Origin of the sequence: Sorangium sp. So ce185 (assembly GCF_051526825.1) — a bacterium.
GTDB classification, from domain to species: domain Bacteria; phylum Myxococcota_A; class Polyangia; order Polyangiales; family Polyangiaceae; genus Sorangium; species Sorangium cellulosum_D.
The window spans coordinates 10,110,619-10,341,304 of the sequence record NZ_CP150316.1 but is presented as its reverse complement, the minus strand read 5'-3'; the positions used below and the strand labels follow the sequence as shown (position 1 = coordinate 10,341,304).

Here is a 230,686-nt window from a genome sequence, read left to right as displayed (position 1 = left end):
ACCACGTCGCGGCGCGGTTGTGGAGCCGGGGCGCTTCGCGGCTCACGAGCGCACATCGCGACAGCACGAACACACAAGGAGGCAGCCATGGCGGGCGTCGACGTGGGTGGTGGCGAGAGGCGGGCGCGGAACAGCGATATCAACATGATTCCGTTCATCGATCTCCTGATGGTGACCATCGCCTTTCTCCTGATCACCGCGGTGTGGGTCTCGAGCTCGCGCCTCAAGACCAGCGCAGAGGCCCCGGCCGCCGCAGGGTGCGGTGAGGAGTGTCAGAAGGAGCCTCTCAAGACGATGCACGTCCACGTCGGCGAGGACAGGTTCAACCTCGTGTGGAAGCAGGGCGCGACCGTCCTGAGCGAGGTGAGCGTCCCCAAGCACGCTGTCGAGATCGGCGCGGCGGGGGCCAGCGCGATCCGTTATCGAGAGCTGAGCGACGCCATCCAGCGCGAGTGGGAGCGGAGCGGCGAGCACCGCGCCCCGAGCGACCGCCGCGCCGATCAGGCCGTGCTCCACAGCGACGACAAGACGCCGTTCCGCGAGCTCGTCGCCGTGCTCGACGCCATCAACGCCCCGCGCCGCACGGTCCTCCTCGACGATGGCCGCAGCATCGAGATGCCCGCGTTCCTCGCCACCTTCTCCGCGCGCTAACCCCCACCGTAGGCCCCCGGCGAGGGTGTCCTCGGCGCGGGGCGGGGTGGGGGATGGGCCGATGTCTGAGCCTGAGCGTTGAGCCATCCGGCTTGCCGGATGGCTCAACGCTCAGGCGAGTTCGGCGGGGCCCCCACCCCGCCCCGCGCCGAGGATACCCTCGCCGGGGGCCGGGCCCCTGGGATGTTACGCCGTGAACTCCGTCGTGAGCGCCACCCAGTTCGAGGGCGGCCGCACCGCGTAGCTCAGCGCCAGCACCTCGATCAGCACCACCCGGTAGATCGCGTGGACGTCGTCGACGTCGACCTCGTGCGCGTTCGCCTCGAGGGCCGCGTCGAGGTGCTCCTGCACGAACGCGAGGACGTCCGGCTGCTCCATCGCGATCACGTCGTCCGAGTCGACCGCCTCCGCGGGGTCGTGGAGGCGGATCTGCTCGTCCAGGTTCAGCGACTCCTCGACGCCGGTGAGCGCCGTCTCGGTGACCTCCTCGAGGTCCTGCCCGAACAGCTCGTCGAAGGCCAGCCAGATCGCCAGCGTCAGGAAGTAGCCGAGGGCGAGCGCCGTCTCGTCGAGCGGGCCGGAGAGCACCGAGGAGATCCGGTCGGCCAGCGCGGGCTGCGTCTGCTCGAAGCGCGTGAACGCGTCGTCGAGCTGCTTGCGCGAGTCGTCGTCATCCTCGGCGAGCTGATCCTCGATCTCGGACAGGACGCGCGCAGGCACCTGAGCGTACGAGGGGACGGGGCGAATGGCTGCGCGGCGTACCCACACGCGGACAACCTAGCACACGATGGCGCGGCTCATGGAGCGAGGAGCCGGATGCTCGACGCAGGAACCCACCCCTCCGCCGCGCCCCAGCGGACCTCCGCCAGCCCGCCCGATCTCCTGCCGACCTCGACCGACGCGCCCTCCGGGATCGGGCTCTGCGCCGCGGCGGCCAGCGCGCGCCCGCCCTCGTCGAGGAGCCGCACCTCGGGCGCGACCACGACGCCCGCCCGGGTCGTGAGGCGGAGGTGCCGCGCCGCATAGGTGAGCGGCACCAGCGCGAGCAGCGCGACGAGCGCGGTCGGCGCGAGGACGCTGCCCGCGACGTGCGCGGGGCCGGCCGGGCGGCGCCGCAGGACCACGCCCAGCGACAGCAAGAGCGACGCGAGGAGCGCCGCCGCCGCCCAGGTGCGCTCCGAGGCGAGGCCGACGACGACCCGGTCGAGGGTGGGGCGCGCGTCGACCGCGTCCGCGGCGCGGCGCGAGCGCCGGCGCGTGATCTCGGCGCGCACCAGGTCGAGCGCGCGATCCGCGTCCGCGTCGCCCGGGCGGAGCCGCAGCGCCTCCTCGAAGGCGGCCGCCGCCCGGCCCAGATCGCCGGGGCGGTCGGCGCCCTCGCGCACGCGGGTGACGTACGCGAGGCCGCGGTTGTAGCTCGCGTCCGGGTGCACGAAGCCGCGGTCGGCGAGCAGCTCGAACGTGTCGATCGCCGCGCCGTACTCCCCGCGGCCGAGCGCCGCCGTGCCCTGCTGGAACAGCGCCTCGGGCGGCTCCGCCGGCTGCGCGCGCGCCGCGCGCAGCGGCAGCGCCGGCGCGAGGCACGCGGCGAGGACGAGCGCGGCCGCGAGGGGGCGCCTCTTCCGGAGGTTCACGTCGGCTTCCATCGGGCGAGCTCGGTGAAGACGGCGCGGCCCTGCTCGACGAGCGCCGCGGCGGCCGCCGCGCCGGCGCTGCCGCCGCGCGCCGCCGGCTCGAACCGGACCGCCTCGCACGCGGCCAGCGTCTCGCAGGCGCGCGCCGAGAGCGCGTCGGGGACGCCGCGCTGGCCGAGCTCGTCCGGCAGCGCGGCGAGCAGGACGCCGCGGGAGCGGAGGCCCGTCGCGGACTCGATCGCGCGGTGCACGGCGCGCTCGATCGCCGCGGCCGTCGCCCCGAGGTCGCCCTGCGTGGCGGCCTCCTCCGCCTCGCCCAGCGCGACCGCCGCGAGCCGGGCGGGCGAGGTGGCGCCGGCCGCGCGGCGCTCGCGCGCCCGGCGCGCGAGGCGAGATCCCGCGCCGAACAGCGTGACGGCGAGCGGCGGCGCGGCGAGGAGCAGCCAGAACGGCGCTCCGTCGAGGGGCAGCGTCGCGGGCGGGGCGTACGGGCCGAGCGACGTGCGGAGCCCGGGCATCCCGGCGAACGGCTCGGCGCGGCCTGCGGCGCCGTCCGCGGCGCCGGGCGCCCCGGACGACGGCGCGGACGCCGCCGGCGGCGCGACCGGGGTCACCTGGACGACGCCGAGCTCGGCGCCCTCGACCACGTAGCGCTTCTGCGCCGGATCCCAGTAGGGGAGCTCGATCTTCCCGAGATCCACCGCGCCGCTCTCCTGGATGCGGACGACGTAGCCGAACGACCGGGAGCCGCCGATCGCGCCGCCGCGCGGCTCGAGCGACTCGCGCTTCTCCGGATCGAGCCACTCGAGGCCGGTCCGCTCCGGCACCCGGAGCGACTGCGGGAAGTTGCCGGTGCCCGCGACCTGCACGGTGACGGCCACCGAGCCGCCCTGCTCGATCTGGCGCGGCTGCACCGTCGCCTTGAGCGTGAACTGGCCGACGTCGCCGAGGACGTAGCCGGACGGGCGGCCGGCGAGCGGCGGCTCCGTGACGCGGACGACCACGTCGTTCGACTCGCGCAGCACGCGCGCGCCGATCCGCCGCCCCGTGATGCGCGCCTGCATGCTGCCGGTGTGCAGCTCGCCCGCCTTCAGCGGGAACAGCGCGAGCTTGTCGATGAGGCGGGCCGCGTAGCGGTGCCCGCCGACCCGCGTGTACACGGGCCGCTCGTGGCGCGGGTCCTCGAGGAGCGGGTGGCGGAGGAAGTCCGCGGCGGGCGCGGCGCGGGGCTCGCTCATCTCCGCGTTCTCGCGGAAGTAGAGGTAGAACGAGACGGTGACCTGCTCGCCGACCACGGCGGTCGTCTTGTCGGGGATGGCGCGGAGGAACACGATCGGGTCGGGCTCGCTCGGCATCGCGAGCTCCGGCGCCTGGTCCTCGGGCTCGTCCTCGACCTCGTCGTCGTCCAGGAGGCTCCCCGGACCGCCGAACGGCCAGGGAAAGCCCTGCATCGGGCCGCCGGGCAACAGGAACGGGTTGTTCGGCCGGCGCGGCCGCCCGCTCGCGGGCACGACCTTGATCAGGATCGGCGCCGCCGTCAGCCGCTTGCCGTTCCAGCCGATCGTCGGCCCCGGGATCGTGTAGCGGCCGGGCTTGTCCGCGACGATCTGCCACGTCGCGCTGATCCCGAGCTGCGTGGTCATGACGCCGCCGCTGAGCTGCGTCTTCATCTGCGTCCCGATGCTCGGGCCGGAGACGATGGAGAGGTCGGGCGGGACGCGCAGCTCCGGATCGGACGGCATGCCGCCGCCGCGCTCCACGAGCGCCTTCACCTCGACCGTGAACGGCTCGCCGACCTCGACCTCGGTGGAGCTCGCGCGCGACGAGAGCTCGGGCTGCTGGGCGCGCGCGCGCAGCGGGGCGAGCAGCGCGAGCAGCGCGAAGAGCAGCGCCGTCGCGAGCGGCGCGAGGCGCGGGGCGGCGAGCGCGAGCGGGGCGGGGAAGCGCGCGGCGAGCGCGAGCGGGGCAGGGGAGCGCGGCGGGCGCGTCACTTGTCCTCCATCGCGCGGCCGCGCCGCATCCCGGCCTTGCTCTTCGCTTCCTGCTCCTGGTACGTCGGCGCCTCCTCGAGCTGGTCGAGGATGCGATCGTCCTGCCGCCCGGTGGGCGGCTGCTCCTGGGGCTGCTCGCGCGGCGGCTCGGGCTGATCCTGCGGGCCCGCGTCGGGCGGCTGATCCTGCGGGCCGGCGTCCGGGCTCTGGTCCTGGTCGCCGCCGTCGTCGCCCGCGTCCTCGCCGCCGCCGTCGTCGCCTGCGTCCTGGTCGCCGCCGTCGTCGCCCGCGTCCTCGCCGCCGCCGTCGTCGCCTGCATCCTGGTCGCCGCCGTCGTCGCCCGCGTCGGGCTCGGCGTCCGGCGGCGCGTCGGGCTCGGCGTCCGGCGGCGCGGCGTCCTGCTGCTCCTGGATCCGCCGCAGGGCGATGGCCCGGTTCCAGGCCGCGTCCCGGCCGATGCCGTCGCCCCCCGCCTCCTCGAAGATGCCGGGGATGATGGCCAGCGCCTGGTCGTAATACGTCACGGCGTCCTCGTACTTGCGCCGCAAGAACTCGAGGTTGCCCGCGAGGTAGCGGGCGCGCGCCCGCAGGTCGGCCGGCACGCTCGGGTCGGCGCCGATCGCCTTCACCAGGATCAGCGCGCAGTCGATCTCGATCCCGCGCAGCGCGTCGTTCTGCTCCTGCTCCGGCCCGCCGTCCGCGAGCTCCTCGTCGCCGAACCGGTGGCCGAAGCGCTCGGCAAGGTGGAACAGCGTCAGCCCGAGATCGAACGAGCCGTTCGGCTTCTGGCGGACGGCGTCGGGCAGCCCGATGCCGGCGTCGGTGCACGGGCCCGTCCCCAGGTAGCTCGCGAGCGCCTGCTCGGCGGACTCGAAGTTGCCCGCGTCGAGATCGCGGATCGCCTGATCGACCGCGGGCGCGTTCCGCTCGAACGGGGACGTCGGATCCCACCCGCTGCAGCCCGTCGCCGCCGAGAACGCGGCGCCGGTGACGCACGCGGCGGCGAGCCCGATCGCGATGGCGCGCCCGTGGCGCGCGAAGAACCCGGAGAGCTCCGCCCGCCGGCGATCCCGGCGCGGCGCGTCGGCCCGCTTGCGATCACGACGCGGCATGCTGCCCTCCCGCGCTGCCCTCCGCCGCCGCCCCCGCCGCGAGGTCCGCGCCGCCCGGGCGCGCCTTCAGCAGCGCGGCGCGCTTCGGCGCGACCTCGGGCCGCGTCGCGACGAAGCGCCGGCGCGGAGCGTCCTTGAGGAACACCTCGGCGATGAGGAGCAAGATCGCGAGGCCGAGGGGGTAGAAGTAGACGTCCGCATAGACCGTCTCGACCCGCTCCGAGAACTCGCTCTTCATCTGCCGCCTGAGCTCCGCGGCGATCGTCTCGATGCCCGTGGTCCCCTTCTCCGCGCGGATGATCTGCCCGCCCGGCGTCGCCTGCGCGATCGACGCGAGCTGCTGCTCGCCCGACAGCGACAGCTCGGTCGTGAGCGGCTTGCCCTGGCGATCGGTCCGCCACCCGACGATGCGGCCGTCCGGGCCGATCTCCGGGATCGGCTCCGGCGTGCGCCCGCCGATCTGCACGACGTGGATCGTCGTGCCCTGGGCGCCGATCGCCTGGGCGACGCTCAGCGGGTAGCCCTCGAGGTCCTCGCCGTCGGTGACGAGCAGGATGATCCGCTTGTGCTCGGCGGATTTCGGATCCCGCTTCAGGAGGTCGTTCGCCTGGTCGAGCGCGCGCGCGATCGCGGTGCCGCCGATCGGCATGTCGTTCGGGTCGAGCTGGCGGAAAAACTGGGCGATCGCGGCGCCGTCGGCCGTGAGCGGGAAGCCCATCGGCTCGCCGGCGAACGCCACCGCGCCGAAGCGCGCGCCCTCGAGATCCTTGATGAGGCGGGCGACCTCGACCTTCGCCCGGAAGATGCGCGAGGGCTCGACGTCGCGCGCGTACATGCTCTTCGAGTAGTCGAGCACGACCACCACGTCGACGTTCGTCGCCGGCACGAGCCGCGTGCCCTTGCCGTACTGAGGCCGCGCCGCGGCCACGAACGCGAGCGCCGTCGCGAGCACGAGGAGGACGCCCTTCCACGCGCGGCGCTTCGACGGGTCGGCGGTGGTGAGCGCCTTCACGCGATCCTCGTCGCCGAAGCGCTTGATCGCGCGCGCCACGCCGAAGCCGCCGAGGATGAGCAGGAGGCCGATCAGCGCGGCGAACGCCGTCCCGAGCAGGAACCACGGGGCCGCAAAGTTCACGGGAACCTCCGGAGCAGCCAGGCGCGCAGGAGCGCGTCGAGCCCGATCAGGAACACGCCGGGCAGGAGCAGGAACGGGAAGAGATCCTCGTACGCGGCGCTCGACGCCTCGAAGCGGGTCTTCTCCAGCCGGTCGAGCACGTCGTGCATGCTGTCCGCCAGCGCCTTCGCGTCGGTCGCCACGTACGACTCGCCGCCGGTCTTCTGCGCGATCTCCTGGAGCAGCGCGGGGTTCACCGGGAAGCGGTGGCGCACGTAGCGCGGCTGCCCGAAGAGATCGACGCCGTCCTCGACCTCGACCTCGTCGTCGGTGCCGATCTGGATCGTGTAGACCTTCACGCCGAGCGACGTCGCGAGGTGGGTCGCGTACTCGGGCGCGATCGCCCCGGCGTTCGAGTCGCCGTCGGTCAGGAGGATGACGACCTTCGACTGCGCGTCGCTCCGGCGCAGGCGGGCGACCGCGGTGCCCAGCGCGTCGCCGATCGCCGTCGCGCTGCCGTCGATCACGTTGAGCGTCATCTGCGACACCATCTGCGTGAGCAGGTGGTAGTCGAGCGTCGGCGGCGACAGCACGTACGCGGCCTTGCCGAAGACGACGACGCCGAGGCGATCGGTCTTCCTGCGGCCGATGAAGTCCTGGAGGACGAGCTTGGCCGTGTCGAGCCGGGTCAGCCGCTTGCCGCGCGGCAGCCTCGGCTGGCCGGGCAGATCGCTCGCCCGCGCGTCGAGGATCGCGCGCATCGAGCCCGACAGGTCGAGCGCGACGACGATGTCGATGCCCTTGTCGTCCGTGCGCTGCTCGCGGAGCACGCTGACCGGCCGACCCATCGACAGGACGAGCAGCGCGAGCGCCACGGCGCGGAGCACGCCCGGCAGGTCGCGCAGGTGGCTGCGCAGGCCGCGCGGCCCGCGCGCGAGCGGCGCGACCGTGCCGAGCCGGAGCCGGGGCCTGCGCGCGTCCTCCGCGAAGATGCCCCAGTACCAGACGACCGGCACCGCGAGGAGCGCGAGCAAGAACCACGGCGCCTGCCAGCTCGCGCCCGCCCACGCGTCGCGGCGGGCGAGGTAGGGATAGACGCAGGCGAGCGCGGCGACGACCAGCGTCGCCCCGATCGCGAGCGCGGCGCGCTTCGCGCGGCTCACGGCGCCTCCCCTTCCACCCCGGGCGGGCGAGCGGGCGGCGGCTGCTTGCCGGCGGGCGATCCTCCGGCCCCGGCGGCCCCGGCGCCCCCTTCGGGCCGCACCGCCGGCGGGGTCGTGCGGTGCACGATGACCTCGCCGCGCTCGATCGCCTCGAGGCAGTCGGCCTCGCTCGGCTGGAGGCGCGCGAACTTCACGAGGTCGCAGTCGGCGAGGAAGCGCGCGATCTGCGGCAGCACCGGCACCGGCGGGCGCACCCGCGCGAGCAGCGCGCGCATCTCGTCGCTGGTCGTCTCGAGGCCGTCGAAGCCGTAGCGCGCGCCGAGGTACTTGCGCACGCAGTCGCTCACGCGGTCGAAGTACTCGTCGGTCCGGCCCTCGCTGAGCAGGCTCGAGCGCCGGAGCGCCTCGAGCTCCTCGAGCGCGGCGACCCACGGCAGCTTGGGCGGCGGGGCGGCCACCACGCGGGGCCGGCGCATCCAGCGCCGGACCAGCCAGGCCACGATGAGCCCGAGCGCCGCGCCGATGAGGATGCCCGCCGCGAGCTGCTTCGCGAGCACCCACTCCTCCCGCTGCGGCCGCGGCGGCGGGTTCGGCTTGACCTTGGGATCCCGCTCGTTGGCGATCGGGTCCTCGACCACGATCTCGTGCGGCCGGGTGCAGACGGTGACGAGCTCGCCGCTCGCGCGGGACACGGCGATCGGCACCGGCGGCAGCTGCAGCGCGCTCCTCCCGGGCTCCTTGGGCAGCGGGACGAACGGGATGACCAGCTTGGTCGTCGCGCCGGCCTCGGTCGCCGTGGTCTCGCTGGTCGGCCCCGCCCCCGCGTCGGCCTCGGGCAGGATGAACCCCGCCTTCTCCAGCGCGCGCGCGGCGTCGCTGTCGCCCTGGACCTTGAAGCCCTCCGGCAGCACCGTCTCGCCCTTGCCGTGCGCGATCGTGATCTCGAGGTGCGCCGCGTACCCGCTGAACCCGTTCCTGGGGAACGTCTCCTGGAGCGTCGGCCGCGTCGCGCCGGGCGGCACGTGCTCCGCGCACGAGGCCCACACGCTCCCGCCGCGCTCCGTCGCCGCGGGCGCCGGCGCTGGCAGCGGCGGCGGCGCGGGCGGCGCGTCGTCGTCCCGCGCGGCGGGCCCGCCGGCGGCGCCCGCGTCCGGCTGCGCGAGCGCCGGCGCCGCGCACGCGAGGGCCGCCGCCAGCGCGGACCACGCGGGCAGGCGGGCGGCGCCCGCGCCGAGGGCCGAGGGGGGCCGCGGCCTCATCGCCTGATCCTCCGCGCCCGCTTGGCGAACAGGTCGCGCAGCGGCGTCACGAAGCTCTCCCCCGTCTTCACGACCACGGCGTCGAGCGCGAGCTTCTTGAAGAGCTTGTCCCGGTCGCTCCGGAGCTTGCGCATGGCGGTGCGGTAGTGGTCGCGCACCGCCCGGTCGCCGGTGTCCACCACGACCTCCTCGCCGGTCTCCAGGTCCTCGAACGTCGCCAGCCCCACGTCGGGCAGCTCCTCGTCGCGCGGATCGACCAGCATCACCGGGATCACGTCGTGCTTCGCGCTCGCGAGCGAGAGCGAGCGCTCGAAGCCGGTGGCGAAGAAATCGCTGATCACGAAGGCGACGCTCCGCCGCTTCGCCACCTTCACCAGCGTCTCGAGCGCGAGCTTCAGGTTCGTGCCCGTGTACTTCGGCTCGTGCCCGAGGATCTCCCGGATGACGCGCATCACGTGCTTGTCCCCCTTCTTGGGCGGCACGAGCTTCTCGACGGCCTCGGTCGCGAGCACGAGGCCCACGCGATCGTTGTTCTTGATGGCGCTGAACGAGCAGAGCGCCGCGATCTCGGCGGCGACGCGCGCCTTCGACGCGCGCCGCGTGCCGAACTGCTCGCTCTGCGAGGCGTCGACGACCAGCATGACGGTCATCTCGCGCTCCTCGACGAACACCTTCACGAACGGCTCGCTCATGCGGGCCGAGACGTTCCAGTCGATCCAGCGCACGTCGTCGCCGGGCATGTAGGCGCGGACCTCGCGGAACGAGAGGCCCTGCCCCTTGAAGACGGACGAGTACGTGCCGGAGAGCTGCTCGTTGGCGAGCCGTTGCGTCCGGATCTCGATGCGCCGGAGCTGCTTGAGGAGCTCCGGCGGCAGCGGGTTCTTCGAGCCGGAGGCCTTGATCACGGCACCTCGACCACCTCGAACACGCGCCGGACGATCTGCTCGGACGTCACCTCCTCGGCCTCCGCCTCGTAGGTCAGGACGACCCGGTGCCGGAGCACGTCCGGGCCGATCGCCTTCACGTCCTCCGGCGTCACGTAGCCGCGGTGGCGCAGGAACGCGTGCGCGCGCGCCGCGAGCGCCAGCGCGATCGAGGCGCGCGGGCTCGCCCCGTACTCGATGAGGCTGCTCAGCTCCCGCATCCCCTTCTGCCCGGGCTCGCGGGTCGCGAAGACCACGTCGACGATGTAGTCCTTCACGCGATCGTCCATGTACACGTCGCGCACCACCTTGCGCGCGGAGACCAGCTCGTCGGGCGTCGTCACCTTCGCGGCCTTGCCCTCGATCACCGCGGTCGTGCGGTCGATGATCTGCCGCTCCTCGGCGCGCGCGGGGTACCCGACCTTGACCATGAGCATGAACCGGTCGACCTGCGCCTCCGGGAGCCGGTAGGTCCCCTCCTGCTCGATCGGGTTCTGCGTCGCCATGACCACGAACGGGCTCGGCAGCGGGTAGGTCGTGTCCCCGATGGTGACCTGCCGCTCCTGCATCGCCTCGAGCAGCGCGCTCTGCACCTTGGCCGGGGCGCGGTTGATCTCGTCGGCGAGCACGAGGTTCGCGAAGATCGGGCCGAGCTTCGAGGTGAAGTCGCCCTTCTGGTGGTTGTAGATGACGGTGCCGATGAGGTCGGCGGGCAGGAGATCCGGCGTGAACTGGATCCGGGAGAACTTCGCGTCGATCGCGTCGCAGAGCGTCCGCACGGTGAGCGTCTTGGCGAGGCCCGGGACGCCCTCGAGGAGCACGTGCCCTCCGGTGAGCAGCCCGATGAGGATGCGCTCGATCATGTACGTCTGGCCGACGATGACCTTGCCAACCTCGCTCAGCAGGGTGTCGATGAAGGCGCTCTCTTTGGCGACCAGCTCGTTCAGGGCGCGTACGTCGTGCATAACGGGTGGGAGCTCATAGCAAGCCCGGCCGCCCGAGGACAACCGGCGCCGCCCGAATATTCCTCGGCGGGCGCCGGGCATCGCGGCGCGGCGCGCGGCGCGCGGCGCTAGAAGCCGGGCTCGCGGAACCTGGCGCGCCCGGTCTCGGCGGGCGCGCGCGGCAGGCGCGGAGGGCCCGGGCTCGCGGTCGCCGCGGGGGCGGAGGACGGCGGCGTCGCGGGCGCGGTCGAGGGCGCCGGCGCGGGCGGCGGCTCCGGCGCGCGCGGCTCGGCGGTCGCGGCCCGCGGGCCCGGCTCCTCCGCGAGGGGCGGCGCCGCGGGCACCTCCACGATCTGCTGCGCGGCGGGGCCCTCCCCGAGGCCGATCCACAGGAGCGTCGCCGCCCCGAGCAGCGCGCCCGACGCGACGAGCGCCGCCGCGGTGGCGATCGTGCGGGCGCGGCGGCGCGGATCGAGCCGGGAGGACGGCCGCCCCCGCGACCTGCCGTCCGCGGCGCGCAGCGCGTCCTTGATCACCGCCGCGCGCCGGGACGTGCGCGCGGCGAGCGCGTCGCGGATGTACCCCGTCACCTCCTCGGGGCGGCCGCCGAGCGTCGCGTTCACCGCCTCCAGCGCGTCCGCGAGCTCGGCCATCGTGGCGAACCGCTCGGCGGGATCCTTGGCGAGCGCGCGCATCACCGCGGCCTCGAGCGCGGGCGGGTAGCCGGGGTCGAGCGAGCTCGGCGGATCGACCGGCTCGGGCCGCGCGATGCGCGCCATCGTCGCGAGGTCGTGGCTCGCGGCGAAGGGGTGCGTGCCCGTCGTCAGCTGATAGAGCACGATCCCGAGCGCGAAGATGTCGGACCGCCGGTCCAGCTGCTCGCTGTAGACCTGCTCGGGGGCCATGAAGAGGATCTTGCCCTTCATGTGCCCGGTGTTGGTCGTCGGGTTGTCCGCCTGCGCCACGGCCTTGGCCACGCCGAAATCGGCGATTTTGACCGAGCCGTCCCGCGTGATCAGGATGTTGTGCGGAGAGACGTCCCGGTGCACGAGCCCGACCAGCGCGCCGTCCTCGTCCCGGAGCTCGTGGGCCGCGTGCAGTCCGCGCGCCGCCTCGATCGCGATCCGCACCGCGACGGGCAGGGGGAGCGGCCGGCCCTGCTTGCGGGTGCTGCCGCCCTGCAGCGCCACGAGGGCGTCGCCGTCGATCCACTCCATCACGAAGTAGAGCACCCCGCTCTGCTCACCTTGATCCAGGATCGCGCACACATTCGGGTGCTTGATCCGGGCCGCGATGCGCGATTCCGTGAGGAACATGCGCTTGCAGCGCGGATCGCTGGAGAGCGCCGGCAGCATCGTCTTGACTGCCACGATCTTGTCGCCCGCCGCCCCGTCGCGCTCCCGGGCCGCCCACACCGTGCCCATTCCGCCCTGCGCGATGGCGATCAGCAGCTCATAGCGGCCGAGGAGTTGGCCTGGCACAAGATCGACGGGCGCTATCACAGCTCGTACCTGCGACTCCTGTGTCGTCGTGAATCCGACCACGCTGAAGCTCTCACGGGCGATGCCTCGGGCGATGCCTCCGGGCGATGCAGAGCGTTCCAGGATCGGGAACCAATCTCAAACAATTTTCCAGTTGTCGAGAATCGGCCAGCATGAGTACGGTTAGATTGCCTCTATCGCTTCGTTGAGGAAGGAGGCGTGGGTGGAGCATCGGATCACCATCGGCGGAGTGGTATTCTTCGCCGTGGTCGGCGTCGGTCCGGCTGCGTTCGCCGATCCTTCCCCCGAGGGGGCCGAGCGCGTTGCGCCCGGCGCGGTCGCGGTCGACACGGCGGCTTCCGCCGCGCCGCGGCAGCCGGGCGCGGTCGCGGTCGACACGGCGGCTTCCGCCGCGCCGCGGCAGCCGGGCGCGGTCGCGGGCGACACCTCGGCTTCCGCCGCGCCGCGGCAGCCGAGCGCCGCGGAGCTCGCGTCCGCGCGGCACCTCTTCTCGCTCGGCCTCGCCGCGGAGGACCAGGGACGATGGGCGGAAGCGCTCGAGATCTACGAGCGCATCAGCAAGATCGTCGTGTCACCGCCGCTCTGGTACCACCTCGGCGTCTGTCACGAGGCCCTCGGCCACGTCGTCGAGGCGCTCAACGCGTTTGAGCTCGCCACGTCCGGCGCGACCGCGCGGAAGGAGCTCGCGCTCGCCAGGGAGTCGCGGTCACGCATCGAGAAGCTCCGCGCGAAGACGTCGCAGATCGTCCTCCGGCTGCCCGAGGACGCGACCGGCGTGCGCGTCGAGATCGACGGCGAGCCGATCCATCCGGCGCTCGTCGGCGCGGCCATCCTCGTGAGCCCCGGGGCGCGGCGGATCGCGGTGAGCGCCGAAAATTACGCAGCGCGCTTCGAGGCCACGGTGCAGGCCGAGACGGGCGCCGTCGTCGAGCTGCAGGCCGAGCTCGGCCGCAAGCGAGCGCTCGCGGCCTTGCGGCCGATCGCGCCGGCTCGCCCTGCGCCGCTCCGCGCGCCCGCGCCGGACGCGGGCGTCCCGGCGGTGGCCGTCCTGGGGGCGGCGGCCGCGCTCGGCGCCGCCGCCGTGGTCACGGGCGTGATGGCCTACGACGTGCGGCACACCTTCCTGAAGAAGAACGCGAACCCCGCCCCGGGCTCGATGGCCGAGCGGCAGGCGCTGCGCGACCGCGGGCAGGCGCTCGCCGTCACGAGCACGGCGCTCACCGGGGCGGCCCTCGTCGCGGGCGGCTTCGCCGCGTACCTCTTCTGGCCCTCCCCGTCGCCGCGCGCGGCGCCCGAGCGCGCCGCAGGTCCGCGGCCTTCGCCCGCGCCGCGCGCCCCCGGCCTGACGGCCCTCTCGCCGTGGGTCGGCGCGGACGGCGCCGGCGTCGCCGTGCAGGGAGCGCTGTGAGCCGCGCGCGCCGCCTCGGAAGGGGCGCCGTCGCGGCGCTCGCCCTGGCCTGCACCGGGGTGGGCGCGTGCGCCTTCATCGCGCCGTTCCCCGAAGTCGCGGTGGACCCGGTCAGCGAGGGGGGAGGCGGCGCCGGCGGGTTCGGCGTCGGCGGGTCCGGCCCCGGCGGGGCCGGCGGGGGCGGCTCGAGCGCGGAGGTCTGCACCCCCGGCGTCGCGACGGCCTGCTACGCGGGGCCGCGGGGCACCGAGGGCGTCGGCCCCTGCGCGGCCGGCGTCGCCACGTGCAACGACGACGGGACGGACGTCGGCGCCTGCGTCGGCCAGGTGCTGCCCGCGTTCGAGAGCTGCACGGGCGCGGACGAGAACTGCGACGGGCGGGCGTGCACCGGCGATCCCGTGCAGAGCGTCGCGCTGGGCGGCACCGGCGCGCAGCAAGGCCTCGGCGTCGCCGTCGGCGAGGACGCCGTCGTGGTGGTCGGGTCGGCCTCCGGCAGCACCGATCTCGGCGCGGGCCCGTCGGACGAGCTCGGCTCGCTCGCCGAGCCGGACGCCTTCCTCGTCACGTTCTCCCGCGACGTCTCCACGCGCGAAGGGCGCTTCCGGTTCGGCCGCCGCTTCGCGGACACCGTCGCGCAAGGGGTCGCGCTCGCCCCGGGCGGCGACGTGGTGCTCGCGGGCAGCGCGTCGGGCGACGTCAATTTCGGCGGCGGCCTGCGCGAGGGCCACGGCCGCCGCCCCGACGTCGTCGTGGCGCGGTTCGACGCCTCCGGGGCGCACCAGTTCAGCCGGCGCTTCGGCGACAACGACACCCAGCGCGCCACGGCCGTCGCCGTGGACGCGGCGGGGAACGCGTACGTCACCGGCGAGTTCCGGAGCACGCTCGACTTCGGCGAGAACAGCCACGGCGAGCGCTTCCTCCTGAAGAGCCAGGGCAAGAGCGACGTGTTCCTCGCCAAGCTCGACGCCGCCGGCAACGTCTGCTGGGCCAGGCAGTTCGGCGACGCCGCGGATCAGGCCGGCACCGGCGTCGCCGTCGACGGCCATGGCGACATCGTCCTCGTCGGCCGCTTTGCCGGGAGCGTCGACTTCGGGGGCTACGGGAACGGGCTCTCCACCGACGCCAAGAACGACCTGTTCATCGCGAAGCTCGACCCGTCGGGCGACCACGTCTGGAGCAAGTCGGCCAACGCGACCAACGACGCCGAGGCGCTCGGCGTCGCGGTCGACGGCGCGGGCAACGTCGTCGTGACCGGCTCGTTCCGCTCGTCGGTCACCGTCGGCGAGTCGGTGCGCACGAGCGCGGGCGACAAGGACATCCTCGTCATCCGGCTCGACGAGAACGGCGTCCTCCAGTGGTGCGAGGACTTCGGCGACGACGCCGACCAGGAGGGCGCCTCGGTCGCGACCGATCTGGCCGGCAACATCGTCGTGACCGGCTGGTTCAGGGGGACCATCGAGCTCGGCGACAGGGTGCGCTCGGCCACGGGCGCCTCCGACGCGTTCGTGATGAAGCTCGCCCCGGCCAGCGACCCGATGTGGCTGCGCTCGTTCGGCGACTCGAGCGAGCAGCAGGGCGCCTCCGTCGCCGTCGATCGCCTCGGCCACAGCTGGGTGACCGGGCGCTTCGACGGCGTCCTCGATCTCGGGATCGGCGCGATCGCGAGCGGCGGCGCCGCCGACGCGTTCCTCGTCCAGCTCGGGCCGTGAGCGCCGCGCGCCGGCGGCTCACTCGCCGGCGAGCGGGTAGATCGGCCGGATGTCGATCGGGATCCCCTCGAGGCCGCCGAGCGCCTGCCGCATCGGCTCCGAGACCTCGCCGTACCGCGCGAGGAGCTCGCCGGCGGCCTGCTTGTCGCCGCGGTGCTGCACGAGGCAGAGATCGCGGACGAGGCGGGCGATGGCGGCCTCGAGCTCCGCGGCGTCGACGGTGAAGCGCCGGGTCGCCGGGTCGAAGCGGGCGGCGCCCTCCTCGAGGAAGCGGTTGATCTGGAGCGCGGCGCCCTTGCCGTGCGCCTCGGCCACGCCGAAGCGGGTGCTCCGGAAGAGCCCCGCGAAGTAGGAGACGAGGAGCTTCTCCCGGAAGTCTCCGGCGAAGTGGCCTCGCTGGATCATGAAGAGGACGTTGTAGGCGCCCATCACGTCGGCCTTGGCCTCCTCGATGGCCGAGTAGGCCGCGCCGAGCGCGAGCCGCACCTCGACCCGCTCTCCGGAGGCCCGCGTGAACGCCGGGCCCAGGCTGTGCGAGAGCTCGTGGAAGAGCGTCTCGTTGAAGAACGCGTCGGCGGACAGGTGCGCGAGCTGCGCCGGGTCGAGGATGCGCTCGGCGATGGGCCGCATGATCAGCTCGAACTTCGTCTCGATGACGTTGCGGAGCAGGACCTTCTTGGCGCCCTTCTCGGCGCGGACGCGCTCGTCGTTCGGCAGGTTGAACGCGATCGTCTGGACCGATTTGCGGGCGTCGCCGGCGCTGAAGACCAGGTCCACCACCTGGATGGGGCTCTCTCCGCCGCGCTGGGTCTTCACCTCGTCGGGGATGGGCAGGTTGCGCTCCATCTCCGGGAGGAGCTCCTTGTACTTGGAGAGCCTCCGGGAGGCCTCCGGGTCGCTCACCGTGACGAACGCCTCGAACGAGGCCTTGAGGCCGAGGAGCTCGTCCTCGTAGGTCTCGTAGGGGCCGATGGTCACCTCGACCGGGCTGTCGAGGTCCATCCAGTCCTTGTCGGAGGCGTAGTAGTCGTCCGACCGGAACGCCGCGGCCCGGGATCTCAGGAACCTGCGCAGGCTCTCGTTCGCCGTGAGCGTCGCGGCCTCCTCGAGGAGCGCGCCGGCGGGGCCGAGCCACGCCGCGTAGGCCTGGCTGTACGGCACCGCGACGAGCCCGCCCTGATCGCGGCGGATGAGCGTGAACAGGCCCTCGAAGGCCTCCTTGTCGCCCGGGTGCCGGTCGATCCACGCGCGGAGCTCGTCGGCCGAGAGATCTTCCGGGTAGAAGCCGGCGCCGGGCGGACGAGGCCTGTCGATGGCGAAGGGGCGGTGGTGATCCTGCCGGTCCCACGGGCCCCGCATGATGTCGAAATAGGCGAGCCGGTCCCGGCCCTCCGGGGTGGCGTCCGCGAGGAGCCGCTCGCGGAGCTCGGGGTTCCCGGCGTAGGCCTGGCGATCGAACACGGGATCGAGCCGTCGCGAGGCCTCGATGAGCTTGTCGAGCGCCCTCCGCTCGGGCTCGGGGAGCGCGCTGACGTCCGCGGTGAGCGTGGCCGGCGCGAACTGCTTGACCTTGTCGGACGACATCGGGACCTCCTAGGGGCGAACTCCGGCGATCTCCGGACGGTTCAGGGTCAGCCCGCCGGGACCGGGTGCGCGTCGCGGTACTCGCGGACGGCCTGGGCCTCGTCGACGGCGTGCTTGAACCCGGTGGCGGCGCGGAAGGCGGCGCTGTCCACGACGACGGGGTACTTGATGTGGGTCAGCGCCGCGCGCGGGAGCTTCGGCAGGCCGAAGCGGCCGAGCGCGTTGCGCAGCACGAACTCGGGGAGGGGGACCGCCACCCGTCCCGCCGCCCGGATGATGAGCGACAGGGGCACGGGCTGCGGACCCGAGACGTTGTAGACGCCGCGGATGCGCTTCTCGAGGGACAGGCAGATGGCGGTCACGACGTCCTGCTCGTGCATGAACTGGAACAGCGGGTCGAACCCGAGGACGTACGGGACGTGGGGCCCGCGGAGGAAGCTCGCCAGCGTGCCGTGGCCGGTCGGGCCGAGCGTGTAGCACATGCGGAGCACGGTCGTGCAGAGCTCGGGAGCGCGCCAGAGCGCCGTGCAGGCGTACAGATCGGCGGCCACGAGGTCGGCGAGCTCGGGAAAGGTGGACACCGCCATCGGCGGATCCTCTTCCTTGTGGTAGAGCGGCGACTCGGGGCCAGCGCCGTAATACGTGTGTCGTCCGACGAAGATCACGTGCTCGACGCCGCAGGCGCGGCTGTTGTCGAAGACGACGCGCGTGCCGCCGAGGTTGATCCGATACCGCTCCTCGGTCTGCTCCACGAGGTGCGTCACGGTCGCCATGTGGATCACGGCCTGGGGACGGCTCTTGCGGAACACGTCCTCGGCGGCGCGCTTCTGCAGATCCACGTTGTGCATCTCGACGCCGGCCGGGGCGTCCGGCCAGGGCCGGCGGTCGATGCCGATCACCTCGTGCCCCTCCTCGAGGAGGCGCGCCGCGACCATGCGGCCGAGCTGGCCGGTGATTCCAGGGATGAGGACCCTCATGCGCCCTCCTTCGACGACGCGGGCAGCGCGGCGCCGCGCTGATCCAGCGCGAGCTTGCTGCGGCGGCGCCGCCGACCCGCCTCGATGAGCTCGGCGATCCGCGCCTTCACCTGCTCCACGTGGCCGGCGATCACCTCGTCTTCCTCCGCGCCGGTGCCGGCGAACGTCATCGGCTCGCCATAGGTGATCTCCAGCTGGACCGGCAGCGGGGCCGGCACGAGGTACGGCGTGATCGGGATATACGGCACCCCGAACAGCCGGCCGATCGTGTACGAGTTGGCGACGGTGGGCACCGCCTCGCCGCCGCCGACGAAGCCGAACGGGATGATGGGCGTGCCCGTCTTCATCGCGAGCCGGACGAAGCCCGACCCGAAGTGCACGAGCGAGTTGCGCTCGCTGTAGAGCTTGGCGGTGCCGCGCGCCCCCTCCGGGAACACCATGAGCAGCCGCTCGTCCTCGAGCAGGCGGCTCGCGTGCTCGGGGAGGCCGGTGAAGTGCCCTGTGCGGCTCGACCAGAGCGAGGTGAACGGGAGGCGATTGATGAATTTCTCCGCCATCCCCTCGGCCAGCCGCGGCGGATCCATCGCGAAGAACATCGACGCGACCACCATCGCCCCGTCGATGGCGACGCCGCCCGAGTGGTTGCCGACGAGCATCGCGCGCCCGCGCGCGGGGACGTTCTCGATGCCTGTCACGCCCACCGAGAAATAATGATGATAGAAGAAGTCGAGGAGAGAGAAGAAGAGGCCCAGGTGCTTCCGGGAGATGCCGTAAGGATCGACCCCGAAGCTGTTGAAAGGGATCTCCAGCCGCTGGACGCGCTGGGCAATCGAGTCGCTGACGAGCAGTGTCAAGGGGCACCCTCCGGAGGCTGCGGCGCCCGGAGGGTACGCGCGATCGGGCGGGAAGCACAACCTCCGCCGGCCGGCGCAGGAGGCGGCCGGGCTGCGCCGCGCCGGCGCGAGGCGCCCATGGATCACGCGCTGTGCGCCCGAGCGCTCGCCGTTCACGTGGAGGATCCCATTTCGAAACATAACGCGCCGCGGCGGCGCCGTGGCCGCGGCGTTTCTGAGCGCTCGCCGCGGGATCGGGGCGCGGCGGTTGAGCGGCCGCGCGGTCCGCGGTATGGGGTCGGCCATGTCGAGCCGACGCCGCGCACCCGAGCTCCCGGGCAGGCCGCCCTCCGCCCCCGCGCCGGGAGGGCGCCGCCGCGAACCCCGGGGGGTCGCCCTGTGACAGCGCTCGTGATCCGCCGGGCGGCGCCCGCCGACGTGGAGATCATCGCGGCGAACAACCGGGCCATGGCGCTCGAGACGGAGGGCAAGGTGCTGGACACCGCCACCACCCTCCGCGGCGCCGCCGCGCTGATCGCGGATGAGACCAAAGGGTTCTATCTGGTCGCCGAGCGCGCCTCCGAGGTGGCTGGGCAGCTGATGGTGACCTACGAATGGAGTGACTGGAGAAACGGCACTTTCTGGTGGATCCAGTCCGTCTACGTGTCGCCCGCGGCGCGGCGCAGCGGGGTCTTCCGGGCGCTGTACCGGCGAGTCCACGAGATGGCGGCGGACGCGGGGGACGTATGCGGCATCCGCCTCTACGTGGAGACCGCGAACGCGCGTGCGCAGTCGACCTATGTCGCGCTCGGAATGAAGCGGTCGCACTACGAGCTCTACGAGCTCGATTTGGACTTCGGCTCGTCCTGAGGTGTCCGGCCGTCCTGGTTCTGGGCGGGGGGGACGACCGCGGGCATCGACGGCCAGGAGCCCTTGACGAGGGCGCGCATCGCGGCCGTCTTCAGCGCGACCTCCGAGGGATCGAGGAAGACGCCGAGGGCCTGGCGGATCTGGGGGAGGGACCGGATGAGATCGGCAGGCGTCATCGCGTCGGGCGGCGACACGCCGCTCCGCTCGCAGGCCTCCTGGATGATCTTCCTGGCGAACGCGGGCGCGAGGCCGCAGCACTCGACCACCTGCTCGAAAAGCGAGCGCATGAGCTGGTTCCCCCGGGGTAACGTCTGACGCGCGGCGCGTCTTTCACTTGGGCGAGCACATACCGCCCCACGACAAGAATAGCCTACCTCCTATGTCGCGCTCGTGAGACGGCGACTGACGTTCTGCTGGTTTTCGCGGCGATGTAGGTGCGGCAGCGACGCGTTCCATGGCTGACAGCGCGACCTCGGCTCGCGCGGCCTGCGCGAGCCGGAGGGCGATGGCGGCCGCCGGAGCATTGGACGGGCCTCCATGGCCGGAGTGTTGGACGGGTCGGCAAAAAGGATCATCGCCGGGCGGGCCGCGCGCGTGAGGATCGCTGCGCCGGCGCGCAGGCGCAGCGCGCCGCGTCTGTCCAGCGTTGACGTCCGGGGACGCAGGTGCGCCGATGGCGTCTCGCGACGCCTCGTGACATCGCGCGTTACCTCCTCGCGGGCCGGCGCGTGATCACTCGCTGGCCGGCGCGTGATCACCTCGCTGCTTGACGCATCGCCGCCCCGCTGGCGGGCGCGTCACCGCCCCGCTGGTCGGCGCGTCACCGCCCGCTCATGGGCGTGTCACAGCCCCGAGGGTTTGAAGGGGGTCCGGGAGGTCGCCCGCGGAGCGCTCCGCTTCGGCTCCGTCGCCTTCGGCGCCGCGGTGCGGACGGCCGGCGAGCGGGGGGCAGGCTTCGCCGTCGAGGCGGTGGATCCGCCCGCTGTGCGCGTGTCCGGCCGACCCGTCCTGGGCTTGACGGCCACGGGCGGGGTCGCTCTGGGCGCCGGCCGCGGGACGGCGTTCGTCGCGCGGTTGGCGGTGGGAGCAGGGCCATGCGCGGATCTGCCCAGCGCGGAGCCCTGGACGGCGCGGCCGGCAGCGGGGGCATGGGCGGAACCGACGGGGGAAGGGCTGTGCGCGGCTCGGCCGGGGGCGGGGACCTGGCCGGCGCCGCCGGGGGCGAGAGCCTCGACGGCCCCGGCGGGCTGCCCTGGCGCGGCGGCGTGGACCGTCGCGCCGTCGGCCACGGTCGCGGGCAGGTGCGGCGAGCTCGGGAGGACCGGGGCGCTCTCCGCCGCTTCTCGCGCGGCGGGCTCGCGCGCGCCGAAGGCGAAGAAGGCGCCCACGCCGGCCGCGAGCGCGACCGCGCAGACGCTGGCGATCACGCTGCGGCGCACGAGGTGCTGCCGGCGGAACACGGGCTCCGAGACGACGGCGCCGAGCCCCGGCGCGCTGCCCTCGGCGCTCGAGAGGTCCGGCGCCGGCCCGAGGATCTGCAGGCCGAGCGGAGAGCGGTCGCTCAAGGGAGCGCTCTGGCTCAGCGGCTCGCCCAGGGGGGCGCGCTGGGTCAGCGGCTCGCCCAGGGGAGAGCGCTGGCTCAGCGGCTCGCTCCGCGGAGAGCGCTGGCTCAGGGGCAAGGGCTCGCTCCGAGGGGAGCGCTGGCTGAGCGGCGAGCGCCCCGACAGCGGCCCGGACCTCGGGCCCGACGCGGGGCCGCTCCGCACGCTGATGGGCGCGGTGAGGTCGCGCAGGCCGACCTCCTTGATGAGCGCCTCCACCGCCCGGGGCGACGACACGGCGAGGCCCGGCGTCTGCGCGGCCGCCTCTTCCAGCGTCTCGGCGAACGCCGCCGCGGTCGGGAACCGGTCGTCCGGGTCGGCGCGCAGCGCGCGCATGCAGATCGTGTCGAGCGCGGCGGGGACCGACGGCACCACCGCGCGCGGACCAGCGGGCGGGCCCTTCAAGATCTGCGCGATCAGCGCGCCGTCGTTGTCGGCCTTGAACAGGCGCTCCTCCGTGAGCATCTCCCAGAGCACCACGCCGGCCGAGTACACGTCGCTGCGGCGGTCGACCTGCTCGCCCTGGATCTGCTCGGGCGCCATGTACGAGAGCTTGCCCTTGAGCGCGTTCCCCTGCGTCGACATGAGCCGCGTCTCGGCGCGCGCCACGCCGAAGTCGGTGATGCGCGAGACGCCGTCGATGCCGACGATCACGTTCTGCGGCGAGACGTCGCGGTGCACGAGGTTGAGCGGCTCGCCCTCGGAGCCGGTGAGCTCGTGCGCCGCGTGCAGGCCCGCGAGCATGTCGAGGAAGATGCGGAGCACGATCCCGATGGGGACCCGCCGCTTCGCCCGCGCGCACGTGCGGAGCAAGAGGTGCAGCGACGGGCCCTCGATGTACTCCATGACGAGGAACAGCGGGTCCTCGACGAGATCGAACGTGGCGACGACGTTGGGGTGGCGGACCCGCGCCGCGAGGCGCGCCTCGTCGAGGAACATCGCGACGAACTCGGGCTCCGCCGCGATGTGCGGGTGCATCATCTTCAGGGCGACGAGGCGCTCGAACCCGCCGGCGCCGATCGCCCGCCCGAGGTACACGGTGGCCATGCCGCCCGACGCAATGGCGCGCAAGCTCTCATAGCGGCCAGCGTGCAAGGTCACACGACCAGGCTACACCATGCGTGGTGCGTTCTCCACGAGTCATGCGCCGCATCTCCACGTGTGTGTGCCTGCGCGTGCGCGCGCGCGGGCACGCACACGGCCACGACGAAAACCCGATTTCCTCCCGATGTGAGGCGCGCTACGACCGATCGCCGACAGCCTAGGCTCACGTGATCCTTCGGTCGGCGATCGGCGGCGATGGCGCATGCGCGCGGGGGCGCGTGGCAGGCTCGCGCGCGGGCGCGGAGGAGGCGGAGGAGGCCGCGCGATCAGCTCACGATCGGCAGCCGCCTGGCCGCCGGTCGCGCGCGCGGGCCGCCCTGCTCGCGCTCGCGCAATGCGAGATCGTGCTCGATGATCGTTAGGGGATTCTCGTAGGTCGGTAGAGGGAGATCCTTATTCTTTGCGTACACGGGGTGCCGGCCGTGCTTCTTGTACCATTCGGCTACCGTGGCATTGGCCTTCATCTTCTCGAGGATGTTCCGCCACCCGGCGCCGGTGTTGTACGCGCAGAAGCTGATCTCGCCGAGCTGCGTTCCGTACGGAATGATGCACATCTCGGTGCGGCGGAAATCGTAGTTGAACAGGTCCTGGAACCACATGCCCGCCACGAACAGGACCCGCCACTCGTAGTCGCGCGCGTCGCCCTCGCCGGCGTGCGCGGCGCCCGTCTGGCTCATGAACTGCTTCACCAGGGTCGCGAGGTGGAAGTTCGGCGGCGCCTTCTCGGGCCGGTAGCGGCGCAAGAGCGCGGCGACGACCTGCGCCTTCGTGAGCGCGCGGCCGCGCCCGGCGTCGAAGATCGCGCGCAGGTCGGCGAGCAGCCCCTCGACGTCGATGAAATCGAGCAGCGGGACCACCTGCTTCGTCTTCTTGTGGACGAACAGCGCGGTCCCGATCCCGCAGTTCGGGTGGCACCCGCAGTTGAGCTGGCCCCAGTCCTTGTCGGGGCCGTCGAGCAGATCGGTCACGTTGCCGAAGGGGCTGAGCGCCGACAGGGGGAACCAGTCGCGGAGCGGGTCGGTCACGCCGGTCTGCCGGGCGACGTCGTGCGCGAGGTGGCTCAGCGTGTAGCGCTGCTTCTCGCGCAGCTCGTCGGAGATGTCCTCGTCGCGGCCGGTGAAGCTGACCGGCTGGAAGCTGACGACCGTGATCTTGTCGGCGTTCTGGACCGCGAAGTCGATGATCGGGCCCACCTGGTCGTTGTTCACGCCGTTGACGATCGTCACGACCAGGATGACGTCGATCCCGGCGGCCGAGAGCTCCTCGATCGCCCGCAGCTTCACGTCATAGAGGTTCGCGATCTTCCGGTGGCCGTTCGCGGCGTTCGTCACCCCGTCGAACTGCAGGTACGCCATCCGGAGGCCCGCCTCCTTGGCCTTCCTGGCGAAGCCCGGCTCCTCCGCGAAGCGGAGCCCGTTCGTCGCGCACTGCACCGCGAAGTACCCCTTCTGGCGCGCGTACCGGATCGCGTCGAGGAAATGCGGGCTCAGCGTCGGCTCGCCGCCGGAGAACTGGATCGACATCTGGCGGCGCGGGCGCACCTCCGCCGCGTCGTCCAGGATGCGCGTGATCTCCTCCCACGAGAGCTCGTGCACGTAGCCGACCTGATTGGCATCCATGAAGCACGGGTCGCACATCATGTTGCAGCGGTTCGTCAGATCGACCGTGAGCACCGAGCCGCGGCCGTACCGGATGGTGCTCGAGCCGTGGTTGTGGATCCTGTCCGGCGTCATCTCGACGTCGCGGCCGCCGAACAGGCGCTCGATCCGGGCGAGGAAATCCGGGTCGATCGAGATCGTGTCCGAGAAGGAGCCGTGCTTCGGGCACGTCTTCTCCATGACGACGCGGCCGTCGCGCGCGACGATGCGGGCGCGGATCTCCCCGGGCTTGTCATGGATGAGCTTGGTCCAGTCCGCCCTGCCACTCAGGATCTCGGCGCGCGCCTCCTTGACGCAGCGCGGGCACAGGCTGTCCGTCTCGCGAGGCCAGCCGAGCGGGGGCTTCGAGCGCTCGCCGCCCCGCGGGATCGGCTTGTCGCTCCACTTCGGGTGGAACGGCTTGGGCTCGCCGCCGAGCCGGCTCAGATGCTGCAAGAGTGGCCACGCCTTGTTGGCCGATACCGTGATGGCCTTTTCCAGTGTCCGTACCAGGTCGATCAAGCGTCACCTCGCTCACAGGCGCATTTCGCGGCCGCACCGTAGGTCGACCTAGCGCGTGCTTCCATCAAATTCCAGGCTCGTCACGCCGCGTTGGCGCGCCCTCCGCGGCTCAGCCCGGGGAGTGACAGCGGGCCGTCGATCGCGGGATAGTACGGGGCGCGTATGCGATTCCTCCCTGGAACCCACCGCGCCCTGGGCCTCGCCGCGGCGCTCGCGGTCGCGGCGGTGGCGGGCGCGGCCGTGGCGCAGCCGGTCGCGCGGTCGCCCCGGCCCGCGGAGGACAGCGGCAGGGCCGAGGCCGGCGCGGCGCCGCTGCGCGGCAGCCTCGGCGTGCCCGTCGCCGAGCGGCTGCTCGCGTCGAGCGACCCCGAGGCGCGGCTGCGCGGCATCGAGCGGCTCGGCGCGATCGGCACCGAGGAGGCGGTGACCGCGCTGCTCGCCGCGGTCGATCAGGGGGGCCCGGCGGCGCGGGATCCCAGGGCGCGCCTCGCGGCGGCGCGGGCGCTCGCCCCGCACGCGCAGCGCGACAGCGTGCGCCAGCTCCTCTCGCGCGAGCTCTCGGAGGGCGGCGGCCCGGCGCGCGGCGCCGCCTCCCCGCTCGGCGAGGTGCTGCGCGGCACCGCCGCCCTCGCGCTCGCGCGCACCGGGGAGCGGCGCGCGCTCGGCGCGCTCGTGAACGCGATCGTGCAGGGCGGGGCCGCGGGGGAGGCCGCCGCGCTCGCCCTCAAGGCGTACCCGCCCGAGTCGCTCCAGCTCCTGCTCGGGAGCCGCAAGCGGCTCGAGCCCGCGCTCGTGAGCTTCCTCGGCGAGCTCGGCGATCTCCGGGCGATCGCGGCGCTGCGGCCGATGCTCGAGGGCGGCGACCGGGCGGCGCAGGTGGCCGCGGCGCGCGCCCTCGCGCGGCTCGGCGACGAGGCGGCGCTGGCCAAGGCGCGCGCGTGGCTGAGCAAGCCGGAGCCGGGGCTCTTCGAGGCGACCGTCGAGATCCTCGTCCACCTCGGCGCGCCGGAGGCGCCGGACGCGGTGGCCTCGCTGCTCGGGTCCGAGCTGGGCCGGCTCGAGGGGCTCAGGCTGGCCGAGCTCGCCCCGGCGGAGCGGCTCGTGCCGGCGCTCGCGCGCGCGCTCCCGCTGCTCCCGGAGGACGCGCGGCCGCGCGCCGTCGCGGCGATCGGCCGCGCGGGCGGCGCGGAGGCGGCGCGGCAGCTGCGCCGGCTGACGCTCGAGCGCCCGGAGCTCGCGACGGCCGCGGCGTTCGCGCTCGCGACGATGCCCGGGGCCGAGGCGCGGGCCGCCGTCGCGGAGCTCGTCGACGGGCCGCGCGCCGCGAAGGACGCGGAGCTCCGCAGGCTCGGCCTGCGCGCGGGCGTGGTGCGCGGGCTCGCGCTGCGCGACGCGCCCGGGTCGCTCGAGGGGCGGCTCCTCGCCGCGCTCGCGGCGCCGAAGGGGTCGAGCGATCGCGCCGTCGGGGTGTTCGGGGCCGTGGCGCTCGGCCTCCGCGACCCGCTCGAGGCCGTCGGCGGGTGCGCTCCGGCCTCGTGCGATCGCGCGGCGGTCCACGCGGCGGCGCGCGGCGCGCTCGCGCGGGGCGAGCGCGCCCTCGCCGCGCTCGCCCCGCTGTTCGCGGAGCTCGCCGCGCCCGGCGGCGGCGCCGCGCCGGGCGGCGACGACGCCGCGCCCGACGCGGCGGCGGTCTCCGCCGGCGTCGCGCTGCTCGCGGAGCCTCGGGGCGGCGCGGTCGCGACCTCGCGGCTCGCCGCGCTCGCGGAGGCGGGCGGCCCGCTGTCGCCGCTCGCGGCGCGCGCGCTCGCGGCCCGCGACGACGAGGTGGTCCGCGGTAGGCTCAAGCGGCTGCTCGAGGGGAGCGATCCGGTCGTGCGCGCGCACGTCGCGCTCGGCCTCGGGAGCGACCCGTTGCCCGACAGCGTGTCGCTCCTCGCGCGCGCCTACCGCTTCGAGGACGACCCCGCGGTGCGCCGCGCGATCGTCCGCGGGCTGTCTCGGCGCACCGAGGTGCAGCGCCGGCGCGTCCTGCTCGCGGCGCGGGATCTCGATCCCGACGAGGGGGTGCGCGCGCTCGCGCGGGCCGCGCTGTCCGGCGCCGGCGGGCCGGCGCTCGATCCGCCGCGCGCCGCGCTGGCCACGGGGGTGGTGTGGATCGCGATCGTCCCGAACGACCAGGGCGCGGCCGCGAGCGCGTCGTCGCGTCCGGCGCGGCTCGTCCGCCCGGATGGGCTGGCGGTCCCGGTCGTGGCCGATCCCGACGGCGTGCTCCTCGTGCCGGCGGTGCCGCCCGGGGTGAGCTCCGTCCTGCTTGCGCCGGCCGCACCCCCGGGGGACGCTGGCTCATGACGACGATGAGCAACGCGACGGACGAGAGCCGCACGGGCGAGGGGCCGGGCGAGGGACCCGGCGTGGAAGCCGGCGTGGACTCCGGCGTGGGATCGCGCGCGGAGCCCCGCGCCGCGGCGTCTCTGGCCGAGGGCGACCGCGCTCCCGCGAGCGGCGACAAGGCCGCGGGCGCGATGTCGTTCGAGGAGTCGACGCGCCGCCTCGCGAAGATCGTGGCGGAGCTCGAGGGCGGCGATCTGCCGCTGGAGCGCGCGCTGTCGCTCTTCGAGGAGGGCATCCGGCTGTCGCGGTCGGCGCAGGAGCGGCTCGACCGCGCGGAGAAGCGCGTCGAGGAGCTGCTCGGGATGGACGCCGACGGGCGCCCGGTGACGCGCGAGTTCGAGGGCTGAGCGGAGCAAGGTGAGATGAGGACGGCCGCGGCGCTGATCATCGGCAACGAGCTGCTCAGCGGGAAGATCGCTGACGAGAACCTGTTCGTGCTCGCCGGCACCCTGCGCGCGCTCGGCGTCAAGCTGGAGCGCGCGGTGATGGTGCTCGACGACCTCGAGGTGATCGCCGCCGAGGTGCGGGCGCTCTCGGCGTCGCACGACTGGCTCTTCACGAGCGGCGGCGTGGGCCCGACGCATGACGATCTGACGATCGCGGGCGTCGCGCGCGCCTTCGGCGTGCCGGTGGTCAGCGCGCCCAACATGGAGAGCATGCTGCGCGAGTACTACGGCGACCGGCTCACCGAGGGGCACCTGCTGATGGCGCGCATCCCGGAGGGCGCGCGGCTCGTGACCGGCGGCAGCGCCGCGTGGCCGGCCGTGGTGATGCGCAACGTGTGGATGCTGCCCGGCGTGCCGCAGATCTTCCGGGCCAAGCAGGCGCTCATCCAGGCCGAGCTCTCGGGCGGCACGCCGTTCGTCTCGCTCGCGGTGTTCACGACGCTCGACGAGGGGCAGCTCAAGCCGATGCTCGACCGCGTGGTCGAGGCGCACCGCGACGTCGACATCGGCTCCTACCCCCGGTGGTCCGGCGTCGAGTACCGCACGAAGCTCACGTTCGACGGCCTCGTCGAGGCGAAGGTGCGCGCGGCGCGCGACGCCTTCGCCGCGAGCCTGCCCGCGGAGACGGTCGTCCGCGTCGAGTGACGCGCGCCGCCCTCGCCTCTCCCGGTGAGCCCGGCCGGCGCCGCGCCGTCGGGCTCCTTCGGGGCGCGGCGGCCGACGGGCGGGAGCGGTAGCCGCGTCTCTCCGGCGAGCGGATGCCGACGGGTCTCCGCCGGATGACGACGGGTTCCACCTCGGATGACGATGAACCCCCCGTCGGATGACGGCGGGTACTCGCCCCGATGACGACGTCTCCGGGCCGGATGACGATGGCTCGCCGCCCGATGCCGATGGGTCCCGGCCGGATGCCGATGGGCTCCGGCCGCATGCCGGCGGGCCCCAGCCCCGATGCCGATGGCTCCGGGTCGGATGCAGATGGCTCCCGGGCGGATGACGACGCCATCCACCTCGGATGACGACGGCCCCCTCCCGGAATGACGACGCCCGCCGCCGCGATGCCGACGGTTGCGCGCCGCGCGCTCGCGCGTCGCGCGTCGCGCGTCGCGCTGTCGCCATCCACGGGCACGCTCCCCGGCGCCATGGCCAAAACTTGCCACGCCCTCGACGTGCCGCTCCGCACATCTTTAGCCTGCGCAGATGGCCAAACCTATCTCTCCTCCCGAAGAGACCGATGACAACGATCCCACGCTCGAATCCCTTGCCGAGCGGCTCGGCAAGCCGGAGCCCGGCATCATCGAGGCGTTGCTCGACGGCACGACCGAAGCCCAGCTCGTCGATCGAGGGCGGCAGATCGCCTCCTCGCGCGTCTTGACCGATCTGCGCCGCCTCTACGCGACGGCGCACGCGTGCTGGTCGGGCGCGTCGAAGGAGAAGCGGGAGAAGCTGCGCGGCTTCTCGCCGGAGCTGCTCGCGCTCGCGGTCGACCAAGCGCTCGCGCTGGAGCGGCTGCTCGAGGCGCACGAGAGCGCCGGGCAGAAGAAGGACGCGGCGCGCGCCACGACGGACGCGGCGCTGCGCGAGCGGCTCTCGCGCGCGCTCCTCCTGCGCGACCAGGCCTACGAGGTCCTTCGCGGCGTCGCCGGCTCGGGCAAGGAGGCGCGCGAAGAGCTCGCGCAGGCGGTCGGCACCGCGGAGGATCCGGGCGCGCTCGCGCGCGGGCTCACGCAGCTCGCCGCGCTCGGCAAGCGCTACCTCGCGCAGAAGAAGGGCCCCCTCGCCGTGCGCGCCAAGCTGATGCGGCTCGACCAGGACTACGTCGAGCGCCTCGAAGAGACCGCGAAGGAGCTGATCCAGGCGGCGAAGACCGCGGCCGCGCGCCCCGCGGGCCAGAAGGTCACGGGCGGCGATCTCGACCGGGCCGACGGCATCAACCTGATCCTGCTCGAGCAGATCGTGCGGGTGTTCGAGCGCGCCAACGAGCAGGATCCGACCATCCCGCGGCTCGTACCCATCGCGACGCGGCGGCTGTTCAGCCGGAGCACCAGGAAGAGGGCGACCGAGGCGCCCGGCGGAGGAGGCGGCGCGGCCGGCAGCGGCAGCGCTGGAAGCGGCAGCGCCGGGGGCGCGCCGCAGGACGAGGGGGATCCGCTCGAAGACGACGACGCGCCGGTCTGAGCCAAGAGCGCCCTGATCGGGCCCGAGCGTCGACGGAGGGCTCAGGCTGCAACCTGGGCCCTCTTCCTTTTTGTCACGCCTCCCCGGCGACGTGACGGGTGGGCCATCGCTGGGGCCAGCTCGCATCCATTTCTCGTGGATTCTTATGGATCTGAGTGGCCAGCCAACGTGTTCCTCGGCCGAGCAATGTCCTACCGCTTTCGTGAGGACGCTTGCACCTGAAGAACGGGCGGGCGAGCGTGCGCGGGTGAGAAAAATCGCGGGGTGGATGCAATGAGTATGAAGGAGCGATCCAGACCGAGACGGCGGAGGACGATTCTCGCTGCGGCTGTCGCCGCCGTGACGCTTGGCGCTGTGGCGGCGGGGTGCTTGTGGGAGCGCGAGGATCACACGTTCGGGAGCTTTTGCGCGGCGGCGGTGGGCGGCGAGGAGCATTGCGTGGGCGAGAACCTCGGCCCGGGCGCCGCGTGGAGCCAGGCCGAGAAGGACGGCGCGCTGCCCATCGAGATGTGGGCCACGCGGCCGAACAACAAGACGCTCGACGATATCGTCGCGAGCAGCTATTCGCTCGACGTCTGGTTCGGCCACGTGGACGAGATGATCGAGCACGTGCGGGACGACGCGAGGAACGCCGAGTCGCTGCGGGCGACGCTCGCGGGCAAGATGAAGTCGCTGCTCGGCGAGGCCGCGGACCGCCAGAGAGCGCTGCTCGCGCAGGCGCCGGTCGACGCGGCCGGCAACTTCAAGGCGGCGATGATCGACAGGGCCAGCGCCGAGAGGGAGCCGCTCGCCGCCGCGCTCGCGGCCGACAGGCAGGCAATGGCGGTCGTGCAGGCGATCTTCGACCAGGCCCGGAGCGACGTCGCGCCGTTGCAATCGAAGTACGCGGGCGTCGCGGCGCGCTTCGCCGCCTACCGCGCGAGCGAGGCGGCGGAGACGGCGGCGTACGCGGCGCTCTCGGAGCAGGCGTCGCGGTCGGACATCGACGGCCTCGACGGCGTGGAGCAGGCGGTGCTCGCGGCGGCGCGCGAGGCGAGCCGCGCGCCCGGCGAGCTCACCGCGGAGATCCTGCGGTCGTCGGCGGCGCTCCAGGTCTTCGCGGCCTCCTTCGACGAGGCGATGGCGCCGCACGGCGAGCTCCTCGCCACGCACGGGGCGGTGCCGCCGGACATGACGTCGGGCGCGCTGCGCTCGCTGAACGCCATGCTGGGTTACGTGCAGGGGCGTGTCGCCCGGAGCGACGCGACCGCGGCGGCGCTGCTCGGCGGCATCGCGCTGCGCCGGCAGGCGCTCCGCGTGCTGCAGATGGACGAGGGGGCGCGCGAGGCGATCGCGCGGTCGCGGGCCCGCAAGGCGTCGGACGCCTTCGGGGAGCGTGCGCGCGCGCAGGTCGCGGCGCTGTCGGCGGCGCCGCCGGAGAGCGAGGAGCTCGGGCTGCCGCTCTTGGCCGAGCGGTGCGGGGCGCTCGTGGCGCTGGTGCAGCTGCGGCCTCTCTGCGAGGCGGCGGGGTCGTCGTGGCGCGATGCCGGCTGCGCCGTGCTTCGGGGGCGGTTCGACGCCGCGGAGGCCGAGCTCAGGACGGGGCTGCCGCAGCAGATCGCGGCGGGCCTCGCGGCGCTGCGGGAGAAGGGGATGGCCGCGGCGGCGCTCGATGTGGCGCAGGCGCGGCTCGACGCGGGCGACGTGAAGGGCGCCGCGATGGCGTATGACGCTGCCGTGCGCGGCGCGGAGGGGACATGAGAGGCTCCAAGGACGTAGCGCGGCCTGGCTGGAGCGCCGCGGCGCTGCAGAAGCTCGTCGCGCTGATCGCTGCGGCGGCGTTGGTGGCGCCCTCGTTCGCGTGGGCCGGTACGCCGTACACCCTCGACTGGGTCTCCACCCAGTTCAACCCGGGGTGCCTCACCCCCGAGCTCGCCGTCCCGGGAGCGGCGTACTTCCGCGTGAACCAGACGCCGCTTCCCACCTACGAAGTCCCGGGCGAGTTCGCGTTCCATGACGACGGCTCGGAGAGCAACCGGATGGAGGCGGCGTTCGATTCGGTGCTGCTCGGGATGGGCATGAACGACTTCCACTTCCACGTCAGCAGGGAGGGGGGCGACAACACCTGCGTCGACGCGCGCGAGGTGGTGAACCTCGTGTCGGTGCCGCTCGGGTTGAACAAGCCGCTCTTCGACATCCGGCGCCGCGGGGTGGCGTTCTCCGGCGACACGACCCTCGACCTGAGCCTCGCGGAGATCAACCCGGCGCTGGCGCGCGACATCGAGATCCTGCTGGCCGAGATCGCCAAGGAGCGAAAGGCGCTCGTGGCGAACGCGCCGCGGGTGGAGCGCCTGGCGGAGAAGATGGATTTGCTCCAGCAGCTCGACACCGAGCTGAAGGACCTGGTCGGCCGGCCGCTGGACGAGATCTCGCGGACCGACCTCGACGCGGTCCTGGACCGGTACGAGGACGTGGTCGGCGCAGAGACGCGGGCGGCGATGGAGCAGCTCGTCGACGATCTGAAGAAGAGCGTCAGCGATCTCGAGGACGAGCTCGCGCGGCTGATCGACGAGTTCGGGGCGCAGGCGGACGAGGTGGCGGACCTGGCGACGCAGGACGCGCGCGCCGAGGGGTGGGATCCGGACGACCCGTGGAACTACGCGCTCGGGGAGAGCGAGGTGCCGTGGGTCGAGGTGCCGGACGTCGCGGAGGTGGAGGGGGCGTTCGAGGAGGGGAGGGATCCCTACGCGGCGTACGCGGACGCGGTGCTCGCCGCGCTGGAAGCGGACGTCAGCGGCCGGGTGGTGATCTTTCGCGCGGACTTCGTGGCGAACGTGCGGGCGTGGCGGTCGAACAGCGCGGCGCTGGAGATCGCGCTGCGCGACCGGATGGGGGTGTCGCTGGCGGAGACCAACGCGTTCCTGAACGCGCAGAACCGGATCACCGGGTTCGTGCGGCAGTTCATGGATGCGTCGGACTGGTTCGAGGAGTCGCCGGTGCCGGCGGACCTGCGCGCGGTGGTGGACATGGTGCTGAAGCCGCGGTTCGACACGCTCGCGGACCAGATGAAGGACAACCTCAACCTGTGGACGGGGGGCGGGCTCGACCTGGAGCAGACGCAGCTCTACCAGACGATCAGCGCGTTCGCGGGGGCGATGTCGACGGTCGGCGAAGGCGTCGAGGCGTACGCGGAGGTGATGCAGACGCTGGTGCACGCGACGACGCGCATCGGGGTGGGGTTCGTGCCGGTGGTGGGGCCGGCGCTCGACCTGTGCGAGGCGGTGACGGGCAAGGCGTTCTGCCTGCCGGCCGGGCGAGCGCTGAGCGACGAGGAGCGGATCTTCTCGGGGGTGGGGTTCGGGCTCGGGGCTGCCGTCGGGCCGATGTGGCGCGCGGTCAAGACCAGCAGCGGGCTGCGACCGGCCGCGATCCGGGTGGCAGGGGAGATCGCCGAGATCGAGGAGGCGTTCGCTCAGATTGTCAAGACGAACCGGGTCCGGGGGTACAAGACGCTCACCGGGGCGATCACCAAGTTTGAGGTGGACATCTTCGAGAAAAAGGCCGCCAAGTTCCTGGTAGACGACGGCCGATCGCTCGTCGGCGTCGGCGACGACGGCGTGCGCGAGGTGGTCGGCATTCCGAAACACTCAAGCCCTGGCGGTAGCGAGGGGGCGGCGCCCGACTTCGTATCGATATCCAGCGGATACAGGCTTATCATCAGCGAGGCGAAGGGCGGAACGATCCCGGTCAGGAAGGTACGCGAGCAGCTCACGAACGCGATGAAGGCGCTGAAGGACAAAGGGCTCGATGGAGACGTGGCCCGGGTCGAGCTCATCATGGAGCAGGGTGCGGGTTTCAATGATCCGAACATCACGGTTCGGGACGGCTACCTGTTCAACTGGAAGACGGGCAAGAACGTGACCCTGATAGACTTTGACAAATTCATCATGGTAATCCGGCTATGAGTCGATCAGAACCTTGGTTCTATGCGTGGTGTGACGAGACAGAACGGCTCGACGCGTTCGCTGCGGCACTGTTGGCCCTCGTCAACCCGGGGGCGCTTCTCAGCCTAATGATGAGCCACCAGCAAGGGTGCGAGACGCGCTCCGTGGACGAAGTGCTCGCGATGATTCACGCCCACTTCGGAGGGACGAACAACGCTCACCTAGGGTCTGGCGTGAGGCTGAGCGATTCCGAGCGCGTCATGATGTTCGAGCTCATTTGCTACACCGACGAAAGCGAACGTCTCCATCCTTGGGGCCCGCTCCGCTTGACTGCGGGCGAACGCAGGCGGGATTTTTTCCCGTACGAGATCCTCGTGAGCACCTACGGCCCGCGCTTCGTGGAAGCCGAGGCCGCGGTCGCCTACCACCTGGTTCAGGGTGACATCGAAGACCTCCTGCTCCGCCTGTGCGCGCCGGACGGGAGCGGGCGCGTGCCGACCGGCGCCTGCACGGACGAGGAGGACTGGTTCGCCCCGGTCGAGATGTGCGCGACCTACAACGCGAACGCGGCGGAGCTCGCGCGCGATCTCGCCTTATCGTGGGTGCACCTGCACGACAAGGAGAGCGTCCCGCGCATCGCGGGCATGTCGCTGGAGACGCTGCACGCGCGCGTCGACGCCGCGCCGCGCGGCGCGCGCGTGCCTATGAAAGGCGGCAGCGAGCTCGCGGGCTCGCTCTCGCGCGAGACCGTCCTGAAGGCGCTCGCGACGCCGCCGGCCGCGCTGCTGGATGCGCTCGAGGCCGCTGCGGTGCCCGACGACGCGTGGCGCGCCGCCGAGCCAAAGGCGCACGAGATCATGGAGCTGCTCCGTCAGCTCGACGAAGCCGCCGAGGGCGAGGGGCCGCCGGCCTTTCGGGCAAAGGTCATGTCACCCGGGCATGTCCGCTTCCTCGAAGAGCACGCCCCCTTCCGCGTGCGCCGCCTCCCGAGCGGCGGCGTCGTTCTGGCGACCCACCCCTACCGGACGCTCTGGCCGCTCTGGTCCGACGCGCTCTTCGTGCTCGGCCTGATGTCCTGACTCAGGTCGTGCACGTCCTCCGTTCGACAAACTTCACATTCCGGCTGCGGGTACTAGACGGCGCACCCCTCCCTGAGCGCGCGGAGCGCGCGATTAGGGAGGGGCGGACCGCGCGCAGGCGCGAAGCGCCGAGCACGGGCCGGGGGTGGGCATCCGCTCTCTCTCGGCCGTCCTTCGCTCTTTCAGAACGTTTCTCATCGACGATCAACATCGAGGGGTGGGAGCCGGACGACCCGTGGAACTACGCGCTCGGGGAGAGCGAGGTGCCGTGGGTGGAGGTGCCGGACATCGCGGAGCTGGAGGGGGCGTTCGACGAGGGGAGGGATCCCTATGCGGGGTACGCGGACGCGGTGATCGCGGCGCTGGAGGCCGGTGTGAGCGGCGGGGTGGTGGTCGCGCGGGCGGACTTCGTGGCGAACGTGCGGGCGTGGCGTGAGAACAGCGCGGCGCTGGAGATCGCGCTGCGCGACCGGATGGGGGTTTCGCTGGCGGAGACGAACGCGTTCCTGAAGGCGCAGAACCGGATCACGGCGTACGTGCGGCGGTTCATGGATGCGTCGGACTGGTTCGTGGACACGCCGGTGCCGGCGGACCTGCGCGCGGTGGTGGACACGGTGCTGAAGCCGCGGTTCGATGCGCTGGCGGACCAGATGAAGGACAGTCTGAACCAGTGGACAGGGGACGGGCTCGACCTGGAGCAGACGCAGCTGTACCAGACGATCAGCGCGTTCGCGGGGGCGATGTCGACGGTCGGCGAAGGCGTCGAGGCGTACGCGGGGGTGATGCAGACGCTGGTGCACGCGACGACGCGCATCGGGGTGGGGTTCGTGCCGGTGGTGGGGCCGGCGCTCGACCTGTGCGAGGCGGTGAGCGGGAAGGAGTGGTGCCTGCCGGCCGGGCGCGAGCTCAGCGACGAGGAGCGGATCTTCTCGGGGCTGGGCTTCGGGCTCGGGGCGGTCGGGCACGTCTGGCACGGCGTCGCCGCCGCCGGCGCGCTACCGCCGCGTGGGATCCGGATCGCCGGGGAGATCGCGGAGGTCGATAAGGTCGTTGTCAAAGGGTTCGAGGTATGGAGGCTCCGCGGGTACAAGAACCTGAAGGGGGCGGTGACGAAGAAGGCGCTCAACGCGTTCGAGAAGACGGTGACGAGTTTCCTGACCGGCGACGGGCGCGCGCTCCTCGGCGTCGGCGACGACGGCGTGCGCGACGTGCTCAAGATTCCGTAACAATCAAAGCCGGGGAGCACCGACGGGATGGCGCCCGATTTTCTGACGGTGTCCGCGCGGGAGAAGCTCATCCTGAGCGAGGCGAAAGCGGGCACCAACGTCGATGGCGACAGGGTGATCGACCAGTTGTCCAACGCGATGGAAGCGCTAAAGCGGAATGGCCGCGCCGGCGATGTCGTAGAGGTCGAGCTCATCATGGAGCGGGGCGGGAAGCTCGGTGGCAAGAAGTACACTGTCAAGGACGGTTACCTCTTCGATGAGGACAAGGGCAAGAGGGCGAGCCTGAAAGGCTTCAACAAGCCCATCAAGGTGATCCGGTTATGAGCGAATCAGGTCCGCGCTTCTACGCCTGGTGTGACGAGGCATCGAGGGTCGACGCCTTCACGGCGGCGCTATCGGCCCTCGTGCAGCCGGGGTGGCTAATTGGCGTGAGTATGTATTGCGACGCGGCGTGCGACACGACCTCCATGGAGGAGGCCGCTGCCATGATCCGCGCCCACTTCAAATGCGACGGGGGTGCTCTGGTCAGGTCCAGCGTGCTGCTCCGCGCATCCCAACGTTTCGTTCTTCCGGACCGTCGCGGACCCGATTTTTCTCTTGGCATACCCGTCATCGATTTCGGTAGTTGTTGCTGCGCTGAAGCTTACGAACGTCTCAATGCGAGGGGCCCCCGCGAGCCGCAGGGGCCCCTCGAGATGTCCCCCGACGAGAACAGGGACTTCTTCCGCTTCAAGCTCGAACTCGCCTGGGGCAGGGGCCCGCGCTCCATCGAGGCCGAGGCCCAGGTGGCGTGGCACATCATGCAGGTCGACCTCGAGGACCTGCTGCTACGTCTCTGCGCGCCGGACGGGAGCGGGAGCGTTCGCACCGGCGCGTGTACGAACGCGTGGCACTGGAACGCGCCGGTCGCCACGTGCGCGACGTACAACGCGGACGCCCGCGAGATCGTGCGCGATCTCGCGGTGTCGTGGGTGCACCTCCACGACAGGGACAGCGTGTCGCGCATCGCGGGCATGTCGCTTGCCGCGCTCCACGCGCGCGTCGACGCCGCGCCGGCCGGGGCGCGCGTTCCGCTCAAAGGCGGCGGCGAGCGCGCGCACTCGCTCTCCCGCGAGACCGTCCTCAAGGCGCTGGCGGCACCGCCCTCCGCCCTGCTGGAGGCGCTCGAGGCCGCGGCGGTGCCGGACGAGGCATGGCGCGCGGCCGCGCCGCGCACGGCCGAGATCCTGGGTCTGACAAGCCAGCTCGCAGAGACCGGGGAGGGACCTCCCACCTGGCCGGTTTACACGGACACGTATCGTCACATCCGCTTCCTGAAAAAGCACCCCCCGTTTGTCGTACGCCGCCTGCCGAGCGACGGCGTGGTGCTTTTAACCCACCCTTACTGTTCGCTCTGGCCGCTCTGGGCCAACGCGCTCTGCTCGCTCGGCCTCATGTCCTGACGAGGAACTTCATCATGGTGAGCCAGATATGAGATCAGGACCGTACTTCTTCGCCTGGTGCGACGAGGCAACAAGGGTCGACGGGTTCGGCGCGGCGTTGTCAGCTCTCGTCCACGACCCACCGTACAACGTGTCCGTCTACATGCGCCCCAGCCCGAGTTTCAGCACGACCTCCGTCGACGAGGCGGTCGCGAAGATCCGAGCTCACTTCGGACGCGCCGATGCTGATGCCTACTTCGCGATGTTGGGGAGCTCCGGACAGTTCGTCTCTTGCATCCTCCGCTGCTACACCGACAGGAGCGAACGCATCCAGCCGTGGGGCCCCATCCACATGCACCCCCGCCACATCGAGGACTTTGCCCCCATGCACATGGACCTCGCCCTGGGCAGCGGACCGCGCTCCGTCGAGGCGGAAGCCGAGCTCACGTGGCACATCGTTCTGGACGACCTCGAGGACCTGTTGCTCCGCCTCTGCGCGCCCGACGCGAGCAGGCGCGTCTCGACCGGCGGCTGCACGAGCGCGTGGACCTGGCTCGCGCCGGTCTCGATGTGCGCGACGTACCACGCGGACGCCCGCGACATCGCGCGCGATCTGGCCCTGTCGTGGGTCAGCCTCCACGACAAGGAAAAGGTCTCGCTGATCGCGGGCATGTCGCTGGAGGCGCTGCACGCGCGCGTCGACGCGGCGCCCGCTGGAGCGCGGGTGGTCCCGACGGACAAGAGCGGGCGCTCGATCCCGCTCTCCCGCGAGACCGTCCTCAAGGCGCTGGCCATGCCGGGCTCCGCCCTGATCGAGGCGCTCATCGCCGCGGCGGACGTGCCCGACGAGGCGTGGCGCGCCGCGGCGCCGCGCGCCGAGGAGATCCACAACCTGACGGTGCAGGCCAGGGCGCGCGGCGAGCAGTTCACCCGCGGCAGCGGGCCCCTCACCTGGGTGGAACTGACGGGCGAGCACGTCTACTTCCTCGTCGACCACGCCCCGTTCCACGTGCGCCGCCTGCCGAGCGGCGGCGTGGTGCTGGCGACCCACCCGTACCGCACACTCTGGCCGCTCTGGTCGGACGCCCTTTTCTCGCTCGGTATCACGTCATGATAGAGACGCGAGGCGCCGCCTTGCGGCGCGTGCAGAACGGTCGCCCTGGCTCTGGCAGTGAGCCAGGCGTCCTTGAGGTCGTTGACCCATGAATCAAGCGCGGAGTGAACGCGGACCCGATTTCTACGCGTGGTGTGACGAGGCCGACCGGTTCGACGCCTTCGCGGCGGCCCTCTCCGCGCTCGTCTACCCGGGGGGACTTTGCGATGTCAGCCTCTCCACGCCCGGATCCTCCGAACACCTGTGGCGCAGCGAGGCCTCCCTCGACGAGCTCATCTCGATGACACGTTCCGCCTTCAAGGCAGGCTCGGAAATGCATGTGAATTTCGGGACGAAGTGGAGGTGGCTGGCCAGGTTTGGCCTGAGCCTGGACTGCTATGGTGAAGAACACGAACGCCGGTGGGCCAGCGGCCCTCTGCGCGTGAGCACGTACGAGTGGAAGGGGCTCTACCCGTATCGCCTCGAGATCGCCATCTGCAGCGGTGTGCGGTCCGTGGAGGCCGAGGCGGCGATGATCTCGATGCAGTTCGAGCAGGACATGGAGGAAATCCTGCTGGGCCTGTGCGCGCCGGACGCGCGTCGCCGCGTGACGACCGGCGCGTGCTCGGCCGCCTCCAGCTGGTCCGCGTCCGTCGAGGCGTGTGCGACCTACCACGCCGACGCCGCGAGCGTCGCGCGTGATCTCGCCCTGTCGTGGTTGCACATCCACGACGGCGACCTCGTGGAGCGCGCCGCGGGCTTGTCCATGGACGCGCTGCGTGCGCGCGTCGAAGCCGCTCCCAGAGGGGCGCGTGTCGGGGTCGCCAGCACCGTCGAGCGCGTCGACGAGCACTGGGGCCTCGACCGTGATGCGTCCCGATCGCGGGCCGAGCGTCCGACCCGCCCGGACGCCATCCGGCGCGTCCCACGTGCCCGCATCGTCGGCGACGAGGATCTCACGCGCGAACAGGTGCTCGCGGCGCTCTCCATGCCGCCGGCCACGCTGATTGGGGCGCTGGAAGCCTCGGCGGTGCCGGACGAAGCGTGGCGCTCCGTCGAGCCTCGCGCGCGCGAGCTCGCCCAGGAGATCATCGAGGAGCCCAGGGAGGGCGAGCCCTCCTACGAGGTGAACGTCGCCACGGGGAGACACGTCCGGTTCATCGAGCGCCACTCGCCCTACTACGTACGGCGCCTTCCGAACGGCGGCCTGCTGCTGGCCACCCACCCCTTCCGCACGCTCTGGCCCCTCTGGTCCGACGCTCTCTTCGCGCTCGGCCTGATGTCCTGACGCGCATCGGGACTGGCCAGACGCGCAACTGCCTGGCGGCCGCCACCCTCCGCCGCCGCTCCGCCGCCCCGGAGGCGCGCCGATCGCCGCGGCGCCGCGCGCCGGCCGCCGGGCCCGCCGCGTGCTTGTGGCCGGCGCATGAGCTCCTGGAAGCGCGCCGCGCTGCTGCCCCATCACCTGCCCGTCCACGATTCGTACACCGACGATCCCGCGGCGCTCGCCGCCTTCATCGGCCCGCGCGAGCGCGCGCTCGAGGAGGGGATCTGGTCGCTCGGCGACGCCGACCTGCTCGCGATCGTGCTCGGCACCGGGCTGGTCGGCACGCCCGTCACGATCGTCTCCGCCGCGCTCCTCTCGCGCTTCTCCGGGCTGGAGGGGCTCTCGCGGCTCGGCCCGCACGCGCTCGCCGAGCACCCAGGCCTCGGCCTCGCGAAGGCGCTCCGCATCGCCGCGTCGCTCGAGCTCGGGCGGCGCGCGTTCGAGCGCGCGGTGCGCCCGCGGCCGCCGGTGCGCACGTCGGCCTCGATCGCGGCGTGGTGCGCGGCGCAGCTCGGCCCGCTCGATCACGAGCAGATGTGGGTGATCTCGCTCGACGGCCGCAACGGGATGCGGGGAGCGCGCCGGGTCGCGCAGGGCGGGCTCCACGGGTGCTCGGTCACGGCGAAGGACATCCTGCGCGCCGCGCTCTCGGACGCGGCCTCGGCGCTCGTGCTCGTGCACAACCACCCGAGCGGCGACTCCGCGCCGTCCCCCGAAGACGTGGCCATGACCGACGCGGTCGCCGCGGCCGGCGAGGTGATCGGGGTGCCGCTCGTCGACCACGTCATCCTCGCGCCGGACGGCCACTACTCGTCGCTGCACGATCTCGGGATGATCAAGCCCGGCGACGCGCCGGCGGAGGGCGGAGCCGGCGCGCGCCCCGCGCCGGCGGAGGGCGGAGCCGGCGCGCGCCCCGCGCCGGCGGAGGGCGGAGCCGGCGCACGCCCCGCGCCGGCGGAGGGCGGAGCCGGCGCGCGCCCCGCGCAGGCAGGGGCGGCCGGCGCTGGTCCCCGCCGCGCGGGCCACGGCCAGCGCTAGCTCCGCGCGCCGACGGCGGTGAGCCGTTTCGCGACCCTGCCGTGACTCCAGGGGGCCGGCCGGTCGGCTCACGAGGCGGCGCTCGGCGTTCGGTCATGTCCAGCGGAGCCCTACGATCATGGTGATGCGCGCCCGAGCTCTCGCCCCCCCTCGACGGCTCGGCGTGGTCGCCTATGCGAGCGACGAGGCGCTCGTGGAGGGGCTCCGCGCGAGGCATCCCGCCGCCCTCTCCGCCTTTCACGAGCGCTTCTCCGGGCACGTGCTCCGCGTCCTCGGCCGGCTCCTCGGCAGCGGCCACGACCTGTCCGACGCTCACCACGACGCCTTCGTCCGCGCGCTGTCCTCCCTCGATACACTGCGCGATCCGGCCGCGCTGAAGGCGTGGATGACGTCGGTCGCGGTGTTCACGGCGCGGACCTGCATCCAGCGGCGCGCGCGCCGGAAATGGCTCCTCTTCTTCGCCCCCGACGAGCTCCCACCCCTCGTCGCGCGCCCGCACGAAGGCGAGGCGCACGAGGCGCTGCGCGCGACCTATCGAGCGCTGGACCGGCTCCCGGCCGACGAGCGCATCGCGTTCGCGTTGCGGCGCATCGACGGCATGGATCTCCAGGAGGTCGCCGACGCGTGCGGCGTCTCGCTCGCGACCATCAAGCGGAGGCTGGCCCGCGCGGAGGCCAACTTCCTCGAGGCGGCGCGGGATCAACCCGCGCTCGAGGAGTGGCTGAAATGAGGCTCGTCAAGGGCGATCGCCCCTCGCTCGATCGTCTGCGCGAGCTCGGCCGCGCCCAGGATGCGGAGCTCGCGGCGCAGGATCTCGATCTCGAGCGCGCGCGCGAGCGATTCCTGGAGAGCGCGGCCGGCGGAGCCGCCCAGCCCGGGGCTGCCCGCCTCGGACCGTCGCGCCCTCGGTGGATCGCGCCCGCGGCGTTCGTCGCGCTGGCAGGCGCTTGTGCGGTCCTGCTCCTCGTCCTGCTCCCCTCGTCGAGGTCGCTCTCGTTCGCGGTCGGGTCGGCAGAAGGGCAGGTCGGGACGTGGATCGCCGCCGCGGCGGACGCTCCGCTGCCGATCCGCTTCTCGGACGGCACGTCGCTCGCGCTGGACGCGGACGCGCGGGCGCGCGTGGTGGCCGCCGACGCCCGCGGGGCGCGGGTGCTGCTGGAAGCCGGCCGGCTCACGGCGACGGTGACCCACACCGCGACGAGCACGTGGAATTTCAACGTCGGCCCGTTCGACGTGCTGGTGACCGGCACGCGCTTCGAGCTGAGCTGGTCCCCGGTGGACGAGGAGCTCAAGCTGGTGCTGCGGGAAGGATCGGTCGCCGTGTCGGGGCCGCTCGTGGGGGGGCGGCGCGCCGTCGCTGCGGGAGAGACGCTCGAGGTCTTCTGCAAGGAGCAGCGCTTCGAGCTCACGCGCGGGGAACCGCGCGCCGAGGGCCCGCCTCCGCCGTCGTCCGCGCCCATCGCTCCGGCCGCGCCCATCGCTCCGGCGGCCTCCGGGCCGGCCCCGGCGGCGACCGGCGACAGGGCGGCGGTCGCGAAGGCCGCGGACGCGCCCACGCGCCGGCCGAGCTGGCGCGACCTCGTCGACGCCAACGAGTACGACGAGGCCATGACGGCGGCCGAGGCCGAGGGCTTCGACCGGCTCGTCGCCCGCGCGAGCGCGGCGGATCTGCTGATGCTCGCCGACGCCGCGCGCTTCTCGGGGAAGCCGGAGCGCGCGGCGGCGGCGCTCACCGCGGCGCGGAGCCGGTTCGCGGGCTCGGGCGAGGCGGCGAAGGCCGCCTTCCACCTCGGCCGGATGGCGTTCGACCAGCGGCGCGCCTACGCCGAGGCCGAGCGCTGGTTCGACGTGTACCTCGGAGAGCAGCCGGGCGGATCCTTCGCGCAGGAAGCGCTCGGGAGGATCATCGAATGCCGTGCGCGCATGGGATCGACGAGCGGGGCCCGGGAGGCCGCGCGCCGCTACCTGGAGCGCTATCCGGCGGGGCCCCACGCAGCTCACGCGAAGAGCCTCCTCGAGGAGGAGTGAGTGCGATCGCGAAGGACGGCGCGCGCGGCGCGCGGCGGAGCCTGGGCGATCGGGCTCTGCCTCCTCGCCGCATCCGACGCGGGCGCGGCGCCGCCGGAGCCGCCGCCGGAGGCTCCACGCCCGAAGGTCGTCCTGATCGCCGATCGCCGGACGGACGCCATCATGGCCCGCGTCTATGCCGAGCTCGCCACGCTCGGGTTTACGGTCGTGGTCGTGCGGGGGGACGACGATCCGCCCTCGCGCGGGTCCGTGGAGGCGAGCGCGCGGGAGGACGGCGCGGCGGCGGTGATCCGGGTGAGGGAGGTGCCGGGCGGCGTCGATGTCTCGATCGACGATGGTGCGACGGGCGAGTCGGTCCAGCGCACCGTGATGGACGACGATCCCCCCACGGTCGCGATCCGCGCGGTGGAGCTCCTGCGCGCGAGCCTCCTGGAGGTGCGCTCCCCCCGGCCGTCGCGGGGCGAGATCGACGCCGAGCCGAAGGCCAGGACCGTCGTCGACGCGCGGCGACCGCCGCCGGCCAAGCCGGCGCCCGTCGCCGCCGCGCGCCCGCGCGAGGACGGCGCCTCCCGCGCGCCGTCTGCTCCGCCGTCCAGGCCAGGCGCGACCCGGAGCGCGCCGGCGATGTTCGGCGTCGGGGCGGCGCCCGCGCTGCTGTGGAGCGCAGGCGGCGTGCCCGCCTCCCCGATGCTGGACGTGTCGGGGTACGCGATGATCGGGTCTCGGCTGGGGCTCTCCACCTTCGCCCAGATCCCGCTCGGCAGCGTGAGCCGAGAGGGCAAAGAGGGCACGCGGCACGTGCGGGTGGCGCTCGCCGCCCTGGGGGTGCGCGTCCCGCTCGGCCCCGCCGACGCCGAGTGGCTGCCCTCGATCGGCGCCGGGCTCGCCGCCGCCTGGCTGCACGTCGAGGGCGACGGCCGCTCGCCCGAGTACGTCGGCGTGGCGGAGGACGCGTTCTCGCTCGCGCCGTACCTGCGCGCGGGGCTCTCGTTCGCGCCGTTTCCGTACCTGCGCATCAGCGAGCACTTCCTCGCCGGGATCGCGGCGCCGCGCATCGCGATCGACGCCGCAGGTCGCGCGGCCGACACGTGGGGTCGCCCGTTCCTCGGCGCAGCTCTCGGGGTGGAGCTCGCGCTGCCGTGAGCCGAAAAGGGCGGCTGTCGTGACCTCAAGGCAGACCATCTTGACGCCGGGCGCTCGGGCGCCTGGCGTGGAGGGCTGCATGAAGATCACGGTGACGAAGCTCTGGGCTGTTGGCCTGTCGATGGCCTTCGCGTGCGCGCCGGCGGCGTGCTTCGACAGCCACGTCGATCCGATCGTGGAAGTTCACCTGGCGACCTCCGTCGTGGGGGCTACCGAGGGGCCGTGGGCTGCCTGCGTCGTTTCCCCCGAGGACGAGAGCTCCCTCGTCCTCCCCCATGTATGTCCGGATCCCGGCCCGGACGGCGAAGAGCGCAGATGCTCGGTGGCGTACGTAGCCGACAGACAAGACGATGGATCGATGTGGTGCGAGGTGGCGGCGGTCTGCCTCTACGAGTGCGTGACGGCGGCGGACTGCCCGCAGCCGCAGAGCGGGACCGCCACGCCCGTGTGCAACTCGTACTGCTCGTTGCCCTGCGACGAGAACACCACGTGCCCGAACGGTATGGAGTGCTGGCACCTGCCCCACGGGCCCGGCCTCGTGGACGAACAGGGCTTCTGCATGTGGAAGTACGAATGTGACTGAAGGCCGAGATCGGCGAGCCGGGCGCCGCGTCGCCCGACATCCTCGCTGGCGGCTCGCCGGCCTGCGCCGCTAGCCGCGCCGGCTGACGAGGATGCCGTGCCGCTCCCCGCCGGGCCTCCCCGCGGTGCCCGGGACGCTCGCGAACCGCAACGTCGCGCCGCCCCAGTCGATCGACGGGCTCCCCTTGAGCAGCGACGCATAGAGCGCGCTCGCCTGCGTCATGGGGCAGCCGAGCGCCTCGCGCAAGAACGTCAGCGACGCGCCCGTCGCGTAGCTCACGGGCGCCTGCCGGCCGTCCTCGCCGATCACGGTGACCTCGAAGACGTCGTCCTCGGCGCGCGCGGCGCGATCCGGATCGGTCAGCGCGAGGTGCAGCGCCTCGATCGCGCCGCCGCCCGGGCCCCCGCCCGCGTCGAGCGTCACGTGGAGCTCGAGGAGCGGCGCCGTGTAACGGACGATCCGCCGCGCCCCGCCGCCCTCCACCGGGACGGGCGGCGCCAGCGTCTCGCGGCGCCTGAGCTGCGCCTCGACGACGAGCGCCGACCGCGCGAGCTCCCGCTCCGTCTTGCCGAGCAGCCGGCGCGCGCGCATCTCGGCGAGCGCGCGCCTCAGCACCTCGCGGTTGCTCGCCGCCCGCGCGTGGCCCGGCTCGCGCGCGAGCAGCGCCTCGAGCTCGCCGAGCGCCTGCTCGTGCTCGCCGATCGACGCGAGCGCGTCGGCGAGCGTGAGCCGCGCGTCGGCGAACGCGGGCGCGCGCCGCACCGCCTCTCGGTACGCCGCGATCGCCGGCGCGATGTCCCGCCGCGCCTCGTGCGCGAGCCCGAGCGCGAAGGCCGCCCGCCCGTCGTCCGGCGCCGCCTCGCACGCCCGCGCGAGCCAGCGCGCCGCCTCGTCGTAGAGGCGCTCGTCGTAGAGCACGATCCCGAGCTCGCGCAGCACCCGCGGGTCGGGCGGCTCGAGCGCGGCGCCCCGCCGGAGCTCGGCGGCCGCGTCGTCGAGCCGGCCGAGGCGGACCAGCGCGCGGGCGTAGGCGAGGCGCGCCTCGGCGTCGCCGCCGCCGCGCTCCACCGCCGCCGCGAGCGCCGGCGCCGCGTCCGACCAGCGGCCCTCCGCCGAGTACGCCGCCCCGAGCGCGAGCCACGCCCCCGCGTCGTCCGGCGCGCCCGCGAGGTACCCCTCGAGCCCGGCGATGCCGCCGGCCATGTCTCCTCGGCTCAGCAGATCGAGCGCGCGGGCGCGCTGCGCGTCGGGCGGCGTCATGGCGGCAGCGTACGCCGGCGCGACGAAGCGGGTCGAGCGCCGCCGGGGCGCGCGGCGCCGCGGGAGCGGCTTAGCCCGCACGGCGGGCGCGCGGACGTCAATACCCCGGCGGGAGATCGGCCGTCAGGCACGAGACGGTGTTCGGGGCCGCGCGCGACGACCACAGGGCGCCCGCCGGCTCCCCGCCGGAGAAGCGCACGCCCTCGCGCGGATCCCACGACGGCGCCTCGCCCGGGCGCAGGGAGTGCGTCCCGCTCTGATAGAACGCGATGATGTACGTGTGCCCCGCGACCCGGCAGCCGAGCCGGTCCGCGAGCGCCCGCGCGAACGCCTGGCCGGTGTGGCCGAACGCGCTGCAGCAGCGGAGCCACACGACGGCGTCGGGCCCCGCGAGCTCGGCCCGCAGGGCGTCGAGCGCCGCGTCGAGCGGCGAGCCCGGCCGGAGCGCGGCCTCGTCGAGCCGGCTCGCCCCGAGGCGCATGTACCCCCAGCCGCCGTGGCCCCAGGCCTGCAGCGACGCGATCTTCCGGCCGCGCTCGCGCGCCGTCCGCGCCGCCCACCCGAGCGCCTCGGCCCAGCTCGACGCGGCGAGCCACGCGTCGGCCGCGCCCCGCATGCGGTGGAGGAGCGCCCCGGCGCGCCAGATCGGCGAGAGCCCGATCGTCGCGCCCACCGCCTCGCCCAGGACCGCGAGGTCCGCGGGCTCGGCGACGGCGCCGCGCGCGTGCTCCGTGGCCTCGGCGACGGCGCCGCCCGCGTGCTCCGCGCCGTCGCGCCGGCGGGGCGCGCCGCTCGCCCGCCGCGCGCGGCCCCACCCGACGTCCGTGTTATCGAAGAGGACGAGCCGCATCGAGCCTCCCATTCTACGCGTTCCGAATGTACCGCCGCTCGCAGCCGCGGCCACGCGGTCGATTCCCCACCCGCCCCCCGAGCGCCTCCCGACGGCGCACGCACGCCCCGGGCGCGGCGAGCGCGAGGCCCGGCGCGGCGAGCGCGAGATCTACGGGAGGCGGTCGTCCCGTTCGCGGCGGGCGCAATCGCTAGTGATTTCCTCCCGCGGCCTCGGGTAGCCTGCCCGAACCGATGGGCCTGTCCGAAAACATCAGGTTTTATGCGGCCACCGACGTCGGCCGCATGCGGGACCACAACGAGGACAACTACCTCGTCGACAAGAAGCTCGCGCTCTTTGTGGTTGCCGACGGAATGGGCGGACACGCCGCGGGCGAGGTCGCGAGCGCGCTCGCCGTCCGCATCATCCACGAGGAGCTCAAGAAGGAGCGGGACCTCATCGAGAACCAGGCGCGCAGCAACGTGCGGCGCGCCGCGATGAAGGAGGTCCTCAGCCTTCTCGAGCACGCCGTCCAGCGCGCGTGCGCGCGGATCCACGAGGAGGCGAAGGCCGACGCGACGAAGCGCGGCATGGGCACCACGCTCTCCGCGCTCCTCATCGCCGGCTCGCACGGCTACATCGCCCACGTCGGCGACAGCCGCATCTACCTCCTCCGCGAGGGCCGCATCCAGCAGGTCACGGAGGACCACACCGTCTACAACGAGCTCATCAAGCGCGGGAAGCTCACGCGCGATCAGATCGAGAAGGTCGCGCAGAAGAACGCGATCACGCGCGCCGTCGGCGTGTACGAGCGCGTCGAGGTCGACACGCTCACGATCGAGGTGCTCCCGGGCGATCAGTTCCTCCTCGCGTCCGACGGGCTCCACGGGTACATCGCGCACACCGCCGAGCTCGAGCCGTTCTTCGAGGAGGAGAACGGCGAGGTCGCCGCGAACGGCCTCATCGATCTCGCGAACAGGAAGGGCGGCAAGGACAACATCACCGCCGTCCTCGTGCGGCTCGGCGCGGGCGATCACCGCGACAGCGTCCGCGCGCGGCTGCTCGCGCTGAAGCGCGACGTGCTCGCGAAGATGCCCCTCTTCGCGCGCCTCCACGAGCGCGAGATGCTCCGGGTCATGCAGGTCGCCGAGGTGCTCTCGTTCGAGCCCGGCCAGGTCGTGGTCCGCGAGGGCGATCGCGGCGACGAGCTGTTCATCGTGCTCTCGGGCCTCGTCCGGATCGTCCGCGGCGACGCCGTGCTGAGCGAGGTCGGCCCGGGCGAGCACTTCGGCGAGATGGCGCTCATCCGCAGCGCGCCGCGCTCGGCCACCGTCTCGGCCGTCGAGCAGAGCGAGCTCATCGCCGTCCGGCGCGCCGACTTCTTCGAGATCCTCCGCAAGGAGCACGAGCTCGCGGTCAAGCTGCTCTGGCAGTTCCTCGGCGTGCTCGCCGACCGGCTCGACCAGACGTCGCGCGACCTGACCACCGCCCGCGAGGAGCTCGCCGCGGAGGACATCACGAGCGAGATCTTCCCCGACAGCGAGGAGGGCAAGAGCCCGTTCGCCGCCGAGGAACGCTCGCCCGCCCGCTGATCCGCGCCCCGCGGCCGGCCGCGGCCCGACACGCCGGACGGAGCGCGCTCGCCGCGGCTCTCGGCGAGCGGCCCGCGCCGCCGGCGAGCGGCCCGCGGCCGCCGGTGATCGGCCCGCGGCGGCGCCGATCGTTGCGACCGGCGGGGCGCGGCGGCGCTGTGCATGCCGGGCGAGCGATTCGCAGATTGACACCCTCCTACCCCGGCCGGTAGCGTCCGTCCGACGGATAACCATGAGCATGCACGGCAGAAGGTACTGCGAAGGCCATCTCGCTCGCGTCGCCATCGGCATGGCTGGGGGCTCGGCGTTCGCGTCGCTCGCCGTCGCTGCTGCGGCGGTCCTCGCGGCGTCCCCCGCGGCCGCGGACGAGCCGCGGAGCGCCACCGAGCCGCGGCTCATGATGGAGACCGGCGAGCTCACGAGCGTCGTCGACGCGTTCGACGAGGGCGACACCTTCGATCTGAACTTCAGCTTCGGCTTCGAGCACGCGTCGAAGAGCGCGAAGATCCGCCGCGAGACGTACATCGCCGCGCCGGGCCTGTCGACGGGCGGCTACACGTCGAACCTGCTCAACGTCGCGAGCTACAGCGAGGCGACCTCGAAGTTCAACATGCGCCTCGACGTCGGCCTCTACCGCGACCTGGCGCTCTACGTCCGGATGCCGCTCATCCTGAACCACTCGCGCGAGCTCACGGGGCTCGAGGGCAGCGAAGGCCACCAGAGCGTCGTGCTCGCGGGGGCTCCCGGCGAGCAGCTGTTCTCGCTGCCCTTCAGGTCGCCGAACCGGAGCGGCATCGAGTACCTCGCCGTCGGCCTCGACGTGAACATCATGAACCAGGCGCGCGATCGGACGAAGCCGACCTGGCTGTTCGGCGTCGAGGGCCGCTTCCCGGTGAGCGAGGCGATGCACGCCTGCACCGAGTCGCCGAAGGGCGGCCAGGTCAAGTGCGCCGATCCGACGGACATCAACCGGAACGGCAACGCCGACGGCGGCTTCGAGGGGAGTCGGACCGCCCAGCGCGAGCCCGGCATCTCGCGCGGCACGATCGGCCTCGAGGTGCACACGTACCTGTCGAAGCGGATCAAGTACGTCGAGCCGTACGGCGGGTTCAAGGCGCTGTTCGAGTTCCAGCAGGAGTCGAGCGACTACGGCCTCACCGACCTGCAGACGTCGCTCGTGAACCACCCGCCGCTCGTCGGCAACGTGATGCTCGGCGTGATGATCATCCCCTGGGAGAACCGCGAGAAGTTCACCGGGCTCACGTTCGACCTGCGCTTCACGGGCGAGTACCACTCCGAGGGGCGCGACTACTCGGAGCTGTTCGACGCGCTCGGCTCGAGCGACGCGCCCACGCTGCGGCAGCCGCAGTGGGCGGCGTTCCGCGAGAACGACGCGTACAGCGTGGCCGCCTGCCGGGGCGGCGACCCGCGCGCCTGCGCGCCGTCGGTCATCGATCAGGGCTCGCAGCGGACGTACTTCACGGGGCTCAGCGACGTCCAGCCGTACGGCTCGTACCGCGCCTCGGCGAGCGTGACGTGGAGGGCGGCCGAGCTCGTGAAGTTCCAGCTCGGCGCGGGCTTCCGCCACGATCAGGGGCACGGCATCGGCGGCGACCAGCCGTGCAACTCGCAGTACAAGGACAGCATCGGCGCGGCCGGGCCCTGCCGCCGCCAGAACAACGACGGGACCTTCACCGTCACGGGCAGCCCGAACCCCAACTACCGCCCGACCATCAACGCGGTCGGCCGCCGCTTCTACGTCAACGACAGCAACACGTTCGACCTCTTCGCGAGCGGCACGTTCATGTTCTGATCGACGCCCCGAGCGGCGGTGGCACCGCGGCGCGCGCCGCCGGGGCCGAAGCATCGACGCCATGATCGACCCCCGGCACCTCCGCGGCCTGGCGAGCGCGCTGGCGCTCGCGGCGGCGTTCACCGCGGCGCTGCCGGCGTCTGCCGAGCCTGCGCGCGCGGCGCCGCCCTCGCGCGCAGGGCCCGTCGCGCCGGCCGCGCAGCGCGCGGGGTCCGCGCCCTCCGCGCAGCGCGCGGGGTCCGCGCCGTCCGCGCCGTCCGCGCAGCGCGCGGGGTCCGGGCCGCCTGCGCGGCCCGCGCGGGCCGCCGTGGTGCTCCCGACGGCGCTCGCGCCCGACGCCGTCGAGCGCGCCGCGCCGCTCGCCGGCGCGCTCGACGGGCTCCTCTCGGACACGGCGCAGGACCTCGGCCTGTCGGTCGATCTCGAGGGCCGCGCCGCCTCGCGATCGCCGCTCGACGAGGCCGAGCTCCTGGAGCGCGCGCGCTCGAGCGACCGGCTCTTCATCGCGCCGAGCCTCGACCTGCGCGGCGACGAGGTGGAGCTCCGGCTGGCGCTCGCGTCCGGCGGCGCGCGATCGCTGCGGGTGCGCGTGGAGCGCGTCGCGCGCGACGACGTCGCGGTGCGCGCCGCGGTGATGCTCCGCGATCTCGTGGCCGAGCTCGACGGCGCCGCCGCCGCGGCGTCGCCCCCGCCGGGAGAGGACGCGCCGTGCGCCGAGCCGTGCCGCGGGCGCCTCGCCACGCCGGCGCGCAGCCTGGGGAAGGCGACGCTCGCGGCCAACGCGACCCTCTACGGAGGCCTCGTCGGCTTCTCGATCCAGCGATCGAGCGGCTCGGACGACCCGCGCCTGCTCTACCCGCTGCTCGCGGTCGGGGCCGGCATCGGCCTCGGCGGGGCGATCATCATCGCCGAGGAGTGGGACGTCGGCGTGGCCGACGCGTGGTACCTCGGCTCCGGCACCTGGTGGCCGACGATCGCGGGCCACCTCATCTACCAGGGCCGCTTCGCCGAGCACGCCGAGGATCCGAGCGAGGAGCGCTGGGCCGCCGGGCTCATCGGGGGGACCGCCGGGATCACGCTCGCCGCGATGGGGCTCTCGCTGGGCCGCATGTCCGACGGCGGCGCGCTGCTCGCGCAGTCGGGCGGCGGGCTCGGGCTCATGCTGGGCGGGCTCGTCGAGTGGGCGGCGCGGGGCGACGTCCAGCGCACGCCGATCGCGGGGATGGGCTACGGCGCGGCGCTCGGCTGGCTCGCGGCGGCCGCGGCGGCGACGCAGCTCGACATCACGGCGTCGGAGGTCCTGACGGTCGACGTGGGCGCGCTCCTCGGCGGCCTGGGCGCCGCCGCGCTCGCCAGCCCGCTCGTCTTCGAGGCCCCGACCGAGGCGCAGCAGCGGGCGTGGGTCGGCGCCACCGCCGGCGGGTTCCTGCTGGGGGCGGGCGTCGCGTGGTGCGTGACGCGCCCGGCCGCGGCGGGCGCCCGCAGCGCGGGCCCCTCGTGGAACCGGTTCGGCCTGCCCATGCTGGGAGTGATAGGAGAGAGCGTGGTCGGGAGCCGGCGAGCGCCCGCGCTCGGCCTCGGGTGGCAGGGGGCGATTCCGTAGGAGCTATGAAGATCACGATCACCGAGCTGGATGCAGGGACGCGCCTCGACAAGCTGCTCGTGCAGCTGTTGCCCGGGCTGGGACGGGCGGGCGCGAAGCGGTTGTTCTCCGAGGGGCGCGTGCGCGTGCTCGGCGTGGGGAAGAGCGGCGCCGGCCGGCGCGCGTCGAAGGGCGACGTGGCGGCGGCGGGCGAGGTGCTGGAGGTCGACGTCGAGCCGACCGAGGCCTCCGGGGCGGCGACGCCGGATCCTGGCGCGCCGCTCGACGTGGTGCTCGAGCGCGACGACGTCGTGGTGGTGAACAAGCCCGCCGGGGTGCCGACGGCGCCGCTCGATCCCGGCGAGCGCGGGACGCTCGCCAACGCCCTCGTGGCGCGGTACCCGGAGATGGCGGCGATCGGCTTCTCCCCGCGGGAGCCTGGGCTGTGCCACCGGCTGGACACGGACACGAGCGGCCTCGTGCTCGCGGCGCGCACGCCCGCGGCGTTCTCGGCGCTCGTCGCCGGGCTGAAGGAGGGGCGGCTCGACAAGCGCTACCTGCTGATCTGCCAGATCGGCGATCTCCCGGAGATGGGCTCGATCGAGGTGCCGCTCGCGCCGCACCCGAAGGACAAGAAGCGGGTCTACCCGTGCATCCACCCGCGCGACGTGGCGCGCTACGCGCCGCGGCCGGCGGCGACGATGTACAAGCGCGTGCGGCAGGTGGGGCTCTGGGAGCTCGTCGAGGCGCGCGCCCCGCGGGCGCTGCGGCACCAGATCCGGGCGCACTTCGCGTCGGTGGGGCACCCCCTGGCCGGCGACGCGCTCTACGGCGGGCCCGCGGTGGAGGGGCTGAGCCGCCACGCGTTGCACGCGCACTACATCGGGTGGGGCGGCAGCGACGCGGTGCCCGCGTTCGTGGTGACGTCGCCGCTGCCCGCGGACATGGCGGCGCTGGTCGGCGAGGGCTGACCCGGCCGCCGCGCCGGCTCAGGGCGCGCTCGCCTCGACGACGTGGCCGTTCACGTCGCGCGCCCGCGCCGTGATCCGGAGATCGTCCGCCGACACCGTCCCGTCGAGGTTGCTGAAGCGGAACGCGATGACGTACGCCGAGGACTGCGCGTTGTATTTCGCCGGCTCGATCCGGATGCCCCCGAGGCTCTGCTCGTCGATGACCGCGGCGTCTCCCTCCGCCGTGTACTGGCGGTTCCACTCGTCGTAGTTGAACACCCGCTCCTCGATGACCTCTCCGGTCGAGCGGCGCTCCGTCGCGGCGGCGACCTCGATGAGGCCTGGCGCGATGCCGGGCAGGGTGACCTCGACCTCGGCCGTGACGCTCTCGGTGGAGTCCTCGTCGGTGCGGCGCACGGCGAGCGCCGGCGGCAGGCCGGCCGGCGTCGGGAGGAAGCGGAGCGGGTGCACGCAGTACACCTTCTCGGTCCCTCCGTCGCGGATCTCGAAGTGCAGGTGGGGGAACAGGCTGCTGGCGGCGAGTCCGGTGTAGCCGATGTGCTCTCCGCGCCCGACCTGATCGCCGACCTCGATGAGCGGCATGGTCAGGTGGATGTAGGTGCTGTAGAAGCACGCGCCCGGCGCGTCGCAGTGCTCGATCTGGACGACGACGTCCTCGAAATCGTCGTAGCGGCCCGCGCGCGTCACCTTTCCGTCGGCGACCGCGTAGACCGGGGTGCCCATGGGGGTGGGGATATCGATGCCTCGGTGAAAGTCGTAGACGCCGTCGCGCGAGGTCTGGAGGCGGGGCCCGAAGCTCGACGACATCGGCTGGAGCTCGTCCGTCCCCCCGATCGGCCACACGAGCTCTGGGCCCTCCGGGTCCGAGCCGCAGCCGGACAGCGCCGCGGCGAGGGCCAGCACAGGCGCGAGCACCGATGATTTCCGCGATGGCTTCATGAGGGCGAGTCCGTGGCGCGCGAGCGCAGGGCAGGTGTCGAGTCCACGGCGCAGCGCCGCGCGCTCATGCTATCCAAGCAGAGCACGGAAGTCGAGGTGACCCCCGCGCGCCTGCCTGGGCCGAGCGCCGTCCCGAGCTCCGGCGCGGCCGCGCCGCGGCGGCGGCCTCAGGGCGCCGCCGGGGCCAGCGCGTACGACCGGTGCGTCATCGTCACGCCGAGGCTCGTGAGCGCCGGATCCACGGCGGTGCAGCGCGCGAAGCCCCAGTTGTTCGGCGTGGGGAGCGCGAACCCGAGCGACGCGTCGGCGACCGTGCCCTCCCACTCGATGAGCGACACGTCGTCGAGGAACGCCGTGGCCTCGCCGCTCGCCGGCGCCCCCGCCCGGAAATAGAACCGCACGGAGCCCGCGTTCGACGGCGGGGTGAGATCGACCGTGAACCGCTGCCAGTCGTAGGTGCCGGCCGCGCGCGTGAGCACGACGCTGTTCGACACGCTCGCCCCGCCGCTCGTGTACCAGTAGACCTGAACGCGCATCTGCCCCGCGTTGTCGCCTTTCAGGAACCCGGTCAAGGTCAGCTTGCGGCCGGGGTCGAACTTGACGCGGTTGTTCATGTACGTCGAGACCTCGGTGGTGCTGCTCGACTTGCGCAGGAACACCATCGCGCCGGTCCCGCCGTGGACGACGCTGTTCTGGATGTAGCGGAATTCGCTCATCGACCACATCGACCCTTCGTGGGAGGTGTCGTCGACGTCGCCGTCCTCGAAGTCGCCGTAGAGCATGATCTCCCGGCCGTAATCGCAGCTCGCGGCGGCGGTCGTCCGGAGGCCGGCGAGCGACTCCGCTTCGTTCGACCGCAGGTGCTCGATGGGCCCCGTGGCGCGGCTCTTGAGCGGCACGCTCCGCGTCTCGGCGCGCTCGCTCGTCGTGTACTGCGACGGATCGCTCACCGCGGCGGCCCGCGGGCCGCTCGCGAACACGACCGCGCCGGTCAGGCCGTCCGCCGCCTCGCCGGACGACGGCGCCGCCGGCAGCGTCGTGGAGAGGTGGCCGATGTGGCGGATCGCCCGGCCGAGCCACGCGCCGCCCACGAGCTTCGGGACATAGTCCTCGTTCTGGAACGGGATGAGCTGGACGCGGTGCACCGCGCGGTTGCCGCTCGAGTCCTCGTCGATGTCGATCGCGGCGAGGTACGACTGGTACGTCTCGAAGACGTCCTGATCGAAGACCATGTTGCCGAGCGACATGAAGACGAAGCGGGGCCCGGCGCCGGCGTCGTACAGCCCGACGCCGTGGATCGTGTGCGGGTGGTGCGCCACGACCATGCCGGCGCCCTTCTGGACGAGCTGGACGAACCGCCGCCGCATGCCGGACGACGGGTAATCGCTGTACTCGATGCCCCCGTGCAGCACCGGGATGCCGAAGCGCCCGACCGCGTCCTCCTCCATGAAGTCGCTGATCTCCGCGAGGCTGAGCTCGAGGGCGCCGGCCTTGGGCGGGGGCCCGTCGGAGGCGGTGAGCGTGTACGCCGCGTCCGTCGACCCGTCGTTGACGAGCTGGTTGAACCCCTGGAAGGCCACGTCGACGCCGCGGATGGTCCGGTAGAGCACGGTGCCCTTCGCCGTCGTCTTGTCCGGTCCGGCGCCGAACCAGTCGAGGCCGGCGTTCGGCACGTGGACGAGCGTGTCGGCGACGCCCCCCGCCATGTAATCGAACATGTGGTTGTTGCCGAGGCTCACGGCGTCGACGCCGGAGAGCGCGAGCGCCCGGGCCGTCTCGGGGTAGGAGAAGAACGTGAACGACTTGTACGGGTGGGGCGTCGCCGGGTTGGCCGTGACGGGGGACTCCAGGTTCACCTGCGTGTAGTCGGCCGACGAGAGGACGTCGCGCAGGAAGGAGAGGACGGCGAGCGCGTCCGCCTCCCGGGTGTCCGGGCGGATCAGGTCGCCGGCCTCCCCCTCGACCCCGTTCGCGTCGCTGTCGATGAAGCGCCGCCCGAACATCGTGTCGCCTCCCACGAGGATCCGCGCCCGGCCGGCGCGCTGCTCGGTCAGCACGACGCGGCCGACCCCGGCGGAGGTCGCGGCGAGCGGCCGGTGCAGGTCGGCGGGGACGATCTCGGTGGTGTACCCGTCCACCTCGATGCGCAGCAGCACCGAGCGCCGCGCGAGCGCCGCCAGCGTGAACGCGCCCGCCGCGTCGGTGAAGGCGAGCTCGCCGTCGTTGACCGCGCCGCTCCCCCAGCCGATGGCCGTCACCTCGGCCCCCGCGATCGGCGACCCCGCCTCGTCGACGACGACGCCGGTGACGTCGATGGGCGCCGCCGCGTAGACCGCGTCGAACGCCGCCTCGGTCGCGTCGAAGCGGTACGCCGCCGCCGCGTCGGCCGAGGCGAGGCAAACGAACGCCGCAGCGCACGCGGACAACGATGCAGACGAGGAACCAAGGAGGACCGGTCTTCTTGCCATGAACGCTCCCGAGTTGTTGGTGGCCTGTCCGAGGACGGCTGACATCCGGAGATGGGCTGAGGCCAGGGCAGAGCTCTCCCGCGACCGGCGAGCGGCGCGTAAAATTTCCATTCAGGCGCACTCCGGAGCTGCCCGCCGGCCGAGAGAGGCCGCGCGCGTCGCCTGCCGCTCAGCGCTCGCGCAGAGGCGGCGAGCGCGCCGACCCATGCACGATTTGAACCGTTTCAGTGCTGGCACGCCCGATAAGGACGATCAATGAGAGGGTATCATGGTCATGGTTCGCTCCGCTATACGCTCGATCGAGGTTGCCTGCTTTTTTTGTGTGACCGGCGGCGGGGTGTGGTGTTGGGCGTCGCGAGCATGTTCGCATCAGCGCCCATCGTCGGGTGTGAACAAGCGGGTGTGCAGGCGCGTGGGAGCGCGGCGTGCTGTGGTGGTGCGTGACCTCGTCGCACATGAACGCACGGCCCTGCGCTGGCGTGGAGGCGACGGTAGCGCTGGCCGCGAGCGCGGAAGTCGAGCGAGTCGCGAGCGTTCGCCAAAGGGTGTTTCTCGCCTCTCCTGCCTGTTCCACGACCTCCCACACGCCTCTCTCGGCGTGGTCTCCTCTGGCGGCTAGATCGGTCGGAGCAGGCCGCGTGCAATGTCGGGGAGCTCTCGCTCGCCCCGGAAACATCCCAGGCCGACCGGCGCGGGGGCGCGGCTTGCGTTGGGGTGACGTGATAGACAGCGCTCGTCTCTGGCGCCCCGCGCCCTCGAGGGCATCCGCTCAGCCGCCCTCCGCAGGGGAGGGGTCGGGAGCCGGTACGCAGCACTCCGGGTGCTGCGTGAGGACCTCGATGAGCACGAGGCGGATTAGATCGATCGTGTCGATGAGCTCGCGCGTCGCCGGGAGGTGCTCGGCGGCGAGGGCATAGCAGGTCACGATGGCCGGGCACCGGCGCGGCGCACCCCCGCGCAGCCTGGAGAGGACATCTCCTGGCACGCCGATGATGCGGGCGGAGTCCGCGAGCTGGGAGCCGATGCCGTCGGCGGTGCCGATCCACAACGAGAGCTGTAGGTAGAGATCCGCTTCCTTGAGAAGCGCTGCAGCCGGGCTGTTCGCGAGCTCGGCCTTCATGAGAGGCCAGAGCGCGTCCATCCGCCGCAGCAGCGAGGTGAGCCGCGCACGATCGAAATCCAGCGCCTCGCCGGGCGCCTTCTCGTCACCTGGATTCATAGAGGACGATTTTTCCATAGCTGTCTGTAATGAGTAATTCATTGCCGAGGCTGTAGCGCGTCGTACCCACGCCCCCCTCGCTGGAGATCGGCTCCCGTCGTGCCTGGGCGCGGTCGAAGCGGGCTGCCTCGCGCAGGTAGTCGAGGTAGCGGGTCGGGCCTCGCTCCTCTGCCGAGAAGCCATGTCGTTCGGCGTGCCGGTAGACACTATGCTCGACGGATGTGTAGTTGGCTCCTGGGTTCCAGCCCCGCATCAATCGCTGCATCTCGGCGATCTCCGCCTCGGTCCGCCCGCGGTATAGCGCACGCTCGTACACCGTGGTGAAGCGCTGCAGGAAGCTCCGCTCGCCCCGGAGCTCGAGCAGCCGGTCCTCTGCGGCCTGGTAGCGCTCGTTGTAGCGTCCCTCGGCGCTCGCTGCCTCGAAGGCGGCGTCGGGGTCCCGCATGGCCCGCTGCCGAAGCTGGGCCAGCTCTGCCTCGGCCGCTTCCAGCCCCTGCAGGGCCTGCTGCGCGCGGGCGCGGAGATCCGTGAGCCGCTGCGCCTCGCCTTCGGCCGGGACCGCTGTCGAGGGCGACATGTCCTCGGCGTAGGTCTGCCGGAGAGACGCTGCATTGCGCTCGGCGGGCGGCGGCGAGCGGGGCGTAGCTCGCTCCGTCGTCCGCTCCGGCGTGGGAGCGCGGCCCCGTCCGCCGGGCTGGCCTCCGCGCCCGCCCCGCTCTTCGCCGCCGGACATGAGGACAGGAGCCGGCGCGAGCGGCAGCGGGAGCTCTCCGGGAGGCCCTGCGGCCGCCGCCGCGCCCGGTCGTGCGGCCCCCACGCCAGCGGGCACGGGGCGGGGTCCCGTGCCTCCCGGGGGCGGCAGGCTGTCCGAGAGGGTGATGGCCGAGGCGCGTGCGGTCGCCAGCATGGCGGCGGTGAGCCCGGCGGCGAGCATGGCGGTCAGGAGCTCGCGCATGGCGACGGCGGCCTGCGCCAGGTGCCGCTGAGAGAGCGAGTCCAGCGGCTCGCCCGGCTGACGGCGGATGAGGCTGAGCTCGCGGCCGCACCGGTAAGCCAGGACGAGCAGCGTGCCGGCGAAGGCGATCTGGAATACGCGGCCGGCCGCGTGTAGGAGCCCGGAGATGAGCGTGCCGATGGCCGTGGCCGTGGGATTGCCGGAGCGCTGCATGACGAGCGCCACCAGGTGGCCGCCGAGGAAGCCCACCAGGATGGGCATCTGCCGCTGGAGCTCGGCCTCGATGTCCCTCCAGCCGTCCCAGCCAGCGCGCACCGCGGGCCACAGCAGGTCCCCGTTATCCACGTAGCCGCGCGCCGCGAGATAGACCTCGACGGTCTGGTCTCCCACGGTCTGCCGGACGGCTTCGAGGACCTGCCGCAGGCCGTCCGGCACCTGGACGCGGATGGCGAAGGACGGCGGCGCCACGGCTCGGTAGGCGGGGTCCCGGTAGCCGCCGCCCGCGCCTGGGATGGGCAGGCCCGCCGCGTCATAACACTTGATCGGCGTGCCCCGGAAGAAGAGGCCGAGTCCGGACTCGTCCGCGGAGATCTGCAGCCGGTTGTGGAGGACGTTGTAGTTGCCGCGGGACCACTGGTCGAGGAGCGCCTCCTCCAGCACGGAGAAGTCGCTGAGGCTCGAGCTCCCGGTGGCCTCGAACTCGCGAAAGCCCTGGGTGAAGTACCGCGTCATGGTGCCAGCGCGCGGGTTGCCCTCCACCAGCGCGCGTACCTGCTCGGCGCTCAGCCCCCGCGTCAGGTCCGGGCGCCCTTGCACGCCCGCGTAGCGGCGGAGGAAATCCAGGTAGAGCCCGGCGAGCGCGGGGTTGCCGGCGAGCGCTCCCTCATCACCCTCCAAGGGCGCGGCGGGGGTCCCTGTCGCGGAGCCCCCCGCAGCCGCGGGGGCGCGCCCCGCGATCGGCGCTCCGGCCGCCGCGTACACATGGACTGGCACTTCGGCGCCACCGCGCAGGGCCTGCTGGAAGGCCGCCAAATCGCGCTGCGCGCCCTGGAACCTCACCAGCACGTCGGACTGGGTGCCGACGGAAAGCCGGTGCACTCCGTCCCGCAGCCCCCACCGGTACTCCGTGCCCGGCGGGACCGTCGGCGGCGAGATGACGTTGAAGACCAGCGGCGAGCCATCCTCCACCACGACGACCAGCCGGCTCTCCGCGAGGTAGAGCTCGATGCGCCGCACCGTGACGGCTGCGGCGGCACGAGGCGCGCGCTGCCGGCTCAGCACGGGGGCGCTCCCCGCGTGGAGCCAGGGGGCCTGGGCCGGAGCAGCGTCCGGCACGGGCAGATGGCCGGGCAAGCGGGGCGGCGCCGCCTGGGGGCTCGCGGGCCGGGCAGGGCCGGAGCGCTCGACGAAGGCCGAGATGCGGTCCGCCTCGCGCTCGCTCGAATCCCCGGGCTGCCCTATGCGCATCTGGGATGGGGCCGCCGTCGAGCGCGAGAGACCCTCGCGCTGCTGGAGGACGTGCGCCAGCTCGTGCCCAAGGAGCCGGGTGCCCGCGAGGGTCTCCGGGGCGTGGAGCCCCGCCCCGAACACGATGTGCGATCCGACCGTGTAGGCCAGCGCGTCCACCGATCTCGCGGACTCCGCGGCGCGGGCGTCGGTATGGATGCGGACGGCCCCGAGGTCTTGGCCGAGCCGCCGCTCCATCTCGAACCGGGTGCGAGGGTCCAGCGGCTCGCCTGGGGACTGCAGCACCGCGGAGACCGGGGAGGGCACCGGCTCGGGTCGAGCGGCTCCACCGCCAGCGCCCACGCTGCGAGGGGGCGCCGTCACGCCCGCGCCACCCCGCGCGAGGAAATCGGGCCCGACGCCAGGCGAGAGCGCAAGCGAGGGTAGGGACGGAAGCGACCGCCGCTGCATCGTCCCGGCCTCGCGCGCCGTGCTGCCGTGAGGTTGAGGCGGCGTGATGGAGATGCGGCTGAAATCGAAAGAGGCGCACGGCGCGGCGTGCGGATACGATTCCTCGTGGAGGTGCTCCTGCGAGGCAGCGAGCCCGGTGCGCGGCCGGGGGTTGCTGAACCATGGGCCTGCTGGCAATGACTTCGCCAGGACCGATGACGCAGGCTGCGCTGCAGGAGAATGCTCGGCAGGCGCGCGCGGTTTCCGGCTGAACATGACCATGGATAGGCTCTCCGGGATGCTAGGACCCGAGCCCGCCGCTCTGGGTGCACAGGAAAGCTCGGACAGCGTACGTGAGCTCGTGGTGAACGAGCCCGCGGCCTAGTCGCCGCGCTCGCTATGTCCGTGGCCACCCCCGCATTTGCGCCTATCAGGAGGACGGCCGTGCGTCAAGGCGGCACGCGCGACGAAGGGCGCCACGGCGATGAGCATGCGTCGAGCAGGGGTCGACTCTTCGACGATGGTGAGAGCGACAGGAATGGGCGCGGAAGGGGGCAGGGCGCTGCGGCGGATCGCGAGGTGTCGTCTTCTCGCTGGCCGTCACACGAACGCACGACAACAGCCCCGGAAGTGCAACGAGAGCGGCGCCGGCCAGGCTCGATGGTGCGGCTCTGCAGAATCGCGGCGTCGCGGCGCAAGGCCACTACGATGTTTGAGTATTCGTGACAAATAGGAGCGCCTGCGCGCGTGAGCTCCGCGCCGCTGAAAACCATGCCGCGATCATGAGCGGAGAGCCGCGATGACGCGACCGTTCGTCGCGAGAGGTTCCGGGACGATCGCGCGTGTTGAGGGGGCCGGGCTAGAGGTGAATCCGGCTACGCCGCCGCGGAGACCGCCTTCTTCCCGTTTCGCGGCGCCACTCTGCCCGCGCCGGCGCCCTGCGGCTTCGGCGGCGTCTTGTCCGCGGGCGGGGCGGAGACGGCGCGGACGAGCGCGGCGGCGATGGCCGCGGTCATCCGCGCGGTCGGCAGCCGCGGCGTGAACGCGAGCACGCGCTCGCCGGGGCGCCGGCCCCGCGAGGACCGGCCGCTCTTCGCGAGCCGCTCGACGGCGTGCTCGCACGGCGAGCCCGGGGCGACGCGCAGCAGGACCTCGGGCAGCCCGATCGAGCCGCCGGCGCCGGGCGCGTAGACGACGCCGACCTCGATCGCCACGAAGCCGGGGAGCGCAGCGCGCGGCGAGAGGCCGAGCCGCAGCTCGTCGGCGTCGGGGCTGCCGTCCGGGATGCGGAGGCGGCCGACCACGCGGAGCTCCGACGCCGTGGCCGCCGCGCCGGCCGCCTTGGCCGCGGCGCGCGCGGACCCCTTGGCCGCCGTGGTCGCGGGCGCCTTGGCCGCCGGGCGGGGCGCCTTGTGCGACCGCCGCACGCGCCGCGCGACGTCGCGCAGGAACGCGACCGGCCGCGCCGCCGGGTCGGCGGGGAGCTCGGCGAGCCGGCCGGTGCAGAAGATCGCGAGCAGCGCCGTCGCGTCGAGCGCGAGCAGGTGGGCGTGGTACGGCGAGGCGCCGGCCGCCGCGTAGACGCCCGCGCCGAGCGCCGCGAGCAGCGCGGCGAGCAGCGCCTTGCCGGCGCGCGTCGAGACGTCGAGGTAGACGCCGCGCACCCGCGGCGGCTCGCGAAACGCCTCGGACTCCGCGACCGGGAGCCACTTGCCGGGGCGCCGCAGGGCCGCGGCGGCGCGCTCGGGGTGGGGGGTGCGGTGCGCGGCGAGCGCGGTCGCCGCGGCCACGAGCGCGGCGCCGGCCGTGCCGTCGCGGAGCAGCAGCTCCAGGGCGACGCCCGCGACGAGCGCGAGCCCGGCGAGGGCGGCCCGCGGCGCGAGCGGGATCGGGACGAGGGGCCGCGGCAGGGCGCCCGCGGCGCGCGCGAGGCGCTCGTGCTCGCGCGCCTTGAGCGCGACGAGGGCGCTGTAGAGCGCGAAGAGGGCCGCGCCGGCGGCGAGGTAGAGGGTGCGGCTCCGGTCGGGGCTCGCGGCCGCGGCGTCCGAGAGCCGCCCGAGGGCGTCGGCGCCGGGCCGCGCCGCGGCGGGCTCGGGCTGGAAGGCGCGCGCGTCGGCGCGGATCGCCCACCGGATCGGCTCGGCCTTCGGGGTGTACGGGCGGAGCAGCTCGAGCTCGTCCTTGTCGACCGAGCGGCGGAGCGTCGACAGCGTCGACGGCGCCGCGAGCGCGCCGTCGGCCGAGGGCTCGCCCGCCGCGTCGGCGGGCGCCTCGTCGACGCGCGGCTCGTCGGGCGCGGCCGGGATCGCGACGGTGAGCCGCGCCGAGTCGTAGCCGTCGTCCCAGAGGGGCCCGGTCCACGCGATGCGGGCGCTCGGGCCGTCCAGCCGGATGAGCCCCCGCTTCATGAGGTCCGTGCGGTAGCGGAAGAAGAGCACGAACACCCCGCGGCTCAGGCCCCTGCCGTCGAAGCGGGCCCGCAGCGCCGCCGGGCGGCGCGAGCCGTCCTCGCGCGGGCGGAGGTCGGGCGGCAGGAGCTCGAGCGCGACCGGCGTCGCGGACGCGAGGGAGCCCGCCTCCGCGGCCTTGAGGGGCGCGGCGTAGCTGCCCGGATCGAGCTCGGCGTCCGGGTCGACGCCCTGGATGTCGAGCGCGCGGAGCGGCCCGCCCGAGATCTTCAAGGTGACCTTGTGCTCGACCGTGGCGGCGCCGGCCCGATCGATCGCGAGCCGCACGTCGTCTCCGGCGACGTGCACCTCGACCCACGCCCGCGCCGGGAGCGCGAACGCGATCGACACGAGCGCGGCGAGGAGCGGCAGCAGCAGCGCCGGCCCGGGGCGGCGGGCGATGCGAGAGGGCATGGTGCAGACGTCCCACGGCGCCGCGCGCGGGGCCAAGTTCTGGGGGCGGCGCCCGCCCGCCTGCCGGCGCCGCCTCGCGCCGCGGCGGGGCGGCGCCGCCCTGCGGGGCCGGCCATCCGCAGCGGGCGGCGGGCGCGATCAGAACGCGACGCCGAGCGAGAGCGAGCCGAGGAGCTTGATCTTCCCCGTCTTCTCGTAGAAGACGTACTGGTAGTTGCCCGCGGCGCCTGCGGCGACCGTCGCCGGAGGGGCGAGCGCGACGCCGAGCCCGAACCCCCCCGACATGGCGAACCCGCCGTCGCGGCCGAAGATGTTCGTGCTCCCGATGCTGAGTCCGAGGATGGCGCTGCTCACGTCGCGCTTGCCGGGGGTCACCTTGGGAGAAGGGGTGTAGACCGCCTCGAACGACTCGTAGCCGAGGCGCCCTTTCACCCAGAACCCCTTCAGCGGCTTGCCCTCCACGTAGACGCCGATGTCGGCCCCGAGCGCGAACCCGGTCGTGTCCAGCGTCGCGTCGTCGAGCGAGCCCCAGATCCAGGACGGCGCGAGGCCGACGGTGAGCGGCCCGAGGATGGCGACCTCGCCCTCGAAGGTCATCCGCCCGAACAGGAGGTCCAGGGCGTTGTAGCGGACCGACCAGCGGCAGCAGGTCGCCTCGGGCGGCATCGGGGGCGGCGGCGGTCCGGCCGGCAAGGCGTATCCCTGACCGTAGCCGGGCGGCTGCTGAGGATAGCCCTGCTGGGGATAGCCTTGCTGAGGATAGCCTTGTTGCTGGGGATAGCCTTGCTGCTGCGGGTATCCCTGCTGGGGATAGCCTTGCTGGGGATAGCCTTGCTGCTGCGGATATCCCTGCTGGGGATAGCCGTGCTGCTGGGGGTATCCCTGCTGGGGGTATCCCTGCTGGGGGTAGCCTTGCTGCTGCGGGTATCCCTGCTGAGGATAACCCTGCTGCGGATACCCTTGTTGCTGCGGATAACCCTGCTGCTGGGGATAGCCTTGCTGCTGAGGATACCCGGCCTGCGGCTGGGCAGCCCCACCGGGCTGTCCCTGGCCCGGCGGGAGCGGCGGAGCGGGCTCTTGCGCTGCCGCCGCGGGGGCGAGGAGGAGCGCGCCGAGGCCGAGCAGGACGCCGCAGGCGGCCGAGCGGGGAGCCCTCGTGGAGGAGGGCGCGCGCGCCGGGCCCCGACCCGTGGTGAAAGCGCAATCCATGGCGCTGGACTCTACCGAATCCCGAGCAGGCCGGCTACACGCGCGCGGCGAACCGTCGCTGCGCTCGCGCGCGCGATCGCCTGCCTGTAGTCTCCGTCCCGATGCCGCCGGTCCCCGATCTCGCCCCCGCCGCCGCCCCCGCGCCCGGAAGCCTCCTCTCCGGCGGACCCGCGGCCGCGCCGGCGGCCGATCCGGGCGCGGCGCGCGGCGCTGAGACACCCCCGGCAGAGCTCGATCGCGCGCTGTCCGAGCTGGGCGACGCGGCCCTCGGCTTCGCGCGCATGCCGCCCCGCGAGAAGGCCTCGCTGCTCCGCGCGCTGCTCCCGGGCCTGCTCGCCGCCGCGCGCCCGCAGGTCGAGGCGTCGTGCGCCGCCGCGGGGCTCGACCCCGGCTCGGCCGCGGCCGGCGAGGCGTGGTTCGCGGGGCCGTGCGCGACGCTCGCGCAGGTGCGCCTCCTCGCCGAGGCGCTCGAGGACATCGCCGCGCGCGGGCGCCCGCGGCTCCGCCGCGGGGCGGTGCGCACCCGGCCGGACGGCCGCGTCGAGGTGGACGTGTTCCCCGCGGGCCTGAAGGACGCCGCCCTCCACGGGCCCCTCCGCGCGCGCGCCCTGATGCAGCCCGGCGCGACGCGCGCCGGCGTCCTGGAAGCGCAGGCGCCCTTCTACCGGCAGCGCGACCCCGAGGGCGGCGTCGCGCTGGTGCTCGGCGCGGGCGGCGCCGCGAGCGTCCCCCTCCGCGACGCGCTCCACAAGCTCTTCGTCGACGGGCGCGTCGTCGCGCTCGCCGCGAGCCCCGAGAGCGCGCCCCTCGGCGCGCTGCTCGAGCGCGCCCTCGCGCCGCTCGTCTCGCGCGGGCTCCTCCGCTTCGTGCACGGCGGCGCCGACGCGGCCGCCTACCTCGCGGCGCACCCCGCCGTCGCGGAGGTCCACGTCACCGGCGCGGCGGCGGCGCACGACGCGCTCGTCTGGGGCCCGCCGGGCCCGCAGCAGGCGGGCCGGCGGGCGTCGGGGGAGCGGCTGCTCCACAAGCCCATCACCTCCGTGCTCGGCGGCGTCCGCCCCGTCCTCGTGATGCCGTGGCTCTACGGCAGGGACGAGCTCTGGTGCCAGGTGAGGCTCCTCGCGAGCCGCGTCGTGAGCAGCGCCTCGCTCGGCGACGCCGCGGCGCACGTCCTCGTGCTGCCCAGGGGCTTCGTGCAGCGGCCGCTGCTCTTCCGGATGCTCCACCGCGCGCTCGCCGCCGTGCCCCCGCGGCGCGCCGTCCATCCGGAGGCCGAGGCGCGGCACGCCGCGCTCACGGCCGGGCGCCCGTCGCTCGAGCGCGAGCGCCTCGAGGGCTCCGCCGACGCGCCGCTCCCGGCCGGGGTCGTGCGCATCGGCGAGCCCGGGCCGGGCGCGCCCCCGTGGACGCTGATCGCCGGGCTCTCCGCGTCGGATCCCGCCGAGCCGCTCTTCTCGATCGAGCCGCTCTCCGGCGTCCTCTCCATCGTCGAGGTCGGCTCGAGCGATCCGGTGGAGTTTTTGGAGGCGGCGGTCCCCTTCTGCAACGACCGGCTCCAGGGCACCCTGGGCGCGTCGATCGTCGCGCACCCGATCAGCGAGGAGGACCCCGCCGTCGGCGCCGCGCTCGACCGCGCCCTGCTCGAGCTCCGGTACGGCGTGATCGCGGTGAACCAGGCGCCCGCCGCCGCGCACGCGCTGGTCGTCCCGCCCTGGGGCGGCCACCCGAGCGCCACGCTGGCCGACATCCAGAGCGGGCTCGGCTTCGTGCACAACACCGCGATGCTCGCCCAGGTCGAGAAGACCCTCCTGCGCGCGCCGCTCACGACCTTCGCGCGGCCGCCCAGCTCCTGCGATCACCGCCGCTCCCACGTCGTGGGCGAGCGGCTCGCGGCCTGCGCAGCCGACCCGCGGTGGGGCAATGTCGCGCGCGTCGCGGCGGCCGCGCTGCGCGGGTGAGCCGCGGGGCCGGCGCTCGGGCAGCGCGCGGGCGGACAAAGCAGAGGCGCCCACCAGGCTCGTGCCGAGCTCCTGGTGGGCGCCGCCTGCCGCGCCCCCGAGGGGCGCTCTTGTCACATCATCCCGGAGGCGCCGCGATCAGGACGGCAACGACGAGCGGAACTCCTTCACCTTCTCCAGGATGTCGCGCAGCGCGTTCCGCGAGGTCTCCGAGACGTCCTCGGCCAGCTTCTCCGCGTCGAGGAGCGTCGGCTCCAGCTTGCCCCAGGCGTCCTTCGCCTCCATGCCGGCGAGATGCAGCCTGACCCGGATCTCGTCGCGCAGGGTCTGGAGCGACTCCAGGCTCTTGGTGAGATCGTTCTTCAGCTCGGACGTGATGTTGCTCATTCTTGTCCTCCCGTATCTACGAGGTGTTGGCAGCTTCCGCGTCAATGCATCGGCCGCGCCAGGCAGCGCGCTTCGACGCGGCGCACGACACCCGCGCGTCCAGACCGGAGCCGAGCCCATCCATCCCGCGAGCAACCGCCGCGCGCCCCCCTCCTCGTATGTGGCGAAATTGCGCGGCGACGTGCGTTTCTGCCTCGCCGATGCGCGAACGCGCGAGCGAGCTCCTCAGACGAGCGCCTTGGGGGCGAAGACGATCCCGTCGTGGTCGGCATAAATGAATCCGCCGGGAACATAGGTGATCCCGGCGAACGTCACGGGGACGTCGCGGTCCCCCGCGCCCTTCTTGTTGCTCTTCCGCGGGTGCGTCGCGAGGGCCTTCACGCCGATCGGGATGCGGCCGAGCGCCTCAGCGTCGCGGACGCAGCCGTACACGACCAGCCCGGCCCAGCCGTTCTGGTGGGCGATCGCGGCGAGGTTGTCCCCGAGGAGCGCGCAGCGGAGCGAGCCGCCGCCGTCCACGACCAGCACCCGCCCCTGGCCCGGCTCTTCGAGCGCCTTGCGGACGAGCACGTTGTCCTCGTGGACCTTCACCGTGACGATGGGCCCGTGGAACAGGCGAGCTCCGCCGTAATCCCGGAAGATCGGATCGGCGACGGCGACGGCGTCCGGGTGGTCGTCGCAGAGATCCGTGGTGCGAACCGTGGTGTCCGAGCTCATGTCGACTCCTTAGCAGCAGCGCCGTCGTCCTTGCCCGCGCCCGCGAACGCCGCCGCGTCGACCCCGTGGCGGGCGAGCCAGCGGCGCAGCTGGTTCCGGTGCATCCCGAGCGAGCGGGCCGCGCGCGTGACGTTCCCCTGCTCGCGCCGCAGCGCCACCTCGATGGCGATCCGCTGCAGCTCTGCCGCCGGCGGCGTGCGCCTCGCGACCTCCGTGATGTCGAGGCCCGCGGAGGGCGCGAGGTCCGACGCCTCCACCACGGCGCGCCCGGCGGCGTGCGCCGCGAGGCCCGCCTGCCGCACCTCGCGCAGCAGCTCCCGCACGTTGCCCGGCCACGCGCGCAGCGCGCACGACTCCACGAGCCCGAGGCTCGGCGCGAGCCGCGCGCCGCCGCGTCGGAGCTCCGCCGCGACCAGCCAGGGCAGCTCCTCGATCCGCTCGGTCAGCGCCGGGACCCGCACCTCGGGCCGGCCGATCCGGTAATAGAGGTCCTCCCGGAAGCGGCGCGCCGCGACCTCGGCCTGGAGATCCCTCAGGGTGGCCGCGCAGAGCCGGAACTCCACCTTGCGCGGGCGCGTGTCGCCGAGCGCGGTCACCTCGCGCGTCTCGAGGACGCGGAGCAGCTTGGGTTGGACCGACGCGTCGAGCTCCGCGATCTCGTCGAGGAACAGCGTGCCGCCGTGCGCGGCCTGGACGTAGCCCTCCGCGTCGGCGGTCGCGTCCGAGTACGCCCCGCGCCGCGCCCCGAAGAGCAGCCGCTCCGCGAGGCCCTCGGGGATCGCGGCGCAGTTCACGGCGACGAAGGGGCCGCCGCGCCCCGTCGCCGCGTGGAAGGCGCGCGCCGCGAGCTCCTTGCCCGAGCCGCTCGGCCCGGTGAGCAGCAGCGTCTCGCCGCGCGCCCCCGCGCGGGCGATCAGCTCGCGGGCCTGCCTCAGCGTGGGGCCGATCACCCCGTCCTCGTGCTCCAGGACGCCGCCCCGCTGGAACGGCGCGACGTCCGCGGCGAAGCGCAGCAGCGTGCCCCCGATCCGGATCAGCCGCGGGAGCGACGGGAAGACCCGATCCTCGACCTGCTTGCCGTCGACGAAGGTGCCGTTCCTGCTGCCGAGGTCGGTGATCTGCAGGCCCTGGCCCGAGAGCGCGACGCGGGCGTGCCGGCGCGACACCTGATCGTCGTCGATGACCCCCGTGTCGCCCGCCGGCGCACGACCGAGCACGACCTCGCCGTCCCCGAGCGGGATCGGCGCGCACGCAGGCTGCCCGCGGGTGAAGATGACCACGAGGCCCGGCGTCGCCGACGCCGCGGACGCCGCCTGCGCGTCCGACGCCCTGACCGTGGACTGATCGTCCGCTCCCACACAGTACGCATACCTGATCCAAGGGCGGCCCTGAAGGACCCGAGGATCAGTGCGCAGCGTGAATGGAAAAATCTGTCCTTGGTGGATGCAGGTCCGGACCTCGCCGCGAGCGCGTCGCGGGTGGGGCGGTCAGTACCGCGGCACCGACGGGTCGATCTCGCGCGACCAGGCGTCGATGCCGCCTTGGAGGTTGTAGACGTTCCTGAAGCCCTTCGCGAGGTAGTGCTCGGCGGCCGCCTGGCTGCGCCCGCCGTGGTGGCAGTGGAAGACGATCCGCGCGTCCTTGGCGAGCGCCTCCAGGCGCTGCTGCCCTTCCTGGTCGAGGCGGCGCGCGCCCTCGATCTTCGCGATCGTGCGCTCCTGATCGGTGCGGACGTCGAAGAGCTCGAGCGCCTCGCCGCCGTCGAGCATCGCCTTGAGCGCGGCGGGCGAGAGCTGCTTGACCTTCGGCGGATCGTTCGGGCTCTCCAGCTTGAAGCCGCCGCCGGAGGGGCCCTCGACGAAGTCGATCGACAGCCCCTCGGCGCGCCGCGCGCTCGCGCGGTCGAGCAGGAACACCACCCCGCCGGCCTCGACCTCGACGTCGCCGGCCTGCCGCGGGCCGAAGTAAAGGCCGTAGTTGAACGAGGGGTCGATCTCGATGTGAACGAAGTCGGCGTCGGACTCCCGCGCGGCCGAGAACGCGGCGACCGCCGCCTGGGTCACGCGGATGGCGGGCGGCGCCTGCGGCGTGCCCTGCGCGAGCCCGAGCGCCTTCACGAGCTCGCCGGTCGCGTGCAGCTCCTTCACGATGTCGCAGCCGCCGACGAACTCGCCGCGGATGTAGAGCTGCGGGATCGTGGGCCAGCTCGAGAACTCCTTGATGCCGTCGCGCAGCGCGGGGTCCGAGAGGACGTCCACCGTCTGGTACGTGGGCAGGTGCTCGTCGAGGATGCTCACCACCTGGGCGGAGAAGCCGCACTGAGGCATGGTCCGCGTCCCCTTCATGAACAGGACGACGTCGTTCTCGCGGATGATGGTGGCGATCTTGGCCCGCAGGGGCTCATTGAGGCTCATGTGCTTGCTCTCCGTCCGCGGCCGTGGCGGCGCTTTCGATCCCCGCGCGCGTCCGCGGGCCTCTCGCTAGCATGGGCCCTGCACGGCAGCGAGGCCCTGCCGGCGGCGTCGCCCGCGTCTGCTGCGGGCAGCGGCGCGCGCTCCGCGGCGCGGCCGCGCCCGGCGGACGAGGCGCCGGCCCGCGATCAGCGGCCGAGCAGGAGCCCCACGACCGCCGCGATCGCGGCGAGGGCCGCGAGGACGGCCGGCGTGCCGAGCTGCGCGCCGAGCGCGCGCAGGCCGCCGCCGTCCGGCGCCGCGGCGCGCGCGAGCGCGTCCGACGGGGGCGGCCCGACGCGCAGCACGCCGGGCGACGCCGCGCTGCCCTCGCGGAGCTCGACGAGGAGCTGGTCGAGCGGGGCGTGCTCGCCGAAGGGGCGCACCAGGCGGAGCGTCGCGCCGGCGGTGAGATCGGGCGGGAGCCGGAGCCGCAGCGTCCTCGCGGCGGCCTCGGCCGGGGCGCGGTGGGCGCCGCTCCGGGCGCAGCTGTCGCAGCCGCCGCCGTCGCAGCGGGCGCAGGTGACGCGGGCGGGCACGGTGATCTCGATGTCCGCGCGGTCGCGCGCCCACGCCGCCGGGACGGCGATCGCGAGGCGGCCCCGCGCGCCGTCCGAAGCGTCGAGCCCTTCGCGATCGATCAGCTGCCCGAGCTCGGCTCTGCCCATGACCCCTGTGTGCCGCAGCCGGGCCCCGGCGCCAAGCGTCCGCGGCGGACGGAGCCGGCCGCGCGGCCCTCACCCGCGCGCGTTGCGGCCCTCGCCGCGGAGCGCGCCGCCGCCCGCTCGCCGGGTCGGCGGTGATCCTGGCCGGGCTCCTGTTGAGCTCGAGCGCCGCGTACGTGGCTCGAGCGCCGCGTACGTGGGGGAATGTGAGGTTCGGGCGGATCTACGGGGGGAGGGGAGGGCGGGGGAGCGTGCGGAGGCGGCCTGTGCCTTCGCCGCGCCGCCCGCGCGGGGCGGCGGCAGCGAAGGCGCGGCGCGCGGGTCAGTCGCCGAGGTCGACGACCTCGAGCCCGTTGTGCCCGAGCGAGCAGAGGGCGCGGTCGCCGTCGACCGTCACCCGGTAGATGTACGAGGAGAGCTCGCCCTTGGTCTCGTAGGTCAGCGCGTCGAGGTCGGAGGCGTCGATGACGGCGAGCGAGGGCGGGCTGTGGCTGGAGACGAGGAGGCGCGTCCCGTCGGCGAAGAGCGGCGAGCTGTGGGTCAGCTCCGCGAACGGCTTCCTCACGAGCTCGATGCGGCCTTCCTCGAGCCCGCTGGCCACGAGCATCCCGTACGGCACCTCGCCGTTCTCGACCACGTAGTTCAGGTAGGTGAACATGAACACGCGGTCGTCGCCCACGGACACCTGCCAGATGCCGGCGTCGCCGTCGATCGGGTGCTCGTCGCGGAGGCGCGCGGTCTCGCTGCCGACGTCGAGGAGCTTGATCGTGCGGCTCATCCCTTTGCAGATGCCGGCGCCCGACCACTCGTGCGGGTCGGTCGGCTTGAAGTCGACGTTCTGCGCGAACGCCCTGTAGCAGGCCTCGGGGCTCGGCACCTGGAGCTCGAACGGCTCGTAATCGACCGTGAGCGCGCGGCCGAGCGCGCCGTCGAAGGCGAGCAGCGACCCGGGCACGTTGACCGGCGCCCGCACGACCGGCGAGGACGGGTCGGACACGTCGATGCGGTCGAGGTAGAAGCGCGCCTTGGAGGCGTCCTCGGGCAGCGGCACCCAGTGCGAGGTCAGCACGGTGGTGCCGTCGAGCTGAAGGCCCGTGTACCCAACGCCGGAGGGCAGCGCCACCGAGCGGTGCGCCGGGTTCGACGGATCGGAGAGGTCGATGACCTCGAGCGACGGCTCGGCAGACGCCGGCTGCTCGCCGCCGCCGACGCTGACGTCGCCGCCGTCGTAGTCGCCGTAGTAGTAGTACCGGTCGTTGGTGTTGCGGAGCACGAGGGTGCTCCCTGCCTGCACCACCGTGTCGCCCGTCGGGACGACGGCGCCGTAGGAGTACCCGTAGCCGTAGAGCGCGACGCCGCTGAACGGCAGCTCGCGGTGGCTCGCGATCCGGGGCGATTCGGGGTCCCTGAGATCGATGACGGCGACGTGCGCCTTGGGCTCCTCGCCCGTGTGCGAGGGCCAGAGCAGGTAGGCGTGTTGCCCGTGCGCGAAGAGGCGCGCGTCGGCGAGGCCGTATCCGTAGCAGCTCCCCTCCGAGTCGGTGGCCAGCGCCGCGAGGTCGAGCTTCCCGATCGGCTCGATGCGGCCCGGATCCGCGGCCGGCGCGATCTCGAGCTGCGGGCTGCTGGTCCACCAGTCCGCGCTCATGCGGACCACGAGATCGCCGGTGACGACCGCGTTGCTGACGACGGTCGTGAGGGTGAGGTCGGCGACCTCGACCGGGGCGTCGCGGTCGTCGATGTTGAACGTCCCGACCTCCTGATCGGAGACGGCGAAGAGCCGCTCGTCATGGACGAAGGCGCGTCGCGCCTGGCCGCGCGCGGGGGCCGAGCCGCGCTTCGTCAGCGTGTCGGCCGTGAAGTCGATGAGCTGGACGCCGCTCTTGTACGTGCCGCAGCCGATGTCGCCGCGCTGCTCCCAGCCGCTGTAGGGCACGAGGATCGTGCCGAGGTCGTCCAGGATGGTGAAGGCCTTGTGGATCCGGTCCTGGTCCTCGGCGAAGCTCCCCCACGAGCCGCCGAAGTGGACGCGCTCCAGCATCGTGGGGGCCGTGAGGTCCGAGACGTCGAAGAGCGAGACGTGGAGCGACCCCTCGGTGGAGGCGTTGTCGAACCCGAGGGCGAGCACGCGGTCGCCGCGCGGCTCCATGTGGTAGACCCAGCCGGGCATCTCGAGCTCGCCGAGCTGGGCGGGGTGCTCCGGGTCGCTGAGATCGATGGTGAACAGCGGGTCGGTCTGCTCTGCCGTGATGGCGTAGGCGCGGTCGCCGTCGAAGCGGACGGAGCGCAGCGACTCGGGCTTGGGGAGGCGGAGCTCGGTGTAGCCGAGGGGGGTGAGCTCCTGCGAGGACGCGACCGCGAAGGTCTGGACGCCGGGCTGCGCCGCGTTGTTCCACCAGAGGCCGGGCTGGCTGACGACGCGGAGGACGCCCTCGTGCTCGTCCATCTGCCAGCGGCTCTGGATCTGGCCGGTGGCCTCGACGGTCGTGCCTTCCACGAGGTCGCCGCTCGGGTCGGAGATGTCGATGACCTGGATGGTGGAGTGCCCCTCGTCGGTGCCGTCCCACTCGATCCCGGAGACATACATGCGCTCCTGGGTGACGGTCACGCTGCGGCGCCACCCGTAGCCGTAGGGGTCGTTGTCGCTGAAGCTCATTTTGTCGACCACCCGGATCGCCTCGGGGTCGCCGACGGCCAGGGAGGTGACGGTGGTGTTCGGCGAGCTCCCGCACCCCCAGCAATAGTTGTTCTCCAGGGTGACGGCATAGAGCACGTCGCCGACGATGCGCGAGTCGGAGATGGTGCCCGGCAGGTTGAACGAGCCGATCAGGCGGATGTCCGCCGGGTCGGAGACGTCGAGCGCCTCGATGCGGCTCGACTCCGAGTAGGTGTACTCGCCGGTGTCCTCGTCGTAGAGGTACTGCGTCCACGACGAGAACATCGCGTAAACGATGCCGTCGCGCAGGTACATCTCGAAGGGCATCCCGCTCGCCTGGTAGCGCCCGAGGAGCTTCAGCCGGTCGCGCCGCGAGATGTCGATGACGCTGAGCCCCGCGTACTGCGAGAGCGCGTAGAGCTTGCCGTCCTTGACCTGGATGATGTCGGCCTCGGTGATAGCGCGCTCCGGGTCGTCGTCGCCCGCTCCCTCGTCCGGCGCCCCGGCGCCGTCGCCGGCGCCGGCGCCGGTGCTTCCGGCGCTGACGCTGCCGCCGTCGTCCTCCCCTCGGCCGTTGTTCCCGTTCGGATTGCCAGAGATGAAGTCGGTCGGAGCGTCGTCATCGGGTTGATTCCCCGTCGAGCCTCCCACCACCACGCAGCCGGCGAGTCCGGCCGATGCCGCTGTCGCCGCGACGACGAGCCAGCTGGCGTAAGTTCTAGACAGGAAGGTCATAGTTCACCTCGTTCACGAAGACACAGGGCGTCATGGCCGCGCCGGTGCGTGCTGCGCTGTCCGCGTCCCGTGCCGGCACATAAGCAAGCGGCAGGCCAGGCAGGAGGCCGCAGAAATGCTCGGCTTTTGACGAGGTGCGCTCGGTCTGTGCCAGAGTGTGCAGCCCCGCGGCGGCCGCGGCAGGCGCCCGCGCGCGCGGCGTGTGCCTCGTCGCAGCCGGAGCGCCTCCTCCCGGCGGAGCGCTCGTGGCCTGGAGGGCGGCTCGCCGCTTGCAGACGCAGAAAGCAGAAGCGGAAGCAGAAATTGAGAAAGCGGCTCGTCACGGCGGGAGGGCGCGTCCACGCTTCGGGGACACGCCGGCGCGGGCCCGTGAAGCGGCCGGCGAACCCTGGCGCCTGCGGCTGCCGGGTGGCACGGTCGAACCCTTGATAGGAGGCTTAACGATGGATCTGTTCAGCAAGCGTCATCGGCTCGTGGTTGGAATGCTCCTGCTCTTCGTTCCCCTGCTCACCGGCGCCAAGGGCAAGGGCTGTCAGGGCCCGGGCGACGGCGGACCTGGGGACGGCGGGTCTGCGGGCGGCGAGCCTGGGGACTGCAGGCCGACCGGCTGCAGCGGGCAGATCTGCGCCGATGCCGGTGACGAGGTGGTCACCACGTGCGAGTGGCGCGAGGAGTACGCGTGTTTCGACAAGTTCGGCGTGTGCGAGCGGGGCGCGTCGGGCGAGTGCGGCTGGCGCGAGACGCCGGAGCTCGAGGCGTGCCTCGGGGGCGGCGAGCCTGCCCCGTGCGTGGTGGGCGGCTGCAGCGGGCAGCTCTGCGTCGAGGCCGATAACGACCTGGCCACCACCTGTGAGTGGCGCGAGGAGTACGCGTGTTACCAGGAGCACGGCGTGTGCGAGCGGGGCGCGTCGGGCGAGTGCGGCTGGCGCGAGACGCCGGAGCTCAAGGCGTGCCTCGGGGGCGGCGAGCCCGCGCCGTGCGTGGTGACCGGCTGCAGCGGGCAGGTCTGCGCCGACGCTGACGACGAGGTGGTCACCACGTGCGAGTGGCGCGAGGAGTACGCGTGTTACGCGGAGCACGGCGTGTGCGAGCGGGGCGCGTCGGGCGAGTGCGGCTGGCGCGAGACGCCGGAGCTCGAGGCGTGCCTCGGGGGCGGCGAGGCTGCCCCGTGCGTGGTGACCGGCTGCAGCGGTCAGATCTGCGCGAGCGAGGACGTGGCCACGGACTGCCAGTGGCTCGAGGAGTACGCGTGTTACGACAAGCACGGCGTATGCGAGCGGGGCGCGTCGGGCGAGTGCGGCTGGCGAGCGACGCCGGAGCTCGAGGCGTGCGTCGAGGCGGCGACCGGCGACTGAACGCCGGTCGGCGGGTGTTGCATCCGGAACAGCGGTGACGCGTGCGCCACGGACGACGACTGCGCCGTCGGCGGCTGCGGCGGGGAGCTCTGCCACAACCCCGCCGTCAGCGACGGGGCCTCGACGTGCGACTGCTCCAGCCCGGGGCTGGCCTGCGGGTGCGCGGACGGCGTCTGCACTTTCTGGAACTGAGGTCGCCGCCGGGGGGGCGGGTGCGGCGGTCGTGGAAGAGATCAAGCCGACGCGGGCCGTGCTACCTGTGCGTGCGGCCGCCTGACCGCCTCATAGCGTGCCCCACAGCGCCACCGTGCCGCAGCCGGGACGCTAGCACGCCGCGGCGGCCGTCCACCAAGGCTTCAACGCGTCTCGCCGGCAGGCATCGCTGATGCGCCACAAGCTGGTCCCCTCATCATCCAAGGAATTTCAGCAAATCGGCGAGCCCATCCGACGACCGAAGGCTGCCGCTTGAGCTCTTTTCGTCCTGGTGCGCTCGAAATTCGGCGCCAGAGGTCCAGCCCAGCGCGAACGCTTACAGCGCTCCGCCCTCCGATCGTCGTGGAGGAGCTCGGTGCGGGGGGATCTGGAAGGGGGCGCCCGATCGTCGCTCCTCCACTGTGGACGGGGCCCGAGAGGGCATGGCACACGGCGCAGGCGCCTTGGTCGACGTCGCCGACCCAGCGACGGACCTTGCACCTGACCGAGGCGCCGGCGTGTGGTCAGCCGGACCGGGACGGGGCGGGTGTGGTGGTCGGGGGAGAAAAATGCTGGCGATGGGGTCCCTGTGCGCTGCGGCCGTGGTACCTTCGATCCTCCGCGGCGGGAAGGAAGCTGATGCTGACACGCCTAGAAATCGACGGTTTCAAGAATCTTCTCGGTCTCAAGGTCGACTTCGGGCCGTTTACATGCATCGCAGGTCCGAATGGGAGCGGTAAGTCTAACGTCTTCGATGCGATTCAGTTTCTATCTCTGCTCGCGGACCACGAGATCATGAGGGCCGCGCAGATGATTCGGAGCGTCGAAGGGCGCGGCGAAGATCCGAGGCATCTCTTTTGGACCGACGGCACGACGCGTGTTGACACGATGAGGTTCGCCGCCGAGATGATCGTGCCGGCAGTCGTGCGCGACGATTTCGGACGCGAGGTCAACACGACGACCACGTTTCTGCGCTATGAGCTTGAGTTGTCCTACGAGGAGCCTTCGAATAGCGTCGGGAGCCTGGGCCGGCTGAAGCTCCTCAGCGAGCATCTCGGCTATCTCAAGCGTGGCGAGGCCCACGAGCACTTGCGTTGGGAGCACAGCAAGCGCGAGTTTCGGGACCACGTGATCGTAGGAACTCGCAAAGGCAAGGCGTTTATTTCTACGGATATGGAGGATGGCAAGCGGACCATCCGGGTGCATCAGGATGGCGGGAGCAGGGGCCATCCGAAGCCTTGGCCGGCTGATACCGCGCCGCGGACAATCGTCTGTACCACGGCGACCGCATCCGATCCTACGATCCTCGCCGCCCGGCGAGAGATGCAGAGCTGGAGGCTCCTCATGCTGGAACCGTCTGCGATGCGCAGCCCCGATCCGTTCCTCGCTAAACCGTACATTGAGCCCAACGGGGCTCATTTGGCGGCTGCGCTGTACCGATTGGCGACGGCACCGCAGGAAGACGGACAGCCACGTCCGCATCGCGTTTATGGTGATATCGCTGCGCAGCTCACGGGGCTTGTCGACGTTGCCGCGATTCGCGTGGACCGTGACGATAGGCGCGAGCTGCTGACTCTCGAGCTGCAGCAGCCGAAGGGTGGCTTCCTTCCGGCGCGTTCTCTATCGGACGGGACACTCCGGTTCCTAGCGCTTTGCATCATCAACAACGATCCGGCGGTCGAGGGGCTCATCTGCATGGAGGAACCGGAGAACGGCATCCACCCGGAACGCATTGGCGCCATGGTGGATCTGGTCCGCGGCTTGGCTGTCGACCCGCATCGGCCGCCTGGCGATGCTAACCCGTTCCGCCAAATCATTGTCAATACTCATTCTCCCCTATTTGTTCAATTGCAACACGCTGAGGATCTCCTGTTCGCCAAGCCTGTGACCGTCCAAGGGCCTTCGAAGGCGCCGGTGCGCACCATGCGCTTATTGCCGGTGAACGATCCGAGGCATCATTCCTGGCGAATCTCACCCGGCGAGGTAAGCGTCGGCCGGACGGAGATCCTGGCATACCTCTCCAGGCCTCCCGGTGCCCAGCTGACGCTCGGGGACTACGCGGCCTAGAGGCGCATGTGATCATCAAGTTTCTGCTCGTGTGTGAGGGAACCTCGGACCGTGGCCTCGTGCCTCACCTGGAAGCGCTTTGCGTGCGGGCGGGGGCGGACGAGGCGGCCGGCGACGCGCCGGACCTTGGACGCCTCCCCCAGCCACCTGGGAAGCGCATCGAGGAACAGGCACGAACAGCTCTGAAGCTCGCCGGGGACGTCAACCTCCTGTTTGCTCACCAAGACGCGGACGCGCGTGATCCTGAAGAGGTACGCCAGCGTATTCACGAGCGCCTGGCTGGCCTCGACGGGTGCCCGCGACACGTCTGCGTGATCCCCGTTCAAGAGATTGAGGCTTGGCTCCTTCTTGATGAGGCTACGATCCGCATGGTTGCCGGCAACCCTCGTGGCCAGGAAGAGCTCAACCTACCACCTCGACGGAGCATCGAATCGACGTCGAAGCCCAAGGAACGTCTCGAGGCCGCTCTCGCAGCGGCTTCGGGTAAGAAGGGAAGGCGAGGCCATAGATTCAAAGGTAGCTTCTCGGAACGCCGTGCCATGCTGCTTCAACGTCTCGACATTGAAGGTCCCATCAATGAGCTTCCAGCGTGGCAGAGACTCGTGACCGACATAGAGGCTGCAGTCGCCGATCTGCTGCGAGAAGCACCAAAAACGAAGGGATATCGTTGAAGTCATCCGTCGGCTGCGGCGCCCTCGACGTGACGGACCCCCGCAACGTGCGGCCCAACGCGTCCCGAACGAAGTGGGAGAGGGCGTGCCATCCGGCGACACCGCGACCGGGCACCGGAGCCGTCCCTACTCCCCCACGAGCCGCAGCCCCACCGGCAGCCCCTCTCCGAAGAACGCCGCGCGCTCCGCCTCCTCGACGGCCACCACCTCGCGCACGGCCGCCACCCACGCCTCGGGCGCGCCCACCTTCACGAGCCGCCGCTCCACCTCGCCGCGGATCCGGTCCGAGACGTCGCGCGCCCGGTCGCCGGTCCGGCGCGCGAGCTGCACCGCGGCCGGCGCGGCCGACGGCAGCTCCTGCCACTTCTCGCGCAGCAGGTGATCCAGCCACCGCTCGGCCGCCGCCGGCGACACCACATGGTGCACGCTCGCGTAGGCCGGCACACGCGCCCCGATGCGGCCGATCGCCGCCCAGAGCCGCGCGTCGCGGTCGGTCCAGGTGCGCTCCAGGATCCACGCGCCAAGCTCGCTCCGCCGGCCGGCCGGCACGCGCTCGAGCGACGCGCAGAGCTCGAGCAAATCGTCGAGCGCCTCCGGCTTCACCCCCTTCGGCTTCTTCAGCCGCTGCTCGGACGGGGCCAGGAATGGATCCGCGAGATCCCGGATCGCGACCTGCAGCGGCTCGTCGAGGCCGCCCGCGATGCGCCGCCACGCGATCCAGAACTGCTGCCACGAGCGCGCCTCCTGCGGGAACGCCAGCCGCTCGGCGAAGAGCGGCGCGATCGCGGCGACGCGCGCCGGATCGCCCCCGTCGCCGAAGCCGGGGCGCAGGCAGTAGCCGGCGAGCGACCAAAACAGGCGCTCGTGATCGGCCGAGCGCCGCCGCGAGCGCGCGCTCGGGGCGAGCGTGTCGAACAGCGCCCGCGCCGTCTCCGTCGTCCAGGTGGCGCGCTCCCCGAGCACGCGCTCGAGCTCGCGGACGAGGTTCTTCACCTCCCGCGGCGCGACGTCGGGCCGCCCCTTGCCGAACACCCGCTCGATCGCCTCCCGCGCCTCGTCGAGGCGCCTCCCGCCCTGCGCCGCCCCGGCGGGAGGCCTCGCCTGCGCCCGCTCCGGCAGCCCGCCCTGCGCCCCCTCCGGCGGGCCGCCCGGCGCGCCCCCCTCGCCGGCGGCGGCGCGCGCGCCGCGGCCGTCCTCGCGCAGCTGGAACGCCAGCCGGAAGCGGCGCGGCGCCGGGACCCCCACCTCGACGCAGGCGAGGTCCAGGGTGCCGATCGCGGTGAGCTCCCCCTCGATCTGGACGCGCACCTCCGCCTGCTTGCCGGCCGCGGCGCGCGCCGCGTCCCCGGCGTCGAACGCCACGGCGACCGGCGGGAGGGCCTCGAACCGGTCGTCCTCGAGCGGGACGAGGTCGCCGGCGCGATCGGCGCGCGCGTCGTCCGACGCGAACAGGTCGAACCGGACCGGGCGACCCACGACGAGCGCGAACGTCCGCCCGGCCGCCGCGTGCACGCTGCCCTCCTTCGCGCCGCGCGGCACCACGCACACCGCGGGCCGCGGCCCCCCGCCGGCGGGCGGCTCCAGGCCGACGTAGTAGCCGCGCGCCGCGCCGCCCTCGATGCGCACGCCGCGGCCGGCGAGCGCGAGGCCGTATGCGACCGCGCCCCGCGCCACCGCGAGGTCGGGATCGGCGTGCGGGAGCACGTCGAGCCGCAGCCCCCCCCACGGCCCCCCCCACCGCTCGATGACCTGCGCGAGGCGCTCCGCGACGCGGCGCGCGCGGAAGACGCCGCCGTTCAGGAGCAGCGCGGTCGGCCCTCGCGCCTCGGGGGCGTGGCGCGCGAAGAACCAGGCGACGTGCCGGGTGATCGCCACGTCGCGCTCGTAGGGCAGGCCGAACGCGACGAGCCCGCTCCGACCGCGCTGCGGCCGGGCGTCGCGCGGCGCCTCCGGAAAGAAGCCGTCGAGCACGATCGCCTCGACCTCCTCTCGGCGGAGGCGCGTCGTCAGCGCCCCGCCCACGAGCCGCGCGCCGTGGGAGAGCACGGTGACCGGCGCCTCGTCCGGCGGGGCGGGCGCGGCGCCGCCGGACGAGGCGCCACCGCCGGCCGGAACGTTGCCGCCGGACGAGGCGCCGCCGAGCAGGCGCTCCTTGGCGGCGCGGCAGGCGAGCACGAGCTGCCCGAACCGCGCCGGGTCGAGCTTCTCGCCCGTGCCGCCGACGAGGCGCGGCTCGCAGAGGTGGGCGAGCGCGAGGTCCATGTTGTCGCCGCCGAGCAGGAGGTGGTGGCCGACGGCGACGCGCGAGACCTCGACCGGGCGGCCCTCCGCGGCGCCGGCGCCCCGGGCGACCCGGATGAGCGACAGATCGGTGGTGCCGCCGCCGACGTCGCAGACGAGGACCGTCGCGTCGCCGCCCGAGCGGGCGAGCAGCGCGTCGAGGCCCTCCGCGCCGGCGAGCCGCATGAAGTCGTAGAACGCGGCCTGCGGCTCCTCGAGCAGCCGCGCCGAGAGGCCGGCGCGGCGGGCCGCCTCGACGGTGAGCTCGCGCGCGACCTGATCGAACGAGGCCGGCACCGTGAGCACGACCTCCTGCGCCGCGAGCGGGCGATCCGGGAAGGCGTCGTCCCAGGTGCGGCGCACGTGGGCGAGGATGCGGGCGCTCGCGTCGAGCGGCGAGGCGCGGGGCAGGGAGGCCGCGTCCTCGGCCGCGCCCCAGGGCAAGACGGGCGCCGTCCGGTCGACGGCGGGGTGGCAGAGCCAGCTCTTCGCCGAGGCGATGAGCCGGCCGGGGACCTCGCCGCCGCGCCGGCGGGCGTGCTCGCCGATGGCGAAGGGCGCGTCGCCGAACGGGTCGGCCGGCGCCTCGCCGGGGAGGGGCGCGTAGAGCAGGGAGGGCAGCAGCGGGCGCGCCTCGACCTCGGTGGCGGTCACGAGCTGCGGGATGGGGAAGACGCGGATCGCGCCGGGCGCGGCGTCGCGCTCGGCCCAGGCCACGACCGTGTGGGTGGTGCCGAGGTCGATTCCGACGATCAGGCTCGGGGTCTTCGCGGGGGCGGACATGCGTGCGCGCAGCAACGATACTGGATCGCCGCCGCGCCTTCCGCAGGTCCGGCGCGCGTCCCCGCCGCGGGCGCGCGCCAGGGGCGGGGCCGCCCCGCCGGCGGGCGGCGCCGGCGCGTCCCCCGGGCGGCGCCGGCGCTCGTTCCGGCCGTCGCCGGCGCTTCTTCCGGGCGATGCCCCGTGCTAGAGGCGCGAAATGCGAGCGAACCGAGCGATCTGGCTGGTGGTCATGGGCGTCCTTGCGGCGGGGTGCGGGTCGGCGAACGCCGAGATGTCGCTGGCGGCGAGCGCGACGCCGCCTCCACCGCCGCCCCCGCCGGCGCCCGTCCAGCCGGCGGCGCCGGCCGAGGCGGTCATCGAGGGGGATCGCATCAAGATCGCCCGGCCCATCTTCTACGACCTCGACAAGGACGAGATCCGGCCCGAGTCGTTCTCGGTCCTCGACGCGGTGGCGAACATCCTGAGGACGCACCCGGAGATCACCGCGCTGACGGTCGAGGGGCATACGGACAACCAGGGGTCGGTGGAGCACAACATCAAGCTGTCCGAGCGCCGCGCGAACGCCGTGGTCCGCTACCTGGTCCAGCGCGGCGTCGCCACGCCGATGACGGCGCCGGGGTACGGCGCCGCCGCGCCGGTCTGCTTCACGAACGACGAGGGCTGCCGCGCCATGAACCGGCGCGTGGAGTTCCGTATCAAGACGAAGTGACCTCCGGTCCACACCGTCGATCGTGCCTGCTGGCCGAGCCCTCCGTGCGTCTCGACAACAGGCCAGGTTAACCCGGATGCCCCCTCGAAATCGACTGCTTTCCGCCGCCTCGCGCCGGGATTGCGAGGCTCGCCACGTTTGCCACGTTTGCCGCGCGGGCCGCGCGGGCCGCGCGGGCCGCGCGGGCCATGTGGGTTGCCGCGGTCGCGTCGGTCGCGTCGGTCGCGTCGGTCGCGTCGGTCGCGTCGGCCCGTCGGCCGCGGTGCGATGCGATGCGATGTCCTGTCGCGTCGTCGCCTCGTGAGTCGCATGGCGCGCGAGGGCGCCTGTCTCTCTGTGCGCCTGTGGGACAAGCGACTCCCAAAATCGCTTGTGCTGCAAATTTATATTGAACGATGTATCGCGATGATGGTTAATACATCACGGGAATACGCGCGCTGAGTGCGACGCGCCGGTCCGAACAACTCATTGCATTGCATGGTGGGTCATGGCGAGCGTTCGTCGTCGTCCTGTGGGGATCGCTTGTCTCGTTCTCTCGTGTCTCGCGTGGCTCTCGCCGCGCGCTGCGGCTGCGCACCGCGTCGAGCACCTCGACTGGGCGGAGCGCCTCGTCGACAACATCGATCCTGAGAACAACGAGTACAACTCGACTCCTAGCTTCATATCCTGGGCAGGCGTCGCCGGCGCGCGGCGCTACGCGAACCGCACCCAGTGCGCCACCTTCCTGACGCAGCTGCTCAAGCGGAGCTACGGCTGGACCGAGTCGTCGTTCGACGACTGGCTGGGCAGCCGGAGCCCGAGCGCGGCCGCCTATTACGACGCCATCGTGGACGAGAACGGGTTCGAGAGGATCCGCGACCTCCGGGACGCCCGCGCCGGCGACGTCATGGCCATCCGCTATCCAGAGGGCGAGTCGGCGACGGGGCACGTCGCGATCCTCCGCCGGGCGCCGAGGCTGAAGCTCCCGGCGAGCCCCCTCGTCGCGGGCACGTTCCAGTACGAGGTGAGCGTTGTCGACTCGACGAACTTCCAACACGGCTCGTCCGACTCCAGGTACTCCTCGGGCGGCCGCTGGGCTTCCGGCGCGGGCTACGGCGTGATGCGCCTCTACACGAACGCGGCCGCTGCCGTCGTCGGACACACGTGGAGCACGGCCGCCGTCACGGCCTACTATCCGGCGGCGGTGCGCCAGGTGGCCATTGGCAGGCTGGTGCTCCCCGACGAGGCTCGGTCGGACGACGACTGATTGTCCGGGCCAGCAGGCGCCCGGCGCCCACCTCCGGATCGCCGCCGAGAAGCGCTATGCAAAAATCTTCCCACGCTGTAATTCGCGGTTGTCTGCCGCACACGAGCGGTGCGCTGGAGCGCGCCGGAGCGCCGCGTTCCTGCCGGAAAACCGCCCCCGGACGCGCCCGCAGGCCCCGTTGACAACCGGAGCCGCTGGGGTCTAGAGTGGCGGCCCTCTGAGCTTGCTCGGAGGCCCCAAGCCCAACAATCATCGGCTTAACCAACCCGGGGGCAGCTCTGCCGCCGGGTTTTTTTCTGTCGCTGATGGGGAAGAAGCCCTCCGCTTTCGACCCAGCTTTCGACTCCACCGAATCCACGGAGACCGCGCGTCCATGAGCAATCAGTACGGCCACTTCGACGACGAGAGCCGCGAGTACGTCATCACCCGGCCCGACACGCCGCTGCCCTGGCTCAACTACCTGGGTTCGGACGAGATGTTCGGCCTCTGCACCAACACCGCGGGCGGCTACACGTTCTGGAAGGACGCCAAGCTGCGCCGGCTCACCCGGTATCGTTACAACAACGTACCGATGGATATCGGCGGGCGCTACCTCTACGTCAACGACGGCGGGGTGGTGTGGAACCCCATGTGGAAGCCGCTCAAGACGGCCCTCGATCGCTACGAGTGCCGCCACGGCCTGGGATACACGAAGATCACGGGCGAGAAGAACGGCGTCGAGGTGGAGGTCCTCTACTTCATCGTCCCCGGCGAGAACGTCGAGATCTGGCGCACCCGGGTCACCAACAAGAGCGGCTCGAAGAAGGACATCCAGCTCTTCTCCTTCCAGGAGTTCTGCTTCTTCGAGGCGCTCAACGACATGACGAACTACCAGCGCACCTACTCGATCGGCGAGGTGGAGATCGACGGGAGCGCCATTTACCACAAGACCGAGTACCGCGAGCGCCGCTCCCATTACACGCTCTTCGCCTGCACGCGGGCCATCGACGGGTTCGACACGAGCCGCGACGCCTTCTGCGGCAGCGTCCACCACGGCCTGCACGAGGCACAGGTCCCGCTCCGGGGCAAGGCCACGAACTCGAAGGCGTTCGGCTGGAACCCGATCGGCAGCCACCAGGTGAGCCTCTCGCTCGCCCCCGGCGCGAGCGAGACCCTGAGCTTCGTGCTCTCGTACGTGGACCAGGGGGATCTGCCCAAGTTCAAGGCGCCCTTCGTCCTGAACAAGCAGAAGGGCAAGGAGATCCTGGCCAAGTACTCGGCGCCCGGCGTCGTGGACGGGGCGTTCGCTCAGCTGAAGGAGGACTGGGCGGGGCTGCTCGCGAACTTCCAGGCCGACTGCCCGGACGAGCACGCGCGGCGCATGCTCAACACCTGGAATCAGTACCAGTGCATGGCGACCTTCAACCTCTCGCGGTCGGCCAGCATGTACGAGACCGGCATCGGCCGCGGCATGGGCTTCCGCGACTCGAACCAGGATCTCCTCGGCTTCGTGCACCTCGTCCCCGAGCGCGCCCGCCAGCGCATCCTCGACATCGCCGCCACGCAGCTGAGCGACGGCACCTGCTACCACCAGTACCAGCCGCTGACGAAGAAGGGGAACGCCGACATCGGCGGCGACTTCTACGACGATCACCTGTGGCTCATCCTCTCCACGTGCGCGTACATCAAGGAGACCGGCGACAAGGGCATCCTCAAGGCGGCGGTGGGCTACGCCGATAAGCAGGGCTCCAAGGAGGACCTCCTGCACCACCTGGAGACGTCCATCGCGTACACGATGAAGAAGCGCGGCCCGCACGGCCTGCCGCTGATCGGCCACGCGGACTGGAACGACTGCCTCAACCTGAACTGCTTCAGCACCGAGCCCAACGAGAGCTTCCAGACCGCGGGCGACGTGAAGGACTCGAAGGCCGAGTCGGTGATGATCGCCGGCCTCTTCCTCTACGCCAGCCGCGAGATGGCCGCCCTGTACGACTGGATGGGCCAGAAGTCCGACGCGGAGCGGATGCGCGGGCACTACGCGGAGATGCTGGCCGTGGTCGAGAAGGAGGCCTGGGACGGCGAGTGGTACCGCCGCGCCTACGACGCCGAGAGCCGGCCGGTCGGGAGCAAGGAGAACGAGGAGGGCAAGATCTTCATCGAGAGCCAGGGCTGGTGCGTGCTCGGCGGCGCCGGCGCGGAGAACGGCCGCGCCAGGCAGGCGATGGAGAGCGTGCACAAGCACCTCTACACGAAGAACGGCATCGTGCTGCAGCAGCCCGCGTACTCGACCTACCACCTCGAGCTCGGGGAGGTCACCTCGTACCCGCCGGGCGTGAAGGAGAACGCCGGCATCTTCTGCCACAACAACACCTGGATCCACCTGGGCTGGTGTCTGCTCGGCGAGGGGGAGCGCGCGCTGGAGTACTATCTCTCCATCTGTCCTTCGGCCAAGGAGAGCCAGATCGAGACCTACCGGGCCGAGCCCTACGTCTACGCGCAGATGATCGCGGGCAAGGACGCTCCGGTCTTCGGCGAAGCGAAGAACGCCTGGCTCACCGGCACCGCGGCGTGGACCTTCGTGTCCGTCAGCCAGGGGATCCTCGGCGTGCAGCCCCAGTACGACGGGCTGAAGCTGGATCCGTGCGTGCCCAAGGCCTGGAAGAGCTTCTCCATCTCCCGCCGCTTCCGCGGCGCCACCTACGAGATCAGCGTCAAGAACTCGGGGGTGTGCAAGGGCGTGAAGAAGCTGACCGTCGACGGCAAGACGGTCTCGGGCAACGTCATCCCGCTGGCCCAGGCCGGCGCGACGGTGCGCGTCGAAGTCGAGATGGGCTGACGCTCGCCCCTGGTTCCCGGGGAGGTCTTGCCGACCTCCCCGGGGCCTACCGTGGGCGGACGATCAGAGACGAGCTTTGGGAGGTAGGGGGGTGATCGCCCTGCGATGATGCGACCCACCTCCCGTTCAACATGACCCGATTCACGCGGCGCATCGCGCGGATGTCGGCGAGCGGGTCGCCCTCGAGCAGGACGAGGTCGGCGAGCTTGCCCGGCTCGACGCTGCCGAGCCGATCGTCGATGCGGAGATACCTGGCGTTCTCCAGCGTGGCGGCGACGAGGACCTCCATCGGCGATAGGCCGCTCTCGACGAGCAGCTCCATCTCGCGCTGATACGCCCACCCGCGCGCGGCGCCCGGCACCGCGCCGTGAGAGCCGACGACCACCCGCACGCCGGCGCGGCGGGCGGCGGCGGTGAGCTTCATCATGGTCTCGAAGCCGCGCACCTCGACCTCGGTCACCCCCTGGCCGCCAGCGCGGCGCTCGAAGATGGCGAGCGTGGGGGTGACGAAGGTGCCGCGCGCCGCGAGCAGCCGCAGCAGCTGGGCGGTCCGGGGCGCTCCGAGCGAGATGCCGCGGAAGATCTCGTAACGGCCAGGAAAGCGCGCCTCGTTCTCGGCGATCACCGACTGCCGGTAACGCTCCGCCTCGCGCGGCGGCACGAGCGCCGTCCCCAGCGAGGTGATGTGCTCGATGCCGTCCAGCCCCGCCCGGGCCGCCGCCGCCGCGTCCACCGTCTCCAGGTGGCCGACGGCGACCACGCCGCGGGCGTGCGCGGTCTGCGCGACGGCCTCGACGAGCCCGAGCGGCAGCCGGAAATAGACCTTGATCCCCGACGCCCCGCGCTCGACCAGCTGCTCGACCGCCCAGCGCGCCTCCGCCGCGTCGCGCACCAGCATCGCGCTCTCTGGGTAGGCAGGGGCCGGCGCGTCGAGCATCGGACCCGTCAAGAAGAGCCGTGGCACCGGGCCGAGCCGGCGCGCGGCGTCGTACGCCTCGATCCAGTTCCCCGGCTCGCGCAGCGAGGTGACGCCGCGCCGGAGGACGAGGCCGGGCAGCCCGTCGTCGCCGCCGAGGTGGAAATGCGCGTCGATGAGGCCAGGCAGGACCCAGAGCCCCGCGCCGCGGACGAGCTCCGCGCCGGCCGGGACGTCCGTGGCGGCGCGCGCGCCCGCGGCCACGACGCGGTCGCCGCGGACCACGACGACGGCGTCCCGCACGGGCGGCCCCCCGCGGCCGTCCACGAGCGTGGCCCCGACGATCGCGACGGAATGCGCGGCGTCCGGCCGCGCGGGGGGGTTGAGCTCCCGCGCGGGCGGGAGCTTCGGCGGCCCTTCCGGCGAGGGCCACTGCACGGGCGCGCTCGCGCAGGCGCACAAGCCCGCGAGCGCCGCCAACAGACACACGCGCAACCGAAAGCTCATCGTGCCCTCCCCCGTGTCCCCCGACCGCGACGGGCCACGCGAATCGCCGGAGCCCCGCGACGCGCGTGGAGCCGTATCGCTCTCGCCCAGCGCGCGCGCCCGCGGGCGAGGCCGGATGCCGCGATCGTGCGCGATTGCGCGCGTCGCACCTCTCATCATAGCATCTCCGGCCCGCAGGGCCGCGATCACGAGCGTTTTCCAACTTCCACCTTCAACAAGGCGCGCTCCCGTCGACGTCCGCCTCCATCTCCAGATTCGCTCGATGCATCGAGTCGCGGCGACGCCGCGGGCGCCGCCGGCGCGTGCCCAGCGCCTGTCCGGGCTCCGGCGCGCCGCGTTTCGTGGAGCACAGGGAGGCTCGTAACTCGCGACTTGCTGGATTCGGCCCGGCGCCCCGAACCCTTTGCAGGTGCGCAGCGCGCGTGAGCGCAGGCGCCGTGGTCGCGGCAATGGACGCTCTCCACAGGATGACGACTTCGGTGGTGCGATGGCGCGGCGCCGGCGTCAGGCGATTCCTGAGCCGTGCAGGCGCCGCCGGGCTCGTCCGAGAAGGAAGCTCATGCCTTGGTGTTTGGGTCGCACTGGATCGGCCGAAGCGCGGGAAGTCGATTTGGTGAGCCGCCTCGAGATAGTTGAGCGTCACAGCCGGGGTGGAGTAGTGTGCCGCCGCTGGCGCGCGGGATAGGCCGCGACCGGCGGGTCCCGTTGGGACCGGCTGACGAAGCGACTCTTGACGACTGGCGCTCATTCAAGCGCGCTGGAGGACATCATGCGTAATATCAAACTTATCAGCGTTGGCTCGATGGCTCTCATCCTTGGCGCGGCCGCCTTCTCCGCGGGGTGCGGGGATGACTCCGAAGGGGGCGGCGGGACCACCGCGAGCAGCACGAGCGCCACGTCCGGGACGACCGGCACGGGCGGCGCGGGCGGCGAGGGCGGCAGCAACGAGGGCGGCAGCAACGAGGGCGGAGCCGGCACGGAGTGCGTGACCTGCTCGGCGCCGCTGCTCGGCGATGAAGACCCGGCAGATCTGTGCGAGTCCTCGGTGGACGAGTACGAGGCCGTCACGACGTGCATCTGTACGGAGTGCGGCGCGGCCGAGGGGGATCCCTGCTTCGACAGCTGTGCCGGCACCGCCGAGCAGCCGAGCGCGGAGTGCAAGGCCTGCGGCGTCGCGGCCGCCCTCACCGACGGGGGCGCTTGCAAGGCCGAGGGCGACGCGTGCGCCGCCGACGAGGGCGAGTGAGCCCCGCGCCCTGAGGCCCGCGGAGCCGGTCCGACCCCCGGATCGGCTCCGCGCCGGCCGTCACGCCTCGGCGCGCACCGACAGCTCGATCCGCCAGCGCTCGTTCGGCTTCTGCGCCTCGCGCGGGATCGCCTCGAGGAGCAGCGTCCCCACCTCGGTGACCGAGGCGCGCAGCTGCACCGGCACCATGTCGCCCTCGCGGCGGCCCTCGGCGGGCAGGGTGACCTCGATCGGCGAGAGCTCCTCGAGCTCGCCGGGCTTCCAGTCCTCGAGCTCGGTCCCCGCCTGGTCGTCGCGGCGCACCGACGAGCTGAAGAAGCGGAAGCGCACCGGCTCGCCGACCACCACGCCGAACTCCTGCGGCGGCAGCGTCGCCTCGGTGCCCTCCTCCATGCCGAACGGCGCCAGGCAGAGCGCGGTGATCGGCGGCTCCAGGCCGGGCACCGCGGGCACGGCCCCCTCGATGCCCACGTAGTAGGCCCGCGCCGTGCCGCCGCGGATCCTGAGCCCCCGGCCGCGCCGCGCGAGCCCGTAGGCGGCGGCGCCGCGCGCGACCGCGAGATCCAGGTCGTCGATCGGGAGCACCCGCGGCCGGGGCGCGCCGTCCTCCTCGAGCCAGGCGCCGAGCGTCGCGAGCAGCCGCTCGCGCAGGGCCGCGCTCTTCATGACGCCCCCGTTGAACAGCACCGCCGTCGGGTGCAGGAGCAGCGGCGCGCGGCCGGCCTCGGCCGCCTCCGCGCCCCTCGGGACGAAGCCCTCGAGCTTCGCCGTCGCGCCGGCCTGCCGCCCCAGGAACGCGGCGAGGTGGCGGGTGATCGCCGGGTCCTGCGCGTACGGCAGGCCGAGCTGCGTCAGGCCGGCGCGCGCGCGCGTCGCCGGGCGGGCGGAGGACGGGACCTCCGGGAAGAACCCGTCCACGAGCGTCCGCGTGATCTCGTCGCGCGTGAGCGCCGTCCGGATCGACGCCCCGAGCAGCTTCGAGCCGCGGCCGGCGATCACGATCGGCGCCTCGGTCATCGACGGATCGCCGAGCAGCCGCTCCTTGGCGACGCGCGCCGCGTGGGTGAGCGACGTCATCTGCCAGCGGTCGAGCTCCTTGCCCTCGGCCGCCAGCTTGGCCTTCACGACGTGCGCGAGCGCGAGGTCCATGTTGTCGCCGCCGAGCAGGATGTGGTCGCCGACCGCCACGCGGACGAGCTCGAGCGAGCCGTCGCGCGGGACCGCGGCGATCGCGGAGAAGTCGGTGGTGCCGCCGCCGACGTCGACCACGAGCAGCACGTCGCCTGGCTGGAGGTGCTTGCGCCACGCCTCGCCGGCCGCGTCGATCCAGGCGTACACGGCCGCCTGCGGCTCCTCGAGCAGCGTGAGGTCCTCGAACCCCGCGGCGCTCGCCGCCTCGACGGTGAGCTCGCGCGCGGCGGCGTCGAACGACGCGGGCACGGTGATCACGATCTCCTGCTTCGCCAGGGCGAGCTCGGGGTCGTCCTTCGCGAACAGGTGGTCCCACGCCTCGGTGAGGTGCTCGAGGTACCGCCACGACGCCTCGACCGGCGAGATCTTCTCGATGTCCTCGGGCGCGCCGACCGGCAGCGTCGGCCCGCGCCGGTCGATGCCCGGGTGGCACAGCCAGCTCTTCGCGCTGGAGATGAGGCGCGCCGGCGCGTCGGCCCCGCGGGCGCGGGCGTGCTCGCCGACCGCGAAGCGCCGCTCGGCGTCCCACGGCAGCGCCTGGACGCCCTCGCTCTCGTGGGGGATGTACATGAAGGAGGGCAGGAGCGGCCGCGCCTCGAGCGTGCCCTGCGCCACGAGCTGCGGCACGGCCAGCACCTCGGGCGACGGCGCGAGCCGCGGGTCGGCGCCGTCCTCGGGGAGGCGCGCGTAGGCGAGCGCGCAGTGGGTGGTGCCGAGATCGATGCCGATGATGTAACGCGCGCTCACAGCTCGACCTCCGCGGGGGCGATGACGCTGGCGTCGTGGCCGGCGATCGGCGTCGGCAGCGAGAGCTCGTCGGCGCGCCAGCCCCGGTGGCGCAGCACCCCTCGGTACGGCGCGCTCCCGGACACGTTGCCGATGAGCTTGACCTCGGACGGGTTGTAGCCGGCCTCCAGCGTCACCTTCGCCCCCTCCTCCTCGCGCCGCACGGGCGCGAGCTTCGCGTGGCTGCGCAGCGCCTTGCGGCAGCCCTCATGGACCATCCTCGCCGCCACGCCGACGTCCGCGTCGCCGAAGGAGGCGATGTCCTGCTCGAGGAAGTCGACGAGCCGCCCTTCGCGCTGCAGCAGCGAGAGCAGCTGGAGCGCCGAGCTCACGCCGGGCGCGGCCGCAGGCGCGGCCGCCGCGGGCGCAGGCGCCCTCTCCGCGGCTTCGGCGGCGGGCGGCGCTCCGGCGGCTCGAGCTCGCTCGATCTGGTGCGGCTCGGCTCGCTCGAGCTGGCGCGGCTCGGCCCGCTCGGCCGGCGGCAGGGCGACCGCCTCGCGCGCCTGCCAGGCCCGCGCCGCGAACTGCGGATCGAACAGCACGCGGAAGAAGCATGCGAAGGCGAACCAGAGCCGCGTGGACCAGGGGAGCGGGGGATCGTGGAGATCGGCCACGGCGAGAGCCTAACGCCGAGCGTCGCGTTGGGTACAGAGACCGGCGCGCCGGGCAGGGGGGCGGAGGGCCCGGCGCGCCGTCCGGCCCGGCGCTGCCCCGGTCGGAAGGATCGCCGTCCGGCCCGGCGCTGCCCCGGTCAGAAGGACGCCCGGAGGACGGGAACGCGGAGCTCGTGCCCCTGCGCCACGCCGAACCTGAACATCTCGTCCTGCGAGTACAGCGGCCTGAGCGACAGCGCCGGCATGCCGAGCGCGACCCGGCGCGGCGTGACGTCGACGAGGCCGAGCCGGGGCTCTTCCCAGCGGGTGCCCCGGAGGAGCGGCGCCGCGTCCGACGTGATCTGGACGTTGACGCCCGGCTGGGGAGGCTCGGCGGCCGGCTCGTTGCGGATCGGCTCGCTCTGGTCGCTCGCCGGGGGCTTGTACGCGGTGGCGTTGAGCGTGACGACGAGGGTCGGGATGACGAGCGCCATGCCGCCGGCGAGCATGTAGAGCGGCACCTCCGCGGGCGGCTCCGAGGCCTCGATGAAGTAGCCGGCGACGCCGCCCCCCACCGCGCCGAGCCCGCCGAAGACGAGGTACGGCCAGGCGCGCTCGACCCCGACGGCCCCCATGGTCAGCATCACGACCTCGCCGCCGAGCAGCGCGCCGCCGACGATCCCCTTGCCGTCGACGCTCACCTGGTCGCTCGTCTGCTGGGCGCTCGCGCGCTCGGGAGCGCCGGCGAGCACCGCCGCCGCCACCGACGCTCCTGCCAGATACTGCGCTGCCTTTCGATTCATGCGGTTGATGGGCATCGTGTTTTCCCCGTCTCGATGGTCGCGGGGCCCGCGAGGGCTCCCGCGCTGGACCGCCGCCGGCCGCGCGTCGCGCTCGCGTCCGGTCCGGCCGGCTGGCCGGCGGCCCTGGCTGAGCCGTCGCGCCGTTCTCGATTTGTGAACCGCTGGCGGAGCGAGTGCGCGCGCGCGTCCTGTCTCCGCCAGCGAAGCCGGTTGAGCGAGCCTAGCACGGGTTTCGAGGCACCGAACCGCTGCATTGCCCGTGCGGAGGATGGGTGGTATGGCTCCACCGGTGTCGGGCGGTGGCCCGCCACCTGTCGCCGCGCGCGCGGCTGCCTTCGAGGGAAGATCGCTATGGGCCGCATCGGACCGCTGGAAATCGCCCTTCTCATCGGGCTCGCCTTGCTCCTCTTCGGCGCGGGGAGGATCGCTGACATCGGCAAGGGGATCGGCGAGGGCATCCGGAACTTCAAGAAGGGCATCCGCGACGACGAGGAGGACGAAGCTGCCAAGCAGCTCCCCGCGAAGCCCGACGTGAAGGAAGAGGACACCCACAAGCCCGTGTAGCGCCCGCGCCGGATCGCGGCGCTCGAGGGCGGGGCGGCTCGACGTCGGTCGACGCTCGCCGGCGCGCGTCTATACTCGATCGCCGTATGCCCCACCGACTCCTGGAGCGCATCGTCAAGGCGCTCGTTGTCTCCGCCGCGTTCCCGCTGGCAGCGTACTTCGTTCTTCAGTTCGGCCCCGGGGGGCTCTGGCGTGGGTTCGAGCCGGCGCTCGCGGTCACCGGTCAGGTGGCCAAGGCGCCGTACGACCTCACCCGCCTCGAGGCCGTGAACGAGACGCTCAAGATGATCCGGGACAAGTACGTCGAGCCGGATCGCGTCAAGCCGAAGGAGATGCTGCTCTCGGCGCTGAACGCCGTGCAGCGCGACGTCGCGCAGGTGATCGTCCTCAACGAGGACCCCAACGAGGTCACCGTCCGCGTCGAGACCAGCGAGAAGAAGTTCCGGATCGACAACATCCAGGGCCCCTGGGACGTCTCCGCGCGCCTCCGCGAGGTCTTCGCCTTCCTGCAGAAGAACCTCCGCGGCACGGAGGTCGATCTGCGCGACGTCGAGTACGCCGCGTGCAACGGCATGCTGCACACGCTCGACCCGCACTCGTCGTTCCTGAGCCCCGAGGCGTACAAGGAGATGAACCTCTCCACGTCGGGCGCGTTCGGCGGGCTCGGCGTCGTGATCTCGATCCGCGACCAGATGCTCACCGTCCTGAACCCGATGCCCGACACGCCCGCGGGCCGGGCGGGGCTCAAGCGGCTCGATCGGATCGTGAAGATCAACAACGAGTCGACGCTCAACATGCCGCTCGACGACGCCGTGCGGCGGCTCCGCGGCGATCCCGGCACCGCGGTCACCGTGTGGGTGACCCGCGACGGCGAGGGCGGCTGGCAGGGCCCGAAGGCCTTCGAGCTCACCCGCGAGGTGATCAAGGTCCGGTCCGTCGAGTCGCGCGCGCTCGACGGCGGCATCGCCTACGTCCGGCTCAAGACGTTCCAGGCGACGTCGACCGCGGAGCTCGACGCGGCGCTCGACGGGCTGCGCGCCAAGGGCCACCTGAAGGGGCTCGTGCTCGACCTGCGCGGCAACCCGGGCGGCCTGCTCGATCAGGCCGCGCGCATCGCCGACAAGTTCCTCGCCGACGGGGTCATCGTCTCGACGGTCGGCGCCTCCGAGGGGCGCGAGGAGAAGCGCGCCAAGGGCCCCGGCACCGAGCCGCCGTACCCGATCGTGGTGCTCGTGAGCGGCAACAGCGCGAGCGCGAGCGAGATCGTGGCGGGCGCGCTGAAGAACAACGATCGCGCCGTCATCGTGGGCTCGCAGACGTTCGGCAAGGGCAGCGTGCAGCTCGTCTTCCCCGACGTCACGGCGGAGAAGGCGGCCCTCAAGCTGACGATCGCGCAGTACCTGACGCCGGGCGACATCTCGATCCAGGGCGTCGGGGTCACGCCGGACATCGAGCTCGATCCGATGACGGTCGACGAGCTCGAGATGGATCTCACCGTGCAGAAGGACGGGATCCGGGAGCGCGACCTCTCGGCGCACCTCTCGAACGCGCGGGCGGCGGCGGCGGGCAAGCCGTCCGAGGTCGTCCGCTACCAGCTCACGAGCGCCGATCGCGAGGCGATGCGCGATCGCGGGGGCGACATCGACGAGGACTTCGCCCTCGACTTCCCCATCCGCTTCGCGCGCGAGCTCGCGACGCGGATGCCGCCGAGCACCCCGAGGATCCAGCAGCTCCGGGCCGTGCACGACTACATCGAGCAGGTCGGCAAGGAGGAGCTCGGCAAGGTCGCGGCCGAGCTGGCGAAGCTCGGCGTCGATTGGTCCGACGCGCCCGAGGCCGCGGCGACGGCGGCCGCGACGGCGGCGGCCAAGTCCGAGCTCGACGTGAAGGTCGAGACCGATCGCCCGAACGCCGAGGTGGTCGCCGGCCAGCCGATGGAGCTCAAGGTCACGGTCAAGAACAACGGCAAGCAGCCGGTCTACCGCCTCCGCGGGACGACGGAGAGCGACAACCTGTACTTCGACAGCAAGGAGCTCATCTTCGGCAAGATCGGCCCCGGCCAGACGAAGACGGCGAAGGCGCCGCTCGGCTGGTGCGAGGTCGAGGGGCGGAAGGTCGGCTCGACGAGGCCGCGGAAGGCGAACGAGAAGCGCGTCTGCAAGATCCCGATGGACGCCCTCTCGCGGAGCGACGGGCTCAAGGTGAAGTTCGAGGTCGCCGGCGCGCCGGAGCCGCCCGCCGTCGAGATCCGGCCCACGGTGCGCGCGCTCGACCGGCCGCTCTTCCAGTACGCCTACCAGATCGTCGACGACCGCGAGGGCAACGGCGACGGGCTCATCCAGAAGGGCGAGCGGGTCAGCATGTACCTGACCGTCAAGAACGTCGGCAAGGGGCCGTCGTACGAGACGCAGGCGAACATCGCGAACCTCTCCGGCGACGGGCTCCTGCTGCACGCGGGGCGCTTCGACGTCTCGAACATCAAGCCGGGCGACGTGCGCAAGGTGGTCTTCAGCTTCGACGTCGAGCCGCAGCTGTCCGAGCCCGAGGCGACCCTCTCGCTCTCGGTGGGCGATCGCGATCTCCGCGAGTTCGCCAGCGAGAAGGTGAAGATCCCGATCTCGCCGCGCGTGCAGCTCACGGGCGGCGGCTCCACCGTGAAGGCCGGCGCGCAGGGGGCGACGCTGCTCCCGTCGCCGGAGGCGAGCGCGCGCGGCTTCGGTCGGCTCCCTTCGGGCGCCGTGGTCAAGGTGCTCGGCGAGGCGCCCGGCGGGTTCCTCAAGGTCGATCTCGGCGCGGGCCGCTTCGCGTTCGTCGCGTCGCGGGAGGTGGGCCCGGGCGGCGGGACGGCGCCCGCGGCGGTGGCGTTCGAGGACGTCTACTCGCACGCGCCGCCGACGCTCGACATCGCCGCCGCGGCGCTGGCGACGACCGCCGACACCGTGAAGATCACGGGGACGGCCGCGGACAGCGAGCGGCTCCTCGACACCTTCATCTTCGTCGGTTCGCGGAAGCTCTACTACAAGTCGAACCGCGACGGCGCGGACCCGAAGAAGGCCGACTTCTCGTTCGAGGCGCCGCTCCGGCCGGGGGTGAACGTCATCACCGTGGTCGCGCGCGAGACGCCCGACACCACCACGCGGCGCACGCTCGTGGTGCGCAAGGACGGGGCCGACGGCTCGATCTTGAAGACCCCGAAGTCCGACAACCCGGTGGACGACTGGATTGCGGACCGCGGGGGCGAGGACTAAGGCGGCTGGCATGGATGACGGTCGTCGAGGGCGGTGCGCCGCCGGGCTGCCCTGCCCGGCGAGGATCTGGTAGCCTCATCCCGTGGGACTCCTCGCCTGGCTGGGCCTGAAGCAGGGGGGCTCGTTCCCGAACCTCGACGCCCTCCTGAAGGAGCTCCGTACGGCGCTCCCGGACGACGAGGCGGTGGTCCTCCGCTACATCGCGACCGTCATCGTCCTGCTCGGCAAGGTCGCCTGCGTCGACGGCCGGTTCTCCGACAAGGAAGACGAGCTGCTCCGCGAGCTGCTCACGCACGTCGACGGCCTCGCGCCGAGCGGGGTCGACGCGGTGTTCAACGCCCTCCAGGGCAAGCTGCCCGCGCTCCAGGAGGGCGAGGTCGATCGCTGCTACCGCGAGCTCAAGGCGCTCTGCAACGCGAGCGAGCGGGTGGAGGTCGTGCGCCTCCTGATCCGGCTCGCGGCGGCGGACGGCGCGCCCACGCCGGCCGAGCGGGCCGAGATCGAGAGCATCGCCGAGGAGCTCGGCGTCTCGCTCGCCGACATCGAGCCGGACCTCTCCGTGCAGGCCGGCTCCCCGGCCCCGCCGGACGAGCGCGGCGAGCCCGGCGGCGGCGCCCCGGCGTGATCAGCGGCGCCGCCCGCCTGCGCAGCGGCATCCCGGCGCGATCCGCCGCGCCGCCCGCCTGAGCAGCGGCATCCCGGCATGATCGGCCGCGCCGCCTGGCTGCGCGGTCAGTCGCGCGCGTCTCGCTGCTCGGCGCCCGCGTCGGGGCTCGACGCGCGGCTCGCGCGGCGCTGCTTCAGCGCCGTCAGCGTCACGAAGAGGACGAACAGGACGGCCCCGAGCACCGCCACGAGCGTGCCGAAGTTGAAGAGGTAGTGCGCGCCCTGCGCGCCGCCCACCCCCATCAGAAAGATGCCGAGCAGCGCGATGCCCGCGCCAATGACGGGATCGGGGCCGACGTCGTTCTCCGAAGTCGCACGCGAGAGCCCGCTCCCCTGGACCCCGCCAGCCTCGTTGCTCATCGGATGGCTCACAGGAGGGAGCTTAGCAAACTGGTCAACCGCCCGAAACCCGCCTGCGCTGGACCCGGGCTATGCTGCGCGGGTGAGCACGCCCACGCACCCCCCGAACGACCGTCCCTCCCGTCCCGCGTCGCCTGACTTCGCTGGGCGCCGCGTCATCACCTTCGAGAGCCGCCGCGCCGCCGAGATGGCCTCGTTGATCCAGCGGTACGGCGGTGTACCCGTCACGGCGCCGACGCTCCGCGAGGTGCCCATCGAGCGGAACGAGCGCGCGCTCGACTTCGCGCGGCGCCTCGCGGGCGCCGAGCTCGACCTCGTGATCCTGATGACCGGCGTCGGGACCCGCGCGCTCGTGGCCGAGGCGGCGCCCGCGCTCGATCCGGGCCACGGCGGCGACGGCGCGCCCGACGCCGACGCAGGCGCCCAGGGCGTATCCCTCATGGCCGCGGCGCTCTCGTCGGTGCAGCTCGTCGTGCGCGGCCCCAAGCCGGCCGCGGCGCTGCGCGAGCTCGGCGTGACCCGCTTCGTCACCGTCCCGGAGCCGAACACCTGGCGAGAGATCATCGATGTCGTCCGCGGGCTCGGCGACCTGAGCGGCAAGCGCATCGCCGTGCAGGAGCACGGCGCGCCGAGCCACGAGCTCTACGCCGGGCTCGAGGCGGCCGGCGCCCGCGTCACCCCGGTGCCGGTGTACCGCTGGGCGCTCCCGGAGGACACCTCGGCGCTCCGGCAGGCGCTCCGCCTCCTCGCCGACGGCGGCGCGGCGATCACGCTCTTCACGAGCCGCGCGCAGGTCGAGCACGCGCTCCTCGTGGCGGCCGAGGAGGGGCTCGTCGACCGGCTGCGCGCCGGGCTCGCGCGGGGCATGGTGGCGTCGATCGGGCCGGTCTGCACGGAGGCGCTGCGCGCCGAGGGCATCGAGCCCGACGTCGAGCCCGAGCACCCGAAGATGGGCCACCTGGTCCGCGCGGCGGCCGTGCGCTCGGGCGAGGTCCTCGCCCGCAAGGAGAGCCAGGGCGACGCGCCCCCGCCGGCTCAGTCCTCGTAGTCGTCGCCCTCGCCGTCGTCCTCGGACCGCGCCACCGTCGCCGGCCGCGGCGCCAGGCCGGGCTCCGCGCCGGCGGCCGCCGCGGGCGCGCTCGGCCGCGCGTCCGCGTGGCCCCGGTCGACAAGCTCGGCGCGGTAGAGCACGCGCCCGTCCTCGGCGGTGATCTCGCCGCCCACGTCGCCCCAGGCGAAGTCGTCGCTCTGGAACGTGCGCATCGTCGCCTTCGTCCTGCCGATGCGCACGCGGAAGCTGGTCTTCTGGCACGCGATGGCGCCCCCGCCGACCTCGACGTTCACCGACTCGGTGCCGAGCACCTCCTCGTTCTCGTCGGCGGCGAGCGCGGTCTTGGCCATCATCGCGTCGTACGCCGCGAGGGTCGCGGGCCGCTCGGCGCCGCCGTCGATCCACGCCGCGCCGAGGATCTCGCCGCGCCGGCTCGGCGCGTCGCTCATCCGGACGCGCAGCGCCTCGGTCTCCTTGCCGTCCTCGAGGGTCACGTCGACCACGAGGACGTCCCCCTCGCGCGCGACCACCCGCTGCGTGAGCAGCAGCGGCGTCTTCCTGAAGCTGCCCGAGAACCGGTAGGCCACGTAATCGCCGGGCGCGCGCGCGGGCGGCGCCTCCTCCGCGGCCGGGGCGCTCGCGTCGGCCTCGCCCTTCGCGCGCTCCGGGGCCTCGCGCTCTGCCTGGTCCGCTGCCCTGGCGGCGGCGTCCTGCGGGCGGCCAGCTCGAGCGTTCGTTCCGATCCCGGCGCCGCAGCCGGCGGCCAGGAGCGAGGTGAGGGCGGCGAAGAGCAGCGGTCGGTTCATGCACCTCCGGTACATGAGGGCGCCGGCCAGGGCCCAATTTCTGGCGTTCCGTGGGCGCGCCGGGCCCCGCGCGCCTCGCGCGCGAAGCGCCGGCCGCGCTCAGGGCAGCTTGCCGCTCGGGAGGAGGTCGTCGAAGGCGGCGTCGAACTCGTCCGCGATCATCTCGGCGCCGACCGCGCGCGCGGCCGGCTTCGGGACGTCGATGCGGCGCAGCCGCTCCGCGACGCTGCCGCGCGGATCGCTGTAGCTCGGGCTCATCCGGGCGACGCGCTGGAAGTAGTAGAGCGCCTGCTCGGGGACGCCGCGCATCTCGTAGGCGTCCGCGATCTCGTACGTCAGCGCGAGCTCCTGCTCCACCGTCTTGTGCGAGGCGTGCAGCCCCCGGATGAGCGCGTCGATGCCCGCCTCGATGTTGCCCATCTGGAGGTAGGTGACGCCGATCATCGACTGGCAGACGCACTCCCGCCCGGGGTCGCGGGCGGCGAGCTCGAACTCGGCGATGGCGTCCGCGTAGAGGCCCATCTCCTTGTACGCGACCCCGAGATCGTAGTGCGTCGACGCGTCGCCCTCGGAGATCTGCGCCGCGACGCCGGCCTTGAACTGCTCGAAGACGCTCTCGACGCTGATCTGCCGGGGATCGTCCTGGACGCCCGTCACCGAGCCCGGCGCGACCTCGAGCTCGTCGATCATCTTGAGCGACTCGGCGATGTCGAATGCCCGGTCCTCGTCCGGCCGCTCGCTGCCGCGCGGGACCGCCCGCGTGCCGCTCTCGTTGTCGGTCGCCGCGCGCTCCCCGCGCGTCTCCGACGCGAGCTCGGTGACCTCGCGCAGCCGCTCCATCAAGAGCGGGTGGTTCGGCAGCCGCGCGAGCTGCTCCTCGAGGATGTTGCGCGCCTCCTCGAACATCCCGTGCTGCGCGAAGAACTCGACCTCCTCGAGCGCGTCCTCGTCGAGCGCGTCCGCGCGACGCCCGGACCCCGGCGGCACGGAGCGCCCCGACGCCGGCCGGACCGACGCCGGCCGGACCGACGCCGGGCTGTACAGGGCCGGCGGCGGGGCGAGCACGGGGGGCGGCGGCATCGAGGAGGGCGCCGGCGGCGCCTGCGACGCGGCGACGGCCAGCGGGTGCGCCGGCGACCGGCTCGGGTGGACCGACGCCGTCTCCTCCTCGTCGTCGATGTCCTCCAGCTCCTCGAGCGGCTCGACGTCCTCGACCTCCTCGACGTCGTCGATCGGGAAGCTCGGCAGCGGCGGCTCGTTCGCGAACGGATCGTCGAGGTGCGTGACGAGCTCGGGCCGCCTGGGGAGCGCCTCGACGACGCCGTCCTCGTCGAGGGTGTACGCGGGCAGCGGCGCGTCGGGATCGTAGAGGTCCTGGCTCGGCACCTCGGACGCGTACGCGTCGTTGGCCGTCGGCGAGATCTCCGCCCCGGTGTGCTCCTCGTCGGAGAGCTCGTCCTCCTGCGGCACCGCGTAGCCGAGGAGGTTGAGCATCTCGGTCGCCTGGGCGTGGCCGGGCTCGAGGAGCAGCACCTCGTCGAGGAGCCGCGCGGCGTCGTCGACGGCGCCCTCGCCGGACAGCTGCTGCGCGAACGCGAGCATCTGCTCGATGGCGCCGTCCTGGTCGCCCGCCTCGATGAGGATGTCGCAGAGCTTCTCGCGCAGCTCGCGCGCGGCCGGCAGCCGGGCGACGCCGCCCTTCAGGAGGGCGACCGCCTTGTCGTACTGGCGCTCGCGCCGGAGGCTCTCGGCGTGCGCGACGAGCTGCCGCGGGCTCGTGACCGGGGCCGTCGACGGCTGCGCCGCGCGCAGCGGGATCGGCGCCGCGGACGAGGGCTCGACGTCCTCGACCTCGAGCTCCTCGGCCTCGTCCTCGTCGTCCTCGTCGAGCTCGACGTCGATCGACGCGCGCGTGCCCCGCGACGAGGGCACGAGCTGGGCCGCCAGCTGGCGCACGCCCTCGTCGTTCGGGGCGCGCGCGACCAGGGCGGCGACCAGGGCGGCGAACTGGTCGGCCCGCCCCGCCTCCTTGGCGATGCGCGCCGACTCCTTCTGCACCTCGATCGCCTTGGCCGGCTGCCCGAGCAGGTCGAAGGCCCGGGCGAGGAGCGCCAGCGTCTCCAGGTCCCGCGGGTTCTCCTTGAACGCGATCTGCAGCTTGGTGAGGGCCGACATCCCGTCGCTCGGATCGCCGCGATCGAGGTAGATCTCGGCGGCCATGCGGGCGAAGCGGGCGTCCGGGCGGTGCTGCAGCAGGCGCTCGACCACCTTCAGCGCGTCGTCGCGCCGGCCGAGCTTGAGCAGGAGCTCGGCCGCCGTCCCGAAGCGCTGGATCGCGCCGTCGTAGTCGCGGACGCGGATGAGCGCCTCGGCGAGCCGGAGGTAGGCGAGCGGGTTGTTCGGGTCGAGGTCGACGACCCGCTTGAAGATGTCGATCGCGTCGCGGTCGCGCCCCGCGCGGAGGAGGCGCGTCGCGACCTCGTCGTAGGCGGCGAGCGCGTCGCTCGTGAGCCCGAGCTGCGTGTAGATCTCGGCGAGGCGCGGGACGATGTGGCCGAAGCGGTCCTCGTACTGCGGGACGTGCTTGTGGATGATCTCGCGGATCTGCTTGTAAACGGCGATCGCCTTGAGCGCGAAGCCCTGGAGCGAGTAGAACTGGCCGACGCGCTCGTAGGTGGTGATCGCCTCGACGTACTCCTCCGTCTTCAGGTAGAGGTCGCCGATCTTGAGCAGCGTCCGGACGTCCTTCGGATCCTCCGCGACCAGCTTCTGGTACTCGACGATGGCCTTGTCGTAGCGCTTCCGCTCGACAAGCTTCTGCGCGGTCTGGAGTACCTTGTCGCGATCGACCGCCACGGCGATGGGAATCTCCTACTGAGGACAGCGAGGCGGCGCTCGGGCGCCCCGCCGGGAGCCCTCGCTTCGCCTTCTAAAAACACCTAGCCAATCCCGCTACCACGTACAAGCGCGCGGCTTCGGAAGTTCCGAAGCTACCGCCAAGGTGCTTGTTTGCAGCGTGCGCTCTTCACAAACCCGCGCGGGCAAACCCGCGCGGGGGCAAACCCCTGCGGGGCATCCCCGCGCGGGGATGCGGCGACCGCCTGACGCGGTGGCCGCGAGCCCCCCGCCCCGGTCGGACGCTGGGCGGTCCGGTCGAGGCGTGTCGACGAGCGCGCCCTACATCGTGACGTCGTAGGAGCGCGCCGAGCGGCCGGGGATTCGCGAAGATCGCGGAGAAGGCGGCAAACGCCGCCGTCGACGCGAGGACGGCTCAAACCATAGCAGTCGAGCGGCCTTCTTGCACATTTCTGCATACATCTCCGCAGCCCTGCGGCCGGGGAGGGGCGCCCGGAGCGCTGCCGCGTCTCGACCGCCCCGGCGAATGGACCTAGAGTTGGGCACCATGTCGCGCAGCCAGGCCTACCGCGCCCCGTTCGCTCCTGGAGAGGAAAATGCCGTCGACGCCGCGCTTTGCGAGCGGCTCCTGTCGGTCGCCTTGTCGAAGGGGGGCGACTACGCCGACCTCTTCTTCGAGTACCGGGCGGGGGGCGGGTTCACCTTCGACGAGGGCATCCTCAAGGCGGCGTCGCGCGGGGTGTCGATGGGGGTCGGCGTCCGCGTCCAGCGGGGCGACGCGACCGGGTACGCCTACACCGAGGACCTCACGTGGGACGCGATGCGGCGCGCGGCCGAGACGGCGGCGCAGATCGCGACCGGCTCCGGCGGGACGGAGAAGATCGAGCTCCGGCGGCGCGAGCTGCCGAGCCGCTACGAGCTGCCCAGCATCTCGCTCGACGCCCCCGGGCTCGCGAAGCGCGCCCTGCTCGAGCGCGCGAGCGCCGCGGCGCTCGCCTACGACCCCAGCATCATCAAGGCGGAGGCCAGCTTCGTCGAGGAGGTGCGCGAGGTGCTCGTGGCCACGAGCGACGGGCGGATGGCGCACGACGTCCAGCCGCTCATCCGCTTCGGCGTGCGGGCGATCGCCGAGCGCGACGGCAAGCGCCAGGAAGGCTCGAGCGGCGGCGGCGGGCGAATGACGACGGCCTACTTCGAGGACAGGTCGCCGGAGTGGCACGCCAAGGAGGCGGCGCGGCAGGCGGTCGCGATGCTCGACGCGCGCGAGGCGCCCGCCGGCGAGATGAACGTCGTGCTCGCCCCGGGCGACAGCGGCATCCTGCTCCACGAGGCCGTCGGGCACGGGCTCGAGGCGGACTTCAACCGCAAGGGGACCAGCAACTACGCGGGGCGGGTCGGCAGCGACGTCGCGAGCCCGCTCTGCACGGTGGTCGACGACGCGACCCTCCTCCAGTCGCGCGGCACGATCAACGTCGACGACGAGGGCAACGAGCCCGAGCGCAGCACGCTCATCGAGAACGGCAAGCTCGTCGGGTACATGCACGACCGGCTCTCGGCCCGGCACTACGGGCTCACGCCGACCGGCAACGGGCGGCGCGAGAGCTTCGCCTCCGCGCCCATGCCCCGGATGACGAACACCATCCTGCTCGCCGGCCCGCACGATCCCGAGGAGATCGTGAAGTCCGTGAAGCGGGGCGTCTTCGCGAAGAAGTTCGGCGGCGGCCAGGTCGACATCTCGAACGGCGACTTCGTCTTCTCGCTCACCGAGAGCTACCTCATCGAGGACGGAAAGCTGACCGCGCCGCTGAAGGGCGTGAACCTCATCGGCAACGGCCCCGAGGTGCTCCGGCGCGTCACCATGCTCGGCCACGACGTCGCCACCTCCGACGGCATCTGGACGTGCGGCAAGGACGGACAGAGCGTTCCGGTGGGTGTTGGCTGCCCCACAATCAAGATCGATCGCATCACGGTCGGCGGGACGCGGATCGGCTGATTTTCTAGGCTGGAGCCCCGGGGGAATGTAAGCGCCGCAGCAGCATGGGTGGGTTTAGCGCGGTGCGTCTTGTCGGCGCGCCGTGACACCCGTATACGGGGCGGACATGGCGCGTCGTTCGTTCATTGCCATCGTCGGACACGGACCTGACCTGGAGCGGGAGGAGGGCGCCGCATCGGTCTTGCGCTCGCTGGGCGCTGACGTTCGAACCCTGGATCTCTGGGATGATCCACCGCGGCTCTTCCACGACGACGAGAGCAAGGCGCGGGCGATCGTCGTCGAGGCGCTCGATCGGCCGGACCTGGCGGCGGCGGCGCTGCGCGCGCTGCGCCGCGAGCCCCGCCTCGAGGAGGTCGGCGCGCTCGTCGCGGTGAGCGTCGCGCAGATCGCGCGGATCGAGCCGTCCAGCGGCTTCGACGACTTCCTGCTCGTGCCGTACGTGCCGGCCGAGCTCTACGCGCGCGTGCGCCTCGTCGAGTGGCGCCGCAGCGAGTTCGCGACCGAGGAGCGGGTGAAGGTGGGCGCGATCGTCATCGACCGCGCGGCCCACGACGTGTCGGTCGGCGGCATGCACGTGCCGCTCACCGCGAAGGAGTTCGCGCTGCTCTCGTACGTGTGCGAACGCCGCGGGAAGGTTGTGTCGCGGACAGAGCTGCTCCGGCGCGTCTGGGGCAGCCAGTACGAGGGCGGCGCGCGGACCGTCGACATCCATGTGAGGCGCCTCCGGGCGAAGCTCGGCGCGGCGCTGCCGCTGGTCACGCTGCGCGGGGCCGGCTACCGGCTCGAGTCGCCGCTGCCCGGCTCCGGGGGGCCCGAGGGCGGCGACGCGGCCCGCACGGCGCCGCGCGGCGCCGCCGGTGCGGAGGCTCACGGCGAGGAGCGCGGGGAGCCGCGCGACGAGGACGAGGACGAGGACGAGGACGCCGAGGGCGACGACGGCGAGGACGACGAGGACGAGGACGACGAGGAGGCCGCGCGCGCAGAGCGCCGGTCGGCGTCGTCGGCGCACGACGCCGCCACGCCCGGCCGCGACCGGCGCGTCACGCGATGACGACGTCGCCTGGTCGCCGCGGTGCTGCCCGGACGACCGCCGCCAAGGGGCGCGGCGGCGCGGGGCGCGGCGGCCCCTCGCGCGGCGCCGCGGCGCCGATCGTCGCGATCAGCGTCGGCTGCCCCAGCGGCGTCGGCCCCGAGGTGGCCGTGGCCGGCGCGGCGTCCGTCGAGGGCGTGCGCTGCGTGCTCGTCGGCGACGAGGCGGTCCTGCGGCGGGCCGCGCGGCTCGTCCGGGTCGCGGCCCGCCGGCTGGTCGTGGTCGATGGGCGCGCCGCGATCGAGCGGCTCGCGCCGGGCGCGATCGGGATCTGGGCGGGCAGCGCGCGGCTCTCGCGGCCGAGCGCCTTCGGTCGGCCCGAGGCCGAGGACGGCGCGGCGCAGCTCGCCTGGATCGACGAGGCGACCGACCTGGTCCGCGACGGCGTCGCGGCGGCGCTCGTCACGGGGCCCGCGTCGAAGCACGCGATCGCGACGAGCGGCGCGCCGGGGTCCGCGGACTTCCTCGGGCACACCGAGCACCTCGGCCGGCGGCTCCGCGCGCGCGAGGTCACGATGGCCTTCGCCTCGGGCAAGCTCGTGACCGCCCTCGTGACGACCCACGTGCCGCTGCGCGACGTGCCCGAGGCGGTGAGCCCGCGCGAGGTGGCGCGCGCCTCGGTGTGGCTCGCGCGGCTGCTCGCCGATCTCGGCCGCGAGAAGCCGCGCGTGGCCGTCGCCGCGCTGAACCCGCACGCCGGCGAGGGCGGGCTCCTCGGCGACGAGGAGCAGCTGCGCATCGCGCCGGGCATCCGCCTCGCGGCGCGGCGGCTCGCGCGCTCGGGCTCGGCGGCGGAGCTGAGCGGGCCCCTCGGCGCGGAGACGGCGTTCCGGCTGGCGGCGCGGGGCGCGCTCGACGGGGTCGTCGCGATGTACCACGACCAGGCGACGATCCCGAGCAAGCTGCTCGGCTTCGGCGAGGCGGTGAACGTCACGCTCGGCCTGCCGATCGTGCGCACGAGCGTCGACCACGGGACCGCGTACGATCTCGCGGGCACGGGCAAGGCCGACCCGCGCGGGATGCGCGAGGCGATCGCGCTCGCGGCGCAGCTCGCGGCGGCGCGCTGACGCTCGCCGACGCTCGCCGACGCTCGCCGACGCTCGCCGACGTCTCCTTGCGCGGATCAGCGCGCGCCGGTGCGGCCCTCGATCAGGGCCATCAGCCGTTCGAGCGCCGGCAGGCTCACGCCGTGCTCGCGCCCCATCGCGAGCACGGCGGCGCCCATCGCGAGGTGCTGCGCGTGGAGCTTCGGGCCGAAGTGGGCGTCGAGGAACCGCAGCGCCTCCGGGGCCACGAGGCGCGCGAGCGCGACGCCTGGTTTCAGCGTGAACGGTCCGATGGCCTTGGTCAGCAGCTTCGTCCAGGGGGCGACCGTGCCGACGCGGTCCGCGAGCGCCATGCACTCCCGCGTGGCCTGGAGCGCGGTGCCGAGCACGCCCTCGTTCTCGAGGAGGGCGCTCGTGCCGCCGCCCGCGTCGATGGCGGCGATCAGCGGGAAGAACGCGGTCGTGGTGGCGGCGTTCTGCGCGCCCACGTCCGGATCGAGCCGGGCCGGGAGATCCGCGCTCGTGAGGCGGCGCGCGAGCTCCTCGAGCAGCGGCCGCTCCGCGGGGGCGCCTCCCTCGTCGTCGATGAGCGTCGACGCGAACCCGACGATCCAGTAGCGGACGACGTCGCGCTCATCGAGGTAGCCCGAGATGCTCGGCATCGCGGGGGTGATGCGGCGCCGGGCGGCCTCCTCGAGGCTCGCGCGCTGCGGCGGCAGGAGCGGCGTGAGCACGACGACGGGGACCGAAGGTCCGCGGAGCAGGAGGTCCGCGACCGTCCTGCCCTCCGCGGGGCGCGGCGCCGCGCCGCCGGGGGCGAGCTGATCGAAGCGCACCGTGACGATCACGACCTCCGCGTCGGCCGGGATGTCGGCCGCGAGCCGCGGGCGCTCGAGCGTGTCGCGGCGATCGGCGCTGTTCACCTGCTCGATGACGAACGGCCGCGCGTCTGCGGCGCGCTCGGGCCGGACCACGAACGTGACGTCGTCCCCCTGGGCCGCGAGGCGCACGCCGTAGACCCGCCCGAGCGCCCCCGCGCCCACGATGCTGATCCGCATGACGCCCCACGTAGCCCGCGCGACGCCGGGAGGGAAGGGGCGTCGGCCGCTCGGGAGCGGCGGACGGCGTCAGAACGTCCGCTTCGAATCGATGAGGATGGTGACCGGCCCGTCGTTCTCGACGAACACGCGCATGTCGGCGCGGAAGCGGCCCGTGGCCACCTCGAGGCCGCGCGCCCGCAGGGCGGCGACGAAGCGCTCGTACAGCGCCTCGGCGCGCGCGGGCTCCATGGCGCCGTCGAAGCTCGGCCTGAGGCCGCGCCGGACGTCGCCGAAGAGCGTGAACTGGCTGATCGCGAGCACGCCGCCGCGCGCGTCCGCGAGCGCGCGCGACATCTTGCCGGCCTCGTCGCTGAACACCCGGAGCCCCGCGACCTTGTTCGCCACGTGGTCGGCGTCGGCCTCGTCGTCGTCCTTCGCGGCGCCGACGAAGGCCACGAGGCCGCGCTCGATCGCGCCGACCACCTGGCCGTCGACCTCGACCCGCGCGGCGAGCGCGCGCTGCACGACCGCCCGCATCGCTAGCGCTGCGCGGCGCGCGCCGCGGGCGCCGGGGCGGGCTCGGCCCCGCTGCCCGTGCTCAGCCCGAGCTCGCGCATCAGCTTCGCCGTGAGCTTGAAGTAGGAGCTGCGATCGTACGGCTGGTTCAGGATGTGGAAGTCCTTGCGCACGAGGCCCACGCAGCCGAAGCAGTAGGTGCAGCCGGTGCAGTCGACCGATTTCACGAGGTACGACGACTGCGTGCACCGCTCGGACGCGACGCAGTGGCTGCACGCGATGAGATCGCGGCAGCCGCGGCAGTGCGTGCTGTCCGAGCAGCGCTGCGAGTCGACGCAGTAGTGGCACCGCTGGAGCGCCTTCGAGTTGCGGCAGAACGTGCAGTCGACGCAGCGCTCGCACGCGACGCACGCGACGCACCGCTCGTTGCCCGTACCCGTCTCGAACGCCTGGATCAGCTTGCGGAGCTCGGCCTCGAATTCCGCGCGCGTCATTCCGCCTCGACGCTCGCTTCGGAGATGCCGCCGTCGCCGCGCTGGGCGGCGCCGTCCGCCGCCGCGTGCGGCAGGGCGGCCTCGCGGCTCGACGGCCGCGCGTGGGAGCCCGGCTCGGCCGAGGGGGCGCCCGGGGCCTCGGGCCTGCCGCTCACCTGGCGGCGCAGGCGCTCGGCGGCCTCGCGCGTCGCGGGCTCCTCCGCGAACTCCTCGATGCGCCGGAGCCGCGACTCGAGCACGGCGCGGCGCTTCGGCAGCTCGGCGACGAGGATGCCCGAGAGCTCGTCGATCGCCTCCTGGATGCGCTGCTCGTCGCTGTGCTCGAGCAGCTGGAGGTACACGTCCTGCTCTGCGGGGAAGGTGTGGCCGGCGCGGAGGAACTCGTTCGCGGCCTTGGAGATGTTGGGCCGGCCCGACGCGCAGAGCAGCTTCGACAGGAGCCGCTGGCGCTCGACGGCCTTCGGGTCGCTCTGCGGAGGCGGCGCGAGGACGATGCGCCCCGGCGCCTTGGAGGCGGCGTCGCGCCCGGACTTGGCGCGCCCGCCCTTGCCATCCTCGGCTTCGGGCTCCTTGCGCGGGGAGAAGAGCGCCTCGAGCGCGGCGCGGTGTTGCTTCGCCGCCCGCCGGTCCTCGCCGGTCTGTGTTGGGCGCGGCAGCCCCGCGCTGTTGGGCTGGCCACGGCCATAGGCGGTGTGGAGCTCGGGATTGTGCCAGACCTTGGTTGCGTCTCTACGAATTCGCCGCATGTCGTGCCCCTGCTGACCTCGGAGCGATCATGGACGCGCCACCGGGTTCGGCTTCCGCATCCCGCGTGTGGCGCCCCGCTTGCATCGATGGTGTGGTGAATGAGGCTGGTGCGTGGTTGGCCGGGCGCTTCCCCCGCGATCCGCGATGGCCCGGACGATGTTGCACCTGGAGCGCGATGCCTGCCTCCGGGCTGATCGCGCTGGTCGCGCCGATCGTGAAGGCAGGGTCCCGCCGCAGTGCGTAGCGCGCCGGGCGATACCCAGCCGCGGTACCGCGTGGTGAGGGGCTGTGCCCCCATGCACCCCGGAACCGCGCTCACGACCCGACCGCAGCCGCGAGGCAGCTGGTTCCTACCACAGCCTTTGGTCAGCGCCGCAGAAAATTGGGCTGCCCTCCGCACTTCATGACATTCGTGTCCTCGGAGCGCTCGGTCTTCGGAGGCTTCGGAGGTTCCGGTCTTCGGAGGTTCCGACCTTCGCAGCTTCCGAGCTCTCGAGCTTCCGAGGCTCCTTCCGAGCTTCCGAGCTTCCACGAGGGGCGTCTCGGAGACGCAGTTTCGACGCGGATGACCTCGTTCCAGGTCGATTCAAGAAGCGGACCGCCGACGGCCTTTCCAATCCCACATCCTGCGGACGGGCGGGGACGCCGTGTCCGGGAGATCCGATCCGTGGTGGATGCCACCCGCACCCGACCCGACTGGAGCTTTCCATGATCAGCCTTCGATCCGTGAGCAGTGCAGGCGCGGCGCCGCGGGACGCAGGGGGGGCTGTGCGCAGCGCGGAGCCGCGACCGCGCCCCCATCGTGCTCGCGCTGCCGTGCTGGCGGCGCTGGTGAGCATGGCGGTGCCGGCCCTCCTGGCGGGGCCTGCGCGCGGGGAGGTGCTGCCCAGGGCGCACGCTGCCGCGAAGGCCGAGGAGAAGGCTGGCAAGCGGGACCGTCGCGGGGATCGTGGCGATCGTGCGCCGGGCCCTTCCGCGTCTCCGCCGGGCGCGGAGCGCGGGCCGCGGACGGAGGCGCGGGAGAAGCCGCGCCGTGGCCGCGGGAAGACGGCGTCTGCGGCGATCGGCGCGACCGGTGACGAGGCGGCGAGCGGCGCCAGCGGTCGGAAGGCTCGCGGCCGCGCGCAGGCGTCGCAGGCGGCCGAGGGCGCGGGCGCGAAGCAGGGGGGCGCGGCCAAGGTGGCCGGGGGCAAGAAGAAGGAGAAGCGGCGGGCGGCGCGGACGGTCGAGAGCAAGCGGCGCGGGGCGAAGAAGGGGCTCGACAGGGAGGCGCCTCCGAAGCCGTGCCATGGGCCGGTGCTCTCGATGGATCGGAGCGGGATCGAGCCGGAGCGCCTCGAGCTCGTCGACTGCAAGGGCAAGCCGCGCGAGGAGGCGCGGCGCGCGCTCTCCTTGCTCGCGCGCCCGTGGGGCACGCCGCGGCCCATCCTGGACGGCGAGCGCGCGGCTGCGCCGAAGGCGGACGCGGCGGGCAGCAAGCGGCGGCCGGCGGGCGACAAGCGGGGAGCCGCTTCCGGCAAGGCGAGCCGGGCGAGCGCGGTGCAGGCCGCGGAGGTCGCGCCTGGCGTGCGGCTGCTCGATCCCGGGCTGCTGACGCGCATCGACGCGCTCGCGCGGCGGTATCCGGGCCGGCTCGTGTCGCTCGTGAGCGGGTACCGGCCGCAGAGCCAGGGCAGCCTGCACCAGACGGGGCGGGCGCTCGATCTGCGCATCGCGGGGGTGCGCAACGACGAGCTCGCGGCGGCGTGCCGCGCGCTCGCGGACACGGGCTGCGGGTATTATCCGAACAGCTCGTTCGTGCACGTCGACGTGCGCGCGCCGGGGACGGGGACCGTGTCCTGGATCGACGCGTCCGGGCCCGGCGAGGTGCCGCGCTACGTCGCCGCGTGGCCGCCGCCGCAGGACGAGGCGCGGTCGGCGACGGAGGCGGTGTCCAGCGACGACGCTGAGGAGGTGCTCCGGCGGGAGCGCCGCGAGAAGCCGGCGCCGGTGGCGGAGAAGGCGGCGAGCGCGGCGCCGGCGGCGGTGGCGAGCGCGGTGCTGGAGAAGGCGGGGGGCGCGGCGGAGAAGGCGGGGGGCGCGGCGGAGAAGGCGGCGAGCGCGGTGTCGGAGAAGGCGGCGGGCGGCGCGTCGGAGAAGGCGGCGGGCGCTGCTGGGCCGGAGAAGGCGGCGGGTGGCGCGTCGGAGAAGGCGGCGGGCGCTGCTGGACCGGAGAAGACGGCGGAAAAGTCGACGAGCGCCGCGCCGGAAAAGACGGCGCGCGCTGTTCCGGAGAAGTCAGCCGGCGGCGCGCCGGAGAAGTCAGCCGGCGGCGCGCCGGAGAAGTCAGCCGGCGGCGCGCCGGAGAAGTCAGCCGGCGGCGCGCTGTAGTAGGGAGGCGCGATGGGCATCACCATCCCTCGCCGGCACGCCTCGGCGGTCGCCGGTACGTTCGGTCCGCTGGCGGTACATCGTCATGAGGTCGTGGCCGAAGGCGCGCCTTATCCTGTCTTCACGATCGAGCTCGCCGACTGGATCTCGGTGGCCGCAGTCACCGATGCAGGGGAGTTCGTCCTGGTGCGGCAGTTCCGGTACGGGGTCGACGCGGTGACCATCGAGACGGCGGGCGGCATCGTCGATCCCGGGGAGGAGCCGGCCGCCGCGGCGCTGCGCGAGCTGCTCGAAGAGACAGGATATGCCGCGGCGTCGATCGAGTCGCTCGGGTGGGTGCACCCGAATCCGGCGCTCCAGGCGAATCGCTGCTCTCTCTACCTGGCGCGCGGTGCGCGCCGGGTCGGCGAGCCCGAGGGCGACGAGCACGAGAGCACCGAGCCGGTCGTGATGAGCGCCGACGAGGTGACGGCGGCGATGCAGGACGGCCGGATCAGCCACGTGATCGCGGTGGTCACCCTGCTGCGGGCGCTCGCCGTCGCGGCCCCGTCCCCGCGCTGACCGCGGCGCCCGTAAAGTGGTCGGCCCAGGCCGCCCAGGCGGCGGTGAGGACCGCTCCCGAGGTCGAGAGACCGAGCTTTCGAGGAGGCGGAACGGGATCGGCGCTCTTCGGAGCGAGATCTCGGGTCGCTGGAGCGAGATTTCGCGTCGCGGCTGCAGAATCATGGCTCCGGTCCACGGGATCGGAGGTCTCGAGGTCGCGCGGCGCGGTCGGGGCACATCTCCAGACCCCGCGCGCGGTTCTCGAGACCCAGGATCTCGTTCTCGAGAGCCACGATTTCGTTCTCGAGACCCCCCTCGGCGGACCTCGAGACCCCGCTTTCCGTTCGCGAGACCCCCCTCGGCGGACCTCGAGACCCCGCTTTCCGTTCGCGAGACCCGCGCCCGAGGTTCGGGAGAGCGAAGTCTTCGTTCGCTCGACCGAAGGCGCCGTTCAGCGGACCGGATTCTGCAATCGCCTACTCCTCCTCGTCGAGCTCCGAATCTTCCTCGTCGCTGTCCACCTCGTCGGCGCCGTCCTCCGCATCGTCGCCGACGTCCTCGTCGTCGGTCTCCTCGCCGTCGTCTTCCTCCTCGACTGCCTCCGTCCTGCCGTTCGAAGCGCGTTTGGCCGTGGTGAGGCCGAGCTTGATCTGGGCCTTGACGTTGAACACCTGCCGGAAGGTCGTGGCCCAGTCGTTGAACCAATCGCGGAGATCGTCGAGTCCTTCGCGCTGCTCCTGATGGGCCTTCGCGAGCTCGGCGGCGGACACCTTGCGCTCGGGCGGCGACCCCCCGCCGACCTCGAGCCTGCCGAGCATGCCGCGGACCTCCTTCAGCTTCTCATCGGTCAGGCCGCGCTTCACGAGCGTCTTGCGGACCTCCTTCGCGTCGGCGTCGTCGCTCTGCGAGAGGCCGTCGAGGCGGGTGAGGAAGGCGCGAACCGACACGATGACGGCCGGCCCGAGGGGCTGCTGCTCGAGGTTCTTGAAGAAGGCGGCCTCGAAGGCCTCGCGGCGGGCGCGGGGGACGACGCGGCGTATGACGGCCCGGGTGCGCGGGAACCAGGTATTCTCGAAGGTGTCGACGTCCTGGAGCAGCCGGAGCCGCTCCGCACCTTCCACGGCCCCGCCGCTCGCGACCTCGGCGAAGAGGTGCTCGAGCGGCTTCGCCTCGCCCGAGGCGAGCCGGAGGCGCCGCCAGCCTTCGCGATGCTCGTCCGCGGTATAGCCCTCGCGCCGGGCGCGCGCGCTGAAGGGGGTTGTCTGGATGTTGACCAGCAGCTTGAGGGAGCGCTCGAGCAGGTCCTGCTCCGCCGCAGTGAGGACGAGCGGCGGCGGCGCATCCTCGGATGAGCCGGCTGGTGTCGATTGGGTGGATGCCTTTTTCGGGGACTTGGGTTTGGCCATGAGATGATCCTCCGGTGGCGGTGAGGGTAATTGCGCTCTCCGACGGGACACAACCGCTCGCAGCCGGCCGAATCGTGCTCGCTCGCTGGCGCATCCCACCGGAGCGGGGGTGAGGGTCCTCACGTCGGCCTTGACGGGACGCGCCTTCATTCTGTAGGATGAGGAAGGCTCGACTTGACTCCTGTAATGTGCTGCCGGTGGGGCGGCGGGGGATCTGTCGGCGCGCGAGCAGGAGGTTGGGGGATGGCGAGGGATCGGGGTGTCTCGCTGGAGGAGTTCGCGCGTGTGCGAGCCCGGCTCGACGCGGGTCAGCCGAAGCGCGAGGTGCTGGCGGACTTCGGGCTCGACGCAGGCCGCTGGAACGAGGTCGAGGAGGGATGGCTCGCGTCTCTGGCGGATGACGTGGAGCGCGGTGAGCCCTCGAGCTTGCGCGTGTTCGAGGGAGCTTATCGTGTCGCATGGGGGCAATTGGGATCGAGCGATCCGTGCCGCGCGACCGCGCTGGATGATGCGCTGGGAGAGGAGCCTGAGGGGGAGTCCGAGGCGACATCGACTGCTCTGCTTCACGCTTCGACGTTCGCGCCGAAGGAGGCGCTCCCCTTCAAGGCAGCTGGGGAGGCGCAGCGGCCCGGTGCGTTGGAGGAGCCGGCCGCCGGCGCTTACGCGCCGCAGGCCGGCGACATGGCAGATCCTTGCGCCACGCAGCTGCTTCCTGCGAGCGCCAGGCCGCTCCCCGAAGAGGAGACGCTACCCCTCTCCGGGGCGACGTTGCTGCCAGCCGCCATGGTGCCGTTCCGACGCGCTCCGTAGCTCCAGGACGGTAGTGTCTTGGCGTTACCGGGCGGCCTCTGGCTTCAGAGAGCAGCCGTGGAGGTTCTCGCATGATCGCGGCGAAGTGGGGTGATCCCGTCCTCGGCATCGATATTCACATGGTGATGGTGCCGACGCCCGGCGGCCCTGTGCCGACGCCGCTGCCGCACCCGTTCGTCGGCGTGGTGTTCGACCCGATGGGCGCGGCCATGAGCGCGGTGATCGGGGCCGTCTTCGGCGGAGGGGGCGCGGTGCGCGTCAACGGCATGCCCGTCGGGAACACGGGCACCGAGGTGAAGGGGGTGCCGCACTTCCCCACGCCGCCGGGCGTGTCCTTCGCGCCGAACGATATCCCTGGCAACGACGGTACGTTGATCACGGGCTCGAAGACCGTGGACTTCGAGGGGTCGAGCCAGAGCCGTACGGCGTCCGTCGTGATGAGCTGCAACTTCCCGATCAACCTGCCGACGAGCGTCTGCCTCGCCGTGCCGATGGGTGCGCCGGTGCTGATCGGCGGGCCCGAGGCGGTGGATTTCGCAGCGGCGGCGACGCAGGCGATCCGGACGAAGTGGGTGTCGAACAAGCTGCACGCGCTCACGGGAGCGACGAAGGGGTCGTTCCGGAGCAAGGTGATCTGTTTTTTGACAGGGCACCCGGTCGACGTGATGACGGGGGAGCTGATCGCGGAGGCGGTCGACTTCGAGCTGCCGGGGATGATCCCGATCGTGTGGGAGCGCAACTACCGGAGCCGGCAGACCGAGGAAGGAGCGCTCGGCCCCGGGTGGAGCCATCCGTTCGAGGAGAGCGTGGAGGAGACGGCGACCGGGGTCGTGCTGCGGCTGGCGGACGGGCGTCCAAAGGAGCACCCGCCGCTGCGCGTGGGGGCCTCGGATTGGGACGGCGAGGATCGCTACACGCTGACGCGCACGGACGCTGGGTACGAGAAGCGCGGGGCGGACGGGGTGCGCGTGGTGTTCACGAGACCCGCGGGCGCGCGGCGGTTCGTGCTGACGAGGCTCGTCGATCGGTCGGGGAATGCGGTCGTGCTGAAGTACGAGCGCGGGTTCATGCGCGAGATCGTGGACACAGCGGGCCGCGTGCTCGAGGTGCGGTGGACGCGGGAAGGGCGCATGGAGGGGGTGTACTTCGAGGGCGAGCCGCTCGTCCGCTACGGCTTCGACGCTGAAGGCCGGTTGTCGGCAGCGACGGACCCGCTGGGGCACGCGCTGCGGTACGAGTACCGCGGCGGGGTGATGGTGAAGGAGACCCACAAGGGTGGGCTCTCGTTTCATTTCGCGTGGAGCTGGTATCACCCGGAGGGCTGGTGCGTCCGGACCTGGGGGGACGGGGGCATCTACGATCGCCGCATCACGTACGACGAGCACCGGCGTTTCACGTCGGTCGAGGACGGGCGCGGCGGGATCACGCAGTACTGGGGCAACGCGCTCGGGCTCGTCGACCGGATGGGGGATCCGATGGGCGCCGTGACCGAGTACACGTGGGACGGCTACTGCCGGAAGACGTCGGAGACCGACGGGCTCGGGAACAAGAGCGAATGGGCGTATGACGCGCGGGGGAACTGCGTGCTCTACCGCGACGCGCTCGGGAACGAGACGCGGATGGAGTACGACCGGGAGGACCAGCTCGTGCGGCTCGTCGATGCCGCGGGCGGAGAGTGGTCTGCTGCGTACGACGCGCGGGGCAGGCCGGCGTGGGCGCGCAACCCGGCCGGGGCCGTGACGTGGTACGCGCACGATGAGCAGGGGCGGCTCGTGGGTCTGGACGACTCGGCGGGGCGGCGGGCGCGGATGCGCTGGACGCCGCGGCACGACCTCGCCGAGACGACCGACGGCGAAGGGCGGGTGACGCGGTTCGAGCACGACGCGCGGGGGCGGCTCGTGAAGAGCGTCGATGCGGGCGGGCGCGTGTCCCGCGCCGTGCGGGACAAGCTGGGGCGCATCACGTACCTGGAGCGCGTGGATGGAGAGCGGCTGTCGATGGTGCGCAATGCGGAAGGCAACGTCGTCGAGCAGGTGGACGCGCAGGGGCGACGGGTGACGATGCGGTACGCCGGCATGAACCGGCTCGTGGAGCACACCGATCCGATGGGGTATGCGGTGCGGCTGCGCTACGACAAGGAAGAGGACCTCGTCGCGGTGGAGAACCAGCACGGCGAGCAGTACCGGTTCGAGCTGGATCGCGCGGGGCGGGTAGAGGCGGAGATCGGCTTCGACGGGCGCAGGCACCGCTACCTGTACGACAAGGCCGGGCGGACGCTGCGGGTGCTGGGGCCGGACTACAGCGTGACGCAGATCGAGCGGGATGCGCTCGGGAGGATCACGCGGAGGACGCTGAGCGCACCGCTGGGAGGGGTGGTGCCGTTGGAGGAGAGGTTTGCGTACAGCGCGCTGGGCGAGCTCGTGGAGGCGCGGTCGGGCGACGTGAATGTGGTGCTGGAGCGCGACGCGCTGGGGCAGGTCGTTCGCGAGCGGCACGAGGCGGGCGAGGCGAGCTACGAGGTGGAGAGCCGGTACGACGATGCGGGCCTGCGGGTCGAGCGGCAGACCGACCTGGGGCACCGCGCCGAGTACACGTGGGACAAGGCCGGGGAGCTGACCGGCGTGCGCGCGGGGCCGAGCACGCGGCTGCTCTCGCCGGCGATCGTGAGCTTGAGGTTGCCGCTGCTGGAGATGCCGGACTGGGAGATGAAGATCGAGCGCGACCCGCTCGGGCTGGAGCTCGCGCGGCGGCTGCCGGGAGGGGTGGTCGCGACGTGGAAGCGCGACGCGTTCGGGAGACCGGCGCTGCGGCAGGTGCTCACCGGGGCGAAGGGGTCGAGCCCGGGGGCCGACGTGATGCGTGTCGGGTACCAGTGGGAAGGGCCGGAGCAGATCGCGGCGCTCATCGATACGCGGAAGGGTGCGACGCGGTTCACGCACGATCCGCGGGGGCACCTGATCGCGGCGCTGTTTCCGGACGGGACGACGCAGCATCGGCAGAGCGACGCGGTGAGCAACCTGTTCCGGAGCGCGGACCGGAAGGACCGGAGCTACGGGCGCGGCGGCGTGCTGCTGCGGGCCGGAGAGATCGAGTATCGGTATGACGGGGCGGGGAACCTGAGCGAGAAGCGGCTCGCGGATGGGAGCCGGTGGACGTACCGGTGGGATCCGGCGGGGCGGCTGCGGGAGGTCGAGCGGCCGGACGGCAAGACGGTGACGTTCGCGTACCTATGAACGTGTCAAGCTCGGGACAACGATTCACGTCGATCTCCGGCCGGGAGAAGGGGCCTGCGTGGACTTGGCCCGTCGCGTCGTCGCTGGCGCTTGCCGGGCGGATGCCGGCCGGGCGGACCGCAGAGACGAGGCGGACGCCCCAGCAGCTTCGGGCCGCGCGGGGGCCGCTGCGCGACGAGGCAGCCGCTGAGGGCGGCTGGTCTGCGCGACGTGCTTGAGCACCTTCTGCTGGCGCAGCATCCGCAGCTCGCCGTCGGCCAGCGGCGCGATCGGCGGCAGCCCCTCGCGCTCGTAGATCGTATCGAGCGCGGGCACGGTGCGGGTGCGCACGCCCGAGCCGTACGCCTTGGGGCGCGGCTGCCCCTTCGGCAGCCCGGTCCGGCGCCGCTCGCCGGTCGCCTTCACGCGCATCCGGGCCAGCTTGGTGTCGGTCGAGCGCGGCACCGCATAGCGATACGGCTCGTTGTTCTTGAGCATGTGGTAGGCGATGGTCACCAGCTTGCGCGCGGTGGCCACCACAGCCACGTTGCGGTTCTTGCGCTTGGCGAGCCGTCGAAAGAAGTTGCCGAGCGGTCCTGGGTGGTTGCCGACGTGCTGCGCGGCTTGCACCAGCATCCAGCGCGCCTGCCCCTTGCCCTGCTTGGTGATGCGCCCGTGGTAGACGTGTTCGGGATCGCCCGACTGATAGGTCGAGGGCACCAGCCCGAGGTAGCTCGCGGCGTGGTCGGGCGAGCGAAAGCGCTGGATGTCTCCGAGCGCCGCCAAGAGCGTTTGCGCCACCGCCACGTCCACGCCCGGCAGCGTCATCAAGAGCCGCACGCGCGGCTCGTCGTACCCGTCGACGGCCAGCTCCTCGTCGAGCCGCGAAAGCTCCGACTCCAGCTGCCCGAGCAGCCGCAGCTCGCTGTCGAGCGCGGCGCGACCTGCGCCATCCAGCTCCAGCGTCTCCAGCCAGGCGCGTCCCTTCGTTCCGAACAGCTCGTTGACCATCGGGCGGATCAGACGCTGGTGCAAGACGGCGTGAATGCGATTCTTCACCCGCGTCCTGTCGGCCACGAGCGACGCTCGACGGTTGGTCAGCCGGCGCCGTCCTTGCGTCGCCTGATCGGGCTGCCACACCCGCGGCAGGTAGTCGGCGCGCAGCAGCTGCGCCAGCACCAGCGCGTCGACCTTGTCGGTCTTGACCTTCGCGTCGGCAATCGCCCGCGTGCGCAGCGGATTGGAGACGACGATCTCGGCCGCGAGCGGGCGGAGCACCTCCACGATGCTCCAGGTGTGGCTCGTCGCCTCCAGCGCCGCACGGGCGTTCGGGCCCAGGTAGCGCTTGGCGAACCGCACGAGCTCCTCGCGGGTGCAAGGGAAGCGGACGCGACGGCGCAGCTTGCCTGCCTCGTCGATCACGGCCGCTTCGACCGCATCCTTGTGGACATCCAGGCCGACATAGTCCATACGCTCTCTCCAGCGGTGCGAGGAGGGTCGTGCTGCCCGGGTGCCCAGGCGAGCGAGTCCTTCGATGAGGACCCGGCGAGGTGGTTGACCTTCGCGGTCGACTGGCCACCACGCCGACGGAAAAACGGGTCGTACGGCACCTACCTATCCGAGCTCGAGGCTCAACCGGGTGGGCCGGTGGGGCGGTCACATACGACAGCGGGCTCATGGCCCATATGCGAAAGCGACCGACCCCGGGGTGAACGACCCCCTCGCACCGCACTTTCTGGGGAGACAGCGTCTCACCCCGTCCCATGCCCGGTGCGAGGAAGGCCAGCATGGGACGAAATTTTTGCAACCTCCTTGATGCATGAGCTGGGCACTGGCGTGCGTCCCGCAACGCGCTCGCTTCCTGCCAATCCCTGCTCGCCTCACCTCTTGATCGGGGCGTCCGGCGGCCGAGGCGCGCCGCTCCGAGCGCTTGCTCATCACTCAGCTCACCGGCGCGCCTCGGCCGACGGACGCCGGCGCGCGGCAGACGCTGCCTCCAGCCGGCGCAGCCTGCTTGCCGCGCGCTCGCGCTCTTCCGTCTTCGCGACCACCGGAGCCGCTGCGATTCCACTCGCGCGACGCTCGTTGCCGGCACAGCCGCTGCTGCACACCGACGTATCGAGAGCGAATGCAGGGCGGCGGTCACACCACGTTCATAACCGGTACGACGCGCTGGGGCGGCGGGTGCGGAAAGAGTTCGATGGGAGCGCCACCGAGTACGTCTGGGATGGGGACGACCTCGTGCACGAGCGCGTCCGGAGGGCGGACGGGACGCTGGAACCGCTGGTGACGTGGATCTTCGAGCCTGGGGCGTTCGCGCCGGTGGCGAAATTCGAGGGGAGGAAGCGGTACAGCGTGGTCACCGACCACCTCGGGACCCCGACGATGCTCATGACCGAGGAGGGGCAGGCGGCGTGGAAGGCGCAGCTCGACCTGTACGGGGTGCCGCGGGAGGATCTCGCTGCGAAGAGGGCGGAGTGCCCGTGGAGGTATCCGGGGCAGTATGAGGACCCGGAGACGGGGCTGTATTACAACAGGTTCAGGTACTACGACCCGGAGAGCGGGAGGTATATCAGCCAGGACCTCATTTGTAGTTACTGGGCGTTGAATGCCTACCGATATGTCAATTCCCCTGTGAGCGTGAGGGATGTCTACGGTTTGCTCGATCCGTGGGACATACGGTTCACGCAACCAACCATCAGCTCGACCTTTCGCGACGGTCCTTGGGCAGAGCGTACGCTTGAAGAGGCCATCGATGAAGCTCGACGGTTGGGAAGATTGCCGGAAGGTCTGGAGCTGAACGTAATAAAGATAAATGATGACTTCTTCACTCTGAATAACCGAACTCTTTATGTTGCCCAGCAGGCTAACTTGCTGCAGGTTCATCCCAAGGTTGCTGGGCCGAAAGGTATCAATTTGTTTAATAAGTTGATTAAGGATGGAGGTCCCCTCGAACTCGGCGAGCAGCCAAAGGTTTGTGGGTAGGTGTGTAATGGCAAAAGAGATCTTTGTGGCGAGGTTCGTGGAGGGAGTCCAGTCGTCTGATGGTAAATCGTCTCGTACCATCGTCAGTGGAACATCTCCGGGATCTTCAGGAGGTAGAATAAGGATTGATCTCGAAGCTCGGCAGGCGCTGCTTGCGCTTACAGGAGAGCATTTGCGCGTCGATCTGGCAGAAGAGTATGCCGTAAACCTGGCACAGACTGTTCTAGATGTCGCTGGACAACTGACGGCGCTGCGTGACTCGCAGCAAAGAGGGGACATTGATCCGAGTTTTTGTGTGGATTCAGAGTACGACGCTCCTGCTGGTATTCCGTTAGGTGTCTCTTGGGGATCCTGTAAAAGAGAGTTGGTGGTTGAAATGAAAGGACGTGTAGAAGGGTTTCAACAGAGCGAGGACAGTCTTTGGGTGGCTGTGCGCAGCGAATGCTCCGAGATTTCGGAGTTGCCGTGCGCGGGCTTCAAGTTTTTGGGTTGCCAGCTTGTTGCGTTGCGTCCGCCGAGCAAAAAACAGGAGCTCGTGAACGTTCGGTTGTATAGAATGTCTCAATCTCCTTTTTTGATGCTCTCGGGCGCTCCGAATTCATTGTTGCATCTCATTGTTGAGGTTGGGGATGTTGATGTTTGTGATGTTATTGCTGAATCGTATGTGTTGCAGTAGGTGGTTCTGATGTGGTGATTGAATTTGTTTGTAATGTGTGCGTGGAAGCCCGAAGGGCGTGAGATGTCGAAGTGTGTCCGATGAACGGTAGGTACGCTCGAGCCATGTGCGGAACACTGAGAAGTTCGTTTGCGCCACGCCGGAAGGAAACCTACGATGCTACATCAAAGTGATTTTTTATTCCATTGGCAAGGCGGCGGAGCATCGTGGAACCACCTCCACGTCGTCGGCTTCGTCATCGAAGAGGCCCTGAGCGCGCCGTACCAGGCGCGGATCACCCTCCAGGCTCGCGGGCAGGACGATGAGGTCGACCCGGCCGACCTCATCGGCAAGCTCGCGACCCTGCGGATCCTGACCGGCGCCGAGCCGCCGCTCCGCTTCGTCCATGGGCTCATCGTCGAGGCGGTCGAGCTGGGGCCTTCGGTCCTCGGCATGACCTACGAGGTCGTGCTCATGCCGCCGCTGGTCCGCGCGATGCACCGCCGCCGGAGCCGCATCTTCCTGAACAAGACGACGCGCCAGATCCTCCAGGCCGTCCTCACCGGCGATCCGCGGATGCAGCCCGGAGACCCGCCGCAAGGCGCAGCCGAACCAGCCGACCCGTTCGTGACGCCCAGCGAGACGTTCGCCTTTCGCATCCGCGATCCGGGGCGGCTCGATGACGTCAACGCGCGGCCCTATTGCGTACAGTACGAGGAGAGCGACTTCGATTTCGTCGCCCGCCTCCTCGAAGACGACGGCATCACCTACCATTTCGAGCACACGGATCGCGCCGTGGTGCTGGTCCTGTCCGACAGTGACGAGGGCCGCTTCAAGCTCTCGCCGTTCGATCCGCTCACGCCACACACCAAGGGCCGCCATCTGGACAACGTCCGCCTCGGTGGCCGTCTGCGTCCCACGCGCGTCAGGCTGTCGGACTACAACTGGGAGAAGCCGAACCTCGACATGGCGGCGGAGGCGAGCGCCGGCGACGGCGACCTCTTCGTGGCAGCGTACCCCGGCCGGTACGCCGACGCACCCAAACAAGGCAAGCCGATCGCGCGGGCGCTGCTCGAGCGGCTCCAGACCGAGGCGCGCTTCGCCACGGCCGAAGGCGCCTGCCGGCTCCTCGCCGCGGGCACGGTCTTCTCCCTGGATCACCCGGTGGACCGCTACGACGGCGAGTACCTCGTCACCCGCGCCGAGCTGCGGGGCGCCGCCGAGGGGGAGCTCGCGGGCGGCTTCGGCGTGCGAAGGGACCCCGGTACCCCGGACGGCGCGCCGTTCTGGGCGCGCGTGGAGTGCGCCCGACGCGGCGCCGCCGGACGCGCGGAGGAGTCGAGGTTCCGGCCCGCCCGACGCACGCAGAAGCCGCGGATCCACGGCTCGCAGACGGCGCTCGTCGTCGACGAGCCGAGCGCGCGCGGCGCCGAGATCCACGTCGGAGGGCCCACGGGCAACGAGAACGGGTGCGTGCGGCTGAAGTTCCACTGGGATACCGAGGTGGAACGGCACCGGAGAGAGCCCGCGAGCTGCTGGGTCCGCGTCAGCCAGAGCTTCGCCGGGGCGGGCGGCGGCGCGGTCTTCCACCCGCGCGTGGGGACCGAGGTCGTCGTCGAGTTCATCGACGGCGATCCGGATCGACCCATCGTCACCGGGCGCGTCTACAACGGCGTTCAGAAGCCGCCCGCCGCCGGCAAAGGCGCGGCGACCGTGAGCACCTTCAAGTCGATGTCGAGCCCCGGCGGCAAGACGCACAACGAGCTGTCGTTCGACGACACCGCAGGCAAGGAGCAAATCAAGGTCTCGGCCGGCAAGGACATGAACACCGACGTCGGACACAACCGCAGCGAGACGGTGACCAACGACTCGACCTCGACCGTGAAGGTGAACCGGACCGAGGAGACGGGATCGAACCGGAAGGCCCACGTGGGCGGCAAGAACGAAGAATCGGTGGACGGAGACGAACGCATCACGGTCGGTGGGCGCCAGACCCTCACGATCACGAGCGGACAGGAGATGACCGTGACCGCGGATCGCAAGCTCACGGTGACCGGTCCGCACGAGGTGAGCACCGGGCCGGAGACGTACACGGTGAACGGGCCTCAAAAAGTGACGGTGACCGCCGCGAAGACCGAGACGGTCGGCGCGACCTTGGACCTGTCGGTGACCTCCCCGATGACCGTGAACGCGGCGGCGCGGCACACGCTGAACACGCCGGTGGAGACGGTCAATGCGACGATGATGACCATCAACAGCACGGTCACCACGATCAACGCGACCACCGTGGCAGGGATCAACTCCACCGTGCTGAGCGCCGTGGCGACCGGGCCCGTCACACTTCAGGGCGCGACCATCACGGCGACGGCCGCGGGCGAGATCGTGCTCTCGGGCGGGGGCAGCGCGATCAAGATCTCCGCGGGAGGCGTCGAGATCACCGGAGGCGCAATCAAGATCGCAGGGGGCACGGTCGACATCACGGGCAGCGTCGTGAAGGTGAACTGAGGGAGCCGCCATGGACCCGATCACGCTCGCGGCGCAGCGTTTCCGGAGAGAATGGCAGGCGTTCTGGTCCCCGCCGCCCGGCCACGAACGGAGCGGGCCGAGAGCGCTGCGGGTCAGGACAGGCCCGGCAGATCGGAGAGACTGGTTGAAGACGCTCCGGTGGATGGAGTGGCAGCCGGACAACCGGCACCCTTTCGTGGTGGTCGAGGCGCCCTTCGCAGGCGAAGCGGCGTACGTCGAGGCGATCGCCGAGCGGCTCGAGCGCGACCTCGCCGCGCTTCGAGACGGGCTCGCGAAAGACGGGCTGGCGCTGCCGCCGCTCCCTCCGGCGAGGGGACCCGTGGACCAAGCCGCGCTGCGGAAGCGCCTCGCGGAAGCAGGGCGGACGGCGGCCGGTGTGCTCGATGGGCTCGTCGTCGTGCTCGCTCCCGCGCAGGTCGAGCAGGCGTCGGCGTACCGCGATCTGGTCGGGCGCCTCGTCGCGGTATCCAACGGGACCACGCTGCGCCTCGCGGCGCTCGAGGTGCCCGGCAGCGATCTTGCCGCGCTTCTTCCGGGCGAGGCGAGGTTCGAGGTCGACCAGGCGGCGCTGCTCGATTCCCTCAAGCAGCTCGGTGGCGATGGCACGCCGGCGCCCACCGAAGGTGAAGGTCGGCCGAAGCTGGCCCCCCGCCAGAAAGACGCCGTAGAGCGGGCGCTCGGCCGGAAGATCGCCTCGGAGGACGCAGGCGCGTCATTGCGCCGGCTGCTGCTCGACGGCGGCAAGGCGATGCAGGACGGCGCGTTCAAGCTCGCCGTTCGCAAGCTGCGCGCCGCGCGCATGCTCTGCCATGTGAGCGGCCTCGAGCAGGAGGAGGCCGCAGCCTCGATCGCGCTGGGCAGCGCCGCGACCGCGGCGGGTGACCCGCGCGCCGCGCTCGCCGCCTTTCGCCAGGGCAAGGCGCTCGCCCTCGCCGCCGGGCGCCGGCTGCTCGGGGCTCACGCGGCGCTCGGCGAGGCGGGCGTCCTCCTCGCAGCGAAGCGCCTGGCCGAGGCGCGCGAAGCGTATGCCGCGGCCGCGAACCTGGGGGAGGAGGCACCAGCGCTCGTGCTCGAGGCGATGCGCATGCACGGCGAGTGTTCGCGCCTGGAAGGCCATCCCGCGCTGGCCCAGCGGACGTGGGAGGACGCGCTCGCGTTCGCCCAGTCGCTCGACCCCGGCGCGCGGAAGACGACCTCGTACGTCGCCGTGGGGGCGTCCCTCGTGGAGCTGCTGCGGACGACAGGAAGGCCAGCGGAGGCGCTCGCCACGGAGCTGCGTGTGCAGCAGCTCGGCGCGACGGAAAAGGCGATCTCGGCGTGAGAGCAAGCCGGCGGCGATTCCGTCGTCCCACGTCACCACGCTGCCATCGTCGTCGATCTCCACATCGATCGAGCGCCGTCTACCGTTCTGTCGCTATCTCATAGGGTCCGCTCCGCATGCGCCTCCTCTGCGCCGCCTCCTCCACCACCTTCCTCGCCTTGACCTCGGCCTTCCGCGCCTCGATCGCCGCGAGGCGGGCGCGCTCGGCCTCGGCCTCGGCGCGCTCGCGGTCTTCCACCGCGTCGCGGAGCATCAGCTCGGCCAGCATGAGCTGCGCCTCGCTCTCCCGCCGCGCCTTGTCCGCCGCGCTCCTCGCCTCCGCCGCGCTCGCGATCGCCCGCCACATGTCCTCGTTCTGACCCATGATCAGCCAGTTCTGGTGAGTCGCCTTCACGAACCCCGTCCCCGAGACCATCAGCAGCAACAGCGCCGCGATGACCCCGGTGACGAGCCGGCGCCGCCGGCGCCGCTTGTGGTCGGCCAGCCGGAGCACCTCCTCCAGGAAGAGCCGCTCCCGCTCCGGCATCTCCCGCCGGTAGCGCCTGCGAAAGCCGCGCGCCTCCTCGGCCACCTTGCCGCGCCAGAGCATGTCCGCGGCGCGATGGCTCGAATCCCACAGCCTCGCCGCCGCGCGCAGCCGGTCCAGGAACACCGCGTCCTCCTCGCTCTCGTCGAGCCAGCGCTTGAGCGTCGGCCAGCGCTCGATCAGCGACTCGTGCACGATCTCCACCGTGCCGCCCGCGCGATCGCTCCCCCGCTCGATCGCCAGGAGCCGCCCGTCGGCGAGCAGGCCGACCACCCGCTCGATGGCGACCGGATCCCCGGGCAGCTCGCAGAGCTCGCCCAGGCTGGCCACGGCGCACGTCCGCTCCGGCGTCACCAGGCGCTCCAGGACCGCCCGCGCCAGCTTCGCCTGGCGCCCGCTCATCCCGGCCAGGAGCGTGTCGGCGTGGCTGGCCAGCGCGCCCGCCACGCCGCCGAGCGCCTCGTAGCTCGCCCGCGTGAGCAGCCGGCGCTTGCGATCGCGCATCTCCCAGAGCCTCGCCGCCGTGAACTGGAGCAGCGGCAGCGCGCCGTGCGTCGCCTCCAGCGCGTCGAGGATGCCCTCGACCATCGCCGGGTCCTCGATCTCGTGCCGCGCCGCCTCGATCGGCCTCACCAGCGCCTCGCGCAGCCCCTCGCGCCCCATCGGCCGGAGGAACACGAGGCCGCGGAGCATCGCCGCCATGAAGCGCTCGTGCCCAGCCAGCCGCTCGATGAAGTCCGACCGCACCGACAGGACGACCCGCAGCGGCGACGAGGCGTCGTCGGCGATGCCCTCGAGGCACGCGAGGAACGCCGCGCGCTCGTCGGCCGGGGCGCCGAGCGTGAACAGCTCCTCGAACTGATCGACGAACACCACGAGGCGCTTCTGCGCGCGGGCCGCCCACCCGCGGAGCGCCGCGCCGAGCAGGCCCGGCTCGGCGCGCAGCCGCGGGGCCAGCGCCGCGCGCGCCTCCGCGCCGCCCTCCGGGACGAGCGCCTGCAGCTCGGCGCTCAGGGTCACGGCCGGGCTCGTGAAGAGCTCCGCGAGCGCCGCCGTCGGCTCGCGCCCGGGCCGCACGACGAGCGCCTCCCAGCCCTCGCCGGAGCGCTTGAGCGCCGGGATCACCCCGGCCCGCACGAGCGACGACTTCCCCACGCCCGACGCGCCCGCGATCGCGAGCAGCGGCTGGTTGCGGAGGCGCGCGACGACGCCGGCGAGGTCCTGCGCGCGGCCGAAGAAGCGGTCGGCGTCGGCCTCCTGGAAGGACGAGAGGCCGGCGAACGGGCTCTCGTCGGCGCCGAGGTGGATCTCCCCGCGCCCGGGCAGGAGGGGTAGGAGCTCGGCCAGGAGCTCCTCGGCGGAGGCGTACCGCTCGGCTCTGCGCTTGCGCAGGCAGCGATCGATGATCGCGCCGAGCGCGCCGAGCTCGGGGTGGCGCGCGCCGACCTCGGGCATCGGCTCGTCGAGGGCCGGCACGCGGAGGAGGACCATCCTGTCGTACGGCGCGAGCGGGTGCGCGCCGAGCACGAGCTCGTGCAGCATGATGCCCACCGCCCAGATATCGCTGGACGGGTCGATCTCGACGCCTCTCCATTGCTCGGGGGACATGTACGGCAGCGTGCCGATCATCCCTCCGTCGGGGGTGAGGCGCGCGTCTCCGGCGAACGAGCCCTCGGCCGCGAGGCTCGCCTCGTCGTCGCGCAGCCTGGCGATGCCGAAATCGACCACTTTGATCGCGCCCGACGCGTCCAGCATGATGTTCTCGGGCTTGAGGTCGCGATGGACGATGCCGGACGCGTGCGCGCTCGCGAGGGCGCGCACGACGGGGACCATCATGTCGACCGCGAGGCCGGGCGGCAGCGGCGCCGTCGACGCCTCCTCGCCGGCGCCCGCGGGCCTGCGCTGCTCCATCCAGCCGCGGAGGCTCTGGCCCTCGATGTACTCGAGCACCATGTACGGATACCCGTCGTGCTCGTTCACCTCGTAGATCGTCACGATATGCTCGTGCTTGCAGCGCGCGGTGGCCTGCGCCTCGACCAGGAAGCGCTGCACCCCGAGGCTGCTGAGCCGGGTGAGCAGCTTGATCGCGACGAGGCGCGCGAGCCGCGTGTCGCGCGCGAGGAACACCACGCCCATCCCACCCTGGCCGAGCTCGCGCAGGAGCTCGTAATGGCCGATGCGGGTGCCGGCCGAAGGCGGCGGCTTGGTCTGCAACCGCAGCGAGGGCGGCGGGGCGACCACCGCGGTCGCCGCGCGGCCCTTCCGCTCGCGAGCGCCCGCGGCCGCGCAGCCGGCTTCGAACGTCTCCCCCTGAGGCAGCGTGGCGCTCGTCGGCGACGCGGAGGAAAGCAAGGTATTCGCGTAGGGAGCGTCCTTATGCCCATCGCTGCTCATCGCTCGATCTCCCGCTCCCGCGATCTTGCTCGACTGCGCAGCAAATCGACGGAGCGACTTCCCGGTGACCATCGTGGCAGGCATCTCCCCCTCCTCCTGTTCGAGACGGCTCGATGATCAACGTGTGAGTCGCTCCTTCGATGCAGTCCAATGGAGGAATGAGGTGAATTTGGTCAGATAATGTGGGATGCGATCCTGTGCATAGCCGCCGTCGACGCCGGGCAAGCCTCTTGCGCCGTCAGGTCAAACCCTCGATCACACTGTCGAATCGTGGCCTCTGGGCCCGCTGGCGCCGAGCCGCATGCGCCAATTCCGTGCTACATGCGTCGATGCGCGCAATCGCTGTTGATTTCTGAAACGCTTGCTGCTTGCTCGTGCCTCGCCAGCTCGGCGGGCGCGGAGGAATACCCGCCGACGTCGGGAAGATGCGACAGGTCGGCGTGATGCTCGCCCCTGGATCCGCGGCGCCCCCCGTGAGGCGCTGTCCGCTGTCCACGCTTTGCACACGAGACGCCCCGCTGGACGGGCGCGCAGCCGCAAACCCGAGGCTCTCGGGAATCCACGCCTCGCCGCATGACACCTGGCGATCCGTCGCGAACGGGCCTCGAGCTTGCATCGCCGTGGACGCAGCCTGCATGGGACGACACCCGGCAAGCCGCTCGGATCGTGAAAGGAGTCGGCGATGAAGCTGGTGAAAGCGCTCGGTGCGCTGGCGCTGTCCGGGATCGCGCTCGGCGCCGCGCAGCTCGCGGCAGCGGAGGACACGGTACCCGTCCAGGAGCTCGTGATCGTGGAGGAGACGGCGAGCCCGACGCTCGCCGACGCCCGGATCCCCCCGGACGATAGCCCCTATCGCGGGGACCTCCGGCCCTATGGGCTCTTCCGGCCGTACAGGCCCTTCGAGCCGTACAGGCCCTTCGAGCCGTACAGGCCCTTCCGGCCGTATGGGCACTTCGTGCCGCACAGGCCGTTCCGGCCCTTCCGGCCGTTCGATCCCTACGACGCGCGGCTCCGTGACCGCGGGCGATCCGAGGCGACGCCGGCAGGGGGCTGCCCCATGCCCGCCGTGAGCCTCCAGGATCGCTGACGCCGCTAGACGGCGCATCTCCCCAGCATCGCCCGCCCGCCCCGCAGGAGAGCGGCGGCACGCCGTGAGCGGGCCGAGCGGCGGCGCGCCGTGAGCGGGCCGAGCGGCGGCGCGCCGTGGGCGGGCCGAGCGGCGGCGCGCCGTGAGCGGGCCGAGCGGCGGCGCGCCGCGAGCGGGCCGAGCGGCGGCGCCGGTCCGATGAAGTATCCTGCGCCCGATGCCCCCTCCCGATGCAGCCGAGCCCGGCGCCCGGCACGCCGCCCTCCCGCCCGCCGAGCTCTTCCATCGCATCTTCGCGCTGCTCGCGGCCATGGAGGAGGCGCAGCGGGGCAAGGTCGTCGAGCTCGCGCGGCGCCTCATCCCCACGCTCACGGCCGAGGACATCCGCAACCCGCACGACTTCCCCGGCCTCGACGACCCCGACTGGCACTTCGAGGACGGGCAGCTCGCCGGCATCGAGTCCGTTCGGTTTGCGCTCCGCGGTCTCGCGCGCGATGTTCTGGGGGATGGCGAAGGGCGCGAAGCGCGAGAGAGACCCGAGAGCGACGGCCAGCCCGGGGCGGGCCGCGAAGGCGGCGGCACACAAGGCGAATGAGGCGTTTTACCAGCCGTTCTCCACGCTCCGGCAGCTGACGAAGCCGAAGCCCAAGCCGGCCGCGACGCCCGACGCGAAGGCCAAGGCCGCCGCGACGCCCGACGCGAAGGCCAAGACGGCCGCGGCGCCCGAGGCGAAGGCCAGGGCGAAGGCGGAGCCCGAGGCGAAGGCCAGGGCGAAGGCGGAGCCCGAGGCGAAGGCCAGGGCGAAGGCGTCCGCCGGCGCGGCGGCGCAGGCAGGCGTCGAGCCGGCGCCGCGGCCCGTCGACCCCGAGACGTTCGCGATCTACATGGCAGGCGTCCGCGTGCTCGAGGACCGCGTGAACCGGATCCCGGTCACCGCGAGCCGCGTCGAGCGCGCCGCGCTGCCGACGATCGCGTCCGATCCGGACGAGGAAGCGCGCTCGCGCATGCGCTCGCTCGTCATCGAGGGCATCAAGTTCGAGACCACGGACGACAGCGCGCGCATCGAGGGCAGGCGCCTCGACGTCGATCCGCGAGAGCTCCGGCGGCTCCGGCGCGCCCGCTACGCCGTCGACGGCACCCTCGACCTGCACGGCCTGAGGCTCGAGGCGGCCCGCGAGGCCGTCGAGGCCTTCGTCTGCAAGCGCCAGCGCGACGGCGATCGCGTCGTCGCCATCGTCCACGGCAAGGGCAACCACTCGCCCGGCGGCCACGCCGTGCTCCGCGGCGAGATCGCCGCCTGGCTCAGCAACGGCCGCGTCGCCCGCCACGTCGCCGCGTTCTCCACGGCCCCGGACGCCGAGGGCGGCGCCGGCGCCGTGCTCGTGCTGCTCGCGCGATGAGGCCGGAGGCGCGCAGGGAGCCTGCCGAGACGCCGGGGCACGCGCGCCGGCCGGACGCGCGCGCCACGCGCGGCGGCCTGCTGCCGGCCGCGCGGGCGGCGCTCGGCGGCCTGCTGCCGGCCGCGGCGCTGCTCGCCCTGCTGCCGGCCGCGGCGCTGCTCGCCCTGCTGCCCGCGTGCGCGCCGGCCCCGGCCGCGCCGCCCGCGCCGCCGGCGAGGCCCGCGCCGCCCCCGCCCCCGTCGACGCTCGGCGACGGCGAGCTCGGCGAGTACCGCTCGGAGCGCTTCGATCTCCTGCTCCCCTTGCCCGACGCGCGCGGCTTTCGCGTCGAGGACGGCGAAGGCCCCTGGCTCGTCGCGACCCACGCCGCGTCGTCGACGTCGCTGCTCGTCCGCACCTGGCGCGAGGACGGCCGCGCGAGCCGCGCCGCGTGCGAGGCGCGCGCGCGGCTCTGGCGCGACCTGCCGCGCCCCGACCAGAGCCTCACCGCCGTGGAGCGCCGGATCGACGTGCCCGAGGGCTTCGACACCGTCGTGGCGATCGGCGTCGCCGACGCCCCGCCCGGCGCGCCGATCGACGGCTTCGCGGTCGCCTTCGGCGGCTCCGGCCGGCGCTGCTTCGCCTTCGTCGCCGAGACGCGCGCCGCGGGGCCCTCCGCCGAGCGGCTCGTCGGCGAGCGGCTCGCCTCGGTGGTCGAGATCTCCCTCGGCGGCCTCCGCCTCGTGCGCGAGACCGCGCCCGCCGTGCCGCGCGAGCCGCTGCCCTGAGCGCGAGCCGCCGCCCCGAGCGCGAGCCGCCGCCCCGAGCGCGAGGCTCAGCGGTAGACGCCGCCCCGCGCGCGGGCCTCGAGCGCCGCGGCGAGCTCCTCCTCGCCGATCGACCAGGCCTCGGCCGACAGCTCACGCGCCTCGGCGGGCTTGAGCGCCTCGAGCGCCCGCGGCGCGAAGCGCAGCCGCGACAGCGACAGGAGGCGCTCCAGCGCCTCGGACGTCACGCCGCTCTGGAGCTCCCTCCGCCACGCGCGCTCGATCGCCTCGATTCGCGCGGGGCTCTTCCACGCGTCGGCGAGCACCACGCGGCCGAGCCGCGCGTCGATCGCGTCGATCCCGGTGGGCAGCGCGACGATCGCCTGCTGCGCCGCGCGCGCCGGATCGCCGAGGCCGAGGGAGAGCAGCGCCCGCGCCGCGTCGAGCAGCCGCACCTCGTCGGGCCGGAGCGCGGCCCGATCGACGTACGGGAGCCGCTCCAGCGCGATCGCGTAGCGCTCGCGGCGCGCGGCGTCGATCACGGAGGCCAGCGCGCAGAGGACCCGCGCCGTCGGCGGCGAGAACCACGGATCCGCGCGCTCGCTCGGCCGCTGCGCGGGGTCGTCGAGCTCGAGGGCGGCGGCGCGCCACACCGACGCGCGCGCGGCGAGGACGGCGCGCGTCGCCTGCACCGCCAGCAGGAAGAGCGCGACCGCGGGGAGCAGGCCCTTCGCGCCCCAGCGCTCGCCGAGGAGGCAGCTCGCCCCGACGAGGAGCGACAGCAGGAGGGCGAGCGTCAGCCGACGCCGGCGCCGCGCGGCGTCGCCCGCCGAGCCGGCGGCCCCGTCCGTCACGCCGACGGTCTCGGCGCACCGCTCGAGCAGCCACGTCCAGGCAGATCCCACGTCCGCGGGATCAGGATGCCCGCCGCTACGCCTCGGCGCGAGGCTTTTCGATCTCCGCGCAGAGCGCGCGGGTGAAGTCGTCGGTGCTCGCGGTGCCGCCGAGGTCGCGGGTGCGCACCTGGCCGGCCCGGTAGACCACCGTGAGCGCCCGCTCGATCCGGTCGGCCGCCTCGTGCTCGCCGAGGTGCCGCAGCATCATCACGGCGCTCTGCACGAGCGCCGTCGGGTTCGCGTAGCCCTTGCCCGCGATGTCCGGCGCCGACCCGTGCACCGCCTCGAAGACCGCGGCCTCGTCGCCGATGTTCGCGCCGGGCACGATCCCGAGGCCGCCGACCAGGCCGGCGCCGAGATCCGAGAGGATGTCGCCGTACAGGTTCTCCGTCACGAGCACACCGAGCTTGTTCGGCTCGCGGACCATCGTCATGGCCGCCGCGTCCACGATCATCTCGCCGAGCTGGACCTCGGGGTGACCGACGGCGACGCGCCGCGCGCAGTCGAGCGCCAGGCCGTCGGAGAGCTTCATGATGTTGGCCTTGTGGACGATGGTCACCTTGCTCCGGCCGTGCCGCTTCGCGTACCGGAACGCGAACTCGGCGATGCGCGTCGAGCTGCGCTCGGTCGTTAGCTTGATGCTCTGGGCCACGCCGGGCAGGATCATGAGCTCGAGCCCGGCGTAGAGCCCCTCGGTGTTCTCGCGCACGATGACCATGTCGACGTCGAACCGCGGCTCGACGCCCGGCAGGCTGCGGATCGGCCGCACGTTCGCGTAGAGGTCGAGCGTCTGCCGGAGCGTCACGTTGACCGACCGGAACCCGCCGCCGATGGGCGTGGTCACCGGGCCCTTGAGGGCGATCCGGTTCTTCCGCACGGCGTCGATGACGGGGAGGGGGAGCGGCGAGCCCGTCAGCTTCGCCACCTCGATGCCCGCGTGGTGGATCTCCCAGTCGACGGCGACGCCGGCGGCGGAGACCACGTCCTGAGTCGCCTTCACGACCTCCGGGCCGATGCCGTCGCCGGGGATCAACGTGATGCGATAGGGCATGGTCCGTCCCATTAGCAGGTGTGCTGGCGGGAACAATGGGCAAGCGAGCCGGAGCGCGCGCCGCGCGCTCGCCTGCCGGCGCGCGGGCGACCGGGGGAGGTGGTGCGATGCGCCTTTTACAACCGCGGCCGACCTCGCTAGGGTACGCCCCCGCACGGCCTGACGGGCCGCTGTCCACCTGGAACCGGGCGCGGGCCGGGCCATCCGCCCCCGCCGATGTTCACCAACTAGAGTGAAGGAGCGTGCTCATGCACCCTCGTGTCTTGAAAGGTCGCAGCCTTGCTTTCGCGGCCTTCCTGCCTGCCGTGATCGCGTCGTTCTCGCTGGGGTGCGGTTACTCCGAGGAGGAGTGGAAGGCCCAGCTCGACAAGTACAGCCGCCTCCAGAGCCAGCAGCAGAGCACGGAGCAACGCCTCGCCGAGACGCAGAAGGCGCTCGAGGTGGAGCAGGCGAAGGTCGCGGAGCTGACGAGGCAGCTCGAGGCGGCCGGCGTCGACATCAGCAAGCTGAACGAGAACCTCCAGGCGACGAGCACGCAGGTGTCGCAGCTGAGCTCGACGCTCGAGGAGCGCGAGAAGGCGCTCGCCGAGTTCAAGGCCCGTGCCCGCCAGCTGGAGCAGATCAAGGCGCGCTTCGAGACGCTCCGGAAGAAGCTGGACGAGCTCACGAAGCTCGGCCTCGCGGTGAACATCCGGAACAACCGGATGGTCATCTCGCTGCCGGGGGACGTCCTCTTCGACTCCGGGCGCGAGACGCTGAAGAAGGAGGGCAAGGAGATCCTCCTCAAGGTGGCCACGGTCGTCCGGAACGACCCGTCGCTGCTCAACCGCTACTACCAGGTCGCCGGCCACACCGACAACAAGCCGCTCGCGGGCGGTCAGTTCCGCGACAACTGGGGCCTGTCGCTGATGCGCGCGCGCGAGGTGCTGCTGTACCTGGTCAGCCCGGCCGACATGAAGGGCGGCGGGGGCGCGCTCCCGGTCGCGAAGTGGAGCGCCGCGGGCTTCGCGGACACCGACCCGGTCGCGACGAACGACACGGACGAGGGGCGGCAGAAGAACCGCCGGTGCGACCTCATCGTGGTGCCGAGCGTCGAGGAGATGCTCGACCTCAAGGCGATCACGCAGTAGCGCGGGCTCGCGCGGCGCGCGCTGCGGGGGCGGCGCGCGCTGCGGGGGCGGCGCGCGCTGCGGGGGCGGCGCGCGCGGCCGCCGTCGGATCCACGCTCGTCGGGCGCTTCGCCTGCGCCGTCAGGTCGGCTCGGGCCAGCTGCTGTGACCATCGCCGCCCGGCCAGGGCGGCGCGGTCCTGCGAAACTCGCTCGGCGTCTGGCCGGTCACGGCGCGGAACGCGGCGGCGAACGCGCCGAGGCTCTGGAAGCCGACGTCGACCGCGACCTGCGTGACGCTGGCGCTCGGGCCGGAGAGCAGGTCGAGCGCCCGGAGCACGCGCGCGCGCGTGACGAAGGCGCGCCACGTGACGCCGGTCTCCTCGCGGAACCGCCGCCGCAGCGTGCGCTCGGTCGCCCCGGCGAAGGCGGCGGCCCGCGCGAGATCCGCGCTCGCGACGTCGCCGAGCGCGCACGCGATCGCCCGCTGCACCGGCGGCGTCCTGCCGCGGGGCAGCCGGTACGTGGCGCCGCGATCGAGGAGCGGCGCGATGAGATCCGCCATCGCCGCGAAGAAGGTGTCGGCCGCGGCGTCGTCGGGGCACCGCGCGACCGGCCAGCGGCGCGCGTAGATCACCATCTCGCGCAGGAGCGCGGTCACCTCGAAGACCCTCACGGCCGCGAGGGGAGAGGGGAACGCCGCGGGCTCGAAATAGATCGAGACGATCGACGCGTCGCGACGGGTGGTCGCGTGCGGCTCGCCCGCGGGGATGAGCGCGGCGCGCTGCGGGGGGAGCAGGAAGGACGCGTCCTCGACGTCGAGGCGCGCCGTGCCGGCCAGGGGACAGAGCAGCTGGTGCCGCGCGTGCGTGTGCCAGGCGTAGACGGCGCCCGGCAGCTCGTCCTCGTAGGAGAACGCGCGCGCGGGGACCTTGTCGAGCCCGAGCCTGGCGAGGTGCTCGGCGGTCTCCGTGGGGGTCATGACGCGGGCTTGCACGGCGTGGCCTCTCGGCGACGATCTTTGTCCTGTCGCCGGCAGCCGTAAAGACCGAGGTGGTCCACCTTCGTGCCCCATGAGCCAAGCCGATCCCACCAAGCATGATGCGCTGATCCAGGAACAGTTCACAAGGCAGGCCAGGCCGTTCGCCGAGGTCCCGGCCCACTCCGCCGAATCCGCCATGGCGCTGCTGCTCGACGCGCTCGCGCCGGCGCCGGGCGACGCGGCCCTCGACGTCGCCTGCGGGCCGGGCATCGTCGCCTGCGCGCTCGCGCCGCGCGTGGCGAGCGTGCGGGGGCTCGACATCGTCCCGGCGATGCTGGACGAGGCGCGGAAGCGACAGGCGAGCCTCGGGCTCTCCAACGTCACCTGGGAGCTCGGCGACGCGAGCCGGCTGCCGTATCCGGACGAGAGCTTTCGCCTCGTCACGACCCGCTACAGCTTCCATCACCTGCTGGATCCGCTCGTGACGCTGCGCGAGATGGCCCGCGTGTGCCAGAGGAACGGGCGGGTCGCCGTGATCGACGTGGCGCCCGCCGAGGACAAGCGGGACGCGTACGACGCCGCCGAGAAGATCCGCGATCCGTCGCACGCGCGCGCGCACACCGAGCGCGAGCTCGGCGCCCTGTTCGACGCGGCGGGGCTCGAGATCGAGACGACCGCGCGGTACAGGCTCGAGGTGGAGCTCGAGGCCGCGCTCCGGGCCTCCTTCCCGGAGCCCGGCGGGGCGGACCGGCTCCGCGCCCTCTACCGCGCCGACGTCGGCGTCGACGCGCTCGGCGTCGGCGCGGCGCTCCGGGGGGACGAGGTGCACTTCGCGTATCCGATCGTCATCCTGGTGGGGCGCAAGCGCGGCTGAGCCGAGCGGCGCGCGGCACGGCGCAACGACCGCGCCGGGGGCCGGGAGCTCAGGGGGGCGGCGCGGCCGGGCAGGAGGGGTCGGTCGTCGCCTCGACGTCGTCGACGTGCAGCGTCTCCTGACCGAGCGGCTCGTTGCAGACGCCGCTGGCGCCCAGCTTGAAGGAGAGGTGCTGGGGCCTGCCCGCCGTGCGCGGATCCAGGCAGATCGTCCGCTGCTTCCAGCGCTCGCTGGCGGGGAGGGCGGCGCCCGGGCTCGAGGAGGCGGTCGCCGCGCGGAGGTCGCTCGTGCGGTACCAGAACTTCAGCGCCGGGCCGGCCGCCCCGTCGGGCTCGGGCACCGTGAACACGGTGGAGGCCGACGGCTCCCGGCACGGCTTCTTCACGGACAGCGAGAGGGAGACCTCGCCGGAGTGCGCGGCGGCGGCGTCGACGGCGAGCCTGGCGCTGCCGCGCGAGGGATCGTCCGCGTTCAGGACCCACGCCGGCGAGAGGCTCGCGCCGGCGCCGGCGTTCTCGAAGCCGGGGTCGAACAGCGGCGCGTCCCCGGGGCACCGATCGTCGGAGACGAAGGCGAGATCGTCCACCGCGAAGTCGCGTTGGTTCTCGTCCGTGCACGGCTGGCTGCTCCGGTTCCGGTAGGCGAAGGCGAGCCTGTGCGCCATGCCGAGCGCCCACCGGGGCAAGCAGACGTGCGAGACCTGCGCCTCGCCCGTGCCCGTCAGCGCCGTCAGCTGGTGCGTGCTCAGCGTGACGTTGACGACCGCGCCCGGGCTGCCCTGGCTCCAGATGCGGAGCGCCGGGTTCGGCAGCGCGGGGGAGGGCAACGGGGCCGACACCGTGCCCTCGAGCGAGGGGTACTGGCAGAAGTGCGTGGTGCCGATGCGCCCGCCCTTGCCGCCGCCCTGGCCGAGGCCGCTCGCGACCTCGGAGACGCCGTTCTCCGGCTTCGCCGTCCAGCCCGCGTCGCCTGCCTCGAAGTCGCCGTTCAGCACCTGGCCCGGCAGGGGACAGTCGCTCATCTCATCCGGTCGAATCGCGACGTCATCGAAGGCCAGGATGTAGCCCTGTCCGGCCTCCTCGTCGCACTGGGGAGATCTCCGGGAGGGCCCGAGGAGCAGCTCGATCTGCCCGCCATAGGCGCGCTCTCCCAGGCAGACGCGCTGCGGGGCGAAGGACGAAGAGGGCATGAGATCGAGGTTCGTGAATCCGCCGTTGATGCGGACCCCGACGCCCGGGGGACCGATGCAGTCCATGCCTGCGTCGCAGGCGACGTGCGCGGCGAACGTGAGGAGCAGCGGCTCGGCGCACGCGAGGTCCGGCATCGTGAGCTGCTGAGAGAAGCCCGCCATCTGGCACACCGCGCCCCTGCCGATGACCCCGGCCCCCGGGTTGCCGTTGCCCTCGGCCTCGGGGCGGACGAGCGCGGCGCCCGTTGCGCTCCAGGTGTCCGCGCTCTGGAACGAGGGATCCTGCGGGCCTCCCTGCCAGACGCACTCGCCCTCGACGACGGCGTATCCGTCGGTGCAGCCGCAGCCCGAGATACACACGCCGTCCACGCAGCGGAGCTCGCCGCCGCACTCGCCGAGAGACCCGCACGGACAGCCCTCCTCTCCAGGAGGACAGCCACCGCCGCCCGCCTCCCCGCCGGCGCCGCCCGCGCCCCCGGCAGCGCCGCCCGCGCTCCCTGAGCCGCCTTCTCCCGCGCTCCCGGCGCCGCCCTCGCTCGCGCTCCCGGCGCCGCCCTCGCCCGCGTCCCCTGCGCCGCCCTCGCCGCCTTCGCCGCCCGCATCCGTCGCGCTCGACGCCGCGGCAGGAGCGCCCTGCTCCGTCCCGGAGCAAGCGCTCGCGAGCGCTCCGATCAAGGCGCAGCCACAGGTGAGCGCGCGTGTCCACATATCCATCAATTCAAGTTAGCGGTCGAATCATGCACCGGCAAGGCGGATACCGTCTTTGCACAACAAGATAGATAGATAAGGAGATCTCTCAAGTCGTATCGGGCAAAACCGGAGAGAGCGGCGCTGATCGCTGAATTCGAGCGCTCCTGCGCGGCGCTCGAATGCGCGCGAATACCCATGAACGAGCGGATTCGAGCGCCCGAGGGGCGAGCGCCGGTCCGACGGCGCTTCGCGCGAGCGGCATATTCCCCACACGCGCTCCGCAGCGCGAGCCGATGAACGTCCGCCGTCGCGGCGCCGGTGGACGTTCATCGACTCGCGACGTGCTCGGGGCAGCGCGTCACGCGTCAATCGCCGGAAGCGGCGCCGGAGGTGCGGAGCGCCGCGGGCGGCACGAAGCTCGCGACGGTGCTCCCCCCGGCGGCCTCTGCGTCGAGGAAGGCCCGCAGCTCGGCGAGCAGCGGCCGCGACGCGCCGACGAAGGGCAGGTGATCGTCGCCCGGCAGCTCGACGTAGCGCGCGCCGCGGATGCGGCCGGCCAGATCGCGCCCGGCCGCCGCGGGGACGGCCCGATCGCCGGCGCGGTGCAGCACCAGCGACGGGACGCTCACCTGGCTCAGCGCCGACCGGATGTCGGCCGCCGCGTGCGCCCGGAGCATGCGCGCCGCCCCGCTCGGGCTCGCGCCGTGGCGCAGGTACGCGGCCCAGGAGCGCCGGAAGGCGGCGTCCTCGGCGGCCGAGGGGGCGAGGCGATCGAGGAAGAGCGGCTCGCCCCAGGCGCTCCGCAGCGCGCGCTCGGCCTCCTCGGCGTCCTCGCCGGCGAGGCCGAAGAGGCACCCGGGCCAGGCCGCCATCTGCGCCGCGCTGCCGAGCGCGATCAGCGCGCGCGCCCGCGCCGGGTGCGCCGCCGCGAGCAGCGCGCACGGCGCGAAGCCGCCCCCCACGCCGAGGAGCGCCGCCCGCTCCACGCCGGCCGCGTCGAGGACGGCGAGCAGATCCTCGGCCTGCTGCTCGGCGGGCGCGCCGGCGCCCTCGCGCTCGCTCATGCCGGTGCCGCGCTGATCGAGCACGATGAGCCGCGACCCCGCGCCGAGCTCGGCGAAGAACCGGGACATGAGCGCGTCCTCCCACGCGGCCTCGACGTGCGTCACCCACCCCTGGACGAGCACCAGATCGAGCGGCCCGTCGCCCGCGGCCCTGTAGGCCAGGCTCGCGTCCGCGCTCGTGGCGAACCGGGTCTCCGCCGCGAGCAGCGGCGCCGGCGTCCGCGCGGAGGAGACCGCCGTCCCCCGCGCGGCCTCGAGCCCGCGCCGCATCGCCTCGGCGACCTGCGCGTACGCGCCCGCCCACGCCCGCGCGGTGGCGGGCGTCCACGCGTCGCCTTCCAGCGCCTCGAGCGCCTCGAGCAGCGCCCGGCCCACGGCGTCGAAGTGCTCGGGCAGCGTGGCGTAGGCCGCGTGGCGGCGCCCGAGCGCCTCGAGCATCTCGATCAGCTTGTCCGGCGCGCGCAGGTTGTCGATCACGAGCTGCAGCGCCGCGGCGAGCTTGAGCCGCTGCTCGCGCATGTCCGGCGGGAACAGCGCCCGGAGCGCCGGCTCCCGGTGGAAGAGCCGCTCGTAGAAGCGCGAGACGAGCTCCTCGGCGCGCGGCGCGAGGCGCGCGAAGGAGGCGCCCACGACGTCCGCGTCCGTCTCCGGCGACCCCGCGGACGCGGGCCCGGAGCGCACGATCTGGAACGCGCGGCAGAGCGCCTCGGTCTCCTCGAGCGCGGCCTGCACCTCCTCGGCCGACGCGAAGCGCGCCCCGGGATCGCGCAGGACGCAGCGGTCGATGACCTCCGCGAGCATCTCCGGGACGTCGGGGCAGAGCGAGCGGAGCGGCGGGAGCGCGCGCGCCGTCACCCAGCTGGCGATGGCGTGCAGGTCGAGCCCGGCGTGGGGCAGCCGGCCCACGCACAGCTCGTAGAGGACCAGCCCGAGCGCGTAGACGTCGGACTGGAGCGTGCCGGCGGTCCCGGCCCAGAGCTCCGGCGCGAGGTAGAGCGGCGTGCCCATCATCGTGCCGCCGTGGGTCAGGCCGGCGGCCTCGAGCGCGGGGGCCGCGTCGGGCTCCGTGAGGATCGCGGTCGTCAACGCCGACACGTCCGAGAGCGGCCGGCGCGCGGGCGCGCCGGGGGGCCTCGACGAGACGCGCCGCCCAGCGTCGCGGCCGGCGGTCCGGTCGACGAGCTTGGCGAGCCCGAAATCGAGCAGCTTCACCTCGCCGCTCGCGTCGAGCATCACGTTCGCCGGCTTGATGTCGCGGTGCAGGACGCCCCGCCGGTGCGCCGCGGCGAGCCCGCGCGCGAGGCCGAGCGCGATGCGCAGCGCGGCCTGCCACGGGACCGGCTTCGGGAGCAGCTCGAGCGGCTCGCCCTCGACGAACTCGTAGGCGATGTAGGGCCGCCCGCGCACCTCGCCGATCCGGAAGACGGCGACGACGTTGGGGTGCTGGAGGCGCGCGATCGCGCGGGCCTCGACGCGCAGCCGCTCGATGGTCCTCGGATCGGGGTTGTCCGCGGCGACGAACTTGAGCGCGACGGGCCGGTCGAGGACCTCGTCGTGGGCGAGGTACACCTGCCCCATGCCCCCGCGGCCGAGCGGCCTGACCACGCGGTAATCGTCGAAGGTCGAGGGCGGCGCCCACGGCTCCGAGGACGACGGCGGCGGCTCGACCTCGCCGGCGCGGTGCTCCGTCGAGGGGAGCAGGAGCGGCGCGCCCACGCCGCTCTCGCTCGGGCGCGCCGAGATCGCGGCGCGGCAGTCGGCGCAGCCGTCGACGTGCGCGCGCAGGGTCGCCGTGGCCTCGTGCGGGAGGCGGCCCTCGAGCCAGGCGGCCAGGGCGTCTTCGGACGGGCACGGGGTCATGCGCTGCGGTTCTCCGGAGCGGCATTCTCCGTGCGAGGAGTGCTCCGCGCAATGGCGGCGCGGGCTCTGCCGCGCCGCGCTGCGCCGCCGCCGTCGCGAGACGGAGCCCGTCTGTCCCGGCCGCGCCGCGCCGACGCGCGGCGCGGGCCCGGCGCCCAGCAGAGGACCGCTCGCCGCGCGCGGGGCACAGCGCCGGCGGTGGACCGGCGCAGCCGCGGTGTCACGATCTGGAATTGTATGAGCAAGTCGAAGCCACCGCCGAGCCCAGCGCCCCGGTCGGAGACGGTGCGGCAGACGCTCTTGGAGGAGCTGCGCAGGGGCGCCGCGACCGCGTGGGAGCTCTCCGCGCGCGTCGGGCTGCGCGAGCGCGACGTGACGCCGCACCTCGAGCACCTCGCGCGCTCGCTGCGCGCCCGCGGCGAGCGGCTCTCGATCGCGCCCGCGCGCTGCCTGGGGTGCGGCTACGCGTTCGACGAGCGGCGCTCGCTGGCGAAGCCGAGCCGCTGCCCGGCGTGCCGCGGGGAGCGCATCGAGGCGCCGCGGTTCCGCGTCGACGCGGGCGAAGGGTGACCCTCCCCGCGGCCGCTCACAGCGTCGGCCGATCGAGCGCCCCGGGGCGCCGCCGCCGCGCGGCGCGGGCCTCCACCTCGCCGAGCAGGCGCGGGCCCGCGCGCTCGCCCGCGCCCGCGAAGAACGCGCCGGCGCGGGCGGGATCGCCGTGCGCCGCGTAGAGCTCGACGAGCTCGCGCTCCGCGGCCTCGTCGATCGTCGCCTCCGGCGAGCCCGCGCGCGCGGGGCCGAGCTGCACGATGGCGCGCAGCGCCTCCATCGCCTCCTCGACGGCGCCCCCGCGGCCGAGCCCCCGCAGGCTCCACGACTTCACGTAGAGCGCGCGCTTCCGCAGCGCCGCGCCCGCGGCGCCGCGGAGGGCGGCGTCGCAGGCGCTCACGGCCTCGTCGAGGCGCCCCGCCGCGAACGCGAGGTTGGCCAGCGCGAGGTGGGCCTCGGGCGCCTCGCGCGAGGCCGGGTGCTCGCCGGCGAGCTGGCGCAGCCGCGCCTCGGCGCCGCGCAGGTCCCCGCTGTCCTGGAGCGCCTGCGCGAGCTTGAGGAGCGCCGAGGGCCGCTGCTCCGCCGCGCGCAGCGCCGGCGCGTCGACGAGCGCGGCGTAGGCCGCGACGGTCCTCGAGAGCGCCCGCGCGGCCTCCGCCTCGAGCGCCGCCCGCCGGGCCTCGGCGCGCTCGCCCGCGGCGCCGGCCTCCGCGGCCTCGTCGAGCACGAAGAGCTGCACGCCGATCGCGCGGCGGCGGCTCGCCAGCGACTCCGCCTCACGGAAGAGCCGTTCCGCCGCCGCGCCCGCGTCTCCGTGACCGGCGCGCGCCGGCGCCGCCGCGCCCGCGTCTCCGTGACCGGCGCCCGCCGGCGCCGCCGCGCCCGCGTCTCCGTGACCGGCGCCCGCCGGCGCCGCTGCGCCCGCGTCTCCATGGCCGGCGCGCGCCGGCGCCCCCCGCGCGATGCACCCCGCCGAGGCGAGGGCGACGGCCGCGAGGGCGGCGAGCCGCCGCGCCGCCGCCCTGCGCGGCTCCGTGAACCTCCCGGCGGCCCTCGCTGCGCTCTCCAGCACCCGTGACACTCCCTCTCCTCGTGACTCAGCGGCTGCAGAGGGCGCGAAACGCCGCGCCCCTCGCGAGCCGAACGGCGCGGGAAGATAGCGGCGGACGCCCCCGCGACCAGGCCAATCGGCGGCGAGCGCGCCGATTCTCGCCCTGCTGCCGCGCGGAGATCCGGGCCTTTCGAGCGCCGTGCGCGGCGGACCACACGCGGCGCGCCGGGCGGGGCGAGGCGCCGCCGCGCACGCGCCGGAGCGCGCTCCGCCTCGGCCCGTCCATTGCGTCTCGGCCTTCATCTTCCCCGTCCGCGCCGTCGCTTCACACCGGGCGGGGAACGCAACGAGATGGAGAGTCACGACATGGCGACAAAGGTGAACTGCCTCCCGTTCACGATGCCCTCGATGCCGCGCCTCGGGCTCGACGACCTCGAGGACCGCTTCAGGCGCCTTTCGCTCCTCATGTACGACACGAGCGTTCCGGGCGCGACGCTGGAGAAGGAGGTTTATCCCTACCTCGCCCCTGGCATCGAGTTCGTCGGTCCGTGGCGGCGCGTGCGCGGCGTCGAGACGTACCAGGTCGACCTCTCCGGAGCGCGCGGCGGTCCCCGCTTCGACCTCGACGTCTCGCAGCTGAGCGTCCGGCTCTGCGCGCCACGCGACGCGGGCCGCGCCGTCGTCGACGGCACCCTCTACCTGAGGCTGTTCCCGCGCTGCGCGTACCCGATGCGGGTGATCCTGACGTACGAGTTCGACCTGATCGATGGAGGCGAGAGCTTCAGGATCACGCGTCACGAGGAGATCTGGCGCGTCGCGGACATCCTGCGGAACGTTCCGTTCATCGGCCGCTCTTACGACGTCTTCCGGTCCTGCTCGGGTTACCTCTTCACCGGGGCGGTGCTCCTCTCCCGCGCCCTCGCCGGCCGGCCGGCCAGCCCCGAGGCCGCGCGGGACGCGCCCGGAGCACGAAACGCGCACGGACGTCCCGCTTGACGAGCCCAGGTCACCGCGATAAAACTCCCCTCGTGAGCTCCCGCCTCACCGCGACCACGACGACCACTACCCGCACCGGCGGGATGGTTCTCGTGTGCATGCGATGAGCTGACGAACCACGAGACACCAAGCCCCGCCGGACTCCGGACGGGGCACGTCGCTTTTCAGCGCTCCGTCTGGCCCGGCCACCGCCGACGGAGACTGACATGCTCGACGAAGACGATCATCGTTATCTGGGCCAGCGCCTCGATCTGTTCCACCTCCAGGAGGAGGCGCCTGGCATGGTGTTCTGGCACGCGCGCGGCTTCACGCTCTATCGCGTCCTCGAGGAGGCGGTCCGACGCCAGATGATGCGCGACAGCTATCGAGAGGTCCGCACGCCGCTGATCCTGCGGCAGGCGATCTGGAAGGCGAGCGGCCACTGGGACAACTTCTCCTCGAACATGTTTCGGCTGTCCGAGGAGGATCACGCCGCCGCCATCAAGCCCGTGAACTGCCCGGGTCACATGCAGATCGTGGCGCGCATGGCGCCGTCGTACCGGGATCTGCCGCTCCGGATCGGCGAGCTCGGCATGGTGCACAGGGACGAGCCGAGCGGCACGCTGCACGGCCTGTTCCGGCTGCGGCAGTTCACGCAGGACGACGGCCACATCTTCTGTGTCGAGGAGCAGGTCGAGGCCGAGGTCGTGCGTTTCGCGAGCGCGCTGCGCGACTTCTATGCCGGCTTCGGCTTCCACGACATGGCGGTCGGCTTCTCGACGCGCCCCGCCGAGCGCTACGGGAGCGACGCCGTGTGGGACCGGGCGGAGGCGGCGCTGTCCGCCGCGGCGCGGAGCGCGGGGCTCGAGTACCGCCTCCAGCCCGGGGAGGGGGCCTTCTACGGGCCCAAGCTCGAGTTCGTGCTGCGCGACCGGCTCGGGCGGAGCTGGCAATGCGGGACGATCCAGCTCGATCTCGTGCTGCCGGAGCGCTTCGACATCACCTATGTCGACGCCTCGGGCGCGCGCCGGCGACCAGCGATCCTCCACCGCGCGCTGTTCGGCAGCGTGGAGCGCTTCCTCGGCATCCTGCTCGAACATTACCGGGGCGCGCTGCCGCTCTGGCTATCTCCCGAGCAGGTCGTCGTGGTGCCGGTGACAGACGCGCAGCGCGCCTATGCCGATGAGGTTCTCGAGCGCCTCCGGCAAAAGGGGGTGCGCGCGATCCTCGACGCGGGCGACGATACGCTGTCGCGGAAGATCGCCCTCGCGCACGCCGCCTCGATCCCCCTGGTCGCGGTGGTGGGCAAGCGCGAGGCCGAGCGCCGCTCCGTGGCGCTCCGGGAGCGCGAGGGCGGACAGCAGCGCGAGCTCCCGCTCGACGAGGCTGTCGTCGAGGTCGTGCGGCGGTGTGAGCCGCAGGCCTGAGCGCGCGCCGGCGATCTCCCGGAACCAGGCGCCGGCGCGCGTGTCGTACGGATCCCCGGAGCCCTGCTCTCCCGGCCCGGGGATCCGCACGACGACCCTCACCTCACCCACGGAGCAACATGGGATCTCTGCCGCCCGGCCCGACGTCGTTCAGCCTCGTGGACTACATCCGCTCTGGATTCATCTCCTCCGAGCCCATCTTCAAGCGCTACGCCGCCGAGCACGGCCCGACGTTCCGCGTGAAATCTCCGAACGGGATGCTGACCATCACGGGCGATCCGGAGGCGATCCGCGCGATCTACACGGCCGACCCCGACACGTTCGGGGTCTGGGCCGCCGAGCTGGCCGAGCCGGTCTTCGGGACGAGCTCGGTGGTCGTGACGACGGGCGCCCGGCACCGGCGCGATCGGAAGCTGCTCGGGCCGCCGTTCGGCGCCGGCGCGATGCGCGGTTATGGCGAAGCGATCGCGGACATCAGCCTGGGCGAGGCCTCGCGGTGGCGCCCGGGGCGCTCGTTCTCGATGCTCGCGGCGACCCAGGCGATCGCGCTCGACGTGATCGTCCGCGTGGTCTTCGGCGTGAGGGGCGAGGAGCGCGTCGGGCGGACCCGCGAGGCCGTGCTCGCGCTCATCGACTCGCTGAGCCCGAGCTTCTTCGTCCTCCCCGCGCTCCGGCGCGAGTTCGGCGGCTTCGGCCCGTATGCGCGCAACCGGCGCGCGGCCAGGGCGCTCGACGCGCTGCTGGTCGAGGAGGTCCAGCGGAGGCGCGCGGCGGGGGACGCCTCGCAGGACATCCTGGGACTGATGATGAGCGCCCGGCACGACGACGGCGGGGGCATGAGCGACGTCGAGATCGCGGATCAGCTCCGCGCGCTCTTGTTCGCGGGCCACGAGACGACGGCCATGTCGCTCGGGTGGGCGATGTACTGGCTGCACCGCGAGCCCGCCGTGCTCGCGCGCCTCCGCGCCGAGATCGACGCGCTCGGCCCGTCGCCCGCGCCGGACGCGCTCGCGTCGCTGCCATACCTGGAGGCGGTGTGTCTCGAGGCGCTGCGCATCCACCCGCCGGTGGTCGACGTCGGCCGCGTCGCGAAGATGCCTTTCCAGCTCGGGCGCTACACCATCCCGGCCGGCGAGTCCGTCGCCGCCTCACCGCTGCTCCTGCACGGCCGCGAGGATCTCTACCCGTCGCCCGAGCGATTTCGCCCCTCCCGCTTCCTCGATCGGAAGTTCTCTCCGTTCGAGTTCATCGCCTTCGGCGGCGGCGCCCGCCGGTGCCTGGGCGCGGCGTTCGCGATGTACGAGATGAAGGTCGTCCTCGGCACGATCCTGGGGAGATACCGGCTCCGGCTCGAGAGCCAGGCGCCCATCCAGCACGTGCGCCGCGGGCTCACCATGGGGCCGAGCGGGGGCATGGCGATGATCCTGGAGGGCGAGCGGGAGAGGCCCAGGACGGCGGACGGCGGCGCGGCGGCGGTGGGCAGCCAGGCGGATCCGGCGCTTCAGGGCGTCGCGCCGCAGCCCGCAGCGCGGTGCCCGATGGGCTTCTCCTGAGCGCCGCTGCCGGTGTCCCCTGCGCGTCGCGGGCTGCGCGCGCGCAGCGACGTTCACCGAGCGACCTCATGATCCCGGTCGCACCGGCCGGCGCGCTTGCGCCGCTCCAGGAGGAGCGGCAATCCGTCCCTCGGCACGAGCGGCCGCTGGCCGCCGACGCCCGCCTCGTAGCCTGCCGGCAGCTCGAACCGGAAATCCCTCACCAGCGCGGCCAGCATGAGCTTCATCTGCAGGATCGCCGTCCGCTCGCCGATGCACTTGCGCATCCCGAGCCCGAAGGGGATGTACGCCGGAGCCGGGCGCTCCACGTGCCACGGCGAGCCCGGCAGGAAGCGCTCCGGGAGAAACGACTCCGGGTTCTTCCAGTACTGGGGGAGCCGCTGCATGACATAGGGGCTCACGAGCACCTCGTTTCCGGCGCTCACCGCGTGGGGCCCGTGGCGGAACTCCCTCCGCGCCTCGCGCGCCAGCACCCAGACCGGCGGGTGCAGCCGCAACGCCTCCAGCACCACCGCGGACAGGAGCGGGGCGCGCTCCACCTCCGCTCCCCGCGCGCCGATGGCGTCGAGCTCCTCCTCGAGGCGCCGCCGGACCTCCGGGCGCTGCGCGAGATCGTGGAGCGCCCACGCGCACGCCGCGGCCGTCGGCACGTGCGTCACCAGCATCATCACGATCTCGTCGATCAAGGCCTGATCGTCCATCTGGCCGGCGTCCACCGCGCGCACGAGCGGATCGAGCAGATCGATGGCGCCCGGGTTCCCTGCGGCCCTGCGGTGCTCCGCCGCCTTCAGGATGGCTGTCGCGAGCGCCTCCCTGGCCCGATCGTACGCCGCCTCGTCGTCGGCGGCGTGCCCGAGCCACGCCTCCACCCGGGGCAGCTCGGCCGCGATGTGCTCCACGACCCGCTCTCCCGCGTCCCCGAGGAGCAGCATCGACGCGCTCCGCAGGGCGGCGTCCTCGAGCGCCGGCAGCACCGGCCGCGCCTCGCCGGTGCGCAGCCGCGCGAGCCCCTCGCGCACCGCGCGCTGGGCGCCGCCTCCGCGCGCGAGCAGCGCCTCCCGCTGGAACGCTGGCGCGAGCGCCCGCCGGCGCTCCAGGTGCTCGCTCCCCTCGAGGCGGGCGACGCTCCGCGGATAGGCGTCCTGCATCCGGTGCGGCGGCGTCTTGTCAGTGAAGCCTTCCCGGTCGGAGAACACCCGCTGGATCGCGGCCGGATCGGCGACCGCAAAGCACTGCTTGAGCCCCAGCCGGAACCGGAAGAAATCGCCGTACGCCAGCGTGCCGTCGAGCAGGAAGGCGAGGGGATCCGCACGGAACTCCGGCCAGGAGCCGTGCAAAGGGTGACCTTTCGGACCGGGGGATCGGATCATGGCCAGTTCTCCTGAGGGCGCGGAGCGTCGTTCAGGAAGACAGCTGAGCGCCGGCGCGGAGGCTCAAGTACACGGCTGCATGGCTCAGATCCGACGGCGCGCGGAGGCTCAGGTACACGGCCGCGTGGCTCAGGTCCGACGGCGCGCGGAGGCTCAGATAGACGACCGGATACCCGAAGTCGTAGGCCGAGGCGCCGGGCTCCGCGCGCACGTGCTCCTCATAGGCCCTCGCGAGCTCCTGCTCGGTGCACCAGCAGCCCGCCTCGGCGGCGATCGCGAGGATGCGCGCCATGTCCCCGTCGGCCTCGGCCATCTTCTCCGCGAGGCGCTCGTCCGCCTCGACCTGCGCCAGAAACGCGCGCGCGTCGCTCCTCTTCGCGTCTCCTGCCCTCATCCCCTGGTTCATGCTCGAAAAACCGGCTGTGGCGCGTTGTCCATCCATGTGCGCAGACCTCCATCGGGCCTCTGGGGGGCACGGCGCCGCGGCGGCGGCGTGCCGCGCGGTCCGTCGTCTCCCAGGGCCCAGCGCTCACACCCAGAGCAGGTCCCGCGCCAGCGCGGCGGGCCCGCGAAATGGCCGTCGAGGGCGGCCCTCGCCAGGCCCGTTGCGCGCGCTGTCGCGCGAGTTGCGCGAGCGCTCGCGCAACTCGCGCAGCCGCTCCTCACCTGGACCGCGCCGGCGCGACGGGGCGCCGGTGTCGCCCGACGGGCGAGAGGACTGGGCGCCCCCTCGCCGCGCTCCGGCCCGGCGGGAGGCTCTCGCCAGCCCCGCGATCCCGCTTGACAATGTTAGTTAGTCTTACGAACTATTGGGGGTGACCGACACGCTGACCGTCTTCACCACGCTGCTGCTCGCGCGGATCGCTCGCGTGGATCGCACCGCCTTGCAGCTGATCCAGGAGCGCCTCGCCGAGCGGGGGGTCACGCTCGCGGAGTTCCGCCTGATCGGCGCGCTGCTCGGAGAGCGCGTGGGGCTCACCCAGCGCGAGCTCGCCGAGCGGCTGCAGATCACGGCCGCGTCGCTCTCGGCCCTCGTCGGCCGCCTCGAAAAGAAGGGGCTGGTCGAGCGGACCCCCGACGAGAGCGACGCGCGCGCGTTCCGCGTGCGCTGCACACGTCAGAGCGCGGAGTACGACTGGGCCCAGGACGTGGTGGTCGAGGTGGAGCGCCGCGCGACGCGGGGCATCCCGGCCGCGGAGCTGGAGACGACGAGGCGTGTCCTCGCCGACATGATCGGCAATCTCGAGATCGACGACACGCCCGTGCCATCGATGAAGAGGAGAGAGAAATGAGGCTCGCAGGGTGATCGCGGGGGATGCGCAGGTCGCGTCTCAGGATCTGCCTCCATGGCGCGCGATGGCCGCCTCGCGATCGAGCAGCGCGCCGAGCGCGTCGAGCTTCTCGGTCCAGAATCGCTGGTAATGGGCGGCCCAGTCGTGGACCGCGCGCAGCGGCTCGGCCTCGACGCGGTAGAGCCGCGAGCGCCCCTCCCGGCGGGGCGTGACCAGCCCGGCGTCCCGCAGCACCTTGAGGTGCTGCGAGATCGCCGACTGGGTCACGTCGAACATCGCGCACAGCTCGGTGACGGAGCGCTCCCCGCCCGCCAGCGCGTCGAGGATCGCGCGCCGCGTGGGGTCCGCGATCGCGCGGAAGGTCTCGTCCGGGGAGCGCGCGCCCGTCACTCACGTCACCTCACGTCCCCGCGGGGAAGTGCTTCTCGGCGCCGGCGTCCAGCTCCTGCTTCGTGACCGCCCGCTTCCGCGTCGCGAGCGACCAGCGGTGGCCGAACGGGTCTGTCACCACTCCATACCGGTCGCCCCAGAACGCGTCCTGGAGCGGCATCTCGACGGTGGCGCCCGCCTCGACCGCGCGCTTCCACGTCGCGTCGATGTCGGGCAGGTCGAGGTGGATCGTCACCGAGGAGCCGCCGAGCGCCTTCGGCGTGCGGCTCACCCCGCCTGACATCTCCGGGAAATCGTCGCTGAGCATCACGAGGCCGCCGTTCACCACCAGGGCCGCGTGGATGAGCTTCTTGCCGTCCGGCGTCGGCTGCTCGGCCACCACCGTCGCGCCGAACGCGCGCCGGTAGAAGTCGATGGCCGCGCGGGCGTCGTCGACCGTCAGGTAGGGCGAAACAGGGGGAGGGGCGGGGGGTTCGTGGCTCGTGGTCATGGGCGGCATCGTATTAGTGACTCCTAATATGTCAACCGACCGGCATGGCAGCGCGCTCGCCCGCCTTCGGCGCGGGATCCCGGCCCGGAGATGCGGGGCCGGCTTGTGATCCGGGCGAGCGGCTCCAGATTGTCCTTACACACCTACTGTACGAGGAGAGCCATGCTGCAGAAGCCCATCGAAGGTGCGTGTTTCCTGTGCGAGGCCAGCGCGGCGCGCTGGAACGATCCGGCGGCGGCCGGCGATCCATCGGAGGCGGGCCGCGAGAAGGAGGGCCTCGCGCGGCGGCTCGACGAGCTCAGGAAGGGGGCGTGCACCCCCGAGGAGCTCCGCTCCCACCTCCTGCAGATGTGCGCGATGTGCCAGAAGGTGCTGATGGATGTGGGCGAGGGCGCGACGAAGGAGGAGGTCATCTCCCGGCTGGAGTACCGCGTCGCGCGCCTGCGGGACGTGGCGCGCGCCGAGGGCGGGGCCGCCGGCTGAGGCCGCGCCGAGGCGATCGCTGTCCGCGATGGAGAGGACAGCCGACGTGCAGGCGAGGCGACAAGGACGGATCACGGACGTCCTTGTTATGCGATGTCGCGGCGCCGCGAGCGCTCTCGTGCCGTCCGGACATTGCGGCAGAGGCGGCGAGGCGCCGCGCGGAATCGTGGGGCGAGGCGCGTGGGAGCCGGGCGAGCGGCGCCGGGAAATTCGCGTGCGGGGGGGTGGGATCACCCACTACGCTGGGCACCTCCTCGAACCGCGAAGGCTACCATGAGCGATGACATCGTTGAGCTGACCACGAAGCACACGTACGGCACCTGGCGCGCTCAGCGCGGCTGGAAGCCGATCCACGTCACCCGCGCGGAGGGATGCGCGTTCTGGGATGCGTCCGGCAAGCGCTATCTGGACCTGTCCTCGCAGCTCATCTGCTCGAACCTCGGACACCAGAACGAGGCCGTGATCGAGGCGATCTGCGCGCAGGCGAGGCAGCTCGCCTACATCAGCCCGGCGCACACGTGCGAGGTGCGGGTCCGGGCGGCGCAGAAGCTCCTGGAGGTGATGCCGAAGGGGCTCGACAAGTTCTTCTTCGCGACGTCGGGCACCGAGGCGAACGAGGCGGCGATCAAGATGGCGCGGCTCTACACGGGCAAGCACAAGATCATCGCGCGCTATACGTCGTACCACGGCTCGACGGCGGGCTCGGTCGCGGCGACCGGCGACTTCCGCCGCTGGTTCATCGAGCCGGCCGGCAAGATCCCGGGCGTTGTGTTCGGCCCGGAGGTGAACTGCTATCGCTGCCCGCTCGGCCGGAGCTACCCCGAGTGCGGCGTCGCGTGCGCCGACTACTTGGCTTACATGATCGACCACGAGGAGAACGTGGCGGCGGTGCTCGTCGAGCCGATCGTGGGCACGAACGGCGTCCTCATCCCGCCGGCCGAGTACCTGCCGCGGATCGCCGAGGTCGCGCGCAAGCGGGGCGTGCTCCTCATCGCGGACGAGGTGATGAGCGGGTGGGGAAGGACCGGAAAGTGGTTTGCGGTCGATCACTGGGGGGTGGTGCCGGACATCCTGACGACCGCGAAGGGCGTGACGAACGCGGCCGCGCCGCTCGGGGTGGTGGCGACCTCGCGCGCGATAGCGGACTACTTCGATGACAACATGTTCGCCCACGGCCACACCTACGAGGCCCACCCCCTCACGCTGGCCCCGGTGGTCGCCGCGATCGACGAGTATCGGCGGCTCGACCTCCTGAACCGCGCGACGAAGATGGGAGAGGTCGTGGGCGAGAAGCTCCGCGCCCTCAAGGAGAAGCACCCCTCGATCGGCGATGTGCGCGGGATCGGCCTGTTCTGGGCGGTGGAGCTCGTGAAGGACCGCGCGACGAAGGAGCCGTTCAACGTGCCGCAGGACAAGGCGGCTCGGCGGCCCCTGGTGGTCGACGCGGTGGTCGCCGAGGCGGCGAAGCGCGGGGTGTCGCTCATGGGGTGGGTGAGCCACCTGCTCGTGGCGCCGCCGCTCATCATCAGCGAGGCGGAGATCGAGGAGGGGATCGCGGCGCTCGACGCGGCGCTCGACATCGCCGATCAGAAGCTCTCGGCCTGAGGCGCCCCGAGGGCCAGGCGGCCCGCGGGGCGGTCGGGCGGCCTGGCCCGGGCCGGCGCGGCCCCCCCGCGGGCCAGGGGACTGGCGTGCTATGCTTGCGGGCATGACCGCACGTTGGAACGGCATCCCGACCCGTCCGCCCCGGAACACGGGGCCGATCGAGCTGCGGGACTTCGGGCCGACCGGCCGCCGGCTGGGTACGCCCGACGACTGTTACGACGGCAGCCCGTGGGAGCTGCACCGCGGGGAGCTGATCGAGCAGATGGGCAGCAAGGATATCCACGGCATCGTGATGGCCCTCCTCGCCGCCCTGTTCCGCACGCACGCGCGCGAGGGGTTCACGGTGATGACCGACGTGTACTGCGACCTCAGCGACCCGGCGGGGCCCTCGCTCCGGGCGCCGGACGTGGTGCTCGTGGGCGACCTCTCGTCGCCGCGGAACGACGCCTACCGCGGAACGCCGGTGCTGGCCGTGGAGATCCGGGGCACCCAGTCGAAGCGCTACCTCGAGGAGAAGGTGAAGCTGTACCTGGAGCACGAGTGGCCCTGGGTCTGGATCGCGCACGCGGAGCGGCGGGAGCTCGAGGTCGTGCGGCCGGGGACGGCGTCGATCACCTACCGGCCGGGCGCCGAGGTGCCGCTCCTGCCGGAGCTGGACAAGCACGGCCTCGGCGCCGTGCCGGTCGCGGCGCTGTTCGAGGAGCGCGAAGCGTCGCGGTTCACGGACGAGTGGGTGCGGGCGCGCACCCACGCGCGCGCGATCCTCGCGGTGCTCTCCGCGCGGGGGATCGCGGTGCCCGAGGCGGTGCAGGCCCGGGTGCTCGCGTGCGAGGACCCGGCGGCGCTCGGGCGCTGGCTGACCAGCGCGGCGACGGCGGCGAGCGGCGCGGCGTTCGCGGCGGCGGTGGAGCGCGGGTGACGCCGGCGGCCGTCACCGGCCCGAGGGGGCCGGCGGCGGCGCCGAGCCGGGCGCGCAGGCGGCGGCGCGCCCGAGGAGCAGCTCGCGCTCGCGCGCGTTGCGCGTGAGCGACGCGGCGCGCTCGAACTCGACGCGCGCCTCGTCGAGGCGGCCGAGCTTCGCGAGGAGGTCGCCGCGCACGCTCGGCAGGAGGTGGTAGCTCTCGAGGGCGCGCTCCGAGGTCAGCGCGTCGACCACGGCGAGGCCCGCGGCCGGGCCGAACGCCATCGAGAGCGCGACGGCGCGGTTGAGCTCGACCACGGGCGACGGCGTGACCTGGGCGAGCGCCGCGTAGAGCGCCGCGATGCGCGCCCAGTCGGTCTCGGCCGCGGCGCGCGCCCGCGCGTGGCAGGCGGCGATCGCGGCCTGGAGCGCGTAGGGCCCCCGCGCGCCGCCGAGCTGCTCGGCGCGCTCCAGCGCGGCGAGGCCGCGGCGGATCAGGAGGTGATCCCAGAGGGCGCGGTTCTGATCCAGGAGCAGGATGGGCTCGCCCGACGGGCCGACCCGCGCCCTCGCGCGCGACGCCTGGATCTCCATGAGCGCGGCCAGGCCGTGGACCTCCGGCTCCTTCGGGACGAGCTCGGCCAGGATGCGGCCGAGGCGGAGCGCGTCCTCGCAGAGGGCAGGGCGCATCCAGTCGTCGCCGGCGGTCGCCGAGTAGCCCTCGTTGAAGATGAGGTAGACGACCTGGAGCACCGAGGACAGCCGGGGCGCGAGCTCGGCCCCGCGGGGGACCTCGAAGGGGACGCGCGCCTCGGCGAGGGTCCGCTTGGCCCGGACGATGCGCTGGGCGACGGTCGGCTCCGGGACCAGGAACGCGCGCGCGATCTCCTCGGTCGTCAGGCCCCCGAGCAGGCGGAGCGTGAGCGCCACCTGCGCCTCGGTGGAGAGGACCGGGTGGCAGGCGGTGAACACGAGGCGCAGGAGGTCGTCGCCCACGTCGTCGTCGAGCGCGGCGTCCAGATCGGGCGCGGCCATCGCGCGCTGGGCCTCGATCTCGTGGCCGAGCTCCTCGTGCTTCCTCTCGAGCAGCTTGCTCCGGCGGAGCTCGTCGATCGCGCGGCGCTTCGCGGTGGCCATGAGCCACGCACCCGGGTTGTCCGGGACGCCCGACTCCGGCCACCGCTCGAGCGCGGCGACGAGCGCGTCCTGCGCGAGCTCCTCGGCGAGGCCGACGTCGCGCACCATCCGCGTGAGGCCGGCGATGAGCCTGGCCGACTCGATCCGGAAGACCGCGTGGATCGCGCGATGCGCGTCGGGAGCCGTCACGGCGACCGATCAGAGCAGCTTCCTCCGCCGGCGCAAGCCCCCTCGGCCGGCGCGATCCCCCGGGGCGCGCCGTGGCTACTTCTTCGCCTCGACCTGCGCCCGCAGGCGATCCTCCTGCTCCCGGAGCTCGGGCGTGAGCGCGGGGCCGAAGTCGTCCGCCGTGAACACCTGGCGGATCTCGATCTCGGAGTCCTCGTACATGGGGTTGGGGCAGCGCTTCACCCACTCGATGGCCTCTTCCTTCGACTTCACCTCCCAGATCCAGAAGCCCGCGATCAGCTCCTTGGTCTCGGCGAAGGGCCCGTCGATCACGGTCCGCTTGTCGCCCGAGAACCTGACGCGCGCGCCCTTCGCGCTCGGGTGGAGCCCGTCGCCCGCGACCATCACGCCAGCCTTCACCAGCTCCTCGTTGAACTTCCCCATCTCGGTGAGGAGCTGCTCGCTCGGCATGACGCCCGCTTCGCTGTCCTTGGTGGCCTTGATCAGGATCATGAATCGCATGGTCGTTCTCCTTGCTTCCGTGGGGAGCCGGGCTTCCGGGCTCCGGCAGGGGTGCGTCCCTGGCTCTACCGACGCGACGAACCGGAAGGGGCAAGATCGACACGCGGGGCGATCTTTTTTGCGGATGATGATAAGTCGTCGAACTTATTGAATTTTTTGCGCTCCGGCGGCCGGCTCCCGACCGGGATCTCGAGCGCCGCCTCCGGCGGCCCTCTCTCCGGGGTGCCGTGGCCGGCGCTGCCGGGGTTTCGCTAGAAGCGGCTGTGCAGCAGCGCGCCGCCGCCGCCCGGCAAGATCGCGGGCGTGAGGGCGACCGAGGTGCGCTGCTCCGGCGTCGTCAAGAAGAGCACCAGGCCGGCGCCGAGCCCGGCGAGGCCGATGGCGCCGACGATGGTGCTCGCGGTGGTGAGGTTTCGACCTCGCAAGCGAATCGCCATCCCCTCCTCGCTGCAACGCGAGGGATCCGGGCACTCCTCCTCGAGATCGCCCTTCGCGCCCATCGCGAGGCCGCCCGTGATGAGGCTCCCGCCTAGGGCCGCGACGCCGACGCCGCCGATCACGAAGGCGAGCGTCCGTCGCGCGCTGGAGGCGGGCGGCGGCGGGGCGTCTGGGCGAGGCGCGGGAGCCTGCGAGGGGTCGGGCGGCGCGGCGGCGACCGACGGCGGCTCGAGGCGGACGCTCTTGCGCGTCCCTTCCCCGAGGGACACGCGCGTCTCGGTTTCCCTACCGTCCGCCCACCTCGCGATGAGCACGTGGTCGCCGGGATTGACCGGTAGCTCGCTGCCGACGCTGCCTTGCGGCAGCGGCGCTTGATCCAGGTGCAGCTCCGCGGGAACCGGCGTGCCCTGCGCGAGCTCGAGCACCAGCTTGGGCAGACGCGGCTCGAGCTCCGCGAGGCGTTCCTGGGTGACTGGCAGACGAGGGTCGCTGGGCTCCAGTTGTGGCAAGAGCTCCTTATAATGCTGTGTTGCGCTGGCGATCTGCCCGAGCTCGGCCTCGCACTGCGCGAGGTTGAACAGGGTACCGCGGGCCGGATACGTCTCCTGGCTCTTGCGGAAGAGCGGAATCGCACGGGCGCAGTCCCGCGCTTCAACGGCCGCGCGGCCCTGTTCGAAGAGCGCCTGCGCGTCGGCCTTTGGGTTCCTGGGCTGCGCGGCCGCCGCGTGGCTCATCGCGCAGACGAGAGCAAATGAGAGAACGCACCGTCGAGTGGCAAGGTAGGTCGTTCGCATCAATCCCATTGGTCCCACACGTCGGGTTCCTTGCTCGTGCCGCCGCGCGGTGGCGGCTGCTTGCGCGGCGGCACGGCGGTCGCGCTCGGCTTCGGCAGCGCGGCGGTCGCGCTCGGCTTCGGCTGGGCTGCGGGAGGTTCTGTGGGCCTCGCGCTAACTTCCGCGGAAGGGCTCGCGACCGGTGCTGCGCTGGACCCAGGCTCAGGGGTCGCAGTCGCAGCGGGGCCGGCAACAGGTGTTATCACTGTCACCACGCCGGCTGCGCCGGGCGACGCCGACGGGGGCTCCGGCGCTGCAATCGATGTCACGGGCGCGCTGCGGTCCGCGGGTCCGCTCGGCGAAAGCCGCCACGCAAGGACGAACCCGGCCAGCAAACACACGCCGGCAGCGCCGGTGAGCAGCGCCACGCGACTCCGCGGCGTGCGGGTCCGCGTGGTATTGCCCCAGGAGGCATGGGGCAGCGTCGCGTGCGCCGCCTCGCTGCCGGGCGACGACGGCGTGCCCGGAGGAGGAGCTGGCATGGGCGCCGTCGTCGCGGGCTCGGGCGCGACGACCCACGAGGGCGACGACGTGCCGAACGTGCTGGGCGCGGCCACGGTCGGCGAGGAGCCAGCGCGGGGCGCAGGCTCCGGCAGCAGCCGATCGATGCTCTCGAACGCGAGCCTCGCGCGGTGCGTCCCGAACGGAGCAAGTACGCGGGCGATCTCGGTCACGCTCTGGACGCGGGCGTTCGGGTCCTTCACGAGGCAGCGGCTCACGAGCGCCGCGACGGCCGGGGGCACGTCCGGCCGCAGCACCGTGACGGAGACGGGCGTGTCCATCATGATGGCCGCCGTGACCGCGGTGACGCTGTCGCCCTCGAACGGGTGCCGCCCCGTGAGCATGCGATACAGGATCACGCCGAGGGCCCAGATGTCCGTGCGCACATGCGCGAACTTCAGGCTGCGGATCTGCTCGGGCGACATGTAATGGATGGAGCCCATGATGAGGCCGGTCGCCGTCAGGCTCGCCTCCTTGACGGAATCGCCGGTGGCGACGAACTTCGACAGGCCGAAGTCGAGGACCTTGAGGAGGGGAGTTCCGTCGGGGCGGCGGGTGAGGAAGAGGTTCTTCGGCTTGAGGTCGCGGTGGATGATGCCGCGAGCGTGGGCCTCGGCGATGGCCTCGCAGGCCTGAAGGAGGTAGTCGGCCGCCTCGGCGAGCGGGAGGGGGCCGCGGGTCTGGAGCACGTGGCCGAGATCGTCGCCGACCAGGTGCTCCAGCACCATGTACGCCGCGCCCGAGTCCAGCGTGCCGACGTCGAGGACGCGCGCGATGTGCTGTCCGTCGAGGGCGGCTGCGGCGCGGGCCTCGCGGAGGAAGCGGGCGCTGGCGTCTGGAAGCGCGGCGGCCTCGGGGAGGAGGAACTTGACGGCGACGCGGCGCTCCAGGACGAGGTGCCACGCCGCGAGGACCACGCCCATGCCGCCCGCGCCGAGGACGCGCTCGATGCGGTACTTGCCCGCGAGGACGTCGCCGGGTACGGGGACACCGGAAGGGACGGCGGGCTGCTGCGGCATGGCGGGACGTGATGGTAGCCACCTGGCGGGATGAAATACAAGAGGCGGGCCGAATCGCGTGCGGGTCCGGGGTGAACCTCGATCGCTAGTGGGTCCCGCGTCCTGCGTGGCGAGATCGCCCGGGGTTAGTATCACCATGCCAGCCGTCCGGTGAGCTCGAGAGGCACGTCACTGCGAGACGGAAAGAGGAACCTGCGGCACCTCGTCGTCGGGCACGATGCAGGACGACAGGTCGAACAGCATGAAGAGCAGCGCCTTCTCCTGCGGGGTCAGCTCGTCCGTGGAACACCCCTCCGGGAAGGGCGGGCCCGTGACGTCTCCCGCGGAGACATGGATGTCTGTGAACACCAGGCGTCCGCACTGCTGATCTTCGTCGACGCCGATGGGCGTGTTGAACGTGAAGTACTGGACGCCTGCCGGCGCGGGCTCGTTGTAATAGATCCACCGGGTCGAGATGCCCTCGGTCACGCCGTTCACCGTGTGTTGCGCCCCGTTGATCACGATCTCGCCGTGCTCGGTCGAGGCGCCGACGTTGACGAGCCAGTCCGCCAGGGCCTGCCCCTTCGGAAGCGTGGTGTCCACGAGCGCTGTGAGGGGGCTCACCGGGTCCTCGTTGATGTTGTCCCAGACCGCTGTGTCCGGGAACGGATCCGGCCCCCGCTTCAGCCAGTAGTTGTGCCAGTGGGAGGCGAACACGCGCCCGCCGAGCGAGGTGTAATCGAACAAGGCCTGGCGCGCCGTCTCCGGCTTGTCCGCAGCGTATGGATCGGCTTCGCAGGCGAGGATCACCATGTCGTACTGGCGCAGGGTATCGACCGTCCCCCAGAGGCTCGTGGCCGACGTGAACTCCACGCCTTGATTGAGGCCGTCCGCATACCGCGTCGTCACGGGGTGCCCCGCGTCGCCGCGGCCAGCGAACAGGTTGATCCGCCCCGTCCCGGTCTCCGGCGTGAACTCGCTCTCGTCGATCCCGAGCTTGTGCAGCAGGCACTCGAACGGATCGCCGCCGCCCGTCGTGAGGGCGATCTTGGGGATGTGCCCCTCCGCCTGGTTGCGCGGCAGCCGGATGGTCCCGGCCTCCGTCGCGGTGTCCTTGCATTTCTCGACCGATGGGAGCGTGAGCTCGCGCCGCCACTTGCCCACCTGGACGACGAGCGGGATGTCCTCGCCGACCGGCACGTCCTCCAGGACGAAGTTCCCTTTCGTATCGGTCAACGCCGTCACGATGGGCGAGCCCGACAGCGTCGCGCTGCATTGATCGCAGGTCGCGCCGTCGGTGAGGAAGTCGATCGGTGCATTGGGTATGTAGACAATCACGTTGTAGAGGGGCAATTTGCCCGAAGGGTCGTAGACGGTGCCGCTCACCGTGGTCTTCTGCCCGTTCTCGCATTGGACCTGCTGGCACTCGAGGCCTTCGCATGAGCCCTTGCCTCCCTCTCCGCCGCCTGGACCAGTTGTGGCGCTGCTCGAAGATGCTCCACCTCCTACATCGGTTCCTGACCTCTCTGGTTCAAATCTGTAGTATTTGTCCCAGTCTGCATCGATAATCTGCGCGCACCCAATCGCGTACAGCGCGACAGGCCAAATTGTTGATTTGTAGTATCTCACAGGTTCTCCAATTGGCAACGCCTGTGCTACAGGCGGGGCGGTCTCATATTGTAAATGGTCCTGCGGTGGTGTGGATCATTGATTGCTTTAATGAACGGCCAGCTCTTTGGATGCCGACAGGAAATTCATCCAGATGCTCAGATGCCTCCATACCGAATCGCCCAACGTGCGGCGGCGTGTGCAGTCACGGTGGATGTTTGCACTCAAAGATTGCCTTTGCAATGCGCTGGCGCTTTGGTGGAATGAGTTGTGAATTATGTTGCAGGTATTGCTGTTTTATGCTGGCCATGACCGAGATTCCACTCGGTTGCGCGATCGACGCTGATGCTACCGACGAAGCCGAGCAGTCAGCTTGCACCAGTTCGAACAGCCCCGCCGTGATCGGCACGAGTGCTTCGGGCACGATCTACCACCTGTCGAATGCACTCTTTTAGGTTATCGACCCGACCGCGCGCCCCCTCAGCGGGACGCGACGGGTCGGTGCCTACCGAGGTGCTGCCGGTCAGCATGTATGAGTTCTGGCTCCAGCACGTCCGGATCGTCGGGCGCTCCGGGCGGGCAGCGGCTATCACCGCGTCCAGGCGATGCTTGCGCTCCTTGACCTGTAGCGGTCCGCGATCGCCCACGGCTCGACCTCGACCGCTGCCCTCAGCTCCAAGCCGAGGGCGGTGTTGTCGACGCCGGCAGCGAGACGTCCGAGGTCGTGATCGGCGACAGCGAGCCGGTGGCGCCGGTGGAGAACCGCGGCGGCGTGCGGCGACGGCGGCGCTTCGACGCTGATCGCGTGGACCTGCTCGTCAAGCCGTCGTGAATTGCCGTGGAGCTGCCCTGGACAGACCTGGCTCAGCAGGGGCGTGATGGCGTCGTTCGACCCGGGGCCAGGCATCGAGCTGGCCTGCCACGCCGAGCGGGTAGCCGGTGCGTTTTGCGCTTGACGCCGTCGAAATCTTCTGAAGCAGAAAGCGCCTACGGCTCGGTCCCGAGCCGCTCGGCGGCCTTCTTCTGCTGGAGCCGGTGCTTGATGGCCCCGAAGATGACGGGCGCCACCGAGACGAAGATGATCAGATAGACGACCCGCTCGATCTGCTTCGCGTCGAAGACCTTGCCCAGGAAGTACCCGAGGAAGGTCATCGAGAAGACCCAGAGCACGCCGCCCACCACATTGAACATCGCGAAGCGCCGGTACGCCATCTGCCCCACGCCCGCCACCACCGGAGCGAACGTCCGGGCAAACGGCATGAAGCGCGCGAGGATGATCGTCTTGCCGCCGTGCTTCTCGTAGAACTTCTGCGTCGCGATCAGGTGATCTTTGCGGAACAGGAGCGATTGCTCGCGCGTGAAGATCTTCGGCCCGGCGCGCCGCCCGATCGAGAAGCCCACCGCGTCGCCGACGATCGCCATCGTCATCAGCGTGACGTTCATCAGGAGCAGGTTCTGGAAGTTCGTCAGATTGAGTGGGTTGATGAGCCCCGCATTGACGAGCACCCCGGCCGTGACGAGCAGCGAGTCCCCCGGAAGGAAGAACCCGATGAGCAGCCCCGTCTCGGCAAAGATGATGATCATCAGGACGGGGTAGCCGCCCCACTCGAGGAGCGACTCGAGCTCCCTCAGCCTGCTGAAAAATTCACGGAGGAGTTCCACGCCCGCTCGATAGCTCACCTCGGCGGCCGCGTCGAACCCCGCGTGCACCCCCGCCCGCGCCCCCGCCGCCGGCGTCCAGCGCGGCCGCTCCCGCGCGCGCCGCCGGCCGCGACCCGCTCCCGCGGGACACCGCGCCGCCTCGCCCGGCCCTCCGCCCGCGCCCCCGGAGGCGCCCAGCCCCCGGAGGCGCCCCAGGAGACGAGCCGCCGGCCGCCCGCGACGGCGTGGCCGCGCGCGCTACCGCGCATAGCGCGCCAGGTACTCCTTGAGGTGCAGCTTCCGGGCGGCGCTCTCGGACGACATGTAACGGATCGTGCCGAAGATCTCCCGCTCCGGACCCCAGGCCCGATCGTAGCGGCCGAGCACCCAGAAGATGCCCGACGTGGAGTTCGGGTCGCGGCCGTCGAGCGCATACCGGTCGTTGAGCTCGATCATCACCTCGAGCGCCTCGCGCGGCGTCCGCGACCACTCCAGGATCTTCTTGCCCCAGAGCATGCGCAGGTAATTGTGGATTCGACCCTCGCGGAGGAGCTCGACCTGCGAGGCGTTCCAGATGCGATCGTAGGTGGCCCCGGCGGCGAGCGCCTCGAGCGGGTAGAGGCGGGGGCGCCGGTCGCGCTCGTGCTTCGCCAGCGTCGCGAGCGCCCAGTCCGGGAGAGACTCGTAATCGGTCGGGTCGCGCTTCCACGAGAGGCGCGGCCCGTCTCCCTCGCTCGCCCCGAGCGCGAAGGCGTTGAACCCGAGCTCCCGCCACGTGACGAGCTGTTCGAGGAACGCCTCGGCCGAGGCGCTCATCCCCCAGAACCCCTCGCGGCTGCCGCTCGGCCTGACGACGCCGCCCTCGGGGCGGCCGAGCCGCTCGGCGCGGAAGCGCTCGCGCCGGGCGACGGCGGCGAAGGCCTCGTGCGCCCCGAGGTGGCCGAAGTGCAGGTACGGCGACAGGCCGCTCGCCGCGCCGGCGTCGGGGTGATCGCGCCCCTCCAGGTAGCGCGGGAGCCGCTCCGCGACGAAGCGCGCGAGCTCCTCGCCGGCCGCCTCCGGGCCGCCCCGGCGCGAGACCGGCGCGACGGTGTGATCGATGGGGAGCGCGGCGAGCGCGGCAGGGTCGCCCTCGAGCAGCGCCGGAGAGGCCGCCGGCCACCGCCGCGCGATCGCGCGGGGGAGCGGCGACGCCGGCCGGAGCCTCGCCTTCTTCAGCGGATCGACCGCCGGCTGCGCGCCGAGGTGCTCGTCGATGACCCGCTGCCAGAAGATGCGGAACGAGCGCGCGGTCGTGAACACCCGATCGGCCGCGCGGATCGGCAGGAGTCCGTTCGAGTCCACCTGCTCCAGGCGGACGGGCACCTGCCGCGCGGCCGAGGCGACCATCCGGGGGAGGAAGAAGCACGGGTAGTCGTCCGTCACGACCACGCACGCCCGCGCCGCGAGCGCGCCGAGCAGGCCCTTGCCGGCCCCCGCGGCGGGCTCGACGTACGGGTGCGCGAGGACGCCCGCCGCCGCGAGGCGGCGCGCGTTGTCGGCCATGCCGTCGATCACGAAGCGATGGTGCCTGTCGCTCGCCCAGCGGTAGCCGCACCGGAGCGCCTCCAGCACCACGAGCGGCCGATCGAGCGCCAGCGACCAGGCGACCGCGCGCTCGAGACCGAAATTGTACCGGGTCCGGCGACTCGCGATCATCCAGTAAAGCACGTAATCGCCGTCCTCGCGGACGGGCATCGCGTTGCGGGTGCGGAGCCGGAGATCGGGGACGCTGCTCGAGATCACGAGAGCTCCTAGCACGGCGCGGCAGGGGCGCGCAGATCCGCCGGGCAGGGGCGCCCGGAGGGGCCCGGCCCCTCGGGACCCGCCCATCCTTGCGCCGCGGTGAGGGCGGCCTCAGGTACCGCCGCAGCGGTCGCTCATCGGCGCACGAGCGCGACGCGCGAGGAGGGGCAACATGGCTCTCGATCTCCTGAAAGAGCGGGGGATACCGCTCGACCGCCAGTCGTTCAGCTGGCGCGATCTCGTCCAGGTCCCGTACAGCAAGCTCGACGACGACGCGTTCACCCGGGTCCGCATCATCCTGATGAACGGCATCGAGCTCGAGAGCGTGCGGTTCCTGCACAGCTTCGCGCGCATGAACCGGGATCTCCGCCGCGTGCTCGCACAGGTGCGGCGCGTCGACCACCACCAGGTCACGCTGGTGAACTGGCTCAACCCGCCGGACCAGTCGCCGCTCGAGACCACCATCGGATACGAGCAGGTCGCCATCGAGATCACCGCGCACGCCGCGCTGTCGGAGCCCGACCCGTACCTCGCGCAGGTCTACCGCTTCGGCATGCTCGAGGACTACGACCACCTCTACCGCTACTCGGCGCTCCTCGATCGCCTCGAAGGCAAGGACGCGAACAACCTCCTGCAATCGTACACCGACGTGACCGTGGGTCGCCCCACCGCGGTGGAGCACCGCGCCCCCGAGGACGACGTGCGCGCGCCGTACGACCGCGAGACCGCGAGCCCGATCACGAAGCTCAACGCGCTCACGATCATGGCCGCCGAGCAGCAGACGCACAACTACTACGTCAACGTCGGGCCGTTCTTCGCCGACCCGGTGGCGCGGCTGCTCTACGCCGAGATCGCCTCGATCGAGGAGCAGCACGTCACCCAGTACGAGGCGATGATCAACCCCGAGGAGACCTGGCTCGAGAAGTGGGTCCTGCACGAGGCCAACGAGGTCTACAACTACTGGAGCTGCCTCCAGCAAGAGCAGAACGCCCACGTCAAGCGGATCTGGGAGCGGTTCCTCGATTACGAGCTCGGGCAGCTCCACGTGGCCATCGACCATTTCAACCGGCTCGAGGGGCGCGACGCGGCCGAGATCCTGCCCGCCTCGCTGCCGGACCCGGTCTCCCACAAGAGCCACCGCCAGTTCGTGCGCGACGTGCTCTCCCGGGAGGTGCACCTCCGCGCCGTCGGCGAGCAGATCGTCGACCCGACCGTCGTCCCGGAGAGCGCCGCGACGCTCGCGTATCGGCGGCAGATGAACTCCGCCGGCTCGCCCTCCGAGATCGTGGCCGCGGGCTACCGGTTCACGCCCGGCACCGAGCTCTCGCGGCGCGCCGAGAAGATCGACGGACAAAAGGAGGCGACGCCATGAAGCAGATCACGATCGGGACCAACACCACGGGCATCGCGACCTCGCCCATCGACAGCAAGGAGCTCATCGCGTTCGCGCAGGCGATCCCGCCGAGCTCCTCCGGGAGCGAGGCCGACGCCGCGGCGGTCAGGAGCGAGTACGCGCGGGAGTCGGGCACGGTCGGGAGCGTGCCGCCGCCGGTGAGCCTCAAGGGCATGGTCAAGGCGGCCGGGGAGCTCATCCAGGGCAGGCCGCCGGCGCTCCTCATCGACAAGCTCGGCGAGCGCCTCCAGTTCGAGCGCTCGGGCACGCGCCTCTACGAGGCGCTGATCGCCAAGCACGACGCCGAGGGGGGCTTCGAGGGAGGCCCGACGCGCGCGGATCTCGAGGCGATCCGCGACGACGAGCTCCGGCACTTCGCGCTGCTGAAGCGCGCGATCGAGCGGCTCGGGGCCGATCCGACCGCGATGACGCCCAGCGCCGACATGATCGGCCTGGCGTCGGCCGGCGTGCTCGCGGTCGCCGTCGAGCCGAGGATCAACTTCGGACAGAGCCTGCAGGCGCTGCTCGTCGCCGAGCTCACGGACAACGACAGCTGGCGGATGCTCATCGATCTGGCGACCGCGTACGGCCAGGACGATATGGTCGCCGAGTTCCGCGTGGCCGAGCAGCACGAGGCGCGCCACCTCGAGCTCGTGCGCGGGTGGCTGTCCTGCAAGCTCGCGCTCGACGCGCGCGGCGCGCCCACCACCTCGACGCCGCAGCAAGCCGCCTGACGCGTCCACCACGACGGCGCCGCAGCGAGCCGCCCGGCGCGCCCCGCGGGCCGGGCGATCGGGCATCGCCATGAGGTGCGCGGCGCGCGCGGCGGGCCGTAGACCTGCCTCGGCGATCTCGGTATGACCCTCGGGGCGCGGGCGCGGCGCATGCGGAATGCCGCCGAGGGCTCCGCGCCTCGGGTGAATCCATGGACCTGCCCCAGAAGCTCCGATCGCTGTTCCTGCTGCCCCTCCTCGCGCCGCTCGCCTGCGGCGGCGCTCCCGCGCCGGCGCCCGCGCCGCCCCAGCAGGCCGCCGCGCCGGCCCCGGCAGCCCCGGCCGCCGCGGCGCCCGCCGCGCCGGCGAAGGCCGCGCCGCGCGCCGACGCGACGCTCCTCCCGCGGCGCGTCCTCTTCGGCAACCCCGATCGCGCGTCTCCCCAGATCAGCCCGGATGGCCAGCGGCTCGGGTTCCTCGCCCCCTCGGAGGGCGTGCTCAACCTGTGGGTCGGCCCCGCCTCGGATCCGTCGGCGGCCAAGGCGGTCACGAAGGAAAAGACCCGCGGCGTTCGCACGTTCCTGTTCCCGTACACGAGCGATTACGTCCTCTACCGCCAGGACAAGGGCGGCGACGAGAACTGGCATGTCTACGCCGTCGAGCTCAAGACCGGGCAGATCAAGGACCTCACGCCGTTCGAGGGCATCTCCGCGACGTTCGAGGGGGTGAGCAAGAAGATCCCGGACGAGATCCTGATCGGCATGAACGATCGGGACAAGAAGCACCACGACCTCTACCGCGTCTCCGTGCGCACCGGCGAGCGCAAGCTCGTGCGGCAGAACGACGGGTTCGCGGGGTTCGTCGCCGACGACGACTTCAAGGCGCGGCTCGCGCTGCGGATGACGGCCGACGGAGGCCAGGAGCTCCTCGACATCACCGGCAAGGAGCCGAAGCCCTTCGTCGCGTTCGGGCACGAGGACGCCGCGACGAGCGGGCCGATCGGCTTCGACGCGACCGGCAAGACGCTCTATTTCCGGGACAGCCGCGGCCGCGACACCGCCGCGCTCGTCACCCTCGACCCGAGGACCGCGAAGCCCTCGGTGGTCGCCGAGGACGCGAAGGCCGATGTCAGCGGCGTGATCGTCCACCCGGCGACCGGCAAGGTGCAGGCTGCCGCCTCCGAGCACGAGCGCAAGCGCTGGCACGTGGTCGACAAGAGCCTCCAGCCGGACCTCGACGCCCTCCGCGCGGTCGCCGACGGCGACCTCGAGGTGCTGAGCCGCTCGCTCGACGACAAGCGGTGGACCGTCGGTTACACCGTCTCCGACGGCCCGGTCCGGTACTACCTCTACGATCGCCCCTCGAAGAAGGCGACGTTCCTCTTCACGAACCGGACGGCGCTCGAGTCGCAGCCGCTCGTGAAGATGCGGCCCGTCGTCATCAAGGCGCGCGACGGCCTCGAGCTCGTGAGCTACCTGTCGCTGCCGCGCGCCGCCGACCCCGACGGGGACGGCAAGCCGGACAAGCCGCTCTCGACGGTGCTCCTCGTCCACGGCGGCCCCTGGGCGCGCAGCTCCTTCCGCCTCGACCCGATGCACCAGTGGCTCGCGAACCGCGGCTACGCCGTGCTGAGCCCCAACTTCCGCGGCTCGACGGGCTTCGGCAAGAGGTTCGTCAACGCGGGCGATCTCGAGTGGGCGGGCAAGATGCACGACGACCTGCTCGACGCGGTGGCCTGGTCGGTCGCGCAGGGCATCGCCGACAAGGAGCGCGTGGCGATCATGGGCGGCAGCTACGGCGGCTACGCGACGCTCGTCGGCCTCACCTTCACGCCCGAGGCCTTCGCCTGCGGCGTCGACATCGTCGGCCCGTCGAACCTCGTGACCCTGCTCGAGTCGATCCCGCCCTACTGGGCGCCGATGCTCGAGCTCTTCGCCAAGCGGGTCGGCGACCCCCGCACCGAGGCGGGCCGCGAGCTCCTGCGCCTGCGCTCGCCGCTCTACCGCGCCGACCAGATCAAGCGGCCGCTCCTCATCGGCCAGGGCGCCAACGACCCGCGCGTGAAGCAGGCCGAGAGCGATCAGATCGTCAAGGCGATGACGAGCAAGGGGATCCCGGTGACCTACGTGCTGTATCCCGACGAGGGCCACGGCTTCGCCCGCCCGGAGAACTCCATGTCGTTCAACGCGATCGCGGAGACCTTCCTCGCCCAGTGCCTCGGCGGCTCCTACGAGCCGATCGGCGGCGACTTCCAGGGGGCGAGCCTCACCGTCCCCGTCGGCGCCGAGGTCGTCCACGGCCTCGCCGCGGCGCTCCCCCGGCCCTGAGCCCCGCCTGCCGAGGCGCGCCGGCGCCGCGCGCCGCGCGCCTCGCCGGACGCCGCCGCGCCGGCGAACGCCGCCGCGCCGCTACGTCTGCTGCGTCGACGAGGCCCGCGGGCGCCGCCGCGACCCGGGCCCGCTCACCGGGGGCGCGCTCGAGAGGTCGTCGAGCGTCTCCAGCAGCTGCTCCAGGTCGAACGGCTTGTTGATGATCCTCGTCGCGTCCGGGTGGTCCGGGTCGATGCAGAAGCCGGGATCGCTGAGCGCGGTCACGAGCACGACCGGCGCCGCTCTCCCCTCGGCCACGAGCGTCTCCAGGAGGCGCGGCCCGTCCAGAAACGGCATCACGCAGTCGAGGATGATGACGTCCGGCAGGGCCTGGGAGCGCAGCCGCTCCAGGGCCTCCAGGGGATCGGTGTACCCCTCGACGTCATAGCCCTCCGCCAGCAGCACCTCTTCCAGCGTCTCGACGATCGCGTCGTCGTCGTCGACGACGACGACGCGCCGCCGCCTTCCCCGTCCTGCGTCTCCCTGCTCGTCGCTCACGCTCACCTCGGTGGAGAACTCCGGTGTCACTTCTGGGACCGGCCGCTCTCGCCGTCTACCCTCGGACACCGCATCTGTGCGAATTGTTTACAGGCTCTCCCGGAGCTCGCTCCGGCGACCCCGATCTCCGCCCTCGCGCCGGCGCACCGCGGACGACCCCGCGCGGCCTCAGCCACCCGGAGGAGCCTGCCCGGGCGCCTGCAAGAGGTCCGAGGAGCTCCCCATCCGCGTGCGCAGCTGGACGGGCTTCTGGCGGAGCCGGAGGCGCATGTTGATGAGCTCGACGCCGAGCGAGAACGCCATGGCGAAGTAGATGTAGCCCTTGCTGATGTGCTGACCCATGCCGTCGGCCACCAGCACGACGCCGATGAGGAGCAGGAAGCTCAGCGCGAGGATCTTCATGCTCGGGTGGCGGTGGATGAACGCGCCGATCTTGCCGGCGAAGACGAGCATCACGCCCACCGCGATGAACATGGCCACCATCATGATCGAGATGTGCTGCGCCATGCCGACGGCGGTGATGACCGAGTCGAGCGAAAAGACGATGTCGAGCAGCACGATCTGCGCGATGACGGAGGGGAACGACGCCCCGCCCTTCGACGGCGCGTCCTTGTGATCTTCGACCTCGAGCTTGTCGAACATCTCGTGGGTCGCCTTGCCGATCAGGAACACGCCGCCGCCGAGCAGGATCAGGTCACGACCGCTGAAGCCGTGTCCGAACAGGGTGAACAGGGTCGCCTTGAGCCCCATGACCCATGAGATCGCGAGCAGGAGGAGCAGCCGCATCCCGAGGGCGAGCAAGAGGCCGATGCGGCGCGCGAGCGGCTGCCGCTCGGGCGGCAGCTTCGCCGTCATGATGGAAAGGAAGACGATGTTGTCGATTCCAAGAACGATTTCCAGCGCGCTGAGCGTCGCGAGCGTGATCCAGCCGTCGGCGTGCAGAAAGGCGCTCATGTCGGGCATCGGGGTGGCCCTTTGTAGCATGACGCGCCGCGAACGCCCGCGACGTCGTCCCTCGATGGCCCGCTCCCCGGCCAATTCCAGGGCGATCTTGCCCTCGCGTCCAGGGCGCGGGGCCGCCGCCAGCGTCGGTGTGGCCGCTCGCGTGCGCGGCGTGGCGTGGCGTGGCGTGGCGTTGAAAAGCCCGGCGCTTGACGCAGGATGTTGCGATCCGGTACAGATGATATGGAAGTACGATCAAGTGGATCTGCCTCCTTCCTGGCTTCCAGGCGAGCTCCTGAGGGGTGTTGGCGAGCTCGCTGCGGGACGCTGTGTCTTTTCGCCACACCGGCGAAGCGGCGTGGTCGTCTGTTCTCCACCTGCAACAGGTAGTCTCATGGAGGGGGGGAAGACCTCGTGACGCTGGTTCCGAAGATCGGATTCGGGCAGGAGGGGGGCTGGGCTGCCCGCGGCGGCGCTGACGGGTTGTCGCTCGGGCGAGCGCGCTTGCAGGGCGAGCCGCCGGTCGAGGCGCCGGAGGCGTGCTGGCTGGACGGCGACGAGGTCTGGCTGCGCATCGAGGGGCTCGAGCCGAGCTACCCGGTCGTCCTGCTCGGCGCGATGGGCGCCTGGATCGAGCCCGATTATCAGACGTCGTTCCCCTTCGGCAGCGTGGTCTTCGTGCGCCTGTCGTTCCGCGGCGACGAGATCGGCCCGATCCCCGCCCTCCTGGTGCTGCAGTCGATGGGCCTCCGGGGCCCGCTCATCGGGCTCTCGTTCCAGGAGCTCTCCGCGCGCGCGACCGGCCAGATCCGCGAGGCGCTGCGCGCCCTCGTCGACGCCGGGGCGGCGAAGGCCGCGGCCTCGAGCCTCTTCCGGTCGTCGGCCGCGGAGGCCGGGCAGGTGCGCGAGGTGATCGACGACCCGCGGCGGGTGCGCGACATCCTGGGCGTCCTCCTGCGCAAGAAGGGCATCGTCCGCCGCGCCGCCGAGAGCGCGCCGTCCCTGTGCGTGATGCTCAGCGAGGTGGGGGTCGGGACGGTCCGCTGGTTCGGCATCGAGGGCTGGAGCGAGGCCTCCCCGGTCGAGATCGCCGGGCACAGCTCCGTCTTCCGGTTCAACATCCGGGCGGAGCAGGTGCGCCCCGGCGAGATCGTGTCCGCGCTGCCGGCGCGCGTGGAGCGCCTCCGGCAGAGCCTCCACGAGCGAGGCGTCGAGGTCGAGCTCACCGCGCGCTTCCTGCACCCGGAGTGGCTCCACCTGCCGCCGGTCGTGGCCGAGGTGGTCGACGTGTCGTTCTCGAGCCTGCGGCTCGCGGTCCGCGAGGGCCAGCCGCCGCTCGATCCCAGGCTCAAGCTCGCGCTGGAGCTCCCGGACGGCGACGACGGGGTGATCCACCTGAAGGGCGAGGTGCGGTCGGTGTCCCCGGCCGAGGGCGGCGCCGGGCAGCTCTGCAACGTGCGCGTCGTCGCCGCGAAGCGCGAGGACGAGCGGCGCTGGCTGCGGCTCGTGTCGCGCATCCTGCACGCGACCACCTACGGGGGGACGGCCTGGCAGGCGGAGTTCTGGGACCTCTTCGCCTCGTCGGGCTACTTCAACCTCTCCGGGCGGCGGCCGGAGAACTTCGAGGCCATGCGGCCGAGCTTCATGAGGATGGCGCAGCGGGCCGCGGCGGTGCCGCACCTCCTGCACAACGTCACCTGCCTCTCCGAGCACGGCATCGAGGGCAATTTCTCGGTGATGAAGCCTTACCACGGCACGTGGATGTTTCATCAGCTCGCGAAGCGGCCCAAGAGCGCCTCCAACCTGAGCTCCCGCCAGGTGCTCCGCGACATCTTCACGCGCTGCTGCGAGTACGCGCTGGCCGACCCGGAGTGCCGGTGGGTCATCGTCTACGCCGAGGCGCGCGTCTCGTGGAACGAGCGGTCGTTCTTCGATTTCGCCCGCAGGCACGAGGCGACGGGGCTCGCGCTCTCGCTGCCGTTCCGCCTGATGGGCGTCGACGTCCCGGCGCTGCCCCGAGGGCCCTCCGGGGCGGGCGGCGTCGAGATCGGCGAGGCGACCCCGTCGGAGCAGGCGGCGCTGCTCGGCCAGCTGTGCGCGACGTCGCCGCGCCCGTACGCGGAGGCGCTCGACCTCGTGCCGGGCAGGCTCGCGATGGGCCCCTGCGTCGAGCGCTGGCGCAGCGCCGGCCTCGAGCGGGAGCGCGCGATCTTCATCGCGCGCGAGCGCGGCGAGGCCGCGGCGGCCGCCGTCCTCGAGCTCGGCGAGCTCGGCACGAACCTCTTCCGGCTGCTCGACTCGGTCCGCCTCGTCCCCATGCGCCCCGGCGGCGACGCCGCCTTCGCCCCGCTGATCGACGCCGCGTGCGGCTGGTTCCGGAGCCACGATCGGCCGTCGTTCATCTACTTCGGCGAGCGCGGCAGGCTCAGCTACGACGGGCCCGCCGGCCTGAACGACCTCGGCGAAGGGCGGCTGTGGATCGTCGCCCGGGAGCTCGTCCCGGCGTTCGCCGAGCATGTCTACCAGCTCACCGAGCCAAAGCAGGTGCAGCGCTAGCCGCGCAAGACTCAGGGCTCAGGGCTCAGGGCTCAGGGCCAGGCGCGAGCGCGAGCGCGAGCGCGAGCGCGAGCGCGAGGCGAGCGTTGCGCTGGCGAGCTGGCTCCGCCGCGACAGCGCGCTACGGTCTTAGCTCCCCCACGAGGCGGCATGTACCGTATCAAGATCGACAGGATCAACGCCCTCATCGAGGTCACGTTGCAAGGCGTCGTGCGCGCGGAGGAGGCGCACGCGTACGGCGCCGAGTACAGGAGGGCGCTCGGCTCGCTCTGCGGCCGGAGGATCCGCGTCCTCGTGGACTTCCGGGGGTTCTCCATCGCCTCCGAGGAGGCGACCGAGCTCCTCCGCGACATCGGGGCGACGTCGGCCGCGCTGGGGGTGATCCGGACCGCCGAGCTCGTCCAGAGCGACCTCGCCGCGCTGCAGGCGGCCCGCATCGCCCGGGAGGCGGGCACCGCGGACCTCGTGCGGGTCTTCAAGGACGAGGGCGCCGCGCGCGCCTGGCTCCTCGGCGACCGCGCCGCGCCGTGAGGCGGGCGGCCGCCGGAGCGGCCCGGGTCAGCGCACGACGAGCACGTCCTCGAGGGGGCGGCGGAGCGCGCGCGCCGACGGCGGGCCCGCGAGCGAGAGGCGGAACAGCAGGACCTCCGCCGTCGCGTCGGTGACGTCGAACAGCCGGACGTACCGCTCCCGGAGCTCCCGCGCGACCGCCGCGGTCTCCGGATCCAGCCCCTCGCCGCCGCCGCGGATCAGGCGCGCGAACAGGTACGGCAGCGTCGCCATCGGGTAGACGGCGATCCCCCGCTGCGCGGCGGTGAGCCACGCCCGCTCGACGGCCCGGCCGCCCTGGAAGTAGTCCGCGAGCCCGGCGCGCGGCATCGTGATCAGCGCGACGGCCATCGCGCCGGCGATCGCCTTGCGCGCCGTCTTCTCCAGCGCCCGGCCGCCGCCCCAGCGCCGCACGAGCTCCATCTTGCGGAAGTCCCGGCACATCGTGAACCCCGCGAGATCGGCCGGCGAGAGCTCGAACGAGCCGACGAAGATGCCGTCCCGGCGCGCCGCCGCCTCCGCCTCGGTCCAGCGGATCTCCTTCATCAGGTCGGCGTGCGTGCCCCGCGCGAGCAGCCGGACGCGATCGCCCGCGCCGATCAGCGCGGCGATCTCGTCGAGCGCCGCCGGCGACTCGAGCAGCTGGAGGTCCGCCCCCGGGACGGACCGGACCGCCGCGGCGAGGGCGGCCCGGTGCTCGTCCGCGAGCGCCGCCCGCGCGCCGGGGCGCCGGTTCGTGTGCCGGAGGCCGATGGCGTCCGCGAGGGGGTCCATCGCGTGGTCCTCCGCGCCGCTCACCGGCGCGTCGAAGAAGTCGAACGTCGCCGCGAGGTCCTCGCCGCCCAGCGGGAAGGGCGAGAGGCGCACCGAGAGCCCCTCGCGGTGGGCGGCGAGGACGACGTTCTCGGCGGCCGCGCCGAGCGCGACCACGCCGCCCGCCCCTCGGAAATCGGCGAGCGACTCGGAGCGCGCCCGGTCGTGGAACAGCCCGAGGCGGCGCGCCTCGTAGACCCAGAGCCAGGGCTGGCAGTTGCCGCCCGAGGGCGCCGCGATCCCGGCCCCGACGAGCCGCCGGAGCCGCTCGGGATCGAGCGCGACGGCGCCGGCCTCCCCGCCGCGCGGGAGCGCGAGCGCCGCGGGGGCGAGCGCCGCGGGGCCGCGCGGCGCGGGCGGCGCGGGCGCGGGCGCGGGCGGCGCGGGCGGGTCGCCCTCGGGGCCGCCGATGAGCTGCTCCAGGTCGACGAAGTACCGGCCCGACCGCACCGGCTCCCCCAGGGCGATCCGGCGCGCCGTGTCCGCGGCCGCGGCCCCGCCGTGGACGACCGCCGAGCCGAGCTGCGGCCACGTGCTCACCGTCTGCTGCACCTCGATGAGCGTGGCGCCGAACCGCGCGGAGAGCGTGTCCTGCCCGATGATCTGCATCACATAAGGCACCTTGTCCTCGGTCGACAGGCCGCGGATGCGCTCGGGCCTGAGGTCGCCGACGAGCCCGTGGAGGATCGGCCGGTCCGGCTCCAGGTCGAAGCGCTCGACGTCGATGAGCCCCCGGTCGCTCGTGTCCATCACGACCGGTATGCGGTGGGCGCGCGCCCGGTAGCGGATCTCCAGCTTGATATCGAGGCTGTCGCACTCCTCCACGACGATATCGAGCTTGCCCTCGTCCCCTCCGAGCCCGAGCAGGAAGCGATCGACGTTGTCCGGAGTGACCCCTTCGGAAAAGCACGTTACTTTGAAGAACGGGTCGATCTCGGCGATGTCGCGCGCGGTGGCGACCGCCTTTGGCACGTCGAGGTTGTGCACGCCGGTCCGGATCCGGTTCATGTTCGAGAGCTCGAGGTGGTCGAAGTCGGCGATGCGCAGCTCGCCGGCGCTCCGCTCGAGGGCGATGGTGAGCGCCACGGACTGGCCGACGGAGAGCCCGACGACGCCGATCCGCCGGCGCGCGAGCGTCTCCTGCTCTTCGGCGCTGATCTTGTACTTGTTGCGGTTGGTCCGGAGCTCGACGAACTCGGCCTCATCGAGCAGGTGCACGAGGCGGTGCGACCACGGGTAGTGGACCCAGACGCCGTACGCCTCCCGCGGGGCGCCGCCGAGGTGCTCCTCGACGAGCCGCGCGATCTCGCGCGCATCGAGGGTGCGGCTCGGGTGGCGCGTCTTGACCAGATCCGCGAGCTGCCGGTCGATCGCGTCGAAGACGCGGACGCGCGCGTCGTCGCGCAGCAGGCGCTCGAGCGCCTCGGCGTCCGCCTCGCGCGCCGGCCGGAAGAGGCGCGGCCGCCACTCGGTCGATTCTGCGTCTCGTCGCTGAGGGGAGGAGAGGAGCGCTTGCCAGCGGGTCATGGCCACCGTGGTACCAGGTCTCTCCGGGCGCGTCGCGGCGCCCGCCGGCCGGCGCCGCCCGCGGTGGCCCCCCCGATCAGCGCGGCGTGCGGGGCGCCCGGCCCTCGATCTCGAGCCGCATCCTGGCGACCTTGTGGTGCACCGTGGCGGCCTCGGGCCCGCTGACCTCGAGGTAGCGCAGGGCGCCCGCGATGTCGTTGCCCCGGAACGACCTCACCCGCGGGTTGAACCAGCTGAGCGCTATCGTGATCTGCCGGACCAGCAGCGCATCGGTGCAGATCGCCACAGTGAGTGTGTGGTTGCTTACGAAGTCGTTCACCGACGCGCGCTGCTTCGCGTTGGGGCCGCCTCCGGCGGTCACCACCAGCGTTTTGGAGCAGGTGGGCGGGAGCGCCAGCACCGTCTGCATGTAGAGCTCCCAGTCCTCGTCGCTCGGCGGTTCCCTGCCGTGGACGGCGATGAGCACGTGCTCCGTCGTGTCGAACAGCATGGTGGGTAGGGTCATCGTCTCACCGAGCGCTCGCAGAGCTTACGTCGTCGCGTCGCCGAGCCGCCAGATCGCGGCGGCGTCCGCTGGGGCCGCCGCGCGGCCGGCGATGGGGCAAGGGGTCGCGAGATCCATGGCGTTGCACCTAGGACGGTTCGATCGACGCAGCAACGTTCGGCGGCGACTTTCGACGCGGTGGTGGCGCCATGCGGCGCGCGGGGCCGGGCCGCGCGCCGCGCCCGTGGCGTCGGGCCGGCTCGGCCTCGAACGCGCGTCGATGACGCCGCCCGAGCGGGGCGACCGCGCGCGATCGCGCGGCGTGACGCGGCATGACCAGGGCGTACCCGAGTTGTTTCCAAAGGATTTCATGACGTGCTGCTGGGCAGTTGCACCGGGGCCTGTCAGCCACGCTGTGGTCTATACTACGGAATGTGCGTGGACGGTCTTTCTCACAGCGGCTCCGGCGCATGCGGCGTCGCAGCGAGGCTTGACGGAGGGCCCCCACCACATGTAGCGCTCGATCGGTGGGTTGTATTGTCCAGCGGACAGCGCCGGCGCCCGGCCTGCTGCGGATGTCAATGTGACCACCTCGCCGGGGGAAAGGTGTTTCGCGATGCGCGTGCTGGAAAACTTCGTCGGCGGCGCCTGGTCTCGCTCTTCGGGGACGACGCACCTCGAGGTGAAGAACCCGGCCACCGGGGAATCTCTTGCAAAGGTCCCGCTCGGGACCGCGGCGGACGTCGACGCGGCGGTGAAGGCGGCGCAGGCGGCGTTCCCCGGCTGGAGCGCGACGCCGCCGGTGCAGCGGGCGCGCTACCTCTTCAAGCTGCGCGAGGTCTTCGACGCCCACCGCGACGAGATCGCGGCGATCTGCACCTCCGAGCACGGCAAGACGCTGGCCGAGGCCAGGAACGATTTCGGCCGCGGCATCGAGAACGTCGAGCACGCGGCCGGCATCCCGTCGCTGATGATGGGGCAGGGCCTCGGGGACGTGGCGTCCGGGATCGACTGCCACACGGTCCGCCAGCCGCTCGGCGTGTTCGCGGCGATCACGCCGTTCAACTTCCCTCCGATGGTCCCGCTCTGGTTTCTGCCCTACGCGATCGCCACGGGGAACACCTTCGTCCTGAAGCCCTCGGAGCAGGTCCCGCTCTCGCAGCAGCGCATCTTCGAGCTGATCCAGCAGGCCGGGCTGCCGCCCGGGGTCGTGAACCTGGTCCACGGCGGCCGCGACGTCGTGAACGCCCTCTGCGCGCACAAGGACATCGCGGGCGTGTCGTTCGTCGGCTCGTCGTCGGTCGCGCGCCACGTGTACAGGAGCGCGGCGGAGGCGGGCAAGCGGGCCCAGGCGCTCGGCGGGGCGAAGAACTTCCTCGTGGTGATGCCGGACGCCGAGCGGCTGAAGACGATCGGCAACGTGGCCGAGTCGATCTTCGGCTGCTCGGGCCAGCGCTGCCTGGCCGGCAGCGTCGTCGTGTGCGTCGGCGACACGTACGAGGCCGTGCGCGAGGGGCTCGTCCGCTACGCGAAGGCGATCGTGCTGGGCGACGGGTCGAAGCAGGGCGTGACGATGGGCCCGGTGATCTCGGCGGCGCACCGCGACCGGGTGATCTCGTACATCGACAAGGGCGTGTCGGAGGGGGCGACGCTCCTCCTGGACGGCCGGGACGCCAGGGTCGAGGGGTATCCGAACGGCAACTGGGTCGGGCCCACGGTCTTCGACGACGTGAAGCCGGGGATGGTGATCGCGACCGAGGAGATCTTCGGCCCGGTCGCCTGCCTGATGCGCGCGCGCGACCTCGACGAGGCGATCGCGATCGCGAACCGGAGCGAGTACGGCAATGCGGCGTCGATCTTCACGTCGAGCGGCGGCGCCGCGCGCGAGTTCCAGCACCGCGTCACGGCCGGGATGGTCGGCGTGAACATCGGCGTCGCGGCGCCGATGGCCTTCTTCCCCTTCGGCGGCCGGAAGGGCAGCTTCTTCGGCGACCTGAAGGCGCACGGCCCGACCGCCATCGACTTCTACACGGAGCGCAAGGTCGTCATCACGAGGTGGTTCTGATGGCACGAAACGTACTTGGCGGGCTGATCCAGTGCTCGACCCCGGCCCTGGACGAGGGCGCCTCGGTGCTCTCGATCCGGGACGCGATGTTCGAGAAGCACCTCCCGCTCATCGACGAGGCGGGGAAGAAGGGGGTGCAGATCCTCTGTTTGCAGGAGGTCTTCAACACGCCTTATTTCTGCCCCTCCCAGGACGCGAAATGGTGCGACGTGGCCGAGCCCGTCCCGGGCCCGACGGTCGAGCGGCTCACCGCCTACGCCAAGAAGTACAAGATGGTGATGATCATCCCCATCTACGAGCGGGAGATGGCGGGCGTCTACTACAACACCGCGGCCGTGGTCGACGCCGACGGGACGTACCTCGGCAAGTACCGGAAGACCCATATCCCGCACACGAACGGGTTCTGGGAGAAGTTCTTCTTCAAGCCGGGAAACCTCGGCTACCCGACGTTCCAGACGCGGTATGCGCGGATCGGCGTGTACATCTGCTACGATCGCCACTTCCCGGAGGGGGCGCGGCTGCTCGGCCTGAACGGCGCCGAGATCGTGTGGAACCCGTCGGCGACGGTCGCCGGGCTCTCCCAGTACCTCTGGAAGCTGGAGCAGCCCGCGCACGCGGTGGCCAACGGCTACTTCATCGCCGCCTCGAACCGCGTCGGCACCGAGGCGCCGTGGAACATCGGCAAGTTCTACGGCACGAGCTACTTCTGCGACCCGAGGGGCGCCTTCCTCGCGACCGGGAGCGAGGACCAGGACGAGCTCGTGGTCGCCGAGATGAACCTCGACATGATCGAGGAGGTCCGGAGGACATGGCAGTTCTACCGCGATCGTCGGCCCGAGAGCTACGGTGAGCTCACGAAGCAGCTGCCTTGAAGGCCACCGGCCGCGGCGAGGCGACGGAGATCGCTAGCCCGGCCATGCGACGTCCACCGCGAAGCCAGAAGCAGCGCCGGGGCGCTGGTCGCGGACGGCACGCTCCCCCGGCGTTTCCCTCGCCACGGCGGCGCCGCCCCCCGGAGGGGACCCGCCGCCCGGCGCGCACCCGCGGAGAAGCAACATGGGCATCCTGATCAAGAACGGCGAGATCATCACAGCGAGCGACCGGTTCGTCGGCGACGTCTACTGCGAGGACGGGAAGATCGCCGCCGTCGGCGCGGGGCTCGCGAAGGAGCGCGCGGGAGACACGGTGATCGACGCCTCGGGGCAGCTCGTCTTCCCGGGCGGGGTCGACGCCCACGTGCACATGGAGCTGCCGTTCATGGGGACGGAGAGCTCGGACGACTTCGAGACCGGCACCGCGGCGGGCGTGGCCGGGGGCACGACGTCGATCATCGATTTCGTGATCCCGAGCCGCGGGCAATCGCTGCTCGACGGGCTCGCGATGTGGCACGAGAAGGCGAAGAAGGCGGTGGCCGATTACGCCTTTCACATGGCCGTCACCTGGTTCGGCGACGAGACGCTCAAGGAGATGGCCGTCTGCACGCGCGAGCACGGCATCCCGTCGTTCAAGACCTTCATGGCCTACCGCGGGGCCATCGGCGTCGACGATCCGGAGCTCATCCAGGTGATGGAGGCGGCCAAGGGCCTCGGCGCGCTCGTCACCGTCCACGCCGAGCACGGCGACGCGGTCGTCGCGCTCCAGAAGCGGCTGCTCAGGGAGGGCAAGACCCACCCGCGGCACCACGCGGAGAGCCGCCCCGCGCCGATCGAGGGGGAGGCGACGGGGCGCGCGATCATGCTCGCCCGGATGATCGGCGAGCCGATCTACATCGTCCACCTCACCTGCAAGGAGGCGCTCGCCGCGGTCGCCGAGGCGCGCAGCCGGGGCCAGGTGGTCATGGCCGAGACGTGCCCCCAGTACCTCCTGCTCGACGACTCGGTCTACGACAAGCCGAACTTCGAGGGCGCGGCGTACGTGATGAGCCCGCCGATCCGGCCGAAGGGGCACCAGGACGCGCTGTGGGCCGCGCTCTCGACGGGGCTCATCCAGACGGTGGCGACCGACCACTGCCCCTTCAACCAGGTCGGCCAGAAGGACATGGGCAAGGACGATTTCTCGAAGATCCCGAACGGCGCCGCCGGCATCGAAAACCGGCTCGCCCTCCTCTGGACCTACGGGGTGCTCGAGGGGCGGATCGACGTCCACCGCTTCGTCGATCTCGTCTCCACGCAGCCGGCCAAGATCTTCGGGCTATACCCGCGCAAGGGCTCGATCGTGCCCGGCGGCGACGCGGATCTCGTGGTCTTCGACCCGAAGGGGACGAGCACGATCTCCGCGAAGACCCACCACCACCGGTGCGACCGGAGCATCTTCGAGGGGTTCGAGGTGAAGGGGAGGCCGACGCATGTCATCGTGAACGGCAGGGTTCAGTACGCGGACGGCAAGCTCGACGTGGAGCGCGGCGCCGGGCGCTACCTGCCGCGGCGGCTCGGCCCCACCCAGGGCTCGCGGGCCGCGTGATGCGAGGCCGCCAAAGCGCGCGAGCACGAGCATGAGCCAAGACCCAAGCCGCCCCTCACCCCTCCCGTCCGGCCGGATCGAAGAGCGATTCGAGGACAAGAGCCCGCGCTATACCGAGGCCGAGGCGATCGCCGAGGCGAACCGGTGTCTTTACTGCGTCGACGCGCCCTGCGTAAGAGCGTGCCCGACCTCCATCGACATCCCGAGCTTCATCCGGAAGATCGCGACGGGCCAGGTGAAGGGCGCCGCCCGCACCATCCTCACGGCCAACCTGCTCGGCCAGTCGTGCGGGCAGGCGTGCCCGGTCGAGGTCCTCTGCGCGGGCGACTGCGTCTACAACGCGTGGGGGCGCGAGCCGATCGCGATCGGCCGACTCCAGCGCTACGCGGTCGAGTCGGCGCTCGCGCGCGATCCGCGGCTCTTCCGGGCGAAGCCGCCGACCGGTAAGCGCGTCGCGCTCGTGGGCGCGGGGCCCGCGTCGATCGCCGCGGCCGGCTACCTCGCCCTCGAGGGGCACCGCGCCGTGATCTTCGAGCAGAAGTCGATCCCCGGCGGCCTGAACACGCTCGGGATCGCGCCCTACAAGATGAAGGGGGACGAGGCGCTCCGCGAGCTCGAGTGGGTGCTGTCGCTCGGGGACGTCGAGCTCCGCACGGGCGTGTCGGTCGTCGAGCGGGCGGCCGCGCCGGGCGAGGTGTCGGCAGGCGACCTTCTCGCGGGCTACGACGCGGTCTTCCTGGGGCTCGGCCTCGGCGCCGACGCGCGCCTCGGCATCCCCGGGGAGGACGGCGAGGGCGTGGTGGGCGCGACCGCGTTCATCGAGCGGCTCAAGGCCGATCCGCGCCTCGATCTCGCGGGCGTGCGGCGCGCGGCCGTCGTCGGCGGCGGCAACACGGCGCTCGACGTCGCGCACGAGCTCGCGCTGCTCGGGGTCGACGTGGCGATCGTGTACCGCCGCTCCGAGGCCGAGATGTCGGGCTACGCGCACGAGCTCGAGGGCGCGCGGGTCGCCGGGGCGCGGCTCGTCGAGAACCGGGTGCCGGTCGAGGTGGTGCGCGAGGGCGGGCGGGTCGTCGCGCTGCGGGTCGCGCGCGCGGACGGCGACGCGCGGCGGGAGGCGCAGGGGCCCGCGTCGGCGCCGGTCGAGGAGCAGCTCGTGCCGGCCGACCTCGTCGCGGTCGCCATCGGGCAGAGCCGGGCGACGCGGGTGGCGCTCGCGTTCGAGGGCGTCTCGCTCGACGCGCGGGGGCGCGTGGTGGTCGACCCGGCGACGCACCGCACGGGCAACCCGAAGGTCTACAGCGGCGGCGACTGCGTGAACGGCGGCAAGGAGGTCGTCAACGCGGTCGCCGAGGCAAAGATCGCCGCGCGCGCGATGCACGAAGCGATGATGACGCGGGCGGGCGGCGCGGCGCCCGGGCCCGCACCGCAAGGGAGCTGAGCGATGGCCGACCTCTCTATCGACTTCGCCGGGATCAAGAGCCCGAACCCGTTCTGGCTCGCCTCGGCGCCGCCGACGAACACCGGCGATCAGGTCCGGCGCGCCTTCGACGCCGGCTGGGGCGGCGCCGTCTGGAAAACGCTCGGAAACCCGATCGTCAACGTGTCGAGCCGCTTTGGAGGCATCGATTACGGCACGATGCGGCTCATGGGGCTCAACAACGTCGAGCTCATCACCGACCGCCCGCTCGACGTGAACCTCAGGGAGATGCGCGAGGTCAAGCGGCGCTACCCGGGCCACGCGCTCATCGCCTCGCTCATGGTCGAGACGAAGGACGAGTGGCGCGAGATCATCCGCAAGGCCGAGGACACGGGCGCCGACGGGCTCGAGCTCAACTTCGGCTGCCCGCACGGGATGTGCGAGCGCGGCATGGGCTCGGCCGTCGGCAACGAGCCGGCGGTCCTCCAGGAGATCGCGCGGTGGGCCGTCGAGTTCGCGACGACGCCGGTCATCGTGAAGCTCACCCCCAACGTCGGCGACATCCTCGAGCCGGGCGAGGCGGTGCTCCGGTCCGGGGCGCACGGGATCTCGCTGATCAACACGATCAAGTCGCTGATGGGCGTCGATTTGGAGCGGATGGTCCCGCTGCCGCGGGTCGGCGGCGCGTCGACGAACGGCGGCTACTGCGGGCCGGCGGTCAAGCCGATCGCGCTCCACCTCCTGAGCCAGCTGGCGCGCCACCCCCAGATCGGCCGGCTGCCGATCTCGGGCATCGGCGGCATCTCGAGCGCCCGCGACGCCGCGGAGTTCATCGCGCTCGGCGCGACGAGCGTGCAGGTGTGCACCGCGGTGATGCACTACGGCTACCGCATCGTCGAGGAGATGATCGAGGGGCTCAGCGACTGGCTCGACGATCACGGGATGCGCTCGGTGAGCGAGCTCCGGGGCCGGGCGGTCCCGCAGGTGCAGGAGTGGGGCGAGCTGGATCTCTCGTACCGGGTCGTCGCGGAGATCAGCGCCGAGAAGTGCATCGGCTGCCAGCTCTGTTACGTCGCCTGCATGGACGGGGCGCACCAGTGCATCCACCTGCCGGGCAGGACCGAGGCGGAGGCGCGCGCGGCGGGCCACACCCACATCCCGAAGGTCATCCCGGATCGCCCCGTGACGGCGGATCCGAGCGGCGCCGCCGCGCCGTCGCGCGTCCCGTTCGTGGACGAGGAGGAGTGCATCGGCTGCAACCTGTGCGCGCTGGTGTGCCCGGTGTCGGGGTGCATCACGATGAGGGAGGTGCCTTCAGGCAGGCCGCCTGAGACGTGGAACGACCGTGTCCAGAAGGGGACGGACTTCGTGCCTGGCGGGCTGGAAGCGACCGCCCGCGCGCGGAGCTCCTGATCCCGGGCTCCCGACCCGCCGGCCTGGAGCCCGCGACGATCGCGAACGCGCACGCGCCGGCGGAGCTCGCTGGGAGGAGCCTCGATGTCGCTGACGAACGAAGATCTCGCGCCCACGCCGGAGGCGGCGCGCACCTGGAAGCTCGGGCATTTCGCGGCGCTGTGGATCGGGATGGCCGTCTGCATCCCGACGTACACGATGGCCTCCGGGCTCATCGATCAGGGGATGAGCTGGCAGCAGGCGCTCGCGTGCGTGGCGCTCGGCAACGTCATCGTGCTCCTGCCGATGATCCTGAACGCCCACGCGGGCACCCGGTACGGCATCCCGTTTCCGGTGTTCGCCCGCGCGTCGTTCGGCGTGACGGGCGCGAACGTGCCGGCGGTGCTGCGCGCGCTGGTCGCCTGCGGGTGGTTCGGCATCCAGACGTGGCTCGGCGGGCAGGCGCTCTGGCAGCTCCTCGTCGCGCTCCTGCCCTCGGCGGAGGCGCCGCTGACCTCGGCGGCGTTCAAGGGGGCGATCGGCATCCACCCCGGCGAGCTGCTGGGGTTCGCCGTCTTCTGGGTCATCAACCTCTATTTCATCCTGAAGGGGACTGAGTCGATCAAGTTCCTCGAGACGTGGGCGGCGCCGTTCCTCATCGTGATGGGCCTCGCGATGCTCGGCTGGGCGTACGTCCGCGCGGGCGGGTTCGGCCCGATGCTGTCGCAGCCGTCGAAGATCCCCGAGGGGCAGCTCCTCAGCGTGTTCGCGCCGGGCCTCACCGCGATGGTCGGTTTCTGGGCCACGCTCTCGCTGAACATCCCGGATTTCACGCGGTACGCGCGCAGCCAGCGCGATCAGGCGATCGGCCAGGCGCTCGGGCTGCCGGCGACCATGGTGCTGTTCTCGTTCATCGGGGTCGCGGTCACCTCGGCCACGCCGGTGATCTTCGGGGAGCTCATCTGGGACCCGGTGAAGCTGCTCGCCCGGATCGGCGGGGCGTTCATCATGGTCCTCGCGATGGTGGGCCTGTCGGTCGCCACGCTGTCGACGAACCTCGCCGCCAACGTCGTCTCGCCGGCCAACGACTTCTCCAACCTCGCGCCCCACCGCATCTCGGCCCGGGCGGGCGGCGTGATCACCGCCGTCCTCGGCGCGGTGATCCTGCCGTGGAAGCTCATCGAGTCGTCGCAGGGGTACATCTTCACGTGGCTCGTCGGCTACTCGGCGCTCCTCGGGCCGATCGGCGGGATCCTGATCGCCGATTACTTCCTCCTCCGGAGGACGCAGCTCGAGGTGGGCGACCTGTACCGGCGCGGCGGGGCGTACGAGTACCAGGGCGGGGTGAACTGGCGGGCGATGGCCGCCCTCGCGATCGGCGTGCTCATCAACCTGCCCGGCTTCCTGGCCGAGGCGATCCCGTCGATGAAGGGCGCCGTCCCGGAGGTGATGCGCTCGATCTACACGTATGCGTGGTTCGTGGGGTTCTTCGTCTCGGGAGGGCTCTACCTGCTGTTCTCGCTGGCCGGCCGCGCGGAGTCTGCGGCCGCGCGCGGGGCGTCGCCGGCGCGCTGACGCGGGGAGGGCGCCGGCCGAGCTCGGGTCAGGGGGCGAGCTTCACGATGTACGCGCTCCCGTTGTCGTACGAGCCCGCGCCGATCACGTTGCCGGCGCCGTCCACGGCCACATCGACGATCCCGCCGTAGCTCGCCGCGCCGAGCGGATCGGCCGACCACAGCACGTCGCCCGACGGCGAGAGCTTCACGATCGTGCCGTTCGGGGTGATGACCGCGTTGCCGGCGGCGTCGACGGCGACGGCGCTGTCGCTGTAGATGTCGTTTCCGGAGCCGAAGCCGGTCGTGTCGACGCTCCACTGCGGCACGCCCGCGGCGGAGAACCGCGTCACGGCGCCGCGGAAGGCGACGACCACGTCGCCGGAGGGGGCCACGGCGACGTCGCCCGCCTGCGGCGTGCCCGAGACGATCTGGCTCCATACGTGATTGCCGGCCGCGTCGAACTTCGCCAGGTACATGCCGTCGTCCACCGGCGAGCTCGTGAGCGGCCCGCCGCCGAGGTCGAGGATGCCGAAGTACTTGCCGAGGACGACGACGTTGCCGGCGCCGTCGACGGCGACGCTCCTGGGGCCGCTCTCGTAGGCGTTCGTCGGGAAGGTCTTGGCCCAGATCGGCGCGCCCGCCGCGTCGAGCCGCGCGATCAAGAGCTCGCTGCCCGGCCCGCCGCCGAGGGTGCCAGCGCCGAGATCCACCGTGTCCCAGATGACGGCCGCGAGTGCGGCGCCCGAGCCGGCCCGGGCGACCTCGATCTGGTCGAGGTCGTCGATCTGCGCGAGGAGGTCGCCCGACGCGCTGAACCGCCGCAGCCCGAAGTTCGAGACTGCGAGCACCTGGCCGGAGCCCGACTCGGCGACGCTCAAGAAGATGTTGTCGCCTGCCGGGCGCCGGTCCCAGACGTAGCCCCCCGCGGCGTCGAGCTTCACGAGGAAGCTCGTGTTGAACAGCTCGAACGACGTCGGCTCGCCCTGCCCGGCGAAATCGACGGGGCCGTAGCCGTAGCCGCCGAAGATCACGCTGTCCCCGCCGCCGACCGTGACGGTGTACGCCCGCATCCCCTCGTTCCAGCCGTTGACGAAGAGCCTGCTCCAGAGGACGGCGCCCGGGGCGCACGGCGCGCAGCTCGGGCCCCCGCAGTCGATGCCGGACTCGGCGCCGTTGCGGATCCCGTCCTCGCACGTGTCGTGGTAGCAGACCGTGAGCGCCGGCCGCTCCGCGGCGCTCGCGCTCTCGCTGCTCCGCAGGGTGCTCCGGGTGACCGCGTCCTCCTCGAGCAGCACGCCGTGGTTGCCCTGCGCGCCGCTCACCCAGGCCTGCGCGAGCGCGGTCACGTCGACGTTGCGGAAGCCGGTGGTGCCGCCGGGCCCGCCGGTGACGAAGGAGGCCTCGACCGCCGGATCGAACTGGCCGCCGCCGCCGAAGCTGCCCCACGTGACGGTCGACTCCGACCAGGGCGCGGTGGCCCGGTGGACGCGCACGGCGCTGCTCTCGATCTTGTAGGTTTGGTAGAGCGACAGCGTCGCCGAGGCGATCTCCGCGCTCGCCGGGACGCCGGCGAGGTCGAACCGGAGCAGGCTCCGCCGGACGCCGCCCGTGCCGGTGCCCGTCGTGAGCGTGGTGCTCGCGCCGTCGTTCCAGCCGGGCGACACCTGCCAGATCGTCGCGTCGGCCACCGCGCCGCCGAGGCCGCGGCGGATCGTCACGCACCGCGGGTCGCACGCGTCGCCGAGGCCGTCGGCGTCGCCGTCCACCTGCGACGGGTTCGCGGCGGCAGGGCAGTTGTCCTGCGCGTCGACCACCCCGTCCCCGTCGCCGTCCTGCGCGACCTCGATCGCATACGCGGGGGAGCCCACCAGGACCGAGCTCCCCGACACGGCGACGGCCTTGCCGAAGCCGCCGCCGGTCGGTCCGGTGCCGGCGAGCTTGGCCCGCTCGATCTCGATCCACTCGCCGGCCGCCGGCGAGAACACGTACGCGGCCCCCGCGTCCGGCTGGTCGAGGCGGTCGGCCAGGAGCGCCCCCGCCACCGCCATGTCGCCGGAGATCGCCACCGCCTCGCCCAGGCCGTCGCCGGTCCTGCCGTCGGTCGCGATCAGCCGCGAATCCCGGCGCCAGCCGCTCCCCGCGCGGTCGAACACGTAGGCCAGGCCCCGCCCGAGCTGGTACCAGGGCATCGGCGGGCTGAGGACGCCCGGCGCGCCCACGACGATGCGCGCGCCCGAGATCGCGACCGAGCTGCCGAAGCGGTCGTACAGCGCCTCCGGCGGGTCCGCCACGAGCTTGTGCGGGGCGCTCCAGTCGCTCGCGTCGAACACGAACGCTGCGCCCACGCCGTCGTGCTCCAGCCACCACGCGTTCCCCGGCGAGCCCACGACCACCGTGCCGCCCTCGATCGCGACGGGCGGCGTCTCCCAGGAGTTCTCGCCGGTCGGGGGGGCGAGCTCGATCTCCTCGCTCCAGGCGCCGCCGCTCCGCGCGAATACGTAGACCGAGCTCTCGGCCGAGAGCGCGGCCCGGTCGCCGTCGACCGCGACGGCCTCGCCGATGGGGTTCGCCGTCCCGCCGCTCGCGACGAGCTTGGCCTGCTCGGACCACGCGCCGCCGCTCCGCACGAAGACGTAGGCGGCGCCGGCGCCCCCGGTGCCCCAGGGCGCGCCGACCACGATCGTGTCCGCCGAGACCGCGACGGAGCGTCCGAACGAGCCGCCGGCGCCCCCGTCGCTCGGGACGAGCTTGGCCTGCTGCGCCCAGGCGCCGCCGCCGCTCTTCACGAACACGTACGCGCTCCCGGGCGCCCCGACGACCGCGGTGTCGCCGGACATGGCGATCGCCTCGCCGCCGAGGTGGACCTGGCTCCCGCCGTCGACCGCGATGAGCGCCGTCCGCTGCGAGGCGGCGAGGGGATCGACCGTGATCGGGTACGCGGCCCCGGCGGTGTCGACGCGCAGCGACAGCGCGCGCTCGCCGGCGCCGAGCTCCATCCACGCGGGCAGCGTCCGCCCCGCGGCGTCGGTGGCGTGGAGATCCGTGTACCGGAGCGCCACCGCGCCCGAGGCGTCGCGCAGCGCCACCCCCTCGCCGCCGCCGAGCGGCGCCGCGCGGAGGTCGCCGCCGAGGGCGAGCTCGATCACGAGGTCCCGATCGCCCTGCGCGCGGCAGGGCGGCGCCGCGGGCACGGTGAAGCCCTGCTCCAGCCCGAGCGGCCCGTTCACGTACCACTCCACGAGCTCCTCGCCCGGTGACGCGCCCTGCCGGCGGAGCTCCACGCGGTTGTCCGCGGCGCGCGGCGCGGCGCTCGCCACCGCGCGCAGATCGCCCGCGCACCCGTACCGCGCCGGGGCCATCGAGAAGCTCCACCGCCCCTCGCCCTCCTCGGGCGCGATCCGCACGCCCGACGCGCTGAAGTCGGCCGTGAGCCGGTGCGCCGGGTTCGGCGCGCGCAGCCCGGGCGCCTTCCGCGCCGAGGGCGCCTCGACGACCCTGTAGCCCTCGGGCGCGCTCGACTGCACGGCAGCGATGTACGCCGCCCGCAGGCGCGCGCGCGCCGCCGCGTCGAGCGCCGCGGGCGCCGCCGCGCCGGGCGCCGCGGGCGCCGCCGCCGCGCCGTCGACGGACGATGAAGGGCCTTGCGGCGCCTCGGTGGAGGCGCAGCCCCCCATCATGGCGGCTGCAGCCATCACCTGTCCCACCCGCCCCATTCGAGTTCCCATAAGCTGGATCTCCCCATCTGGCTGACGCTCCCTCGCGCGCGCGCACCGGGCGCCGGAGCGCTCCGCGCGGCAGGGCAGCGAGCCGCGGCGCACGCTCGCAAGGACCGCGCCCCCGGCGGTGGACGCGCGCGGCGCCGCCGATGCCTCGCGCGCTCGGTCGATCCGGGCCGAGCCGACGGCGCCTTCGCCACGCGCTCCGGGCCACTGGCCGGCCATGGCCCCGTGGGCCGGCCGCCGGCGGGCCGCGGACGGGCGCCTCGCTGCGGGGCGGCGCCTCGCGCCGGAGCTGCGGCGCCGCGGCGCCGTGTCTGATTCCGTGGCACGCGCGGCGGGGTGACCGGAACAAACAACAGAGAGGGCACGAGCCCTCGCTGGAGGCGCATGGTCATGAAACTCGCAGCGACGGAAATCCGGTTGAATCGCGATCTCCCCACGATCGCCCTCGAGAAGAAAGGGCAGGTGGCGCATGTCTTCTGATCACGACGAGCGCGCCGAGCTGCTCGACGAGCACCGCCCGGAGCTCGGGCGCCTGCTGCGGCGCATGCCCCCGCGCCGCAGCGCCGTGGCGTCGCTCTCGGGCTATCTCCTCTCCTTGCGAGAGCCGACAGGCTATCTCATCGCCATCGGCCTGCAGGAGCGCGACCCGGATCTGGAGCCCGAGCGCACGCTCCGCTCGGCCCTGGCCTCCGGCGTGCGCGCGCCGGTCCTGGCCGGCGTGATGTCGCGCTCGGCGCTGGCCGAGATCATCGCCCCGCTCTCGCCCGTCACGCAGGCGGTCGCCGCGGACATGAAGAGGGCGGTCCCCTCCGGCACGCTGCGGGTCGTCGTCGCGGCGGCCGGCGGGGCGGAGCTCTTCACCGTGAAGGCGTCGGAGCTGCCGGCCGGCTGAGCCGCCCCCGCCCGGCCCCAGCGCGCCGGGCGGCGTCCGGCCCCAGCGCGCCGGGCGGCGTCCGGCCCCAGCGCGCCGGGCGGCGTCCGGCCCCAGCGCGCCGGGCGGCGTCCGGCGCCCGCGGGTCCGGCGCTCACTCGTTCGCGTAGACGCGCCGCTCGCTCGAATCGAGCCCCAGGTACACGACCCGGCGGTCGAGGCTCGCGCCCCCGCGCTCCGCGTCCTCCGGCGCCGGCCGCCGGTCGGCGGCCTCGTCGCTCCGGCGCAGCGCCTCGTACTCGGCGACCGAGGCGTGGCGGCACCCGTCGAGCGGGGCGTCGATCGCGAGGTCGGCCACGAGCGCGGCGGCCTCCGGCCGGACCCTGCCCGCGAAGAACTCGGCGCAGCAGCCCGACCCGTAGCTGAACAGCCCGATGCGCCGCCCCTCCAGGGCGCGGGCCTCCGCGTTGAGCAGGGACGCGAGCGCGAGGTACAGCGAGCCCGTGTAGATGTTGCCGATGCGCGCCGGCAGATCGAGCGACGGCTCCACCTCGGCGGCGAAGCTCTCGTCGGCGGCCTGCTCGGTCAGGCCGTCCATCGTCCGCCGGTGGCGGTGGGCCTTGCGGGCCATCTTGCCGTAGGGGACGTGGTAGCAGGTGCGCGCGAGCGGCTCGCCGTCGCCGGCGACGCGGCGCCACTCGGCGTACGCCCCGGCGAGGGCGTCGAGGTAGCACTGCACCGAGAAGTGGCCGTCGACGAGCGCCTCCTTGTGGTGGAGCGGCCGCCAGAAGTCGTAGACGTCGCGCGCGTAGGTGCCGGTCTTGCCGACCTCGATCTCGACGAGGCGCGGGCGCTCGCGCACGAGCAGCGCCACGGCGCCAGCGCCCTGGGTCGGCTCGCCCGCAGAGCCGAGCGCGTAGCGCGCCACGTCCGAGCAGACGACGAGGGCGGCGCGGCCGCGGGCCGAGCCGGACGCGATCCAGTCCACCGCGTTGAGCAGGCCGGCGGTGCCCCCGAAGCAGGCGTGCTTGGCCTCGAAGACCCGGCACGCGCTGGGCAGCCCGAGCAGGCCGTGGAGGAAGGAGGCCGCCGGCTTCGAGTGGTCCACGGCGGTCTCGGTGCCCACGACGCAGAGCCCGATGTCCGCGGGGCTCGCGCCCGAGCGCTGGAACAGGCGGCGGGCCGCGTTGGCCCCGAGGGTGATCGGATCCTCATCCGGCGCCGCGATCGCCATCCGGCGGGTGCCCAGGCCGGTCAGGTACTTGGACGGCGCGACGCCCCGGGCCTCGGCGAGCTCGCTGAGCTCGACGTAGCGGCGAGGGACGGCGAGGGCGATCGCATCGATGCCGATGGGAGGAAAGTCATGACGTAGGCTCATACCTGCATCCTAGGGGCGCATTGTGCAGAGACCATCGAGCCCGCGCGGAAGCTCCGAGGAGCGGCGCAGGTTATGGCGCGACGCGTTATGGCGCCCCCGGGGTGCCGCGGAGGGCGCCGCGACCCAGCGGCGCGGCGCCGCGCCCTCGCCGCGCGCACCTCGCTTGCTGCGGTCCGTGGACCGATGTGGCTCGCTGCGGTCCGTGGACCGATGTGGCTCGGTGCGGTCCGTGGACCGATGTGGCTCGGTGCGGTCCGTGGACCGATGTGCGCGCGCGCGCCCAGACGTGCGTGCTTTGCGCCAACGCGCATGAAGCGGAGCCTCGACCCGGACCGCAGCTCATCGCGTCTGGAAGAGCGCGCGGCGCGCCGCGCATTGCGCACAACGACCCTCACACGACCCAGCGAGCGAGCAGCCAGCGAGAAAAAATCGCGTTCAGGTCAAATTCACCACCACATCTCGTTGCAGTTGTGCAATCTGATATGGCGCGTTCTTGCGCCCTAGCGGTCGAGGTTCATGTGAAGCTCTCCCGGTCTACCATGTTGGTTCCGCTTCTTGGGTTGGGTGTTCTGATGATCACCGGCGCCGCGGGGTGCTCCTGCAGCTCCGGAGCGGAGGGCGAGGCAGGCGAGACGGCTGGGGCGAACGTCGGCGGAGGCGGCGGCGCGGGCGGCGGCGCCGGGGGTGACCGGGGGACCGCTGGCGGCGGCGACGGCGGCGACGACCAGATCGGCGCGGGCTCCGGCCACAACACGGGAGGCGCGCCGCCGGTCACGCCGGACACGGCGTGTGTCGCCACGGTCGCCGAGGCCACGCTCACGAAGCGGCCGGTCGATATCGTGTTCGTCATCGACAACTCGCCCAGCATGGCGAACGAGATCATCAGCGTACAGAACAACATCAACGAGAGCTTCGCCGCGATCATCGGCGCGAGCGGCATCGACTACCGCGTCATCATGATCTCCGCGCACGGCGCCGCGAACGTCGACGACTCGATCTGCGTCGGCGCCCCGCTCAGCGCGGCGAGCTGCGACCCGGTGCCGGAGGCGCCCGGGAACAACCCGCCCGTCTTCTACCATTACAGCCATGAGATCAGGAGCAACGACGCGCTCTGCGTCCTGCTCGGCAGCTACAACGGCGGCCTGCCCGACCAGCACGGCGTCGCGCCGTCCGGCTGGTCCGAGTGGGTGCGCGAGGACTCGCTCAAGGTGATCACGGTGATCACCGACGATCACGTGGGCTGCCAGTCGACGCACCTCCCGCGCAACATCTATATCGACGACACGCGGCAGCCGCTGGAAGATGTCGCCGACGACTTCGAGGGGCTCTTGTTCGGCCTGGATCCGGTGGTCTTCGGCGACGTCACCGCGCCGAACTACGTCTTCCACAGCATCGTCGGGCTCCGCGAGAACACGCCCGCCACGGACGCTTACGGGCCCGACGGCGACGTGGTCGAGGAGATGTGCGGCACCGCCGTGGCGCCGGGCACGGGCTACCAGACGCTCAGCAAGAGGACCGGCGGCCTCAGGTTCCCGCTCTGCCAGACGAGCTCCTATGACGTGGTGTTCCAGGCGATCGCGGAGGGCGTCATCACCGGCGCGGTGGTCGAGTGCGAGTTCGCCGTGCCGGACTCGCCCCCGGGAGAGGTCATCGACCTCTCGACCGTGGTGGTCCAGTACACCCCGGGCGACGGGGGCGATCCGCAGTCGTTCGGCCAGGTTCCGAACGCGGCGGCGTGCGCCGCGGGCTCGTTCTTCATCGAGGACGACATGATCAAGCTCTGCCCCGACGCGTGCCAGGCGGTCCAGGCCGACGCCGGGGCGGCGATCGACGTCCTCTACGGCTGCGATCCCGAAGCGGCGGATTGAGCTCGCGCGAGCGGCGGCGGCGCTCGCCAGCGCCGCCGCCGGGCCGGGCGCGCCGCCCTGCGCGCCGTCAGGCGCGGACCCTCAGAGACAGCAGCGGAAGCCGATGTCCGGGTTCGTGTCGTCGCGCCGGGGCGCGGACAAGCTCGCATCGCACCTGGCCGCCTTGAGCGAGCGCTTCGCGACATCGTCCGCGTCCGGCACCGACGCCCTCGAGCCGCCGCGGATGAGGCAGTTGCCCTCCGCGTCACAGGAGTTCTCCCACTCGGCCACGTTGCCGCTCATGTGATAGAGGTCCGTCACGCTGCCCTCGCACATCGTCACCGGCGGAATCGGGGCGGGACCCACGGACTTCAGGGCGAACTCGCCGTCGGGATCGTTGACCTTGCACCTCGCCGCATACGCGTGGCCGTAGGGATATTCGTTCACCCCCTGGCCAGAGCACGCGTTGTACCACTCGTTTTGCGCGGCGTTCGCGAGCTCGGCGGGCGAGCTCGCTCCACCGCCGATCTTGCCGCAGAGGTGCTTGCCCCGCCACATGCAGTACGCGTAAGCGTCGCACCAGTCGATATAGTTGACGGGCGCTCTCTCCTCGCTGTAGGGCCACCCGTCCGAGGGCTGGTAGATGTTCCCGGAGCACTCGGCCGGCAGGCCGGCGAGCATCGGGCTCGCCCCCAGGAAGGCGTTGTACTCCTTCTTGGTCACCTCGTACTGATCGATGCAGTAGTTCCCTCCGCCCGCCACGGGCGCGATCAACATCCCGTCGGGGCAGGCGCAGAGATGGGTCGTGCTGTTGCAGACGTTCGTCGCGCAGTCTTCGCGGCTCGTGCACTGCTGCCCCGCAGGGCACTTGGTGCGGCACACCATCCCGCCGCAGTCGACGTCGGTCTCCTTGCCGTTCTTCACCCCGTCGCTGCAGCTCTCCGTCTGGCAGATCTGATTGGCGCAGACGCGCTCGCGGCAGTCGGTCGACAGGCTGCATGCCTCGCCGGGCGCGCAACCGGCGCAGCGCCCGCCGCAATCGACGGCGGTCTCATCGCCGTTCTTCACCCTGTCGCTGCAGCTCGCCGCCAGGCACTTGCCGCCAACGCAGCTCAGCGACTCGCAATCCGAGCCCGTCACGCAGTCCAGGAGGTCCGCGCAGGGAGGGCACGCCGGGTTGCCGTCGCGTGGCGCCGCGCCGCCGCCGCAGTCGATGCTGGTCTCGTCGCCGTCCTTCACGCCGTTGTCGCACCGCGCCTCCGCGCACGTGGGCCCGCCGCTGCCCGCGCTCTCCTCGCAACGCCGTGAGATGCAATCCGTCGGCGCCGCGCACGCCTGGCCCGCGGGGCAAGGGTCGCAGCCCTCGCCGCCGCAGTCGATGCCGGTCTCGTCGCCGTCCTTCACGCCGTTGGTACAGCCCGGCGAGGGCTCAGCGCCGCCCGCGCCCTGTCCACCGGTGCCGCCGCCCTGGCCGCCGGTGCCGCCGCCCTGGCCGCCGGTGCCGCTGCCCTGGCCGCCGGTGCCGCTGCCCTGGCCGCCGGTGCCGCTGGTGCCCGTCGTGACGCTGCCCGTGGGGAGGTTTCCTTGGGTCGGAGGCCGGCCCTCATCGTTGCTGCTGCTGCACGAGACGGCCACGGCGAGGGCCGCCAGAGGAATCAGAACGACAGACGACCGGATCATGGAGCTGCCTCCCTGCATGCAATCACGAGGTCAGAGGAAGACGCTCAGCTTACTTGCGATATCGGCTGTCCTGCGCGACAAAACACCGGCCGGCGGGCCGAAACCATCGCCGGATACGTGCTTCCCCGTGCGCCGCGCAGGCCGTTCTCCACGAGGCCGCAGGCGCTCCACGGGCCGCAGGCGCTCCACGGGCCGCAGGCGCTCCACGGGCCGCAGGCGCTCCGCGGCCGCCGGCGCCTCAGCGAGCGACCTCGTCCAGCCACTCGCGCGCGAGCGCGAGGATCCGCGCGTGATCGGGCACGTCGCTCAGGAAGCGCTCGCGCCAGACCGGATCGCCGATCCTCCCGGCCCGCACGAGCAGCCCGTTGCGGGCCAGCGCGATCGCGCCCTTGGCCTCGGCCGCCTGACCCGTCGCCGAGAGCGCCTCGGCGTGGACCAGGCGCACCAGGAAGCCCTCCTCCTCGCGGCGGTCAGACTCGAGCAGCGACAGCGCCTCGGTCGTGGCCGCGAGCGCCTCCCCGGCGCGCCCGAGCTCGAGCAGGGCGCGCGCGCGCGTCGCGATCGCCGCGGGGAGCCGCTCGGGCACGTCTTGCGCGAGCGCCTCGGCCGCCCGCGACTCCACCTCGGCGAGCGCCGGCTCGCCCGCGAGGAGCAGCACGCGCGCGAGCTGGAGCCGGCTCTCGCACTCCCGGCGCCGGTCGCCGCGGCGCTCCAGCGCCTCGATCGAGCTCCGCAGGGCCGCCTTGGCGGCGTCGACCTGGCCCGAGTGGGCCAGCGCGAGGCCGAGGTTCTGCAGCGCGTTCGGCACCCGATCGTCGAGCGCCATCCGCTCCGCCTCGGCGAGCCCGGCGCGGAGGACCTCCGCCGCCGCCTCGAAGTACCCGAACTGCACGTAGCAGAGGCCCATGTTGAGCCGCGCCCGGCACGCCTCGCGGCGATCGCCGATGTCCTCGAAGGCGGCGAGCGCCGCGCCCATGCTCGCGATGCAGGCGCTCGGATCGCCGTTGTGCTGCCGGAGCAACCCGTGCAGGTAGAGGAGCTTCGCCTCGATCAGCAGATCCGCGGCCGACGCGTCCTCCGTCGCCTGCTCGACCGCGTCGATCAGCGCGTCGACGCACGCGTAGCGGCCGCCGAGCAGGAGCACGATCGCCCCCTCGAGCAGGCAGGCGTTCTTCGCGACGCGCGCGCCCTCGAGGGGCTCGGCGCCGAGGACGACCATCATCCAGCGCTCGACGCGCTCGTACTGGCCCTGCTTGTGCCCCGCGCCGGCGAGCTGCGTGAACGCCGAGAACCAGGCCACGGAGCCGGGCGCGAGGTGCTGCGTCGCCTCGACCCCGCGCTGCTCGGCGAGGGCGGGCTCCCCGCGCCAGAGCAGCGCCTCGGCCTCGACGAGGCGGAGCGCGCCCACCGCGGCCTCCCCCGGCCCGCAGGCGATGCCGCGCTCGGCGCACGCGATCGCCGCGGCGAGGTCGTTGCCCCGCAGCGCCTTGTCGGCCGCGCGCAGGTACCACTCGGCGGCCTTCTCGGGCTCCTCGCCGCGCTCGAAGTGCTCGGCGAGGACGCGCGGATCGCCCTCGCCGGCCGCCTCGAGGAAGCCGCCGGCGAGCGCGTGGCCGATGCGGAGGTCGCGCGCGGTCAGCATGCCGTAGGCGGCCTCGCGCACGAGCGCGTGGCGGAAGCAGTACTCCGCGTCGTCGCGCTGCCGCCCCTCGCCCCGCCGCACGATCACCTCGCGCCGCAGGAGCTCCGAGAGGAGCGGCGCGATGTCGACGCTCCCGAGCAGCGCGGCGACCGCGCTCGCCCGGAACGTCTCGCCGAAGATGCTCGCCGCCCTGAGCAGCCGCCGCGCCTCGGCGTCGAGCGTCTCCAGCCGCGCCTGCACCATGGCCACCACCGTCTCCGGCTGGCCCTCGCTCTTGCCCTCCGCGGCGGCGCGGATCTGCTCCTCGAGGAAGAACGCGTTGCCGTCCGCGCGCTCGACGAGGCGCGCCACGAGGTCGTGCCGCGCGTGCGCGCCGAGCGCCTCGCGCACGAGCCGCTCGCTCGCCCGGCGCGGGAGCGGCAAGAGGTGCAGCTCGTGCGCGAGCCGGCCCTCCCAGAGCCCCGGGAAGAGCCGGCGCACGTCGGGCCGCCCGAGCGCCAGCACGAGCAGCGGCGCGTCCTTGAGCGTCCGCAGCGCCTCTTCCACCATCGTGACGGTGGGGAGATCGCCCCACTGCAGGTCCTCGAGCACGAGGAGCACCGGCCCTGCGCGGCACGCCGCCCCGAGGAACGCCTCCCAGGCGAGGCGGAGCTGGTCGCCCATCAGCACGGCGTCGCGCCGCGCGAGCCTGAGCTGCACGTCGTGCTCGTCGGGGAACGGCGCGCCGACGAGCTCGCCGAGGAACGGCGCGACGCGGGCGGCGTCGAGGCCGTGCTGCTCCACGCGGCCCCGGACCTTGCGCTGCCGCGCCTCGAGCGGCTCGCCGTCGGCGATGCCGAGGGCGTGGCGGAGGGCGCTCGCGAGCAGGCCGAAGGCGGAGCCCGCGCCCATGGGGTCGCCCTGGCCGATCCAGACCTCGATGCGGTCGCCGCGCTCGCGGAGCTTGCGGATGAGCTCCTGGCGCAGGCGCGACTTGCCCATGCCCGCCTCGGCGGTCACGAGCACGGCGCCGGCGGCGCCCTCGTCGATGCAGCGATCGACCTCCGCGAGGAGCATCGCGAGCTCGCGCTCGCGGCCGACGTACGTGGTCGGCCTGCCGAGCAGCTGCGCGGTGCGCTCGTCGCGCGCGCCGTGGAGGACGCGGCCGGCGGCGTCCTCGGTGACGTCGAAGCGGGCGCCGATGAGGGCCGCGGTCACCTCGTCGATGCGGACGCCCGCGAGGGGGAAGCGGCCGTCGTCGGCCGCGAGCATCTGGAAGGCGCGGTCGATGAGCTCGCCCACGGGCACGCGCGCCGAGAGCTCCGCGCGGCCGGTGGCGAGCGCGACGGGCGCGCCGCCGAGCAGCTCCTTCAGCGCGAGGGCGCAGCGGGCGGCGCGCGCCGCGAGGTCGGTCGGCGTGCCCGCGCCCGACAGCACGATGAGGGGCGAGCGGCCCTCGACGAGCTCGAGCTCGCCGCGGTACTGCTCGGCCACGTCGTGCAGCTGCCAGAGCTGTGCGCGGCGCGGCTCCTCGGCGCCGTCGCCCTCGGCGGGGTGCTCGCGGGTGACCACGAGGCACATCACGCGCCGCTCGCCGGTCGTGAGCTCCACGGCCCGCGGCGGGAAGGAGCGCGGCCCGCCGAGGCCGCCCTCGGGCGCGTCGATCCTGGCGAGCTCGGCCGCGACGGCGTCGCCGTCGGCCGGACGATCTTGCGGCGATTTCGCGAGCATGCGGCCGACGAGGTCGTCGAGCGCGGCGGGGGTGCCGGGCCGGAGCTCGCGCACGCGGGGCGGGTCCTCGAGGAGGACCTTCATCAGCACGGCGAGGCCGGCGTTCCCCTGGAAGGCGGCGCGGCCGGTGAGGCAGCGGTAGAGGATGCACCCGAGGGCGAACACGTCGACGCGGGCGTCGGCGCTGAGCTCGCCGCGGGCCTGCTCGGGGGCCATGTACCCGGGCGTGCCGAGGACGAGGCCGGCGGCGGTGAGCGGCTCGTCGGTGGCGGCGCGCGCGAGGCCGAAGTCGATGAGGCTCACGCGGTCGAGCGAGCCGCCCTGGAGCAGCAGGTTGCTCGGCTTCAGGTCGCGGTGGACGAGGCCGAGCCTGTGGATCTCGCCGAGGGTCGTCGCGACGCGCAGGCCGAGCTCCAGGGTCTCTTCGAGGGTGAGGCCCTGGCGCGTGAGGCGGTCGGAGAGCGTCTCGCCGTCGAGCCACTCCATGGCGAGGTACGGCTGTCCCCACGCGGTGGCGCCGTGCGCGACGTAGCGCACGACGCCGGGCACGCGGGCCGCCGCGAGCGCCTGCGCCTCGCGCGCGAAGCGGCCGAGGTGCTGGCTGCCCTCGGTGGTCAGGAGCTTGATCGCGACGGCCTCGCCGGTCTCTCGATCGCGGGCCCGGTAGACGGCGCCCATGCCGCCGGAGGCCGCCAGGTGCTCGATGCAGAAGCGGCCGTCGATGATGTCTCCTGCCTGCATCGCTCACCGAGCGCCCCGGGAGGGTGCTCACCGGCGGCCAGACTGCCAGCGAGTCAAGCTCTGCGTCCAGTGCTCATTCCGCGTCGCGCGGCCTCGCGCCCGGTCCGGCGTACGTCTCCGGGGGGAGAGCCGGCCGGGGCGGACGAGCGCGCGTGTGCGGGGCGCGCGCTGGAAATCTCATCGAAACAGAGGGCAGGGCGGGGGAGCCGCGCGACAGGTGGGGTGATCGCGACAGGCGGGTGAGCGCGGCAGGCGGGGTGAGCGCGGCAGGCGCGCACAGGCGGCCTCGCGGCGCGGGTGGAGGGGTTGCCATGCGGCGCCTCGAACGCGAAGAAGGCGGGGTGGGCGAGAGGAGCGATCATGGCGACCATGACTCAGTTGCGTGAGCAGACGACCGGGGACGGCAGGCCGGGGCCCGAGGCTCAACCCATCCTGCGCCAGCGCGCGGAGGAGATTCAGCCGTACGGGGCGCTGGCGCGCTATCCGCTCGGGCTCGGCGACGACGTGCGCGCGGCGAGCGTCAAGGCGCTCAACCAGATCCTGAGCGACACGATGGTGCTGCGCGACATGTACAAGAAGCACCACTGGCAGGTATCCGGAGCGACCTTCTATTCGCTGCACCTCCTGCTCGACAAGCACTACGAGGAGCAGGCCAAGCTCGTCGACGACCTGGCCGAGCGGGTGCAGACGCTCGGGGGCATCGCCATCGCGATGGCGCACGACGTCGCGGAGATGTCGAAGATCGAGCGGCCGCCGCGGGGGCGCGAGGAGGTGCCGGTGCAGATCTCGCGGCTGCTCGAGGCGCACGAGCAGATCTTGATCGAGGCGCGCGAGGCGGCGGGCAAGGCGGCGCAGGGCGGCGACGACGGGACGAACGACCTGCTCGTGAGCCAGATTGTCCGCGTCAACGAGATGCAGGTGTGGTTCCTGTCCGAGCACCTCGTGGACACGCCGCTCGTCCGGGCGCGGTAAGCAGGCGGGGGCGATACCGCGCTGAGCGCGGCCGGGGGTGGCCGGGGTGAGCGGGGTAGATGAGGCCGTCGGATCGCCGCCGGACGCGCGATCTTGCGCGGTGATCGGCGGTGCGCGATGCTCTCCCCATGCAATTCATCGAGGTGCTCGAGAGCGGCGGTATCGCCGAGGTCGTGTTGAATCGACCCAAGGTCAACGCGATGAGCCAGGCGGTGCTCCGCGAGATGGCCGACGTCTTCCGGCGGCTCGGGGAGGACGACGCCGTGCGCGGGGTCCTCGTCCGCGGCGCCGGCAAGTGCCTGTCCGCGGGGCTCGACCTGCGCGAGGTCGCGTCGCTCGATCGAGCGCGGCTCGCGGGCTTCCTCGACGATTTCGACGCTGCGTTCGGCGCCGCGTTCCGCTTCCCGAAGCCGTTCGCCGCCGCCGTGCACGGCCACGCGCTCGCGGGCGGCGCCGTGCTGGCGATGTGCGCCGACTACATCGCGCTCGGCGACGGCGATTATAAGTTCGGGCTCCCCGAGCTCGTCGTGGGGATCCCGTTTCCGCGCGTCGCCTTCGAGATCGTGCGCGCCGCCTGTCCCACCCGCGCGTTTCGGAGGCTCGTCTTGGGGGCGGACAGCCACTCTCCTGCGGAGGTGTTCGAGATGGGCGTCGGCGACGCGCTCTCCAAGGAGCCGCTCGAGGACGCGCGCCGCTGGCTCGCCACGGCGTGCAGCCGCCCCGCGGCGGCGTTCCGCTTCGTCAAGGCGAGCTACCGCAAGGAGGCGTGGGAGCGGATCGCCGCGCCGCTGCCCGAGGAGCGGGAGGCCTTCGTCGAGGCGCTGCTCTCGGCGAAGCAGGTATTGACGACGACGCTCGCGGGGTGAGGTGCCGAAGCGCCCCGGAGGGCTCCGGCAAAGTGCTACCGGCGGGCGCGCCGGGTCACGCGCTGCGGATTCGCGTGCCGAACGCGGCGAGGCGGTCGAGCATGTGCTCGGGGTCGATCAGCGCGTTCGGATGGTAGAGGCCTGGGGCCACGCGCTCGCCGCCAGCGAGCCCGAGCAGCCGCTCCACGGCCACGGCGACGCCGACGGCGGTCATCGGCGCCTGGCCCTCCGGGTGCACGAGCTCGTGACGCGAACGCCCTCGCGCGCCGTCCTTCTTCACCCCCTCGAGCTCGATCACGATCTCGGTCGAGAACGGCTCGCCTCGCCGGCGGCTGGCCGTCTCCCCGAGCACGAGATCGAACCGGATCGAGCGCGCGTCAGTCGCCGCGGCGATGCTCATGGGATCGAGCACCGGGTAGATCTGGCCCTTCACCTCGGTGCCGTCGACGGTCACGAACGATCGTGAGCCCTCCTCTCCAGCCACCCAGATCCACCGGCCGTCCTTCAGGAGGAGCCCGTTCATCCCGGCCCTGGTCTGGCGCTCGAAGTCGGCGTACGCGGCGGGGCCGCCCACGTCCTGCTCGTCGAGGACCACGCCGATCGCGACGCTCTCGACGCGCGCGTAGCCCTTCGCGAAATGGAGGGTCGGCAACGTGGCCGAGCCGGCGAGCCAGTGGCTCGCGAGCAGGACGGGCGCGCTCCTCGGGCGCTGCGCGTGGAGCGCGACCTCGGGCGCGATCTCGAACGCCACCGTAGAGATGTCGACGTAGGCCGCGCCGTTCTCCTGCGCGAAGCGGAGCGCGTTCATCCGTTCGTCCTTCACGAACATGAGCACCGCGCCGTACGCTTCGCCCGCCGGCTGCCCGAGATCGGGCCTCTCGAGGTCCACGCGGACGGGGCGCGCGCGGCCGACCTGCTCCGCGACCGCCGCGGCCTTCGCGAGATCTCTCCCGCCGATCGCGATCGGCAGGTCGGGGTACAGCGCGCGCAGCGTCCTCGCGGTCCGAGAGCCGACGACGCCGGACCCTCCGACGATGAGAACGGATTCCCTCGTGCCCTTCGCCATGTTCGTCATGATGGATGAGCTCCTCTCCGCCCGATCCACCGGGCGTGAACAACTTACCGTTGGTAAGTTACCAATGGTAATGTACACGAGGGCCCGCCCTGTCAAGCGCGCCCGCGGCGTTTTCTCCGCCCTGCGCGCCCCGGGGGCGCCGGTACCTCGATCGCGGCCGAGATGCAGAGGCGGCCTGAGCCCGCCCTCTTCCGGAGGCCGCCTACCGGTACACGACCGTCGACCCGGCGGCGATCGAATCGAGCCGGTACGCCTCGCCTTCGCTGCGCGCGGCAAGCTCGCTGATCGGCTCGCGGTAGAACTCGTAGGTCGAATGGTGAATGGGCAGCACGTGTCGCGGCTGAACGGCCCGGGCGAGCGCGACCACGTCCGACGCCCGCATGCTGATGAGCCCGAAAGGCCCGGTCGCGCCCACCCCACCGACATGGGGTACCAGCAGATCCGGTCTACCCCGCGACCGGGCTGCAGCGATCACGTCCTCGGTCGGCATCGAATCGCCCGTCCAGTAGATCGCTCGCCGCCAGCTGCCTTCGGTCAGCTCGACCCAGTATCCGTTTCCCTTGCCGAGAGCCTCGGCAATCTTCGGCTCGCTCGAATGGTGCGCGGGCATGGCGGTGATGATCACTGCGCGCCCTGCGCCAGCAGCCAGCCTCCGCGTGTCTCCCCACTGCATACCCTCCACGCGCCTGAACCCTTTGGCGGTCACCGTCCTCACGTCGGCCATCGGCAGCAGGATAGGCAGCGAACGATCAAGATCAGCCCACGCCTGCTGATCGAAATGGTCTTCATGGGCATGGCTGAGCAGAACGAGGTCCGCTACCTTGGGGTCGATGCCGCTGAACGGCGTCGACCGATGGTGCTGCACGACCTTCCGGTAGTCCACGGGCTCGTTGGGGTCGCCCATCGAGAAGCTCTCTCCCAGCACCGGATCCGTCAGGATGGTCAGATCGCCGAACGAGATCGCCATCGTCGGCCCCCCGACCCACGTGACGTGGAGCACGGGCTCTTGCCCAGGTTCGCTCGACCGGGCCGCGGAGGTGCGGTCAGGCGGCAGCGCGCAGCCTTGCAGCGTCAGCAGCGAAAGAGCCCAGAGAAAATTGCGCCGAGTAGAATCCATTCGCCTGCTCCGTGGTGATGACGGGCAAAGCGTAGCGCCTGCAGTGGGGGCAGACGAGATGGACAATCTCGCCGAGACTGACTAAAAAACTTGTTCAATGATCAGCCTCCCGCAGATCCAGGCGTTCATCGAGGTCGCACGATCGGGCAGCTTCGCCGCGGCAAGCCAGCACCTATCTTTGCCGCGATCCACGGTGAGCGCGCGGGTGCGCGCCCTGGAAGCACGCTTGAGCGTCCGCCTGCTACATCGAACCACCCGCCGCGTCACGCTGACGGACGAGGGCCGCTCCTACATGGAGCAGTGCGAAGCAGCCATCGACGTGCTCACGAAAGCCGAGAGCCAGCTCACGCGGTCGAACGAGCTCGCCGGCACGATACGGCTCACGGTGCCACTCGACATGTCCAAGCCGGTATTGGCACGTTTGCTCGGCGCGTTCATCGAGCGGCATCCCGGGATCCGAGTCGAGACCGTGGTCAGCGACGAGCTCTTGAACCTGGTGGCCCACAACATCGACCTCGCCCTGCGTGGCGGCTCCCCCGGCACCCTGGGCGTCGTGGCGCGCAAGCTCGGCGAGGGCGGACTAGCCTTTCATGCCAGCCCCGAGTACATCAAGACGCGGCGCGTTGGGAAGACGCTCGTCCACCTGCACGAGCATGCGATCTACGACCCTGCGCAGCGCCTGCGGAAGCGCGCTCGTTCAAGCCTGCAGCCGGCCCCGCTCTCCACGCGCAATTTCGAGCTTGCAAAGACCTTTGCGCTGCAAGGGCGCGGGATCGCCCTGCTGCCGGAGAGCCTGTGCGCCGAGGAGGTGAAATCCGGCTCCCTGGCGAGGCTGTCCTCCATCCATCGAGTCCCTGCGCTGCCGCTCTATCTGGTGATGCCTTCGAGAGCCCATGTTCCCGCTCGGGTGCGGGCGCTGGTTGATTTCATCACTGACCCGGGAAATGTGTCCTCCCTCCTTTGAGTCGCCCCTCCCCGCGAGGCTCAGCCCCTGATGGTGGCGCCGTGGATGGGCGCGGCGAGATCGGCGGCTCACCCGCAGGGCGCGCAGCCTCCGCCGCAATCCACGCCGGTCTCGCCGGCGTTCATCACGCCGTCGGCGCACGAGGCCTCCTGGCACTCGCCCGCCCAGCAGACGCCGCTCTCGCAGCTCGCGCCCGTCCTGCAGCCTTGACCCGCCGCGCAGGGCTGGCAGGGGAACACCCCGCAGTCGACCCCCGTCTCATCCCCGTTCTGCGCGCCGTCCTCGCACGTCGGCGCAGCGCAGCGACCGCCGTCGCACACCTTGTCCTCGCAATCTGCTCTCGTCCCGCAGGCTTCACCGGTAGTGCAAGGGCGGCACGGACCGCCGCAGTCCCTCGCGGTCTCCCCGAGCGCGACATCGACGACGTTGTTCGTGCAATGGGACGGCACACAGACCACGCCGGAGCAAGCCAGGTTGTTGGGGCAGTCGTTCATGGTCACGTCGCCATCGAAGCACGCCACGCACGTGCCCACATGGCACATCCTCTGCTGCTCGTCCGGACACTCAGCGCCTTCTGTCAGCGGCTTGTTGACCGGCCCGCCCTCGCCACAGCTATCGTACGTACACTGCTCGCCGTCGTCGTAGACGTCGGACGGGTCCTCGAGCTCGATGAGCTCGCCCGTGACCGTGCACTCGACCCGCCGGCAATTTCCCTTTCGCTGCGAGGCGACCGGCCCGGGGTGGATCTCCACGGTGCACGCGCCCTCGACGCACCGCCCGGCCCCGCACGCGCGGCTCGGCGGCCCAGGGCACTCCGCGTCGCTCTTGCAGCCAGCGTCGACGCCGCCATCAGGCTCGCATGCCGCCGTTCCCGGAGCGCACTCCGCGCACGGCCTGCACGACAGAGGGCAATCCGGATCCGCCGCCTCGCTGGGAGTGCAACAGATGTGTTTGTCCGGATCGACGCACTGGCAACGATCGCCGACGCAGGTCGCTCCGGGGATGTCCTGGTACTCTGTATGACAGTCGGCGTCGTCCTCGCAGTAGCCTCCCAGAGAAGGAGAATCCCCGGCACAAGAGCCCACGAACCACGCGGCGCCAGCGAGCACCGGCGCGGCGAGCACCACGCGGCGAAATAGCGTATTCATGCGAACAGAGCCTCCGGGCGCAACCCATCGCTCGCCGGCACAGAGACCAGCGAGGGTCGCGGACTGCCCTCTACACGGCTCCTCCTATACAGCACCGGAGTCGCAGAAGCGCGTAAGAAATCGACAGAAAGCCCTGCTAAAGGCTGGAAATGTCGAGGGCGTCAACGGAACGTGCTGGAATGCGCGTCGGGCCAGCTTGCCCCGCACTCGTACCAGTCCGCGTTGCACGGCGGCACCGGCTCCTTCGGCTCCGGCGGAGCAGGCGCCGGCGCCGCCGCGGTCGCGGGGGCCGTGGGCTCCGGGCTCGCCCCGAGCGCGGGCCTCGGGCGGAGGGGGCGTTTCCTCGGGACAGCGTCCAGCTCCCCGGGAGCCGGCGCGGCGCGCGCAGCCAGCACGAGGACGCGCGGGAGCCGCGCGACGGCCGGCGGGCGCGCCGCAGGCGGCGAGCCGAGATGGAGCCGTCCGAGGAGCGCTGCCGCAGCCGCCGCGAGGACCAGGCCGCCTGCTCCCACCGTGAGCGCAATCCGAGCCCGCCTCCCGGGAGGCGAAGGTGGCCTGTTCACCTGCGCGCCGGGCGCAGACGCAGACCCCGTCGAGATCGAGGAGGAAACGTCGCGCGGCCGCTCCGTCACCTCCTCGCTCTGCGGCTCGGGCCGCCGGTCCTGCGGCGTCGCGCCCCCAGACCTCGGGCCTGCCGCACCCGAGGGCCGCGCCAACCCGTCGGACAGCGGCGCCGGACGCTGCGACCCCCCGCCGCGCGACGCCGTCGACGCGCGGCGCACCCCGGCGCCGGCCCCCCGGTCGACCTCGCCTTGCCAGCGACACCAGCCCTCGAGCGCGCCGTGCAGCGCCGCGATGAGCTCCGCCATGTCGCGGTACCGCGCCTCCGGGGGCCTCTCGGTCGCGCGCCTCACGACGCCCGCGACCAGCGGCGGCAAGGGGACGAAGGTCTCGAGCGGCAGCGGCGTGGTGTTCAGGATGCAGCGGACGAGCTCCTCCGGCGCTCGCTCCGCGAACGGCCGGCGCAGCCCGATCAGCTCGTAGAGCACGAGGCCCAGCGCGTGGACGTCGGTCCGCTCGTCCAGGACCGCGGGCTCCGCGAGCTGCTCGGGCGCCCGGTAGGCCGGCGCCGTCGCCGCGTCCGCCGCGCTCAGACCGAAGAGCTGCGCGAGACCCAGGCCGGTGAGCTTGAAGGAGCCGTCGTCGAGCAGGATCACGCGCTCCGGGCGGAGGTCCCCATGAAAGATCCCCGCGGCGTGCGTGGTCTTCAGGACCTCGGCGACCTCGGCGACCTGAGAGAGCGCCCACGGCGGCGTGATGCTCCCGGGGCGCTCCTCGAGGAGGGCGCGCAGCGACCCGCCGTCGCACCGCTCCGTCGCCGCCCAGCAGAACGAGCCCCCGAGGCCGCCGTCGAGGACCAGCGGGACCTCCTCGATGCGCCGGCTCACGGCGCGCAGCCGCTCGAGACCGTCGCGGAACCCGCCGGGCACCGCCTCGCTCAGGTAGAGCAGCGCGTCCCGGCCGTCGCGATCGACGGCGGCATAGACGTCCACACGGCCGAGGCCCTCCAGCCGCTCGACGATCCGGTATCCCAGCCCAGACCCATCTACCACGCCGCCTCCAGGTGGAGCCGCGTCCCCACCGCGGTCAACCTCGGGCCGCGGCTCCTCGGGGTGCTCCGGGGGTAAAAGGCGTAGATCAGCGTCGCCGTGGCCAGGAGCGCGCCGGCCGTCAGCGCGACCGCGGCGCGCTCCTCGGCGAGCTCCATCGCGCTGTAGGCGCGCTGCGCGCGCTGGAGCTCGAGGCCGGCGATCCGGTAGCCTCCGTGGTTGCGCTCGAGCAGGTCGTCGAACCTGCGCTCGTGCTCGCCCGACCGCGCGAGCAGCACCGCGCCGAGCGTGACGCACCCGGCGGACGCGACGGTGCCCAGCAGGACGAGCCCCGGCGCGGGCCCCGCGCCCGGCTCGGCCCGCGCCGGCGCGCGCGGCGCCGGTGGACGCGGCGCCGCCGCGCCCGGCGCGCGCGGCGCCGGCGGGCGCGCCGCTGCCGCTCCGGTGTCCGCCGGCGCGGCGGGATCCAGGACGACCTGGCGCGCGTCCCCCGCGCGCACCTCCACGGTGGTCTCCTGCGCCGCCTCGCCGAGCGCCGCCCGGACGCGGTGCGCGCCGGGCGCGACGAACACCGCGCGCCCGAGCGGCGCCCGCCCAACGGGCCGGCCGTCGACCGACAGCTCGGCGCCCCGGGGCACGGCGAAGGTCAACGCGCCGACCGCCTGCTTCGCCCGCGCGAGATCCAGCGCTCGGCTCTGGTATCGCTCACGCGCGCCGGCGTCCGCCGGGGCCGGCGTCCTCTCCAGACACGCCGTGAGAAACTCGGCCGCTCTGGGCATGTCCCCGATCCGGAACGAGAGCTGCCCGACGTTGCACGCCGCCTTCTCCGACGGTTCGAGTTGCCACAGCTGCAACCACAGGTCCCGCGCCTCCGCGAGCTGACCCTCCGCCACGGCCCGGTCGGCCGAGCGCTGGAGTCGAGCCTTGGGGCCGCTCGGGGGGGCGTCCGCGCCAGCGGCCAAAGGCACGAGGACCAGCGCCAGGGAGAGCAGCGATCGAACGAGCGCTCGCGACGGCGTGATGTTCACCAGCAGCTACATACCAAAAACAGATCACGCCGAGGGGAGCTTGCAGGAGATCCCCAAAAACACTGGATCGGTGGCAATTGGGGACGCTTCGACGTAATGCTTCGATTCGCAGCCACGCCCCCGGCTATCCCAGCAGCCGCTTCCACTGCTCCGACAGCCGCTGCGTCGACACCGGGACAGCCGCCTTCAGCTCGGGCGCGAACAGCGACACCCGCAGCTCCTCGATCAGCCAGCGGAACGACTCCAGCTCTTCCGCGGGAACCCCCTTGTTGAGGAGCGCCTGCTGATGCTTGAGGTAATCCTGCCAGAACGGCAGCACCTGCGCGGCCTTGGCCTGGTCCTTCTGCGGCCCGTTCGGCAGCCGCTCGAGCCGGATTTGGACGGCGCGCAGGTAGCGCGGCAGGTGCGCGAGCCGGTCGAGCGGGGCGCGCGCGAACAGCCCGACCGGCAGCAGGAAATCGACCTGCGTGCGCGCGTCGTCGAGCGCCTGCCGCGGCGAGCCCGGCTTCCCCGCCATCGATCGGAGCATCGACTGCACGCGATCGAGCTCGACCCCGATCTCGCGCGCCATCCCCGAGAGCCTCCCCAGCACGCCCTGCAGCGACCGCCGGCCCTCGTCCAGGCGCGCCTGGAACGCGGCCCGCGTCCTCGGGAACGCCGCGGGATCGCCGAGCTGGAACGCCTCGTCGAGCGCGCGCAGCGCGATCTGCCGGGCCAGGCCCGGCTCGCCCGGGGCCACCTTGGCGCCGAGCCCGCTCACGGCCACGGCGCTGCGCAGCGGCTGCTCGAGCTGGCTCATCTTGCCCCCCATCTGCAGCAGCACGAGCCGCCGCAGCCCGGCGCGCGTCGCCTCGGCGGCCGCCGCCCTCGACGCGAGCACGCGCACCGAGACCGACGCCTCGTTGTCGATCAGCGCCGGATAGCCGAACACCTTCTGCCCCCCGGCGTCGACCTGCACGCGCTCGGGCAGCGCGTCGACCCCGAACGACGTCAGCCCGTCCCGCTCCAGACCCGCCTTGCCGACCCTCGCCCAGGCCTCGCGCGCCCGGCCGGACAGCCGCTCCTTGAGCTCCCGCAGGTCGCGCCCCTCGCCGATCACCCGGCCATCCTCGCCGAGCACGCGGAAATAGAAGCGCAGGTACGGCGGGAGATCGTCGGGCCGGAACGCGTCCGCAGGCACGCGCTCGCCGGTGCGATCCTCGACGGCGGACGCGAGCGCCGGCCGCATCGGGCCCTGGAACGGCCGGAGATCCGCCGCGATCTCCCGGGCGACCTCCCGGAGCGGGACCAGCGCCTTGCGGAGCGACTTCGGCAGCGTCTCGAGCAGCAGGGCGATCTTCTCGGCGTGCCACCCGGGGATCATCCACTCGAGCTCGTCCGGATCGGCCTGCGGCAGGAGCACCAGCGGCAGCGACAGCGAGATGCCGTCGTCGTCCTCGCCAGGATCGAAGCGGTACGAGAGCGGCACGGTCGCGCCGTAGAGGTCGAGCGCGTCGGGGAAGCGCTCGGGCGTGAGCTCCGCGGCCTCGTCGAGCAGGACGTCGGCGAGCGACAGGTGAAGCACCCGCGGGTCCTTCTCCTCGGCCTCCTTCCGCCACGCCTCGAACGTCTTTCCGCTGTACACCCCCTCGGGCACGCGGCGGTCGAAGAAGAGCTCGAGCGCGTGCTCGTCGGCCAGCATCTCGCTCCTCCGCGCCTTGTCGCGCAGCCGGCTCACCTCCTCGAACAGCCGGCGGTTCGCCTCCATGAACGCCCCGCGCGTCGTGTATTCCTGCCGGACCAGCGCGTGGAGGAGGAAGATCGGGCGCGCGGCCTTCGGATCGATCGTCCCGTAATCGACCCTGCGGTCCCGCGCGATCGGCAGCCCGTAGAGCGTCACCTGCTCCTTGGCCATCACCGCCGCCGGCTTCGCGGCCCAGTGAGGATCGCCGTAGCTGCGCTTGCAGAGCGGCCCGGCCGCGGCCTCGATCCACGCGGGATCGAGGGCCGCCGCCATCCGGGCGAAGAGCTGCGATGTCTCGACCAGCTCGGCGGCCATGATCCACGCGGGCGGCTTCTTCGCGAGGCCCGAGGACGGGTGGAGCTGAAAGCGCGTCTGCCTTGCGCCGAGATACACCCGGTTCTCCTGGTTCCACATGCCGATACGGCTGAGCAGGCCGGGCAGGAGCGCGCGGTGGATGGCGTCGCCCTTCGCGGGCGCGCCGTTCGGCGAGAAGCCCATCTCCTTCGTGATGCGGCTGAGCTGCCGGTGCACGTCGGCCCACTCGCGCATGCGGAGGTACGACACGAAATGATCGCGGCACGCCTTCCGGAGCTGGTTCTGCGTCAGCCGGCCCTGCGCGTCCTGGTAGAAGCTCCACAGCTTCAGCAGTCCCACGAAGTCCGACGTCTCGTCCTTGAACTTCCGGTGCGCGTCGTCGGCCTGCTTCTGCGCGGAGAGCGGCCGCTCCCGCGGATCCTGCACCCCGAGCGCGGCGGCGATGATCAGCACCTCGGCGAGCGCCCCCTCGCGCTCGCCGCCCAGGACCATCCGGCCGAGCCGCGGATCGAGCGGCAGCCGCGCGAGCTTCCGGCCGATGTCCGTGAGCGCGCCCGACTCGTCGAGCGCGCCGATCTCCTCGAGGACCCGATACCCCTCGTCCACGGCGCGCTTCGACGGCGGGTCGAGGAACGGGAAATCCTCGATGGCCCCGAGCCCGAGCGCCTTCATCTGCAGGATCACGCCCGAGAGGCCGACGCGCAGGATCTCCGGATCGGTGTACGCAGGCCGCGCCTGATAGTCCTGCTCGGCGTAGAGCCGGAAGCAGACGCCGCTCTGCACGCGGCCCGCGCGCCCCTTGCGCTGATCGGCGCTCGCGCGCGAGATGGGCTCGATCTGGAGCTGGGTGACGCCCGTGCGGGGGCTATATCGGTTGACGCGGGCGAGCCCCGCGTCGACCACATACACGATGCCTGGAATGGTGAGCGACGTCTCCGCCACGTTGGTCGCGAGCACGATCCGCCGCCCCGGGATCGACTGGAACACGCGCTGCTGGTCGCCCTGCGGGAGCCGCCCGTAGAGCGGCAAGAGCGTCGTGTGCGGCAGGCCGTGGCGCTCGAGCTCGGCCATCGTGTCATGGATCTCCCGCTCGCCCGGGAGGAAGACGAGGATATCCCCGCGCGGGTCGATCTCGGTGATCTCCTCGACCGTGCTCGCGACCGCGTCGGCGATCTCCGGCTCGCCGCTCTCGGGGGGACGGTGGATGACCTCCACGGGATACGTGCGGCCGGAGACCTCGATGACGGGCGCGCCGTCGAAATAGGCCGCGAACCGGCCGGTCTCGAGCGTGGCGGAGCTGATGATGACGCGGAGATCCGGCCGCCTCGGCAAGAGGCGTTTGAGGTACCCGAGCAAGAAATCGATGTTGAGGCTGCGCTCGTGGGCCTCGTCGATGATGAGCGTGTCGTAGTCCGAGAGCCGCGGATCGCCCTGGATCTCGGCGAGGACGATGCCGTCGGTCATGTACTTGACGTACGTCGCCGGGCTCGTCCTGTCCGAGAAGCGGATCTTGTAGCCGACCTCCTTGCCCAGCTCGACGCCGAGCTCCTTGGCGACGCGGGCGGCGACGCTGGTGGCGGCGATGCGGCGCGGCTGCGTCACGCCGATCCGCGCGTGGAGCCCGCGGCCCATGGCCAGGCAGATCTTGGGGAGCTGCGTGGTCTTGCCCGAGCCGGTCTCGCCCGCGACGATCACCACCGGGTGCCCCTCGATGGCCCGGGCGATGTCGAGCACCCGCGCCGAGATGGGCAGCTCCTCGGGAAAGCGGACCGGGCTCGCGGACGCGGGCGGCGGTGACGTCTGGCCGCCGGGGGCGGCCGGCGCAGGGGAGGATTCGTGCGGAACGCGGGAGCTCACGGTGCGCGAGGGGGTAGCACCTCCCGCCGCGGCGCGCCGTCGAAGCCGTGCGCTCGCGGGGCGCGGCGCCGCGCCGCCTTGGTAAGCGCGCGGCTCCGAGGGCGCGCCGCCCCTCCGCCGGCGCGCGCGCGACCGGTCAATCCTCGTCGTCGCCGCCGTCCTCGCACTTCGGATCGCGGCAACGGCCTTGGACGATGTCGCGGCACAGCTCGTCGCGCTTCTTCTCGTCCAGGTCCTCGTCGAGCGCGGCGAAGATCAGCTGCATCCGGCACTCGAGCGAGCCCTCGGCGCGCAGCCGGCTGCACGCGTTGAACACGGCCGGCGCCGGCCAGAGCGAGCACATGACCGTGCAGCTCTCGAGATCCGGCACCCGCAGCGGGCAGAGGGCCGCGTAGAGCGTGCAGAGCGCCTCGCACCGCCCGGCGCACCCGTCGGCGCCGTCCGGGCCGAGCGGCCCGGCGTCGGTGCAGCCGGCGGGATCGCCCGTCTCCACCGGCCGGCACGCGGCATAGCCCGCGGGCGACGGCATCGCCTCGCACACGGTGCAGCACGCCTCGACCGACGGATACTGCGGCGCGAGCTCGCACCGATCCATGGAGTTGACGCAGTGCGTTGAGCATTCGTCGATCTCGCAGGGGCCGATCTGCTGCTGCGGCGGCGGCGGCGTGGGCGGCGGCGGCGTGGCCGCCGGCGGGGGCCCGCTGTCCTGGCCCGCGTCGCCGGCATCGCCGGCGTCGGCGTCGGTCTCCACGCTGCCGCCGTCGGTCGCGAGGGTGCCGCCCTCGCCGCCTTCGCCGGGCAGCGGGGCGATGACCTGGCAGCCGGCGAGCCACGCGGCGAGCGCGCAGGCGATCGCGGAGCGCGCCTTCACAATGTCCCCCGCACGCCGACGTAGCCCGGGCCGACGGCCCAGGTGACGTTCGAGGCCGGCGCCCGCGCGCTCTCCAGCCCGAGGGCGACGCCCCCGACGGCCGCGCCGGCGATGGCGAGGCCGAACCCCACGTTCGAGACCCAGCCCAGCGCGTTCGCGCTGCCTCGCGCGCCGTCGGAGCAGCGCGCGGTGCCCTGCCGGCACGCGTCCTCGAGGTCGCTCCGCGCGCCCAGGTAAGCCGCGCCCGCGCCGAGCCCCACCGCGAGCCCGGCGCCCGAGGCGATGAACCCGCCGATGGCCCACGCCGAGGCCTTGCCCGAGGAACGCTCCGGGGTGAGGGCGACGTCCAGCGTCGTGACCTCCCGCTCCGGGACGTAGACCCGCTGCCGGGCGCCGACGTAGCCGTCGGCCTCGACCTCGACCCAGTGGTTGCCCGGGTCGATCGGCGACCCCTCCGCGGAGACCTTCACCTCTTGCCCGTCGACCTTGAGCCTGGCGCCGGCCGGGCTCGGCGTGAGCCTCACCTTCAGCCGGGGGATGCGCTGATCGAGCTCGCTGCGCAGGGCGTCGGCGCGGCGCCGCGCCTGCGTGAACGGCCAGGGCTCTCCGGGGGTCGCGCGCGACGAGGCGATCGTCGACGCGAGCTCGCGCGCCTCGCTGAGCCGCCCGATCGCGGTGAGCGTCTTCGCGACCTCGATGGAGGTCGTGGGCACGCAGACCAGGCGCTCGGCGCGCTGGTAGGCGCGGAGCGCCTCCGCGTAGCGCTTCTGGGCGAAGAGCTCGTCGCCCGCGTACACGAGCTCCCGGGCCTCGGTCCGCGCCTTGTCGCCGGCCTCGCCGCCGGCGGCGCCCGCGTTCTCGCCGGCGAGCGCGGGGGAGGCCGCGATCAGCAGGCCGGCGATCATCATCAGGGTCGTGGGCCGGGAGTGCATGGATTTCCCCCGTCAGAATCCGAGATCGCGCCGCGCGCGGCTTCGCGTCGCGACCTTCTTGGCCGGCGGCTCGCCGGACGCCGCGCGCGCCTGCGCGGCGACCGGCGCCTTGCGCGCGGCCGGCGCCGCGGTCGGGGCCTCGGCCGCCGGCTGGACGTCGGGCTGCGGCGCGCTGGCCGCGGGGCGCGGGGCGCTGGCCGGGGCCTCGGGCTGCGGCGCGCTCGTCGCGCACTGGGCCGCGGGCTCGGCGGCGGGGGCGGCGTGCGCCGAAGTCCCGGCGCCGAGCATCGTGAGCGACGCGAGGTGCGCCGCCGACGCAGGTGCCGTCCGGGTGACGCCGGCCCACGCCAGGGTGCTCACCCCCATCACGGCGGCCGCCGCCACGGCCCAGGTGCGCGCCCGCGACCGCTGCCGCGGCGAGATGGCGCCGAGCGTGCCGAACGGCATCAGCGTGGTCACGAGGGACGAGAACCCTTCGCCCGACGCGAGCGAGTCGCGCGGGGGCATCATCTCGGTCGGGGCGGGCCGCGCGTCGCGCGGGGCGGCGACGGCGGCGTCCAGCGCCTCGAGGACGGCGCGGGCGCTCTGGACGCGGCGCGCCGGGTCCGCCTCGAGCAGCGAGAGGACCCAGGCGTCGATCGCGGGCGGCAGGCCCGGGACGAGGCGGGACGGCGGCGGGGGCGGCCCGCGGTCGATCGCGACCGCCACCGCGGCGATGGTGGCCCCGCCGAACGGGGTCTGTCCGGTCAGGCAGAAGTAGGCCACGACGCCGAGCGCCCAGAGGTCGCTGTGCGGCCCGACCTTGGCGCCGCCCGCCATCTGCTCCGGCGACATGAAGTGCGGCGTCCCCATGATGGCGCCCGTGACCGTGAGCCGCTCGGCCTCCTCGGCGGTGTTCTTGGCGATGCCGAAGTCGAGCACCTTCACGAACGGCTCGCTCTCGCCCGCCACGAGGAAGATGTTCTCGGGCTTGACGTCGCGGTGGACGATGCCGGCCTCGTGCGCCTTGGCCAGCGCGGCGCACGTCTGGCGCAGGATCGTCGCCGTCTCGTCGAGCGAGAGCCGCCCGCGGCGCTCGACGAGGTCGTGGAGCGTCTCGCCTTCGAGGTGCTCCATGACGATGTAGGGGACTCCCTGATCGGTGAACCCCAGGTCGAACACCCGCACCACGTGCGGGCTCTGGATCCGGGCGGCGGCCTCCGCCTCGCGCCGGAGCCGGGTGACGGCGAGCGGGTGATCGGCGTAGATATCGCGGAGGAATTTGACCGCGACCTGCGTCTTGAGCCCGACGTGCTCGGCGAGCCAGACGCTCCCCATCCCGCCTTGGCCGAGCGCGCGGAGGAGCCGCAGCTGCGCGCCCACCTGCATCCCCGGCAGAGGCGCGCGGTCCGAGCTCGACGGCGCGGTGTGGCACCTTGCCTCAGCTGGGGCGATCAGGCACGGCGATGGCTGTGTGGCCTCACCCATTCCTACCGTCTTGCTCATGCCGGAGGGGGCTTGCATGCGGCGAGCCAGCGTCTCGATTGAACGGTTCCAAGGACATGGGCTGGAGTCGGCGTGGCGCATCGTGGCGCGAGGCCGCGCCGCACAGAGCCCTCGTGACAGTTCGCTACAGGCGAGGTTACCGAAGTGGGCGCGCCTCGCGGCGCTCCACGTCAATACGGTCGCGCGCATCGCGCCTTGCGGGCTGCGCCACATCGCCGGGAGCCGCCGCGCCGATCGGCCCGTCACGCCGACTGGACTCGCGATGTCGCCCGCCGTGCGCTCCGGGCGACCGCGCGCCGTCGCGGTCGGCGCAGGTCGTCGGCGCGCCGCGCGGGCGCGGCCGCCCGAGGTGTGATGTCGAGAGCGACGCGATCGGGCGCATGTTCGAGCTCGGCGTTGCCGGATGGATGATGACGCGCAACGTATCTGTGCCGTTGCCGACACGAAGCCGCTCCGGGGCGCGCGCCCCGGAGCCGGGGAGTGTCGAGACAACCGCGCTCGCGCGGCGCCAATCGAGCGGGCGAGCGGGCGAGCGACGGCCGGCAGAGCTCGCGCGATCTCGCGAGCGTGGCCGTCGATCAGGGCTTGTGTCGCGCGGACGAAGCAAGCAGTCTACGCGCAGCGATGCAGCCTCTCTTCCTCTGCTTCCTGGCGGGCGTCGGCCTCCTCGCCGCGGCGTGCGATGCCCCTCCCGCGGAGGCGCCCAAGCCGGTCCAACTCCCGCCCGTGCCCCCGGGCGAGCTCCGCAGCCCGGAGGCGTTCGCGTCGATCCGGGACGACGACGCGCGCGCGGCCTCGCTCTTCCTCGAGGCGAGCAAGGTGCTGCTCCATCCGCGCTGCGTGAACTGCCACCCGCACGACGGCGTCCCGCGCCAGGGCGACGCCGGCGAGCGCCACAGCCCGCCCGTCGAGCGCGGCCCGGCGGATCGCGGGCTCGCGGCGCTGGAGTGCACGTCGTGCCACCAGGTGCAGAACCTCGACTTCGCCCGCGTGCCGGGGGCGCCGGGCTGGCACCTCGCGCCGGCCGAGATGGCCTGGCTCGGCCGCTCGCCCGCGGCGATCTGCGCCCAGATCAAGGATCCGGCGCGCAACGGCAAGAAGACGCTCGCGCAGATCGTCGAGCACGCCGCGCACGACGAGCTCGTCGCGTGGGGGTGGGCGCCCGGGCACGGCCGCACGAAGGCGCCCGGCTCGCAGGCGGCCTTCGGCGCGCTCATCGATGCGTGGGTGAAGGCGGGCGCCGCGTGCCCGCCCGAGGAGTCCCGACCATGATCATCCTGAAGGTGAACGGCGCCGAGCAGAAGCTCGACGTGGATCCGGAGATGCCGCTGCTCTGGGTGCTGCGCGACGTGCTCGGCCTCACGGGGACCAAGTACGGTTGCGGCCAGGCGCTCTGCGGGGCGTGCGTGGTGCACATCGACGGCGAGACCGTGCGCGCCTGCGTGACGCCGGTGAAGCGCGCCGCCGGCGGATCGGTGACGACCATCGAGGGGCTGAGCCCGGCCGGCGATCACCCGCTGCAGCGCGCGTGGGTGGAGCTCGGCGTCCCGCAGTGCGGCTTCTGCCAGGCGGGGCAGATCATGAGCGCGGCCGCGCTCTTGCGGAAGAACCCGCGCCCCTCGAACGAGGACATCGACAAGTCGCTCGCCGGCAACATCTGCCGGTGCGGCACGTACACGCGCATCCGCGCCGCGGTCCGCAAGGCCGCCGGCCTGCCCACGGAGTGAAGATGGAACAGCAACGCGTCGTCCTCCTCCGCCGCTCCTTCCTCGCGGGGCTCGGGCTCGCGATGGGCGGGCTCGCGCTCGGGCTCGCCGAGGGCGACGCCGAGGCCGCGCCGCCGCCGCCGGCTCCTTCCACGCTGCCGCAAGAACCGGGGCTCCGGACCGGCGTGTTCCTCTACATCGCGACCGACGGCACGGTGTCGATCGTCTGCCACCGGTCGGAGATGGGGCAGGGGATCCGCAGCTCGCTGCCGGTCCTCGTCGCCGACGAGCTCGGCGCCGACATGGCGCGGGTGAAGATCGTGCAGGGCGACGGCGACAAGGCCTACGGCGATCAGAACACCGACGGCTCGCGCAGCGTGCGCAACGGCTACGAGCCGATGCGGCGCGTGGGCGCGACGGCGCGCGCCATGCTGGTCGCGGCCGCGGCGAAGAAGTGGCGCGTGCCCGCCGCCGAGTGCGTGGCCGAGCAGCACGCCGTCCACCACGCGAAGTCGAAGCGCTCGCTCGACTTCCGCGAGCTCGTGGCCGACGCGGCGAAGCTCCCGGTGCCCGACGCGAAGACCGTCGCGCTCCGCCCCGTCGCCGAGCTGAAGCGCGTCGGCGGCCCGCTCCCGCTGCTCGACGGGCCGGCCATCGTGACGGGCGCCGCGCAGTTCGGCGCGGACGTACGCCTGCCGGGCATGCTCACCGCGGTCATCGCGCGCCCGCCGGTCGTGGGGGGCAAGGTGGCGCGGTACGACGGAGCGCGGGCGCTGGCCGTCCCGGGCGTGAAGAAGCTCGTGGAGCTGCCGGGCCCGACGGGCGGCGCGGTCGGGTTCCAGCCGCTCGGCGGGGTCGCGGTCGTGGCGGACACGACGTGGGCCGCGATGCGCGGCCGCGCGGCGCTGCAGATCGAGTGGGATCACGGCGCGAACGCGGCGTACGACTCGGGGAGCTATCGCCAGGCGCTCTCGGCCGCGGTGCGGGCGCCGGGCAAGGTGGTGCGCAAGGTCGGCGACGTGGACGGGGCGTTCGCGAAGGCGGCGCGCACGATCGAGGCCGAGTACTACGTGCCGCACCTGGCGCACGCGGCGATGGAGCCGCCGTCGGCGGTGGCGCGGGTCGACGCGAACGGCTGCGAGGTGTGGGCGCCGACGCAGAACCCGCAGGCGGCGCGGACCGAGGTGGCGCGGGCGCTCGGCGTCGGCGAGGACAAGGTCGCGGTGCACGTGACGTTCCTCGGCGGCGGCTTCGGCCGGAAGTCGAAGCCGGACTACTGCGCCGAGGCGGCGCTGCTCGCGCGCGCCATGGGCGCGCCGGTGCGGGTGCAGTGGACCCGCGAGGACGACGTGCAGAGCGGGTATTTCCACAGCGTGAGCGCGCAGTACCTCAAGGCGGGGCTCGACGCGGACGGCAAGGTGAGCGCCTGGCTGCACCGGACGGCGTTTCCGCCGATCCCATCGACGTTCGACGGGAAGGTGAAGACCCCGAGCGAGAACGAGCTCGGCCTCGGCGTGCTCGACCTCGCGCTCGCGTCCCCGAACGTCCGCGCCGAGGCGTGCGACGCGCCGGCGCACGTCCGGATCGGGTGGCTCCGGTCGGTCTGCAACATCTTCCACGCCTTCGCGGTGCAGAGCTTCATCGACGAGATCGCCCACGCGCGGCAGGCCGATCCGCGCGAGGTGCTGCTCGAGGTGCTCGGCCCGGCCCGGCAGGCGTCGCCGGCCGAGCTGGGGGTGCAGAAGGTCCCGAACTACGGGGCGCCGATCGAGCAGCACCCGGTCGACGTGGGCCGGCTGCGGCACGTCATCGAGCGCGTGACGGAGATCTCGGGGTGGGCCGCGGCGCGCAAGGCGGGCCGCGCGGTGGGCCTCGCCGCGCACCGGAGCTTCCTCACCTACGTGGCGGTGGTCGCCGCGGTGTCGAAGGACGCGCTCGGCAAGGTGCAGGTCGACGAGGTGTGGCTCGTCGCCGACCCCGGCACGGTCGTCAACCTGGATCGCGTGCGCTCGCAGATGGAGGGCGCGGTCGTCTTCGGGATGAGCATCGCGCTCCACGGCGCCATCACGGTGAAGGGCGGGGCGGTCGAGCAGACGAACTTCCGCGACTACCCGGTGGTGCGGAGCACGGAGGTGCCGCAGCGCATCCACGTGGAGATCGTGAAGAGCGACGCGCCGCCCGGCGGCGTCGGGGAGCCCGGGGTGCCGCCGGTGGCGCCCGCGATCGCGAACGCGGTGTTCGCCCTGACGAAGACGCGCGCGCGGGAGCTCCCGCTGCGGCGCCTGGGGCTGTGACGGGGGCGGCCGCGGCGGATCCCCTCTCCGACGCGGCCCCATCCCGTGGCAGCGCAGCGCGCCGCGGCTACGACGTCCCCGTCTTGCCCTGCTGATAGATGTCCGGGATGTTGATCTCCATGAACCTGTCCGGCTTCTCGAGCGGTGCGAAGCCGAACTGCCGGTAGAGCCCGTGCGCATCCGCGGTGGCGAGCAGCGTCCGCCGCAGCCGGAGCCGGCCCAGGGCCTCGCTGACGTGGGCCATCAGCGCCTTGCCGTACCCCTTTCGCTGCTCCGCCTCGACGATGAACACGTCGGCCAGGTACGCGAACGTCGCCTGGTCGGTGATCACCCGGGCGAAGCCGATCTGCGCGCCCGCCTTGTAGGCGCCGAAGCAGAGCGAGCCCTCGATCGCCCTCTCGACCACGTCCCGGGGGATGCCCTTGCTCCAGTACGCGGAGGCGAGGACGCTGTGGATCAGCGTGCGATCGAGGCGCGATTTGTCCGACGAGATGACGAGCTGTTCGCTTGCCTGGTGGTCCACTTCGCCGATCCTCCGTTGCGCGTGCAGTCTGCGGGGCCGGTCCCTCGCGACATCGTCAGCGACCCCTGAATCCGTCGCCTCGCGGCAGGCAATCCGAAGCGCCGGCCGACGTCAAGGACGAGCGGCCGGGCGCGCCGCGCCGCACGCCCACATGGACGATGCCGCCGCCCGCGTGCGACGTTGCCCGCGAACACGGGGGTAGTGGTCAACTTTGCCCAGGGAGAGTCCACATGAAGGCGGGAAGGCGGGAAGATCATTCATGTTTTCTTCCCGCCTTCCCGCCTTGATGTTCAAATTTGACCACTACCAACACGGGGGAAGAAGCATGCTCACGCTCCTCGGGGTCGCGGTCGTGGTCGTCGGCTTTGTCGTCCGGATCCATCCGCTGCTGGTCGTCGCCGCGGCCGCCGTCGTGACCAGCCTCTCGGCCGGGATGAGCCTTGTCCAGGGGATCTCCGCCCTGGGCAAGGCCTTCAACGACAACCGCTATGTCAGCCTCGTCTGGCTGGTCTTGCCGGTCATCGGCCTCCTGGAGCGCTCCGGGCTCCAGGAGCGGGCGCGCGCGCTGGTCTCGCGGGTGAAGACCGCCACGACCGGCCGCCTCCTGCTCGCGTATTTCATGATACGGCAGCTCAGCGCAGCCCTCGGCCTGACCTCGCTGGGCGGCCACGCGCAGATGGTCCGGCCGCTGATCGCGCCCATGGCCGAGGCCGCCGCCGAGAACCGGCACGGGCCGCTGCCGGACGCGGCGCGCTTCCGGATCCGCGCCGCGGCGGCGGCGGCCGACAACGTGGCGCTGTTCTTCGGCGAGGACATCTTCCTCGCCATCGCGTCGATCCTGCTCATCAAGGGGTTCCTCGAGCAGAACGGGATCCTCGTCGAGCCGCTCCAGCTGTCGGTCTGGGCCATCCCCACGGCGATCCTGGCGCTCCTGGTCCACGGGACGCGGCTCCTCCTGCTCGACCGGCGGCTCCGGCGCGAGCTCGCCCGCGCGGACGGCGGGGAGGCGCGCGAGTGATCACCCTCGACGTCGGCTACGTCGCGGCGGGCCTGTTCTTCGCGGCGGCGTCCGCCCTGAGCGCGGTCGACCGGGACAACCCGAAGCGCTGGAAGAACGCCCTCTTCTGGGGCCTCCTCGCGGCGAGCTTCCTCTTCGGCGCGCGCCTCGGGGATCTCGCGAACGGCGTCCTCGCGATCGCGCTCGTCCTCCTGGCCGGCGTCGGGGGCCTGGGCCAGGGTCGCCCCGCCACGACGACGCCCGCGGAGCGGCGCGCGAGCGCCGAGCAGCGCGGGGATCGCCTTTTCGTCCCGGCGCTGATCATCCCGGCGACCGCCCTCCTGGGCGCGCTCGTCCTCCGGCGGGTCGAGATCCACGGATCTCCCTTGCTCCACCCTGGCCAGGCCACGCTGATCTCGCTGGCGCTCGGCGTGGTGCTGGCGCTCGCGACCTCGGTGGCGTGGCTGCGCCCGCCGCTGCTCGCCCCGCTGCAGGAGGGCCGGCGCCTGCTCGACACCGTGGGCTGGGCGGCGATCTTGCCCCAGATGCTGGCCGCGCTCGGGGTCGTGTTCGCGGCCGCGGGCGTCGGCGACGTGGTCGGGGGGCTGGCCGGGAGCGCGCTCCCGCTCGGCGGCCGCCTCGCCGCGGTGGCGGCCTATACCGTGGGCATGGCGGTGTTCACGGTGATCATGGGGAACGCGTTTGCCGCCTTTCCGGTCATGACCGCGGCCGTGGGATTGCCCCTGATCGTGCGCCGGCTCGGCGGCGACCCGGCGGTGATGAGCGCCATCGGCATGCTGTCCGGCTTCTGCGGGACGCTGATGACCCCGATGGCCGCCAACTTCAACATCGTGCCCGCGGCCCTGCTCGAGCTGCCCGACCGCGACGGCGTGATCAAGGCCCAGCTCCCCACCGCGTTGCTCCTCTTGGTTGGGAACACGCTCCTCATGTACCTGCTCGCCTTTCGGCGCTGAGGTTCCATCCATGGCACACGTGCTCACACCGGACATCGCCTCGCGTCTCGCCTCCATCGCGCTCGGGCACGTGACGCGGGAGTATCCGAACAAGCTCGATCACGTCATGTCCGGCCCCGAGGACGTGAAGCGCCCGCGCGATCTGCACCCCATCTTCTACGGCAGCTTCGACTGGCACTCGTGCGTGCATGGCCACTGGCTCCTCGCGCGGGTGTACCGCCTCTTCCCCGGCGCGCCCGGCGCGGCGGCGATCCGCGCGCACCTGGAGGCGCAGCTCACCGCCGACAAGATCGCCGCCGAGCTCGACTATCTCCGGCGGCCGGCGAGCCGCGGCTTCGAGCGGCCGTACGGGTGGGCGTGGCTGCTCCTGCTCGCCGCCGAGCTCGCGCGCTACGGCACCGACGATGGCCGGCGGTGGTCGGCCGCGCTGGCCCCGCTCGGCGACGCGTTCGCCGAGCGGCTCCTCGAGTACCTGCCCCGGGCCACGTACCCGGTCCGCGCCGGCGCGCACACGAACAGCGCCTTCGCCCTCGCGCTCGCGCTGGAGTACGCCGCCGTGAAGGGCGATGAGCGGCTCGCGGGGCGCTGCGCCGAGTCCGCGCGGGCGTGGTACGGCCGCGACGCGGACTGCCAGGCGTGGGAGCCCTCGCAGGACGATTTCCTCTCGCCCGCCCTCATGGAGGCCGAGTGCATGCGCCGGGTCCTGCCCGGACCGGAGTTCCGCGGCTGGTTCGCGCGGTTCCTGCCGCGCGCGGCGGAGGGCGAGCCCGCGACCCTGTTCGCGCCGGCGACGGTCAGCGACCGCGGCGACGGCAAGATCGCCCACCTCGACGGGCTGAACCTGAGCCGCGGCTTCTGCTGGCGCTCGCTCGCCGCGGCCCTGCCCGAAGGGGATCCGGTCCGCGACCGCGCGCTCGACGCGGCCGAGCGGCACCTGGACGCCAGCCTGCCGCACGTGGCCGGCGATTACATGGGCGAGCACTGGCTCGCCAGCTTCGCCCTCCTCGCGCTGGGCGCCGGGGCGGAATGACGCGCTAAAGGGGTGCGCTGCGCGGCGCCTGCTTGGCGCCGCAGCGTCTAGGACGTCGAGATCGTGGAGCGGGAGACGGGATTTGAACCCGCGACGTCAACCTTGGCAAGGTTGCACTCTACCACTGAGTTACTCCCGCAAACGTCGGGCACAGAAACGGAGGGAGCTGGAGAGCACCCTCATCGGGGCCGCTCGGAGAAGATCCCGAGCTGCGCCGAGCCACCGCCGGAGGGCTGTCTCCGTCGAGGCGGCGGAGGAGTATCAACCGGCGCCGCCGTAGTCAAGCGCCGAAGTGCGCGCGCCTGGTGCGATCGTGCGTGTCGGACGGCACGAGCTCGCCCGGCCGGCCCGCGCCCCCGGGGAGCCCCCTGCCCGTGAGGCGCGGCGCGCGGGGGCAGCGCCTCGCGTTCCGCGGTCCCGCGGTCGCTGCTCACGGCGCGCCGCCTCCCGCTCACGGCGCTCGAGCGGCTCGGCACGGTGCTCGTCGACCACGTCGCGGTGCCGCTGCCGCTCCTGCCGGAGATGCTCCGGCGCATCGAGGCGATCGCCGACGAGGCGCAGACCACCGTCGGGACGGTGGCGCGCGCGGGCGACGGCGACCTCCACCCGATCGTGGTCTTCGATCGCCACGACCTCTGCTCATCGTCTTGGCGCATCTTCTCTCGTTGACGTCTCGGTGATTGCTCCTCTTCTCGTCCGAGCGTCTTCTCAGTTGGCGCTCTCGGCGTCTTGGCGCCTCATGCCCTCTCGTCCGAACGCCGCTCCAGAGCTACATGTGAGACCTGTGTTCGTGACGATTGGCATGATCGTCGCCGGAGCCCTACGCGATGAATCGAGCCTCCGCTGAGCTGAGGAATCTTACGGCTCGGGCATACGCGCAACACAACTTAACAGTGCATAACCTAAATTAACTAGGTGTGCATGGCGGTGAAAATAGCTGGATTCCGTGTGTCCATGGCGACGTTGTCATAGGCTGATTCCGCTGCTCGCGCTCGCTTACCGGTACATTGCTATGGCAGCAAATCGACATGAGGTTGTCTTGACGGCTGTCATGTCGTCGCATACCTTCGATTGCGTTCGCGGCTACAACATCTCTCCAAAAGGAGGCTCCCGTGAAGTACTGCTGGTGATCCGCACGGCGAGGGGCCAGGCCGAGAAGCGGCCTGGCCCCTCTTGCTTTTCATGAGAGCGAAAGACGCGAGAGGACCCGATGCGCCGCAGCCCGAGCGACTATGATCCGCTGTCTCCCGAAGCCGTCGCAGACCCATACCCGATCTACGCACGCCTGCGCTCGTCGTGCCCGGTGCTGTGGCACGAGCGGCTCGACTCCTGGGTCCTGACTCGTTACAAGGACTGTATCGCCGTGCTGCGCGATCCGGCCAGGTTCGCCAGCGACGCGCGACGCGCCGGTCAGGTGGCGCCTCCCGGCGCGGAGCACCCCAGCTTGCAGGGGCTCGATCCTCCCGAGCACACGCCGGTCCGCGACCTGTTTGCCGGCGCGCTGCGCGATCAGGCGATGTCCGGGCTCGGCGAGCTCGTCGCCGAGGAGGCGGCCGCGGCGTTCGCGCGCCTCGCCGACGCGCCCTCGTTCGACTTCACCGCGGATGTCGCGCGCCCGCTCGCGCTCTCCGCGATGTCCCGGCTGCTCGGCATCGAGCCGCCCGCGATCGCGTCGATCGTGGCGCTGTCCGACGCGGTCGAGCGCGCCATGGACGCCGCGCTCGTCCCCGAGGCGATCGGGCCGGCGGTGGCGGCCCGGGGGCAGATGAACGATCTCATGAGATCGTGGGCCGGCGGCGGGCTCAGGCCCGGATTGCTCGCGCAGGTCCTGGACGAGCGGCACAGCGCCGGTGTCCCGGAGGCCGCGGTGTGGAGCACGGTGCGGGTGATGTTCCTCGCCGGCTTCAGCACCACCGTGTCGGCGGCCGCCAACATGGTGCTGGCCACGTTCCGGCACCCCGACGCGCTCGAGCGCCTGCGCGACCTCCGCCTGCTCGAGACCGGCGTCGACGAGCTCATGCGCTATGACGGGCCCATCCAGGGCACGAGCCGCATCTGCCTGGAGGCGACCACGATCGACGAGACCCGGATCGAGCGTGGCCAGGTCGTGCTCCTCCTGTTCGGCGCGGCCAACCGCGATCCCGAGCAGTTCGCCGCGCCCGACGACCTCGTGCTGGATCGCCGGCCGAATCGACACCTGGCCTTCGGCCGGGGACCCCACGCATGTACCGGGACCCAGCTGGCGCGGATCGTCCTGCAGGCGCTGCTCGGCAGCATGCTCCAGCTGCCCGCGCCGCTGCGCCTCGCGGGTCCCGTGCACCGGCAGCGCCGCGCCACGGTTCGATATCCCGATCGTCTACCCCTCACCTTGCAGGCCTCATGATCACGACCGCCGCACCCATGACCACGCCGGCGCACGACGAGCGCGCGAGCGAGCTCGATCCCTGGCCGCTCTCGCCCATCCTGGCCGTGCTGCCCGCGACCGCGCGCCTCTCGCTCGGCTTCGACGTCGAGCGGATGCTCGCCGACGTCAGCGCGCTGCGCGCGAAGGAGTGGTCCAAGCCGACCATCCTCACCGGAGAAGGGGTCAGCCGCGGCGCCGACGTCGACTGGCGCAAGCTGCCGCTGCGCAGCATCGGGGGCGACCCCGATCGGACGGATCCAGGCGGCCCCTCGCTCGAGGAGTTCGCCGACACGCGATGGCTGCGCGAGGCGCCGTACCTGGCCGAGCTCTTGGCCAGCATTCCGGCGCCGCTGCGCTGCGTGCGGCTGCAGTCGCTGGGCCCGGGCGCGGCGAGCCCGGTGCACAACGACACGAAGCACAGCCTGCCGTGGGGAATCGTCCGGCTGCACGTCCCGATCGTCACGACGCCCGGCGCGATCCTCACCATCCAGGAGGAGACCCACCGCTGGCCGCCGGGTGAGCTCTGGTACGCCGACTTCACCCGTCCGCACGTGGTGCGCAACAGCGATCCGGTGACGCGGATTCACCTCGTGATCGACTGCCAGCCCACGCGCGAGCTCTTGGCGCTCTTCCCCCCGGCGTTCCAGACCTCCGCCGCTCTGGCGAACACGCTCTTCGCGGCGCCCGTCGTGCCGCTCTCTCCCGCCGAGCGCGACGCCTGCCGGTGCAGCTTCCAGATGCCCAGCTCGTTCCCGTCGTTCGAGGAGCCGGACGGCGCGTTCCTCACGGCGCCGCGCGCGCGGCGGGCCACGATCGACGTCCGCGGCGATCGGCTCGTGCTGCTGCTCGACGGCGAGCCTGCGTTCTCGCTCGTGCACGTCGGAGGCGGCGAGTTCCGCTTCGCCGGCTGGACGATGGAGCGGACCGTGCAGGTCACCTTGGATGCGCGCCGCGCGCCGACCGTGACGCTGCGCTCGCGCGTGGGGGACCAGACCCGGGCGCTCGAGCTGCCCGCGGAGCGCGTGAGGCCGTCGTGACGCGGGCCGTCGTGACGCGGGCCGTCGTGACGCGGGCCGGGGCGCCGGCGGGGCCGAGCCTGTTCCGCCACAGGAACTTCATGCTGCTCTTCGGCGCCGATACGATCAGCCAGGTAGGCACGCAGATCACGCTGGTCGCGCTGCCGCTCGTGGCGATCCTGGCGCTCGACGCCGGGCCCTTCCAGGTCGGCCTCCTGTTCGCCGCCCAGACCTCGGCCTTCGCGCTGATCGGGCTGCCGGCGGGGGTGTGGGTGGACCGGATGCGCCGGCGCTCGATCCTGATTCGCACCGATCTGATCCGCGCCGCGCTGCTCGGCTCGATCCCTGTCGCCTGGTGGCTCGGCAAGCTCAGCTTGCTGCAGCTCTACGTCGTGGCGCTCGGGGTGAGCGTCGCCCGGGTGTTCTTCGATGTCGCCTACCAGAGCTACGTCCCCACGCTGGTCGACCGGGATCGGCTCGTGGACGGCAATGGCAAGCTGGAGATCGTCAATTCCGGCGCCCAGGTCGCGGGGCCGAGCGTCGGAGGCTGGCTGGTCAACCTGCTCTCGGCGCCCGTCGCGATCGTCGCCGACGCGGTGAGCTTCGTGTGCTCGGCGCTGCTGCTCGGCCGCATCGACGCCGCCGAGCCGGCGCCGCCGCGCGACCGCCCCCGTGGGCTGCTGGGGGAGATCCGCGAGGGCGTGCGCTTCGTGATCGGGCACCCGATCCTGCGCATGATCGCGCTGCGCTCCGCGCTCGCCAACCTGGCCTTCTCGGCCGCGCTGGCGGTGCAGGCGTTGTTCCTGCTCCGGGAGCTCGGGCTCTCGCCCGAGGTCTACGGGACGCTCCTGGCCGCGGGCGCGGTCGGCGGGCTCGTCGGCGGGGCCGTGGTCGGGCCGATGACCCGGCGCATCGGCTCGGCGCGGATCATCTGGCTCGGCCCGCTCCTGTTTCAGCCGTTCGTGCTCCTCGTCCCGTTCACGCAGCCTGGGATAAGGCTCGCCTTCTTCGTGGCCGGCACGTTCGTGGAGGCGATCGGCATCGTCGTCTACAACGTCTCGCAGATCAGCTTTCGCCAGGCGATCACGCCGGAGCGCCTGCTCGGCCGGATGAACGCGACCATGCGTTTTCTGGTCTGGGGCACCATGCCTCTCGGCTCGCTCCTCGGCGGCGCGCTCGGCGAGCGGTACGGCGTCCGCGCGGCGCTGTGGATGGGCATCGCCGGCCTGCTGCTCTCGCTCCTGCCGCTGCTCTTGTCCCCGCTGGTCCGCATGCGCGACCTGCCCGACGCGGGCATGGAGCCCGCCTGATGCGCGCTCGATCGAACTCTCCACGGAGCCACGCCATGGTCGATGTCCACGACGAGAACCTCCCGGCTTTCCCCATGCCGCGGCGCTGCCCGTACGCGCCGCCGCCGGAATACGAGTCCATGCGCCGGCAGGCGCCGCTCGTGCGCGTGTCGTTCCGCGACGGTCCGCCGATCTGGCTCGTGACGCGGCACGCCGAGGCGCAGCGCGTGCTCACCGATCGCCGCATCAGCACCGATCCGACGCGGCCGGGGCACCCGTTCGCGGCGATGGTGGGCACGCCGCAGGAGCAGGCGGGCCAGTTCATCGACATGGATCCGCCGGAGCACGACGTCTATCGGCGGATGCTCGCGGGCGAGTTCAGCGCGCGGCGCATCCGCGAGCTGGGCTCGTTCATCGAGCGGGTGGTGAACGAGCGGATCGACGACATGTCGAAGGGCCGCGAGGCGGATCTCGTGGAGTCGTTTTCCTTCCCGGTCGCGACCCTGGTCATCTGCCAGCTGCTCGGCGTGCCTTATGAGGATCGCGCGTACTTCCAGTCGCGCACGACCCGGATGATCGCCGGTTTCTTCAGCACGGAGGAGGCGACCTGTGCGCGCAAGGAGCTCTGGGACTACCTCGATGGGCTGGTGACGGCGGCCGAGTCCAGCCCGGGCGACGACCTGATCGGCCGCCTGGCCCTGGAGCGGCGCGCGGCCGGCGAGCTGTCGCACGACGCGCTGGTCGGCATGGTGTTCCTCCTGCTCGTGGCCGGGCATGAGACCACCGCGAACATGCTCTCGCTCGGGGTGTTCACGCTCCTGCAGAACCCCGGGCTCCTCGCCGAGCTGCGCGCCCGGCCCGAGCTGTGGCCCGACGCCGTCGAAGAGCTCTTGCGGTACCATTCCATCGTCGACTGGGTGGCGTTCGATCGGGTCGCGCTCGAGGACCTCGAGATCGGCGGCCAGCGCGTGCGCGCCGGCGAGGGGCTCTTCGTGCTCGGCGCGTCGGCCAACCGCGACGAGCGGGCGTTCGCGGATCCCGACGCGCTCGACATCCATCGCGGCGCGCGCCACCACCTCGCGTTCGGTTACGGCATTCACCGGTGCCTCGGGCAGAACCTGGCGCGCGCGGAGCTCGAGATCGGCTACCGCACGTTGTTCGAGCGGCTGCCGACGCTCCGCGTCGTCGGCGACGTCGAGGAGCTGCCGTTCAAGTACGACCGCCGCACCTTTGGACTGTACCGGCTGCCCGTCGCGTGGTGACGGGCCGGATCTCATCGTCGAGAAGCATCGAATTTCTTGGAGGAACAACATCATGGAACAGTGCGTCGAACTGCTGGTGTCCCTCGGGGCAGGAAACGTCAAGCATCCGGGGGGCACGCTGCTGGCGCACCTCCTCCGGGTCGAGACGATGCTGCGGAAATGGGGGGCGAGCGACGAGGTCCGCGAGGCGGGGATCCTTCATGCGCTCTTCGCGCCGGACGGCTCGCCCGATCCTTACTACACGATGCTCTCGCTCACCGAGCGCCCGCGCGTGGCCGCGATGATCGGCGCGTACGCGGAGGAGCTCGTCTACTTCTATGGCGCGTGCGATCGCGAGTACACCTATCCTCGGCTCATGGAGCCGTCCGACCAGTGGCGCGATCGCTTCACGAACGAGATCAAGACGCCCAGCGAGGAGCGGCTCCGCAATCTCATGGAGATCACCGCCGCCAACGAGGTCGACATCGCCAGCCACAATCCCTCGTTTCGCGCCAGGTACGGCGCCGACCTGCTCGAGCTGTTCACCCGCACGCGGCCGCTGCTCAGCGACGGCGCCTGGGCGCATTGCCAGGCCGTCCTGGGCGAGCCGGCGAGCGCGCATCAGCACGCGTGACCCCGGGGGCAGCGGTCAGGGCGTCGCGGGGCCGGGCGCGGCGCGGAGGCTCCCCCGCAGCTCGCGCGGCGCGCGACCGAACCATCGCTGGCAAGCGTGGCTGAACGCGGTCGTGTCCGCGAAGCCGAGCTCTAGCGCGATCTCGGTCACGCTGATCGTCTCCCTGCGGAGCAGGCTGCCGGCGCGCTCGCGGCGCACGTCGTCGACGAGGCGTCGGAAGCTGGTCCCCTCGGCGTCCAGGTGCCGGCGCAAGGTCCGCTCCGTCGTGCCGAGGGCGCGGGCCACGCGCGGGAGCGACGGGACGCCGCCGTCGGCGCTCGACAGCGCGCGGACGATCGCGTGTCGGACGGCGTCTTCGCGCGATCGCGGGGCGAGCTCTCGCGAGAGCGCCTCCGCGGACCTGCACAGGTACTCCCAGAGCGTCCGGTTGGCCGATGGCGGCACCGCGTCGAGGAGCTCGCGGCGGAAGGAGAGCCCGTCGTGGGGGGCGTCGAAGGTCACGGGGCAGTCGAAGAACGCGCCGTGTCCGGCCCGGCGGGGCGGCGCGGCATGCCGGAAGGTCACCTCGACGGGCGTCAGATCCGCGCCGGCGATCCGCCGCAGGCAACCGAGGCCCTGGGCGACGGCCGTCTCGTTGGAGAGGCGGTGTCCCAGGGTGAGAGGCCGCGCGCGGTACCACCGGACGTGGACGCGCCTCGCGGTCTCGGTCACCTCCCAGCGGCCCGAGTCGGTGAGCAGCGGGCCGTAGCGAGCGACGGTGTCGACCGCGTCGCGCACCGACGGCGCGGTCATCATCGCGAAGCCGAGCACGTGCAGGTCCTCGATGGCGGCCGCCTGCGCTACCCGGATGGGCAAGGAAGGATCGTCGAGCGTCCGACCCAGGTAGGTCCACAGGTCGATGACGCCGTCGAGCTCGATGCGTCGTGCGGGGTCCTCGGCGAGCGACGGCGGCAGGCGCGCCGCGCGGCGCATGGCGTCGAGCCGGACGCCGTCCCGCAGCGCGTGGTCGACGATACGCTGGACCACCCGCGCCACGACGGTCGGTTGGGATCGTACCATGCGCCCCGCGCCAGCATGCTGCATGCCAGCGACCGGAGCTCCTCGCGGGCGGCGATCCGCGCGACGAGAGCCGTCGTGGGCGCGTCAGGCATGGCGCACGGGTCAGGGGAGCGCGCTTTTCCTGCGGGCTCAGGGGCTCGTGAAGCCGAGGATCCCGTGCCCGGCCAGGACGTGGACGGTGTTCCGGGGCTGCGGCTCGGGGTTCGTGGCGCTCGCCACGCCCTCGCGCATGAACGCGGTCCGGATGCGCGTGATGGAGGACGCCTGGTGCGCCTCCTGGAGCACCTTCATCGCTTCGGCGGGTACCGTGATGGATCCGTCGCCTCCCAGGGTGACGCACTGGATCTCCACCTGCTTGCCTCTGGGCGGCGGCATCGCGAACGGCGGCGCTCCCTCGACGTCGCCGTCGGTGCTGGTGATGCGCACGAGCGTGCCTTGCGCGGCCCCGCAGCTCCCGCCTTCCCCGGCGCAGCCCAGGGTCATCGGCGAGCCGTCGAGCGGCACCGCGCCGAGGGTGGATTGCGACGCGCCGTCGAGCTGGAACTCGCCCCCTGCCGCGATGGGCCCCAGATCGGCGAGCTCGAAGGCCATCGCGCCGCCGGGCTCGATCCCCACGACGACCTCATCGCCGCTCGCGATGGGATCGATCGGGTTGTTCGGGACGGGCCCTGCGCCGGCGAGCACGACATGGTCGGCCACGAACGCTTCCTCGGCCGCGCGCGGATTGGCCACGATCGCGGTCTCGCTCGACTCGACGGCCACGATGGGGAACGCCCCGTTGTTTGCGGCCGTCGCTGCGCCGTTCACGCGCAGGTAGCGGCCCACGTCGTCCGCGGAGAGCGCCGCGCCGCGGAGCACGTAGGCAGCGGTGCCCGTCGTCCCGGGGGTCACGCTCGCCTCGCCCGTTCCGCTGTGCGCCGGGCAGACATAGCCATTGCCCTGGAAGCGACAATCGAGCGCGCCGCCCGCAAGCCCGGTGATCGTGACGGCGCCCTGATCGGTGAGCGGCGGCGGCGGGTCGTCCTGCGCGTCGTATATCCATGCCTTGCACCCGGTGAGCTGACCGGGCGCTTCCTCGTAGCTGGGGGCCTTTGCCGCGGTGAACAAGATCTGCACGGTGAGGCCGTGACCGGCCTGCGGCGCGCCGAGGATGGAGACATCCTGGATGGAGATGATGCCCGCGTGCGTCGGGGCGAGGCCGCCGCCGTCGCCGCCGTCGCCGCCGTCGCCTCCCGAGCCTCCGCTGCCGCCCGAGCCTGCGCTGGCCGGCGTGCCGCCGCTTTCCTGGTGGCTGTCGTCGTTCGGGTTCGCGCAGCACCCCGCGGCGGCGATGGCCGCGGCGATGGCCACGGCGATCCGGTGGTTCGTCGGGTTGTGCGAGATTCGCATTCGATGGATCATGAACAACCTCCAAGCCTCGTGATGAAGCGCGTCGCCGCGCTCCGTGGTGGATGCGTCGAAGGATGTAGGCGTGCCGCCGCGGATCGGCTTGGTCGCGCCGGCCATGGAGTTGGTCGAAGCGGCCACCCCGCGTCCGGGCGGGGCGCCGCGGCGAGCGCGGCGTGAAGCGGCGGCGGCCAGCGCGGCGTCGGCGCCGACGCTCATCCCTCGGATTCGCGGAGAGCCAGCCGCGCGAGCGGCGGTGTCAGGCGCGGGGGCTCAGGGAGACGGCGGGCTCCACACGAAAGGCCTGGTGGTGGAGACGACGCGCAACCCCATCCGTTCCAGGATCGGACGGCTGTCCGGCGAGGCGTCGACTTGCAGGTAGCGCAGCCCGCGCTCTCGGGCCTGCGCGGCGCGCCGCGCGACGAGGCTTCGATAGATCCCGCGCCTGCGCCACGCCTGCAGCGTGCTGCCGCCCCACAGGCTCGCGAACTCGGTGCCTCGATGGAAGCGCGCCCAGGCGGCGCAGACGATCTGACCTTCCGCCTCGGCGACGTGGATGGATATCGCCCCTGGATCGGCTTGTCGCTCCTCCCCCAGCTCGGCGACGAGCCAGCCCCAGTCCCCGCCCCAGACGGCGGACTGCAGCGCGGCGATCCCGTCGAGCGGCTCGCCGTCGTCGAGACAGCGCACGGTGATCCCCGGGGGCGGCGTCGCGCCGGCGGTCGCCCCGGCGACCTCGTCGACGGCCCCGATGAGCAGCGCCTCTTCGTCCCCCGCCTCGAGCCCGGCGGCGCGCAGCCGCGCTTCGAGATCCGCCGGCCGGTCGTGGCCGAAGGTCTTCCACTCGAAGCGGCGCGCCAGCCCGGCGAAATACGACACCTGCTCGGCGATGGCGCCGTCCGCCGTGTCCTCGTCCAGGTCGCTCCATTGCACGCCGCAGCCCCATGGCAGCTCCGGAGGCGACACCCACCTCACCACGCGGCCGTCGCGCTCGACGCGCCATGCCGGGCTGGGCGGCGGGAGATCCCGGCGCATCTGGGCGTCGAAGCGCGCGAGGAGCTCGGCGGTGCTCACGGAGGCCATGGTGGGCAGCCCGACGACAGCAGGTCGTACGCGATGATGCACGACGCCGATCCTGCCATCTCGAAGGCCGAGGCGGCCAGCACCCCCGGCCTCGGCCGCGGGCGTGCCTCGGGTGCGACCGGACGCCTGGACCAAGGCCTTCCTTGTTGACGCCGGCCCCGCGCGCGGCCATTGACAAACGTCAATGACGAATGTCAATATGCAGATCGATCTGCTGGGAACGGACGATCTGCGCTGGAGCGGAGTCGGGTTCTCCGATAGATCTCCCGCGAAGGCGGCATCGGTTCATGACTCCTCGTCCGGTGAAGGCTGGCTCCACGGTTCGGGATCGCCAGCGCGAGGACACCCGTCAGCGCATCTACGAGGCGGCCATGGCCGTCTTCCGGCGCGACGGCTTCGCGACCGCGCGCATCGAGGACATCGCCCGGTCGGCGGGCGTCAGTCACGGCTCGTTTTACTTTCATTTCCCGACCAAGGACGACGTGCTCTTCCAGCATCATCGGGAGCTCGATCAGCGCGTCGTCGCCGCGCTCTCGGCGCTCCCCGAGGACGCGCCGTTGCGTGTGTTGCTGGACACGCTGTGCGCCGCCTTCAGCCTGGAGTGGGAGCGCGACAGCTCGCTCGTCCCGGATCTCGCCGCGGCGATGATCCGCAAGGGCATGGTGCGCACGCCCCCCGCGGAGATGAGCCCGGTTGGGCGCCTGCTCACGGAGCGGTTCCGCCTGGCGGCCGATCGCGGCGAGCTCGGCCGCGCGCTCCCGATGGAGTGGCTCTGCAGCATCCTGCTTGGTCAGCTGTTCACGACGACGATCGCGTGGCTCGCCGAGCCGGCGTTGCCGCTCAGCACGGCGCTCCAGCGGACCGCTGCGCTCTTTCTGACCGGCGCCTCGGCAAGCCGGTAGGCCGCCCGCGCGCCGCGACGGGATGGGCCGCTCCTCTGCTGAGCAGGAGGCGGCGCGCGCTGGCAGCGGCGTTGTGCCGCGCTGCGGGCCCCTGGCCGCGGAGAGGCGCTCGTGGAGCGGCAGGGGCGAGAGGCGCCCAGGCAAGCAGCATTCCTTCGCGTCTTCATCACGCGTGGAAGAAGAGGAGACAATGACCATGTTCAACAGGCCTTGGAGTATCGTTCTCGCCTCG

173 protein-coding genes, 1 tRNA gene and 2 pseudogenes (1 of these 176 cut by a window edge) are annotated in these 230,686 nt (G+C 72.6%); 91 read left to right on the top strand and 85 right to left on the bottom strand.

Annotation, left to right across the window (positions count from 1 at the left end):
• Positions 1 to 87: 87 nt before the first annotated feature.
• Entirely contained in the window at positions 88 to 651 is a 564-nt protein-coding gene (locus WMF26_RS38020; protein ID WP_061629604.1) for an ExbD/TolR family protein, read from the top strand.
• 186 nt (positions 652 to 837) lie between these two features.
• On the opposite strand, the gene WMF26_RS38015 is transcribed toward WMF26_RS38020, so the two are convergent.
• The 10 genes from WMF26_RS38015 to WMF26_RS37970 form a co-directional block, all read right to left on the bottom strand.
• Complete coding sequence (locus tag WMF26_RS38015; protein ID WP_020739589.1) at positions 838 to 1,371, bottom strand: hypothetical protein; 534 nt, start codon at positions 1,369 to 1,371, stop codon at positions 838 to 840.
• Between the two features lie 77 nt (positions 1,372 to 1,448).
• Entirely contained in the window at positions 1,449 to 2,285 is an 837-nt protein-coding gene (locus WMF26_RS38010; RefSeq protein ID WP_437951012.1) for a hypothetical protein, read from the bottom strand.
• Positions 2,282 to 4,276 carry a BatD family protein gene (locus tag WMF26_RS38005; protein WP_437996706.1) on the bottom strand — a complete coding sequence of 665 codons (1,995 nt, stop codon included), beginning with the start codon at positions 4,274 to 4,276 and terminating at the stop codon, positions 2,282 to 2,284. Before WMF26_RS38005 ends, WMF26_RS38010 begins: the two co-directional genes overlap by 4 nt.
• Positions 4,273 to 5,388 (bottom strand): tetratricopeptide repeat protein, encoded by a 1,116-nt coding sequence (locus WMF26_RS38000; protein ID WP_437996705.1) that lies wholly within the window; start codon positions 5,386 to 5,388, stop codon positions 4,273 to 4,275. The genes WMF26_RS38005 and WMF26_RS38000 overlap by 4 nt, the downstream gene beginning before the upstream one ends.
• Positions 5,375 to 6,523 carry a vWA domain-containing protein gene (locus WMF26_RS37995; protein ID WP_437996704.1) on the bottom strand — a complete coding sequence of 383 codons (1,149 nt, stop codon included), beginning with the start codon at positions 6,521 to 6,523 and terminating at the stop codon, positions 5,375 to 5,377. Before WMF26_RS37995 ends, WMF26_RS38000 begins: the two co-directional genes overlap by 14 nt.
• The gene (locus tag WMF26_RS37990) at positions 6,520 to 7,665 is read right to left on the bottom strand and encodes a vWA domain-containing protein (RefSeq protein ID WP_020739579.1); all 1,146 of its coding nucleotides are present in this window, start codon (positions 7,663 to 7,665) and stop codon (positions 6,520 to 6,522) included. Before WMF26_RS37990 ends, WMF26_RS37995 begins: the two co-directional genes overlap by 4 nt.
• On the bottom strand, positions 7,662 to 8,924 hold the full coding sequence (locus tag WMF26_RS37985) for a hypothetical protein (protein ID WP_437996703.1): 1,263 nt from the start codon (positions 8,922 to 8,924) through the stop codon (positions 7,662 to 7,664). Before WMF26_RS37985 ends, WMF26_RS37990 begins: the two co-directional genes overlap by 4 nt.
• Positions 8,921 to 9,829, bottom strand: coding sequence for a DUF58 domain-containing protein (locus tag WMF26_RS37980; RefSeq protein WP_437951003.1), 909 nt, complete (start codon positions 9,827 to 9,829; stop codon positions 8,921 to 8,923). The genes WMF26_RS37985 and WMF26_RS37980 overlap by 4 nt, the downstream gene beginning before the upstream one ends.
• On the bottom strand, positions 9,826 to 10,812 hold the full coding sequence (locus WMF26_RS37975; RefSeq protein ID WP_437314708.1) for an AAA family ATPase: 987 nt from the start codon (positions 10,810 to 10,812) through the stop codon (positions 9,826 to 9,828). The genes WMF26_RS37980 and WMF26_RS37975 overlap by 4 nt, the downstream gene beginning before the upstream one ends.
• Before the next feature lie 107 nt (positions 10,813 to 10,919).
• On the bottom strand, positions 10,920 to 12,272 hold the full coding sequence (locus tag WMF26_RS37970; protein ID WP_437996702.1) for a serine/threonine-protein kinase: 1,353 nt from the start codon (positions 12,270 to 12,272) through the stop codon (positions 10,920 to 10,922).
• Positions 12,273 to 12,495: 223 nt separating this feature from the next.
• Here WMF26_RS37970 and WMF26_RS37965 point away from each other — a divergent pair, with 223 nt between their 5' ends.
• Positions 12,496 to 13,701: a hypothetical protein gene (locus tag WMF26_RS37965; protein ID WP_437996701.1), complete on the top strand. Its 1,206-nt coding sequence runs from the start codon at positions 12,496 to 12,498 to the stop codon at positions 13,699 to 13,701.
• Positions 13,698 to 15,410, top strand: a complete 1,713-nt coding sequence (locus WMF26_RS37960; RefSeq protein ID WP_437996700.1) for a hypothetical protein — start codon at positions 13,698 to 13,700, stop codon at positions 15,408 to 15,410. Before WMF26_RS37965 ends, WMF26_RS37960 begins: the two co-directional genes overlap by 4 nt.
• 18 nt (positions 15,411 to 15,428) lie before the next feature.
• Here the strand turns inward: WMF26_RS37960 and WMF26_RS37955 are convergent, their stop codons facing one another.
• From WMF26_RS37955 to WMF26_RS37945, 3 genes are read right to left on the bottom strand one after another with little or no spacing between them, the layout of a single operon-like run.
• The gene (locus WMF26_RS37955; RefSeq protein ID WP_437996699.1) at positions 15,429 to 16,994 is read right to left on the bottom strand and encodes a dipeptidyl-peptidase 3 family protein; all 1,566 of its coding nucleotides are present in this window, start codon (positions 16,992 to 16,994) and stop codon (positions 15,429 to 15,431) included.
• Between the two features lie 47 nt (positions 16,995 to 17,041).
• Positions 17,042 to 17,971 (bottom strand): SDR family oxidoreductase, encoded by a 930-nt coding sequence (locus WMF26_RS37950; RefSeq protein WP_061627056.1) that lies wholly within the window; start codon positions 17,969 to 17,971, stop codon positions 17,042 to 17,044.
• Complete coding sequence (locus WMF26_RS37945) at positions 17,968 to 18,825, bottom strand: lysophospholipid acyltransferase family protein (RefSeq protein WP_437333075.1); 858 nt, start codon at positions 18,823 to 18,825, stop codon at positions 17,968 to 17,970. The genes WMF26_RS37950 and WMF26_RS37945 overlap by 4 nt, the downstream gene beginning before the upstream one ends.
• A 378-nt stretch (positions 18,826 to 19,203) precedes the next feature.
• Here WMF26_RS37945 and WMF26_RS37940 point away from each other — a divergent pair, with 378 nt between their 5' ends.
• Positions 19,204 to 19,674 (top strand): GNAT family N-acetyltransferase, encoded by a 471-nt coding sequence (locus tag WMF26_RS37940; protein WP_061627057.1) that lies wholly within the window; start codon positions 19,204 to 19,206, stop codon positions 19,672 to 19,674.
• Here the strand turns inward: WMF26_RS37940 and WMF26_RS37935 are convergent.
• The 3 genes from WMF26_RS37935 to WMF26_RS37925 all read right to left on the bottom strand — a co-directional run bounded on the left by WMF26_RS37935 (position 19,641) and on the right by WMF26_RS37925 (position 24,472).
• Complete coding sequence (locus tag WMF26_RS37935) at positions 19,641 to 19,961, bottom strand: hypothetical protein (RefSeq protein ID WP_061627058.1); 321 nt, start codon at positions 19,959 to 19,961, stop codon at positions 19,641 to 19,643. The genes WMF26_RS37940 and WMF26_RS37935 overlap by 34 nt on opposite strands.
• 555 nt (positions 19,962 to 20,516) lie before the next feature.
• A complete protein-coding gene (locus WMF26_RS37930) occupies positions 20,517 to 22,346 on the bottom strand; it encodes a protein kinase domain-containing protein (protein WP_437996698.1) in 1,830 nt (609 codons plus the stop codon).
• Positions 22,347 to 22,645: 299 nt separating this feature from the next.
• Positions 22,646 to 24,472, bottom strand: coding sequence for a radical SAM protein (locus WMF26_RS37925; RefSeq protein WP_437996697.1), 1,827 nt, complete (start codon positions 24,470 to 24,472; stop codon positions 22,646 to 22,648).
• 228 nt (positions 24,473 to 24,700) lie between these two features.
• Here WMF26_RS37925 and WMF26_RS37920 point away from each other — a divergent pair, with 228 nt between their 5' ends.
• The 16 genes and pseudogenes from WMF26_RS37920 to WMF26_RS37845 all read left to right on the top strand — a co-directional run bounded on the left by WMF26_RS37920 (position 24,701) and on the right by WMF26_RS37845 (position 44,414).
• Positions 24,701 to 26,887, top strand: coding sequence for a HEAT repeat domain-containing protein (locus WMF26_RS37920; protein ID WP_437996696.1), 2,187 nt, complete (start codon positions 24,701 to 24,703; stop codon positions 26,885 to 26,887).
• A complete protein-coding gene (gene xseB / locus WMF26_RS37915; protein WP_437950993.1) occupies positions 26,884 to 27,276 on the top strand; it encodes an exodeoxyribonuclease VII small subunit in 393 nt (130 codons plus the stop codon). Before WMF26_RS37920 ends, xseB begins: the two co-directional genes overlap by 4 nt.
• Before the next feature lie 15 nt (positions 27,277 to 27,291).
• On the top strand, positions 27,292 to 28,020 hold the full coding sequence (locus tag WMF26_RS37910) for a competence/damage-inducible protein A (protein WP_437996695.1): 729 nt from the start codon (positions 27,292 to 27,294) through the stop codon (positions 28,018 to 28,020).
• Between the two features lie 555 nt (positions 28,021 to 28,575).
• Positions 28,576 to 29,553 (top strand): hypothetical protein, encoded by a 978-nt coding sequence (locus tag WMF26_RS37905; protein WP_437996694.1) that lies wholly within the window; start codon positions 28,576 to 28,578, stop codon positions 29,551 to 29,553.
• Positions 29,554 to 29,892: 339 nt separating this feature from the next.
• A complete protein-coding gene (locus WMF26_RS37900; RefSeq protein ID WP_437996693.1) occupies positions 29,893 to 31,293 on the top strand; it encodes a hypothetical protein in 1,401 nt (466 codons plus the stop codon).
• Entirely contained in the window at positions 31,290 to 33,497 is a 2,208-nt protein-coding gene (locus tag WMF26_RS37895) for a hypothetical protein (RefSeq protein WP_437996692.1), read from the top strand. Before WMF26_RS37900 ends, WMF26_RS37895 begins: the two co-directional genes overlap by 4 nt.
• Entirely contained in the window at positions 33,494 to 34,555 is a 1,062-nt protein-coding gene (locus tag WMF26_RS37890; protein ID WP_437996691.1) for a hypothetical protein, read from the top strand. The genes WMF26_RS37895 and WMF26_RS37890 overlap by 4 nt, the downstream gene beginning before the upstream one ends.
• An 8-nt stretch (positions 34,556 to 34,563) precedes the next feature.
• A pseudogene (locus WMF26_RS37885) lies at positions 34,564 to 36,105 on the top strand (hypothetical protein).
• A complete protein-coding gene (locus WMF26_RS37880; protein WP_437996690.1) occupies positions 36,102 to 37,223 on the top strand; it encodes a hypothetical protein in 1,122 nt (373 codons plus the stop codon). Before WMF26_RS37885 ends, WMF26_RS37880 begins: the two are co-directional and overlap by 4 nt.
• Positions 37,224 to 37,251: 28 nt before the next feature.
• The gene (locus WMF26_RS37875) at positions 37,252 to 38,316 is read left to right on the top strand and encodes a hypothetical protein (protein ID WP_437950975.1); all 1,065 of its coding nucleotides are present in this window, start codon (positions 37,252 to 37,254) and stop codon (positions 38,314 to 38,316) included.
• Between the two features lie 88 nt (positions 38,317 to 38,404).
• Positions 38,405 to 39,583 (top strand): hypothetical protein, encoded by a 1,179-nt coding sequence (locus tag WMF26_RS37870; protein ID WP_437950973.1) that lies wholly within the window; start codon positions 38,405 to 38,407, stop codon positions 39,581 to 39,583.
• Positions 39,584 to 39,721: 138 nt separating this feature from the next.
• Positions 39,722 to 40,660 carry a JAB domain-containing protein gene (locus tag WMF26_RS37865; protein WP_437996689.1) on the top strand — a complete coding sequence of 313 codons (939 nt, stop codon included), beginning with the start codon at positions 39,722 to 39,724 and terminating at the stop codon, positions 40,658 to 40,660.
• A gap of 124 nt (positions 40,661 to 40,784) precedes the next feature.
• Positions 40,785 to 41,390, top strand: coding sequence for an RNA polymerase sigma factor (locus WMF26_RS37860; RefSeq protein WP_437950971.1), 606 nt, complete (start codon positions 40,785 to 40,787; stop codon positions 41,388 to 41,390).
• The gene (locus tag WMF26_RS37855; protein ID WP_437996688.1) at positions 41,387 to 42,688 is read left to right on the top strand and encodes a tetratricopeptide repeat protein; all 1,302 of its coding nucleotides are present in this window, start codon (positions 41,387 to 41,389) and stop codon (positions 42,686 to 42,688) included. Before WMF26_RS37860 ends, WMF26_RS37855 begins: the two co-directional genes overlap by 4 nt.
• Entirely contained in the window at positions 42,689 to 43,831 is a 1,143-nt protein-coding gene (locus WMF26_RS37850) for a hypothetical protein (protein WP_437996687.1), read from the top strand.
• A gap of 79 nt (positions 43,832 to 43,910) precedes the next feature.
• Positions 43,911 to 44,414 (top strand): hypothetical protein, encoded by a 504-nt coding sequence (locus WMF26_RS37845; protein ID WP_437996686.1) that lies wholly within the window; start codon positions 43,911 to 43,913, stop codon positions 44,412 to 44,414.
• 69 nt (positions 44,415 to 44,483) lie between these two features.
• Here WMF26_RS37845 and WMF26_RS37840 read toward each other — a convergent pair whose 3' ends face one another.
• Complete coding sequence (locus WMF26_RS37840) at positions 44,484 to 45,674, bottom strand: tetratricopeptide repeat protein (RefSeq protein ID WP_437996685.1); 1,191 nt, start codon at positions 45,672 to 45,674, stop codon at positions 44,484 to 44,486.
• A gap of 97 nt (positions 45,675 to 45,771) precedes the next feature.
• On the bottom strand, positions 45,772 to 46,524 hold the full coding sequence (locus WMF26_RS37835) for a hypothetical protein (RefSeq protein ID WP_437996684.1): 753 nt from the start codon (positions 46,522 to 46,524) through the stop codon (positions 45,772 to 45,774).
• A gap of 233 nt (positions 46,525 to 46,757) precedes the next feature.
• Between WMF26_RS37835 and WMF26_RS37830 the strand changes: the two genes are divergently transcribed.
• The 4 genes from WMF26_RS37830 (at position 46,758) to WMF26_RS37815 (ending at position 52,461) form a co-directional block, all read left to right on the top strand.
• A complete protein-coding gene (locus WMF26_RS37830; protein WP_061621302.1) occupies positions 46,758 to 48,095 on the top strand; it encodes a Stp1/IreP family PP2C-type Ser/Thr phosphatase in 1,338 nt (445 codons plus the stop codon).
• Between the two features lie 238 nt (positions 48,096 to 48,333).
• A complete protein-coding gene (locus tag WMF26_RS37825; protein ID WP_437333056.1) occupies positions 48,334 to 49,908 on the top strand; it encodes a hypothetical protein in 1,575 nt (524 codons plus the stop codon).
• 61 nt (positions 49,909 to 49,969) lie between these two features.
• Entirely contained in the window at positions 49,970 to 51,511 is a 1,542-nt protein-coding gene (locus WMF26_RS37820) for a hypothetical protein (RefSeq protein WP_437996683.1), read from the top strand.
• 5 nt (positions 51,512 to 51,516) lie between these two features.
• A complete protein-coding gene (locus WMF26_RS37815) occupies positions 51,517 to 52,461 on the top strand; it encodes an RluA family pseudouridine synthase (protein ID WP_437996682.1) in 945 nt (314 codons plus the stop codon).
• A gap of 18 nt (positions 52,462 to 52,479) precedes the next feature.
• Here the strand turns inward: WMF26_RS37815 and WMF26_RS37810 are convergent, their stop codons facing one another.
• From WMF26_RS37810 to WMF26_RS37785, 6 genes are all read right to left on the bottom strand, one after another.
• On the bottom strand, positions 52,480 to 53,400 hold the full coding sequence (locus tag WMF26_RS37810; RefSeq protein ID WP_437996681.1) for a M23 family metallopeptidase: 921 nt from the start codon (positions 53,398 to 53,400) through the stop codon (positions 52,480 to 52,482).
• A 167-nt stretch (positions 53,401 to 53,567) separates the two neighbouring features.
• A complete protein-coding gene (locus WMF26_RS37805) occupies positions 53,568 to 55,826 on the bottom strand; it encodes a CapA family protein (protein ID WP_437996680.1) in 2,259 nt (752 codons plus the stop codon).
• A gap of 811 nt (positions 55,827 to 56,637) precedes the next feature.
• A complete protein-coding gene (locus WMF26_RS37800; protein WP_437996679.1) occupies positions 56,638 to 57,087 on the bottom strand; it encodes a hypothetical protein in 450 nt (149 codons plus the stop codon).
• Positions 57,074 to 60,220: an eCIS core domain-containing protein gene (locus tag WMF26_RS37795; RefSeq protein WP_437996678.1), complete on the bottom strand. Its 3,147-nt coding sequence runs from the start codon at positions 60,218 to 60,220 to the stop codon at positions 57,074 to 57,076. The genes WMF26_RS37800 and WMF26_RS37795 overlap by 14 nt, the downstream gene beginning before the upstream one ends.
• Before the next feature lie 593 nt (positions 60,221 to 60,813).
• Positions 60,814 to 62,799: a hypothetical protein gene (locus tag WMF26_RS37790; protein WP_437996677.1), complete on the bottom strand. Its 1,986-nt coding sequence runs from the start codon at positions 62,797 to 62,799 to the stop codon at positions 60,814 to 60,816.
• Positions 62,800 to 62,937: 138 nt separating this feature from the next.
• On the bottom strand, positions 62,938 to 64,008 hold the full coding sequence (locus tag WMF26_RS37785) for a hypothetical protein (protein ID WP_437996676.1): 1,071 nt from the start codon (positions 64,006 to 64,008) through the stop codon (positions 62,938 to 62,940).
• 101 nt (positions 64,009 to 64,109) lie between these two features.
• Here WMF26_RS37785 and WMF26_RS37780 point away from each other — a divergent pair, with 101 nt between their 5' ends.
• Positions 64,110 to 65,966, top strand: a complete 1,857-nt coding sequence (locus tag WMF26_RS37780; protein WP_437996675.1) for a hypothetical protein — start codon at positions 64,110 to 64,112, stop codon at positions 65,964 to 65,966.
• Between the two features lie 138 nt (positions 65,967 to 66,104).
• Here the strand turns inward: WMF26_RS37780 and WMF26_RS37775 are convergent, their stop codons facing one another.
• The 6 genes from WMF26_RS37775 to WMF26_RS37750 all read right to left on the bottom strand — a co-directional run bounded on the left by WMF26_RS37775 (position 66,105) and on the right by WMF26_RS37750 (position 73,576).
• Positions 66,105 to 66,353 (bottom strand): hypothetical protein, encoded by a 249-nt coding sequence (locus WMF26_RS37775; protein WP_437996674.1) that lies wholly within the window; start codon positions 66,351 to 66,353, stop codon positions 66,105 to 66,107.
• A gap of 225 nt (positions 66,354 to 66,578) precedes the next feature.
• Positions 66,579 to 67,070: a ribonuclease E activity regulator RraA gene (gene rraA / locus WMF26_RS37770; RefSeq protein ID WP_437996673.1), complete on the bottom strand. Its 492-nt coding sequence runs from the start codon at positions 67,068 to 67,070 to the stop codon at positions 66,579 to 66,581.
• Complete coding sequence (locus tag WMF26_RS37765) at positions 67,067 to 68,428, bottom strand: sigma 54-interacting transcriptional regulator (protein WP_437996672.1); 1,362 nt, start codon at positions 68,426 to 68,428, stop codon at positions 67,067 to 67,069. Before WMF26_RS37765 ends, rraA begins: the two co-directional genes overlap by 4 nt.
• Before the next feature lie 129 nt (positions 68,429 to 68,557).
• Positions 68,558 to 69,484: a Grx4 family monothiol glutaredoxin gene (grxD, locus tag WMF26_RS37760; RefSeq protein ID WP_437996671.1), complete on the bottom strand. Its 927-nt coding sequence runs from the start codon at positions 69,482 to 69,484 to the stop codon at positions 68,558 to 68,560.
• A gap of 185 nt (positions 69,485 to 69,669) precedes the next feature.
• Positions 69,670 to 70,188, bottom strand: coding sequence for a hypothetical protein (locus WMF26_RS37755; RefSeq protein WP_437996670.1), 519 nt, complete (start codon positions 70,186 to 70,188; stop codon positions 69,670 to 69,672).
• A gap of 319 nt (positions 70,189 to 70,507) precedes the next feature.
• On the bottom strand, positions 70,508 to 73,576 hold the full coding sequence (locus WMF26_RS37750; RefSeq protein ID WP_437996669.1) for a beta-propeller domain-containing protein: 3,069 nt from the start codon (positions 73,574 to 73,576) through the stop codon (positions 70,508 to 70,510).
• Between the two features lie 443 nt (positions 73,577 to 74,019).
• On the opposite strand from WMF26_RS37750, the gene WMF26_RS37745 reads away from it, so the two are divergent.
• From WMF26_RS37745 to WMF26_RS37735, 3 genes are all read left to right on the top strand, one after another.
• Positions 74,020 to 74,931, top strand: coding sequence for a hypothetical protein (locus WMF26_RS37745; RefSeq protein ID WP_437996668.1), 912 nt, complete (start codon positions 74,020 to 74,022; stop codon positions 74,929 to 74,931).
• 831 nt (positions 74,932 to 75,762) lie between these two features.
• Entirely contained in the window at positions 75,763 to 77,190 is a 1,428-nt protein-coding gene (locus tag WMF26_RS37740) for an AAA family ATPase (protein ID WP_437996667.1), read from the top strand.
• Positions 77,191 to 77,198: 8 nt separating this feature from the next.
• A complete protein-coding gene (locus WMF26_RS37735) occupies positions 77,199 to 77,861 on the top strand; it encodes a DUF4276 family protein (protein ID WP_437996666.1) in 663 nt (220 codons plus the stop codon).
• 126 nt (positions 77,862 to 77,987) lie between these two features.
• Here WMF26_RS37735 and WMF26_RS37730 read toward each other — a convergent pair whose 3' ends face one another.
• Positions 77,988 to 80,924: an Hsp70 family protein gene (locus WMF26_RS37730; protein ID WP_437996665.1), complete on the bottom strand. Its 2,937-nt coding sequence runs from the start codon at positions 80,922 to 80,924 to the stop codon at positions 77,988 to 77,990.
• Between the two features lie 196 nt (positions 80,925 to 81,120).
• On the opposite strand from WMF26_RS37730, the gene WMF26_RS37725 reads away from it, so the two are divergent.
• From WMF26_RS37725 to WMF26_RS37715, 3 genes are all read left to right on the top strand, one after another.
• Positions 81,121 to 81,633, top strand: coding sequence for an OmpA family protein (locus WMF26_RS37725; RefSeq protein WP_437333041.1), 513 nt, complete (start codon positions 81,121 to 81,123; stop codon positions 81,631 to 81,633).
• A gap of 487 nt (positions 81,634 to 82,120) precedes the next feature.
• Positions 82,121 to 82,879, top strand: a complete 759-nt coding sequence (locus tag WMF26_RS37720) for a hypothetical protein (protein WP_437996664.1) — start codon at positions 82,121 to 82,123, stop codon at positions 82,877 to 82,879.
• Positions 82,880 to 83,252: 373 nt separating this feature from the next.
• A complete protein-coding gene (locus WMF26_RS37715) occupies positions 83,253 to 85,694 on the top strand; it encodes a GH36-type glycosyl hydrolase domain-containing protein (RefSeq protein ID WP_437996663.1) in 2,442 nt (813 codons plus the stop codon).
• A gap of 46 nt (positions 85,695 to 85,740) precedes the next feature.
• Here the strand turns inward: WMF26_RS37715 and WMF26_RS37710 are convergent, their stop codons facing one another.
• On the bottom strand, positions 85,741 to 87,117 hold the full coding sequence (locus WMF26_RS37710) for an amidohydrolase family protein (RefSeq protein WP_437996662.1): 1,377 nt from the start codon (positions 87,115 to 87,117) through the stop codon (positions 85,741 to 85,743).
• Between the two features lie 802 nt (positions 87,118 to 87,919).
• Here WMF26_RS37710 and WMF26_RS37705 point away from each other — a divergent pair.
• Positions 87,920 to 88,363 (top strand): hypothetical protein, encoded by a 444-nt coding sequence (locus WMF26_RS37705; protein WP_437996661.1) that lies wholly within the window; start codon positions 87,920 to 87,922, stop codon positions 88,361 to 88,363.
• Between the two features lie 60 nt (positions 88,364 to 88,423).
• On the opposite strand, the gene WMF26_RS37700 is transcribed toward WMF26_RS37705, so the two are convergent.
• From WMF26_RS37700 to WMF26_RS37690, 3 genes are all read right to left on the bottom strand, one after another.
• Positions 88,424 to 90,301: an Hsp70 family protein gene (locus tag WMF26_RS37700; protein ID WP_437996660.1), complete on the bottom strand. Its 1,878-nt coding sequence runs from the start codon at positions 90,299 to 90,301 to the stop codon at positions 88,424 to 88,426.
• Positions 90,298 to 90,954 carry a DUF2760 domain-containing protein gene (locus tag WMF26_RS37695; protein ID WP_437996659.1) on the bottom strand — a complete coding sequence of 219 codons (657 nt, stop codon included), beginning with the start codon at positions 90,952 to 90,954 and terminating at the stop codon, positions 90,298 to 90,300. Before WMF26_RS37695 ends, WMF26_RS37700 begins: the two co-directional genes overlap by 4 nt.
• A 137-nt stretch (positions 90,955 to 91,091) precedes the next feature.
• Positions 91,092 to 91,736, bottom strand: coding sequence for a hypothetical protein (locus tag WMF26_RS37690; RefSeq protein ID WP_437333034.1), 645 nt, complete (start codon positions 91,734 to 91,736; stop codon positions 91,092 to 91,094).
• 351 nt (positions 91,737 to 92,087) lie between these two features.
• Between WMF26_RS37690 and WMF26_RS37685 the strand changes: the two genes are divergently transcribed.
• From WMF26_RS37685 to WMF26_RS37675, 3 genes are all read left to right on the top strand, one after another.
• Entirely contained in the window at positions 92,088 to 92,300 is a 213-nt protein-coding gene (locus tag WMF26_RS37685) for a twin-arginine translocase TatA/TatE family subunit (RefSeq protein WP_437333033.1), read from the top strand.
• 86 nt (positions 92,301 to 92,386) lie between these two features.
• Positions 92,387 to 95,548, top strand: a complete 3,162-nt coding sequence (locus WMF26_RS37680) for an MXAN_5808 family serine peptidase (protein ID WP_437996658.1) — start codon at positions 92,387 to 92,389, stop codon at positions 95,546 to 95,548.
• A gap of 82 nt (positions 95,549 to 95,630) precedes the next feature.
• The gene (locus WMF26_RS37675) at positions 95,631 to 96,173 is read left to right on the top strand and encodes a TerB family tellurite resistance protein (RefSeq protein WP_437996657.1); all 543 of its coding nucleotides are present in this window, start codon (positions 95,631 to 95,633) and stop codon (positions 96,171 to 96,173) included.
• Between the two features lie 107 nt (positions 96,174 to 96,280).
• Here WMF26_RS37675 and WMF26_RS37670 read toward each other — a convergent pair whose 3' ends face one another.
• Positions 96,281 to 96,574 carry a hypothetical protein gene (locus tag WMF26_RS37670; protein WP_061624355.1) on the bottom strand — a complete coding sequence of 98 codons (294 nt, stop codon included), beginning with the start codon at positions 96,572 to 96,574 and terminating at the stop codon, positions 96,281 to 96,283.
• A gap of 82 nt (positions 96,575 to 96,656) precedes the next feature.
• Between WMF26_RS37670 and WMF26_RS37665 the strand changes: the two genes are divergently transcribed.
• Entirely contained in the window at positions 96,657 to 97,622 is a 966-nt protein-coding gene (locus WMF26_RS37665; RefSeq protein ID WP_437996656.1) for a uroporphyrinogen-III synthase, read from the top strand.
• Here WMF26_RS37665 and WMF26_RS37660 read toward each other — a convergent pair.
• Entirely contained in the window at positions 97,610 to 98,431 is an 822-nt protein-coding gene (locus WMF26_RS37660; RefSeq protein WP_437996655.1) for a hypothetical protein, read from the bottom strand. The genes WMF26_RS37665 and WMF26_RS37660 overlap by 13 nt on opposite strands.
• 99 nt (positions 98,432 to 98,530) lie before the next feature.
• Positions 98,531 to 101,287 (bottom strand): tetratricopeptide repeat protein, encoded by a 2,757-nt coding sequence (locus WMF26_RS37655; protein ID WP_437996654.1) that lies wholly within the window; start codon positions 101,285 to 101,287, stop codon positions 98,531 to 98,533.
• A 547-nt stretch (positions 101,288 to 101,834) separates the two neighbouring features.
• Between WMF26_RS37655 and WMF26_RS37650 the strand changes: the two genes are divergently transcribed.
• From WMF26_RS37650 to pdxA, 3 genes are all read left to right on the top strand, one after another.
• A complete protein-coding gene (locus tag WMF26_RS37650; protein WP_437333027.1) occupies positions 101,835 to 103,280 on the top strand; it encodes a TldD/PmbA family protein in 1,446 nt (481 codons plus the stop codon).
• Positions 103,281 to 103,386: 106 nt separating this feature from the next.
• Positions 103,387 to 104,331, top strand: a complete 945-nt coding sequence (locus tag WMF26_RS37645; RefSeq protein ID WP_437996653.1) for a winged helix-turn-helix domain-containing protein — start codon at positions 103,387 to 103,389, stop codon at positions 104,329 to 104,331.
• The gene (gene pdxA, locus WMF26_RS37640; protein WP_437996652.1) at positions 104,328 to 105,437 is read left to right on the top strand and encodes a 4-hydroxythreonine-4-phosphate dehydrogenase PdxA; all 1,110 of its coding nucleotides are present in this window, start codon (positions 104,328 to 104,330) and stop codon (positions 105,435 to 105,437) included. The genes WMF26_RS37645 and pdxA overlap by 4 nt, the downstream gene beginning before the upstream one ends.
• Before the next feature lie 56 nt (positions 105,438 to 105,493).
• Here the strand turns inward: pdxA and WMF26_RS37635 are convergent, their stop codons facing one another.
• From WMF26_RS37635 to WMF26_RS37620, 4 genes are all read right to left on the bottom strand, one after another.
• Complete coding sequence (locus tag WMF26_RS37635; protein ID WP_437996651.1) at positions 105,494 to 106,474, bottom strand: ketopantoate reductase family protein; 981 nt, start codon at positions 106,472 to 106,474, stop codon at positions 105,494 to 105,496.
• A 69-nt stretch (positions 106,475 to 106,543) separates the two neighbouring features.
• Positions 106,544 to 106,993, bottom strand: a complete 450-nt coding sequence (gene dtd / locus WMF26_RS37630) for a D-aminoacyl-tRNA deacylase (protein ID WP_061627095.1) — start codon at positions 106,991 to 106,993, stop codon at positions 106,544 to 106,546.
• 2 nt (positions 106,994 to 106,995) lie between these two features.
• Positions 106,996 to 107,466, bottom strand: a complete 471-nt coding sequence (locus WMF26_RS37625) for a hypothetical protein (protein WP_061627096.1) — start codon at positions 107,464 to 107,466, stop codon at positions 106,996 to 106,998.
• Complete coding sequence (locus WMF26_RS37620; RefSeq protein ID WP_061627097.1) at positions 107,463 to 108,212, bottom strand: hypothetical protein; 750 nt, start codon at positions 108,210 to 108,212, stop codon at positions 107,463 to 107,465. The genes WMF26_RS37625 and WMF26_RS37620 overlap by 4 nt, the downstream gene beginning before the upstream one ends.
• Positions 108,213 to 109,029: 817 nt before the next feature.
• Between WMF26_RS37620 and WMF26_RS37615 the strand changes: the two genes are divergently transcribed.
• Together WMF26_RS37615 and WMF26_RS37610 are read left to right on the top strand one after the other, a co-directional pair.
• Positions 109,030 to 110,583: a DUF882 domain-containing protein gene (locus tag WMF26_RS37615; protein ID WP_437996650.1), complete on the top strand. Its 1,554-nt coding sequence runs from the start codon at positions 109,030 to 109,032 to the stop codon at positions 110,581 to 110,583.
• Positions 110,584 to 110,595: 12 nt separating this feature from the next.
• A complete protein-coding gene (locus WMF26_RS37610; RefSeq protein WP_437950928.1) occupies positions 110,596 to 111,144 on the top strand; it encodes an NUDIX hydrolase in 549 nt (182 codons plus the stop codon).
• Positions 111,145 to 111,602: 458 nt separating this feature from the next.
• Here WMF26_RS37610 and WMF26_RS37605 read toward each other — a convergent pair whose 3' ends face one another.
• Entirely contained in the window at positions 111,603 to 112,682 is a 1,080-nt protein-coding gene (locus WMF26_RS37605; RefSeq protein WP_437996649.1) for a hypothetical protein, read from the bottom strand.
• Positions 112,683 to 112,775: 93 nt separating this feature from the next.
• Between WMF26_RS37605 and WMF26_RS37600 the strand changes: the two genes are divergently transcribed.
• Both WMF26_RS37600 and WMF26_RS37595 read left to right on the top strand, forming a co-directional pair.
• Entirely contained in the window at positions 112,776 to 113,342 is a 567-nt protein-coding gene (locus WMF26_RS37600) for a hypothetical protein (RefSeq protein WP_437996648.1), read from the top strand.
• A gap of 71 nt (positions 113,343 to 113,413) precedes the next feature.
• Positions 113,414 to 116,575: a DUF6531 domain-containing protein gene (locus WMF26_RS37595; protein WP_437996647.1), complete on the top strand. Its 3,162-nt coding sequence runs from the start codon at positions 113,414 to 113,416 to the stop codon at positions 116,573 to 116,575.
• A gap of 24 nt (positions 116,576 to 116,599) precedes the next feature.
• Here WMF26_RS37595 and WMF26_RS37590 read toward each other — a convergent pair whose 3' ends face one another.
• Positions 116,600 to 118,024, bottom strand: coding sequence for an IS110 family transposase (locus WMF26_RS37590; protein WP_437996646.1), 1,425 nt, complete (start codon positions 118,022 to 118,024; stop codon positions 116,600 to 116,602).
• Between the two features lie 714 nt (positions 118,025 to 118,738).
• Between WMF26_RS37590 and WMF26_RS37585 the strand changes: the two genes are divergently transcribed.
• The 4 genes from WMF26_RS37585 to WMF26_RS37570 all read left to right on the top strand — a co-directional run bounded on the left by WMF26_RS37585 (position 118,739) and on the right by WMF26_RS37570 (position 124,041).
• On the top strand, positions 118,739 to 119,539 hold the full coding sequence (locus WMF26_RS37585) for an RHS repeat domain-containing protein (RefSeq protein ID WP_437996645.1): 801 nt from the start codon (positions 118,739 to 118,741) through the stop codon (positions 119,537 to 119,539).
• A 7-nt stretch (positions 119,540 to 119,546) separates the two neighbouring features.
• On the top strand, positions 119,547 to 120,215 hold the full coding sequence (locus WMF26_RS37580) for a hypothetical protein (RefSeq protein WP_437996644.1): 669 nt from the start codon (positions 119,547 to 119,549) through the stop codon (positions 120,213 to 120,215).
• 156 nt (positions 120,216 to 120,371) lie between these two features.
• Entirely contained in the window at positions 120,372 to 122,699 is a 2,328-nt protein-coding gene (locus tag WMF26_RS37575; RefSeq protein ID WP_437996643.1) for a type VI secretion system Vgr family protein, read from the top strand.
• Between the two features lie 145 nt (positions 122,700 to 122,844).
• Positions 122,845 to 124,041, top strand: a complete 1,197-nt coding sequence (locus WMF26_RS37570; RefSeq protein WP_437996642.1) for a hypothetical protein — start codon at positions 122,845 to 122,847, stop codon at positions 124,039 to 124,041.
• A 79-nt stretch (positions 124,042 to 124,120) separates the two neighbouring features.
• On the opposite strand, the gene WMF26_RS37565 is transcribed toward WMF26_RS37570, so the two are convergent.
• A complete protein-coding gene (locus WMF26_RS37565) occupies positions 124,121 to 126,961 on the bottom strand; it encodes a serine/threonine-protein kinase (protein ID WP_438002477.1) in 2,841 nt (946 codons plus the stop codon).
• A 682-nt stretch (positions 126,962 to 127,643) separates the two neighbouring features.
• Between WMF26_RS37565 and WMF26_RS37560 the strand changes: the two genes are divergently transcribed.
• From WMF26_RS37560 to WMF26_RS37545, 4 genes are all read left to right on the top strand, one after another.
• The gene (locus tag WMF26_RS37560) at positions 127,644 to 128,048 is read left to right on the top strand and encodes a hypothetical protein (protein WP_437996641.1); all 405 of its coding nucleotides are present in this window, start codon (positions 127,644 to 127,646) and stop codon (positions 128,046 to 128,048) included.
• Between the two features lie 217 nt (positions 128,049 to 128,265).
• Positions 128,266 to 128,643 carry a hypothetical protein gene (locus tag WMF26_RS37555; protein ID WP_437996640.1) on the top strand — a complete coding sequence of 126 codons (378 nt, stop codon included), beginning with the start codon at positions 128,266 to 128,268 and terminating at the stop codon, positions 128,641 to 128,643.
• Entirely contained in the window at positions 128,555 to 129,448 is an 894-nt protein-coding gene (locus WMF26_RS37550) for a Smr/MutS family protein (protein WP_437996639.1), read from the top strand. The genes WMF26_RS37555 and WMF26_RS37550 overlap by 89 nt, the downstream gene beginning before the upstream one ends.
• Entirely contained in the window at positions 129,445 to 130,215 is a 771-nt protein-coding gene (locus WMF26_RS37545; RefSeq protein ID WP_437996638.1) for a hypothetical protein, read from the top strand. Before WMF26_RS37550 ends, WMF26_RS37545 begins: the two co-directional genes overlap by 4 nt.
• 47 nt (positions 130,216 to 130,262) lie before the next feature.
• Here the strand turns inward: WMF26_RS37545 and WMF26_RS37540 are convergent, their stop codons facing one another.
• On the bottom strand, positions 130,263 to 131,099 hold the full coding sequence (locus WMF26_RS37540; RefSeq protein ID WP_437996637.1) for a hypothetical protein: 837 nt from the start codon (positions 131,097 to 131,099) through the stop codon (positions 130,263 to 130,265).
• A gap of 25 nt (positions 131,100 to 131,124) precedes the next feature.
• Positions 131,125 to 132,141 (bottom strand): isocitrate/isopropylmalate dehydrogenase family protein, encoded by a 1,017-nt coding sequence (locus WMF26_RS37535; RefSeq protein ID WP_437996636.1) that lies wholly within the window; start codon positions 132,139 to 132,141, stop codon positions 131,125 to 131,127.
• A 248-nt stretch (positions 132,142 to 132,389) separates the two neighbouring features.
• On the opposite strand from WMF26_RS37535, the gene WMF26_RS37530 reads away from it, so the two are divergent.
• Positions 132,390 to 133,271 carry an OmpA/MotB family protein gene (locus WMF26_RS37530; protein ID WP_061622058.1) on the top strand — a complete coding sequence of 294 codons (882 nt, stop codon included), beginning with the start codon at positions 132,390 to 132,392 and terminating at the stop codon, positions 133,269 to 133,271.
• A 120-nt stretch (positions 133,272 to 133,391) separates the two neighbouring features.
• Here WMF26_RS37530 and WMF26_RS37525 read toward each other — a convergent pair whose 3' ends face one another.
• Positions 133,392 to 134,231: an AraC family transcriptional regulator gene (locus WMF26_RS37525; protein ID WP_437996635.1), complete on the bottom strand. Its 840-nt coding sequence runs from the start codon at positions 134,229 to 134,231 to the stop codon at positions 133,392 to 133,394.
• 91 nt (positions 134,232 to 134,322) lie between these two features.
• Here WMF26_RS37525 and WMF26_RS37520 point away from each other — a divergent pair, with 91 nt between their 5' ends.
• Positions 134,323 to 135,105: a class I SAM-dependent methyltransferase gene (locus tag WMF26_RS37520; protein ID WP_437996634.1), complete on the top strand. Its 783-nt coding sequence runs from the start codon at positions 134,323 to 134,325 to the stop codon at positions 135,103 to 135,105.
• A 49-nt stretch (positions 135,106 to 135,154) separates the two neighbouring features.
• Here WMF26_RS37520 and WMF26_RS37515 read toward each other — a convergent pair whose 3' ends face one another.
• Both WMF26_RS37515 and WMF26_RS37510 read right to left on the bottom strand, forming a co-directional pair.
• Positions 135,155 to 137,008: a hypothetical protein gene (locus WMF26_RS37515; protein WP_437996633.1), complete on the bottom strand. Its 1,854-nt coding sequence runs from the start codon at positions 137,006 to 137,008 to the stop codon at positions 135,155 to 135,157.
• A 341-nt stretch (positions 137,009 to 137,349) separates the two neighbouring features.
• Positions 137,350 to 139,908, bottom strand: coding sequence for an alpha/beta fold hydrolase (locus WMF26_RS37510; RefSeq protein ID WP_437996632.1), 2,559 nt, complete (start codon positions 139,906 to 139,908; stop codon positions 137,350 to 137,352).
• A 237-nt stretch (positions 139,909 to 140,145) separates the two neighbouring features.
• Here WMF26_RS37510 and WMF26_RS37505 point away from each other — a divergent pair, with 237 nt between their 5' ends.
• Positions 140,146 to 140,478 (top strand): transcriptional regulator, encoded by a 333-nt coding sequence (locus WMF26_RS37505; protein WP_437950914.1) that lies wholly within the window; start codon positions 140,146 to 140,148, stop codon positions 140,476 to 140,478.
• A gap of 16 nt (positions 140,479 to 140,494) precedes the next feature.
• On the opposite strand, the gene WMF26_RS37500 is transcribed toward WMF26_RS37505, so the two are convergent.
• Positions 140,495 to 141,538 (bottom strand): tetratricopeptide repeat protein, encoded by a 1,044-nt coding sequence (locus WMF26_RS37500; RefSeq protein ID WP_437996631.1) that lies wholly within the window; start codon positions 141,536 to 141,538, stop codon positions 140,495 to 140,497.
• Positions 141,539 to 141,874: 336 nt separating this feature from the next.
• Here WMF26_RS37500 and WMF26_RS37495 point away from each other — a divergent pair, with 336 nt between their 5' ends.
• The 3 genes from WMF26_RS37495 (at position 141,875) to WMF26_RS37485 (ending at position 145,463) form a co-directional block, all read left to right on the top strand.
• Complete coding sequence (locus WMF26_RS37495) at positions 141,875 to 142,504, top strand: hypothetical protein (protein WP_437996630.1); 630 nt, start codon at positions 141,875 to 141,877, stop codon at positions 142,502 to 142,504.
• 206 nt (positions 142,505 to 142,710) lie between these two features.
• Positions 142,711 to 143,910, top strand: coding sequence for a threonine--tRNA ligase (gene thrS / locus WMF26_RS37490; protein WP_437996629.1), 1,200 nt, complete (start codon positions 142,711 to 142,713; stop codon positions 143,908 to 143,910).
• 119 nt (positions 143,911 to 144,029) lie between these two features.
• Positions 144,030 to 145,463 carry a cytochrome P450 gene (locus WMF26_RS37485; RefSeq protein ID WP_437996628.1) on the top strand — a complete coding sequence of 478 codons (1,434 nt, stop codon included), beginning with the start codon at positions 144,030 to 144,032 and terminating at the stop codon, positions 145,461 to 145,463.
• A 53-nt stretch (positions 145,464 to 145,516) separates the two neighbouring features.
• Here the strand turns inward: WMF26_RS37485 and WMF26_RS37480 are convergent, their stop codons facing one another.
• On the bottom strand, positions 145,517 to 146,833 hold the full coding sequence (locus tag WMF26_RS37480; protein WP_437996627.1) for a cytochrome P450: 1,317 nt from the start codon (positions 146,831 to 146,833) through the stop codon (positions 145,517 to 145,519).
• Positions 146,834 to 146,864: 31 nt separating this feature from the next.
• The gene (locus tag WMF26_RS37475) at positions 146,865 to 147,227 is read right to left on the bottom strand and encodes a Nif11-like leader peptide family RiPP precursor (protein ID WP_437996626.1); all 363 of its coding nucleotides are present in this window, start codon (positions 147,225 to 147,227) and stop codon (positions 146,865 to 146,867) included.
• A 421-nt stretch (positions 147,228 to 147,648) separates the two neighbouring features.
• Between WMF26_RS37475 and WMF26_RS37470 the strand changes: the two genes are divergently transcribed.
• On the top strand, positions 147,649 to 148,125 hold the full coding sequence (locus WMF26_RS37470) for a MarR family winged helix-turn-helix transcriptional regulator (protein ID WP_437996625.1): 477 nt from the start codon (positions 147,649 to 147,651) through the stop codon (positions 148,123 to 148,125).
• A gap of 39 nt (positions 148,126 to 148,164) precedes the next feature.
• Here the strand turns inward: WMF26_RS37470 and WMF26_RS37465 are convergent, their stop codons facing one another.
• Together WMF26_RS37465 and WMF26_RS37460 are read right to left on the bottom strand one after the other, a co-directional pair.
• The gene (locus WMF26_RS37465; RefSeq protein ID WP_437314610.1) at positions 148,165 to 148,515 is read right to left on the bottom strand and encodes an ArsR/SmtB family transcription factor; all 351 of its coding nucleotides are present in this window, start codon (positions 148,513 to 148,515) and stop codon (positions 148,165 to 148,167) included.
• A gap of 10 nt (positions 148,516 to 148,525) precedes the next feature.
• Complete coding sequence (locus tag WMF26_RS37460; RefSeq protein WP_437996624.1) at positions 148,526 to 149,014, bottom strand: VOC family protein; 489 nt, start codon at positions 149,012 to 149,014, stop codon at positions 148,526 to 148,528.
• Between the two features lie 153 nt (positions 149,015 to 149,167).
• Between WMF26_RS37460 and WMF26_RS37455 the strand changes: the two genes are divergently transcribed.
• The 3 genes from WMF26_RS37455 (at position 149,168) to WMF26_RS37445 (ending at position 152,012) form a co-directional block, all read left to right on the top strand.
• Positions 149,168 to 149,488 carry a hypothetical protein gene (locus WMF26_RS37455; protein WP_061622141.1) on the top strand — a complete coding sequence of 107 codons (321 nt, stop codon included), beginning with the start codon at positions 149,168 to 149,170 and terminating at the stop codon, positions 149,486 to 149,488.
• 273 nt (positions 149,489 to 149,761) lie between these two features.
• The gene (locus WMF26_RS37450; protein ID WP_437996623.1) at positions 149,762 to 151,093 is read left to right on the top strand and encodes an aminotransferase family protein; all 1,332 of its coding nucleotides are present in this window, start codon (positions 149,762 to 149,764) and stop codon (positions 151,091 to 151,093) included.
• 103 nt (positions 151,094 to 151,196) lie between these two features.
• Positions 151,197 to 152,012, top strand: a complete 816-nt coding sequence (locus tag WMF26_RS37445; RefSeq protein ID WP_437333005.1) for a Uma2 family endonuclease — start codon at positions 151,197 to 151,199, stop codon at positions 152,010 to 152,012.
• Positions 152,013 to 152,024: 12 nt separating this feature from the next.
• Here WMF26_RS37445 and WMF26_RS37440 read toward each other — a convergent pair whose 3' ends face one another.
• The 8 genes from WMF26_RS37440 to WMF26_RS37405 all read right to left on the bottom strand — a co-directional run bounded on the left by WMF26_RS37440 (position 152,025) and on the right by WMF26_RS37405 (position 161,625).
• A complete protein-coding gene (locus tag WMF26_RS37440) occupies positions 152,025 to 153,320 on the bottom strand; it encodes an RNA polymerase sigma factor (protein WP_437996622.1) in 1,296 nt (431 codons plus the stop codon).
• A 75-nt stretch (positions 153,321 to 153,395) separates the two neighbouring features.
• Positions 153,396 to 153,821 (bottom strand): YciI family protein, encoded by a 426-nt coding sequence (locus tag WMF26_RS37435; protein ID WP_437333003.1) that lies wholly within the window; start codon positions 153,819 to 153,821, stop codon positions 153,396 to 153,398.
• 251 nt (positions 153,822 to 154,072) lie between these two features.
• Complete coding sequence (locus WMF26_RS37430) at positions 154,073 to 154,993, bottom strand: tetratricopeptide repeat protein (RefSeq protein ID WP_437996621.1); 921 nt, start codon at positions 154,991 to 154,993, stop codon at positions 154,073 to 154,075.
• Positions 154,994 to 155,052: 59 nt separating this feature from the next.
• Entirely contained in the window at positions 155,053 to 156,612 is a 1,560-nt protein-coding gene (locus tag WMF26_RS37425; protein ID WP_437996620.1) for a protein kinase domain-containing protein, read from the bottom strand.
• 168 nt (positions 156,613 to 156,780) lie between these two features.
• On the bottom strand, positions 156,781 to 157,977 hold the full coding sequence (locus WMF26_RS37420; protein ID WP_437996619.1) for a carboxypeptidase regulatory-like domain-containing protein: 1,197 nt from the start codon (positions 157,975 to 157,977) through the stop codon (positions 156,781 to 156,783).
• A gap of 427 nt (positions 157,978 to 158,404) precedes the next feature.
• Positions 158,405 to 158,623, bottom strand: coding sequence for a hypothetical protein (locus WMF26_RS37415; RefSeq protein ID WP_437996618.1), 219 nt, complete (start codon positions 158,621 to 158,623; stop codon positions 158,405 to 158,407).
• Positions 158,624 to 159,186: 563 nt separating this feature from the next.
• On the bottom strand, positions 159,187 to 159,861 hold the full coding sequence (locus WMF26_RS37410; protein WP_236644151.1) for a VTT domain-containing protein: 675 nt from the start codon (positions 159,859 to 159,861) through the stop codon (positions 159,187 to 159,189).
• Positions 159,862 to 160,098: 237 nt separating this feature from the next.
• A complete protein-coding gene (locus WMF26_RS37405) occupies positions 160,099 to 161,625 on the bottom strand; it encodes a deoxyribodipyrimidine photolyase (RefSeq protein WP_437996617.1) in 1,527 nt (508 codons plus the stop codon).
• Between the two features lie 172 nt (positions 161,626 to 161,797).
• Here WMF26_RS37405 and WMF26_RS37400 point away from each other — a divergent pair, with 172 nt between their 5' ends.
• From WMF26_RS37400 to WMF26_RS37390, 3 genes are all read left to right on the top strand, one after another.
• Positions 161,798 to 162,997, top strand: a complete 1,200-nt coding sequence (locus tag WMF26_RS37400; RefSeq protein ID WP_437996616.1) for a hypothetical protein — start codon at positions 161,798 to 161,800, stop codon at positions 162,995 to 162,997.
• Positions 162,994 to 163,752 carry a ferritin-like domain-containing protein gene (locus WMF26_RS37395; RefSeq protein ID WP_437996615.1) on the top strand — a complete coding sequence of 253 codons (759 nt, stop codon included), beginning with the start codon at positions 162,994 to 162,996 and terminating at the stop codon, positions 163,750 to 163,752. Before WMF26_RS37400 ends, WMF26_RS37395 begins: the two co-directional genes overlap by 4 nt.
• Before the next feature lie 191 nt (positions 163,753 to 163,943).
• Complete coding sequence (locus tag WMF26_RS37390; protein WP_437996614.1) at positions 163,944 to 166,058, top strand: S9 family peptidase; 2,115 nt, start codon at positions 163,944 to 163,946, stop codon at positions 166,056 to 166,058.
• 81 nt (positions 166,059 to 166,139) lie between these two features.
• Here WMF26_RS37390 and WMF26_RS37385 read toward each other — a convergent pair whose 3' ends face one another.
• Together WMF26_RS37385 and WMF26_RS37380 are read right to left on the bottom strand one after the other, a co-directional pair.
• Positions 166,140 to 166,598, bottom strand: coding sequence for a response regulator (locus WMF26_RS37385; protein WP_437950897.1), 459 nt, complete (start codon positions 166,596 to 166,598; stop codon positions 166,140 to 166,142).
• 168 nt (positions 166,599 to 166,766) lie between these two features.
• Positions 166,767 to 167,552, bottom strand: coding sequence for a TerC family protein (locus tag WMF26_RS37380; protein WP_061624282.1), 786 nt, complete (start codon positions 167,550 to 167,552; stop codon positions 166,767 to 166,769).
• 402 nt (positions 167,553 to 167,954) lie between these two features.
• Between WMF26_RS37380 and WMF26_RS37375 the strand changes: the two genes are divergently transcribed.
• On the top strand, positions 167,955 to 170,096 hold the full coding sequence (locus WMF26_RS37375) for a hypothetical protein (protein WP_437996613.1): 2,142 nt from the start codon (positions 167,955 to 167,957) through the stop codon (positions 170,094 to 170,096).
• Between the two features lie 150 nt (positions 170,097 to 170,246).
• A complete protein-coding gene (locus WMF26_RS37370; protein ID WP_437950895.1) occupies positions 170,247 to 170,627 on the top strand; it encodes an STAS/SEC14 domain-containing protein in 381 nt (126 codons plus the stop codon).
• A gap of 27 nt (positions 170,628 to 170,654) precedes the next feature.
• Here the strand turns inward: WMF26_RS37370 and WMF26_RS37365 are convergent, their stop codons facing one another.
• Together WMF26_RS37365 and WMF26_RS37360 are read right to left on the bottom strand one after the other, a co-directional pair.
• Entirely contained in the window at positions 170,655 to 172,985 is a 2,331-nt protein-coding gene (locus WMF26_RS37365; protein WP_437996612.1) for an Rv1355c family protein, read from the bottom strand.
• A 76-nt stretch (positions 172,986 to 173,061) separates the two neighbouring features.
• Positions 173,062 to 173,490, bottom strand: coding sequence for a hypothetical protein (locus WMF26_RS37360; RefSeq protein ID WP_237244411.1), 429 nt, complete (start codon positions 173,488 to 173,490; stop codon positions 173,062 to 173,064).
• Between the two features lie 595 nt (positions 173,491 to 174,085).
• Between WMF26_RS37360 and WMF26_RS37355 the strand changes: the two genes are divergently transcribed.
• From WMF26_RS37355 to WMF26_RS37330, 6 genes are all read left to right on the top strand, one after another.
• Complete coding sequence (locus WMF26_RS37355) at positions 174,086 to 175,534, top strand: CoA-acylating methylmalonate-semialdehyde dehydrogenase (RefSeq protein ID WP_437996611.1); 1,449 nt, start codon at positions 174,086 to 174,088, stop codon at positions 175,532 to 175,534.
• Positions 175,534 to 176,406: a nitrilase-related carbon-nitrogen hydrolase gene (locus WMF26_RS37350; protein WP_437996610.1), complete on the top strand. Its 873-nt coding sequence runs from the start codon at positions 175,534 to 175,536 to the stop codon at positions 176,404 to 176,406. Before WMF26_RS37355 ends, WMF26_RS37350 begins: the two co-directional genes overlap by 1 nt.
• Positions 176,407 to 176,590: 184 nt before the next feature.
• A complete protein-coding gene (gene hydA, locus WMF26_RS37345) occupies positions 176,591 to 177,994 on the top strand; it encodes a dihydropyrimidinase (protein WP_437996609.1) in 1,404 nt (467 codons plus the stop codon).
• A gap of 31 nt (positions 177,995 to 178,025) precedes the next feature.
• Positions 178,026 to 179,435 (top strand): FAD-dependent oxidoreductase, encoded by a 1,410-nt coding sequence (locus tag WMF26_RS37340; protein ID WP_437996608.1) that lies wholly within the window; start codon positions 178,026 to 178,028, stop codon positions 179,433 to 179,435.
• 3 nt (positions 179,436 to 179,438) lie between these two features.
• Positions 179,439 to 180,827 carry an NAD-dependent dihydropyrimidine dehydrogenase subunit PreA gene (preA, locus tag WMF26_RS37335; protein ID WP_437996607.1) on the top strand — a complete coding sequence of 463 codons (1,389 nt, stop codon included), beginning with the start codon at positions 179,439 to 179,441 and terminating at the stop codon, positions 180,825 to 180,827.
• Positions 180,828 to 180,911: 84 nt separating this feature from the next.
• A complete protein-coding gene (locus WMF26_RS37330; RefSeq protein WP_437996606.1) occupies positions 180,912 to 182,381 on the top strand; it encodes an NCS1 family nucleobase:cation symporter-1 in 1,470 nt (489 codons plus the stop codon).
• Positions 182,382 to 182,409: 28 nt separating this feature from the next.
• On the opposite strand, the gene WMF26_RS37325 is transcribed toward WMF26_RS37330, so the two are convergent.
• Complete coding sequence (locus tag WMF26_RS37325; RefSeq protein ID WP_437996605.1) at positions 182,410 to 186,087, bottom strand: DNRLRE domain-containing protein; 3,678 nt, start codon at positions 186,085 to 186,087, stop codon at positions 182,410 to 182,412.
• Between the two features lie 466 nt (positions 186,088 to 186,553).
• On the opposite strand from WMF26_RS37325, the gene WMF26_RS37320 reads away from it, so the two are divergent.
• Positions 186,554 to 186,976 (top strand): hypothetical protein, encoded by a 423-nt coding sequence (locus WMF26_RS37320; RefSeq protein ID WP_437996604.1) that lies wholly within the window; start codon positions 186,554 to 186,556, stop codon positions 186,974 to 186,976.
• A 133-nt stretch (positions 186,977 to 187,109) separates the two neighbouring features.
• On the opposite strand, the gene WMF26_RS37315 is transcribed toward WMF26_RS37320, so the two are convergent.
• On the bottom strand, positions 187,110 to 188,333 hold the full coding sequence (locus tag WMF26_RS37315; protein ID WP_437332987.1) for a hydroxymethylglutaryl-CoA synthase family protein: 1,224 nt from the start codon (positions 188,331 to 188,333) through the stop codon (positions 187,110 to 187,112).
• 572 nt (positions 188,334 to 188,905) lie between these two features.
• Here WMF26_RS37315 and WMF26_RS37310 point away from each other — a divergent pair.
• On the top strand, positions 188,906 to 190,201 hold the full coding sequence (locus WMF26_RS37310) for a hypothetical protein (protein ID WP_437996603.1): 1,296 nt from the start codon (positions 188,906 to 188,908) through the stop codon (positions 190,199 to 190,201).
• 81 nt (positions 190,202 to 190,282) lie between these two features.
• Here the strand turns inward: WMF26_RS37310 and WMF26_RS37305 are convergent, their stop codons facing one another.
• Positions 190,283 to 191,860, bottom strand: coding sequence for a formylglycine-generating enzyme family protein (locus WMF26_RS37305; RefSeq protein ID WP_437996602.1), 1,578 nt, complete (start codon positions 191,858 to 191,860; stop codon positions 190,283 to 190,285).
• A gap of 238 nt (positions 191,861 to 192,098) precedes the next feature.
• Positions 192,099 to 195,953, bottom strand: a complete 3,855-nt coding sequence (locus WMF26_RS37300) for a serine/threonine-protein kinase (protein ID WP_437996601.1) — start codon at positions 195,951 to 195,953, stop codon at positions 192,099 to 192,101.
• Positions 195,954 to 196,313: 360 nt separating this feature from the next.
• Here WMF26_RS37300 and WMF26_RS37295 point away from each other — a divergent pair, with 360 nt between their 5' ends.
• Complete coding sequence (locus WMF26_RS37295; protein ID WP_061628737.1) at positions 196,314 to 196,925, top strand: Dps family protein; 612 nt, start codon at positions 196,314 to 196,316, stop codon at positions 196,923 to 196,925.
• Positions 196,926 to 197,053: 128 nt separating this feature from the next.
• On the top strand, positions 197,054 to 197,791 hold the full coding sequence (locus WMF26_RS37290; RefSeq protein ID WP_437996600.1) for an enoyl-CoA hydratase/isomerase family protein: 738 nt from the start codon (positions 197,054 to 197,056) through the stop codon (positions 197,789 to 197,791).
• A gap of 55 nt (positions 197,792 to 197,846) precedes the next feature.
• Here the strand turns inward: WMF26_RS37290 and WMF26_RS37285 are convergent, their stop codons facing one another.
• Both WMF26_RS37285 and WMF26_RS37280 read right to left on the bottom strand, forming a co-directional pair.
• Positions 197,847 to 198,866, bottom strand: coding sequence for a saccharopine dehydrogenase NADP-binding domain-containing protein (locus WMF26_RS37285; protein WP_437332982.1), 1,020 nt, complete (start codon positions 198,864 to 198,866; stop codon positions 197,847 to 197,849).
• Positions 198,867 to 199,068: 202 nt separating this feature from the next.
• On the bottom strand, positions 199,069 to 199,983 hold the full coding sequence (locus WMF26_RS37280; protein WP_437996599.1) for an MBL fold metallo-hydrolase: 915 nt from the start codon (positions 199,981 to 199,983) through the stop codon (positions 199,069 to 199,071).
• A gap of 97 nt (positions 199,984 to 200,080) precedes the next feature.
• On the opposite strand from WMF26_RS37280, the gene WMF26_RS37275 reads away from it, so the two are divergent.
• On the top strand, positions 200,081 to 200,947 hold the full coding sequence (locus WMF26_RS37275) for a LysR family transcriptional regulator (protein ID WP_437996598.1): 867 nt from the start codon (positions 200,081 to 200,083) through the stop codon (positions 200,945 to 200,947).
• A gap of 68 nt (positions 200,948 to 201,015) precedes the next feature.
• Here the strand turns inward: WMF26_RS37275 and WMF26_RS37270 are convergent, their stop codons facing one another.
• The 7 genes from WMF26_RS37270 to WMF26_RS37240 form a co-directional block, all read right to left on the bottom strand.
• Positions 201,016 to 202,095, bottom strand: coding sequence for a hypothetical protein (locus WMF26_RS37270; protein WP_437996597.1), 1,080 nt, complete (start codon positions 202,093 to 202,095; stop codon positions 201,016 to 201,018).
• Between the two features lie 161 nt (positions 202,096 to 202,256).
• Positions 202,257 to 203,708 (bottom strand): serine/threonine-protein kinase, encoded by a 1,452-nt coding sequence (locus WMF26_RS37265; RefSeq protein ID WP_437996596.1) that lies wholly within the window; start codon positions 203,706 to 203,708, stop codon positions 202,257 to 202,259.
• Complete coding sequence (locus WMF26_RS37260; RefSeq protein ID WP_437996595.1) at positions 203,702 to 204,733, bottom strand: hypothetical protein; 1,032 nt, start codon at positions 204,731 to 204,733, stop codon at positions 203,702 to 203,704. Before WMF26_RS37260 ends, WMF26_RS37265 begins: the two co-directional genes overlap by 7 nt.
• Before the next feature lie 124 nt (positions 204,734 to 204,857).
• Positions 204,858 to 208,628, bottom strand: coding sequence for an ATP-dependent RNA helicase HrpA (hrpA, locus tag WMF26_RS37255; protein WP_437996594.1), 3,771 nt, complete (start codon positions 208,626 to 208,628; stop codon positions 204,858 to 204,860).
• Positions 208,629 to 208,764: 136 nt separating this feature from the next.
• A complete protein-coding gene (locus WMF26_RS37250; RefSeq protein WP_437996593.1) occupies positions 208,765 to 209,499 on the bottom strand; it encodes a hypothetical protein in 735 nt (244 codons plus the stop codon).
• Entirely contained in the window at positions 209,496 to 210,431 is a 936-nt protein-coding gene (locus tag WMF26_RS37245) for a PEGA domain-containing protein (RefSeq protein ID WP_437996592.1), read from the bottom strand. Before WMF26_RS37245 ends, WMF26_RS37250 begins: the two co-directional genes overlap by 4 nt.
• 12 nt (positions 210,432 to 210,443) lie before the next feature.
• Positions 210,444 to 211,799, bottom strand: coding sequence for a serine/threonine-protein kinase (locus WMF26_RS37240; RefSeq protein ID WP_437996591.1), 1,356 nt, complete (start codon positions 211,797 to 211,799; stop codon positions 210,444 to 210,446).
• Positions 211,800 to 212,540: 741 nt separating this feature from the next.
• On the opposite strand from WMF26_RS37240, the gene WMF26_RS37235 reads away from it, so the two are divergent.
• The 3 genes from WMF26_RS37235 to WMF26_RS37225 are packed head-to-tail and all read left to right on the top strand — an operon-like array spanning position 212,541 to position 215,916.
• Positions 212,541 to 213,188, top strand: a complete 648-nt coding sequence (locus WMF26_RS37235) for an Isoquinoline 1-oxidoreductase subunit (protein ID WP_437996590.1) — start codon at positions 212,541 to 212,543, stop codon at positions 213,186 to 213,188.
• The gene (locus WMF26_RS37230; RefSeq protein ID WP_020739441.1) at positions 213,185 to 213,643 is read left to right on the top strand and encodes a (2Fe-2S)-binding protein; all 459 of its coding nucleotides are present in this window, start codon (positions 213,185 to 213,187) and stop codon (positions 213,641 to 213,643) included. Before WMF26_RS37235 ends, WMF26_RS37230 begins: the two co-directional genes overlap by 4 nt.
• A gap of 2 nt (positions 213,644 to 213,645) precedes the next feature.
• Positions 213,646 to 215,916: a molybdopterin cofactor-binding domain-containing protein gene (locus tag WMF26_RS37225; protein ID WP_437996589.1), complete on the top strand. Its 2,271-nt coding sequence runs from the start codon at positions 213,646 to 213,648 to the stop codon at positions 215,914 to 215,916.
• 67 nt (positions 215,917 to 215,983) lie between these two features.
• Here WMF26_RS37225 and WMF26_RS37220 read toward each other — a convergent pair whose 3' ends face one another.
• Entirely contained in the window at positions 215,984 to 216,439 is a 456-nt protein-coding gene (locus tag WMF26_RS37220; RefSeq protein WP_437996588.1) for a GNAT family N-acetyltransferase, read from the bottom strand.
• Between the two features lie 325 nt (positions 216,440 to 216,764).
• On the opposite strand from WMF26_RS37220, the gene WMF26_RS37215 reads away from it, so the two are divergent.
• From WMF26_RS37215 to WMF26_RS37205, 3 genes are read left to right on the top strand one after another with little or no spacing between them, the layout of a single operon-like run.
• On the top strand, positions 216,765 to 217,457 hold the full coding sequence (locus WMF26_RS37215; protein WP_437950868.1) for a DUF969 domain-containing protein: 693 nt from the start codon (positions 216,765 to 216,767) through the stop codon (positions 217,455 to 217,457).
• Positions 217,454 to 218,410, top strand: a complete 957-nt coding sequence (locus WMF26_RS37210; RefSeq protein ID WP_437996587.1) for a DUF979 domain-containing protein — start codon at positions 217,454 to 217,456, stop codon at positions 218,408 to 218,410. Before WMF26_RS37215 ends, WMF26_RS37210 begins: the two co-directional genes overlap by 4 nt.
• A 10-nt stretch (positions 218,411 to 218,420) precedes the next feature.
• Positions 218,421 to 219,440 carry a DUF2891 domain-containing protein gene (locus tag WMF26_RS37205; protein ID WP_437996586.1) on the top strand — a complete coding sequence of 340 codons (1,020 nt, stop codon included), beginning with the start codon at positions 218,421 to 218,423 and terminating at the stop codon, positions 219,438 to 219,440.
• A gap of 64 nt (positions 219,441 to 219,504) precedes the next feature.
• Here WMF26_RS37205 and WMF26_RS37200 read toward each other — a convergent pair.
• Positions 219,505 to 219,579, bottom strand: a tRNA-Gly gene (locus WMF26_RS37200).
• A gap of 269 nt (positions 219,580 to 219,848) precedes the next feature.
• On the opposite strand from WMF26_RS37200, the pseudogene WMF26_RS37195 reads away from it, so the two are divergent.
• The 6 genes and pseudogenes from WMF26_RS37195 to WMF26_RS37170 form a co-directional block, all read left to right on the top strand.
• Positions 219,849 to 220,109 (top strand): annotated as a pseudogene (locus tag WMF26_RS37195) (FAD-linked oxidase C-terminal domain-containing protein); the annotation flags it as partial.
• Positions 220,110 to 220,650: 541 nt separating this feature from the next.
• The gene (locus WMF26_RS37190; protein WP_437996585.1) at positions 220,651 to 221,823 is read left to right on the top strand and encodes a cytochrome P450; all 1,173 of its coding nucleotides are present in this window, start codon (positions 220,651 to 220,653) and stop codon (positions 221,821 to 221,823) included.
• Positions 221,820 to 222,881 carry an aspartyl/asparaginyl beta-hydroxylase domain-containing protein gene (locus WMF26_RS37185; protein WP_437950863.1) on the top strand — a complete coding sequence of 354 codons (1,062 nt, stop codon included), beginning with the start codon at positions 221,820 to 221,822 and terminating at the stop codon, positions 222,879 to 222,881. Before WMF26_RS37190 ends, WMF26_RS37185 begins: the two co-directional genes overlap by 4 nt.
• Positions 222,878 to 224,170, top strand: coding sequence for an MFS transporter (locus WMF26_RS37180; RefSeq protein ID WP_437996584.1), 1,293 nt, complete (start codon positions 222,878 to 222,880; stop codon positions 224,168 to 224,170). The genes WMF26_RS37185 and WMF26_RS37180 overlap by 4 nt, the downstream gene beginning before the upstream one ends.
• Positions 224,171 to 224,205: 35 nt before the next feature.
• Positions 224,206 to 225,411, top strand: a complete 1,206-nt coding sequence (locus WMF26_RS37175; RefSeq protein WP_437996583.1) for a cytochrome P450 — start codon at positions 224,206 to 224,208, stop codon at positions 225,409 to 225,411.
• A gap of 52 nt (positions 225,412 to 225,463) precedes the next feature.
• Positions 225,464 to 226,024: a DUF6817 domain-containing protein gene (locus tag WMF26_RS37170; RefSeq protein WP_437332962.1), complete on the top strand. Its 561-nt coding sequence runs from the start codon at positions 225,464 to 225,466 to the stop codon at positions 226,022 to 226,024.
• A 15-nt stretch (positions 226,025 to 226,039) separates the two neighbouring features.
• On the opposite strand, the gene WMF26_RS37165 is transcribed toward WMF26_RS37170, so the two are convergent.
• The 3 genes from WMF26_RS37165 to WMF26_RS37155 all read right to left on the bottom strand — a co-directional run bounded on the left by WMF26_RS37165 (position 226,040) and on the right by WMF26_RS37155 (position 229,594).
• Entirely contained in the window at positions 226,040 to 227,083 is a 1,044-nt protein-coding gene (locus tag WMF26_RS37165; protein ID WP_437996582.1) for an AraC family transcriptional regulator, read from the bottom strand.
• 129 nt (positions 227,084 to 227,212) lie between these two features.
• Positions 227,213 to 228,472 (bottom strand): hypothetical protein, encoded by a 1,260-nt coding sequence (locus tag WMF26_RS37160; RefSeq protein WP_437996581.1) that lies wholly within the window; start codon positions 228,470 to 228,472, stop codon positions 227,213 to 227,215.
• A gap of 270 nt (positions 228,473 to 228,742) precedes the next feature.
• A complete protein-coding gene (locus tag WMF26_RS37155) occupies positions 228,743 to 229,594 on the bottom strand; it encodes a GNAT family N-acetyltransferase (RefSeq protein WP_437996580.1) in 852 nt (283 codons plus the stop codon).
• 245 nt (positions 229,595 to 229,839) lie between these two features.
• Between WMF26_RS37155 and WMF26_RS37150 the strand changes: the two genes are divergently transcribed.
• Together WMF26_RS37150 and WMF26_RS37145 are read left to right on the top strand one after the other, a co-directional pair.
• Positions 229,840 to 230,454 carry a TetR/AcrR family transcriptional regulator gene (locus tag WMF26_RS37150; RefSeq protein WP_437996579.1) on the top strand — a complete coding sequence of 205 codons (615 nt, stop codon included), beginning with the start codon at positions 229,840 to 229,842 and terminating at the stop codon, positions 230,452 to 230,454.
• A 196-nt stretch (positions 230,455 to 230,650) separates the two neighbouring features.
• Positions 230,651 to 230,686, top strand: the start of a protein-coding gene (locus tag WMF26_RS37145; RefSeq protein WP_437996578.1) for a hypothetical protein. The gene runs 1,377 nt beyond the window's last position; 36 of the gene's 1,413 nt are visible here — the first part of the coding sequence; the start codon lies at positions 230,651 to 230,653; its stop codon lies beyond the right edge, outside the window.

Bases quoted from the DNA above. Each gene is read 5' to 3' on its own strand.
- WMF26_RS37865 (WP_437996689.1), top strand. From the start codon at position 39,722: ATGAGCTCCTGGAAGCGCGCCGCGCTGCTGCCCCATCACCTGCCCGTC.
- WMF26_RS37455 (WP_061622141.1), top strand. From the start codon at position 149,168: ATGCTGCAGAAGCCCATCGAAGGTGCGTGTTTCCTGTGCGAGGCCAGC.
- WMF26_RS37320 (WP_437996604.1), top strand. From the start codon at position 186,554: ATGTCTTCTGATCACGACGAGCGCGCCGAGCTGCTCGACGAGCACCGC.
- WMF26_RS37365 (WP_437996612.1), bottom strand. From the start codon at position 172,985: ATGACCCGCTGGCAAGCGCTCCTCTCCTCCCCTCAGCGACGAGACGCA.
- WMF26_RS37160 (WP_437996581.1), bottom strand. From the start codon at position 228,472: ATGCGAATCTCGCACAACCCGACGAACCACCGGATCGCCGTGGCCATC.
- WMF26_RS37620 (WP_061627097.1), bottom strand. From the start codon at position 108,212: ATGCGGCGAATTCGTAGAGACGCAACCAAGGTCTGGCACAATCCCGAG.
- WMF26_RS38000 (WP_437996705.1), bottom strand. From the start codon at position 5,388: ATGCCGCGTCGTGATCGCAAGCGGGCCGACGCGCCGCGCCGGGATCGC.
- WMF26_RS37205 (WP_437996586.1), top strand. From the start codon at position 218,421: ATGGCACACGTGCTCACACCGGACATCGCCTCGCGTCTCGCCTCCATC.
- WMF26_RS37245 (WP_437996592.1), bottom strand. From the start codon at position 210,431: ATGCACTCCCGGCCCACGACCCTGATGATGATCGCCGGCCTGCTGATC.
- WMF26_RS37920 (WP_437996696.1), top strand. From the start codon at position 24,701: ATGCGATTCCTCCCTGGAACCCACCGCGCCCTGGGCCTCGCCGCGGCG.
- WMF26_RS37235 (WP_437996590.1), top strand. From the start codon at position 212,541: ATGCAGCCTCTCTTCCTCTGCTTCCTGGCGGGCGTCGGCCTCCTCGCC.
- WMF26_RS37495 (WP_437996630.1), top strand. From the start codon at position 141,875: ATGGCGACAAAGGTGAACTGCCTCCCGTTCACGATGCCCTCGATGCCG.
- WMF26_RS37710 (WP_437996662.1), bottom strand. From the start codon at position 87,117: ATGAGCTTTCGGTTGCGCGTGTGTCTGTTGGCGGCGCTCGCGGGCTTG.
- WMF26_RS37565 (WP_438002477.1), bottom strand. From the start codon at position 126,961: ATGAGCAGCGATGGGCATAAGGACGCTCCCTACGCGAATACCTTGCTT.
- WMF26_RS37280 (WP_437996599.1), bottom strand. From the start codon at position 199,983: ATGGATTCTACTCGGCGCAATTTTCTCTGGGCTCTTTCGCTGCTGACG.
- WMF26_RS37315 (WP_437332987.1), bottom strand. From the start codon at position 188,333: ATGAGCCTACGTCATGACTTTCCTCCCATCGGCATCGATGCGATCGCC.
- WMF26_RS37290 (WP_437996600.1), top strand. From the start codon at position 197,054: ATGCAATTCATCGAGGTGCTCGAGAGCGGCGGTATCGCCGAGGTCGTG.
- WMF26_RS37645 (WP_437996653.1), top strand. From the start codon at position 103,387: ATGGCGCGTCGTTCGTTCATTGCCATCGTCGGACACGGACCTGACCTG.
- WMF26_RS37875 (WP_437950975.1), top strand. From the start codon at position 37,252: ATGAGATCAGGACCGTACTTCTTCGCCTGGTGCGACGAGGCAACAAGG.
- WMF26_RS37745 (WP_437996668.1), top strand. From the start codon at position 74,020: ATGGATCTGTTCAGCAAGCGTCATCGGCTCGTGGTTGGAATGCTCCTG.
- WMF26_RS37350 (WP_437996610.1), top strand. From the start codon at position 175,534: ATGGCACGAAACGTACTTGGCGGGCTGATCCAGTGCTCGACCCCGGCC.
- WMF26_RS37425 (WP_437996620.1), bottom strand. From the start codon at position 156,612: ATGCCGCAGCAGCCCGCCGTCCCTTCCGGTGTCCCCGTACCCGGCGAC.
- WMF26_RS37510 (WP_437996632.1), bottom strand. From the start codon at position 139,908: ATGACCCCGTGCCCGTCCGAAGACGCCCTGGCCGCCTGGCTCGAGGGC.
- WMF26_RS37985 (WP_437996703.1), bottom strand. From the start codon at position 8,924: ATGAGGCCGCGGCCCCCCTCGGCCCTCGGCGCGGGCGCCGCCCGCCTG.
- WMF26_RS37240 (WP_437996591.1), bottom strand. From the start codon at position 211,799: ATGCAGGTGGGCGCGCAGCTGCGGCTCCTCCGCGCGCTCGGCCAAGGC.
- WMF26_RS37595 (WP_437996647.1), top strand. From the start codon at position 113,414: ATGATCGCGGCGAAGTGGGGTGATCCCGTCCTCGGCATCGATATTCAC.
- WMF26_RS37325 (WP_437996605.1), bottom strand. From the start codon at position 186,087: ATGGGAACTCGAATGGGGCGGGTGGGACAGGTGATGGCTGCAGCCGCC.
- WMF26_RS37535 (WP_437996636.1), bottom strand. From the start codon at position 132,141: ATGCCCTATCGCATCACGTTGATCCCCGGCGACGGCATCGGCCCGGAG.
- WMF26_RS37935 (WP_061627058.1), bottom strand. From the start codon at position 19,961: ATGCGCTCGCTTTTCGAGCAGGTGGTCGAGTGCTGCGGCCTCGCGCCC.
- WMF26_RS37890 (WP_437996691.1), top strand. From the start codon at position 33,494: ATGAGTCGATCAGAACCTTGGTTCTATGCGTGGTGTGACGAGACAGAA.
- WMF26_RS37715 (WP_437996663.1), top strand. From the start codon at position 83,253: ATGAGCAATCAGTACGGCCACTTCGACGACGAGAGCCGCGAGTACGTC.
- WMF26_RS37555 (WP_437996640.1), top strand. From the start codon at position 128,266: ATGCCCCCTCCCGATGCAGCCGAGCCCGGCGCCCGGCACGCCGCCCTC.
- WMF26_RS37165 (WP_437996582.1), bottom strand. From the start codon at position 227,083: ATGGTACGATCCCAACCGACCGTCGTGGCGCGGGTGGTCCAGCGTATC.
- WMF26_RS37810 (WP_437996681.1), bottom strand. From the start codon at position 53,400: ATGAAGCCATCGCGGAAATCATCGGTGCTCGCGCCTGTGCTGGCCCTC.
- WMF26_RS37605 (WP_437996649.1), bottom strand. From the start codon at position 112,682: ATGAAGGCGCGTCCCGTCAAGGCCGACGTGAGGACCCTCACCCCCGCT.
- WMF26_RS37525 (WP_437996635.1), bottom strand. From the start codon at position 134,231: ATGACCCCCACGGAGACCGCCGAGCACCTCGCCAGGCTCGGGCTCGAC.
- WMF26_RS37670 (WP_061624355.1), bottom strand. From the start codon at position 96,574: ATGAGCAACGAGGCTGGCGGGGTCCAGGGGAGCGGGCTCTCGCGTGCG.
- WMF26_RS37895 (WP_437996692.1), top strand. From the start codon at position 31,290: ATGAGAGGCTCCAAGGACGTAGCGCGGCCTGGCTGGAGCGCCGCGGCG.
- WMF26_RS37170 (WP_437332962.1), top strand. From the start codon at position 225,464: ATGGAACAGTGCGTCGAACTGCTGGTGTCCCTCGGGGCAGGAAACGTC.
- WMF26_RS37690 (WP_437333034.1), bottom strand. From the start codon at position 91,736: ATGAATCGAAAGGCAGCGCAGTATCTGGCAGGAGCGTCGGTGGCGGCG.
- rraA (WP_437996673.1), bottom strand. From the start codon at position 67,070: ATGAGCTCGGACACCACGGTTCGCACCACGGATCTCTGCGACGACCAC.
- WMF26_RS37835 (WP_437996684.1), bottom strand. From the start codon at position 46,524: ATGCGGCTCGTCCTCTTCGATAACACGGACGTCGGGTGGGGCCGCGCG.
- WMF26_RS37820 (WP_437996683.1), top strand. From the start codon at position 49,970: ATGATCGACCCCCGGCACCTCCGCGGCCTGGCGAGCGCGCTGGCGCTC.
- WMF26_RS37755 (WP_437996670.1), bottom strand. From the start codon at position 70,188: ATGGGCAGAGCCGAGCTCGGGCAGCTGATCGATCGCGAAGGGCTCGAC.
- WMF26_RS37955 (WP_437996699.1), bottom strand. From the start codon at position 16,994: ATGTCGTCCGACAAGGTCAAGCAGTTCGCGCCGGCCACGCTCACCGCG.
- WMF26_RS37275 (WP_437996598.1), top strand. From the start codon at position 200,081: ATGATCAGCCTCCCGCAGATCCAGGCGTTCATCGAGGTCGCACGATCG.
- WMF26_RS37150 (WP_437996579.1), top strand. From the start codon at position 229,840: ATGACTCCTCGTCCGGTGAAGGCTGGCTCCACGGTTCGGGATCGCCAG.
- WMF26_RS37720 (WP_437996664.1), top strand. From the start codon at position 82,121: ATGGCGAGCGTTCGTCGTCGTCCTGTGGGGATCGCTTGTCTCGTTCTC.
- WMF26_RS37340 (WP_437996608.1), top strand. From the start codon at position 178,026: ATGAGCCAAGACCCAAGCCGCCCCTCACCCCTCCCGTCCGGCCGGATC.
- WMF26_RS37175 (WP_437996583.1), top strand. From the start codon at position 224,206: ATGGTCGATGTCCACGACGAGAACCTCCCGGCTTTCCCCATGCCGCGG.
- preA (WP_437996607.1), top strand. From the start codon at position 179,439: ATGGCCGACCTCTCTATCGACTTCGCCGGGATCAAGAGCCCGAACCCG.
- WMF26_RS37610 (WP_437950928.1), top strand. From the start codon at position 110,596: ATGGGCATCACCATCCCTCGCCGGCACGCCTCGGCGGTCGCCGGTACG.
- WMF26_RS37360 (WP_237244411.1), bottom strand. From the start codon at position 173,490: ATGACCCTACCCACCATGCTGTTCGACACGACGGAGCACGTGCTCATC.
- WMF26_RS37635 (WP_437996651.1), bottom strand. From the start codon at position 106,474: ATGCGGATCAGCATCGTGGGCGCGGGGGCGCTCGGGCGGGTCTACGGC.
- WMF26_RS37950 (WP_061627056.1), bottom strand. From the start codon at position 17,971: ATGAGGGTCCTCATCCCTGGAATCACCGGCCAGCTCGGCCGCATGGTC.
- WMF26_RS37795 (WP_437996678.1), bottom strand. From the start codon at position 60,220: ATGGTCATGTTCAGCCGGAAACCGCGCGCGCCTGCCGAGCATTCTCCT.
- WMF26_RS37530 (WP_061622058.1), top strand. From the start codon at position 132,390: ATGCACCCTCGTGTCTTGAAAGGTCGCAGCCTTGCTTTCGCGGCCTTC.
- WMF26_RS37295 (WP_061628737.1), top strand. From the start codon at position 196,314: ATGGCGACCATGACTCAGTTGCGTGAGCAGACGACCGGGGACGGCAGG.
- WMF26_RS37740 (WP_437996667.1), top strand. From the start codon at position 75,763: ATGCTGACACGCCTAGAAATCGACGGTTTCAAGAATCTTCTCGGTCTC.
- WMF26_RS37685 (WP_437333033.1), top strand. From the start codon at position 92,088: ATGGGCCGCATCGGACCGCTGGAAATCGCCCTTCTCATCGGGCTCGCC.
- WMF26_RS37790 (WP_437996677.1), bottom strand. From the start codon at position 62,799: ATGCCCTCTCGCATCGCCCGCCGCCCCGGGCCGGCGCTGCTGCTGCCG.
- WMF26_RS37860 (WP_437950971.1), top strand. From the start codon at position 40,785: ATGCGCGCCCGAGCTCTCGCCCCCCCTCGACGGCTCGGCGTGGTCGCC.
- grxD (WP_437996671.1), bottom strand. From the start codon at position 69,484: ATGAGCCTCAATGAGCCCCTGCGGGCCAAGATCGCCACCATCATCCGC.
- WMF26_RS37225 (WP_437996589.1), top strand. From the start codon at position 213,646: ATGGAACAGCAACGCGTCGTCCTCCTCCGCCGCTCCTTCCTCGCGGGG.
- WMF26_RS37370 (WP_437950895.1), top strand. From the start codon at position 170,247: ATGTACCGTATCAAGATCGACAGGATCAACGCCCTCATCGAGGTCACG.
- WMF26_RS37330 (WP_437996606.1), top strand. From the start codon at position 180,912: ATGTCGCTGACGAACGAAGATCTCGCGCCCACGCCGGAGGCGGCGCGC.
- WMF26_RS37520 (WP_437996634.1), top strand. From the start codon at position 134,323: ATGAGCCAAGCCGATCCCACCAAGCATGATGCGCTGATCCAGGAACAG.
- WMF26_RS37460 (WP_437996624.1), bottom strand. From the start codon at position 149,014: ATGCCGCCCATGACCACGAGCCACGAACCCCCCGCCCCTCCCCCTGTT.
- xseB (WP_437950993.1), top strand. From the start codon at position 26,884: ATGACGACGATGAGCAACGCGACGGACGAGAGCCGCACGGGCGAGGGG.
- WMF26_RS37515 (WP_437996633.1), bottom strand. From the start codon at position 137,008: ATGGATATGTGGACACGCGCGCTCACCTGTGGCTGCGCCTTGATCGGA.
- WMF26_RS37910 (WP_437996695.1), top strand. From the start codon at position 27,292: ATGAGGACGGCCGCGGCGCTGATCATCGGCAACGAGCTGCTCAGCGGG.
- WMF26_RS37505 (WP_437950914.1), top strand. From the start codon at position 140,146: ATGAGCAAGTCGAAGCCACCGCCGAGCCCAGCGCCCCGGTCGGAGACG.
- pdxA (WP_437996652.1), top strand. From the start codon at position 104,328: ATGACGACGTCGCCTGGTCGCCGCGGTGCTGCCCGGACGACCGCCGCC.
- WMF26_RS37845 (WP_437996686.1), top strand. From the start codon at position 43,911: ATGAAGATCACGGTGACGAAGCTCTGGGCTGTTGGCCTGTCGATGGCC.
- WMF26_RS37705 (WP_437996661.1), top strand. From the start codon at position 87,920: ATGGCTCTCATCCTTGGCGCGGCCGCCTTCTCCGCGGGGTGCGGGGAT.
- WMF26_RS37435 (WP_437333003.1), bottom strand. From the start codon at position 153,821: ATGCGATTCATGATCCTGATCAAGGCCACCAAGGACAGCGAAGCGGGC.
- WMF26_RS37285 (WP_437332982.1), bottom strand. From the start codon at position 198,866: ATGACGAACATGGCGAAGGGCACGAGGGAATCCGTTCTCATCGTCGGA.
- WMF26_RS37400 (WP_437996616.1), top strand. From the start codon at position 161,798: ATGGCTCTCGATCTCCTGAAAGAGCGGGGGATACCGCTCGACCGCCAG.
- WMF26_RS37300 (WP_437996601.1), bottom strand. From the start codon at position 195,953: ATGCAGGCAGGAGACATCATCGACGGCCGCTTCTGCATCGAGCACCTG.
- WMF26_RS37855 (WP_437996688.1), top strand. From the start codon at position 41,387: ATGAGGCTCGTCAAGGGCGATCGCCCCTCGCTCGATCGTCTGCGCGAG.
- WMF26_RS37975 (WP_437314708.1), bottom strand. From the start codon at position 10,812: ATGCACGACGTACGCGCCCTGAACGAGCTGGTCGCCAAAGAGAGCGCC.
- WMF26_RS37190 (WP_437996585.1), top strand. From the start codon at position 220,651: ATGCGCCGCAGCCCGAGCGACTATGATCCGCTGTCTCCCGAAGCCGTC.
- WMF26_RS37600 (WP_437996648.1), top strand. From the start codon at position 112,776: ATGGCGAGGGATCGGGGTGTCTCGCTGGAGGAGTTCGCGCGTGTGCGA.
- WMF26_RS38020 (WP_061629604.1), top strand. From the start codon at position 88: ATGGCGGGCGTCGACGTGGGTGGTGGCGAGAGGCGGGCGCGGAACAGC.
- WMF26_RS37450 (WP_437996623.1), top strand. From the start codon at position 149,762: ATGAGCGATGACATCGTTGAGCTGACCACGAAGCACACGTACGGCACC.
- WMF26_RS37775 (WP_437996674.1), bottom strand. From the start codon at position 66,353: ATGAGCAACATCACGTCCGAGCTGAAGAACGATCTCACCAAGAGCCTG.
- WMF26_RS37480 (WP_437996627.1), bottom strand. From the start codon at position 146,833: ATGATCCGATCCCCCGGTCCGAAAGGTCACCCTTTGCACGGCTCCTGG.
- WMF26_RS37750 (WP_437996669.1), bottom strand. From the start codon at position 73,576: ATGACCTTCCTGTCTAGAACTTACGCCAGCTGGCTCGTCGTCGCGGCG.
- WMF26_RS37905 (WP_437996694.1), top strand. From the start codon at position 28,576: ATGGCCAAACCTATCTCTCCTCCCGAAGAGACCGATGACAACGATCCC.
- WMF26_RS37825 (WP_437333056.1), top strand. From the start codon at position 48,334: ATGCACGGCAGAAGGTACTGCGAAGGCCATCTCGCTCGCGTCGCCATC.
- WMF26_RS37475 (WP_437996626.1), bottom strand. From the start codon at position 147,227: ATGAGGGCAGGAGACGCGAAGAGGAGCGACGCGCGCGCGTTTCTGGCG.
- WMF26_RS37310 (WP_437996603.1), top strand. From the start codon at position 188,906: ATGATCACCGGCGCCGCGGGGTGCTCCTGCAGCTCCGGAGCGGAGGGC.
- WMF26_RS37660 (WP_437996655.1), bottom strand. From the start codon at position 98,431: ATGAACCGACCGCTGCTCTTCGCCGCCCTCACCTCGCTCCTGGCCGCC.
- WMF26_RS37185 (WP_437950863.1), top strand. From the start codon at position 221,820: ATGATCACGACCGCCGCACCCATGACCACGCCGGCGCACGACGAGCGC.
- WMF26_RS37650 (WP_437333027.1), top strand. From the start codon at position 101,835: ATGTCGCGCAGCCAGGCCTACCGCGCCCCGTTCGCTCCTGGAGAGGAA.
- WMF26_RS37840 (WP_437996685.1), bottom strand. From the start codon at position 45,674: ATGACGCCGCCCGACGCGCAGCGCGCCCGCGCGCTCGATCTGCTGAGC.
- WMF26_RS37625 (WP_061627096.1), bottom strand. From the start codon at position 107,466: ATGACGCGCGCGGAATTCGAGGCCGAGCTCCGCAAGCTGATCCAGGCG.
- thrS (WP_437996629.1), top strand. From the start codon at position 142,711: ATGCTCGACGAAGACGATCATCGTTATCTGGGCCAGCGCCTCGATCTG.
- WMF26_RS37215 (WP_437950868.1), top strand. From the start codon at position 216,765: ATGCTCACGCTCCTCGGGGTCGCGGTCGTGGTCGTCGGCTTTGTCGTC.
- WMF26_RS37780 (WP_437996675.1), top strand. From the start codon at position 64,110: ATGCCGCCGGTCCCCGATCTCGCCCCCGCCGCCGCCCCCGCGCCCGGA.
- WMF26_RS37305 (WP_437996602.1), bottom strand. From the start codon at position 191,860: ATGATCCGGTCGTCTGTCGTTCTGATTCCTCTGGCGGCCCTCGCCGTG.
- WMF26_RS37355 (WP_437996611.1), top strand. From the start codon at position 174,086: ATGCGCGTGCTGGAAAACTTCGTCGGCGGCGCCTGGTCTCGCTCTTCG.
- WMF26_RS37785 (WP_437996676.1), bottom strand. From the start codon at position 64,008: ATGGATTGCGCTTTCACCACGGGTCGGGGCCCGGCGCGCGCGCCCTCC.
- WMF26_RS37680 (WP_437996658.1), top strand. From the start codon at position 92,387: ATGCCCCACCGACTCCTGGAGCGCATCGTCAAGGCGCTCGTTGTCTCC.
- WMF26_RS37830 (WP_061621302.1), top strand. From the start codon at position 46,758: ATGGGCCTGTCCGAAAACATCAGGTTTTATGCGGCCACCGACGTCGGC.
- WMF26_RS37230 (WP_020739441.1), top strand. From the start codon at position 213,185: ATGATCATCCTGAAGGTGAACGGCGCCGAGCAGAAGCTCGACGTGGAT.
- WMF26_RS37730 (WP_437996665.1), bottom strand. From the start codon at position 80,924: ATGTCCGCCCCCGCGAAGACCCCGAGCCTGATCGTCGGAATCGACCTC.
- WMF26_RS37815 (WP_437996682.1), top strand. From the start codon at position 51,517: ATGAAGATCACGATCACCGAGCTGGATGCAGGGACGCGCCTCGACAAG.
- WMF26_RS37380 (WP_061624282.1), bottom strand. From the start codon at position 167,552: ATGAGCGCCTTTCTGCACGCCGACGGCTGGATCACGCTCGCGACGCTC.
- WMF26_RS37395 (WP_437996615.1), top strand. From the start codon at position 162,994: ATGAAGCAGATCACGATCGGGACCAACACCACGGGCATCGCGACCTCG.
- WMF26_RS37560 (WP_437996641.1), top strand. From the start codon at position 127,644: ATGAAGCTGGTGAAAGCGCTCGGTGCGCTGGCGCTGTCCGGGATCGCG.
- WMF26_RS37800 (WP_437996679.1), bottom strand. From the start codon at position 57,087: ATGAATCCAGGTGACGAGAAGGCGCCCGGCGAGGCGCTGGATTTCGAT.
- WMF26_RS37870 (WP_437950973.1), top strand. From the start codon at position 38,405: ATGAATCAAGCGCGGAGTGAACGCGGACCCGATTTCTACGCGTGGTGT.
- WMF26_RS37390 (WP_437996614.1), top strand. From the start codon at position 163,944: ATGGACCTGCCCCAGAAGCTCCGATCGCTGTTCCTGCTGCCCCTCCTC.
- WMF26_RS37545 (WP_437996638.1), top strand. From the start codon at position 129,445: ATGAGGCCGGAGGCGCGCAGGGAGCCTGCCGAGACGCCGGGGCACGCG.
- WMF26_RS37575 (WP_437996643.1), top strand. From the start codon at position 120,372: ATGCTACATCAAAGTGATTTTTTATTCCATTGGCAAGGCGGCGGAGCA.
- hydA (WP_437996609.1), top strand. From the start codon at position 176,591: ATGGGCATCCTGATCAAGAACGGCGAGATCATCACAGCGAGCGACCGG.
- WMF26_RS37485 (WP_437996628.1), top strand. From the start codon at position 144,030: ATGGGATCTCTGCCGCCCGGCCCGACGTCGTTCAGCCTCGTGGACTAC.
- WMF26_RS37430 (WP_437996621.1), bottom strand. From the start codon at position 154,993: ATGAGCCACGCGGCGGCCGCGCAGCCCAGGAACCCAAAGGCCGACGCG.
- WMF26_RS37725 (WP_437333041.1), top strand. From the start codon at position 81,121: ATGCGAGCGAACCGAGCGATCTGGCTGGTGGTCATGGGCGTCCTTGCG.
- WMF26_RS37550 (WP_437996639.1), top strand. From the start codon at position 128,555: ATGGCGAAGGGCGCGAAGCGCGAGAGAGACCCGAGAGCGACGGCCAGC.
- WMF26_RS37880 (WP_437996690.1), top strand. From the start codon at position 36,102: ATGAGCGAATCAGGTCCGCGCTTCTACGCCTGGTGTGACGAGGCATCG.
- dtd (WP_061627095.1), bottom strand. From the start codon at position 106,993: ATGCGGGCGGTCGTGCAGCGCGCGCTCGCCGCGCGGGTCGAGGTCGAC.
- WMF26_RS37580 (WP_437996644.1), top strand. From the start codon at position 119,547: ATGGCAAAAGAGATCTTTGTGGCGAGGTTCGTGGAGGGAGTCCAGTCG.
- WMF26_RS37445 (WP_437333005.1), top strand. From the start codon at position 151,197: ATGACCGCACGTTGGAACGGCATCCCGACCCGTCCGCCCCGGAACACG.
- WMF26_RS37270 (WP_437996597.1), bottom strand. From the start codon at position 202,095: ATGAATACGCTATTTCGCCGCGTGGTGCTCGCCGCGCCGGTGCTCGCT.
- WMF26_RS37590 (WP_437996646.1), bottom strand. From the start codon at position 118,024: ATGGACTATGTCGGCCTGGATGTCCACAAGGATGCGGTCGAAGCGGCC.